Genomic DNA, 162,573 nt, shown 5'->3' with positions numbered 1-162,573 from the left:
AGCAGATATTCAACGACGTTTTCATGCCGATTGATGCGATAGCAGAGCGCGGCGTATTGCCGGCCGAACTCACCGCTAGAGGCATTGGCAACAACGCCAGTCGACTGTTCCATCGATTGCTACTCGGCTCCCATCGAATCGCCAAGGGACTTAATATGAGTTTAGCCTAAGAAATGACACCGGCAAAGGTTGTGACTTTTATCGAATTGCAATCGACGCAGCCAGCCGGACGTCCTGCGACGGCCCAAGTCGGCATCGCAGTATTATTTTCCTGTGTCAGGCATGCCCGATGGCTATTTTGCAGCCGAAGCCTTGTGATCGGCCAACGTCTTCGCCGCCAATGAAGCAGCATAGAGATTGAGGCGTGAATAAATGCCAAAGGATGACCCATCATCCAGGAAGCCGCCGCCCGGACCTTCCGTGTCCGTGAGGATTTGGTTGGCCTCGTCCAGGGTCAGCGAGGGAAATGCCGCAGTCAGCAGATTGCCAGCTTCCGGCGCCATTTTGCCGACGTCTTCGGTGACGCCGAAGTTGTTGGGATAGACCACCGGAAGGCCATACGTCTGCGTCACATCGTAGGCAGCCTGGTTCATCGCCGGATTGCCGAACCGGCCTGTGTCGTCCTTGGCGCAGGCGGCGATATCGGCGCCGCAATTCGCCTTTAGCACCGTGATCAGGTCGGCGCGTGCTGCCGAAAGCGCGGCTGGATAGTCCTTGATAACAGCTGCACCCTTGAGGGTCTGCCCGACATAGGCAGGATCATTTGCGAGTAGATGCGCCAAATCATAAGTCGCAAGCGTGCGCCCGCCGAGAACATCCATTGCGTAATGGGCACCCACGATGATGCGATCGTTGCCGTACTCTGATGCCCTCGTGATCATTTCCGGATAGCGCTCGGGCACGAGCACCGCCAACAATATCGAACCCATATAGCCGTACGTCGTATGGCCACTGGGGAAGGATGGGCTGTCGATCAAGTTCATGACCGGTCCCCGGTTATAAACTGTGTTATTCGCCGGTGCGCCGAAGTAGTCGCGGCCGATGATCGGAAGGATTTGCGGCTCCGTCTGAAACGGCCTTGAATCACCATAGGCGTCGGCACCCGTAGTGCCAGCTGGTCGACCGTAGTTCACACCGAACACGTCCGAGCCTCCGCCGTTCTGCTTCAGGATGTCGGCCGCTTCTGCTGAGACCGGCGTCTTTCCATCCGTCGTCGCATTGGCGAAAAAATATTTGCCCGAGTTGGAATCCGATCCCGTGGTCGAATTGGTGTAGGCAATGAGATCGGCCAATGCCTGCGATATGCTCGTGAAATGTTCGCGATCCTGATAGTGAGCCCGTGCGGCGTAGGCGCTCCCCAGGGTCGTCCCCAGACCGTCGGCGAGTTCGGCAAGATTGCCATCGGTGATGAACGCGTCCCTCAAAGCCTGCTGCTGTTGTTCGGCGAAGGGAAGTAACGTCGGCTGCCGGATGTCCCCGGTTTGAATGCCACCGGTCACTGTATAGTTGGACGATAATGCTGCTCTTCCACTCTGGGATTTTCCGAGCACCGACAACGGCGACAGCCCTTTCAAGACCGCGAGGTTGGTTGCTGTTTGTGCTTCCGCTGAACCGATAAAGGCAGCGCTTAGCCAAAGCGTGATCGCAGTACGTGTCAGCCGTTTCATATTTTCTCCCCTTCCCCAGTTGCTTCAATTATCAAAGACGGATGGGCCGCCGAAACATCTTTGCTTCGTCCAAACGCGCTATCGCGCTGACGAGAACTAGAGCGGCTGCGTTTCCGGGCGAGGTCCGTCGTAAATCTTGCCAAGTTTGCTGGCTGGGATCACTCCGGCCCGATCTGTTTCGGTTTCTCAACGGGTCTTCTCCAAGTCTGAATACCCCCAGCTAACGGCTACCTCGGAAAAGTCGCCTCATACATTCGCGAAGCCTGCGTCGCTCTTGAAAGGAATCGAACCTCAGGCCGATTTGTTATCGAAATCGTCGACGTTTCAGGACTGCTCGACTGAAGACTGAAGCGGAGTCCTCACGCGTTAGCGCCACAATGCCGATATCGGAACAGCGGACAAACGTTCCCCGAAAGGGATCACCTTATGATGGTCATACAAGACCATGCCTGAAACAAACCGTTCTCCGGATGCTTCGGCCAAAATTCGCAATCCCGAAAAATCGGAATTCGAGACGGATGCTGCCGCTTTTATCTCGATACCGACGATCCGCGCGCTTCTATCTTCGATGACGATATCGACTTCGTTCTGCTGCTTGTCACGAAAATGCGAAAACTCCAAGCGGGTTTGCCCCCCGCTGGCGAGTTTAAGAATCTCGCCAAAAACGAAAGTCTCCAGCAGCGCCCCGAACTGACCCCTGTCGCCGCGGAGGCGGTCGAGAGAGAGGTCGCGAAGGGATGCGAGAAGACCGGAATCGAGGAAATGTATTTTCGGTGTCTTCGTGAGACGTTTCAGTTTGTTGGAAAACCAAGGTTGCACGGTTCGAGCGAGGAACAGGCTCTCGAAGATGCCGACATATTTTTGCGTTGTGACGTGGTTCATCCCGATGGCCGCGCCAATTCCGGAATAGTTCACGAGCTGCCCCGAATGCTCTGCCAGAATGCGTAGCAGGCGCGGCATTTGAGCGATCTGCTCGATTTGCGCGACATCGCGAACGTCGCGTTGAACGATCGCCTGGATATAATCCTCATACCAGTCCTGTCTCCGGCTCAAGGTTTTGCGACCCAATGCCTCGGGATATCCACCGGCCAGAACCGCAGTCATAAGGTCGTCCCCGACGATTGGCTCTCCCGCCTTGGCTTCATTTTGAAAGGCGTCGCGTAGGAAGCTGCTACCGGCGGTTTTGATCTCGCTTTGCGCAAGTGGCAGCAATCGAACGACCTCCATGCGCCCTGCGAGCGAGTCTGCCACGCGTGGCAGCGTCATGAGATTGGCTGAACCGGTCAGGAGGAACCGCCCGGGGCGCTGATCGGTATCCACGCTTTCTTTGATGGCCAACAACAGTTCGGGAGCGCGCTGAATTTCATCGATGATGGCGCGATCCATACCTCTTACAAAGCCAACTGGATCCTGTCGCGCTGCGTCCAGGGTCGTCGCATTATCCAGCGTATAATACTCCATCCCCTCGTTGGCCATCTTCTTGGCCAACGTCGTTTTTCCTGATTGTCTGGGACCTACGATCAGTACGACTCGCGTGTCTGACATAGCGTCAGCAACGCGTTGCTCAACGAGCCTTGGATACAGCGCCACACCTTCATTCCTTTGATGACTGTTTGAAACTACAGAGGCGACCGATTGAAAGTCAAGGCGTGACCATTTGAAATCTACATCGCGGCTAATTGACATGGGAAGCCAAAAGTACCTGGCACGCCAGATTGCGGCATGAGGTAGGCGAGAGACCATGCAGGCGCTGCTGAACTTTTCGCTGGTTGGTCACCAGAGCGGACCTAGCTGATTTTCAATGGAGTGGGATCTGATCAGAAGCGAAGGAAAATTCGTGCCATATTTCCATCGCAGCGCCAAGCCTACGAGCTTTTAACCGATGGAAGGAATGCAAAGCTCTTGAACAGGTACGAACCTATGACCCGCAGTTTTAGAGGCTTAGGCGGCCCAAGGATTGATCACTTTCAATCCAGCGGCCTCAAATGGGCTCGTATCTCGCGTAGCAATCACGAGATGGTTCTCTGCTGCTGTCGCAGCAATGTATCCGTCAGCCTTCCCTGTCGCCCTTCCGGACAGTCGGCCGCCGGCCATCAGCTCCGCGTAAAATTGCGAGGTACTTACGTTAAAGGGCAGAATGCGTCCGTCAAAGTGCGGAAGAACTTCACCTTCAAGGCGATCGTGTAGAATTGTCTGGCGTTTCCCCAAGGGCATTGAGGCAATCGCGAAACGAAGTTCAGCAATTGAAATTGCGGAAATGAATAGCGTCTCAATAGCTTGCGCATCCAACCAGGTCAGCACGGCAGTATCAGGAGCCGGTTTCCACGGCTCGGATATCACATTAGTGTCGAGCAAGATCATTCGAAAGTCATCGGTTCAGCTGGTGTCGCTGTTGCTGCAACGCTTCAACATCGCTGTTTGATAACTCAGCATCACGACCGATGGCCGCGAGCAATGATCCGAGTTTCACGCGTCCAGATGGCCGTACAGCGGCTTCAAGAATGTCACGAATTTCCGCCTCGGTACTACGGCCGTGGTTAGCTGCTCTTGCGCGTAACGCCCGATGCGTTTCCTCAGAAATGTTTCGAATGGTGACCGCTGCCATTAATACAATCCAATCTACTCGCTTACCGTGATATCGATATAGTGAAAATGATATCATTCTTCAAGTCGTGCGACGAGGACGGAGGGTGCCCCTGTAACCGCGTTTCCTCGACAGACGTCAATTCGCGATAAGCACCCTCGCCAGGAAGCCGAACTTTTACCCTCGCAATTTTTGGATTGTCCATGGGTCATCCTCGTACGCCGTGGTAGAGGTGAACGCGGAACGAGATTGCTGATTCATCGCAGGCGCGAATTTTCTGTGCGCCTTCTGAAGCCCAGTCCGTCGCCTTAATTTTAGCGCGCAGAATCTCGGCGCTCCACCGACTCAAGGCCGAAAGGGCCTCGCCGCCCGTTCAAGAAGAATCTTGTGGACGCGAGAAAGGCACGTCAATCACAAATGCTTCATATCAGCTCATCGTAAATCGCAAAGCGAATCGACGAGTAGCGGAGTATCTAGGATTTGCCCTCATGCTGATGGCTCTCAGTAAGCCCGTCTGTTCCTACCCCCGGCCAGGCGGGCTTTCTTTCTTCAGCGTTCTTGAAAAAACCTGATCAGAACCCTTTTCGACATAGTGCTGATGATTGCTATCGCTATCGTCAGGGTCTTCGGTCTCGCTTGGGCTACGATCGAAATTGCCAAGGCTCTCCGCTGGATCGGCTAAGCCAGTTCGACTATCTCGATCAGACTTCGGTCCGATTGCCGGACGTGATGATTTCCGAAACTATATCGTCTCTGGCTATCGCAAGGGGTGGCAAGACTGGGGTCGCTGCCTCGGGTATTGAGTTGTGTCGGCGACCCTTGCTCTATTTATTTTGGAACTTCGACGACCGCATCCCGTTTATTAGAAGGTTCTACTTCAGTAGATGTCTGCATCACCTGCCCCGCTTCGGCGGGGCATTTTTCGGCGCCGTGGCCGGGATACCAAGACCACGGCGGCAGGTGATGGCGGCTACGGCCTGACGTCATGTCAGGTTGAATTGACCTTTCGGAACTGTCTACAGCTGTATCCGAGGCTAGTCATCACTCTCAATAACGGATTGCTCCAAACTTTCCCAAAACGTCCATGCTGCCACACCAAACAAAGCTATAAGTATCCAAATGTGGAATCGTCAGGACCATGTTCAGCGTCATCCCTTATCGCGCCGGTTATTGGAGCCTCGCATACCCGCTGCTCGACGAAGGGTATAGACGAGCTCTTCCATCCGACCGTCATCTGGAAAAGCTGGCCCCTCCGCGATAGGCAATCGCATTTCAGCGTCGTTTGCCGTTACCTGTCATCGAAATCGAGTGCGGACTATGCTCCACTGTTTGCGCGCGGCATGGATTGAGGATCGACAGCGATTCAGACCTTCAATTTGATCACCATCACTCGCAGGGCGGATAGGGATAGTAGCCGCAGCGGTAGCCCCTGTTGTAGTAGCCCGACCAGTAGGGATGCGCGATCGCGGCGCCGACAGCCACTCCGGCCGCCACCGGTGCGCCGGCATACCAGGCGCCGTGATAGACCGGCGCATGCCAGTAGTTTCCACCGTGCCATGCATATGTATTTCCCGTCCGGTCGTTGTGGTACACGGCCGTATCTCCGACGCGCCCATAGCTCCCGGCGAAGTCCCCGCGGTTGCGATCGAAGTCTCCTCCGCCGAAATCGTGTCCGCCGCCTCCGAAACCACCCCCACCGAAGCCGCCGCCGCGGTCGATGAAGAGCGCTGCGGGTCCGCTTGAACCGCTAAGGCTCCCCTCCAGGACAGAAACATCGAATGTCAGGTTGCCGCCTTCGAGCTTGGGCGCCTTGAGCACCACCACCGCATCCTCTATCTTCGAACCGTCTCCACCACGGATATGGTCGCGTTGGGAGGATCGTTGATGAAGTTGTCCTTGTCCTTGTCCCACTGCCTGATGAACTGCTCGGTCGTGACATGACCTGCGGACCGCACGGGGCGATCCGCGAAGACGATCGAGTTCGCCGAGACGCCGGTCATGGTGAGCTTGTCATTCTGCAGTGTCGCGCCCGCAGAATTGAGAACGAAGAGCGAAGGGACTGGTGCCGTCGGCGTCACTACACCGATCGTTTTCTGCAGCGGAACGTGCGGCTTCACACTCGCATCCTGCGCCAACGCGGCGCCGGCCGTGGAATAGAAGGTGCCGGCCAATAGGACGGCACAGACCAGATTTCGAGTAAGCATGGCTAGACTCCTTTTCTTTGGTTTAGCTTGGCGATGGCGCGCGAACCCCGAAGCTCGCGCAGCCGACCGATTCACTTCGAAGGAAAGATCTACTTCCAGTCGGCCTTCGTATCGACCACGGTCCACCCTGCGTTCGGTGCTGCATCGAGCCGAGATCAAAACTTTGTCATGTTCGCTGCGGGCGGGTTCGGCGCCTTTGCCAAGGTCGCTTTGTATTCCTCGACCGCCCCCAACAACGGACCGAGAACCCAATTGTACATCTCGCCAATATTGTGCTCCTCCTGCGGGTCCGACTCGATATTGAACACCTTTGGATAGCCGTTCATTGGCGCGGCGCTCGCTCCCACTCCGCCCATCAGCGTCGCGCCGCCTGCACCGCTACGGCCGGGCGCCACGTCGGCAAAATAGGCTCGGAATTGCTTCCAGCGGACCGCGACCAGATCGGCGCCGACGAAAGTCAGCAGATGGTCGCGCGCTCCGGTATTGTTCTTGCCAAGCAGCAGGTCGCTCTGGTCGACGCCGTCGACCGGACGGTCGTCGGGCACCTTGCCGCCCGCAAGATGCGCAAGGGTTGGGAAGAAATCCATGATGGAGAACATGGCGTATGAGGACCGAGGGCTGACCCGGTGCGGCCAGCGGATCATGGCGATGGTCCGGATCGCGCCTTCGCTCACATCGCCGAGCGCGCCACGATAGGGTCCGCTTGATCCGACGTCTGGCATGTCGCCGCCGAATGCGCGTGCTCCCGGCCCGTCAGGTCCGTTGTCAGAAGCCAGGATCACAATGGTGTCCTCGTCGAGGCCAAGCTCTTTCAACGAGTCAAGCAGCTTGCCGATAATCGCATCGCATTCCATCAGGGAATCGCCGAACTGGCCAATGCGGGATACTCCCTCGAAGGGTTTCGAGGGCAGATTTGGAAAATGCGTCCGGGAAATCGGCAGGTATAGAAAGAACGGCTTGCCTGCCGCCTTTTCGCGCTTCATGAAGTCGATGCCGTGATCCACCAGTTCCCAGTCGATTCCACGACGCACTTCCTCCGTGTATGGCTTCACCGGCCTAAGCGGCTCGCCCCGTCTTGCCTCGACGATTTGCGGTCCCTTGTCGATCGGGATATCGAGGGACTGTGTCTGACGGCCCTGGCGGATCATGCCGAACGCGTCCCATGTGTCGTTGGGAGGGATGCCATAGAACTCGTCAAAACCCTGGTTCTGCGGCTGACTGTAGGTTTGTCCTCCGAGGTGCCATTTGCCAAAGATCGCAGTGGCGTAGCCGGCGTCGTGCAGCATCTCGGCCATCGTGATTTCCTTCGCCGGCAGTGAAATGTCCGTGCCGGCAACCGCTACCAGCGACAATCCGGAGCGGACGGAGTAGCGCCCGGTCATCAAGGCGGCACGCGACGGCGTGCAGGACGGCTCGACCAGAAACTGTGTGAGCCTCAACCCTTCCGCGGCAAACTGATCGATGCGCGGAGTTGGCGCACCGCGTAGTTCGCCACCACCGTAGGCGCCCACGTCGCCATAACCGATGTTGTCAGCTAGGATGAGCAAGATATTCGGCGGTATTTGCTGAGCGGAGGCCGGCCCAACGAACAACGGAGGAGCGATCAGGCACGAGCCGATAGTCAGCACATCGCGTATCTGTCGCAACCGCCCAAGCCACCTCATCGTTGTCTCCTTGCCTGCCGCCGTCGATGGATCGGCGGCGGCGCGATCAAACTATCCGTTCGAGGGACCGAAGCCTGCTTGTGAACTTCGGAGCACCGTCACCAGCATGATCAAGCCGGCGCCATCAGGCGCCGGCCTTACTCGGCAATCGGGGGGCATTCCCGATCGAGCTGTCAGTCGCTCGCACCCGAATTCTTCATCTGCTTCACCTGCTCCATGACCTGCTCGAGGTTATAGCTGGCCGGGCTCTGCATCGGCGGATAGTCGATGTAGCTTGACAGCTCCTTCAGCCACAGCACCTGGCCGATCGGCAGCATGTTCCAGTCGTAGACATAGGCGGATGCGGGTGCAGCTATAGCGCCTCCGAGACCAAACAGGGTCTTTGCCTGGTCGCCGATCGCGGTTTCGAAGGGATCGCGCTTGATGTTGACGACCTGCGTCCAGTGGTAGGGAACTACGCCCGCAATGAAACCCGTCGGTGAATCGGAGACCATCGCAAAGTACATTTTCCAGTTCTTGTAGCGGACGGCCGACGGATCCTTGCCGGAGTAGTAGAAGAAGGTGTCGCGGTTCGACTTGGCTTGCTTGCCTTCGAGGTAGTCCCGTTGATCGACGCCATCGAGCGTCGTCTTGACGATGCCCGGATAGGCGCCTTTTTGGATCTGTTCCTTAAGTCCGTCTCCCTTGGGGCCGCCGGCGATGTCGACGAGTGTCGGCAGCCAGTCGAGCGAGGCGAAGATATCCGTCTTGATGGTTCCAGGTTCGATGTGGCCCGGCCAGCGAACGACCAGCGGTGCACGCATGCCGCCTTCCCACGTGGTCAGCTTGCCACCCTTGAAGGGCGTGGTGCCACCATCGGGGTAGGTGATCGTCTCGGCGCCGTTGTCCGTGGTGAAGACGATGATGGTGTTGTCGAGCTGACCCATCTCATCAAGCTTCTTCATTACGTAGCCGATGTTGTCGTCCATCTGCTTCATGCCGGCTTCGTTGACACCCCAGTCCTTGCCGCCAGGTTCCCCCACCATCGCCATGTACTTGTCCGGCAGCACGGTGGTGATATGCATGCGCGCCGGGTTGTACCAGACGAAGAACGGCTTTTGGGTCTTCTTGGGATCGTTGCGGTCGAGGAAGTCGATGACGTGGCTCGATATCTCCTCATCGACGCCCTTCGATCTTTCGAGCGTCAGCGGACCCTCGTCACGACAGGTCTGGTTTCCGGAACTGCCGTCGGAGGAGCTGCACGCGAGTATCGGACGCGGCGGCGTCAAGCATGTCGTCGTTTTCGGGTCGACGGCAGCCGGATCTTCACGCAGGCCGGGGATCGGGGTGTTCCTGCAAGGCGGGGCGATCGTCTGCTCGGTCGGCGTCTTGTTGATGTCCGGGAAGCTCACCCCCTGCATCGCATCGAGATGGTAGAGGTAGCCCCAGAACTCCTGGAAGCCGTGGGCTGTGGGCAGGGCGTCGGTGTGATCGCCCAGATGGTTCTTGCCGAACTCGCCGGTCGTATAGCCGAGATCGTAGAGGAACTTCGCCAGAGTCGGCGTTCCTGGTCGCAGGTAGGACGGACTGCCGGGCAGTTGCGGCGGAATCATACCGGTCCGCAGCGGGTGCATCCCGGTGAAGAAGGCGTTCCGACCGGCAGTGCAGCTCTGCTCGGCATAATAGTCGGTAAAGAGCGCCCCTTCCCTGCCGATGCGGTCGATGTTCGGAGTTTCACCGACCATCAGACCGCGATGATAGATGCCCGGCTGCATGTAGCCGATATCGTCTCCCATGATGAAAAGTATGTTGGGCTTCTGCTGTTCCTGGGCTTGAGCGGGCGCGTGACCGCCAATGACCAGCGCGCCGCCACATAACAGAGCGGCTGTTAGAAGATTCTGCTTTATACTCATTGGACTCTCCCTCCAGTGTCATGGTGTGCCCGGACCCAAGGGCCAGTGGCTCAGCTACAAACATGCAGGCGCAGCCCATCTGCGACGCATGCACTAGGCCTGCGTTCATCGGCAGAGCGGCTGAGCGGCGTCGGTCGCTCCCAATCGTTCACAGCCCGCGTTCGACGATAGAGGACGCAGCCTGTATCGAGTTTCGGCTATGGCGATCCCGTCGAGAGATCGAGCATGCGCACGATCTCGGTCTCGATCTCCGCCGCAAGATTGCGGAATTCCTCCGCCTTCGGTTCACTACCTGCGTCTTGCCAGTGTCGCATGGCACGAAGCGCATCCTCGTAGTCTTCGCATAGCGCCCGAAAATCGGCGTTCCGGGTGAACAGTCTGCGTATCGATAGTTCCCGATGGGGCCAACGAGCGACGAGGAGGTTTAGTCCTGACATGACGCTTGTCCTCTGATGGCGAGGTGCGCGGTAGAAGCCTTGCGCACAAGAGGTGTGGGAAGCAAGGTACGAACACGTTCGCATCTCGACTCCCAAGGGGCACGAACATGTTCGTACCTCGCACATTTCGAAGTGATCGCCCTCGCCCGCCGAGGTCGGCGGGCTATGCATTAGCTACTTCGAAATTTCGATACCAACGGACACGGAAAAGATGCATACTCCCCAGCGTTTCATCCTAACGGTAAGCAGATGTCGCACCGACAGGCCAAAGAGCGTGTCCTGCGGACCATCGAATGGGGGTCGTCGATGGCATCTACCCCAATCCAGTCTGGAAACGAGCAAGAAGCGCTGGCTGCCGGTCCGTCGCCGAGCGAACGTCGATTTCAAATGGAACGGATCTTGGCGAATCCGACGTTTCAGGCCAGCGCGCGCCGCCGCCTACTGCTGCGGTATCTCGTGGAGGAGACGTTGCACGGAAGGGCGGATCTCCTCAAGGGCTACACCATAGCGCTTGCCGTTTTCGATCGCGATCAGTCCTTTGATCCGCAGTCCGACCCGGTGGTTCGTCTGGAGGCCCGCCGTCTTCGGCGCGATCTCGACTGCTACTATGCCGGGGCGGGAAGCTGCGACCGGATCCGCATCTCCATCCCACGGGGCGGATATGCGTGTCAGTTTGAATGGACGGAGGGCGGCGCTGGATCGCATTCGGTTCATTCGACCACAGCGACCGACGCACCGGTTCTCGCGTCGCCTGCAAGGTTGGCGGAGCCGGATATTCACCCGACAGCCATACCGTTCGATCCTGCGGAAACCCGCGATGCCGGCTCGCAAAAATGGCAGCCCGGATGGCGGAATGCCGTGGTGGCGTTCGTCATCCTTCTCGCTTGTGTTGGTGCCGCTGCCTGGGTTTGGAGCAGGACCCATGGCCAAGGCCCCGATCCCGTGGCCCGCGGTCCGACGATGATCGTCCTGCCCTTCGAGGCGCTGAGTGCGGGGGAGGACGACCGTTTCCTTGCCTCCGGGCTGACACAGCAACTGATCACCAACCTCATGCGGTTCGATACCCTCAGGCTCTATTCGTTGCCCGCAAGCTTCGCTCAGGACGCAAATGCCGATCCGACAAATCTCGGCCGGCGACTTGCCGTGGCCTACGTCGTAAGGGGCAGCCTGCGTTCGAACAACGAGACGGTCAGGGTCGGTGCACAACTCATCGACGCAAGCAGCGGCCAGGTTCTGTGGAGCGAAACCTATGACCGCGCAATGACGGCCTCCGCGCTGCTCAACGTGCAGGACGAATTGGCGGGCCGAATTGCAACTCTCCTTGGACAACCCTACGGCGTCGTGAACAGCGACGCCGCCGACCGCCTCGTCGAGAACGCGTCCCCCAGCATGCCGAGTTATGCCTGCATGCTGCGCGCCTATGCATACAGGCGCACGTTCCAAACAGAACTCTACGGCCCCGTGCGAGCCTGTCTTCAAGAGGCGATCCAGCGCGATCCCGGCTATGCGTCCGGATGGGCCATGCTCGGGTGGATGCATCTCGACGCAGTTAGGTTCGAAATAGAGCCAAAGGAAAAGTTCGAGAGCGAGTTTGCGCAAGCCTTCACCGCTGCCAGGCGCGCCGTCGAACTCAATCCGAAGAGCGTTCTTGCACTGCAGGCTCTGTCGTCGATCAACTATTATTCCGGGAACTACGACGAGGCGGAACGCCTGCAGCGCCAGGCCCTGGCTCTCAATCCCAATGATCCCGACACGCTCGCCCAGCTCGGCTGGCGGCTTGCCGCCCGTGGCAACTGGCAGGAGGGTCTCCCCTATCTTCAACGTGCCATCGACCGGACCGTCAACCCTCCAGGATGGTATTTCGACCTGATTTCTGTTTATGCATACCTTCAAGGCGACTATCCTGCGGCTTTGGAGAGCGCCGAGCGATCGACAGCCGACGGCTCGGGCATGAGCTGGTCCTTCGTGGCCATCGCTGAGGGAGCATTGGGGAACAAGGAAGCCGCGCGGCAGGCGCTAGCAGAAATGGCGGCCCGTTCGCCGTCGCTCGCGCGCGACCCGGCGGCGGGGTACCGCCGCCACCAGCCAATCGAATCCATTGTCGACCGCCTTGTTGCAGGACTACGCAAGGCGGGTTGGTCGGCGCCCGCCACCCAGACCTCGGCCGATGCCAACCGGCCCTGAGAACATACTCACTGACGTGGGCACAATCATCGCGAGCACAAGTTATGCGTTACGATGAAGCAACGATTTACCTAGACTTTTATTAGTCTTCTGACAGATTGTGTCCTGGGGACCATGTCAGGCGAGGCGGGACCGTCTCCTCCCCTCGGGCGTTTTCATAGCGAGGACCTCAGGATGACATTGCTGACATCAGCCAATGCGAATGACGAAGGGACGGCTGGCCTCGTATGGGTACCGGGCCAAACCTTCACGATGGGGTCGAACGCGCACTATCCGGAAGAAGCCCCCGCCCATCCGGTCTCGGTCGACGGCTTCTGGATCGACGCGACGCCCGTGACCAACCGCCAGTTCGCGGCCTTCGTCAAGGCGACCGGACATGTCACCGTTGCGGAGCGGACGCCGGATGCTGCCGACTACCCCGGTGCAATTCCGACGATGCTCAGGGCCGGATCCCTTGTATTCACCCAACCGAAGGCGGTCGCCGGCCCCGACATCGGTCAATGGTGGTCGTTCAAGTTTGGAGCTAACTGGCGGCATCCTTATGGTGGTCGTAGCGACATTCGCGGCAAGCTCGACCATCCGGTTGTTCATGTCGCCTATAGCGACGCCTGCTCCTATGCGGAATGGGCGGGAAAGAGCTTGCCAACGGAGGCCGAATGGGAACTGGCCGCACGTGGTGGTCTGGAAAACGCCGAGTTTGCATGGGGTGACGAACTCAGCCCGGATGGAAAGCTCATGGCGAACACGTGGCAGGGCATCTTTCCTACGCAAAGCACCAAATCCGCCGGAGCGGACAGGACGTCGCCCGTCGGCGCCTTCCCTGCGAATGGATATGGCATCCTTGACATGATCGGCAACGTCTGGGAGTGGACGTCCGACTTCTGGTCGGCCGGCCATTCGGAACCTGCCGCCAATTCGTGCTGCATTCCTCAAAACCCGCGCGGTGGCGACCGAGAAGCGAGCTTCGATCCCCGGCAACCGGAAATCCGAATACCGCAGCGTGTCCTGAAGGGCGGATCGCATCTTTGTGCGCCGAACTACTGCCGACGCTATCGCCCGGCGGCGAGGCATGCCGAGCCGGAGGACACGTCGACCAGTCATGTGGGCTTCCGGTGCGTCAAGCATGCATGACTTCGCCGCTCCCGTCGAATTCATACCAGGTCCTGCGATACGGCATCGAACGGGGTCCAGATCAGGTAAGGCGCCGCTAGTCATGGCAGTGGAGTCAAGGATGCGGCGCATCGAGCCGAAGGGCGGGGAGCCTCAAAGGACAATTTAGCGAATTTCGACGCGGGCGGGCCGAGCTCGGGCTACTGACCGCATCGCGTGCGATGCCAATCAATTTGCACTGAAATGCCAGAGGGGAGAAGGCATGAGAGTTTCACCAACAGCGGCCGCCTTGGTCGCATCGACGTTGACTGTCTTTTCTTGGGGTCATTCCGCATTGGCGCAGGAGTCCAGCTCAGACCTTGCGAAAAAGTTGAGCAACCCCATTGCGTCGTTGATCAGCGTACCCTTCCAGTTCAACTACGACAGCGGTTACGGGCCCGCTGATGGCAACAGGGAAGTCTTGAACATCCAACCTGTGATCCCGTTCTCCTTGAACGAGGATTGGAACCTGATTTCCCGTACGATCACGCCTGTCATCTGGCAAAACGACATTGCGGGCGCATCGGGGCATCAGTTCGGGCTCGGCGACACTACGCAGAGTCTGTTCTTCTCCCCCAAGCAGCCCGGCTCCGGCGCCCTCATCTGGGGTGCAGGGCCGGCTTTCTTGTTGCCAACGGCGACCGATGAGTTGTTGGGAAGCGGCAAGTGGGGTGCCGGTCCAACGGCCGTTGCCCTGAAACAGCAGGGGCCTTGGACATATGGTATGCTCGCGAACCATATCTGGTCGTTTGCGGGCCAGCGCGACAGAGACGATGTAAGCGCCACATTTCTGCAGCCCTTTGTCTCCTATACCACGCCCGACGCCTGGACGTTTACGCTCAACACCGAGAGTACGTACGACTGGGAACACAATGACTGGTCGGTTCCTCTCAACCTTCAGGTTTCAAAGCTCGTGAAGTTTGGCAAGCAACCTGTAAGCCTCACTGCGGGAGCACGCTACTGGGCCCAGTCACCTGACAGCGGCCCCGATGGTTGGGGCGTCCGCGTGGCAGTCACGTTCCTGTTTCCGAAATAGGCGAAAATTCACCTCCAAAGGCTGCTCCGACTGTAGCCACGAGCGCGGGGCCGTGTCCTTCGGCTGGTCGTCCTTGCCGTGCACGAGGAGTGGGCGTGTCGTTGCTCGTGCTGGAGAGAGGCGTCGGCGGAACGAGACCGGCAAAGAATACGAGCCCACTACCCTCCCTCTTCCTGAAGCGACCGCGTCGAGGGCGACGATAGCCCCTTGGGACGCGACCTATTCATGACGATAGACAGCGCTTGCCCTATTTGCGGGCCCCCACCGAAAGACCCCAAGAACCAAGTCGGCCTTCGGTCATCCTCAACCCGTCCTCGTATTTTGAGGTGTCAAGGCCCGCTTGCTCGGCCTGAAGTAGATTGTCTTCGAGGTCAGCCTTCTTCACCTTACGGGCCAAGGGTGTTGAAACGGCTCGCTGGACAAAGGCACGTTCGTCTTCTCCCGATCGCTTTGTCAGGGCATCGACCGCTACAATGATCGCCTTTGGAAAGCCCTCTTCCTTGAGCCGGTCAAGCGCCCAACCTTTTCCCTTTTTCGACCACGTCATGGAGATAGGCCACGATCTTCTCCTCGTCTGTCAGGACAAGGTCGGCGACACGTCTGCAGTGATCGAAATACGGATTGCCCGCCTTGTCGAGTTGTCCGTCGTGGGCTTCCGCCGCGACGAGGATTGCGTGCTGAAGATGCCTCCCGTGGGAAAAACGTCGTCGCGACCCCAAGCGCGCTCAAGGCGAGAGCGGTCGGCCCGTTAACGCGTCCGCACCAACATTTCGTCGACTGCGGCCGTCCGCTCGCGGGTTCGTCCGCACCTTCTGCGGCGCTCCCTTTAATCGACGCATCCGGACGGGGCGCTTGATCGCTTGCACCCGCAACTTCCGACGGACCAGATAGACTGCGACGGAAGGCGGCCACATATGAGCCTTTGGGGATCGTGATGATCACAGGGTCGTTCCTGCCGGACATCAGATAGTAGCGCTCCAGCGCCCGCCTTATCCGTTCAGCGTCAAGGCGGACACATGGATCATTCTGCGCATCGAACGTCGAGTCTCGCCCGAACACCGACAGGGCGATCGTGAAGGCCTTCAGTCGGGTCGATCGGCCCTCAAGAGTCTCGTTGACGACATAGGAGAGAAAATCGACCGACCGCCGGGGGAGTTTGAAGTCGGGACTGCAGACGATGCGCGCCAGTTGGTGCTGCACCTCGCCGGACGTGAGCTCTTCCGTTGCGGTCGCTGCTATCAAACACCCGCCTCCCTCTCCAAGAGGCTGCCAAAAACCTCGGCATCGAGGAAGTACGTTACGGTAACGCAACCGTTTACGCTGATTTCAGGGAAGACGCGATCGCGGCACTTTCCGCAGGGGGTACACGTCCAATCGCAACAACATCCACGATAGCCCCACCCGGCCCTCACTCAGGATCATTGACGACAGTCTCTGGCAACGCGTGAAGATGCGACAGGAAAACCGTTGCACTGGCTAGGATTGAGCTGCATCCCTGCTGGACTTAAAGGGTTCAGTCCGCACATGTGCCAAGGATCGGCATCATCAGCCGCACATGAGCATCGATCCGCTCGAGAACCTTTGCCGGAACGACCTCGCGCTCCTGCAGCGACCACCAGAGCTCGTTCACGCGCTCGATCGTTTCGGTCACCGCCTTTAGAACCGCGGCTTCCGGAAGACGTGCGCGGTTGGCGAAGGCTTTCCATCGCTGCGCATTCATTGCCTTGAAGAGCCGCTCGCCTGCAAGCGACAGCGCCATGGCGTCCGCTGGGATGTAGGGGATCGTCGAGAGCACATCATAGACAGGCGCGAGTTGCGGTTTGTCGCCAGCTTGGCGATAGATCAACGACCAGTTCTTCAGGTGCATGTCGCCATTGCCGGTCAAGGCAGCCAGTGCCAGTCGGCGGACGAACTCGAGCGCGGCGTCTGACGAAACTGCAACGTTCAGTGCCGCAGCGATATCATGATAGGCGGCTCCTTCATATTTGCGAGAAGGATAGACGCCGAACACCTGCGCGAAATCCTCGATATGGATCCGCTCACCGCCAAGATTGCGATCGAAGCGTTTGACGAGCAGGACTTTTCCGTCCGACAGCGTCTCGAACTCTTTCGGGATACCCTCGAACTCCGACTGCTCGACAAGTTCTCGTTCTGGTACCTCCATGCCGACCGCTTCGGCCAAAGCGAGATTGGCATATTCGTTTTCCGACACTCCGGGAAATGAGGTCGACGGAAATTTGGCGATATACGAACCTTGCTCATCGCCAAGCGGTAGGGTCACCCCACCACCTTTCCCGGTGTTCTTGATGACCGAGAGCTTCATCTGAACGCCGGCCAGCGAAAACCGAGCCTTCGGTTTCGGAACAGGCGGATCGTTGAGACCAGCAACCGTTCCGTCGCTCGGCACGACGCGGACGGCACCCGGCAGATCTGACCCGAGTGCGACGAGCAGGTCGAAATCGTTGCCGGCGCGAACGGTACCGGCGTGGTGTTTTTCCATCGCCTCGCGCAGCTTGTCTTCGGGAAGCAGATTTGCGAAAAAAGCCGGCAAGGCCTTGGCAACAGGTTTTGGGTCCTTGCGCAAGCCGCCGGTGGCTGCGCGAAAAGACAGGCTGAGAACGGGAAAGCCGCCTGTTGTGCGATAGCTTTCCTCGAAGCTGAAGGCGTTGAAATCGCCGGGCGTCCGAACGATCGTGCCCACCTTCACGTCGTTCAGCATAACGTCAAGCGACGACATGAATCTCGGATCAGGAAAAGCCTTAGACACCAAGATCACCGTCCGGATGAGCGACAAATGCCGGGAAATCATCAAGATCGTCATGCGGCCGCAGCAACGCATCTACAGCAGGCACCATCGCCTGCGGCACGAGCATCAGTTCAAGCCCGAGAGCTCGGGCAATGTTGATCAGCGTCGTCGTGCGAGCCGCACTGCTTCCGGCCTCGATCTCACGATAGCGAGGACGCGATATGCCGGCGATGTCGGCGACTTGCTCCTGGGTCAATTGCCTGCCCTTACGAGTAGCCTTCAGCAGCTGTCCGATATCCAGCAGGGCATCTGACTGAGACTGTGCCATCATACCTCCCTGTCATTCTTCACTGGAATCGAGGAAGACCTACCAAAATCATCCCTGTCAGTCAAAATGAAAAGATATAAATGAGGATCATTTTCAAAAATAAGATCCATTTACATATCATTCACGGTGTTGTTTAAATCACTCAGGCCCCTCTGGTGATCGTCTCTACGATACATGCTCTGTTAAATCTGGGCTCATATTTCCGCTCGCCCTCGGCACTGGTGCCAGAGAGAAACGGAATGAGCATGCCCAAACACGATCTTTCATCACGCCATTTTCAGCGAAAAATTTCGGAATTCTGCGATGTGCGTATCGCACCAATATCCTCAAAGCGGGTGCTGGAGAATATCCGGCCCTACCTGGTCAGCCTGATTATCTACCGCAAGCGGCCGCCGATCCTGAACAGCCGTCTCGACTGGGCGGCGATCGGAGAGGCTTGTGGGATCGAAGACGAAATGACGGCGGAACTGAAGAAGCAGTTGCGACCGGCACTGGATGCGATCCTCAGATGGCTGAAGGCACCGCCGGTCGCAGAAGACGTCCCGCCGACAAAGCTACCTACGCGCGCAAGCAAGGTTGAGGCGGTCAAATATTCGGCGGCAACTTCCTCGACCAGAAAACCGCAGCGCGCTGCGGCCGACGGAGCTTTCGCGTGTGACACGTCTTCATCACGCGGTCCGGCGCCGAAGTCGATCAGCTCGTTTCCGGACGCGCTGTTCGAAGCTACGGACGATCCGGCGAATTTTCAGGATGCGCTCATCTATCATATGCGTCGGTTTGGCGACAGCTATTGGCAGCTTTATCGCGCTGTTGTTCGCCTGACCGAGACATTCGACAGCAAGACGCTTCTGTCCTGGATCCAGGGCGAGCGCGTGCCGCGGTCGGTTGCGAGCTTCGACATCCTGCGGCGGATCGAAACACGCTATCGACTGTCGGAAGGATACTTCAAAGCGAAACTTCCAAACCAGGCCCGGTCGCTCTATGGGCACGATCTCGGCGATATCAGTCCCGCCGAGCGGCGGCGCATTTCATTACATCTCCCAGATGATTTCAGCAGCCTGCCCTTCACAAAGCGAGAAGAGATCCTCGACTGGGTGTGCCGGGTGATCATTTCCGGCTCGACCGAATATCGCCGTTATCAGGCTGCAGCCAGCAAGCATCGTTATGCGATCCGCTTCCCCGGGGTCACTTATGGCAGCGGCTCGCTGTCGCCCCGATCTCTGAAATCGGCCGTCGACGCGAACCAGAACGTTGCCGAAGAGCTCGACGATCCTGACCTTCTGTCCGGAGTTGTCGACGCGCCACCGCGGCTCGCCATGGAAATGGCGGACCTCATTCGTTTCAAGACCTCGACGCTGACGGCGATCGGTTTTCAGCGAAACGGGGTCTGGGGAGAGGAAACCGCGTCCCAGAGGATCGAACATCTTGGCTTGATGTTCGGCGCGCTGGCAGCTTCCCCAGCCGGCATCGTCAAAGGTCGCGGCGTTCCGCTAAGCCAGTTGATCTTTGGCCTCCTGGTTTTCCCAGGCGTCTGGGATTGGTACCTGCAATGGCGTGAACAGCGGCGCGGCTTCTATACCAAATGGGAGGAGGAGATGTTGATGGTCGCCCAAGCTCTCACCCGCGCGGAGGTGGGCTGGATACGCCAGCATCCGGAGCTCCTGAAGAATGTTCGACCGATCGAAGGGCTTATCGCACCGGAGGAAATTGAGTTCGCGAACCGCGACTGGAACGGCGCCTGCGACGCGTTTCATCGGCACGCGGCGAACCGATCAAAGGAAATTCAGCGCGTCATGCGCGTTCACCGTGATCCGTTCGAGCCGATCATGTGCATCCTCAAGGCAGACAGTCCCCTCGCCGAATATCGCAAGATCACCGACGAGATCCGGAAACGCATGCCGGACGAGGATCGCTATCCGCGGCCGGCAGCCGAAGCCGTCCGATCCTTCCTCCTCTTGCGCCTGGGCTTGCATCTCGGGCTTCGTCAGAAAAACCTGCGCCAGCTTCGAGTCTGCCCGCGCGGTCATTTCGCCACATCGGAGCGCCGACTTGAGGACCTGAAATGCGGAGAATTGCGCTGGAGCGATCGCGACGGTGGCTGGGAAGTGCTGATCCCGTCGGTCGCCTTCAAAAATTCCGAGTCGTCGTTCTTCGGCCAGAAGCCGTTCAGGCTGATCCTGCCGGACCTGCTGGATCTCTACAAATACCTCGAAGCCTATATCGACAAGCATCGCGGCGTGTTGCTCGGCAGCGCCAAGGACCCCGGTACGCTGTTCGTTAAGACGGTGAAGACCACCAGCATCGACGCTGCCTACGACTCGACAAAATTCTACGAGGCATGGCGTACAGTGATCCAACGATACGGGATCTATAATCCCTACACCGGTCGCGGCGCCATCAAGGGCCTACTGCCGCATGGGCCGCACAATCTGCGGGATATTCTGGCGACCCATATCCTCAAGCAGACCGGGTCTTACGAGCAGGCAAGTTATGCCATCCAAGATACGCCGGATGTCGTGCAGCAACACTATGGTCGGTTTCTACCGCAGGACAAGGCGGCATTGGCGGCCAAGATTCTGAATCAGGTTTGGGAAGCAGCATAAAAATTCGACAACTCTGCTAGATGAGCTAGGTTCAAGTGACTTCGTTGGTGCCATTATCGCGACTCATCCAATCTGAGATCGAGTCGTGAAGCATCCAGGGCGATGGTGCACTGAGTGTGACCTCAGTGGCATCGCTTTGGGTGAAGTGGCCCCACTCTTCATCATCTGAAGACCACTCGCCGATTATTTCCCCGTCGACACGTAACACGTCCCCGCCGAAAGCTCTGTTGTGGTAGCCTAACATAATTATTCCATGACGGACCATTCCTCCTGCATCCGTCATGTCGCATATGGCTTGAAACTGATCACGTACTGAATCAACGCTAGGACCTGCAATCGTGCCGATCTCAAAGATCTTGTATAACAGAGTCCCTCTGTACTGATTTTCTTCGTCAATGGACGCGATTTGGCACGACATTTCGCCGTGCTTTTCAGTTTCAATGTGCGTCGCGCAGAATTATCCCAACAAGCGGGTTGAACACGATATCAAGCTATCTCGGAGTATGAGTACGCGCAGCGCAAATACAATCCTCCTGCTCGCTCTTGCATATCGAGGCGCCCGGCGATCTCGCCAAGGCTCTTGAAGGGATCTGATCCGTCGACCCGCGAACTTGTGGCGTGAAGAAGGATGCGTTCTGGCCTCAGAGTGGCAATCCCAACTTAAGGGATTCGGAAGAGCGGTATCAAAGCACCGCACCCCGCCCGAGGACGTTATCTATCGCGGCAGGTCTCGGCACGTCTTCGTCGATGCGCAATTTGAAGCTGTCGCTGACGCCAACGGCGCGCCGGGCGAGGTTCGCGACGTCTGGCGCTTCGACGAGGTCTTCTCCTCGTCCGTCATCCACGACTTCGACAAGTCACTCGGGTGATGTAATCGCCGAGCTTGCCATCCTGCGGCAGGCTCGTTGCGGTCGATATAACATCATTGTCCTTGCGGTCAGCAGGAGGGCGAGCGTCGTCTTCCCTCTGGGAGCAGACCGCCGATCGTTCCTGCATCTTCATCGAAACCGAGACCGCAAGCTCAAACCCCGAGCGATGACCTCCTCGCCAGCTGGTCGCAGAAGAGCAAAAGACGGGAAATCCTTAGCGAGACACTCCGCGGCTGTTGATGACTTCCCGGACGGACTATCGGGCGCCGCCGGACGCGCCTATTGTCCATCGGACAAGGCCTTGGGGGAGCGACCTGCACGGAACAATGGGCAAATCGATGGTGAGGCTGCTGGCTAGTCCAGTCTCGGTGATGATCGTCTTGTTTGCGCGCGCCATTACCGCGGTCAGAGCAGTCTGGCCCGAGAGCGGCGTTGCTTCCCGCCGTGTCGTCTATTTTGCCAATCATTCCAGCCATGGCGATTTCATTCTGATCTGGACGGTTCTGCCGCCACGCCTGCGGCGGCGCACGCGTCCGGTGGCTGGCGCGGACTACTGGTTGAAATCCCGATTGAACGCCTTCATTGGCCGCGACATCTTCAACGCCGTATTGATCGAGCGCGACAGGGAAAAGCGCAGCGAGGACCCGATCGCACAGATGACCGCCGCGCTCGACGCCGGTTCCTCGCTGATCCTCTTTCCCGAAGGCACCCGCAATCTCACCGAGGCGCCGTTGCAGCCGTTCAAGAGCGGTCTCTTTCATCTCGCTCAAGCACGGCCTGATATCGATCTGGTTCCGGTCTGGATCAACAATCTCAATCGCGTTCTGCCGAAGGGCGAAATCGTGCCCATCCCGCTCATCTGTACCGTGACATTCGGCGAGGCGCTGCGCATTGGCGCTGGCGAAGACAAGGCAGCATTTCTCATGCGTGCCGGGGCGGCATTGCTAACTCTTTCGCCGAAGCCGCCGGGGAACGGTGAATGAGCGCGGCGAGCAATGAGCTGATCGATCTGGTGCTTGGAATTTTCGCCTTACTCGGCGTCGCGTCGGTTGTCGGCTATGTCCTGCAAAAGCGGCTATCGCCCGATGGCACGAACGCCGCCATCGAAAATCTGAACGCCCGCATCAAGGCATGGTGGGTGATGGTGATCCTGATCGGCATCGCCTTCATGGCCGGGCGGATTGGCGTGCTGCTACTTTTTGCCTTCTGCTCCTTTGCAGCCCTTCGGGAATTCGTCACGCTGACCAATACCAGACGTGCCGACCATTGGGCCCTGGCAGCCGCTTTCTTCGTGGTGCTGCCCATTCAGTACGGGCTGCTTTGGGAAAAACAATACGGCATTTTTTCCATCTTCATTCCGGTCTACGCCTTCCTGTTCATGCCGATCATAGCCGTGCTGCGCGGAGACACCGAACGCTTCCTGATCCGTATCGCCGAGGTTCAATGGGCGTTGATGATCTGCGTTTTCTGTGCTTCGCACGTTCCAGCGCTGCTGACTCTGACGATCCCCGGCTATGAAGATCGCAACGTCCTGCTGATCGCATTCCTTGTCATCGTCGTGCAGCTTAGCGATGTTCTGCAATATGTCTGGGGCAAGCTGCTTGGGCGCCACAAGATCGCACCGAGGCTGTCGCCGTCGAAAACGGTGGAAGGCTTTATCGGCGGTGTCGCGAGTGCCACGCTGATCGGCGCGGCGCTGTGGTGGATCACGCCCTTCACGCCGTTACAGGCTGGCGCGCTTGCCTTCGTCATCACCCTGATGGGATTCTTTGGCGGCCTCGTCATGTCGGCGATCAAGCGCGATCGCGGCGTCAAGGATTGGGGCCAGCTGATCGAGGGGCATGGCGGTCTGATCGATCGTCTCGACTCCGTCCTCTTTTCGGCACCGGTCTTTTTTCATCTCGTCCGTTACTGGTGGTCGCTGACATGAGAACCCTGCTGAAATCGCTGGCAGGCAGCAGCGTCGTGCATGTGCTGGTGGCTTTCTTCGCGATGGGCAGCTGGGCCGTTTTCGCCAACCGCAATTATCCAATGCCGAAGCCGCTAGTCGCCGGCGTCGTGCAGGGCATGCTTTCCGCATGTCTCACCCTTTGCCTGAAGAAGGCCGTCGAGGCCTTGGCGAGCTGCCTACCCGAACGCGCCCGGCTCTGGGCTCCACCTCTGATCGCCTGTCTCGCTTCGACCGCCCTCCTGTCGACCATTCACCTACTCAGCGGCACGCCGGAAATTCTCAGGACGATCGCCGTGCCGTTGATGGTTTCGAGCAGCTACGCGGCGATTTACAACTATTCCATTGTCAGGGGAGGACGAGGTCGGCATGGAAACGGGTGACAGGCGGCCCCTGGCGAGCCGCAATACGCGTTGGGCTCAAGTGCTGGCCAGGCGGATGACGGAGGTGTCCGTCACGCCGAACAGTATTTCGCAGATGAGCATGGTCATGGCAGCGCTTGCCGGTGCCGCCTTCTGGCTCTCGGACGGAACCATTGGCGGCGGACGCGCTGTTTTGCTGATCGCGGCAGCGCTGTTTTGCCAGTTGCGGCTGCTCTGCAACCTGCTCGACGGCATGGTGGCTGTGGAGGGGGGCAAGGGAGAAGCCGACGGGCCGTTCTGGAACGAATTCCCGGACCGCATCGCCGATATTCTCATCTTTGCCGGAGCCGGGTACGGCATCGCCAACCCGGGACTTGGCTGGGCGGCAGCGGTATTCGCAGTCCTGACGGCCTATGTGCGCGAACTGGGTCGCGCAACCGGCAATCCCAGCGACTTCGGAGGTCCGATGGCAAAGCAGCACCGGATGGCTGTGATGACCGTTGCCGCTTTGCTTGGAGCGGCAGAAGCGGTTTTGCAAGGCACGAGTCTTCTGTTGACTGCAGCATTGTGGATCGTCGCCCTCGGCGCATTCCTCACGGCGCTGCGCCGCGGCCACAATCTCGTCAGGCAGCTGAAGAAATCGAACGGTCTCGCCCGGTAGGGCGTCAGGTCGGTTCGGTTCGCCGCCGGCGCCTGACGGAATGTCATTGCAACTTCATGCGTCGCTCGGCAGCTCCGGCAGCTGAAGCGAGGTTCTCACGCGCGTTAACGCCACAATGCCGATATCGGAACAGCGGACAAACGTTCCCCGAAGATGAGCGTCTCCGACACAGCTTGTCCTGATCGACGACGAGAATCACCTTAGCCGAACCGAATGGCTGCCGAACCATGGGTTGCCGACGAGAGGATCGGCCGGCAGGCCCAACTAATTGAGGCGCTTCACGACGAGTGTAAGTTTTTCCGATGGGAAGCGATCCCGGCAAACGAGATGTCGTAATTTGCCTGGCGGCACTATAGAGCCGGTCGCATAAGGCTGGGTTTGGGCCTTGAAAAGGTCTGTCGCCCGTTCTTCCAGCCGGCCAGGGGGAGGCTGATTTCGCGGATCGCGGAACAGGCGTTGTCCGTATCGAGAATAACGATGTCCGCCGGGCTTCCCGGCTTCAGTCCATGATCGCGCCGCAGAAGACGCGCCGCGCTTCTCGTGACCATATCAAAAGCGACGGTCAGGTCCTCATCCGTAGAAAGTTGTGCGGCATTTGCAAAGAGATTGGCCATGCGACCGAGAGAGGCATCTCCGTAGGGCGTAAAGGGATTGAGAACATTATTGGTTGCAGCGGTAACCGTAACGCCCCTATCTGCCAGAAGCATAGCCGGCGCAATCCCGCGCGGAATGAGATGGTCCCTTCCTCGGCCGAGCAGAAACATATCCGTGGCCGGCAGAACAGTTATCGCAATACCGGTCTCGCGAAGCTGGTCGGCAATCGCCTCGACCGCAGTCCGCGGCATCGCGGACAGCTTCGTCACATGCCCGATCGAAACGCGTCCGCCGTAGCTGCGGCGTCGCGTTTCGGCGATCACCAAGGGAATTGCCGAATTCTCCGGATCGAGATCGAAGTCGAGATGAAAGTCGATGTCGACGTCATGTCGTTCCGCGAGATCGAAGATCCAGCGAATGTGTTGATCAGGATCGGGGTCGGTATATGGGCAGCCGCCGATCAGATCCGCGCCTGACAGGAGTGCTTTGCCGAGCATCTCGGCGGTCTCCGGTTCGTTGTTCAATCCTTCCTGAGCAAAGGCGCAGATCTGAATGTCGATCGCCCAGGAGTATTCCTTTTTGATCTGGCGGATCGCGTCGAAGGATCGAAAGCCGGCGCGCGGATCGATCTCGACAAAGGTTCGCATTGCAATCGTGCCGTTGACGATGGCTTTTTCGACGACGCGGGCGGCGCGAGCATAGACGTCCTCAGTCGTAAAGCCTGACTTGGCTTTCGCCGTTTCACGGACCGCTTCCTGAAGCGTGCCCTCGCAGATCATGCATCGGTCCAGAATGCAGGCCTTGTCGAGATGGATGTGGCTTTCGACGAAGCCGCCGAACGCGAAATGGCCGCACATGTCGTGGCGCGGCGCATCGGCGGCGATGTGCGGTTCAATTGCCGCAATCCGCCCGCCGCTCAGGCCGATGTCGACGAGATACTGCCTATCTGCAATGCGCACATTTCCGATAACAAGATCAAGCATGGTGGGTCCCCGACTCATACGAACGAGCGAACTGCGCCATCAGGATATGCCGGATCTTGCGCGGAACCACTACCCGCGTCCAAGTCCCACGCATCTTTGATGCCTCCTATGCACCAGGCTGCGATTAAAATTGAGCCGAACGGCCGCGACGCACAAAAAGGCCGTGGAAAATCAACCCCCGAGCTTGAGCTCAATGCGGATTCCCATAACGATCCGCGAACGATTGGCGGAGTTCCTTACTATGCGCGTGTTTGCTCCCTCTCTTTCAAAAAACCAATTGCAGCGGCTCCTCCTGACGCCTGACCTGGTCCAGGAAAATGATACAAAACGGCTCGCACGCGGCCCTGTTCCGGATGAACTGGCTTCCGGTTCGAGCCCATCTGGCTCTACCGATGCTCCTGTCCCCATGCAACAATCGTAACGGATCGGCACTCCGGTCTTATCGGGGTGCTCGCATACACCTGTGCTCATCTGCTCGATAAGGGAGACCTAAGCAATAGGGGATTTGAAAGGATGGATGCGAACTGGCCGCGATATCTCGCCTCGCCCCAGCCGCCTAGTGCGGTTTCATACTTATGGGCGATTGAGGAAAGGGGCACAGCCGGCTCACTGCGCGAAAACAAGCGTTAACGAGGTCCGTCAATGCGCGCTGCTTTCGACCTAACCCGAGCGTCATCGGTGACTGGCTTCACATCGCAGGGGGAATTGCTCACACCAATATTGACCGCGTCTGCGGTCCTGTCGTTCAATGCTGTTGTCGTGCACGGGAGGGAAAAGATGGACTGGAACAATATACTAACGAGACAGGCAGATACAGCCAGGCGCGCGGTTCAATCGGTGCCCCGTATCTTGTCTCACCCTGCTCTGTCTTTCGACCAATGCAGACGCCTGCTGACCGAAATAACGTCAACTCGTTTCAAGCTCGACATGATCCAGGCAAGTATTGTGGCCGAGGGCGCGCCGTTGTCGTTTACTACCGTGGCCGCGCAGCTCGGACAGATCTGGGCGGAGCTGTCTAATGCCACGGCACAACGTTTGAAAGCCTTCGACGAGCCGATCGCCGCTTAGATGCGGCCGAGCCACTTGTGAAGTTCACAGCGGCAAACCGAAACTCTGGACGTATGCTATGAAACCTTTGCCAACGATGGCACTCGTTATAGTGCTCGCGCAGGCTGTGCGCCACATCCGCTGCTCCCGCTGCAAGGTCAGCTTTCAATTCCGCTCTTGGTGATCACGCATGGCCAGAGGCGTTGTTTCCGCGAGAAATTCGTCTTGTCGATTGATGGAAAAGGTAGACCGCGATAGGGTCCGTTTTGCAATTTCGCCGAACCGCACAGAAAGCAGTCTCTCATGCCAACAGGTATCGTAAAATTCTTCAATGACGACAAGGGCTTCGGCTTCATCACGCCCGAGAACGGCGGACAGGACGTATTCGTTCACGCTTCCGCATTGCAGCGCGGCGGTTCGCTGCGGGAAGGCGATAAGGTAAGCTTCGAAGTCGGGCAGGATCGTAAGACTGGTAAATCGAAGGCTGAAAACGTCTCCGTTCTCTGATCGTAATTCCAACAGCTCACAGCGTAGCTCTTGATATCCCATCAGGAGCGGAGCGCTGCCTGCGCCATGGCAGAGCGCGGTTGTTAAAGATCTCCCTGGTCGGTCTTTTCAATAGGTCGTATCGCCAAAAAGGGACGTTTGCCAGCTCCAATGCTATCCTCAGAGATTGAATACGTGATCGGCCAAGCCTGTGTCACGCCAAGTCCTTGGCCATGGGATACCCGGGCAATTGGCCCCACAGCTCTGGCACGCCGATATCGACATATCCGACCGATCGATAGAAACCATGGGCTGTCTGGGTGCTTGTCAGAACAACCCGATCAAGGCCAGGCAAAGCAGATGCAGCATCGAGCGAACTCGAGAGGGATAAGCAGGAAGGGCTATAGGTTCCATGACGGCCAAGGAGAAGGTTGAAGGCGCAGGATAATCCCGCACACATTGCATTTTGCAACTGACATCTTCGTTATCAATAATCTAAGCGCGTCATATTTCACGATCCGCGACCAAGATACTTTTCGACTTTCGCTCGCTGTACGGTTTGCTTCAAGGGCCTAACTATCTGATAGATAAAAACCCTAATGCGCGAGGCTACTTTGCAACTGGTGGTCGAACAAATTTGACCCTGAACGATCTTGATCCATCCTACGTCCTGTAGAATTTTGTCAGGAGATGATCGACCGACAGTTTTCCCGGTCCCCAGGCCATGAGGGAAAGCGCCATAGCTGCCCATGTGATATGGATCGGCCAGCCCTCCGGGACAGTGAGTTCGACGATCAGCGTCATGAACAACAAGCCGGTTGCTGCAAACCGGGTGGCAAGCCCCAGCACCAGCAGGATCGGAAAGGTGATTTCCGCCGAGCCGGACAGGAACGCCATGGTGACCGGGGCTGGATAGGGATAAGGCCCACCCGGCAGATGCAGCATGAATTCGTCGGTAAACAGAGTCACTGCCGTGTCGTTCAATTGCAGGAACCCGTCCCATTTCAAAATGCCGGATTTCCAGAACGGAACCGCAAGCGCCAATCGCATGACGGCCTGGACGAAGGCGGGGTGAGCGACCGTCATGACAAGTTTCTTAGCGGTCTCAACAAGGGAAACGATCGGCTGAAGCTTGTCCTTGAAGGAAGGCTGTTGTGTGATCATCGACATCATGGGTCTCCTAGATTTGTGGACATGAACACCCCGGCTTCGATCATCGCCGCAACGCTTGCCGAAATGTCGAAAGAAGAGCAGGTATCGACTGCCTTGGCCGCAGCGACACCGAGTGGTTCGCCAGCAATAAGTTGTAGCAGAAAGACCGCGCTTCCCTCCGGCAGGTGACGGACAATCACTTCCATGTCGGGCCGCGTGATCAGTGCATCCTCCGCATCGTCGGTTTCGATTGTGGCGACAGGATCTTCGTTGCGATTGGCCGCAAAAATGGTCAGGGCTGGATATTCAGAACACACGATCCTCGTTGCAGGGTGCGGTTCGAACACCAGATCAGCGAGGCGCTCCGGAGGTACTGTGGCTAGTGCTTCACCAGCCAGTGGCGCGACGTCTGCGGCATGATAGGCGTCCAGCCATGCGCGTTCGATCCTTGCAACATCGGCAAGCCAAGGCACGGACTGCGCGTATTCGTATTGCGCGATGAAGTCTGGGAAGTCGTGGCCGTATTCGAAAAGAAGCGGCGAAGTCGGTGGGGTGGCGCGTAGATGAAAGCGCGCCATGGCGCGGAAGAATTCGTCGCCAGTCAACCGACGAACTGCCGGGAAAATTCCGGCAAGCGCATCGATAAGGCTCACCGTGACATTATTTCGATAGACGTTGAAACGCTTGGTCGCCTGTTTGCCGTTAGGGCCTGTAACGCCGTTAGGCGTTTCGATGTCGGGGTTCGTCAGGGCTGGCGCAAACTCCTCCGCGTAGGCGAGTGGTTTCGCGCGTTCGGAAACGAGATCAAGCTGCGGCATGGCCGCGATCCGGCAATGCGATGGAACGGAAGCGATCCAGGATTGCCTGGGCAGCCATTGCCTCGCCACGAAGTATCGGCCAATCTGGTATATTGCTGTCCCATTCGATCAACGTCGGGATCGGGCCGCCACGGCTGATGACGATCTCATAGAGTTTCCAAACAGCGTCGGCGACCGGTCCATCGTGACTGTCGATCAAAAGCAGATCGCCTTCATCATCGGATTGCCCGGCGTGCCCTGCGAGGTGGATCTCGCCGACTGCAGCAAGCGGAAAATCGTAAAGATAGTCCAGTGCCGAAAAGCCGTGGTTCGTCGCGGAGACAAAAACATTGTTGACGTCGAGCAACAGCCCGCAACCAGTGCGCCGGACGATCGAGCGGATGAAATCGATCTCGCTTATCGTCGATTCCCTAAAGAGTACGTAGGTGGACGGATTTTCGAGAAGGATCGGGCGGCCGATCGCGTCCTGCACCTCGTCGATATGCTCGCAAACCCGCGCCAGGCTCTCGGGCGTATAAGGAAGAGGAAGAAGATCGTTTAAATAGGTCGTCTGGTGGGTCGACCAGGCAAGGTGCTCTGAGACAAGGGCCGGCTCGTAGCGCTCGACGAGCAAACGAAAGCGCTCGAGATGGGCCTTGTCGAGAGGTTGAGGCCCGCCGATCGACATGCATACGCCATGAAGGGACACTGGATTGTCCCGGCGAATCTGTTCGAGCGCGCGCAGTGGCGGTCCGCCGGCGCCCATATAGTTTTCGGCGTGGACCTCGAAGAAGCCTCTCTGCGGGCTATCGGCGACGATCGCCGGCAAATGTTCGCGCTTGAAGCTTGTCCCCGCCAGACCCGCGATCGGGTGGGTCGGAAAGCGGAGAGGAAGTGCCGCTTTTGGTGACGCGGGCATGGCAGTGGGGGTATGTTTCATCGTCCTTCTCCGCTTTCCATTCTGTCGGCTTGCGCTGTGAGTTAGATTGCCTTCAAAGAGCCGTGCTTGCCGTTCGGCAGCTTGATCGACGTGCAGGTGCCGCCTTGAACGAACTTCCAGGAATTACCCTGGAAATCGACCGTCGAGGTGCCCTGGCAAGTCGTGCCCGGACCAGCGGCGCAATCGTTTTGGCCCTTGAGGGCGACGCCGTAGCACTTCTCCTTGTGAGCAGCGACCGCGGCGCTTGCTTCTGCTTTCGTCAGCGGCGCAGCGCTGACCATCGACGCAAGGGCGGTCGTAACAGCGCTGGCGAGCACGACAGATGAAATTGCAGTTTTAACAGACATGCGAGTCTCCATACTGGATAGACGCTCTTGTTGAGCGCACATGGAGTTCGCAAACGCCGGTCACTTCGTTACCGAGACCGGGATCACTAGTTCGTGATCTGCTGGAACAAGATCATTCTTTTTATGACAAACGTTCCAAAATTATTCAAATTTTCAGGATTCGGGCAACAGAGTGAAACAGTTTCAGGCGGTTGCCGTTGACTAGGCGGCGCGCCGGGACGACTGGGACCACATTGAGGCGTGGGAACCTGGGTTTCAAGAGCCTACACAGTGAACGGATCGCCAACGTGCCCTTTCTCCAGAACGCAAGCATTCGATTAAAAATTCTGTCCCCTCTCGTTGCGATCTCTGCGATCGCATTGATCGGCACGGGGTTCATGGCAGTGGAATACAACCGGGCCAGTATGGAATATTCGGACTTCATCCTGCGCGAAAATGGTGTCAACGCCGAGATGCCGCAGATCCGGGCCAATCTAATCGCAACAATCAATGATATCTACCGGGCGATTGGACTGACGCCTGACGCAATCGCGAAGGTGGGCCTGCAGAGCCACTACGAGACGACGAAAGTAACGCTCAAACAGGAGATCGCCAAGGTTCGAGGTCTGCTGCCGTGGGCCAAGGCGGATTTCGACAATCTTGAGCAACGTGTCTCCGTAGTCAACGGCATGACCGATAAAGCGATGGCCCTTGCAACGAAGAACGACGACGCTGGGGCTAGGGAGGCGATGGATGACGCCGATGGCCCAAGCAACAAACTTTTTGCCGATATGCAAGAGTGGAGCGGCAATCTGCAGCGCGGGGTCATAGAGAAGAGTGCTGGGTTGGAGCGTCAAGCGGACAAGACGATCCTGCTTGTCTTGGGAGGTCTGTTGCTCTCGGTGTTTGCCGCCTTCGCCGCCGCACTCTTCATCGCATCCAGGGGAATTACCGGGCCGATCAAAACCTTGGTCAAACGGATGAAAGCACTGACACTGGGCGATACCCAATCGCCCATAGCTGGGCTAACAAGGCTCGATGAGGTCGGGCATATGGCATCGGCGCTCGCGATCTTCCGCGACAACGCGGTCGAGCGTTTGCGTCTCGAAGAGGAAACCTCCTCCAGTCGTGCTGCTTCCGAACGCGATAGGGCCGGTCGCGAAGCGCAGAGATCCCGGGAGTCAGCGGACGTCAGGTTCGCGGTCGACGCGCTCTCCGATGGATTGGGTCGCCTTTCGGCGGGAGATCTTGGCTTCGAATTGCAAGACGCGTTCGTTGGTGAACTCGATCTAGTAAGGACGAATTTCAATCAGTCGCTGCTCAAATTGCGAGAGACGTTGCGTTCGATCGGGCGCAACGCGCTCGCTATGGATGCTGGGGCTCAGGATATGCGCAACGCGGCGGACGATCTTTCGAAAAGGACCGAGCAGCAGGCGACCTCGATCGAACAAACCGCCGCCGCGCTGGAGCAGATTACGATCACCGTCAGGGATTCCACGGGCCGGGCCGAAGAGGTGGGGAAACTCGTCGAACGAACCCGGGTGGGCGCAGAAGTATCCGGCAACGTGGTGAGCCGAGCCGTGGCAACGATCCACGCAATCGAGAAGTCCTCCCTCGAGATCACCGGGATTATTTCGCTTATCGACGATATCGCATTTCAGACGAACCTTCTCGCGCTGAACGCCGGCGTCGAGGCTGCGCGCGCAGGCGAAGCCGGCAAGGGCTTTGCCGTAGTCGCGCAAGAAGTGCGTGAGTTGGCGCAACGCTCTGCGGGAGCCGCCAAGCAGATCAAGGATCTGATCACGTCGTCGAGCAATCAGGTTCGTTCAGGTGTATCGCTTGTGAATGAAACCGGTGTTGCGCTGGAAAACATCGTCGGTGAAGTGCGCGAGATCAGTCAGCATGTCACGGCTATCGTAGCGGCCGCTCGCGAACAGTCGACGGGACTGCAGGAGATCAACGCAGCCGTCAACGTGATGGACCGCGCGACGCAGGACAATGCGACGATGGTTCAGCAGACGACGGACGCCAGCCGCGCTCTGGCTCAGCAGGCCGAAAACCTGAATGCCCTCCTGGCGCAGTTTTCCATTGCTCGTGAAGATGCTGCAATAGGCCTCAAGCACCGGCGTCCTGCGGCGGCCTAGCGCCTTGCTACCATCGCAAAAACCGGTTGCCTGCGAAATATCCGATGGTCACCACCATCAGCGTTGCAAGCGGATACCAGGTGGCCACGAACAGCGGGCTGTCATCGAAGCAGTTGGAAGCATAAAGGGTCGCCGCAATTCCGACTGAGACGAGACCCGCCAGCGCACCCGCGGCTCCGGGACTTTCGGGAGCACCCTGGCGCATGGCGAGAAAGAGAAAGATACCGGGAAAAGCAGACAAGGTCGGAATGATTGTCAGGCAGTGCAAAGCATTATGGCCGATCAACTTGGGTACCCAAAGATTAGGTGGCGTGACCAGTAACTCGATAAGGGTTGCCGACAGCAGTAAAAGCGGCGCCACAAGAAGCAACCAGCGCCGCCTGCCGAGATCCCTGCCTGGTCGAATTGCCGAATCCACCATGGTCACTGCGGCAGCAAACAGGGAAAGCGTGACGACGAACTTGAAGCAAAATCTCACCGTTTCGATCGCCTGGGAAATGTCGTGTCGAAAGCCCAGCGTCAAAAAGAAGGCCGTACCCGAAATCAGAGCTCCAATGACCACGGCGCTCGTCAATATATAAGAAGGATTTATGGGGCGCCGCGTGTCCTGCGCTATCAAGTTTATCAAGTCTTCTGTTTTCACCCGGGCAACCCCTATTCGATGATCCGCCGTGCGCGGATCACATTGATGTAAGTGCACCCGCTGATATGAGAACTTCGCCCCAACACATCAAGCGCCTCGCCGTTTTCCCTGTCGGGTCGTCACATGATCGACCGCAGGACGTGACTCAAGGTGGTCACGATCTCGTCGATATGATTGTCTTCCACGATCAACGGTGGGGAGAGCGCGATAATGTCACCAGTCACCCGGATCAGTACGCCCTGCTCGAATGCCTTGACGAAGGCATCATACGCGCGCGCGCCAATCTCACCTGACCTCGACTGCAATTCTATGCCTGCGATGAGCCCAACCGTTCTGATGTCGATGACGTTTGGCAGGTCGCGAAGGCCGTGGATCGCGCTCTGCCACCTTTCCGAGACTATCGCGGCCCGTCGTAACAGCCCCTCCTCCTGGTAGATGTCGAGCGCTGCCAATCCCGCGGCACACGAGACGGGATGGCCCGAATATGTATATCCGTGGAAAAGTTCGATCACCTGCTCGGGGCCTGTCATCAGAGCATCGTGGACCTTGCGGCTCGCAAAGACAGCCCCCATGGGCACGGTGCCGTTTGTCAGACCTTTCGCCGTGCTGACCAGGTCAGGTTCAACGCCGAAATACTCGGTCGCAAACGGGGTGCCGAGGCGGCCAAACCCCGTGATTACTTCATCGAGGATCAACAGGATCCCGTGCTTGCGGGCGATTGACTGCAGCCTTTCGAGATATCCGATCGGAGGGATAAGGACACCCGTCGATCCAGCGACGGGCTCGACAATGACTGCGGCAATGGTTTCGGCACCATGCAAGGCAACGAGCCGCTCCAGGTCATCTGCCAGTTCAGCCCCATGTTCCGGCTGCCCGAGGGAGAAAGCATTGCGATCAAGGTCATGTGTATGGCGAAGATGGGCCGACCCGGGAAGCATGGGATAGACCCGGCGATTGTTAACGATGCCGCCTACCGAAAGACCCCCAAAGCCGACGCCGTGATATCCGCGCTCCCGGCCAATCAGACGTGTCCTGGTTCCCTGCCCTATCGCCCGCTGATAGGCGATTGCAATCTTCAGCGCAGTTTCGACCGACTCGGAGCCGGAACTGGTGAAGAACACCCGATCAAGCCCGGCAGGCGCGATCTTGCCAAGCCGTTCCGCAAACTCGAATGCGATGGGATGTCCCATCTGGAAGGTAGGAGCAAAGTCGAGGTCCATAAGCTGTCGGTGCACCGCGTCAGCGATAGGCTCCCGCCCATGTCCGGCGTTCACACACCAAAGTCCGGCAGTCCCGTCCAGGATTTTCCGGCCGTCACGATCCTCGAAGAACATGCCCTTGGCCGCGGCGAGCATTCGGGGAGCTGCCTTGAATTGGCGGTTCGCGGTAAACGGCATCCAGAAGTTAGAGAGCGATTGTTCATTCGTATGTTTAATTGTCATGACGTCCTCCGGATAAAGTCACACATCTTCGGTCGCGTTCGGGCGATCGGCCCTGCAAAGCCTGGGCACCACTTCCCGTTAAACGTATTGCCACTCGTCGGTCGTGCTCAAACGGGCGAGGAGGTCCTCAAACTCACTGGCGCTCTCCTCGGGGAACTCGAACCAGGTCAGGAAATCGAATGGCTCACCCAAAATCACGGCTGTGGTGGAATTTGCGTGCAGGAGCTGGGAGATAGTCCACCCCGAAAAACTGCGATCTCTCCTCGATGGTCGATCGACGTGCGTCCTGGGCAAACGACCACCAAGCTTCGGACTTGCGAATCGGTATCAGGGCCGCGCACTTGGTGCTCGTTCGCCCCAACGGGTCCTGACGCCGTGCGAGCTGACCAGCCTCTGACGGCGTCCTTTAGCGCGTGTCTGGCAGTGCCCACCCAGCCCCTCCTGCCTTTGCTCGTGTCGCCGTCATTAATCCTTAAGAAATCGGCAGTTGGAAGCGACAGCCCGCAAATCTGCTTGATGTCGGCTATCCGCCGTTGCCCTTCCTCGCCCGCGCGGAAGACAGATAGTAGCCCCATAGATAAACCTACCAGCGCAGGAGACTGCGACCGACCAAAGCTCCGGTCGCCACGACGGTTGATATAGCGATCGGATACCAAAGCAGGACGAATAGCGGGCTGTCATCGTTGCAGTTCGCGGCATAGAACGTGGCCGCAATCCCGGCCGAAGCCAGTCCTGCAACCGCGCCTGCAAGTCCCGGCCGTGCCGGAGCACCATGGCGAAGTGCAAGCAGAAAACACGCCAGTGGCCCCATGGAAAGCAGCGGAATGATCGTCAGACAGAGCCTGGAATTATGCCCGACCATGCGCGCACCCCAGGTCTCTGGTGGCATCACCAACAACTCGACAATGGCCGCGGCAATCGCCAAGGCCAACGGGATCAGCAAACTCCAGGCCGACAACCTCAATGGAACGCCCGGTTTGCCGATCCGGAACATCGCAACGTTGCCGGTTGCCGCTAAGGCGATCGTGATCACGAATTTGAACAGGAAGCGCGCGGTTTGCATCGCACTGTCGATATCAGGGCGCAGACCGATAGCAGAGAAAAAGGCGATCGCGGCGATCAGTATCGCGGCGATTGTCGCCTGCTGAAGCATATGGCTCAACTTGAAACGAACGGGCGCATCCTGGACGATCAGTTCAATAAGATGATCTGTCTTCATCTGGCTTGCTCCGAATACAGAGCCGATAAGGCTTTCAGGGCCCGATGGAGTGCCACACGAACAGCGACCTCGGTCATTTTCAGGCGTTCCGCCGTTTCGCGAACGCTCGAACCTTCGATCGAGATCGACTGTACGATCGTCCGCTGGGGATCCTTGAGACGTGCCAGGATCTGCTCGACATCCATGCGGTCGCCAGCGTCCAGTCGTTCCTCGCTTTCGAGGATCGCGACGACATCCTCCAGCGGAATGCTTGTTTGCCGACCTCGTCTGCGAAGACTGTCGATCAATTTATTGCGAACAAGAGCGGCCATCCACGGACCCAGAGGTCGAGATGGATCCCATGTACCGCGTTTAAGATGTAAAGCCAGCAACACTTCCTGTACCACGTCCTCAGCCTCGCTTGCCGGCGCGCCATACTGCTCGCACCGCTTACGGGCCATCACACGCAGATGGGGCGTTACGGCTGTCAGCAGTTTTTGATAGGCCCTGCCATCGCCCGCGATTGCGGATCGCATCCAGGAAGCCCATTCTTCTTCACGCGCCGGATTCTTCATCCGATACACTCTATTTCGACAGAAAAAGAAGAATCGTTACAGACTGGACGCCGTACTTTTTGACAGGCTGCAGGCATAGAAATATGATTCTGTACAAAGTGGATTGTGCTCATGGTACCGCAGATACCAATCGCGTCGTCACAGCAGGTTCAAGCAGGCCGAGAACAGGTTTGATGAGACCCTCAAGCAGGTCTCTCTCGGGTCGCGTGCGCGCAAGGACCCGGATGCCAAGCAACGTACTCAGAAGCGTTCCAGCAAGATCAGACGCGTTTTGCCGGTCGCTTATCGTGCCATCCTCCTGGCCCCTTCGTACGCAGCGTAGGAAAAAGCCCTCCACCTGCACCAGCACCTCCGCCACGACCCTTTGGAACTCTTCGTCGTGCGGCGCCACCTCGAGCGCAGAATTCACCAACATGCAGCCCTTGCGTTTGACGTCGCCGAGTGATCGCTCGATGATTTCATCGAAAAACGCTTTGACCGCGGGCAGCGGCGGCTTCGATTCGAACCGTCCGACACGATCACCGAAGCTGCGCTCGATATAGAAATCCAAAGCACGGCGATAGACAGCGCGCTTGTCTCCGAAGGCGTTATAGACGCTCGCGGTCGTCAGCCCCATGGCCTGGGCGAGATCTCTGATCGAAGTTGCCTCGTATCCTCGTTCCCAGAATTGCTCGACAGCCAACGTCAATACTTTTTCTTCATCGAATTCTCTCGGCCGGGCCATGGAATCAACTCTCAAAAATTTGATCTCGCCTCCAGCATAACCGGAAGTTTGCGGGATACATTTTATAACGATTGATTTAAAACGCAATCGGGTGCCGACCACGGATGCGCGCGTTTCCGATTGCGGTCGCGTGTCCAAACATGAAGAGGGATGAATGACAATGAGCCTTGAGCACGAGCTGGCTGATTTCAATGCAAAGTTCGAAGCAAACGCGCCTGCAGGTGCCGCAGCGTTTTTGAATTCGAAGATCGAAGAACTGACCGCAGCCTTTCCCTTCGATCGCGTTCCAAAGCCTGGTGATCTGGTTCCAGAATTTTCCCTGCCTGGCGCCTCGGGTGAAGCAGTCTCGCTGCTGGAGACGCTCGCCGGTGGACCGGTGGTCCTGACCTTCTATCGCGGCGCCTGGTGCCCGTATTGCAACATCCAGCTTGCGGCGTACGAACGGGCCCTTCCCGCTATTGCCGAGGCTGGTGGCTGTCTGGTTGCGATATCGCCCCAGTTGCCAGATGGCTCGCTCTCGATGACCGAGAAGAACAATTTGACGTTCGACGTCCTCAGCGATGAAGGCAACGCGGTCGCCCGGAAATTCGGCCTCGTCTACAAACTCCCCGACGATCTCAAAGCTGCGTATTCCTCTTTTGGTGTCGATTTGGCTGCTATCAATGGCGATAACAGTTGGGAACTGCCGATACCAGCTACGTTCGTGATCGGTAGTAACGGCCGTGCCCAGCTTGTTCATGCGGAATCGGACTACCGCAACCGGCTGGCCCCGGAAGCGATTGTCGATGCACTCCGGCCTTCCTGGGCTGCGTGAGCCAAACCGAAAAATAATCTAAGCGAGGTCAAGTGATGAATCTGGAAGGAAAACGTGCTCTCGTCACAGGTGGATCCAGTGGTATCGGATTCGCCATCGCGCATGCTTTGCTTGCCAAGGGCGCGCGTGTCGTTGTTACAGGACGAAACGCCGAACGGCTTGCCCGGGCGGTGAAGGATCTTCAAGTGGGTGGTCTGCCAGCATCCGGCTTTTGTGCTGACGTCGCGACGGCGCAAGGTCGAGCCTTGTCGCTTGACGAGACAATGAAGATTCTCGGCGGGCTGGACATCCTTGTGAACAATGCCGGCGGCGTTCGCGCAGGACGCCTGGAGAAGACGACTGAGGAGGAAATAAGGACAATGGTCGAGGTCGACCTTGTTGCTCCGATCCTCCTGACGCAGACAGCCTTGCCTCACTTGCGAGCGTCGGGCGATGCGTTGGTTGTCAACGTGACGTCAGGTATCGCGCTCATCGGCGCGCCGTTCTATACGACCTACGCCGCGGTAAAGGCAGGTCTTTCACGCTTCGGCGAGGCGCTGCGCCGCGAATTGAAAGACGAAGGCATCCACGTATTGACGCTTTATCCCGGGGCAACAGATACGCCTATGATGCAGTCCTCCAAGGCCGGTCCTGAGCTCGGTTTCACAAGAGAGCCGGCACGCGCCGTGGCGGACGCCTTGGTCGAAGGCATCGAGACTGACGTCTTCGAAGTCATCCGCGGCGGGGAGGCACGTGCCAAGATGATTGCGGCCAATCGCGACAATCCAGCTGCGGTTGACGAACGATTCCTGACGATGAAATCAGCACTCGAAGAGGCCGTGAGTGGCCATTCGGCGCTCTAAAAAGAGGAAATGGTCATGACAAGGGTTGCATTGTTTGTTCAATTGAAAGCCAAGTCCGGGAAAGAGGAAGAGGTCGCCGCCTTCCTTAAGAGCGCACAGGCGCTGGCGCAGCAGGAACCATTGACGGTCGCATGGTTTGCAGTTCGCTTCGATGCATCGACCTTCGGCATCTTTGATGCCTTTGAAGGGGAAGAGGGACGGCAGGCTCATCTCCAAGGTCAGATCGCAGCAGCGCTGATGGCAAAATATGACGAGCTCTTCGAGGGCCCGCTGGAAATAAGGCAGCCTGACGTATTGGCCGATCACCTTCCGGGCTGAAACGACCGTGCCAGAGCCGGCGCCTTCGGCTGGCTCTGGCAGACCGTGACGTCAGGTCCGCGGAAAGGCGCTGTCGAGAAACGCGATGACGTGCTTCCAGTTTTCTGAGGCACCTTGCGGATCCTCGTCGGTCCGTAGCGTCGAGGATCCGTGCACGCCGTCCTTCGGGATATATTGAACCGCCCTGTGATCGGGTACCGCTTTGGCCAGCGCTTCGCCGCTCGATATCTCGCCGCCGTCGGGGGCCGAAGTGATGAAGACGGGAATCGAAAGCTTGGCGGCTTCCTTCTCGATCGAATAGCCCTGGATATATTCCGCCGGCGAAAAGGCGAGCAGCGCTTTCACCTCCGGGTGACGAGCAGCGACAACGAACACGAGTGCTGACGAATAGCTCGAGCCCCAAACGATAATTGGGCCGCCGTTTTGCAGGCTGCCATAGGCAACGGCGGCCTCAAGATCCGGAATTGTGTCGGCGAAATCTGAACTGACTTTGGCCTTTGCAGCGGTTTTGTTGACGTCACCCCAGAGATTGCCGCCTGAGCGTTGGTCGATAGCCAGGGTGCTGAATCCGGCATTGTTGAGAATGGGCGCCAAAGGCGCATATTCGCTCTTGTTCGAACCGGCCATGTGAAACAGGAGAATCGTTGCACGCGAACTGCCCTCGGCCTGACGGAAGTCTCCATAAATTTTGACACCGTCCTTTGCATCGAACGAGACCGGTTGGGCAAACGCCGGAGCAGCCAAGGTTGGACCAAGAGCCAGGGCTGCGGCAACGAGTACGCGGTGAAGCGTGTTCATGATTTTTCCTCGGACATCGGTTGCAATCGTCTCCAATACGCGCGCCGATCATCTGCTGTTACATCATCATCTTCCGATCGCAGAAACGTTATGCTGCATAGCCATCTGATCACTAAGACGTGAGCGTGTAACATTGCTCATTCTTCGGGCGAACTTCTGTCAACCGCTCGGATCGTCCGGCGCGGCCGCGATGGGAGTCCAACCATGAATAATCTCGGCAGGATCGGTAGCCTGATGCTTCTTTCTTCATCGGCAGCAGCTGCTGCGATACCCGTGGCGGCAGCAGACCGGCAGCCAACGGTCATCGAATTGTTCACCAGTCAGGGCTGCTCGTCTTGCCCTCCGGCCAATGCCAATCTAATCAAGATCAGTAATCGGAAGGATGTTCTGGCGCTGAGCTTCTCAGTGACCTACTGGGATTATCTTGGCTGGAAGGACACCTATGGAAAGCCTGAGTTCACCGAGCGCCAGGTCACCTATGAACCCGCCCTGAGGCAGCCCGGCCCTTATACGCCGCAAATGGTCGTCAATGGTTCGGCCACGGTTGTCGGAAACAGCCTGCTAGAGATCGAATCCCTGCTTGCCGAAGCGTCTCCGTTAGAAGGCCCGGCGCTTGCCTTCAACCAAGACCGGATCGAAGTGGGTGCAGGCGCCGGCAATGCCGATGTCTGGCTGGTGCGCTACGATCCCCGGGTCGAGGCGGTGCCGGTGGCGCGAGGAGAAAATGGCGGTGCCACGCTTCAGCATACGCATGTTGTTCGTCGGCTTGACAGGATCGGAGCATGGGATGGCAGTAAAGCGTCCTTTACACTCCCGAAGCCAGAAATCGGTTTAAAGACAGCCGTGCTGGTGCAACGCGCCAACGGAGGAAAAATCATCGCGTCGATTACTGATTAATTGCGATAGCGCGCGAGTTTGCCCCGGCGTGTGTTTGGACATTGGCATGTAGCTGGCCTAAAAATTCCTCGACTGGAACCGGTCTACCAACAAGGTACCCTTGCCCCTGGTCGACCCCACATCTGAGTAGGGCAAGCACCTGGCGTTCACTTTCTATCCCTTCGGCAATAGTGGACGCCCCCAACCTTCGAGCTAGGCCGACTAGCATCGTGACGATTGCGGTTGCAGTGTCGTCAATGCCCACCAGATCGACGAATTTTTTATCGATCTTGATAGGGTCGCTTCCCAACTCCTGCACATTGGCCAAGCCGTTCTGACCCACTCCTGTATCGTCCAGCGCTACCAGAAAGCCAGCAGCCTGTGCACGCAGGACAGCCTTTCTGGCCAGATGAGGTTCGACAAAAGCCTGGCGCTCTGTCAGCTCGAGTATGACTTGTCGAGCCCGGACACCGTTTGGAGCCAAATGCTCAACGAGTTGGTCAACAAACCAGTCCTGCTGGAAATGATGCGGCGCAATGTTGAAAGCGATTGTAAAGTCTGGTCGAGCCGTCAGCACAGCGGATAACTTTCCAAGCGCATCGCTTAGGAGATAGTCCGTCAATGCGACGATTGTACCGTCCGCCTCAGCCTGCGGAATAAAGCTGTCAGGCGTATGTCTTCCTTTCCCGTTCTTGGTCCACCGAACCAGAACTTCGCATCCGATGATTTCCCCGGATGACAACTTGAAGACCGGCTGAAAAAAGGGCTGGATCTCGCCGTGGCGAATAGCGCGCTGCAGGGAAAGTGCCGGGCCGTACCGTCGATTGATCATGAGCAAACTGATGGCAAAAACCATAACGCCGAATGCAGCACCGAGGAGAGCACCCGGCGCCGCCCGATAGCTGCGCCAAGTAGGGAAAAGGCTGTCTGCTATCTCTAAATGGACTTCTAGCGGATAGCGGTCAGATCGGGCCTCAAAACTTTTTGCTTGATATCCCGCAAGCATCGTGGGATTGCGCCGCGCTACCGCTTCCTCCGTCCCGATCCTAATCGCCGCCTCCGCATTATCGCGCCACTTTGATGGAAAGACGTCGAACAGCAGAGTGTCGACATTCAAGACTATCAAAAATCGTTGCTCGGGCGTTACGCGCCAGAGCAATGCAAAGACATTCCCACTTTCTTTTGGGCCCGCCGAAAGAAACATGTCTGGGTTCCGGGCTGGGTACCACGGTGAGGGAATAAAGGTGGCGACCGAAGGCCGTCCAATGTTGCCGGCGCCGGAACATTGGACGTTTCCCTTGTTGTCTATGATCGCGACATCCTTCACTGCTCCCTTGCTTTTGATGAAATCGCCGAACTCGACCTCTTGGTCACCGGAACACGCGTAGTGCTCATTCTCTAGAAGATCGCCAAGGGCGATCACAGCATAATCTGCCGAAAGCTCGACACGTCGGAGCAATTGATCGCTGAGCATAGCGGCTTCTTGAAGTTCGCTTTGACGCTGATACTGCCAAACAACGAACTGGCCCAAGGCCGCGAAGGCAAAGATGATTGCAAATCCGAGTACGAACCGAGCAAGATTATTATCGAGGCTTGCGATACCATTTTGTGAGCGCGGGCGCTTCAGTCCATATGGATCCTGACGCGTATTCCTCTCCATCTACGCTTCCCGATTCCCCGATTGGATGTGCGGTGTTGAAAACAAACACTTGATGATGCGTCCTGCAAACTCAGCAGAGGCAACACACCACGCGGCCATTTTATGACGTATGTTCTAAAATTTCCCTACTTTGGCTAGAACCGGTTGCCAGACGAGCATACAGGCGATTTTGTTAAAGATCTTCACATCGAGGTAGATGCCGCGGCCTTACGCCCCGCTTCCTCGTTAACATTAGACAAGGTTTACTGCTTGTCGCTCATGCTGTCGGAGGGTAATTCGACGGGAAGAGCGCTCTCTTGGTCTCCTCGTCGTTGATCCGCTTGAACGCATGATCCTTTCCGACTTCGCGGGCGCGAGCCGCTGCCGGACGCGCGTCGACCATCTCAAACAGCCGCTTCAGATTGGGATAGGCCCCGAACGGCTCTTCCGCGCCCTTCAGCACCCGCGAAGCCCGGTCCAGCCATCCCCATGCCGAAATATCTGCAATCGTATAGCTGTCGCCAACGATGAAGGATCGCCCGTCCAGATGGTCGTTCAAGACCTGATAGTGACGTTCGGCCTCACGGCGATAACGGTTGACGGCGTAGTCAAGCCCTTCGGGAGCAGCATGCTGGAAATGGACAGCCTGGCCTGAGAACGGCCCCAGGCCGGAGGCGAGAAACATCAGCCAGGAGAGAAGCTCAGGCCGATCTTCAGGCGAGCTCAGAAACTTGCCGGTCTGCTCTGCGAGATAGATGAGGATTGCGGTGGAATCGAAAACCCTCGTCTCTCTCCCTGCGGGCCCGTCTGTGTCGACGATTGCGGGAACCTTGCCGTTTGGATTGATCGAACGGAAGGCTGGCATATGCTGCTCCCCCTTACTGGTATCGACGGGGATGGTTTCGTATGCGAGGCCCGCCTCTTCAAGAAACAGCGCGACCTTGGCGGGATTGGGTGTCGGATGAAAGTAAAATCGGATCATATGGTCCTCCAAAGCAGGTGGGTGAATCGCAAATCTATCTCCTCAGCGGTTCGACGCCGCTGAAGTGGCCAAGATTATTGAGACGAAAGCGATTTGAGCGCGGCGAGAATCTCGTCAGGCTCGAGCCTGTTGCGGTAATCAACGTCGAAATGGGCGAGAGTAGCGATGGCATTTCTATCAACAACGAAGGTCGCCGGAACAGGAAGTTCCCAGCTTTCATCGCCATTGATACCGGGCAGCGCCTTGCCATTGGCAGTCATCGCAGCACGCAATTCGTCCGGCAAGGTGAAGACGATTCCGAAGGTCCTTGCAACTTTGTTGCCGGGATCGCTTAGGACATCGAATGCCAGGGCATTCTTTTCGGCCGTAGTCACAGACTGGTCGGGGAGTTCGGGAGAGATGGCGATGAGTTTGGCACCATACGACTGGATCGCCGGCAGGATCTCTTGATATGCCTTCAGCTGTATATTGCAGTACGGGCACCACCCACCGCGATAAAAGGTGATAACGACAGGGCCGAAGCCAACTTCATCTTGTAGCGAAACAAAGTTTCCCTTTGCACCCGACAGGCGGAAATCGGGCACCCTTTCGCCTATTCGGACAGCTCCATCAAAAAAAGAGCTCGCTCGCAGCTCCGCGATTTTTGACTCGTACAGCGCCACGCGTCCTTCTGGCGCCGTACGCGCAAACTCTTCCTTGAAAGCCGTCAGTGTCTGCTGCAATCCCATAACGTCCGCCCGGAGCCTCCCTGTTTTCCGTCATTTACAGGGTTTTAATTCGTTTGTTTTAGAATTCAAGCCGAGAACGATTCAGATTCGAGTTAAAGCCAAATTTGCAATGGAGGGGGCGATCGCGACCCGATCTTCTCGCTCAAATTTTTACGAGCTCGATGTAACGAAGGCGGGCTTGGTTGCGTAGAGACGAAGAGATATCGTCTTGGCCAGGGAGTTTGATTGAATGTTGTTCTACCATCCACCTAAGATCGGGTCGTCGGAGATCACGCCACGTTCGATCTATCTTCGCCGCCGCGAGTTTATGGCCGTTTCCGTGGGTGCCGCATTCTCGTTCGCCGGCACGGCGAATGCCGAAGCGCTGCATGCGACGAAGACCAACTACAAGGTCGACGAGCCGCTGACGCCGATCAAGGATGTCACGACCTACAATAATTTCTACGAGTTCGGCCTCGACAAGGGTGATCCGGCAGCATTGTCTGGCAACTTCAAGCCCCGGCCGTGGACGATAAAGGTTGATGGCATGGTCGGCAATCCCGGCACATTCGACATCGATGCACTGATCAAGGAATTTCCGCCCGAAGAGCGCGTCTATCGCATGCGCTGTGTCGAAGCCTGGTCGATGGTCATCCCCTGGGACGGCTTCCCTCTGGCCTCGCTCCTGAAAAAGGTCGAGCCGATGGGCAGTGCCAAATATGTAGAATTCGAGACAGTCGTGCGTCCCTCGGAAATGCCGGGCCAGTCCGGCCTGCTGCAGTCGCTGAATTGGCCTTACATCGAGGGGCTGCGGCTCGACGAAGCCATGAACCCGCTGACCTTGCTGGCCGTCGGTCTCTACGGCGAGACCCTGCCGAACCAGAACGGTGCACCGGTGCGCCTTGTCGTGCCGTGGAAATACGGCTTCAAGGGCATCAAGTCGATCGTGCGCATCTCACTGACGGACAAGCAGCCGCTTAACACCTGGCAGGCGACGAATTCGGACGAATACGGCTTCTACGCCAACGTCAATCCCGCCGTCGATCATCCGCGGTGGAGCCAGGCGAGCGAGCGACGCATCGGCGAGAGCGGTTTCTTCGGCGCCAAGCGCCATCCCACCCTGCCCTTCAACGGCTATGCCGATCAGGTGGCGAGCCTTTATGCGGGCATGGACCTGCGAAAGAACTTCTGATGGCCGGCCTTTCCCTCGCCCTCCCCAAGCGCTGGCAACCGGCCTCGGTCTGGCTGCTCTATGTCGTCGCCTTCATTCCGGCCGTCTGGGAATTCTATCTCGGTGCAAGCGACAATCTCGGCGCCGACCCGGTCAAGACCTTCGAGCTCTTCCTCGGGCTCTGGACGGTACGCTTCCTCATCCTGACGCTGCTGGTGACGCCGATCCGCGATCTCGGCGGCTGGAATCTCATACGCTATCGCCGGGCGCTCGGGCTCATGACCTTCTACTATGCGCTGATGCATTTCCTGGTGTACATGGCGCTCGATCAGGCGATGGATCTTGCCGCGGTGCTTGATGACGTGCTGAAGCGGCCCTTCATCATGTTCGGCATGGCGGCGCTCATCATGCTTCTGGCCCTCGCAGTCACCTCCAACCAGCTCTCGATCCGCCGGATGGGCAAGAACTGGATCCGGCTGCACCGGCTGGTTTATATCGTCGCCGCACTCGGCACGGTGCATTTCGCGCTGTCGACCAAGGTCCTGTCGGTCGAGCAGATCGTCTACATGACCCTGCTGATCGCGATGATCCTCTACCGCTCCTATCGGCCAATCATGATGGAGCGCCGCCGGGCGGCGAAGCGAGCGGCTGGGCCTTCGCGGTCCTTCGCGGGCTGAGATTTTGCTTTCAACACATGGCAGCTCAGCTGTTGGCGCTGACCCCGGCAGCTGACGAATGTGACCGCCAATCCTTCCTTAATGAGGCTTTCGATATGGGCAATCTACGCATCGGTCTGTCTGTGGTGTGTACTGTTCTGACCCTGTCTCCGGTTCCCTGTGCTGCTGGCGGACCCAAGGCTGTAACGGAATTGTTTACGGCGGAGGGATGTGCGGACTGCCTGGCAGCTGACGAGAATCTGAACAAACTCAGCCAAGACCCCAACATCCTAACCCTGACATTCCCTATAACCTATTTCGACGAGGAGGGCTGGACCGACCATAACGCTCAGCCCGCTTTCACCGACAGACAAGTCGCCTATGATGCGCGTCTCGGTCCTCTGGTCCCAGGTGCGCCGCAAATCATTATCAACGGCCGCGCCACTTCCACGGGCACGAATTCAGCTGAGCTCTCAGCGCTCATCGACCACAACATTTTGAAACCTCCCTGCACCGCGACGATCGAGGGAAGCCGCGTCACTGTGGGAAAGGGAACTGCTCCTTTTGAGGGAGCCGATATTTGGCTGGTCGGCTATTCGCCGAATATCGAAAATATCGTTGTCGGTGGTGGCCGCAACATCGGGCGCACCATTGGGAACGCGGGGCTCGTCCGTTCACTTGCGTTGCTTGGCCGTTGGTCCGGCGAAACTTTGTCCTTCGAGGTGCCAGAAGCAGGATCTTGGAAGCAGGCTATCCTCATTCAGACGGGGAACGGCGGGCCAATCCTAGCGGCGACCACCTTACAAGATCAGCCCGCCCGCCTCACTGCGGCGTTCCACTAACGCCGAGGCAGGTCGGAGCAATGGATACCAATCTGACAGCCGTTGCCCATGCCGCAGAGGCGTCCCTAACGGAAAGCCATCGGCGTCTCGGGCTTTTTGTCGATGCGAAAAAGCAAAGGAGATTCCAGGACTGGTTCATTCCACGCCATGCCTCTGATGGTCGAGCGCTGGAGACGATATTTCAGGAATGGCTCTCGGACGACAGGAAATACATGCTGCGGATCTTGGGCGAGACAGGGGCCGGAAAGACGACATTAAAAGATTACCTGTTCTTGCAATTGGCCGAGAGGGTATTGCGGTCCGACAGCGATAGAATACCTGTCGAGATGAACTTTGCCGAGGCAGTAAACGCTGTCACATCGGCGGGCGGGCAGTCCGACGCGATTGATCTCGGACCGCGAAACGAGGTCATATTCCTGGATGGCCACGAAGGGCGGCTTGCAGCCCTGGAGGACCGCGCAACGGTCGTGCGTGGAACAAAGGTCGTGGTCCTGCAGAGGGATGCAATCATTCGCTCGACGCCCTCGGTCACACGGCTAGCGAGCATATCCTCGACCGTTGATGGCTGCACCACCACATGGCTCAGAAGCCTAACCCCAGAAGAGGCGAGGAAAGCTGTCGAGCTGTTCTTCCCGATCGCACTCGAGGAAAGGGGCGCGACATCTGAACCACTGGTCTGGCAAGAGGAACGGCTATCTGTTCTTCGGTCGGGTGCGTTCGACGGGTTGCTCGTCAGCCCTGCCATGGCCCACCAGCTGTGCAGGATGGCCGCCGATCCAGGTATCGAGATGAGATCGAACCAAGATCACGGTAGATGGGCCTTTCGCGCGGCGTCGGTGCCCTCACGTTTTTGAGCTATCAGAATCCGTCGTACACGTCCTTGACCTTGCGATTGCGAACAGGCGCCGATCAGAAATGACTGCTGGATCACATCAGAAAGGTTTGGTGACGGCCAGCCAGTCGATCGCTGCAAAGGCGAGAAGGATCGCAAGCGGCGCCCAGGTGATCAGCGCGGTCGGATACACCGCCTGGAGCTGACGCTTCAAAACGATCCCTTGGACGCCGTGTAGACCGGTCAGGAACGCTGCTGGAACCAACTTCAACAGAAGCCAGAGCGACGTGCTCCAACCGGCACCGAAAGCCATCGTGAAGCCTGCAACCCAGATCACGGCAAGCGCCGGGGTCGTGACCATCCCGTCCCACTGGAGAACGATTTCCCCGAACCGGCGGGCGCCTGTGTCTTGCGGCATCGACGTCACTATGCGCAAAGCAAATGCCGTGGCAAGTATCCCTGCAATGAAGAGGATGACGGCAAAGAGATGAATGGCCTTGACATAGAGATACATCAGACGTTTCGCCCCCGATCGCCGAACAGCCCGGGGATCTCGGCCAACGAACGCACCGTCACATCTGCCACCTGATCGAGCGTTTCAGCCTCCTGACCACGCAGGAGATCGAACAGTGCACGCTCATCGACCTTCAAAGGGAGATCATCCCTGAATCGATCGGTCGAACGCGCAACGCGCACGACCGTGAAGCCGAAATTCTTCGCGCCGCAAATATCAAAGCCATTCGACGACACGAAGACAACCTCCTTGGGGCTCACGCCAAGCTCTTGCTCCACCAAGGCGTAGGCGTCTTTGGCCGGTTTGAACACTCGTCTGCTGTCGACGCTCAAAATGCGATCGAAAAATCCCTCGAAGCTGGAGTTCTTCACCAGATTGGAGAGCATCGCAGGGCTGCCGTTAGAGAGAATTGCAAGCCTCTGCGGCGCCAAGCGTTCCAGGCAATCTCGTGCGTCGTCATAAGGTCGGAGACTGAGATAGGCGGCGGCGGTTTGCTCGACACGTTGTACATCTGCATCCAGATGAAGCGACCGCAGCGTGTAATCAAGGGCACGCTTCGTCAGGCTCCAAAAGTCCTCGTATCTGCCCATCAGCGATGTCAGCCAGGTATATTCAAGCTGCTTTATTCGCCAGATGGCCGTGATCAGGCTCCCGTAGCTCGGAAAGGCAGCCTCTACAACTTGCTCGACCGACTGGACGTCGTAAAGCGTGCCGTACGCATCGAAGACGAAAGCTTTGATTTCTTGTTGCACCGACTTCCCTCCGGTGAGCCTGGAATTGCAGGTCTTTCTCAGCCGGTGACCGGTGCCGCCATGACAATCAGGCTGCTGCGGTCGTGACCGACGATAACCCTGAAGGTCGAACCTTCCTTGACAGGCACCGGCGTGATGAAAGGATGCAGGATCTGCAGCCATCCTCCGTCCGGATAGTCGTCGGGATGGTTCTCAAATTCTATCCCTTCGGCAAGATCGATTTTCAACCACTGCACCATCCCGGCGGCCGTTCCATCTGACACGACAGGAATATCGATCACGCGGTAGTCCTCGCCGTGGATCGTGCCGGTGAGATCGATCACCTGGAGATCGACATCGTGTGACAACCGCTTCCATTCCGTCATTGTTCCGTGCACCGGAAGCTTGTTCGGCGCGAGCGACGCGAAGCCGGAGACGTCAAAGCCGGAGACCTCGTCGACAAATGCATATTTGTTCAAGATCTCGCTCTGCACAAGGCACCCTACCGCCATCGCGCGGCGCGGAATGACGAGCGCGTCCTCGTTGATCAACCGCTTGTGAGCATCCTCGAAGGTGGTGAGGACGTCTTCGGCAAGAAGGTCGCTGGACAGGATTTCGGAGACAAGGATATCGGCGCGGCGATCGATATCCTCGCCGATGACGAGTTCGGAGGAGCTCTTGTTAACGACGACGATACGATCAGAAAAGCCGTTCTGCTCGACAATCTCTTTTGCAGTCGCGGCGATCACCGGCACGACCTCGCAGGTGACGACATGTTTTGCCCCAGCTCTGGCAGCCATCATCGACAGGAGCCCACTGCCGGTGCCGATATCAAGAACGCTCGCATCCGGCCCTCGCTCAGCGATTGCTTTAACGATGGCCGCTTCGAAGGCGTCATTGCGTCGAGTGTCGTTCAGCATCGGAATATGCCAGAACGGCACGATTCGCGATGTTAAGCGACGCACCTGATGTCGAGCCAGGAGGTTTGTTGGTTGATGGCGCACCAGGGTGCGGAACGTCTCCAGAGCATCGTGCTGTCGATTGGCTTGGGTAAGTGCAACGGCAAGATTGTTGAGTGCAAGCATATTGTCCGGGAAGCCCAACGTGGCGGCCTCGAAGCAATCGACTGCTTCCGCCGCCTCCCCAACCTTCAAATGCAGAGCACCTTTTTCCAGAAGCGCAACCGGGTGGTCGGGACGGATCTGAAGGAGCTCGTTCCAGTAAGCGATCGCAGCCTCGTACTTTCCCTTTGCGCCCACTACGCCGGCGAGCAACGGCAAAATGTCCGCGATCCGATAGCCATGGTTCAGCACCTCGACATAACACTGCTCTGCACGGTCGAGATCGCCGGAAGCGTGAAATGCCATCGCATGATTCAAGAATTCGCGCGCCTTCGAGTGGTCCCTTGGCAAATTATCAGCCGTCATCAAATGTCCCCGAGTGACAGGTCAATCCTCGACCCACTTCGCTAGCGCGGTCCTATTCGTTACAGTCATTGACAGAAATAATTGCAGTCCGTCGTTTCCCCCTGGCTGGGATGATCGCTGCAAGGTCCACGCACATGGATGGAATGATATTCCCTCAGCAATCGCATTCTCGACGCGCTGACCTCGAAACAGACCCCTCAACGAAAGATTGGCGAGAAACTCAATCCCGGCGACGACCGATGTTCGTATATACCGAATCCGAACCACTGCTCCGGGTAGTCAATAAGCATTTGATTGTCCCGAGAATGTTCTGGCGGTTACTGTTGGCATGCCTGGGAGTGATTACAATGTCACCTGCGCGATCAGCGCGAACTCGGGATATTCCGGTGGAAACGAGGCAACCATTCATCGCGAGATTAACCGGGTTTCACTGCCGTCGCGGGCAAGCGAGAGGCAAGTGTTGCCGTAACATGGCTTGCACAGGGCCCAGACTTACCGCGATCAATGGATGATCGTGCATAGGAGAGCCGGGAGGAAGAAAGGACTTCAATCGACCACCGGGCGCTCGAAGGCGGAGATGTCACGGTTGATTAGGTTTGCAACGAGCGCCGTCCAGCCGGTCTGATGGGAGGCGCCGAGGCCCCTGCCCGTATCGCCATTGAAATACTCGTGAAACAGCAGGTTGTCATCAATCACCGAGCTTGACGATAGCGAGGTTCGCTGTCCTTTGGCGTCTGCAATGAAGAGCTGTTTCAGGCGTAGGCTTAGCTCGTCGGCGACGCCGGCGAGATTGAGCATTACACCGGAACCGACAGGGCATTCCACACGGTAACCGTCGCCAAAGTAGGCGTGGAATTTTCGCAAGGAGTCAATGAGCAGAAAGTTGACGGGCATCCAGATCGGTCCTCGCCAGTTCGAGTTGCCTCCGAAAAGTCCGTTAACGGATTCTCCTGGCGTGTAGGTGGCGTCGAAGTGCATGCCGGCAAATGCAAGGTCACATGGAGCCTCAAGATGGGCCTTCGACATGGATCGCACACCGAAGTCAGAAAGGAACTCGTCTTGATCGAGCATGCGGCGAAGCAGGTCTCTCAAGCGATCGCCATGCAACAGCGAAAGAAGGGTTCGCTCGCCTGATCCCGGTTCGGTCCATTTGGGAACCAGGTTTGCAAGCTGCGGCCGGTGCTGGAGGAACCAGTGCAGGCGTTTCGAAAATTCCGGAACCTTGTCGAGCATCGCCTGATCAAGGACCTCGACCGCAAAGATGGGGATCAGGCCAACCATCGACCTCGCCGGTATCGGCTGGAGTTGGCCTCCTCCTGTATGCAGGGTGTCGTAGAAGAAGCCGTCTGCCTGGTGCCAAAGGCTTTGTCCGCTGCCAGCCACATCGGCCATTGCGCCGGCGATTGAGAGAAAATGTTCGAAGAATTTTGTCGCGACATCCTCATAGACCGGGTCGGTCATCGACAATTCCAGCGCGATGCGCATGAGGTTGAGCGCATACATAGCCATCCAGGCCGTGCCGTCGGCCTGGTCGATCGAAGCACCGTCCGGCAGGATTTCCGAGCGGTTGAATGGGCTGATGTTATCGAGACCGAGAAAGCCACCCTGAAAGATATTCCGGCCCCCACTGTCCTTGCGATTGACCCACCAGGTAAAGTTCAGCATCAGCTTGTGGAATATCCGCTTGAGAAAATCAGTATCGGCAACGCCGGTAAGGGTGCGATCCGTCTGATAGACCTTGAGGGCCGCCCATGCGTGGACCGGCGGATTGACATCGCCGAACTCCCACTCGTAGGCCGGAAGCTGGCCGTTCGGATGCATGAACCATTCGCGCGTAAAAAGAACGAGCTGATCTTTCGCAAAACCCGGATCGACAAGAGCGAGAGAGACGCAATGGAATGCAAGGTCCCAAGCCGCATACCAGGGATATTCCCATGTATCCGGCATCGAAATGACATCGGCATTGTTGAGATGGCGCCAGTCGGCGTTCCGGCCCGTTAGCCGCTCGGTTGGCGGTGTTGGCTGAGCTGGGTCCCCAGCGAGCCAGGTGGGAATGTCGAAATGGTAGACCTGTTTCGACCAGAGCATGCCTGCCAGTGCCTGCCGCTGGACTTTCAGCGCATCTCCATCATGAATGCCCGCCTGAAGTGTACTATAAAATTCGTTCGCCTCATCGATGCGTTGCGCTAGGATCGTATCGAAGTCTTCGAAAGGTTCACTTGCCACGCCGTCCGGGCGCCAGCGAACCCGGATTTCGCGGTTCCCCAATGCAGGTAGATCAAGCACGATATGTGCCGCCGCCTTGGTGCCACATCCGTCGGCACTTACCGCGGTCCTTGCTCCGTTGACGATATAATCGTTGATGCCATCCTTGAACGGGCCAATGGCCGGCGATCCGAATAAAAGAGGCACGTTGGTCTCGTTTTCGCAAAACAGCAGCTCGGCAGCACTGTCGTTGCTCCAGCGCCACGTCTTCTTGCCGGCTCGGAGCGCAAGCACGTCGCCCGGCTCGATCGCCTTGAGGATTGGGCGTTCACTGCCGGGTTTCCATGACCATGTGTTTCGTGCCCAGATTTGCGGTAAGACGTGAATGCGTGCAGCGCTACTTGCCGCGTTCTTGACAGATACCCGCATCAGGATGTCATCGGGTGCCGCCTTGGCATATTCGACCGTGATATCAAAAAAGCGCTTATCGGCAAAAATACCGGTGTCGGCGAGTTCATACTCCGGCTCCAACCGCGAGCGTTGTGAGTTAACACGAATCAGTTCCCCATACGGAAAGGCATCCTGCGGATAGCGATAGGCCATCTTCTGGTAGGCGTGCGTCGGCGTGGCGTCGAGGTAGTGGTAGACCTCCTTGACGTCTTCTCCATGGTTGCCCTGCTCGTTGCTGAGGCCGAACAGCCGTTCCTTGAGTATCTCGTCCCGGCCGTTCCACATCGCCAATCCCAGGCACCATCGCATGCTCTCATCACAAAAGCCGGCAATCCCATCTTCACCCCAGCGATAGGCGCGGCTGCGAGCCTGGTCGAAGGTCAGCGCATGCCATGCATCACCGTTGGCACTGTAGTCCTCTCGCACGGTCCCCCATTGGCGCTCTGCCAGATAGGGTCCCCATCGGCGCCAGCCAACGCCGTCCGTCGTTTCGAGGAGACGTTTGCCTTCGGCGGTCTTGAACATTGAAGTTTTCAGCGTCATGGAATCAACACGTGTGGCGAGAGTGTTTCGGGCAGGAGGTTGCCTGCCCGAACATATCACGAGACTTTTTTCTTCGAGCTCTTGGGCTGAGATGCCGTTCTTTGGCGCTCGCGGCGTCACGCGCCCTGTGCCAATGCTCGTCAGCCTTTCCCTCAGGCTGTCCCTCTTCAAGCCAGAGCATATAGGCTTGATAGCGAACATGCTCTTCATCAGTTTCCTTGGGTGTTTCTTCGATATCGACTTCCACGATGGTCTGCCTTTCCTAGGAATGTTAAAGGTGACGCTCGGCCTTCACTCGCAAAGGAAAAGGTGAGCCAACCCTCTTTGCAAAGGTCAGGGGAAACGTTACAGATCGTTGAGGAATAATGCCATTCTTGCCGCCAGGAGTGTATGAAGATCTTGTCGGGCGGCGATCTCGAGGATCTCAGCGCTTCCCAGTAGGATGGCCGGTTTACATAGGCAGCAGGACGCCAGAGCGCCGCTACTCCATCAGCTTTGATATCAGATTGTTCAACCCGGAAAGCAGTCCAATCGCCACGACGGCGAAGATCACGTACTGCAATTCTTCGAACGGTGTACCGTCAAGGTAATCGAGGCCATATTCCCAGATGACGACGATCACGATTGCTGCGGTCGTAGCCAGCAACAGCCCAAATAAATGACGTCCAAAGCCTGAGACACCGTCCCTCATGCGCCTGCTCCGTCAGCGAAGCGCTCGACCTTAAAGATGAACAGGTCATCACGGCGTTCGACAGTTCCTTCAAGCGCCACCGGTACACTGGTCTTGTCGAGAAGAGCCGCCGGCATCGGGCCACCATCCTTCGATGCGAGCATAAAGAAAATGCGGCCGTCAACCGGTGCGGTGGAGACGAAGACCGGCGGGACGCCGCCCGAAATGCAAAGATTGGCGCAGGCCTTGTGCGCGAGGCCCGTCCCGGGCTTCATCGCCCCACCTCCGCATTTTCCGTCGCAAATCTCACCCGTCAGCCGCCATCGCCCAAGATCCTGTGGTGGCGAGAGCACCGGAGCCACGGAAGCTTGTTGGTCGGCGGCCTTCAATTCATCGCCGCCGCCGACGAGTAGCATCTCGAGATCTCCACGTTTGACGAAGATGCCACCGACCCGAGCGGCCTTTCCGGCGAGCGGCAGCGCCCGGTCGTCCGCGCCAAATTTACCCGACCCCGCCAGCATGATGGCGCGTGCAGGCGTCGTTCCATTCCCGGGGACGCGCAATATCGGATATGGCTTGACTTCTATCGTGCCGGTCAAATGCTCGCCATGCAGTTCGTCCGCATAGCTTCCCGCGCCGGGGCTTTCGGTGTTGAGAGACAGGAGTACGGAAGCTGACGCCATGCCGGCGACGAAGAACACGATGAAGCCGATCATCAGCGCTCTGACATCAGCCGGTACCTTCTTGAAATAGCCGACGAAAAATCCACGCTCAGCAGGCTTCAGCATCAGGCTCCTCCTTGCTTAGATACGCTTGCAGACGCAACAAGCAGTTCTGCAGGAATTGCAAACGGTTCCAGCTTTGCTCCTAGCGGTAATGGTTCGGGGTCGACGAGCACATTCGAGCCTCGCAGTTGAACCCGATATTTACGGATACGATCGCGAAATGGCGGCGGCGAACAGCCGTCATCAAGCCGATACTGATAGCCGTGCCACGGACAGGTAATGAATCCGAGAACGACCTTGCCTTCGCCGATTGGCCCATTCTGGTGCGAGCAGACATTCGACACGGCCGACAGACCACCCTTCGAGCGAAAGACCGCGATGCGTTCGCCGCCTGGAGACGCGCCGATGATCGCCCTGCCCTCGGCAATCTCAGAGAGATCGCCGACGACGATCCAGGGTTCCTCGGTTGCCGTGGCCGAAGCAGCCGCATCTGCCGCAACCTCACGCCACCCAGCGATCAGATGCAACGTTGAGAGCAGTGCCAATCCACCGACCAGGAGCAGCCCAAGGGCGAGATCACGGCGATCGAGGAGCGCGCCAAGCGCCACATGCATTATGATCGCCGCGTAAGCGAAATATACACTCATATGGATCGCCTTCCACAAGGGCGGCGTCAGGAAGGAAAGCCAGAAGTCATGGCTCGTAGCCGCAAGGACAGCCAGAATGACAAGCGCAAAAACGCCGAAAAGCTCGAAGGGAAAACCTGCAATACTGTTGAAGCTGGTATTGCTGGTGAAAAGAGCTGTTAGCTCATGGGTCGGGCTGTAGGAAAAATACCAGCCGAGAACGTAATAGGCATGTGTCGCGGCGACAATCGCAGTCATCACGCCGAAGTGACGTCTGTTGTAGAGCAGCGGAATAAAGCGCGTATCGATGCGGGCGAGCGGTCCAATCGCCAGCACGATTGTCAGCATCAGCAGCGCCAGTGTACCGAAGGCCCGCATCCGCTGTGTCGGCAGATCGACATCGCGCAACGCCGGCGATAGAAGCGGGCCAGCTTTCAGGAAAATGAGAATGTAGATGACGATCCCAGCCAGCAGGACGCAATCATAGATCATTTTGGTCCGGTTCCAGATGACCGGCTTGTAGGAGACTGTCATGGTCGCGCTCCTTCAATGGCGTTGCCGTCGAGACGGATTGCCGGCGCATCAATTGGCAGCTTTGGAGCGCTTGCGAAGATGACGGCAAGCAAAAGCGGCAGAGCGATTGCAAGTCCGCTCCAGATCGCCTTGTGGGCGCGACGATGGCGGCGCTGCATCTTACTTTCCTCCCTTTGCGAGGCTCAGCCAGCGCCAGACGACCACCGGCCAAAGGAGAACGAGGCCGGGGATAAGGAGAGGTCTCACCGCATAGGCATCATGGGCGCCTGGATCGACCTTGTCGAAGCCATAAAGCAAGAAGGCAGCGGCGACAATAAGCCCGATGCCCGCCCACAGCATCAGCCCCGCAGAGATCGGATCGGAGGGATCAAACATAAATACCTCACACGCGGCCCGTTGCCGGGATCGCGGCACCCGTCACGATACCGCCTGCCGGCGAAACAAGAAAACCGATAAGCCTTGCGATATCAGCAGGCTGAACCCAGCCGTCCGTTTTTGCATTTGGCATCGCCGCCCGGTTTTGCGGCGTATCAATCGTGCCGGGGAGGATACAATTTGCTGTGATGCGTCTGTCGCGGTTCTCCGCGGCGATCGCCTCCGTGAGGCGGATGACGGCACCCTTCGAGGCGGCATAGGCTGCCTGATTGGCGCCAGCCTTCAGGCCCGGTGCCGCTGCGATGTGGATAATACGACCGTAACCTGCCTCCTGCATCGGTTTCAGGGTTGCGGCACTGATGGCGTAGGCAGTGCGTGCATTCATCTGGAACATGTGGTCCCATTGATCGAAACCCTGTCCCTCGACGGGGCCGGTTTGGAAGCCGCCAACCGTATTGACCAGCGCATCGACTCGACCAAAAGCGTCAAGCGTCCGTTGAACAGCGTCCTGACACGCAGAAAGATCCCTCAGATCGACACCGTCAAGGTCCAGGATTTCGCTCGTTTGCCAGGTTGCGCGAAAACCGGGATCCCGTAGATATCGTTCGACCGCCGCAACTTTTGCGCCGCTATCAAACAACTCGGCGACGACCGCTCCACCGAGATTGCCGGCTGCGCCCGTCACCATCACGACGATTCCACTTCTTGATGCGTCTTGCATTGGCGTCTCCCCTTCATTCAGCCGATGCGAATTCTGTCGAGCTTCATACGGAGTAGACATTTTTTTTGTTACAGATGTTTTAAAACTTTTCCAGTGTCATTGCGCTGAAGACGATTTGCTGCAGCAGCGAAAAAAATACCAACCGATGTAACGAAGCCGGTGGAACGACCGTAAAGGCCATTATCGGACCTGAGCTTTTGATTTCCCAATCCGAGATGAAGGCCCCTCCTCAAGGAGAATAGCATGAAACGCGATGCATATGATCTCGTAACCAGCACGGACAGCACGGAAGCACTGCGTGCGTTCGAAAACGCGGTGTTCGGTATTGCGGCTCATAGGCCAAACACCGGAACGGCACTTCAGGCCACGCTTGCGGCTGATCCGGATCATGTCGCCGGTCATGCCCTCAAGGGTTTCGCCAACCTGATTCTCGCTCGATCGGAGCTGACAACGGTCGCCACCGCAGCGCTTGCGGATGCCCGCGCCGCTCTGGTCGAAAAGAGCGGCGGCACAGCCGACGAACGCATCCTGGTGACCGCGCTCGAGGCCGCAGAGGCGGGCCTCTTCGCACAGGCCGCGCGCATTCTGGATGCCGGGTTCGAAGATCGTCCGGCGACCTTCCTTCCTTTCAAGCTCGCCCACGCTCTGCGTTTCATGATCGGCGATGCCGGCGGCATGCTGGCGGCGAGCACGCGGGCCGCACGGACTATCGACCCGGCAAGCAATGCTGCCGGTTTTGTTCTCGGCTGCCATGCGTTCTCGCTCGAGGAACACGGGCGCTACGACGAAGCTCTCCGGGTGGGGCAACGCGCCGTTTCGCTGCAGCCCGACGATTCCTGGGGTCTTCATGCCGTTTCTCACGTGTTTGAGATGCAGGGCGATGCCAAGCAAGGCATCGATTGGCTGGAGGGCAGCCGCAAGGCGTGGTCACGATGCAATAATTTCTCGTTCCATATGGCTTGGCATCTCGGCCTGCTGCATCTCGAGCGTGGCGATCACGATCGCGTCCTTGAACTTTACGATGACGAAGTCCGGCCGCAGCAGACGGACGACTTCCGCGACATGGCCAATGCGATCTCGCTGTTGTGGCGCTTGGAGCAGTCGGGCGTCCATGTCGGCAACCGCTGGATGGACGTCGCCGAGATTGCCCATCGGCGTAAAAGCGATACGACGCTAATCTTTGCTGCCCTTCACAACCTTGCCGCACTGGTGGCGGTCGGCGATCGCGACGGCGCGGCAGAGCTGGTGGCGCAGATCGACGCCAAGGCGCTCGGCCTGGACGACCAGGCCCGCATCGCGGCCGAGATCGGCGTGCCGATGGCCCGTGTTCTTGCCGGGCTCGACGCGCCGGCCGACCAGCGGATGATCGACCGGATGGTTGCCAATCTGCCGAAGATCGGCGGCAGCAACGCCCAGCGTGACTTTTTCGTCCTCGCCCTGGCCAAGGCGGTGGGCGCCGGCGGCGATGATGCCGCCGTCTATCGCATCGGCCAGATTCGCCAACGCCTTAAGGCGGACGACCGGCTTTTCAGATCGATCGAACGCTCTGTCGCCATGCGCCTGTCAGCCTGAGATCATCTATCGAACAAGGAGAACTTCAATGTCCATGATGGAAATGCAAAAGACGAGCGTCTTTCCCGACATCCAGCCAAGTCTTGGCCGCACGATCGTGCTCGCCGGCCTTGCCGCTGACATCACTTGGGAGATCTGGGCGCGCATCATCACGCCGCTTTGGGTCGGCGGACCGCTGGAGCCCGCAGCCCTTGTGCAATCGGTCTTCGGCTTCAACAACCTGCTCTTGGCCGAAGCGATCCACGCTGTCGTCGGCATCGTCTTCTACCCGATCGGCTATCTCTTCATCGCGCGCCCCCTGCAGAGACTGATCTTTCCGAAGCTGCCGCTGTTGCTCACTGGCGTTGGCTTCGGCACGGGGCTCTGGGTGTTTGCACTTTATGTGATGGCGCATCTGTTTGCCGGATTGCCGGCATTCCTCGGCTTCATCACGCTGACCTGGGCCTCGCTGATCGGCCATATCCTCTTCGGCACCGTCGTCGCGTTCGTCGTCCGCCAGATCGAACGATAAGGTGTCGCAGAAGAGGCCTGTGCGGTCCCACCATCCGCCGGACAGGTCTCTCGTTCCACAACGTCGTTCAAGTCGAAATGGCCACCCACAATGCCTGAATCCGAACATCCCGCACGCGTCGCCGATATCGTTGCCAAGACACTTTACGAGTACCGGGTGCGCCATGCCTTCGGCGTGCCGGGCGGAGAGGTCGTCACTCTGATCGACGCTCTGCAGACTGCGGGGATCGCTTTCAACCTGACCCGCCATGAGACCTCTGCCGCCATCATGGCAGCGGGCGCCAGCACCATCAGCGGCAATCCCGAGCTTTTGGTGACGACGGTTGGTCCCGGTCTTGCAAACGCCGTCAACGGCATCGCCGATGCGGTCCAGGAGCGCGTTCCACTGATCGTCATGTCCGGTATCGTCGATCGCGCCACCCGGGCGCGCTATACCCATCAGGTGATCGACCACGCCCAGCTCCTGCGCCCGCTGGTCAAGGCTTCCTTCGAAATCGAACCGGAAAGTGCCGGCTCCACCGTCGCACGGGCGATCGCAATCGCGACAACCGAGCCGATGGGACCAGTGCATCTCGACCTTTCGCCCGCGGTTGCAGCAATGATCGCTGCGAATGGCTCCGTGGCCACGCCTCCGATGCGACTTGCAACAAGCGCTTCGGTGACGGATCCGGCCGTTCGCGCCCTGTCGGAACGTATTCGCATGGCCGACCGGCCCTTGATTATCGCCGGCCTGGAAGCGGTACGCGGCAACGCCGGCCCGGCACTGCAACACTTGGCTGAGACGATCGGAGCGCCCGTTATCACGACCTACAAGGCGAAGGGCATCATTCCCGAGGACCACCCGCTGTCCCTTGGCGGCGCCGGCTTGTCGCCGCTTGCCGACCGCGTCCTGCTCCCTTTGTTCGAGAAGGCGGATCTGGTGCTTGCCTTCGGCTATGATCCGATCGAGATGCGGCTCGGCTGGCTCGATTTCGTGGCCGACCAGACAAAGCTCATCGATATTTCCAAAGCTCGTCCCGATCATGCCATGCATCACGCCGGCACATGGATTTCGGCAGAAACGAGAAGCATATTGCAGGCGCTCAATGGTTCGCTCGTCGCGCGCAAAGCCTGGGTCGGCGGCGAGCCGGCCAAGGCGAAAGCCGAGCTTGATCGCGTCTTTTCGACCAGGGATGCGTGGGGGCCGCACGCCATTGTCGATCACCTGAATGAAGTGGCCGGGACAGATGGCCTGGTCACGGTCGACAGCGGCGCCCACCGCATTCTGCTCTCGCAGAAATGGCGCGCGGCAACGCCGCTGTCCCTTCTTCAGTCGGCCGGCTTCTGCACGATGAACGCAGCACTCCCGCTGGCGATTGGCGTGAAGGTCGCGGATCCCTCGCGACGGGTGTTTGCGGTCATGGGTGATGGTGGGCTGGAGATGGGGATCGGCGAACTTGCGACCGTTCGGGATCTCGGCCTGCCGCTGACGATCGTTCTGTTCCAGGATCGTAGCCTCGCGCTGATCGCGATGAAACAGGCTTCCGCCGGCCTCGCCCCGGCCGGCGTTGCCCTTGGTGAAACAGATTTTGCTGCCGTCGCATTTGGGTTCGGCGGCTACGGCGTGAACGTGGAGACGATCGATGACTTCCGCAACGAGCTTGAGGCTGCCGGCAGACGCAAGAGTTTCAGCCTCATCGCCTGCAGGTTCGATGCCAGCGCCTATAACGGCGCCTTCTGATGTCGCGCCAGCGATAGCGCCGACCGGCCAGACGGCGAAACGTCCACGCGACCCGCGCCTCGACTTCTTCCGTGGCGTCGGCATGCTCATCATCCTGCTTGCGCATATACCGAGCGACGGCTGGGCGCTCTGGATCCCCGCACGCTTCGGATTCTCGGACGCCACCGAGATGTTCGTGTTTCAATCGGGCATGGCGTCGGCGATTGCATTCGGCGCGACCTATGACCGCAACGGCGCCATTGCGCTCATTGCCCGCGTCGCACAGCGCATCTGGCAGATCTTCTGGGCCCATGTCGCCGTCTTCATCGTGGTGGCAGCCATCATGGTGATCGCCGGGACGCGCTATGACGGCGTCACCTATGTCGACAGCCTGAACCTCGTGCCGTTCATGAAGGATCCTGGCCATCTGCTGGTCGGGCTGCTGACACTGACCTACGTGCCGAACTATTTCGATATCCTGCCGATGTACATCGTCATCCTGGCGTTGATGCCATTGATGATCTTTGCCTCGAAGGCAAACCGTTACCTGCCGTTTTTTCTGATGACCGTCCTATGGCTTGCCACGCAGTTCGGCCTGACGCGGCTGCCGGCCGAGCCCTGGTCGGATCGCCCCTGGTTCTTCGATCCGTTCGGTTGGCAGTTCCTCTTCTTCACCGGTTTCTTCCTGATGCGGGGCGTGCTGCCGGCGCCGGGTTACGACCGCCGCCTGATGGCGCTCGCGATTGCCGTCGTGATCGCGACGGTGCCCTTCGCATGGGTCCGTTTCCAGGAGGTTCACCCCTTCTTCCAGATGGCTGCCGTGCGCATCGCTCCACTCACCGACAAGACCAACTTCGGCTTGCTGCGCTTTGCTCACTTCATGGCGCTCTGCTACATCGCCGTCCATGTGGTCGGCTTCAAAGGGGCGCGGCTGCGCGGTCCGCTCGTTCGGCTGTTGACCGTCGTCGGCCAGCAATCGCTCGCCGTGTTCATAACAGGCATGGTGATCGCTCAGCCGATCGGTATCGCGCTTGACCACGCCGGCCGCACGACGAGTGCGGAAGTGGTTGGCAACCTGTTCGGGTTCGCGACCCTTGTCGGTACGGCCTATCTCGTCCGTTGGTTCAAATCCTCTCCCTGGAAATCGTGAGGCGTCGATGTCCGATCACCCAAAGCCCGCCAGCCTCGAAGGTCTGCGTGTCCTTGATCTCTCGCGTATCCTTGCCGGACCGACGTCGACACAGCTTCTCGCCGATCTCGGCGCCGACGTCATCAAGGTCGAACGGCCAGGCGCCGGCGACGATACCCGCGGTTGGGGTCCACCCTTCGTTGCCAATGCCGATGGCAGCGACAGCGATCTCAGCGCCTATTTCCTCTCGGCCAACCGTAACAAGCGATCGATCGCGATCGATCTGGCGACCGAAGACGGGGTGACCCTCGTCAAACGGCTGGCGGCGATTTCCGACGTCGTGATCGAAAACTACAAGCCGGGCGACCTTGCCCGTCGTGGCCTCGGCTACGACGATATCTGCAAGGTCAAGCCGGATATCGTCTGGTGCGCGATCTCCGGCTTCGGCCAGACCGGGCCCTATGCCGATCGCACTGGCTACGATTTCCTGATCCAGGCCATGGGCGGCATCATGAGCATTACCGGCGACAGCGATGAGAATGGCGGCCGCCCCGTCAAGGTCGGTCTCGGCATTGCCGACGTCATGTGCGGCATGTACGCAACCGTCGGCATTCTCGCCGCCCTTCGCCATCGCGATCACACTGGCGAGGGCCAGTATATCGATCTCGCGCTCTACGACGCGCAGGTTGCATGGCTGATCAATGCGGCGACGAACCATCTGGTCTCCGGCAAGATACCCGGGCGTATCGGCAACAGGCATCCCAACATCGCACCCTACCAGACTTTTGCCACGGCCAATGGGGACATTGCCGTCGCGGTCGGAAACGATCAGCAGTTCCAGAGGTTTACCGCCACAATCGACAGGCCAGAACTATCCGAAGATCCGCGCTTTCGTCGCAACCGCGACCGGGTCGTCAATATCGATGCCCTTGATGCGTTGATCACCGGCGCGCTCGCACATGACACCGCTGAGGGGTGGGTCGAGAGGATTCTTGCAGCAGAGGTTCCGGCAGGAAAAGTCGCCGATATCGGTCAAGTCCTGAGCGACCCGCACACGCTGGCGCGGGAGATGGTGGTGGAAATGGAGACGCACGGCGCACAACCGCTCCGGCTTCTAGGGAACCCTCTGAAAATGTCCGCGACGCCAGTGCGTTTTGATCGGGCTCCGCCGCATGTCGATCAGGATCGCGACGATATCCTGCAGCTCCTGCGCGGTCTTGAGATGAATGCACGGTCTTGAAACGACAATAGAGAAATGATTTCGGGAGTCTGATGTGTCCGAGAAGCCTGTACCATATACGATCGATATTGCGGACGCCGTCCTGGATGACGTCAAGCGAAGGCTAGACATGACGCGCTGGCCTGACGACCTGGGCAACGAGGACTGGGGATATGGCGTCAACCTTGAGTATCTGAAGTCCCTGGTCGACTATTGGCGGGATGAATTCGACTGGCGTGCCGTCGAACGTCGGATGAATGCTTTTGCCAACTTCAAGACGATCGTTGACGGCGTCGATATCCACTTCATCCGCGAAAGGGGCTATGGCCCAAAGCCTATGGCACTTATTCTCACTCACGGCTGGCCGTGGTCATTCTGGGATATGAAGAAGATTGTTCATCCACTCGCAGATCCAGCGGCTTTCGGCGGTGATCCGGCGGATGCCTTCGACGTCATCGTCCCCTCACTTCCCGGCTACGGCTTTTCCGGGCTAACGTCACGCGCCGGGATCAGTTTTTCGGATACGGCCGACCTGTGGGACCGCCTTATGACGGAGCAGCTCGGCCATGATAGATACGCGGCAAGCGGCGGCGACTGGGGCGCGCTGATCTCTTCGCAACTCGGCCACAAATACACGCCGCATCTTCATGGCGTTCATCTCATGCACCCCATGCTGCTTGATCAATTCAACACCGAGCGGCCGTGGGACGTGACCGCTCGCGCCTGGGACACCGGCCGGACCCGGCCATCAGCAAATACGATGAAGTTCGTTTCGCACTTCGCCGTGCAGGTTCTCGATCCGCAAACGCTGGCCTACGGGTTGACTGATTCGCCTGTCGGACTTCTGGCCTGGCTCTTGGAGCGGTGGCGCGCCTGGGGAGACGGCGGTGGAGATCCGCAAAAAGTTTATTCCCGCGAGCACATGATCACAACAGCCATGCTTTATTGGGCGACCGGCACCGCCGCATCCTCAATGCGCGCCTATGCGGATGCAGCGCGCCACCCCTGGCAACCATCACATGACAAGATGCCTGTCGTACAGGCGCCGACGGGTATCACGTTTCTTGGAGGTGAGAACCCACCCGGTGTGTCGACTGCCGAGCGCATCGATTTGTTCAAATCCGGCCCGCGTGCGAGCTTCTTCAACACGGTCTATCTGAATGCTCACGCAACCGGCGGCCACTTCGGTTACTACGAGAACCCAGGGGCAGTGATCACCGACATCCGCGCGATGTTTAGGCCGTATCGTTAGTCCACGGCGCGCCTGAACACGTCGTTGTGACGTGTTGTAAGACAGCTTCAGTTGACACGGCGACATCACGACGTCATGATGTCGCTATGTCAGATACTTCTAATTTCCCTCTGTATTATATAGTAGAGACGGCGTTAGCGGGGGAAATTACCAACGGTTTCCTCAAGCCCGGCGACCAGCTTCCGACCGAAGAGAATCTTATGAGACGGTTCGGGGTAAGCCGCACCACGGTCAGGAAGGCGATAGAGGCTTTGGTTAACCGGAGCGTGGTGGAAATTCGCCGCGGCAAGGGGACCTATGTCACGCAGCCGAAGATCCGGCAGGAACTGACTGAGCTCAGTGGATTCGTCGAGGACATGTTGGCGGTCGGTCGCAACCCGACCGCGCGTCTGATCAGCAGCGAAGCGGTGACGGCCGATTCCACGGTTGCGGAACGGCTGGAAGTTCCAACTGGTACCAGGGTCTACCGGATAGAGCGTATCCGATTGGCCGATGGCGTTCCCGTCTCCTTTGATGAAACCTACCTTCCTTTAGAGATCGGAGAGAAGATTGCATCGAATGATTTGGAAGCAGAGCCGATCTTTTCCCTATTGGAAGCAAAATACGACATCCCCTTGATCGAGGCCGAATACCAATTGGAGGCGACAACGGCCGATGCCCGTTCCGCCGAGGCGCTCGGGATCGAGGCAGGTGCGCCGATCTTCCTCATCGAGCGCACATCTTTTTGTGCGGGTCCGACCCCGATCGACTACGAGCGGCTCTACTACCGAGGCGATCTCGTTCGATTTGTCACGCGCCTTTCACGGCGCCCGCGCGAACGCAGCTAAGGCTTCAGACCATGGAGTGGCACGTGTTCTGGCTGTTTATGGCAGCGTTTTCATCAAGCCTCGTCGGCGGGCTTCTTGGAATGTCCAGCGGAATTTTCGTGGTCCCTCTGCTAACCATTGCATTTGGTATGAGCATTCGGACAGCCGTGGGTGTCAGCCTAGTCTCGGTGATCGCATGCTCATGCGCCAGCGCGGCGCCATTTCTGAAGAGCCGATTAACCAATGTCAGACTTGCCGTCGTTCTGGAAGGCGCGACGACATCGGGCGCGCTGGCTGGCGTCCTGCTGAGCGGGGTCATGTCGACTGGGGGCCTCTATGTTTTGTTTGCGGCCGTTTTGCTTGCTTCGGCTTGGCAGATGGTGCGGAGACGCGCCGCAATACCACTATCGCCCCTTCCCGTGGGCGACTGGTCAAGCTCGCTCGCACTTCACTCGAGCTACACCGATAGGCATAAGAAAGTGCTCGTCAATTACACCGTTGGCAAGCTTCCTTTAGGACTCGGTTTGATGTTTTTCGCCGGACTTCTGTCGGCTCTTCTAGGCATCGGAAGCGGGGTTCTGAAGATCCCTGCCATGGATACCGCGTTGCGGCTGCCGCTTCGAGTTTCCTCAGCGACATCGAATTTCATGATCGGAGTAACAGCGACGGCCAGCGCCGGCCCTTACTTCCTCAGAGGCGGTATCGATCCATCGGTGGCCGGCCCGATCATCCTCGGCTCCGTCCTTGGCGCCCTGCTTGGCGCCAAGCTCCTGCTCAAGCTCCCTGTCGAGATGTTGCGGCGGGCGTTTGCGGCCATCCTGTTGATCCTCGCTTGTCAGATGCTGACCACAGGATTGGCATTCTGTTTTTCTTGAGATGAGACAATGCAAGACGATTATGCCAAAGAAATGCCGCCGGATCAATATGTTGGCCTGATCCGACTGTTGCAGCTGGGAACCCTGGTCGGATTCCTGCTTATCTTGAGCGGCCTTTTGATGCCGTCGATCTGGACGACGGACCCCTATCCTTCTGTCGCCCGACGTCTCATTCAGGGTGGCGTCGCTCTATTCATTCTTCTTCCGAGCGCCCGAGTCGCGCTCCTTTTCTGCCTGTATTTCCAGGCTGGCGATATGCGCATGGCGGCGGTTTCCGCCGCCGTGCTCATCATTCTCGGCGCAAGCCTCTGCTTCGCCTTTTGAGTTTGCAAATGAGGAATACCAATGAGCATGAAAAGCTTGTTTTCAAGGTTTGCCATCTCCCCTTTGCCCCTTCCGATATCCTGGTACTCGCTGCCATTGCGAGCGATTGTCGGCTTCGGTTTCATGCAGCACGGCTATGCCAAGCTAGCTCGCGGTCCTGACGACTTCATTGGAATTTTGAAGACCATGCATGTGCCCCTACCTGCGTTAGCGGGTTTCGGAACGATTGCTGTCGAGTTGATCGGCGGATTTTTTATCCTGATCGGTGGTTTTGTGCCGTTGGCTGCCATTCCGATGCTTGTTGTCTTGGCGGTCGCAGTCATAACCGCTCATCTTCCCAACGGCTTCAGTTCCATCAAACTCCTGAGCTTCGATGCAAATGGAGCTCATTTTGGTCAACCCGGATACGAAACCGATCTTCTTTATGCCGCGGCAATTCTGGCGATGTGCATTGGCGGCGCGGGCCCACTGTCGCTTGATCGCATGCTAAAGAGATCCCACTGAGAAGCGCGACCAGGCTCTTGCCGGGCATCTTCCCACGGCGACCGTTCATCAGGCGCCCACGCTCATCGCAAGGATCCGGCTGATTTGGGTCAGATCCCTACCACTTTCGACGGACCAGCGATTGAAGGCGGCCTGAACGGATAGGAGATCCGTCTTCGAAGTCGGGGCACGATCAACCACGCTTTCCCGGATGAGGACAAGCACGACAACGCGCGTCAGGATAAACGCCGGCCTGCCGATTGCACGAAGGAAGCGCCCGGCGGTTTCCCCGCCCAGTTGACTGGCCCGCGCCTTCAGGATGGCAAGCAACCCGACATAGTCGTCGTCAGGCCAATCGGCAAAAAATCGACCGGCACTGCCATAATCTTCCCGCAATGATATCAGGAACTGGGCGTTAACCGGCACGGATCTTATCTCGCGGCCGTTGCGGACGATGGAAAGATCGCGCAGCAGTTCCGCCAGATGATCATCCGTCATGACCGCGCAAGCGTTGACGTCGAAACCGACAAACGCGCGTTCAAAGCCTGGCCATTTTGCCTCGATCACCTTGGCAAAAAATCGGCAGTAAACAGTCGTCGCGTCATTTCGGCCAGGATTTGGTCGTCGGATAGCCTCGATATCTCGTCCGCCGACCGGGAGGCAGAGGCGCTCAGATGTCTTCCAGCCGAGCGTGACCACCCATGCGATCGGCTGCAATCGTGAAAATGTCCTCGAATTTCATCCCTTCGAACGCCTTCCCTTTACAATGACTGCGGTCAATTGCAAACCTGTTCTCAAGCGGCCCGCGCTCGCCGTATAGCTTCAACCAGTTGCTCCTTCCCCAGCACGCCCGAATAGGCGGTCCTCCCGATCACAAAGGACGGTGTGCCGGCGAAATTGAAAGCTAGCGCCTGATTGTAATTACGGGTGAGGAGATCGGAAATCTTCTTATCATTCCGCTGGACTGCTTCAGCGATCTTGGAAAGATCAAGGCCGGCCGACGTCAGAAGTCTTTTGACATCGTCTTCGCTAAGCGAAGCGGGTGTCGCCATCAAGGCTTCCATGGCTTTTCTGTAGGAACCGATCTCGCTTGCACCGAGCACCGCCTGCGACGCAAACACGGAAACATCGCCGAATACCGGCCAGTCCTTCATGATCAGCCGGACCTTGCCATCTTGGGCAACAACCGATTCCACGTCCGGATGGCTTTTCTTGCAATAGGGGCATTGATAGTCGAAAAATTCGACGATGGTGACGTCGCCCTTGGGGTTGCCGAGAACCGGGGCATCCGGATCGTGGAAAACTTCGTCCTCTGTCAACTGCTGGGCAAAACCCAGCCGGGGAGCCAAAGCAGCTGCGACGACGCCGCTAGCGGCGACCGAAAGAAATTGCCTGCGAATGAGCATATCATTGTCCTATTTCTGATTGCCGCCCGATTAAAAGCTTAACTACCGCTCTTCGCCGCTGAAGCCGCTTTCAAAACCTCATCCGTGCCGAACTCGCCGATCAATCGTCCGCCAGCCTGCTCACGATCGGCCTGAAAGAAAATCATCGTCGGCGGGCCCACGACATTAAGCGCGCGCATCAGCTCACGTTGTTCGGGGCCGACATTGGTCAGATCGATCTTGAACGTCTTCAGCGGCGAAAGCGCATCGGCAACATCCGGCCTGGAGAAGACATTCCGATCGATCGAGCGGCAACTCACGCACCAATCGGCTGTAAAATAGACCAGGCTCGCCTTGCCCGCCGAACGCGCAGCGTCGAGCTGCTCGGCCAGTTGCGACTTCGAGGTGATGGAGGCCATCTGCGCCTCGGGGCTGGTCCTTGCGGCCGTTCGCGCAACGCCGAAGCCATCGAGCGGGCGCAGTGGATCGATGGAACCTGCGGCAAACCCGACAACGAGCACGACCGCATAGGCGGCTGCAAGCAGCCCGACCGACTGCAAACCCATGCGCACCGGGGTCGTGCGGCCTTTCGTGACATCGAAGGCACCCAGGAAGACGGCGACCGCCATCGACCAGGCGGCCCAGAGGCCAAGCGGCAGCCATTGCGGGAGCACCGGCTCTCCCATCCAGATTGCAAAGGCGAGGAACACGAAGCCGAATACGTGCTTGACCGAAGTCATCCATGCTCCTGCTCGCGGCAAGGCCTGAGCACCGACCGTCCCAAAAATCACCAGCGGAACACCCTTGCCGAGACCGAGCGCAAACAGCAGCGCTGCCCCAAGAGCGATATCGCCCGTCCGAGCGACATAAAGCAGCGCGCCCGCAAGCGGGGCCGTTACGCAGGGACCGATGATGAAGGCCGAGGAAAATCCAAGTATGGCGGCCGACCCAACGGATCCGCCGACCGTTTTATCCGAGCGACTAAGTCTCGTCACCCACGCAGAAGGGAGTTGCAGTTCGTAGAGGCCGAACATCGACAACGCGAGGAGGGCAAAAATGACCGCCACCGCCGCGACCGTGAAAGGCGACTGCAGCGCAATCTGCAGGTTCTCGCCGGTCCACGCTGCTGCCGCCCCGAAAATCGCAAACGCCGAGGCGAGTGCGATTGCATAGCTTGCCGACAGGACGAGGCCGCGCCGCGCGTTGAGCTTCTCTCCCTCGCGTGCAAGGGTGGCTGCCAGAATGGGATAAAGCGGGAAAACACAAGGCGTAAACGCCAAGAGAATACCAAATCCGACAAAAGCCATCAGAAGAAGCGGGACACCACCGCGCGACAGGAACCCACCGACGATATCGTCCTCGCTCGCCGCAGGCACGACGGACGCAGTGTTCGCAGATGCGTGCGTCTCTGTCATTTTGTTCGCCGACGCGACCTTGGACCATGCCGAGCGTCCGCCGGTCGGTGATGAAAACACAGGCTCTTCGGAAATCACTAGCGTTGCGGGATCGATGACACGCCGCGCTGGGGGATAGCAGAGACCGTGCTCCTGACATCCCTGATAGGTGACGGTCACTGCGGAACTGGCGGAACCAAGCTCCGCATCGGCGTGATCGAAGTAAACTTCTGATTTGCCGAAGTTGGGATCGTCCTTTTCGACACCCGGCATAGTCAGCAATTGAATGGAGCTGCCGTCGGAAGCTTTGGCAGAAAGGTACTGCCGGTAAAGGTAATATCCAGGCGGCATTTCCCAATGAAGATGAATGCCACCGCCATTTGACCGAACGAGCGAAAACTTGAACGCATCGCTCATCGCAAGCGGCGCCTCGGCTGCAAGCACCGAGCCAACCAGGGAACCGAGAAAGAAGATAGTGACCAGGAATCGCATGCTTTGCTCGCCCAACGTGGAAACTCTAAGATGCCAAAACGTCATGCGACGTAGCGCGCCGGCTGACTGACATAGCCGGCCATCGCGCGCAGCAGGCCATCCGCATCCGAACGTTCGGCGTCCAAGAGATCGGCGAGGGCCACAATGACCTCCTGCCTGCCCCAGCCAATGGCGGTCGCACCATCGATGAGGGCGTTGAGATCGGTCACCACCGACCTTTGACACTCGCGAAGTCGATTCGGATGGTGATGCGAAAGAGGAGGTGGAGCAATCATAGTTCGGGATCCCAAAATAGTTTCAGCGTCCCGCCTGCCCAGATGCCAGATACTTGGGCAGGCGGTTCTTGGTGAAAGCGCCAGTCACGGAGCAGGCTGCGCTCTCACCGCGTCCCAGTTGGCATTGGCCTTTTTAATGTAGCCGCCGATATCCGAACGCCAGGTCTTCGCAACATCGTCGTTGTAATTGAGATAGAGCTTGTCATCGACGACCGTGAAGGCCTGCGGCTGGGTTGGAGCTTTGTGTCCCTCGGCGGTCCCGAATGCGCAATACCCCCCATATTGTGGAGCATAGTGTTCCGGTTCCTTCGTAAAGGCATCACGATGCGCGGCGGTCGCGAAATAGAAGGTCACGCCCTTATACGAGATCGAGAATTCCTCCGTACCCCTCACCGGCTTGTGATCGGTGAAATACGCGACCGGATCGTAGCCGTTGATGGCAACCCCGTTGGTTGCATAGACTTCGTCGGCGAAGGCGATCGATGCCGAGGACAATGCGAGAATGGCGGCCGTGGCAATAGGCACCATACGCGGGATGTAAGTCATGATCATTTCCTTTGCGTTTGAGACGAACGTCGCCGATACGCGCGTGGTCTGGGAAACGTTACAGCCACGCCGTTCACACTTTTGTGCGTGCCGTGCGGATGCTCACTGCGAGCACATTGCAAGTGCGACCTGGGATCGAAGCTGCCGGATTTCACGATCGTTCTTGGCAGATTCGCGCAACAAATGATCGAAACGGGCATCGGGTGCCCGCGAAATCTCCCAAAACGTGATGGCAAGGATGACGGGAGTTGTCGAGGTCAGGTTGCGATTACGCGACTGTTCCCGCTGCGTCGGCTCCTCAGCTCTTGCCTTGCCCCAAACCTTGAGGGTGCAGTCGCCGCCGACATCGATGCGCACAACGGCTTCCACGGACGCGTCTGGACGAGCGGTACCGTGGCGAAACGCGGACGTTTCGACGTGAAGTCGCAATGTAGAGGCATCAATGACATGAGGCAGCATGGCAACGCCGGTTTCGACCTCAAAGACAATGCCGGGACGGACACGAGAGAAATCAATCGGCAGTTCGCGCTGGGACTGAATGAGGTGAGCGATACTCGGTGTGATCACCTGCCCCCAGACGGCCGCACCTTCTGCGAAGGGATGGATGATGGAGTGGCCCATGCTGGGACATACGATGGAATGCAGCATGATCACGTTTCCTTTGTAACGGTTGGACTGAACGTCTTGGTCGAACTTTGCCAAGGCTGAACACCTTGCTGTCCGTTAGTTCGCAAGATGCCGCCCCGTTGTTACAAGGCGCTCCAGCTAATTTTTCGGGAAAAGGATCATCTTGGAAAGCCGATGGCCGTCAAACCGGCATCGAGCATGTCTGCGCTGGCCTCGTGGCCGCCATGGTGGATGCACATGATGCTGTCGCCTCGTATGCAGCCGGGAACGTCATCGCACTTGATGCCGTCAAGCGTGATCGTCCTCGCATCCTTCATATCGCATTTTGCACGCGATCGCAGGATCGCCATGCTGTCATAGGCGTTTCCCTGGTGAAAGTTTGCACTAAGCGCGCGTCCGGCAAGCGGAAAGGTCTGATCAGCGGTACCGTGAAAATGGATGATCGGTGGAACGTCCGCAACGCAATCCTCCGACTTTGGAAGCGGATCCCAGAAAACGCCAGAGAAGGTGATCATAGCGACTGCTCTTTCCCCTTGTTGGCAAGCAGTATACCAGGCCATCGAGGCACCGATGGAAAAACCTCCGATGACGGTTTTATCGGCGGTGAAACCATAGCGTTGACGTAGGTCGTCGAGGACATCGGCGATAAAGGTCTTTTCGTCTCGTCCGGGGCGGGCGCTGTGGGGAAACGACCAACTGCCATTGATCCCGTCCACCGCGACATAGGCAAGATGGTGCGAAAGGGTCGTGTCGACGAGCGGACGTTGTTGCATCTGCAGCTCCGCCGAACTTTTGTAACCGTGGAAGTAAACGTAGGCACCCCGAATATCGCCATCCTTCGGCAGCTCGATTCGATAGTTCCCGTCCTGAACCCGACAGGCGGTCGCACCGCCGCAGTTGACTGCGGCAAATAAATGTTGGGGCAGAGCCGCCAGCATCAAAAGGCACAACAAAAGACTTCTCGCCATCGATACGCTCCCACCAATCGGAATTCAGTGAGCATGCGTAAGGCTTCGGGCGACCGCAGACAATTTGCCCGAAAATCAAATTAGCGAGAGGCGTCGGCTTTCCAGGCTCCCTTCGAATCGGAAATCAGAGCCCAGGATTGAACATCGGTTGGTCCTGAGGCGTTACGCTATGCGAAGGGCAGCCCACTTAAGTCGCAGCGCATCATGGTTCGATGAACGACTTCGGGACCGGATATTCCTCGTTGGGCTATCTGCGCAAATTCCCCTTCAACAACATCAGGTCTTTCGTTCGTGAACCTCGAGGATTCGCCGGTAATTATCAAGGCGGTTGCGACCATGAGAGCGTCAATCTTAGCATGGACACGGCGGTCGAAAGTGTCGAGGCCGTGGACCAGTAGGAACTGCTCCGGGGCAAGGGTTGCACGGAGGAAGAGGTGATCGCTTTGTCGAGGATCGGGGCAGGGGTGCTCACCTGACAACGCGGCATGCGAAGGCTTCTTTGGACGGCTGAAATCGGAGCTCTTCTATCCCCGGGACTGGGAGACCACAACGATCGAGCAATTCGTTGAAATCGTTGATTTCCACATCCGCTGGTACAACGAAGAGCGGATCAACATCTCCCTTGGTTCTCTCAGTCCCATCGAATACCGAGAGAGTCTTGGACGCAAAGGACAAAAACCGGTCCAAGTTTTTATACGCACCCCAGAAGGGTCGAATCAGGATGGAATTCAACAGCCTGATCTCCATAGCCTGCCTCAGAGACCGCCATCCCGAAACGCCCGGTCAGAGCGTTCCGTCACGGCGATTTCCTAGCGCTTGAAACGAGTTCCCAACGGCGAACCTTGGCTTCAACCGGTCCCAAACGAGAAACCGTAATGCCTCGCTCCCGCGGTATTCGCTACGTCTGCGATCGCGAGGCGGACCGCAGCCTCAAGTTGCTGTTGGGTGAAGGGTTTCGTCAGTCGCAGAAGACCGGCCAGTTCCTGATCGTCAGGCAGTTCTGCATAGCCTGACGCCATGATCACAGGCAATCCCGGATACGACGTGAAGATCAAGCGTGCGAGCTCCGCACCTGTCATGCCGGGCATCGCGTGATCTGTAATGACGAGATCGACTTTCTCACCTGCAGCGAGAACTTGAAGGGCGGCTGCCGCCGCCGAAGTCTCGGTGGCGACGTGCCCCATGTCTTCCAGCATTGCGGCTGTTCCCATACACACTAGCGCATCGTCGTCGACCACGAGCACGTTCAACGAACGGAGGGCCACGGAAGCGAGCGATGAACTCTCCGGCGATGGTGCCAGCGTGGATTGATCTTGCGCGACCGGCAACCATAAGGAGACTGTGGTCCCTTTTCCCTTTGCCGTTGAAAGACTGAGGGCGCCGCCTGATTGGGCCGCAAGTCCGTGGACCATGGACAGGCCCAGACCAGTTCCCTTGCCAAGGCCTTTCGTGGTGAAGAACGGCTCGGTTGCGCGAGCGGCCGTCGCTTCGTCCATACCCTCGCCATTGTCGATAACGGATATCTTGATATATCGCCCCGGCGCAAGGCTCGTCGGTCGCGATCTCGCGTCCTCCGCGGCAGACACTGTGATTGTGCCTCCTCCCATCATCGCGTCGCGGGCGTTCACGAAGAGATTGAGCAGCGCGAGCTCGAGCTGATTGCTGTCGACTAACAGCGGCGGCAAATCCGTCGCGATGTCCTTCCTCACATCCACGCCTGGCCCAAGTGACTTGCCCAAGAGATCCTCGATGCTTTCAAAGAGCTGGGAAAAGTCGACCGCTCGAGGTTTCAACTCCTGACGACGCGCGAATGCCAATAGGCGTTGCGTGAGCGAAGCGCCTCGCTCTGCTGCCTGTATCGCATTGCCGAGCAGACGTTCGCTTTTCTGGTCGGGGGGAAGGCGTTTCTTGAGAAGGTTGAGGCTTCCCAACACTGCCATCAACAGGTTGTTAAAGTCATGAGCAACGCCACCGGTCAGATGCCCGATTGTGTCTAGCTTCTGGGCCTCGAAAAGCTGCGCCAGCGCCTCCTCGCGCTCTTTCGTCCGCTGATCGATTCGTTGTTCGAGCTCTTCATTGAACCGGCGCAGCTGATTTGATGACGCCTCGAGCTCGGCAGTTCGCTCTCGAACCCGGACCTCTAGCTCGCCGTTCAACCTTTCGAGCTCTCTTGTCTTGCGGTAAAGATCGGCGAACACTCTCACTTTGGCGCGCAAAACATCCGGTACGATGGGAACCGAGACATAGTCGACGGCTCCAGCGGCATAGCCCCGCAAGCGGTCCGGTTCTGCCATCATAACTGCCGAGACGAATATGATTGCCGTGTTCTGATAGCGTGGATGCTCCCGGATCATCCGGACGAGCTCAAAGCCATCCTGCTCCGGCATGCAAACATCGACCAGGATGACAGCGATATCGTTTCGCAGCAGATGTTCCAGCGCTTCCCTACCCGACTGCGCCTTCATGAGATTCTCGCCTAGCTCCTGTAGCACGACCTCGTAGCTCAGGAGCTTTGCCGGTTGATCATCAACGAGAAGAATATTCACAGGGTTCATCGCCATATCTCTAGCGGTGCAGCCACATTCGAAGCGCGGAAAGCAGTTGTTCTGTATTCACCGGCTTTGCCAGATAGTCTGAAGCGCCAGCCTCGAGACACTTTTCCCGATCCCCCTTCATCGCCTTCGCTGTGAGCGCGAGAATAGGAAGGCGTCGGAGCCCAGGGTCAGAGCGGATAACTCGCATGGTTTCATAGCCATCCATTCCAGGCATCATGATGTCCATTAGAACGATAGCGAGACCGGGCTCTTTTTGGATAATATCAATTGCCTCGCTACCTGTAGTCGCCGTCAAGACCCTCATTCCGCGGCGCTCGAGAATGCTGCTGAGGGCGAAGATGTTGCGAGCGTCATCGTCGACAAGCAACACGGCCTCTCCGACGAGATCCTCGTCCGAGCTATGCAGTTCCTCAAGCATCGCCTGCTTTGCCGCCGGCATGTCCGCGACAACACGATGCAAAAACAACGCCGTCTCGTCCAGCAGGCGCTCTGGAGACTCTACCCCCTTCACGACGACGCTGCGTGCCATCGTATGAAGTTTTGCATCTTCCTCGAGCGACAATTCGCGGCCGGTGAAGACAACGACCGGTACTTCGGCAATGTTCTGATCGTCGCGGATTTTCTCCAATACCTCGAAGCCCGACATGTCTGGAAGAGTGAGGTCGAGGACGACACAGTCAGCCGGGACAGTTCGCAGTAAGGCAAGCGCCTCTTCCCCGGTGCCCACGCTTTCGATGTCGATGTCTTCATGACCTAACAATGCAGCAATGCTGAGGCGCTCCGCCTCGCTATCCTCGACGAGAAGAAGTCGTTTGCGCCGGGGCTGGACATAGGTTTTCAGCCGCGAGAAAGCTCTCCCAAGGCTATCTGCTGTCGTCGGCTTGCTCATAAACGCGAAGGCGCCGCGGGTCAGACCGTGCTGGCGGTCCTCCTCGAGGCTGATGATCTGGACGGGTATGTGCCGCGTCGCCGAACATTGTTTCAGTTGGCTGAGCACAGTCCACCCCAGCATGTCGGGTAAAAAGATGTCGAGTGATATCGCCGCTGGCCGATATTCTTGAGCAAGGCTCAGCACGTCGCCGCCCTGTGCCACGACCAGCACCTTGAATCCGCTGTCGCGGGCGAGATCGACAAGAACACGCGCATAGTGTGCATCATCCTCAACAATCAGGAGAACGGCGTCGCCCGACTGGAGATTTTGGCGGTCGTCGTCAACCTGTTCCACCGTTTTGTCTTTCCAGCGCGCGGCCGCAGCCTCCGCGAGCTGCACAACATTGTTTGGCTCCAGAGCAGGTTTTGCGAGAGCCGACGCCGCTCCGACGTAGGTCAAAGGCAGATAAAGCACAAAAGTGCTGCCGACGCCTGGAGTGCTTCTCAGCTGGATTTCGCCGCCAAGCAAATTGGAAAGTTCGCGGCTAATCGCAAGCCCAAGGCCCGTGCCGCCGTATTTTCGGCTGGTCGAAGCATCCGCCTGTTGAAATGCCTCGAAGATGAGACGCTGCTTTTCCGGTGGAATGCCGATCCCGGTATCTGACACCTCGAAGGCAATAACCGACGGGGCACTCTTTAGAGATGCGTGATCGGGGGACCAGCCTTCCGTGACGGCAGAGACCCGAAGCGTCACCCCTCCGTCAGCCGTAAACTTGAATGCGTTTGAGAGCAGGTTCTTGAGGATCTGCTGGAGGCGCTTGGAATCGGTAATGATGCTTCGTCCCACTCCCGCTCCGACTTCGACTAAGAACTGCAAGTTGCGATTTTCAGCCTCGTGTCTGAAAGGCCGGGACATGACCTCGAGCAGGTTGCTGATGAAAATCTCCTCGGCGTCGACCGAGACCGTGCCCGATTCGATCTTTGAAAGGTCGAGAATATCGCTGATCAGATTCAGAAGATCGGTGCCCGCCCCATGAATCGTTTTTGCGAACTCGACCTGTTTTGCAGAAAGGTTGCCATCGGGATTTTCCCCTAGCTGTTGGCCAAGGATCAAGATCGAATTCAGTGGCGTGCGCAATTCGTGCGACATGTTGGCGAGGAATTCTGACTTGTATTTCGAGGTCAGCGCAAGTTCGGTCGCCTTCTCCTCCAGGGCGTGACGGGCCTGCTCGATTTCCTGGTTCTTTGCCTCGACCTCTACGTTTCGCTCTTCAAGCTGCTGCGCCTTCTGTTCGAGCTGTTCGTTGGTCTGTTGCAATTCCCGTTGCTGGGTCTGAAGCTCGGTTGCCAGCTGCTGTGACTGTTTCAGCAGCCCTTCCGTCTGCATTGTCGCTTCGATCGAATTGAGCACGATACCAATCGATGTCGTCAGCTGATCGAGGAAGGAGAGCTGCAGTTCGGTGAACTCTCCGGCCGAAGCGAGCTCTATGACTGCTTTGACCTGTCCTTCAAAGTGCACAGGCAGAACAATCGCGCTCTTGGGAAGCGTCGAGAATACGCCTGAGCTGATGGGTACGACATTGTCGGGAAGATTGGTCACAAGAATACGGCGAGTGTCGACCGCGCATTGGCCGACCAACCCCTGGCCGAACTCAAGGCGACGCGGGTGAGCCGCTTCAATTCCGCCGGCATATGCCGAGAGCAGAGACAGGCTCGGCCGTCGCTCGTCGGCCTCGACCTGATAGATGACACCCTGGTGAGCGCCCACCAGCGGGGCCAGTTCCGAGAGGAGTAATTTTCCGACGAGTGTCAGATCGCGCTGGCCTTGCAGCATGTTCGTGAATCTCGCCAGGTTCGTTTTCAGCCAGTCCTGTTCGGTATTCTGGTCCGTTGTCAGACGCAGATTGCCAATCATGGTATTGATGTTGTCTTTGAGCTCGGCGACTTCGCCCCTCGCTTCGACCTGAATAGAACGGGTGAGGTCACCCTTGGTTACGGCTGTTGCGACTTCGGCGATGGCGCGCACTTGAGTGGTGAGGTTGGCCGCCAGCAAGTTGACGTTACCCGTCAGATCCTTCCAGGTGCCAGCGGTGCCTGGCACGTTCGCCTGCCCTCCAAGCCGTCCCTCGACGCCGACCTCGCGGGCAACGGTCGTGACCTGGTCTGCGAACGTAGCCAGCGTGTTGGTCATATTGTTGATGGTTTCGGCAAGTGCTGCGACCTCGCCCTTGGAGGCGACGGTCAGGTTCTGTTTGAGATCGCCGTTGGCAACAGCGGTCACCACCTTGACGATCCCGCGCACTTGCTCGGTCAGGTTGGCCGCCATGACGTTTACTGTGTCGGTCAGGTCCTTCCATGTGCCAGCCACGCCGGTGACCTGAGCTTGGCCGCCAAGCTTGCCTTCGGTGCCGACCTCACGGGCCACGCGCGTTACTTCACCTGCGAACGCGTTCAACTGATCCACCATCGTGTTGATGGTGTTCTTGAGTTCGAGGATCTCGCCTTTCACGTCCACGGTGATCTTGCGCGACAGGTCGCCGCGAGCGACTGCGGTCGTAACCTCCGCGATGTTGCGGACCTGCGTGGTCAAATTGGCAGCGAGCAGGTTGACGTTATCCGTCAGGTCTTTCCAGGTTCCCGCGACCCCCGGTACGACAGCCTGGCCACCGAGCCGGCCGTCCGTTCCCACTTCGCGCGCCACGCGCGTCACCTCGCCTGCGAAGGAACGCAGCTGGTCTACCATCGTATTGAGCGTATCTTTGAGCAGTAGGATCTCGCCTCGGACATCGACCGTGATCTTGCGCGACAGATCGCCGTTGGCGATCGCCGTCGCCACTTCGGCGATGTTGCGGACCTGGGCAGTCAAGTTCCCGGCCATCGAGTTGACGCTATCCGTCAGGTCTTTCCATGTGCCGGCAACTCCCGGCACCTGCGCCTGGCCACCGAGCTTGCCCTCGGTGCCGACCTCGCGCGCCACACGCGTCACTTCACCGGCAAACGCGTTTAGCTGATCCACCATCGTGTTGACGGTATTCTTGAGTTCGAGGATTTCGCCCTTCACGTCCACGGTAATTTTGCGCGAAAGGTCGCCGCGAGCGACGGCCGTGGTGACTTCGGCAATGTTGCGAACCTGACCAGTCAGGTTCGAGGCCATGGAGTTGACGTTTTCGGTCAGATCTTTCCAGGTGCCTGCGACACCTGGAACCTGCGCTTGACCGCCAAGCTTACCCTCAGTGCCCACTTCGCGCGCCACGCGCGTCACTTCCGAAGCGAACCGGTTCAATTGATCAACCATCGTGTTGAGCGTTTCCTTCAGCTGGAGGATTTCGCCCTTCACGTCGACGGTGATCTTGCGGGAGAGGTCGCCGTTGGCGATGGCGGTTGATACTTCCGCGATGTTTCGGACCTGGGCCGTAAGATTTGATGCCATGGAATTGACGTTGTCGGTCAGATCCTTCCAGGTGCCGGCAACACCCGGCACCTGAGCCTGCCCGCCCAGCCGCCCCTCGGTGCCGACTTCGCGCGCCACGCGCGTGACCTCTCCGGCAAAGCCGTTCAATTGATCCACCATCGTATTGATGGTTTCTTTCAGTTCCAGGATTTCGCCCGAAACATCGACCGTTATCTTTCGCGACAGGTCACCAAGAGCGACGGCTGTCGTCACCTGGGCGATGTTGCGAACCTGGGCGGTCAGGTTTCCGCACATCGCATTGACAGAGTCGGTCAGGTCCTTCCACGTTCCCGCCACGCCGGGAACGAGCGCTTGCCCTCCAAGCTTGCCTTCCGTGCCGACCTCGCGCGCAACACGCGTCACTTCCGAGGCAAAGGATCGCAGCTGGTCAACCATCGTGTTGATGGCTTCCTTCAACTGCAGGATTTCGCCTCTGACGTCGACGGTGATCTTCTTAGAAAGGTCGCCGTTGGCAACTGCAATCGTCACGTCCGCGATATTGCGAACCTGAGCGGTTAGATTCGAGGCCATCGAATTGACGCTCTCGGTCAGGTCTTTCCAGACCCCCGTGACCTCCGCAACCTGCGCCTGCCCTCCAAGTTTGCCGTCCGTACCAACCTCGCGCGCTACACGTGTCACTTCAGAGGTGAAGACGCTCAGCTGCTTGATCATCGTATTGACGATCTCGGCCGAGCGCAGGAATTCTCCTTTCAGCGGGCGCCCGTCAACGTCAAGCGGAACGGTCTGCAGCAGATCACCCTTTGCAACGGCGGTGATTGTCCGGGTAACAGCTGCGGTGGGCCAGACAAGATCATCGATCAGTTTATTGATCGAAACCTCCATGTCCGACCAAGAGCCATCGGAGAGCCCAAACCGCACGCGCGTGCTGGTGCGACCGTCACGGCCTACCACCTGACCGACGTTCTCCAGCTGGGAAGCGATTTTCTGGTTGGCAGCAATGATTTCATTGAATGTGTCCGCGATTTTTCCTGTTACGCCGGTTAGGTCGGATCTCATTCGGACCGAAAAGTCACCTCTTTTCATGGCGAGAAGTGCATCCAGCAATGCCCGGGCGTCGTCCCCTGCCATTGCGGTCAGATCAAGCTCTAGTGGACTTTCCAAACTTTCGCTCTTACGCTGAACGTCGCCGCCTTGTCTGCCCACCAACATCCCCTCCATTGAAGTGCTAATGAATCTAGTGCCAAGTGAAAAAAAGGCCACTGGGGCAACAAGAGCTCTTTATCCTTTCCAAGGGGAAGTCAGGGTTTTGCGGGGCGCTATACGTCGCGATAACGCATCCTGCGCCGCCGGAGGTGCCAGTTGGGTCATTTAGAGATATATTCCGGAAGGTTTTGTTGCCTTGGCCATCTCCGACACTTCACCGCCGCGGGACGCCACCGAGTAAGTTGAATCCGGGACCGGTGAATTTCCGCTGTGGCGCGCCGGCGACGGCGTGAAAGCGGTGAAAAGTCCCACCCATTCGCTGGCGCGCGACCGCGCAACTCTTGAGGAAAGCTCACGTTAGTCGCAATCGGAGGATCGCGAATGGAAGACCGGTCGCAACAACAGCATCAACAGCAAGACGTTGATGCTGTTGTTGATACACCTCGGTCCCCTCGCCGGGGCCGAAACAATCTTCATCCGCAAAAGTGGATGAGTTAGAAGAGTTCAAACTTCTGCAACTTCAGGCGATCGATGGCCGGGTTGGCTGACGTGGGCCGATAAGCTGCTCTCGTCTTGGCTGTTCCCAACCAGTCCCAACGTTATCCGAGCAACCAGAAATACCAGCTTAGCGGCCGAGACCGGTGCTTTCCGTCCAGGCTTTGCCCGGCGAAGTGACGCAGTTATCGGCTGCGCTATCTCATACCTTGCTGGAAATGATCCGCCCGACCGTAGCAGCGATGCGCTGACCGCATTTCAGGGATCCGTTAGTACGGTTCGCCAAATTCGTTGCGATATTTTTCCTGGGATTGTCGAAAGGATCGACCTTCGTTCGTCTTCCAATGCGAGGAAACGAAGGAGCGGCAAAAGGGCTGCACCAGCGTATCCCAAAACGGACGCAGAACGTAATAGCGCACAACCATAGTCGAAATTGAATCCACAACAACGGAGATCGCTGAAATGACCCTGAAAACCCATTCCGGTAGCTGCCACTGCGGGGCGGTGCGTTTTACGGCGGACGTCGATATCGCCGAGGGAACGATTAAGTGCAACTGCTCAAGTTGTACTAAAGCTCGTTCATGGCTGTTGTTCGTCCCAGCCGACCGGTTTCACCTAGTAACCGATTCTGCGTCCCAGGCTACTTATCAGTGGACGCCGCCAGGCCGCATCGAGCCGACCATTCAATTTCATTTCTGTAAAATCTGTGGAATTCGCACGCCGGGTCGTGGTGAGCTTCAGGCGATGGGGGGCGCTTTCTACGCAGTTCAAGTTCCCTTACTTGACGATATTGATCCAGAAGAATTGGCTGCGGCGCCAACTCAATATGTGGATGGTCGGCATGATCGATTCGACCAACAGCCGTCTGACATTCGCTTTCTTTAGAAGCAACCGAGGGATATGCAACAATGTAGGAGAATAACACCGACCCTTGACGCAAGATGGGATGATCGTATGTGTTCTTGCCGATCGCAGACTTGGCATGAGGTCGGCGGACGCCAGGCAGCAACTGCGACGGTTGCAGTCCTTGTCAACACCAGATATCCCGGAGAACGCCACTCAAGATAGTTCGTTTCGTCGCCCTCGCAAAGAAGGTGCGAACTGTCAAACTCATCACATTCGGAGCTTCTGAATGCATATCCAGCCCCAGCACCGGATCTATGCCTGTTTCTTTCTGTTCGCCGCATCGATGGGCGCGCTGCTTTCGCGATTGCCTGATCTTCAAGTGGCGTTGGACATCAATAAATCCCAGTTGGGCCTGACGCTGATCGGCGCGGCAATCGGCGCGCTGATTTCCCTAACCTTCGCGTCGCCCCTCATTGCACGGTTTGGAGCGCGCAGGACGGCATTCCTGACCGTGCTCGGCACGTCCGCGCTGTTGGCTAGCGTTCCCTGGGCCGGCTTCGCGCCACTGGTTTTCCTCATTTTGTTTTGTGAAGGTCTGCTGGCCGGGGCGCTGGAGATCAATCTCAATGTCGAGATCGACCGCATCGAAGCGCAACTTGGCCGTGGGGTGATGAACCGGGCACATGGCTTCTGGAGTCTCGGATTTTTTCTGACCGCTCTCGTTTCCTCGGGCATTCGTCAGGCGGGTGTTCCAATGCAGCTCCATCTCGCGCTAACCTTCGCCTTCGCTCTGATCGTCGGCACGATTTTCATTTACGGCATGAAGAGCGCACCGGCCCGCCCCGGGCTCGAACATGCGGCAGCTCCGAGCATCGCACTGCCGACTCTGGGGCTTCTGCCTCTCTGCGTGATCGGCATTGCAGCTTTTCTGGTAGAGGGTGCGGGCATCGACTGGTCAGCCATCTACATGCGCGATGTGTTTGCGGTTGAGCCCTTCATCGGCGGCCTTGGGCTAACATTGTTTACCTTTTTCATGGCGGTGGCACGACTGTTTGTCGATCCGCTCGTCGACCGATTTGGTGCGCGCACCGTTGCAACCTTTCTCCTTGCTCTCTCGGTGGCAGGTCTCTGCGCCGTTTGGCTTGCGCCGCACCCCTATGTCGCACTGGTCGGTTTTGGGCTGATGGGCGCCGGCTGCAGCGCGGTTTACCCACTCGCTGTTTCTGCAGCGGCGCAGAGGATCGATCGCCCGGCCCATCTAAATGTCGCGGCGCTGGCGCAAATGTCGTTCGTCGTGTTCTTCCTGGCACCACCGTTGCTTGGCTTTGTCGCCGAACATGCTGGTATCAGGGTCTCATATCTCGTCTGCCTTCCGATCATCATCACAGCTCTATGTTTGACAAAAGCGTTGAAGACGCATGATGTCGGATGCAAGGTCGAGATCGAGAGCAGAACCGATCAGGCAGCTCACGGAACAGCTGCCGAAAGCGGCGACAAGGCGTCCGCCGGAATTTGAATTTTCGGAAGCCATGTGGGCAATCATATGCCAGGAGCGGCAATCTTGTCCGGTGCGACCACAGTTGAGTCGCAGTCACGGTGGGGCCGACGAGTTTGCTGCTCGTATCTGGCAACCTTGATCGGATCAATAAAGCTATTGATTGAGGCCATCAGTTGATCAGGAGAAAGGAGTAGTTTGCCATAACTCCGGCCAACGTTCATTAATTGAAACAAATATTAGCGATGCTCGTGCCGATTGCGACCTGCCACTTATTAAAAAATAATCGAAAAATCGAGCACATTCACGGCCGCATCAATAGCTAAATTAATGCTGTCTCAATAAGTACATCACTATCTTTCAATCGTACTGGACTGGCCATGATGAGCCTGCGAACGAGCAAGTCTCGACGGCCAGCGGATTGCCTATTCGCAATCAAGCAAGCGGTTTCAGCACATTCACCCGTCGAGATGCCAACCAGCACCTAGACACCAGCAGCAACGTGAGTGGGGTTACTATGACTCTGTCTATCCGAAATGTATTGGTCGGGATATTTCTTCTTCTTAGCACGGTGATATGCGTGCTCACCGCATCGTCCGCGATGGATGCTTACCGCAGAGCTGGGGTCTTCAGCGACGTTTCGAAACTGACCGCTCTCGACCGCGCTCTCTTCCAGTCACTCGCGGCCTTCCGCAACGAACGTGGCGATGGCTCCTCTGCCGCCAAGATGGAGCCCGATGCGCTCACCGCAACGCTCGCCTCCCTGGCAAAGGATCGCGGCCTTGTGGATACGGCTATGGCGAGCGCGAAGTCCATTTACGCGGGCATCGATGATAGCGCGCTCAAAGGGCCGATCGCCGATGTCATGAACACGTTCGACCAGGTGGTGGCTTTCCGCTCCAAGCTGGACGGTGCGCTCACCAAGAAGGTTGCGGACCGCGATCCCGCCCTGCAGGACGATACACTCAATCTCGGACAGCAGCTGTTGACGGCGCTGGAAAATGGCTCGACGGCCACGGAAGCGCGCGTTCGCGAGAGCGACCCGTCGATGACCGCGATGATCCAGATCCGCTCGCTGGCCTGGTCGACGCGTGCGCTTGCCGGTGCCTCGAACCTGCAGCTGAACATGTCAATCGGTGCCGGCGCGACGATGACGCCGGCGGAATTGGGTACGATCAAACTCAACGACTACGCCGCGAACTTCGCCTGGAAGCAGGTCGGCGTCCTCGTCGATCATCCCGATACGCCCGCTGTCATCAAGGATGCCCACCAGGCGACCCAGACCGGCTATTTCGGCGGCGACTTCGGCCAGAAGCGCGCAGCCCTTCTCGACACATTCGCTGCCGGCAAGAAGGCGCCAATGTCGCTCGATGTCTGGCGACCGATGGGCAACGCCGCCCTTCTCTTCATCGCCAATACCGCTGCTGCCGCTGCAGACGGCATGGTCGCTTCCGCCCAGGCCAGCCATTCCCAGGCCATCGCTGATTTCACGATCTACGCGCTCACCTTCCTCGCAGCCGCCGTCATCAGCATCATCGGCATCTGCGTCATCGTCTTCCGCGTCACCAAGCCGATTGGCGTCATCACGCATTCGATGGCAGCTCTGGCGCAAGGTAATCTGGATATTCAGGTTGGCGGCGTGGGACGCCGTGACGAGATTGGCGAGATGGCTCGGTCGGTCGAGGTTTTCCAGCAGGCTGCCATTCGCAACGTGGCGCTCGAAGAGCAGGCTGCGGAAGTGCGCGTCGCCTCCGAGCGCGAACGCGCCGAACTCCAGCGGCGCGCCGAGGCGGAAGCCGAAGACCGCCTGATGCAGGCGACGGGCGCGCTCGCTGCCGGTCTGCGTCGGCTCGCATCGGGCGATCTCGTCTGTGAAATCGATACGGCGCTCGCGCCGCAATTCGAAGCGCTTCGCCATGACTTCAACCTGTCGGTCAGTCAGCTTCGCGATGCCATGCGTGGTGTCGGCCATGCCGCGTCGATAGTCAGCAGCGGCAGCTACGAGATTTCGCAGGCATCTGGCAATCTCGCCAAGCGTACAGAACAGCAGGCCGCTTCGCTAGAGGAGACCGCTGCCGCGCTTGAGGAAGTTACGGCCAATGTGAAGTCGACCTCGCAGCGCGCCGGCGATGCGCGCGATCTGGTGCGCGGTGCGCGTTCGCGTGCCGAAAACTCAAGCCAGGTCGTCAACAATGCCGTCAGCGCCATGGGCAAGATCGAGCATTCGTCGCGGCAGATCAGCCAGATCATCGGCGTCATCGACGAGATCGCCTTCCAGACCAACCTGCTCGCATTGAATGCCGGCGTGGAAGCCGCACGTGCCGGCGAAGCGGGCAAGGGCTTTGCCGTCGTCGCCCAGGAAGTCCGCGAACTGGCACAGCGCTCCGCGAATGCCGCCAAGGAAATCAAGAGCCTGATCGGCAACTCTGAAGTTGCCGTCAGCGAGGGCGTGCGCCTCGTGAACGATACCGGTGAAGGTCTCGCTGCGATCGCCGATCTCGTGCAGCAGATCAACCAGCACATGGATGCGATCGCGACGGCCGCCCAGGAGCAGTCCATGGGTCTGTCTGAGATCAACAGCGCCGTCAACCACATGGACCAGGCCACACAGCAGAACGCCGCCATGGTTGAGGAGATGAATGCTGCCGGCGCCGGCCTGTCGCAGGAGAGCACCCGCCTCGGCGAACTGCTCGGCACCTTCCAGACCGGCAATGGCAGCGGAGCGGCCGGCGGCAATCGTGCGCCGAAACGCAGCCCGGGCCCTGCCCTGGTCACCGCCTCCTCTCCGGTCTCGCGCCCGGCCATGGCCGCAAGAGGCAATGCAGCGCTGAACAAGCTGCAGCAGGATTGGACGGAATACTGATACTAGCACATAAAACCATCGCCCGCGCAGCAATGCGCGGGCGATCGTTTCCGCAAGCCCGAGGCCTCAACCGGCTGTCAGCCCATGAGCCTATACCGCGGCGACCGACAGACTGTTGGCATCCGACCGGCGGAAGCGCATCTAGACGGTGGTCGATACGGATGGCCGGCCCGTCGTCCATTCCGATCGTGGCGCTCACTATCGCTGGCCAGGCTGGCTCTCGCGGATCGCAGATGCCAACCTCACTCGCTGCTCACCTGACAACGCGGCGTGCGAAGGCTTCTTTGGACGGCTAAAAACGGATCAAGATCTCGCTTGGTTCTCTCAGTCCCATCGAATACCAAGAGAGTCTTGGACTCAAAGGATAAACCAGTCCAAGTTTTTATCCGCACCCCACAATTGCCGTTTCACGATGACCCATAGTGTCCCTCAAAATATCCAGATATTCCATCGGCCTGTCTGTGGCGAGCCGGATCAAAGCGGGATGGAATTCAACACGGATAGCTCAAGGCACCGCTAACGGATGCTGCCTCAATTGCAGTTATGGATCGGCAAACGACGTTCCTGGCATGGGACGCAAGGCCTCGACAATCGAGGCCTCACCCGATTTTAGCTGGATCAGCCATCGAGATGGCCGCTTGCGGCTGCGGCTGCGGTCTGTATAGAAATCGCCACGTCGACACCCTTGACCACCGAGGCGCCGCTTGCGCGGAAATCGCTGACCGTTTTGAGATTTCCGACCGTTGGATCGGCAAGGGGCACGATCGTGCCCGCGTCGAGATCTGCAATCCAAAGGTCCTTTTTCACCGGTCACACCGACGATAACAACTTTTGCCATTCTGGTAGTCCCTTTCAAGTGGATGGTTGATTTTAGAATCCAGCTTTCTTTAGGCCTTCCCGATAAATGTCTTTCTGCCACTGTTCTTTCAGGGGTAAGACAGCAAGCCATTTGTCGACGTCGAATTGAGGGTTTGCTTCACGTGCTCGATGAACGAAGAATTTCGCCTTCTCGTCGTTATCCAGCATCGCCCAGCTTGCGGCCGAGAGCCGGTCGGCAAGATCACTATCTTCCATCTCATCGATATAGCTGAGCGCGCCAATAAAGTTGCCGAGACAATAGCTCGCGCCCGCCGCGGTCCATAAATAGGAGTCAGGGCTCATGGGATTAAGCTGAATTGCTCGTTCGATCTTCTGCAGCGCGAGATCCGGCCGTGAAAAATGAACCAGCGTGTCGGCATGGTCGGCGATGATATCGGCGTAAGGCGGGCTCAGGGTTTCCGACAATTCCAGAGCGCTAACGCTTTCATCGATCGAACCCTGAAGAAGATTGGCAATCCCCAATTCACGATGTCCATCTGCGGAATCGTTCCGTGTTTCGATCGCCCGCGTCGCACAGGCTGAGGCAGTCTTCAACAAATCGACGTCCCCGCGCGCAGTGAGAAGCCATTCCTTGGCGTAGGTGCGGGCAAGCGAACTCAGCACTGGTGCGAAATCTTGACCATCTTCCAGTGCAGCCTTCAATTCCTTGCGCGCGCGACGTAAATTGGGGAGCGTCAGGCGATTGAGATAATGGCGTCCCACGAGGTAGCGATGATAAGCGACCGCGTTCCGCTCGATGTAGGTACGTGTGATTTCATCGTTTTCGATCCGGCCTACCACGGAAAGGGCAATTCGTCGGGAGAGGTCGCGACGTCGGCGCATCAACTGTGACTAGTCGAGGTGATACCGTTCGGCCCATATGATCTCGGCGTTATCCGGATGGATCAGCTGAACGAATAAAGAGATATCGTTATCGTCGGCGCCGCTCAATCGAGTGTCGAGAACGTAGTTGATGTCATAGCGCTTGAAGGTACCGGGCTGTTCTTCCAATCTATTGCTGATCTGGATGGCCGTGTGAGGCGCAATGACTTCAAGGCTGTTGAGGGCACAGAATCCGATCGTGACGTCTTCGATCAACGATGACGCAAGGATGCCAACCATCGGATCACGATGCGCGTTGTTCGGCGGGAGCAAAGCAAGGCGGGGAATGACCGTCCTGGGGTATTTCTTAGGCGAAGAGGGAACGCTTGTGATCGATATGGAGGATGCCGTCGGGCGCCGCGCTACCGGCGCCTTTTTAGTAGACGTCCTGTCGACAGTGGTACGGGAGGCATCAAGAGCTCGGGAAAGCAATTCCTTCCGTTGCTCAAAGAATGTCCGGAAATATTCCACCTCCTCTTCCGCGTTGAACAATTGTATGAGCAGCCGCAGCGTATCCGGATCCTCCGGCTCGGTTCGAAAGATGAGAATGGCAGCGCTCTTTATAACCTCATCATCTTCCGGCCCCCTCAATTTCTGTGCCGTCAGTCAACAGTGGGATCTTGCGATCGACCATTAATCTGGATGACGCGCTTATCGAAAGGGCCCGTTCTCTAACCGGCTCGAAGGAAAACGTCCGCGGTGGAATTTACTGCTGGCTCGCCAGAGACTAGCACCGGTATTGCAGGCAGCGCGGCGGCTCCTCGTCTTTACAAACTGCTGGGAGCAATCAAATAATTGAAAAATTTTCAATTGCAGGCGCCAATCAGAATTTCGTTCCGCAATACCCCTTCCGCCATCACATATTCGCACATGATCGCTGCAAACTTAAAATGAAAAACTATTGAGGCCGTCGAGTTCGCTTGGTAGCGTTGAAGCGCTTCAAAATAAGATTGTCTCATGCACCGCAAACGTCCAACCATTGCCGATGTCGCTCGATCTGCCGGTGTCTCCATCGGTACGGTGTCGAACTATATAAATGGAACCGCGACGGTCAAAGACGCAACGCGCGAACGTATTGAGAAAGCCATCGCCTCCCTCGCCTATCGGCCCAGTGCGATTGCGCGTTCGCTTTCGGGGCATTCCGCCGGGAGGCAACGCGACCTTGGCGGACTGCCGCGTTTGCTCGTGGTCGGCTATATCAGCGTGGATTATCTCTGCAGGGTCGCGGTCCTGCCTCATCGCGACGATCGCGTCACAGCGCGCCATATCGAAAAGGCACTCGGCGGTCCTGCAGCAAATCTTGCCGTTGCCGCGGCAGGTGTCGGCGCACCATTCGCGCTGGACGTCGAGCTAGCCACCGCCGTCGGTGACGACCCTGACAGTGACTGGGCACTGCATGAACTTGGAAAACGCGGCGTTCACGCCCTGCCGATCAAGCGTCCTTTCAATAACAGGCTCTCACGCGCAATCGTCATCATCGAGCTGAACGGCAGCCGGACGATCATAAACGAGCCTTTCGAACTGAGCGAAGTCGACCTGACCGCCAATATGGATGTGCAGCCGGAAACGCGCCCGGCATGTCTTCATATAGAAGGCTTTCACTATGAGCGGATGATGAGTTCGATCGACCGCTTTCACCAGGCTGGATGGCGCGTCAGTCTCCATTCGACCGGTCTGCCGGAAAGCTCGCGCACTCCGGCCGCCTTTCTTGATCTGGTGAAGCATGTCGACTTGACATTCGTCAATGATGTGACGCTTCGCGAGATATTCGATTTTCGCACGCCGATTTCGACAATGATCCAACAGACCCATGACGCGCTCTCACGCGTCAAAGGACGCGGCGACGTGGTCCTGACCCTTGGAGAATTCGGAGCGGTCGTTTTTAGACGCGGCGGCGGCCCCCAGATCGAAGTGCCGGCCTTGCCTGTCGAGCGGGTGGACGCCACGGGAGCCGGCGACGCCTTCGCGGGTGTTTTCCTCAGCTTGTGGCTTCACGGCGCTACCCTTGAGGAGGCCGCCCGTTACGCGGCAGTTGCCGGCAGCCTGACAACGACCGCGGAGGGTGCCCAGGGTCGGGTGTCAACCTTTGAAGAGCTGAAAGCGGAACTACGACCAGTCTTAGGAATGGCTTCGCGATAATGCGCGGCTGAAACGAAGAAGCACGGTGCGAACAAGAACACCGGCTTAAAAGCAGGGAACGAAAATGGTCTTCAGGATGTCGGGAATTGTGAAGCGCTTCGGTGGGCTGGTAGCGCTCAACCATGTCGACTTCGAGGTTGCAGACAGCGAGGTCATGGCACTTGTCGGCGACAATGGCGCCGGGAAATCGACTCTGATCAAAACCATGTCCGGCGCACACGTGCCTGACGAAGGCGAGATAAGGATGCTTGGAGAGCTCGTCCGGTTTCGATCTCCTCAGGATGCCTGGAAAAGCGGCGTGGCGACAATCTATCAAGAGCTTGCCCTCGCCGGGAAAATGACGGTGGTCGACAACATTTTCCTCGGTCGCGAGATCAAGCGCCCGCGTCTGGGAATTCCCTTTCTCGATCTGCAGGCCATGCGCAATCGCACCACCGAGCTTCTGGCCCAACTCGACGTACACGTGCCGAGTATCGATAGCTGGGTCGAGCAGATGTCCGGCGGCCAGCGCCAGGGCGTCGCAATTGCCCGAGCTCTCAATATGGATGCGCGACTGATCATCATGGATGAGCCGACCGCCGCGCTCGCCGTCGCCGAGGTGCGCAAGGTTCTCGATTTCGTTGTCCGACTGCGCCAACAAGGAAAATCGGTCGTGCTGATTTCCCATAATATCCAAGACGTCTTCGAGGTGTCGGACCGTATCTCGGTCATGCGCCATGGGCGATGCATCGCGGTCCGCGAGACACGCAAGACGACACCCCAGGAAATAATCGGCCTCATCACCGGGGCTCACGAAGTCCGCGCTGTCGCCTCCTAAGCGCTGGCACAATCCGGCTTGCCGGAGAGCATTCAACAAGAAACCAAAGGGAACTAAAACATGAAAAACCTGATGATATCCGCTTTCATAGGCCTTCTTGCCAATACCGCGACGATCGTTGCAGTCCATGCCGCCGACGTGCGCGTCGCCTTTGTCCCACAGATCCAGGGCATCCCCTACTATGTCGCCATGGAGGAGGGAGCGAAGAAGGCGGCGGCGAAGTTTGGCGTCCAATATACACAGCAGGGTCCGACCAGCACAAATTCGGCGGACCAGCTCCGGATCTTCGAGAGTTTCGTGAATCAGGGCTTCAACGTGGTCGGCGTTTCGCCCGTCGACGTCGAAACGTTGAAGCCGGCGATCACGGCCGCCGAGAAGAAAGGCGTTCACGTCATCACGTCGGACGCGGACGCTGCGGGCAGTGATCGCGAGTTCTACGTCGCTCAAGCGATGGATAAGGATCTCGGTTACACGATCCTCGATGAAATGGTCAAACGCGTCGGCAAGCAGGGCAAGATCGCAATCATTTCAGATGCGCCGACCATTGCGAGCCTGAACAACTGGATCGCCGCCATCCAGGAACGGGCAAAGTCGGCCTATCCGGATCTTCAGATTGTCTCGGTCGATCATACGGACGGGACTGCGGCACGGGCATTTCAATTCGCAACCGATGCAATGACGCGGAATCCCGACCTCAAGGGCATCATCGGCATCGCGTCGACGACCTGCCCGGGGATCGGCCAGGCCGTTGAAGCGGCGGGGCGTACGGGTTCGATCGTGACCAGCGGCTTCTGCTCGCCGAATACGGTTCGTGATTATGTCACGAGCGGCGCCATGACCTACACCGTGCTTTGGAACCCTGCCGACCTTGGCTATCTTACGGTCTGGGCCGGCAAACAGATTGCCGATGGCTCGAAGTTCGATGCAGCTCCGAAGGTCGATGGCTTGGAAGCTGACGTGAAATGGATGCCTGCCGACAAGACGCTGCTGCTTGGCGCGCCGATGGTTTTCACCAAGGATAATATCGGCAATTTCAACTTCTGATCTGCCTGTCCACCGATCCCGGCAAGTCCCCTGCGTCTTGCCGGGAAAGATCGAAAGTTGTTACCATGCAAGATGTTATCGCCATGCGCCCCGCACTTCGCATCACTTCGCCGACCGCGACACGCGAGTTGGCGCTTTTCGCGGCCATCCTCGTTGTTGGCACGGGGTTTTCGTTTGCGTCCCCCTATTTTTTAACTCCTCTGAACCTGATTCAGACGCTGCGCGTGGCACTTGAACTGGCGATCGTCAGCGCGGGCATGACTTTGGTAATCATCATGGGCGGAATAGATGTCAGCGTCGGCGGCATTCTGGCTGTGTCCGCGATCATCATCGGGAAGGGATATCAGGCCGGCCTGCCTTCTGTTGCTGTTGCGCCGATGGGCCTTCTGACAGGTGCGCTGCTTGGCGGCTGGAACGGATTTCTGACCACAAAGCTGAAAGTGCCGCCAATCATCGCGACGCTCGGCTCGATGTATATTTTCTCCGCAATCATGTTTCTGGCCATTGGCGGCGCTTGGATCTCCGGGCTTCCTGGCACGCTCTCTCCGATGATCAACGGCAACGTCCTCGGCATACCCGCGGCAGCGATCGTCATCATCTGCGTCTATCTAGGCTGCTGGCTCATCCTGAGGAAGATCCCGTTCGGCCGACACCTCTATGCGATCGGATGCAGCGAACCATCGGCGCGGCTTGTCGGCATCAACGTCGATCGCACCAAGATTGCGACCTATGCCATACTCGGATTGCTGGCCGGTTTTGCTGCACTTCTCTACGTCGCGAGGCTGCGCAATGTGGAAATCAACATCGGTACCACGGTCGCGCTCGAGGCGATCGCCGCCACCGTCCTCGGCGGCACCAGCATCACGGGCGGCGTCGGCAGCCTGCTCGGGACGTTGCTCGGCGTGATCTTCATTCGTGTCATACAGAACGGGCTCGTACTGGTCGGGATCTCCTCATTATGGGAAACCGTGATCATCGGGTCGCTGCTCATCATCGTCCTTGCTGGCGACGCCTTGCACAATCTTAGGAAAACCAAGAGCCCCCGATGACAAACTTCATGACCTATTTTCGTGGCGATCCGCTCAAGTCACGGCTTCTATTGCTTGTCTGCCTCTGGCTGGTGGCACTGGTGGCAATGAGCGCAGTGTCCCCCTACTTCCTGCAGGCAAGCACGCTGCCATACCTCCTCCAATACGTTCCGGTGCTTGGGCTGCTCGGTCTTGGGCAAACACTCGTCATCCTTGCTGGAGGCCCGGGCATCGATTTGTCCGTCGGTTCAATCGTCTCCTTAACCGGTGTCGTCATCGGGGGGTTGTTTGCAGCGGGCTTTGCAATTTGGCCGGCGTGCATCGTGGGGCTGGCGTTCGGCGGCCTCCTCGGTCTGCTGAACGGCGTGCTCATCAACGTCTTGAATATTCCCTCGCTGATGGCGACACTGGCTACCATGTTTGCCTACGGAGGGGTGGCCATCGCAACGACGCAGGGAGCTCCGGTCGGTGGTTTGCCGCAATCGTTCAGCTGGCTGGGCCAGGGCACGACGTTCTCCCTCCCGAACTCCTTTCTCTTCGTTCTCCTGCCGGTTGCAATCATTCTCCACGTCATGTTGACGCGCACGACCATCGGTCGGCATATCGTTGCATGCGGCAACGATGAACGTGCTGCACATCTCTCTGGCTTGAATGTCGTTCGCCTGCGTATCGGCCTCTATATTCTGAGCGGCCTGCTTTCGGCCCTAGGCAGTGTCATCTCGCTCTCCTGGTTCCTCGCTGCGCGTCCGGACGCCGGCAAGGGTATGGAGCTTCTTGCCGTGACGATTGCCGTCCTTGGCGGAACCCATATTTTCGGCGGCATGGGCGGCATTCCAGGAACCGTCATCGCCATCCTGATTATCACCACGCTGCAAATCGGCCTTCAACTTGCCAATATTTCGGCGGCATGGCAGCTCGGCATTATCGGCGTGATGCTCATCGCATCCGTGGCTCGCAGCGACGTTATCCGCAAGATGTGGAGCTTCAAGCTGTGAAGACGGAATTTGACGTGCTCTGCATCGGCGATCTCGACGTCGATCTCTTTATTTCCGTGCCATCCATACCGGGCTTCGACCAGAAAATATCAGGCCGAAATCTGGGGCAACGACCGGGTGGGATGTCTGCCAACACCGCCGTTGCGCTTACAAGGCTTGGTCGTAGCGTGCGCCTGCTCTCGGTGGTTGGCGATGATGCCGCCGGCCGGCAAACGCTCGCACATCTGATGGCGGACGGTGTCGATGTCGGCTTCGTCAAGGAACTTCCGGCGGTCAGTACCTTCATGTGCGTGGTTCTCCTGTCTCCATCGGGGGAGAAATCCCTGATCAAGCTCGAATCCGACGCCTATCTGCCAAAGCCCGACGATCTTGTGCCAGAGGCTTTTGAAGGAATTCGCCACGTGCACGCGACCTATGGCTCGGCCGATTTGACCCTTCGCGCATTTGCGATGGCCCGTGATCGCAACATTCCCGTTTCGCTTGATCTGGAACCGCCCGATATTCGGTTGTCTCCGCAGCACCTGTCGACGGTATTGTCGATGGTCGATACCCTCTTCTTGAACGGTGAGGCCCTCAAGGAGGCATCGCAGGCACTCGGCCGCTGCATCCATCCCGGCATGCTCCGGCCAGGCGGCGAGATTGTCTTGACGCTAGGCGCAGAGGGTTGCCGCAGGATATCCGACGGCGGCACGCTGGACGTTCCGGGTTTCAAGGTAGAGGCCGTCGATACGACGGGCGCCGGCGACTGTTTTGCCGGGGCTTATCTGGCCTCGAAGCTCGAAAATTCGCCTGTACACGACCGCCTTCAGTTCGCCAACGCAGCGGCGGCCATCGCCACTCTCAGCTTTGGCGCCCAGGCCTCGATGCCCCGACGGGACGCCGTTAAACAGCTTCTTTCGACGTCCGGGCGATTTGATGCAAGCAAGACCCTTTCAGATGGAGCCCGCTGATGCCTGAACGGCGATTTGAACATGTGATGGAATTGAGCGGGCTGGACCTTTCAAAGCCCGACGATCAGACAATGCATTTTCTCTGGCAGATCGTCGACGAAGGCGTGCTTGGTGCCAGCAAGCACGTGTCGCTCGGCAACCAGTTGCTCCTGCATATTCTTGAGACGATCGCCGACCGGACCGAGGCTCTGCGGCGAGCGCGGCTTGCCGCCGGCTTTATCTCGCGCACACGCGGTCAGGATACGCCCGTCATTGGCAACAGCCTATCTCTACTTCTTGCCGACCTCGACAAGATCGACCCTGACCGGCAGGCCGAGGCGCTCAAGCAGCGCATCCATGAGTGGACCGCAGCTGCCGACCTTCGCAGGCAGACGCTGATATCGTCGGCCGTTCGGCATCTATCCGGCGCACGTGGGGTCATGGCATTTGACTATTCCAGTACGGTCGCTGCCATCGTTTTGGCGCTTGCCAAAACCAATGCTGATCTTGTTGTCGTTGTTCCGGAAAGCCGAACGATCGCCGGTGGCGCGCGCTATCTCGACGAGTTCCTGCCGGCAGGACTGCACGTGCGATATATACCCGATGCTGCGATCGAACACGGACTGGCAGATTGCGATGTAGCACTGTTCGGGGTCGAGACATTGCGTGCGGATGGAAGCTTTCTTAATACGATCGGTAGTCGGATGATTGCCCGGCTCGCGGCCCAACAGGATGTCGAAGTTTACGGCTGCACGGATTTGCTCAAACTGGATACCCGCAGCTACGACGGTCACCGTCCTGCGCCCGCCATCAGGAATTATGACCACCCCCTCCTTGATGCGTTGAAAATCGATGGGATCGAGAGGGCCGATACGCGAGCACCCGAACTTGAAGTTATCCCTGCAAATCTGGTCACCATGCTCCTTACGGAACATGGGCCGGTTCCTCCCCAGGCGATCTGGATGCTTGGTCGCCAGACGTTCAAGCCGTAATAAAGGTTCGACATGATCAACGATATGATGGAGCGCGAGATCGCCGCACAGGCGAGCGTGCTTGCCGATTGCCTTGGACCCATTGCTTCCGCCGTCTCAAAACTTGCTGGGGCCGAGGGGCGAATATTCGCCGGGGGCTGTGGAGACTCGGTGTTCGCACCAGCAGCTCTTGCCGGCGTGTTTGCAGCAATGGACATTGATATCGTTGCAAGAACATCGATGTCGCTCGCCGGCTTCACCCGCTTCCTTGCCGGCGACACGGTGATCCTTTCCTCGATTTCGGGGGGAACGAAGCGAACGGTCGAGGCGGCGACCATTGCGCATGCCGCAGGCGCAAGAGTGATCGCGGTGACGTGCAATCAAGACAGCGCTCTCGCAAGTGTTGCAGACGATACGATCTTGCTGCCATTCACACCGCTTTCTCGAAAGACGCCGCACACGCTTGATTATGCGGTGACGATGCTGGCTCTCGTGCGGCTGGGGCTGCATTTCAAGGGTAAGGCCGCCGAGGATCTGACACACATCCTTGGGAAAGTTCCCTCTCTGCTGGAAGACGCAAGTACAAGGGCGGTTGCCATTGCCGCGGGGATGGGCGAAGGCAAGCTCTTTCTGCTGGGCGCCGGGCCCGATCTCGGGTCAGCCGAATATGGGGCTGCGAAATTTCACGAAGCGGGCGGTCTCGTCGCGATTGCGGCTGAAACCGAAAACTTCATTCATGGCATGAATTTCATGGTTGAACCGGAAGATACAATTCTTGCGCTGGCCGGCAACGTAGCCGGGCGTTCGCGAGGCGAAGGTGTCGTCGAACAATTCTCGACCTTCGTGGCCCACGCCGGGCTGATCGGAGGCCCTCCTGAAAATCCTTCCTGGGCGGCCCAGTTTCGGTCCGTGCTGCGCACGACATTCGAACTGCAGTGCCTATGCCTCGCGGTAGCGAATATAAACAACCTTGCTTTGGAGTCGCCCCGCGCGGGGCGCGACAACGGCAGCGTTCATCTTGAGATCCAATCGCGATTGATGGCTCGATGAAGGAGACAGAGCGCAGCACGATCGATTTGCAATTGGCCTGTCCTTGAATTAGCGGCCCCTTCAAAGCCGATGCCCTCAAATCAAAATCAAATCGCAGAATGAGAGAAAATTTAGCAAAAGCAGCTTGACGAAATGTCATGACGTTATACTCTTTCGACATGAGCTGGAACGACGCAAAACTTGATGAAGGCCCCATCCCTCTCTGGTCGCAGATTGCCGAGCGGCTGCGAGGTGACATCGATAGCGGACGTTTCAAGCCGGGAGATACGCTGCCAGGTGAGACCGAAATCAACCTGCATTTCGGAGTTAGCCGCAGCACCTCACGGGCCGCGCTCGACTATCTGGAGACGGAAGGCTTAATAAAAAGGCGATCAGGGCGTGGATCGATCGTAGTCGAGCCGCGTGTCGAGCGGCCGCTCAACCGGATTTCGTCGTTCTCGGAGGACATGCGGTCAAGAGGTCTGCAGCCTGGCTATCGCACACGCTGGATCAAGATCGTGCCGGCAAGCCAGGTCGTTGCTGCGGAATTGCAGATGCTGCCTGGAGAGCCCGTTGTAGAGATCGACAGAACGATGTTTGCGGACGACAGGCCGCTTGCGACGTCGATCACTTACATGAAGCCCTCGATTTTCGAGAAATCAGGAATTCCAACGGTTGAGGAGCTGGATGCGAGCTCTCTCTATGACCGGCTGCGCCGGGACGGCATCGTCATAGATACCGGCGACGAAAGGATCGAGGGCGCGCTGGCCGACGCAACAACGGCACGCATTCTTGAAGTGAAACAGCCCGCGGTCGTTCTCATCTGCCACAGGACGTCGCGAATGCCCGACCGGCGACCGGTCGAATATGTCGTGCTTCATTATCTGGCCGAACGCTACAGCTTCCACGTGAAGCTGGGTTAACCGCACCGGCGCTGACTGCCGTTTCTAGGACAATGCCTCGCGGCGCAGTTCGCGGGACTGCCGGAGGTTTGCCACGCACGCCCCGGCGATTGCAACTCATCCTTTGTCATCAGCAATTATGCCGCCGGGCCTTCACCCGGCGTAGGAAAAGCGCGTCCTCGAAGACCCGCAACACAATAAAAACACCAGAGAAGGAACATTGAATTGAGAACAACGTGCACTTCGATCTTAGGCATTGCCGCCCTCTCCCTGTTTCTGCTGCCGATCAGCGCGTCTGCCCAGACCCCGCAGAAAGGAGGCACGCTCAATGTCGGCGTCGTTTCCGATCCGGTAACGCTCGATCCGGCGTTCTTCGCTTCCTATTTCGAGCTTTACGAGCAGTACCTCATCTACGAACCGCTTTTGACCATGACCCCCGACCTTAAGGTCGTGCCGGGCATCGCGAGCTACAAGCAGATCGACAACCTGACATATGCGTTCGACATCAAGCCCGGCGTAACGTTCCAGGACGGCACCCTCTACGATGCTGTTGCCGCAAAATTCAATCTTGACCGCATGCTCGACCCGAAGGTCGGCTCGCCCCGTCGCTCAGATCTCGGCCCTGTCACCTCGGTCGACGTAACGGGCCCCTTGAGTTTTACCGTCAAGTTCTCTCAGCCCTATGCGCAGTTCCCGCTGGTGATGACCAATCGCGCCGGGCTGTTCGTCTCGCCGACCGCGCTGCAGAAGCTCGGCCCAGACTTTCCGGCAAAAGGCGTCGGTGCCGGTCCTTACAAGCTGGAAAGCTGGACAAAGAACGGCCAGATGGTTCTCACTGCGTTTGACGGCTACTTCAAGGGACGTCCGGCACTGGACAAGATCGTCATCCGCCCGATCCCGGATGAAACCTTGCGTACCGCAAGCTTGAAAAGCGGCGACTTGCAGCTCACCGATCTTGTGCCACCGCAGATGCTCGGCCAGATCAAGACCGACCCGAATATTGCTGTTGCCGACCTTCCTGGCCTGGGGTTCAACGCGTTTTCGATCAACAACACGGCCGCTCCGTTCAACAACAAGAAGGTGCGGCAGGCGCTGCTCTATGCGATCGACAAAGATGTGGTGAACAAGGTCGCCTACTTCAATTCCGGCACACCGTCCTACGGCCCGGTACCCCCCCCGGTCTCCTGGGCCTTCGACGCGAATTTCAAGCCCTACAAGCGCAATATCGCCAAGGCCAAGCAACTGCTGGCAGAGGCCGGCCATGCGGACGGCGTCTCTTTCGCGATCACGGTCGTCGCCTCGCCGCTGCAACTGCGCATAGCCCAGATCATCCAGGCACAGGCACAGGAAGCCGGTTTCAAGGTCTCGGTCCGACAGGTTGACGCGACGAGCCTGATCACCGTTCTGCAGAAAAGAGACTACGATATCTGCTGGTCTCCCTGGAGCGGCCGCCCGGATCCGGATGGCAATATGTTCAACTGGTTCACCAAGGATGGCCCGAACAACTTCTCGGGTTACCAGAGCGACGTGGTGGATGGCCTGATGCGCAAGGCACGCGTCAGCGCAACCCAGGACGACCGCGCAGCGATGTATAAACAGGCTCAACAGATCATTTCCGACGATGCGGCAATGATGTTCCTTCATTTCGACTCGACGTTGCAGGGCTCCGGCAAAAAGCTGCATTGGACGCCCTATCCCGACACCGCATTCCGTCTCGGCGACGCGTGGCTGGAAAAATGATCGGAGTTCGACCCGAAATTCAGGCAAGGCCGCCGCAGAAGTCTCTCAGTTTGCGGCGGCGAAACACACGACAACAAAAGGCATATTAGATGAGTGAAGCAACCAAGGCACATCCTGTTTTCCGACCAAAGCCAAACGCGATCGAACAGATTTTTGGCCGGCGCAAAGCGATCATCGGGGTCATCCATTCGCTGGCCCTGCCCGGCTCTCCAAACTATGATGGCCAACCGATTTCCGAAATCATCGATTTTGCGGTCGCCGAAGCCGAACGATACAAGGCGGGTGGCGTCGACGGGTTGATCGTCGAGAACCACGGCGATATTCCGTTTGCCAAGCCGGATCGTCTTGGGCCCGAGACAGCCGCTTCCATGGCGGTCATGGCCGACACGGTAAGACGGGCGAGCGGCCTGCCGATTGGCGTGAATGTGCTGGCGAATGGCGCGATCCAGGCGATAGCCGTCGCCAAGGCCGCCGGCGCCGCCTTCGTGCGCGTCAACCAATGGTCCAACGCCTATGTTGCGAACGAAGGATTGATGGACGGACCGGCCGGAGAAGCCGCCCGTTACCGCGCCTTTCTGCGCGGCCGCAACATCAAGATCTTTGCAGATGTGCATGTGAAGCACGGCGCTCATGCGATTACCGGCGACCGCACAATCCAGGAACTTGCCCGCGACAACGAATTCTTCGATGCCGATGTGGCCATCGCTACCGGCCAACGCACCGGCGATTCTGCCACGATGGAGGAATTGCGGACGATCAACGCGGGTACGGCCCTGCCAGTTACCGTTGGCTCCGGCGTCAACCCCGACAATATCGGCGATATTTTCACCGTCGCAGACGCAGTTATCGTCGCAAGTTACATGAAGCGCGATGGCGTGTGGTGGAATCCCGTGGATCCTGAAAGACTGAATGTCTTCATGGAAGCCGTTAAAAAAGCAAGGAACTGAGCTCCCATGGCGAGGGTCCTCGTGCTCGGGAATGCCGGGCTTGATATCAGTCTGAGCATGCCGCGCCTCCCGGAACGCGGGGAGACCCTTCTGGGCGACGGGGTTACCCGTGCGCCCGGTGGCAAGGGGCTCAACCAGGCTGTCTGCGCTGCGCGCGCAAGGGCCACGGTTCTCTTCCAAGCCCCGGTTGGCGACGATGCCACGGCAGACGAGATCAGATCCGCACTTGCGGCGGAAGCTGAACTCGCTTTTGAACCATCGGTGGTGCCAGGGGCAACGGATTTCTCGCTTCTGATGGTTTTGCCGGATGGTGAAAACAGCATCGTCAGCGCCGGACCCTGTGCCGCCGCCTTAGGCCGGGCGGCGGCGGCAGCCTTCGCCAGCCGAGTCGAGCCTCAGGACATTTTCCTCGCCCAGGGCAATCTTTCACTGGACGCAACGCTCGAAGCTTTTGTCGTGGCCCGGGGACGCGGAGCAAGAACCGTGCTGAATCCGGCGCCGATATGGTGGGACATCGACCCTCTCATCCCCCATTGCGACGTGCTGATCGTCAACCAGAGTGAAGCAGAAACGATCAGCGGCAAGACCGACCCGACGTTGGCGCTTGGTGAACTTTCCAGGCGCGGAGCTCAAACCACGATCGTCACACTCGGGGGCGACGGTTGTTTGATGCAGTCTGGTGGAAAAATGACGAGATACACAGCCGTGCCGGTGGACGTGCGCGACACGACAGGTTGCGGCGACACGTTCTGCGGCGTGCTCGCTGCTGCCCTCTCTCGCGATATGTCCCTGGATGACTCGATCCATTTCGCACAGGCGGCGGCGGCAATTACGGCGACACGCACGGGAGCTTACGCCGCCCTGCCGCAGCGCGTCGAACTCGACGCGCAATTCTCTGGGGGAGCCTGACAGCATGGCCCTGCACGAACAAGAGCTTCTTCTCGATATCGATCGCATGTCTGTCGAACTCGGGCCGCCTGGCCAACGCGTTCGTATCGTGCGCGATATCTCCATATCGCTCGCAAGAGGCAAGATCACCTGCATCGTGGGAGAATCCGGTTCCGGCAAGAGTGTTTTTGCCATGTCGCTCATGCGACTGATAGCAGAAGAGATTTCCAGCATCACCGCCGATCGCGCGCTTTTCGAGGGCGAAGATCTGACCAGCCTGAACGAACGCGATATGCAGCGGTTGCGCGGCGGTCGGATGGCAATGATCTTCCAGGAGCCGATGACCAGCCTTAATCCCGTTTTCACGATCGGCGATCAGATCGCTGAAGCTGTACAGCTCCACCAGAAGGTTTCCTCGCGGCAGGCGCGAGACAAGGCGCTCGCCGCCCTTCAAAGCGTCCATATCCCGGCCGCGGAGCGCCGGCTCGACGCCTATCCGCACGAGCTGTCCGGGGGCATGCGCCAGCGCGTCATGATTGCCATGGCACTTGCCTGCGAGCCCTCGCTATTGATTGCCGACGAACCGACCACAGCGCTCGACGTCACCATTCAGGCGCAGATTCTGGCTCTGCTGCTGGAACTTCGCGAACGCTCCGGGATGGGCATCCTGTTCATCACTCACAATCTCGGTGTGGTGGCGGAAATCGCCGACGACGTCGCGGTCATGTATGCAGGCCGTGTTATCGAAAAGGCGCCTGCAGCATCCCTCTTTGCCGACGCGCAACATCCCTACACCCTGGCACTGCTGGCGGCCATGCCGCATTTGAACGGTTCAGTCGATCGGCTGGAACCGATCCATGGACGCATGCCGCCGCCATGGGAAGAGGAAACCGGCTGCCGGTTTGCGCCACGTTGTCCCTTCGCCGCAGACGAATGCACGAAGCTGCCGCAGCTTCGCGAAATCGACACAGATCACTACGTTGCCTGTTGGCGTGCACCCGTGGAGGGCTTGGCATGACACCGCTACTTGCCGCGGAAAATCTCGTCAAATCCTTCTCCGTCTCGACCGGATGGCGCAATACGAAGCGCTTCTATGCGGTCGACAACGTCAGCCTGCACGTAGAACGCGGACGCACACTCGCGATCGTCGGAGAATCCGGCTGCGGCAAGAGCACGGTTGGCTCGATGCTGCTTCGACTTCAGGATCCCGATAGCGGTCGTATCCTTCTTGATGGCGCAGGCGTGATGACGCTTGATCGGGATGGACTGCGCCGTTTTCGACGCCGGGTCCAAGTCGTTTTCCAGGATCCTTTCGCCTCGCTGGATCCACGCGAACGCATTCGTGACGTGCTGATGCGGCCGATGTTGCTCCACCAGCTTTGCGACAAGGCCGAGGCGCCGAAGCGTGCCGCCGCCCTGATGGAGGCGGTCGGCCTTTCCGCCAGCCAACTCGACCGGTTTCCGCATCAGTTTTCCGGCGGCCAGCGGCAACGGATCGCGATCGCCAGGGCGCTCTCCGTCCAGCCCGATGTGATCATCTGCGACGAGCCCGTTTCCGCGCTCGACGTCTCGGTGCAGGCGCAGGTCGTCAATCTGCTGCAGGACCTGCAACGCGACACTGGTATCGCGCTCATCTTCATCTCCCACGATCTTTCCGTGGTGCGCCACCTGGCCCACGAGGTGGCCGTCATGTATTCCGGCCGCGTCGTCGAGCAAGGAGAGACCAAGCCGCTTTTCGAGCGACCGAGCCATCCCTACACACAGGCTCTCCTGGCCGCTGCACCGACCATCGAGGCTCCGAAACGCGCTCCGACGCTGCTTTCCGGCGAGCCGCCGGACCCCACCGATCGTACACCAGGCTGCCGTTTTGCCGCCCGTTGTGCATATCGAACCGAGCAGTGCCTTCAAGAGGAGCCGGCGCTCATGAAGATCGAAGGTAAACATCTAGCGGCCTGCTACTTGGCGAAAACCTTGCCGCCCGTCTCCAACGCCGTGGACGTCCTGTCCGAAACACCGGCCGCGGCACGGATTGCTGCCTATCGCCGTGCGCGTGACGGGCAGACGATTTTGCCTGGGGAGATGCAGAAATGAAGCTGCTCATCTCCCGCGTTCTTTCCACCGTTCCCGTGCTCTTCGGCCTCTGCGTCCTGTCCTACACGCTGCTTGCCATGATTCCCGGCGACCCGGTGACTGCGATGCTCGGTATGGATGCCTCGCCGGACGCGATCGCAGCGCTCCGTGCCAAGTTCGCGTTGGACCAGCCGCTGCCGATCCGGTTCCTGTCCTGGTTCGGGCATCTGCTGACCGGTGATCTCGGACGCTCCATCCAGTCGGGCCGCCCGGTGCTGGATATGGTCATGACGGCCTTGGTGCCGACCATACAGCTTGGTCTTGCAGCACTCCTGATTTCGTTGCTAATCGCGATACCGGCGGGTGTCATCTCGGCTTCGCGACGGAACACGGCGGCGGACTATGGCGTCTCGCTGCTTTCCCTTGCAGGACTTTCACTGCCGAGTTTTTGGCTGGCCATCCTGCTGGTGCTGTTCCTGTCGATCCGTCTGCAGCTCTTTCCGTCCACCGGCTATGTTGCCTTCAGCGACGATCCAGCGTCGGCACTGCGCCACATCACCCTGCCGGCCATCACGCTCGGGGTTGCTTTGGCCGCCTCGACAATGCGCATGACACGAGCAGCCATGCTCGAGGTCCTGAACGCCGACTATATCCGCACTGCCCGTGCGAAGGGCCTCCCGCGGCGGCGCGTCATTTGGAAGCATGCCCTGCGCAACGCCCTCATTCCCGTCACGACCCTGGTCGGCTTGCAGCTCGGCCAGCTCATGGGCGGCGTCGTCGTGACCGAAACGGTGTTCGCATGGCCTGGCATCGGCAAGCTGACTGTCGATGCCATTTTTTCCCGAGACTATCCTGTCGTACAGGGCGCGATCCTCGCCTCTGCAGTGCTGTTCGTTTTCATCAACCTTGCGACCGATTTGTTATACGCGGTCCTCGACCCCAGACTGAGGAAACGCACATGAGCTCGGTCTTCGTCTCGCATTCGCTCGTTCGCCGCCTTGCGGAAGACAGTCGCAGTGGGCTCGGCATGTCGCTTGTCGCTTTGCTCGTCGTCTCGGCAATCTTCGGCCCCATGCTCGTGCCTTACGGCCCCGACGCCGCGGACTTCATGGCGACGCTCGCCCCGCCATCCTCCAGCCACTGGCTCGGCACCGACGACCTCGGCCGCGACGTCCTCTCGCGCATTCTTGCCGGAGCGCGGGTCTCGCTTCTCGTCGGGTTCTTGAGCGTTGGTGGCGCCGTTCTCATCGGATTGCCCATTGGCCTTTCCGCCGGCTATTTTGGCAAGAAGACCGATGCGGTACTTATGCGCTGCATGGATGTGCTCCTCGCTTTCCCCGGCATTCTCCTCGCTTTAGGCATCACCGCCGCGCTTGGCGCATCACTCCCCAACACGATCGTCGCAATCGCCGTGATCAACACGCCGACGATCGCTCGCGTCGCGCGCGCGCAAACCATGCTGATCTCAAGCCTCGACTACGTGAAGGCCAATCGCGCGCTCGGCTTCGGCCACACCACCATCATGCTGCGAAGCATATTGCCGAATGCCATGTCGCCGGTGCTGGTGCAGGCTTCGCTGCTGCTTGCCTCCTCGATCATTACCGAATCCTACCTCTCGTTTCTCGGTCTTGGCGTGCAGCCGCCGACACCGACCTGGGGTACGATGCTGCGAGATGCCGTAAGCTTCATCGATCAGGCGGATTGGCTCGCCTGGTTTCCAGGAGCGGCGATTTTCCTGACGGTGCTTGGCTTCAACCTGTTCGGAGACGGCCTGAGAGATCGACTCGATCCGCGCGACTGAAAGCCAATTCAGCAATCCCCGACCTGACCGGAATTCTCAGAAGGAATGGATTACAATGACCAAGAAAGTGCTTCTCGTCGGCGAGAGCTGGGTGAGCTCCGCTACTCACTACAAAGGCTTCGACCAATTCGGCAGCGTTACTTTTCACCTGGGCGCCGAGCCGCTGGTAAAGGCGCTTGAAGGCAGCGAATACGAGCTGACCTATATGCCCGCCCACGAAGCTGTCGAGAAATTCCCTTTCGACATGGCAGGCCTCGACGCCTATGACGCCATCATCCTGTCGGATATCGGCTCCAATTCTCTCCTTCTGCCGCCAACCGTCTGGCTGCAGTCGAAGACAGTCCCGAACAGGCTGAAACTCATCAAGGCATGGGTTGAAAAGGGCGGTGGCCTGCTGATGGTCGGCGGCTATTTTTCCTTCCAGGGCATCGACGGAAAGGCCCGCTGGCGCCGAACACCGGTAGAAGACGTTCTACCGGTTACGTGCCTTCCCTATGACGACCGCGTCGAAATGCCGGAGGGTTCAACACCTGTCGTCGTAGATCCGGAGCATCCCATCGTGACAGGCCTTGACGGGGAATGGCCCCTGCTTCTCGGCGTCAACGAAGTACAGTTGCGCGAACGTTCCGATGTCAAACTGCTGGCGCGCCTTCCGGACGACCAAGGCGGACACCCCCTGCTCGTTCTCGGCAAACATGGCGAAGGCCGCACCGTTGCCTGGACCTCCGACATCGGACCTCACTGGCTTTCACCCGCTTTCTGTGAATGGGAGGGCTATGGCCGGCTGTGGAAGAACATCCTCGGCTGGATGACAGAAACGCGTTGACTGCAGCAAGCGAAGCAGGAACGGCCGACAGCAAGTCCATCCGGCCGTCCTGATCAATAATGCCACATTAACTCCAAGAGGTTTTGACTTGGACGGGGCCATATTCCGAACTAGACAGCCTCGAAATCCCGAATTGGACGCGCGTAGATTCCAGATCAGACGAATTTCAACGGGTTAATGAATGGAAAGCAGAACACCTCAGATCAGCTCTACCCAAGGGGCGCGTCTGATCGAGTACGGACGGCATTGAGCGACACACCGGTCGTTCTCGTGAACGGCCCCCGTCAATGCGGCAAGACCGCCTTGGTGCGCTCCCTATTTAGAAAGCGATTTTCTGATCGACTGCTTTCAGTCTTGGGCGGATAGGCCTTCTCGATTATTTCAATGTCGGCTGCCCAGGCAGCGAGCATCACGAAATGCTGGACACCTTCCATCCGCTTGGCCGCATTGGCGCAAAGCGAGCGAAGTGGCCAGTGCCGTCGTATTGCTTGAGCCAGCAGAATTCGTCACAGGCGAAATCCTACACGTTGACCGCGGCCAGAGCGGCGGTCGCGAATTCATGGCCTCGCTGCCGCTTTGCGCAGTAGAAAGCAGTACTCGTCCAGGTGGACGGCGATCGACAGTTAGCGGCTTCATGCACCGCGGGAACGTCGGCGACTTTGCCCTAGACCCACGTTCTTCGCGAGCCGCGATCGAACTTCGGCGTATGAGGGGGCAACCATCGGATAATCAGATTGAAGGTGCCATTTCTCGCGGTACTCTTGAGGCGATTGCGCGTGATGGGTCATCAGATGGCGCTTGAGCGATTTAAAGTCTACGCCGCATTCAAGGCACGTGAGGTGATCGTCATGCACGGATTTCCTGATGGAAACCGCCGGCCTTTGTTTGGCCGCCGCCGGTACAATCGAAGATGACGTCGCCTGCAATGCCGAATGGATGCCGGAGATCAGTTTGCCGAGTTCAGACACCGGCGTAAAATGCCTGGCAACATACGCTGATACGATCGAGGACGTCAGCGGACCGTAATTCCCCTGCAGTCCTTGTCCCTTGTTGTTTACCATCAGGCATTCCTTTCTCTGAACTGATACATTTGCCGCGACATACCGCACTCAAGGCACCTAGCCTGAGCAATATTAGATTCGCCTCGCAAAAGAACCCCGTCAAACTAAGGGAGTTCGGTACACTATCGAGCTGCATCGCTGTCGCTAATCTTCCAAAAAGTGGCTGGGTGGATATTCAGCGTCTACGTGACACACGATCAGATGGAAGCGATGACGCTTGCCGACTGGCTGGTCGTTCTCAATGCCGGTCGGATCGAGCAATTCGGAACACCCATCGAACTCTATGAAGGGCCGGCCACGGCTTTCGTTGCGACCTTATCGGATCGCCGTCGATGAATCTTCTCCAGATGACCGATGGTTTTGTGTTATCGACCCGCGATGCACCGACAGAGCAATGCAACAGTCGGAATTCGCCGAGAAGATATTCGGTTGGCCGAAAGCGGAAGCGTGATCGCCTTTCGCGCACGGGTACGGGTTCAAGCAATGGAGCTGGTCGGTGCAGAAAGCTGCGTCTACGGTATTCTTGCCGATGGCCAATCGATCATCGTCCGCCGGCCGTTGGCGAGCGGGTGACGCTGAGATTCCAGTCTTCGGATTTGCTGCTTCTGCCATAGCACCATTTTCAGTCGATTGGGCGGTTTGGGGGCGCCACGTTCGCGAAAAACTGGAACTGCCGACGGACCTGGCGGCGCAGCTTCGATTTCGCCTTCTCCTCGATGAGCAAGAACAGCTTCTGCAAATCGGGTTCGGCGACGCGGGCGGTCGCTTCCTCGCAGGAGACCCAAGCATAGCGGCGCTGCCCCCGTTCCTTGAAATCCTTCACAATATGATGGACCTTCAGCGCATGGGTTTGAACGACACAGGGCCGCCGCTCCCCGTCAGCCATCAGCTTCGTGTAGGTGAATTCTCCCAGCGGACGTTTGCAGACCTTGCCCTTGACGCCCGCTTCCTGCAGCGCCTCGACTTCCGCGACCCGATGGGGCGGCTTGTCTTCCATCGGCCAGCCTTTCGGGATTGCCCAACGGCCCGTCTCGCGCGTCGTGATCAGCAGATATTCAACGACGTTTTCATGCCGATTGATGCGATAGCAGAGCGCGGCGTATTGCCGGCCGAACTCACCGCTAGAGGCATTGGCAACAACACCAGTCGACTGTTCCATCGATTGCTACTCGGCTCCCATCGAATCGCCAAGGGACTTAATATGAGTTTAGCCTAAGAAATGACACCGGCAATGGTTGTAGGCTTAATCGGATTACAATTAGTAACCTCGTCAGCGGTTCGGCGTTTCTTTCCTGTTTGAAAGCATCTCGGGTAGCGTGCCTTGAGCTTCGGTCTCGGCTCTTCAAAAGCGCAGCCCATAATCCGCCGGACGGCTCGATGTTTGAATCAGGTCCACATTCAGCATGTCGCTGGAATCGACCTGCTGCGCGATCTCCTCGCTCGACTTGCCGTGTTCCGCCCTACGTTTCATCAGTCTTTGTCGCAAGGTCTCTCCAGGAACATCCAACATCATGGTCGTATCGAAGGTGAGAGCGTTCCACCCATCCCGATCCAGCAGGAGATAATTGCCTTCAACGAGAACCAGGCGCACCGATTGTGGAATAATGCGAGCCCCTGCCCGCGCAATCTCCAGCGAGCGATCGAAGACCGGCAGCGCGATTTCTTTGACCGCGTTGCGCCGGAGCCGGTCCAGCATGTGGAAAAAACCTTCGATGTCAAAGGTCTCAGGGGCGCCCTTGCGCGGGCGCAATCCCCGTGGGATCAAAACCTGGTCATCGAAATGATATCCGTCCATCGGGAAGACGGCAGCGTAACCGGGCGTTTTCGCGTTCAGAACGGTTTCCATTCTTTCGGCCAAGGTCGATTTACCGGAGCCGGGTGGCCCGGCAACAGCAACGATCCGTCGTTCGCCGTCCGCGATGTTCGCGAGAAGATCGACAAGCTCTTGTTCGGATATATATTTCATTGCGCGCTTCCTGGATCAGATTTCGCGCGCGAGCCAGCGAACCATATTGGTCATCAGTTGGTCATATCCTCGCCAGCGCATGAAGTCGTCGGAGAGCCAATGGGGTCCGATATCTGTCGCCCATGCCAGCGATCGACCGGCGCCATAGTCGCGAACGGCCAGAAGCGGCAGTTCTCTTCCTCGGATGGAGCATTGGACCAAGCCAACCGCTTTGTCATCGGTCCGAAGGACAACACGATTCATTCCAAGCACGAAGGGAAGCTGCGATGGGACACCAGTTAGAACCGGGTGGCCTCCATCGATCACAATGGGATCGAGGCCTTCCGGCGCCTCAAGGCCATCGGGTCCAGCACTGATCTCGACCGGCAGGCACTCCTCAATAGCAGTGCCGTGGAACATAGCTGATCCGTCCATGCCCTGGAAACAGGTGTAGCCACCCGCCATCAGCAATGCGCCGCCCTGCTCTACCCAATGGCGAAGAAGCTCCAGCCTGTTGACTGATCGCTGCCCCGCTCGGGTTTCAGGTGTGTATAGCAGCGACAGCGCGCCGACATCGGAGATCACGACAACCGAATATTGCCAGAGCGCTTCCAGTGTCGTCGGAAACTCGGCCTCGCATCGTTCGCCGCCGATCTGGACGACATCGATCCCATGGGCGGCGAGTGCCTGGATGTATCGCGTCGCGCCATTGGAGTAGCGGGATGATGACCCGACCTCCAACCCCTTGGAAGCGAATGCGGTGACGTGGAAAGTCTCGCCCGCAAGAAGTACCGGCTTCATGACAGATCCTCGATGGAGAAGGGTGAGCAACGCCATGTCGGCGTTGCTCCGTTTCAAAGTCAGAACTTGAATTGTTCGACGTTGCTCGGCGTTACGATCTTTGCCGGCCCGAGCAGAACCTCGCCCTTGGCTCCAACCTTGTAGGATCCGAGACGACCGGCGGTGAAGGTTTCGCCTTCCTTGCCGCTGACTTTGCACTCGGCGACGGCCTGCGCGGCGTAATATGTCAGGTAGCCGAGATCCTTGACGTTCCACCAGATGTCCTGGACGGAGCCGTCCTGAATATACTTCTTGATAAGAGTGGCGGGCGCCAATCCAGTCAGCTTGATCTTGCCGAGAAGACCGGCCTGCTCCATGGCGCGGGCGGCGGCTGGCAGACCAATGCCGGCAGGAATGATGATGCCCTTCAAGTTGGGAAACGCCTGTGCAAGGCCCAGAGCCTGCTGCTGATTCACCTGTTCGCTTTCCTGACCATAGGCGACCTGCACCAGCTTCATCTTCGAATATTTCTTGTCGGCCGCCATCTTCTTTTTCATGAAGTCGATCCAGGCGTTCTGGTTCGTGGCCGTCGGCGTGGAGGACAGGATCGCAAAATCGCCTTCGTAGTTGATGAGTTGCCCCATCGACTCCAGCATCATTTCGGCCAAACTATCGCCGGCTGCCTGGTTCAGGAAGAGCGTGCGGGAATTCGTAGCGACGTCGGAGTCGTAGGAGACGATCTTTACGCCCTGCTTTTCGGCGCGACGAAGTGCGGGAGCAACGGCGTTGGCATCGTTCGCCGAAATCGCGATGACGCCGACCTTCTGGGAAACCAGATTGTTGATGAAATCAATCTGGGCTTCTGCTGTCGCCTGGGAGGGTGCCTGCTTGATCGCCTTGCCGCCGATCTCGGCTGCGGCCTCTTCGGCCCCGGTCTGGGCGACCTGGAAATAGGGGTCCGTGTCGAGCTTCGGCAGGAAGCCTACGGTAATAGGCGCCTTGGCGCAGTCGGCCGCACTTGCCACTCCGAAGCTTGCAATCAGTGTGCTGGCGAGAAGCAGCGATGTCAAAACTGTCGTTTTCATGAAGTTTCCTCCTCCGAAAGTCCGGCTTGAGTGAACATTGCGAGCCACCGGATGCTACTCGCTTGTCTTGGTTTTGAAGTAGTGGGTTCTAACGCTGGCGAAGATGCGCTCGGCCGCATTGCTGGCGAGCAGCGAGACGATCAGCAGCAGTCCGATGACCGTCCCTTGCGCATCGCCGCCAATCTGCAGAAGGCCAAGAACGTTTCGGATCGTCGCAAACAGGAGCAGAGCCCACAAAACACCCGTCAGCTTGCCCTTGCCTCCAAAGACGCTGATGCCGCCAAGGAGCGCGATCGTTATCACATCCAACTCGATGCCAAGCGCATTGTTGGCTCGAGCGTTGGCCAGCCGTGCAGCGTAGACCATCCCGGCAGCGGCGCAGACGACACCCGACGTGATGAACAGACCCAGCACCGTCCGAGCAAGACGGATGCCCGAGTATCGTGCCGCCTCGGGACTTCCGCCGATGGCATATATCCGGCGTCCCAGCGGCATCCTTTGCAAAGCGATTGCGAACATCGGCGAAAGAACGATGAATGGCGCGATGGTCCAGGGAACCGGCGTATCGCCGACGGTATTGATACCAAAATCGAGGAAGCTGTCGGGAAAGTCGTTGATCGAGTCCGAGCCGAGCAGAATATAGCCGATACCCCGGAACAGCGCCATTGTTCCCAGCGTAACGACCAGCGACGGCAAGCCCAGTTTCGTCACAAGCACGCCATTAAAGGCGCCGCAAGCGGCTCCCGCCAGCAATGTCAGGGGAATGGCAGCGTAGAGGGGAAACTCCGCCTGCACCATCAGGCCGAATACAACGCTTGTGAGCGCCAGCGTGCTGCCGACCGAAAGGTCGATCTCGCGGGCGATGATAAGAAACACCATCGGCAGCGCGATCAGAGCTCGTTCCGAGATTCCCGCGACGGCCTGCGAAATATTGAAGGTCGATGCGAAGTTCGGCACCTCGAGGATTGCGTAGAGGATCACGACAATGGTGATCGCAGCCAGGAAGTTGTCCCAGTTGCCGATACGGGCGACGAAATCAGTCTTTTCCTTCGATTTGTCGATCATGAGTGCGCTCCTCCGCGGGCCGCTCTTCGGGCGACATAGGCGTCGATGCCGATGGCGATGAGGATGACGAGACCGTAGACACCCTGAAGCCAGAGGGGGTCGACGCGCACGAGCGTGAGGCCATTGTTGATCACCAGGAGCAGCAGGGCGCCGGCGGCGACGCCGAGCACGGTGCCGGCCCCCCGCGAACGGCGACACCGCCGACGACGACGGCGGCGATGACCGTCAACTCGAAGCCATAGGCAACGCGCGCATCAACCGTGGCGTATCGGGACGCCCAGAGAGCGCCGTCGAATCCCGCGAGGAGACCGGCTGCGGCAAATGCCAGCAGAATGCGAGGTCTCGCGGGGATCCCGATGAGCCTTGCACCTTCCGGGTTGGAGCCGATTGCATAAAGTTCGCGTCCAAGCGAGGTGTAGCGAAGGACGTAGCCTGCAATCAGCAAGGTGGCGACGGCGATGAGAATGATTGCCGGAACGCCAAGGATGTTTGCGCTGGTCATGTCCAGCCAAGCCTGCGGCACCTGGTCGGCACTGACCTGAGTGCCGCCCGCCCATATGCTGTTCAAGCCGCGGAAAACGGACATCGTGCCCAATGTCACGACAATGGCCGGCACCCGTCCATAGGTGATGATCACCCCGTTTACTGTGCCGGCAACCAGGCCGATCGCGCAGGCAAGAAGCAAGCCGCCGATCACGCCTATTTCCGGATGGGCATGAAGGGTCGAAGCTGCGCCATAAGCCGCCAGCCCTATGATCGCAGCGACGGACAGGTCGATGCTGCGCGTTATCAACACCAACATTTGCGCAACGGCGACGATCATCAGCAGACCGGCGTCCATGGCCAGAGCGGAGAGGTTCGATCCGCTCAACATGCGAATGTTGAGGATTGAAATTGGAACGATCACGGCAAGCATGGCTGCAACAAGCCCAAATTCACGCCGGGCAAATATCCGCTTTAACGGGCTTTGATGCGAACTGAGCTCGATGTGCTCGATCCCTGTATGGACCGGCTGGGCGACAACCTCTCCATCGATCTTCTGAACGATGGCATCCGTTGCTGCGGCAATCACCTTTTCCTGCGTGGCCTCGTCGCGTTCGAACCTGCCGGAAATATGTCCTTCCCGCAGCACAATCATGCGGTCAGACATTCCGAGAAGCTCGGGAAGCTCCGACGAGATCAGGATGATTGCCATGCCCTGGCTGGCGAGATCAGCCATCATCGCATGGACGTCGGCCTTTGCCTGGACGTCAATGCCCTGGGTGGGCTCGTCGAGGATCAGAATCCGAGGCTTGGTCGCCAGCCACTTCGACACAACGACCTTTTGCTGATTGCCGCCCGAAAGAGAAGTGACCGGCTGTTCGTAGGAACTGAAGCGCAGACGCAATCGATCGAGGAAGGGTTCGGCGAGCCGCAGTTCTTTCGAGCGAGACATCATCCCGCCACGCGTTGCCTTGTCGAGAACGGTGAGCGACGCGTTGTTCAAGATCGAGAAGTCCATCACCAGGCTTTGGCCAATACGATCCTCGGAGACGTAGGCGATGCCCTGTTCCATCGCTTCGCTTGCGGACGAAAAATGGACGACACGGCCATCTACCGCGATGGAACCTGCAGTCGGCCGATCGATACCGAACAGCACGCGAGCGATCTCCGTGCGGCCGCTTCCCACCAACCCTCCGAAGCCGAGAATTTCTCCTGCCTTGAGCTCAAAAGAAATGTCGTCGAAGGTGCTACTGCGCGACAAGCCATCAACCTTGAGGACAACGCTTCCAGGAGCCGAGGTATGACGAGGGTAAAGCCCATCGAGCGCACGACCGACCATCATCTGGATAGCGCGCTCGCGGGACAAATCCGCGGTCAATTCGGTACCGACGAGCCGTCCGTCACGCAGGACCGCGATCCGATCGGACACGCGGTAGATCTCATCCATGCGATGGCCGACGAACATCATTGCCACCCCGCGCTGCCGCAGAGAGCCCACGACGGCGAAGAGCCGCTCGACTTCGCGCTGCGACAGGGCTGCCGTCGGTTCGTCCATGATCAGCACCCGAGCATCCAGCGACAGGGCGCGAGCAACTTCGACCAATTGCTGCTCGGAGGTCCTGAGTTTGCCCAGAGGCTGGGAAACGTCCGCATCGAGGCCGACGGTCTTTAGGAGACGGGCCGCCTCCGCCTGCATGGAGCCGTGATCGAGCTTCCACGATGCTCCAGTCTGACCAATGAAGAGGTTTTCGGCTATGCTGAGGTCCGGAAACAGACCCGGATGCTGGTGCATCACCGCGACACCCGCATGCTGGGCCTCGAGGGGTGAAGAGAAGCGCCGCTGCTGGCCGCCGATGACAATCGAACCCATGTCCGGCCGATGGACGCCCGCAAGCACTTTCACGCATGTGCTTTTGCCGGCGCCGTTCTCGCCAAGCAAAGCCAGAACTTCACCTGCCCGAAGCTCGATGCTCACGTCCGATACGGCGACGGTACCGCCGAAGACCTTGGTTACACCAACGAGCGACGCTGCGACTTCAACAGTGTCTTTCGATGCGGCCGCAGGCATGGAGACATCCTCAAGCATGCTTGCCAACATCAGTGCGCAAAGCCGCGATTACGATCCGGCAACGGGAAGAAATCATGGGGTCCTCACCACAAACTCATTCCGCCAACTCCTACCGCGGAATAATTAAAGCAAGTTACTATAATTGGAATTGAACTTCGTCAAGAGGCATCGTAGTGTCGTTTTGACAATCGGAGATCGGCGCGTAAAACAGCGCGAATTCACGGGATGTGCGGAGCCGACAAACATGGCAGGCAAGGGCAGCAATTCGATGCAGTTGCGCTATTACAACGAACGGGTCGTTCTCGACGCCGTTCGGCGGTCGGGCGAGGCATCCAAGGCCGAAATTGCACGATACGCTCACCTTACCCCGCCTGCAGTTGCGGCGATCGTCGACGCCCTTGTCGACGGCGGCTATCTCGTGGAGAACGGCAAGCGTTTTGGCGGGAAAGGACAACCGTCTGCGATGTACCGATTGGCAAACAACGGCGCATTTTCGATCGGGCTCCATGTCGGCCGCCGTGCGCTCGATGCCATATTGACCGATTTTGCAGGCCAGACGGTGGCCTTCGAGACCCATGACTACGATCATCCCAATCCGGTCGGAATCAGACAATTGGGCGATGAGGCGATTGCCCGATTTCAGAGTGCTTTGGGAGCAAGTGATCGCAAGCGTCTCGTCGGCATAGGTATCTCTGCTCCGTATTTCATCGGAGGCTGGGATGCGGAACTCGGCTTTCCTTCTGAGGTCCAGCTCGAGTGGCGCACGTTCGATCTAAGATCGTACTTTGCTGACAGGTATGATCTTCCTGTGATGATCGAGAACGACGCCTCGGCCGCTGCAATCGCGGAACTGGTCTACGGCGTGGGCAGGCGGCACTCCGACTTCCTGCACCTTTCGCTCAGCACCTTTGTCGGCGGCGGCCTCGTGCTTGACGGCACGTTGCAAACAGGTCCGAATGGCAACACGGCAGCCTATGGCCCCTTTCCCGTGACGTATTCGACTCTGAACTCTGTGCCGAAGCCTCCGGGGAAATTCGATGTGCTTTTGCATCGCGCTTCGATTTTTACCCTGGTGAACCATCTGAGATCGAACGGCTTCCAGATCACGCGGGTTCGCGATCTCGATCCCATGCCATCTGCCGCGCAGGTTCTGGTATCGGAATGGCAGGACGATTGCGCTGATGCCCTGGCCCAGGCCCTTATCGGTAGCATCTCCGTTGTCGACGTCGAGGCCGTTGTCATTGACGGACTGTTGCCAAGACCTCTGCTCGTAGACACCGTGGAGCGGGTCAAGCACTGTTTTGTCGAGATGATGCCGCCCGGCCTAATCCCGCCGGCGATCACTGCCGGCGAGTTGGGCGCGCGCGCTTCCGCTTTAGGGGCAAGTCTGATGCCGCTCTATGCGATGTTCGGTCCTGACACGGGCGTACTGATGAAGAAGGGCATCGACAAGAAACCCCTTATGATTGGTTCGGAGTACAATCGGCGCGGCTGAGAAAAGTGAAGTGACAATCAAAGAAATTCTCCCGGCTTCGCTCACGTGCAGGACTTGATGCCCTCCAGACTTGCTCTTGAAAGGATTGGAACCTGCGACCCTGTCAGCGGACGTCCTGCAGCATCCTCGCGGCGGAGGAAATAGACAAGGCAGTTACATCATTCTTGAGCGGGAAGGAGACTTCGCCTGGATAGAGGACGAGACGTTGTTCGGGCTCAAGATCTTTACAGGCGAGAAAAAAACCTTTCTCAAGCGTCGGACTTAGGCTTCGCTTGATTTCAACCGCCCAAGGCCGGCGCCCAGGCAATGTTAATAGTAGATCGATTTCCGCACCTGCAGCGGTCCGGTAAAAATTCGCCGTGGTTCCCGTCGGGGCAGCAGCGATCAACGTTTCTATGGCAAAGCCTTCCCAGCTTGCTCCGGCAACGGGATGGCCTAGCAATTGCTCTTCATTTGCCAGGCCCAGAAGTGTGTGGGTCAGTCCGCTATCCCGAACATAGATCCGCGGGGATTTGACCAACCGCTTGCCTACGTTGGCATGCCAAGGTTCCAATCGTCTCACTAGGAGGAGACCCACAAGCAGGTCGAGATAGGACGCAACAGTCTTGCCGTCGACGCCAAGTGATCGCGCGAATTCGGCGCCGTTAAGAAGCCCGGATTGGTGGTGGGCGAGCATTGTCCAAAATCGCCTCAAGGTTTCCGCAGGAATCCGAGGGCCGAGTTGAGGAATATCGCGCTCCAGATAAGTGCGAATAAAATCCTGCCGCCAGCGCTGGCTAATGTGGTCTCCCTCGGCGAGAAAACTGTCTGGAAAGCCGCCACGGACCCACAAGCGGGAAATATCTTTTGTCGGAACCTCAAGACCATCGATCGGATGCATTTCCAGATAGGCAATGCGCCCGGCAAGGGTTTCACCGGACTGCCGCAATAAGTCGATCGAGGCCGATCCGAGAAGGAGGAACTGGCCGGCTTTACGACCGGATCGTCGGCCGCGGTCGATAAGGCCACGGAGGTTCTGGAATAGGTTCGGCAATCGGTGGACTTCGTCGAGAATTACCAATTTATCCGTGTGCTGGCTGAGATACAGCTCCGGCTCGCCCAGCTTGGCGCGATCCGCGTCCGATTTCAGATCGAGATAGATCGACGGTCGTGTCTCGCTGATTTCAAGCGCCAAGGTCGTTTTGCCCACCTGCCGGGGGCCAATCAGCGCCACCGCGGGACTGGAGCCGAGTAAGTCTTGGAGGTCTGACTGAATCCTGCGTTTTATCATACCTTGCATTTATGGACCTCCGCTCCAGATTTGCAAGGACAAAGAGGGCGGCGGGTCGAGTTCGAGCGTTTCGTGACACTGGACTAAAGCGATCAGGCCAATGCGCGTCACTATGATACAAGCAAAAAGGGTGCGGAACCGGCCGGACGTCTTGGAGAAGAAATTGCCGGGACTTGCGTGTCTCTTGAAGAGACCTGAATCGTCGACCCGCGACTGTGTGGGGAGAAGAAATTGCTATATTCAGGCCCCAGATTGACGATCCCGATTTACGGGATACGGAGAGGCGGTATCGTCGCATCGCATTTAGGCGTAGGTAGAATTATCGACTTAACCAGCGAGATCGAAAACTGGACCGCTGTAAGAGGCAATCACCGGTGAACGGCGGCGATAATTCGAACTCGCATCCCCCTAAAACGTCGCCGCTGCGCGCAGTCCAACGACCGTCGCGTTGGGAATAGTCTTGCCTGGTTTGTCGGGATCTTCAGCATTTGCGCCGGGCCGGATGATATATTGGAAGAAAGGTTGCAGAGACAGAGCCGGCGTAACAGCTGCCTGGTAGGTTATCTCGATGACCTGCTCCGCCGTTGGCTCGGGCACCGAACCCCCGAAGGTATTTTCCGTCTTGGCAAAATTCCGCGCGCCGGAGGACGCATGCGCGAAAGCGTAGCTGATACCGGCGATATCATCGCCTCGCCCTGGCAGAAGCCCCTTGTATGTCAGCCCGCTATCGAAATACCAGTCCGTCAGATTCCGGTCGGACTGTGGTGCGACTGCGACACGAAGGAAGCCGTTGAGTCCGTTGTCGCTACTGCCATGCTCCCCCCACAGCGTCTGATCGATGATCGCGTAAATCGCATAGTCGCCCGAAAGCCGCGCCGGTACTCCGTCCGAAGCGGGATCGGCAAGCGACAGACCGCTGCGATCAGCTAAGAGACTGTCGAACGTTTCGGAATTGTACCACGCGCCGATCTTATATATGCCGGGTAACCCGGAACTGTCCTTCGATGGCGTATAGCTATAGGCCGCTTCGGCAATCGCGAGAACGCCATCTCCCAGCGGAAAGCCCAGCCCGTTTTTGTTTCCATCAGGATCCGAGCCAGTCGGGCTGCCGTTGAAGATCGCAGCTTGCAGCGTCCATGCATCATTCGGCTTGAATATCGCTTGAACCGCAGGGACCGCATAGGGATAGGCGGGCCCCCCGCCTGGCAGATCATTGGCGAAGATCCCGGGCCAGCCAAAGGTCGAATTCACGAACAGGGCAGCATTGGTGCTGATGGCGAAATTCTGGTCGGCGAGGATCTGTCCGGCCTTGAACGTCAACTTCCCGTCTGAGAGCTCTTGTGACAGATATAATTCGCTCAATCGGACACCCGGGTCGGCCTCCAGGGAGCTGGTCTCCAGCAGGTTGCCGACCTTGCTTCCAAGGCCCTGCCCCTGCACCGCATATCCCGAGGCATGGACCGTCGCTCCGTCCCAGCCGAAAAGCCTGCCCAGATCGAAATCGCCTTGAAGCTGGAAGGCACCTGCGTAACCAGTGCCCGTGTTGATGCCGCCCGATACGTTCGCAAGGCCGTCACTCTCTTGCGTCAATGTGAAGGTGACGCCACGGTCACGTAACCAATCTCGGCTGCCGGACCAATTGCCCGTCAATGCAGTGCTAGAATAGTCCAGCGGCTGGCTTTCATCGGCAAACACCGGGGACCCGGCAAGAGTGGCACAACTGCAGACTACAAAGCGAAATCGCACGCGCCACCTCTTTTCAAGGAACCACTAACTTCAGGAGCCGACGGCGCAATCTGCGAATTGCTGTAGAGAGTCGTCAAGGGGAAGACATGCAGCCACGGCCATTCGCAAGCGGATTTCGCGCCCTGAGAGCATGCTGGACACATCGCTTTTCTTTCGCATCTGCAATGGCGTGGAATCGACACCTGAGTTTGCTCTTGCACTGTTCATTGGATGGTCGCTAAGTCATGTTACCACGGCGGGCGTTTGTGGCGAACGAGCGACCTCGCCCAATTAGAATTCGACTATCGAGGGCAGTTCAATGACGGCACAACTTTCTCTTCCCCGCGATCGGATTTCCGTACTTCTGTTGGAAGGGATCAGCCAGAGTGCGGTGGACTACTTTTCAGCATCCGGCTACGTGAATCTCATTCATTTGCCGAAGGCTTTGGATGACAAGGATCTCAAGGCGCACATAGCCGAGGCTCACATCGTCGGAATTCGCTCGCGCACGCAACTGACCGAGGAGATTTTCAGCTCCGCCAAGAAGCTCATGGCCGTCGGCTGTTTTTCCGTGGGCACAAATCAAGTCGATCTGGATGCTGCCCGCCGACGTGGGATTCCGGTGTTCAACGCCCCCTATTCGAACACGCGCTCGGTCGCAGAGCTTGTGATCGGTGAAATTATCATGCTGACCAGGCGGATTCTCCCGCGCTCGGCATCGGCACACGAAGGTGGCTGGGACAAATCTGCGGAAGGCAGCCGTGAGCTCCGCGGGAAAACGCTGGGCATCGTTGGATACGGCAACATCGGCATGCAGCTCAGCGTTCTTGCTGAAAGCATGGGCATGATCGTCCGCTACTTCGATCTTTCCGACAAGCTTCGCCAGGGCAACTCGGAATCAATGGCCTCGCTCGGCGAGCTGCTGGAAATCTCCGATTTCGTGACGATGCATGTTCCGGAAACCAGCTCGACGCAAAACATGATAACTGAAGCAGAGCTGCGCAAAATGAAAAAGGGAGCCTTTTTCATCAATAATTCCCGCGGCACCGTGGTGGATCTCGAAGCGCTCGCGAAAGTTTTGAAAGAAGGACATCTTGCAGGCGCTGCCGTCGACGTATTCCCGAAGGAGCCGGCATCAAACAAGGAGCGCTTCGAAACGCCGCTGCAAGGTTTGAGTAATGTCATTCTCACTCCGCATATCGGCGGATCGACCGAAGAAGCCCAGGAGCGCATTGGAAGGGAAGTCGCCAGAAAGCTTGTGGAATATTCCGATGTCGGCTCGACGCTGGGCGCGGTCAATTTCCCGCAAGTTCAACTGCCGCCACGTCCAAACGGCACTCGCTTCATCCATGTTCACGAAAATCGCCCAGGCATCCTGAACAGCCTCAATACAGTCATTTCGTCCCGTGGACTGAATATCGTCGGCGAGTTCCTGCAGACGCACGGCGAAACCGGCTACGTGGTTATCGAAGTCGAAGGCGTTGGCCAAACGGCAAACGATATCCTTGATGCGCTCCGCCAGATCCCGGGAACAATAAGGGCTCGGCTGGTCTACTGACACCGGTTGCAGGCAGGCGATGCCGCCCATCGACAGACGCCAATCGGCCGGTACCGTTTCCAGTACCGGCCAATCTGCAGCCTTCTTATAAGCCCCCAATAAGAAGGTCCGTCACGCTCTGGTTCTCCCCAATCGGTTTGCCGCTTCCGCTCTCTGAATGTAGGCGCGCCAGCCGCCGTATTCCGTGATGTCGGCCGCTTCGCCAAGGGCAATGGGTTCAGCCAGGAAGCCCTTCGCCGAGGTTCCATCATCGAGAACGATCGTGCCGATGCCGAGCGGCGCCGGGATAGCGGCGACAAACTGACCGAATGCCGCTGGCGTCAATTGCCAGATTTCGACGTCGATGCCGGAGCCATGGCCCTCTTCGACACGAACAAGGCCGGGCTTGGGCGGCACCTGGCTGGCAAGAGCATAGAGCCGGTAGGAGGACGACGTGCGCGCTGCTCGCAAGAAGCGGGCTTCGACGTCGCGAAGCTGACCATTCAGCGGCATGCCCGAGAGATGCGCGCCGACGACGACGAGATCGATCATGCCGCTGGACGCTACCGGGGAGACTGCTTGCGAAGTCGGCAGACCATGGCCGGTTGCGCCGAGCGTCAGCCCGCGTGCCGCATGAATGTCGCGAGCAAGCGAGGCGGTCAGGCCATCGCGGCCGGCTGGAGCGAGCAGGGTGACGCTCGCCGGCAGACCGTCGATGCGCGTCCCCGTCGGCACCGCGATGCCGCACATGTCGAGGAGATTGACGAAATTCGTATAGGTGCCGAGGCGCGAATTCTCGCGGATCGGTTCGGCCTCCAGCTCGGCGCGCGTATAGTGGCGCGGTGCTGTCGGGACGCAGAAGAGATCGACGGAGGCAATTGCGGGCGCAAGCTTGCGTTTCAAGGCCTGCAGTGCATAAAAGCCGTTGAAGGCATCAGCGGCCGACAGCGTCTTCGCGGCGCCGTAGATTTTGCGCGTCACCGGATGGAAGCTGCCTTCCCTGGCGTCGAAGAATTCTTTGACCGCGGCATAGCGCTCAGCGACCCAGGCGCCCTCATAGAGGAGGTCCGCAACCCTAAAGAAATCGGCGAATGGCACCTCGACCAGCCGGTGGCCGAGGCCGGACAGCGTCGCAAGTGCAGCCTCATACGCCGCCTCCATGGCGCCGTCGCCGAAGAAGCGCCGATCCGTTTTAACGGGAACGCCGATCGTCAGCACTGGCGGCGCGGCACCGAAACCAACCGCGGGGACCGAGCGGGAATAGGCATCGCTGGGGTCGGGCTTTGCTGCCACGGAAAAGACCTTCCAGGCATCGTCCACCGTCAGCGCAAAGACCGAGACGCAATCCAGCGTCCGGCAGGCGGGGATCACACCCGTCGTCGAAAGCGCGCCGACGGAAGGCTTCAGCCCGACGATATTGTTGAGCCCAGCCGGGATACGTCCCGAACCCGCCGTGTCCGTGCCAAGCGCGAAGCTGACGATCCCCTGCGCAGTGGCGACCGCCGAACCGGAAGAAGAGCCGCCCGGCACGAGATCGGGATCAATCGCGTTGCGCGGGATCGGATAAGGCGAGCGCACACCGACGAGGCCGGTGGCGAACTGGTCGAGATTGGTCTTGCCGATGACGAGCGCGCCCGCCTCCTTCAGCAGCTTGACAACCGTCGCGTCGGCCTCGGGCATGTGGCTATAGTCCGGGCAGGCAGCCGTCGTCGGCATGCCCGCGACGTCGATATTGTCCTTGACCGCGAAGGGTACGCCCCAGAGCGGTCTGGTCGCGGGGTCGAAGGGGCCGAGGGCTTCGGCCTGCGCCAGCAGACCCTTGATGTCGGCCAGGTGGATGAAAATGCCGGGATCGTTCACCTCGGCGATGCGCGCAAATACGGCTTCGATCATACCACCGGCGGTCAGGCCGTCGGCATAGGCCGCGTGCAGGGAGGCGATATCGAAAGCTGGTCCCGCTCTCATGCTGTTTCCTCTTTCAGTATTTTGACGGGCCGGTCCCATTGGATCAGCACGACGCAGCCGGTGTCGCTCCAGACCGAATGTTCGGTGCCTGGCGCGTTGACCACATAGCTGCCCTTGCCGTAATCGCCGGCCTCATCGGATTGGGTGCCCTCCAGCACCAGAATGGTTTCGAGCCCTTCGTGTCGATGACGGGGCACGGAGGCGCCCGACTCGTATTTCAGAAGCGCCACGCCCGGCTGATCGTCTTCGAAAGGCCGGATCCAGTGGATGGTGACATCGGGGCGGAAGGGCCCGAATTCCAGCTCCCTCCAGCCGCCTGATGTCAGGAGTTCGCGGGTGGTCTCAGGCATGGATCGCCTCCAATATATCGTCCACATGCGCCGTCCAGCCGACGATCGCGCCCTGGGCGCGGATCATGGCGATGGCGGCAGCCTTGAATTCGGGGAAATAGCTCTCGGTCGCCTCTTCGGCGAGCAGGCATTCATAGCCTCGGTCGTTCGCCTCGCGCATGGTCGTCTGGACGCAGACTTCCGTCGTGACACCGGCAAAGACGAGCTGGGTGATGGTGCGCCGTTTCAGGATGTCGTCGAGATCAGTGGCGTAGAAGGCCCCTTTCCCCGGCTTTTCGATCACAACCTCACCGTCGATGGGCGCCAGTTGGGGAAGGATCGCCGTGCCCGGCTCGCCGGCAATGAGGATACGCCCCATCGGTCCCTCGTCACCGATCCTCAGCAAGGGATTGCCGCGGTCGCGCTTGGCAGGTGGCAGGTCGGAAAGATCCGGCCTATGGCATTCCATCGTGTGGATCACCGGCAGTCCCGCCTTGCGGAAGCCTTGGATCAGCCGCTTCACATCGGGCACGATTTTCGTGATGCGGCTGACATCGTTGCCAAGGCTTTCGCCGAAGCCGCCGGGCTCGGCGAAATCGCGCTGCATGTCGATGACGATTAGGGCCAGCTGCTTGGGCCTTGCCGGAAAAGCGAAAGGTTCTGCCTTGATATCGACCATCAGTGATGTCCTGCCATGTGCGCGCCGATGACGCCGATATCGGCCGAGAGCGCCGGCGTCTCGTAAACCAGCTTGCCCTCTGAGATAACCATGATGCGATCGGACATTTCCAGCAATTCGTCGAGGTCCTCCGAGAGCAGCAGCACGGCGGCGCCAGCATTGCGGGCGCGCATGATGCGGGCGCGGATTTCGGCGACCGCGGAGAAGTCGAGGCCGAAGCACGGGTTCGAGATGATCAGGAGATCGACCTGACCCGTCAGCTCGCGTGCCAGCACGGCGCGCTGGACGTTGCCGCCCGAAAGCGCCGCGATAGGCGAGGAGGACGAGGCGGTCCTCACCTTGAAATCGGCAATCAATTCGGCGGCTCGCTTCTTCATCTTGGTCGCGCTCAGCCAGATCGCCCGGCTGCCATCGGCCTTGAGGTCGAAGGTGCGGAAGGCGAGGTTCTCGCTGACCGTCATCTTCGGTGCGCAGGCATTCTGCAGCGGCTCTTCCGGGATGAAGCGGACATTGTTTCGACGCGTCTCTGGTCGCGTCGCGCCGTAGATCTCACCATTCACCATGACCCGGCCCGCGTCGGTCGGGCGTTGGCCGGCAAGGATTTCCGTCAGTTCCTTCTGGCCGTTGCCCGAGATGCCGGCAATGCCGACGATCTCTCCGGAGCGAACGGTCAGACTTTCGATCTCGATCGTCTTGAGGCCGGTGCGGTGCGGCGCCTTGACCTCTTCCACCGTCAAGACCGGCTTTGCAAGATCGGCAACGGGTACGCGGGTATCAAGCTCGGCAAGCTTGACATCGCCGATCATCATCGCCGCCATGTCCGAGGTCGAGAGCTCGCCGACCTTGCCCGCCCCGACCAGCTTGCCGCGCCGCAGGATCGAGACCGCGTCGGCGAATTTCGTCACCTCATGGAACTTGTGGCTGATCATCAGCACGGTGAGTTCGCCGCGCTCGGTCATGCCGCGCACGAGACCGAGCATCTCGTCGGCCTCGGCCGGCGTCAGCACGGAGGTCGGCTCGTCAAGCACGAGGAAGGAGCGGCCGAGATAGAGCTGTTTGACGATCTCCAGCTTCTGCTTTTCGCCTGCGGCAAGCTCGCGAACCGGCCGATCGAGTGGAATCTTGAAGGGCATGTGCTCCATGAACCCGGCGAGATCCTTGCGCTCCCTCCCCCAGTTGATGACGGAAGGCACTTCGGCGCGGCTGATGACCAGGTTTTCAGCGCCTGTCAGCGAGGGCACCAGCGTAAAATGCTGGTAGACCATGCCAAGTCCGTAGGTCGCGGCATCCTTCGGCGATGCGATCGTCACTTCGCGGCCATCGACGGAAAGCGAACCGGTGGTCGCGTGGTAGAAGCCCATGATGCATTTGACGAGCGTCGACTTGCCGGCGCCGTTTTCGCCGAGCAGGGCATGGAAGCTGCCGGCCGGAATTTTGACGGAAACCCGGTCGAGCGCGGTGAAGCTTCCGAAGCGCATCGTCATGTCGAGCGTGTCGATGCCGACGGCTTTGCCGGCTTGCGGAAGGGGTGTGTCGCGGACGATATTTCGGACCGATGGGCTCATGGCAGAGCCTCGATCAGTGCCTTGGAACTAGAGACGGAGCCGAAGACGCCGCCCTGCATCTTCACCATCTTGATGGCGGCGAGATGATTGCCGTAATCGGTCGCACCGCAGCAGTCTTCCAGGAGCAGGCATTCGAAGCCACGGTCGTTCGCCTCGCGCATGGTGGTGGAGACACAGACGTCGGTCGTGATCCCGGCCAATATGATGTTTTCTATACGCTTCTGGTTGAGGATCAGCTCGAGATCCGTGGCGCAGAACGAGCCCTTGCCCGGCTTGTCGATGATTACTTCGCCTTCGATCGGATAGAGTTCGGGAATGATGTCCCAGCCGGGTTCGCCACGCACAAGAATGCGGCCGCAGGGACCGCTGTCGCCGATGCCGGCGCCGATGCGCTGCGAGCGCCAGCGCTTGTTGGCCGGCAGATCGGCGAGATCGGGACGATGGCCCTCGCGGGTGTGGATGATGTGATAGCCCTTGGCGCGCATGGCCGAGAGCACCGCCTTGATGGGTTCGATTGGCGCCTGGACCAGCGACAGGTCGTAGCCCATGTGGTCAACGTAACCGCCCTTGCCGCAGAAATCCGTCTGCATGTCGATGATGATGAGCGCCGTGTTGTCCGGCCTCAGACCACCATCGTAAGGCCACGCATAGGGATCGGCGTCGATGTAACGTCCCTTGGTCTCGACCATCGCATCCATCGTCTTCTTCTCCTATTCGGCGGCAGGTTTGAGTGTCTCGCCGTAGCGGCGCACAGGCTTGTCGAATCCACAGGACGTGCCGTCCGTGATCTTGATCCTGTCTTCCCATGGCAGGCGGTATTGGCCCGCGATCAGATCATGCATGTATGTGTAGGGCGCATCGCCCGCACCTCCCGAGACGGCCACATAGCCACGATGGCCGAACTGGTAGATGTTGTTCTCCACGCCCCAGCCGAGCCGCGCCTCGCGCACCAGATCGGGACGCACTTCCGCTGTGATGATCTCGTTGACTCGGCCAGATGTGCCGTGGGCGATGATCGAACCATCGAAATTGCAGATCATGCCTTCGCCCATGGAATCGAAGGTGCCGTCCGAGCCGCACATGCACACGCTCGCTGTCACCATCAGGTTGCAGAAGGCATTGGACTGGTTGGTGAATTTCCAGCTGTCGCGGATCGGCGCCGTGTAGCCGGCCGTGCGGATCATGATCTCGGCGCCCTTATAGGCGCATTCGCGCGCCATCTCGGGAAACATGCCGTCGTGGCAGATGATCAGCGCCAGCTTGGCGCCCTTCGGGCCGTCGATGACGGGAATGCCGAGATTTCCGGGCTCCCAGGGCTCGACCGGCACCCAGGGGTGCATCTTGCGATAATAGAGCTTCAATTCACCATTGTCGTCGATGACGATGCCGGAATTGTAAGGCATGCCGCTGGGATTCCGCTCCATGATGGAGAAGCAGCCCCAGATCGCATTCTCGCGGCAGGCTTTCTTGAAGGCGGCGACTTCGGGTCCGTCCAGCGCGCACATGATGTCGGGATTGATATCCATCGACAGGCCGTGAAGCGCGTATTCGGGGAAGACGACCAGATCCATGCCGGGCTGATTGCGCCGCGCCTTGCCCACGAGATCGACGATCACCTGCGTCTGCCGGGCAAGGTCTTCTCTGGTAACGGTCACAGGAAGCTGCAGCTGGACGAGACCTATGCCGACACCGTGTTCCGATTTGTTCAAACCGCCGAGGCCGTTCATGGCTTGGCTCCTTTCATGCTCATTTCGTAAGGGACAGCGCGCCGGGGGCCCCGGCAAGCGAACGGGTCGGCGAAGATGTGGCGATGAGGATGATCAGCGTGAGGACATAGGGCGCTGCGTAGAAGAGATAGTAACCCTCGGTGACCCCGACGGACTGTAGCGCCGGCCCGAGAGCGCCCGCGCCGCCGAAAAGAAGCGCCGCCAGAAAACATCCGATCGGGTTCCACCGGGCGAAGATGACGAGCGCCACCGCCATCAAGCCCTGGCCGGACGAGATGCGCTCGTTCCAGGAGCCTGGATAGTAGAGCGACAGATAAGCACCGCCCACGGCCGCGAGCGATCCGCCAACGGCGGTTGCGATCAGCCGGACGCGGTCGGGATGGATACCCATGGCACGGGCGGCATCGGTGCTGTCGCCGACGACCCTGAGGACGAGGCCGATCCTCGTGTTCCTAAACGCCCACCAGAGCAGCACCGCCAGCGCGATACCGATCAGGAAGAGCGCGTTGACATCAAGCGCCGCAGGCACCGGCGCCAATGTCGACCAGAAACCGAAGGGGATCGAGGGCAGGTGCGGCGCGGGTGGCTGGATGAAGGGCTTGCCGAGAAAGAACGCAAGGCCGAGACCGAACTGCATCATGGCGATACCGATCGCGATATCATTGATCTTCGGCCACTTGCAGATCCACCCGTGGATGCTGCCGAATACGGCACCGGTTGCCATTGCCGCGAGGACGCCGAGCCAGGGAGAACCGCTCATGACGTCGACGGCGTAGGCGGTCATGGCGCCGAAGACCAGCGTGCCCTCGAGGCCGAGATTGATACGGCCGGAGCGTTCGGTGATGGTTTCCCCGAGGCTCACGAAGATGAAGGGCGTCGAGACACGGATCGCTCCGGCAAGGATCGCGAGCGGGACACCCCAGACGCCGATGGCAGTATCTTCCATCATGCCTTCCCCTTGTTGAAGCCTCTGATGTTCCAGAGATCGGGCCAGAGATCGGGCCAGCGATCGGGATTGAAGATCCTGAACCGGCCATAGAAGGTCTCGCAGAACAGGATCACGATGAAGAGCGTGCCCTGGAGGACGAGAACGGTGGCGTCCGGCAGGCCCATGCGCCGCTGGATCAGGCCGCCGGCGGCATCGATGCCGCCGAGAAAGAAGGCGACGGGAATGATCGCCAGCGGATTATGCCGGGCGAGGAAGGCGACGAGGATGCCGGTATAGCCGTAGCCGGCTGCAAGGGAAGCGTTGGCGCTGCCCTGGACGGCGGCGACTTCCACCATGCCGGCAAGACCGGCGAAGCCGCCGGCAATCGCCGTCAGTCCCCCGATCAGCTTGCCGACAGGCAGGCCCTGGATCTGGGCGGCACGCACATTCCCGCCGGCAATGCGCGCGGCAAAGCCGAAGCTCGTCATTTCGATCAGCACCCAGGAAAGAATGCAGGCAACGATGCCGATCACGAGGCCCCAATGCACGTCCATGCCCGGAATATTGCCCAGCATGTAGTCGTGCGGCAGCGGCTTGGTGGAAGGCTTGTTGAGGCTCTCGGGATCGCGCAGCGGCCCCTCGACGAACTGGTTCATCAGGGCGATGGCGATATAGGCGAGCAGCAGCGAGGAAATGGTCTCGTTGACGCCGCGATAATGGCGCAGCAGGCCCGCCAGGCTGATCCAGATGCCACCGACGACGAAGGCGGCGGCGGCCATCAGGATCAGGACGACAACGACCGGCGCCGTGCCGACGAGCGGCAGGGCGATCGCCGCTGCCGCGACACCGCCGAGAACAACCGCGCCTTCGCCACCGATGATGACGAGCCCGAGACGTGCCGGCAGCGCGACGCAGAGCGCGGTCAGAAGCAGCGGCGAGGCCCGGCTCAGGCTGTTCTGGATGGAAAACCAGCTGCCGAAGCCGCCGGTATACATCAGCTGGTAGAGCACGGCCGGCGATCTGCCGAGCGCAAGGATGAAAAGGGAGAAGAGCGCCAGGCCGGTCAGAATGCCGCCGAGCGTGATGACCACCGGCTCGGTTCGCCGCGCCAGCCATTCCAGCAGCGGGCGCAGCGATGCCTGCCTGGTGGCAGCAAGCGAAATTGTCTGATCGTCGACCTTGACCGTCATGACGCTTCCCTCCCTTGGGATCAGGCTGTGGATCCCACGACGCCCTCGACGAGATAATCCATGCTCTCCAGCTCAATTGCGTCTTCGGCATAGGCCTTGCCGCTGTCGACCACCTGCTTGCCCTTGTTGTCCTTCAGCGGACCCTTGAAGACGGAGAAGCCGCCGGCCATCATCTCGGCCTTGGTCGCCTCGAATTTCTTGCGGCCTTCGTCCGACATGCCCGGGCCAAGGGCGCTCATCTTGACGAAGCCGTCCTTCAGGCCGCCGCGGACGAAGTTCGGCAGGGTTTGCCCCGCCTGAGCCTGCTTGATGAAATTGCTATAGACATTCCCCCAGGCCCACTCGGCGCCGGTCAGGTATTTTCCAGGCGCGAGCGGGCTCTGGTTTGCGTGGTAGCCGCAGACGAATGCGCCGCGACCGGCCGCCGTCTGGACAACCACCTTCGGGCTATCGACATGGCAGGTGATGACGTCAGCACCCTGGTCGACGAGTGCGTTGGTGGCTTCCGCTTCTTTGACCGCCAACGACCATTCGCCCGTGAAGATGACCTGGCAGGTGATGCCCGGATCGACCGAGCGCGCGCCGAGCAGGAAGGCGTTGATGTTCTGCAGCACCTGCGGAATGGGCTTGGCGGCGACGAAGCCGATCTTCTTGCTCTTCGTCGCATAGCCGGCCGTAACGCCGTTCAGATACTGACCCTGGAAGATATAGCCGAAGTAGGACCCGGTATTCGTCGGGTGCTTGTCCTTCTGCCACAGGCCGCCGCAATGACGGAACTGGATGTTCGGATATTTGGCCGCCATCGCCAGCATATGTGGATCGAAATAGCCGAAGGAGGTCGGGAAAATCAGCGAAGCCCCGTCGAGATTGATCATCGATTCCATCGTCTTCTGGACGTCGACCGTCTCCGGCACGTTCTCTTCCTCGACGACCGTAACACCCGGCATCGCCTTGACGACGGCAGCACCTTCGGCATGTGACTGGTTGTAGCCATAGTCGTCCTTGGGACCGACATAGATGAAGCCGACGGTCAGCGCCGTCTCTGCGGCGGCGCGGGAAGCAAGCAGGCCGGGAACCAGACCGGCGAGCGCGCCGGCGGCTGAAGTCTGCAGAAAGTTGCGGCGGTTCATGGAAAGGAGTTTGGTCATCGCGATGCTCCCTTGCGGCGCGGGGCCGGTTAAATTGGTACAAGAAAGTGTATGCAACAGCCGTGCCAAATTTTAACCAATTGAAAATACGTGATTATATTTTCTGCCCTTGGCGACATGTAAAAAGTGTATGCAGATTTCGCATGCCGAAAGGTCAAAAATTAATCACTGATTAAAAACGCGCCGGCATAGCGATTGCGGCGAAAGGGAAGCTTCTCACAGACCTGGTTTTCTGTGAGTTTTCGAGCGATTTCCGCCAAATTTGACTTTCCGGCTCTCACAATACATCTGTATGCACTCAGGCAACACGCAGATTGAGTCCGTGAAACAAGTCAGGCGCAAGGAAATCATCCGGGCAGGAACGACCGTCGAGCAGATGGTGCGGGCGATTGCCGATATGATCGTCACCGGCGTCATGTCACCTGGGGACAAGCTCGATGAAACATCGCTTGCCGTGCGCTTCGACGTATCGCGCACGCCCGTGCGCGAGGCTCTGAGGCAGCTCTGCGCTATGGGGCTCGTCGGCCGCGAGCCCAACCGCAGCGCCGTCGTCACCAATGTCAGCGAGCGTTATCTTCATTCGATGTTCGAAGCGATGGCGGAACTCGAGGCGATCTGCGCCCGGCTTTCGGCCCAGCGTATGGCGATCGATGAGCGACACGCGCTGGAGGCGGCACACCGCGCCTCGATGCAACTCGTTCGCCGCGGTGCCGAAGAAGACTATGCGGCCCACAATACGGATTTTCACACGCGGCTTTACCGCGGTGCCCACAACGATCACGTCTATGACCTGGTGACCCAGACGCGGGCGCGTCTGGCACCCTTCCGCCGCGCGCAGTTCCGCCTTCCGGGACGCCTTGCCAAATCCTATGAAGAGCACGACGTCATCGTGACGGCGATCATGCGTGCCGATGCAATCGGCGCCGGCCAAGCCGCCTATTCGCATGTCTCGATCGTCAGCGATGCCAGCACGGTCTTTGCATCGGTGAAAGACGAAGGCTGAAGCCGGCTGCACTCACAGACCTAGCTCCAATGTCGTCAATGTTCGCTGCGAGCTTGGCTCGCTCGCTGCGCTGACTGATCCGAAAAGCGAACTAGCCGCGGATAAACCGCTCGAAGACGGCTCTCAATGCGGTGATCGTGTCCAAGTTACCAAATTCCCTTCGCGAGGCGTTCAGATGGGTCGCCGGGTCAGGAGATCTTGCGTAGCAGCTCGGCGAGCATGGCGCGCTCGGCGGATGACAGTGTTGACAGGGTCTCTTCCGAGATGTCGTTCGCGACAGGCAGGTTGCGGGCGACCGCGGCCTCGCCTTCCTCGGTAAGGGTCAGGACGAGCCGTCTCGCGTCGGTCGTATCCGGCGCGGTACGGACCAGGTTGCGCTTTGCCAGCCGGTCTACCACGCCCTTGATGGTCGCGACGTCCATCGCCGTTTCGCGCCCAAGATTGACCTGCGAACAGGGCTGGAGGTCGCGCAGTTTGACCAGCGCCGCCCATTGCGTCGTCGTCAGCTTCTCGTTCATTCGGCTGGTAAAGATCGCCACGTGCCGCTGGTTTGCCTGTCGCAGAAGATATCCAATCTGTTCGGCAAGCGTATAGGCCCCGGCCGCCTTGTCACTATGGCGCGGCTGACTCGGCACCTCCTGATCCCCGTTCTGCATGACCTATCCTTTGGTGAGAGTGCCGCGAGCCGGAGCCGCGTCCACTGCGCTCAAGATCTCCTCGGTCGAAAGCAGCAAGATTTGTTCGGGCATGCGCGGTGCAAGCTGGTCGATGACCGCGCGATGGGCCGCGCCATCGCTGCTTGCCACCGCATCCGTCGCAATCACCACGAGGTAGCCGAGGTCGATGGCCTGGAGAACGCTGGAATAGACGCAGACGTCGGTTTCCGCTCCTGAGACGATGATGGTCCGAACACCGTTCTTCTGCAGCCGCGAATGAAGGGTCTCGTTGGAGAAGATCGAGTAACCCGGTTTGTCGAATATCTGTTCGGCCGGCGCGATCGCCCGCAGCGGCCCCATCAGGTCGTGAAGGGCTGGATCGTGATGATCGCCGGTCAGCATGGACCAACGCTCGTAGTAGGGCTTCCAGCATCCGGACGCGTTGTCCACTGAGGCAGGCACGATAAACCGCGCAAATAGCGTCTCGGACGGCATGCGCCGGCTGAGCGCAATGACGTTTTCGAGAATGTCGCGCATTGCAGGCGCGTGCCATGCGGTCTCTTCGGCGAAGAGCCGCTGCATGTCGATGACCACGTGACAGTAGCCATCAAAGATGGTCTCGATCTTCATTCTATTCGACCAACGCGACGGTGTGCTCGGGCATCCACGATAGCGTGACGTTTTCGCCTTCGCGCAAAAGGCTGCCGTCGCGATTCTGCGAGAACAGCTTCAGTTCGCGTCCCTGATTGGTCACCAGATGATAGGAGAGCACTGGCCCTGCATAGATCACCGTCTTGATCTGCGCCGAGATCCGGTTCTTGCCTTCGCCTGACGGCGACATCTTCTCGGGCCGGATGGCGAGCGTCACCTTTGTTCCTGCCGACGGCAGTGTGCCTGAAACGTCGACCATGCCGCCATCTTCGAGACGGACACCGCCATTCTCCACGGTGCCGGGCAGGAAGTTCGAGTCACCGAGAAACTCCGCCGCAAATCGCGTTCGCGGTCGCTCGTAGACGTTTGCCGGCTCGCCGATCTGGACGATCTTGCCCTTGTCGAGGATCGCCACCTTGTCGGACAGCGTCAGCGCCTCTTCCTGGTCATGCGTGACGAAAATCGTCGTCAGCCCGCTTTCGCGCTGGATGCGCAAGAGCTCGACCTGCATTTCCTGGCGCAGCCTCCGATCGAGCGCCGAAAGCGGCTCGTCGAGCAGCAGGACACTCGGCTTGATGACGATAGCGCGGGCTAGCGCGACGCGCTGTTGCTGGCCACCCGACAGCTGCTTCGGCAAGCGGTCGCCGAAGCCCGGCAGCCGTACCATTTCGAGCGCGCGCTCGACTTCCTTGCGGGCGACCTCGCCCCGGATGCCGCGACGTTCCAGTCCGAAAGAGACGTTCTGCGCAATCGTCATATGCGGGAAAAGCGCGTAGGACTGGAACATCATTCCAATGTTGCGGTGCCAGACGGGAACGTTGGTGACATCCCGTTCGCCGATCGTCACCCTGCCCTGATCGGCGGTAATGAAGCCTGCAATAATACGCAGGAGCGTCGTCTTGCCCGAGCCGGAAGGGCCAAGCAGACTGGTGAAAGAGCCTTCAGCGAATTCCGTCGAAATATCGGACAGGACAGGCACCGAGCCGTAGCTCTTGGCAACCGACTTTACGTTAACGTGGGTCACGATTTTCTCCGGGTTTTGCGAAGCGGGCGAAGATGAGAATTGCGGCCATGGAGCCGAGTAGAAGGATGGTGGAGATCGCATTGATCTCGGGCGTGAAACCCTTGCGGATCGCCGAATAGATCTGCACCGGCAACGTCGTGTAACCCGGCGTCGCCAGGAAGTAGGAAATCACGAACTGGTCAAGCGAGACGGCAAACGCAAACAGGGCGGCGCCCAAAATGCTTGGAAAGAGCAGCGGCAGCGTTACCGAATAGAAGGCATGGATCGGCGTCGACCCAAGGCTCATCGCCGCTTCCTCAAGATCTGCGCGGATCGTCTTGAACCCGGTGCCAACCACGATGACGACATAAGGAATGGCGAGTGCAACGTGGCCTATGATCAGTGCGTGCATGCCGCGGCCTATTCCACTCCAGTAGAAGAAGATCAGCATCGCCGTCCCGGTGATCAGCCAAGGAATGGCGATCGGTGGCAGGAGCAGCAGCTGCAGCAGGCTGCGTCCGCGGAAGCTGCGGCGGGACAGCGCCACGGAGGCTACGGTTCCGAGCGTCGTCGCAACCACACCGGTGATCACGGCGATGATGATGCTGTTCAGACCCGAGGTCAGTAGCACGGTATTGCCCATCAGGGCGACGTACCACCGGGTCGAGAAACTGAACGGCAGCTGGTAGAGCGGCGATTCATTGAAGCCCATCGCCATCATCACGATGATCGGCGTGTAGAGAAACGCCAGGATCGCAAAGAGATAGAAACGTCCGAGTGTCTTCATTCCAGCACCTATGCGACGGATCCACGCTTCAGCACTCCGGAGAACGTGGCGAAGATCGCCAGAACCACGGCCAGAAGCGTGAAGGAGAGTGAAGCTCCGAGCGGCCAGTTAAACGCCTGGGTGAACTGGTCCTCGATTACGGTTCCCATCGTCACGCCGACGCGGCCGCCAAGAATGCGAGGCTCCATGAACGAGCCGATCACGGGAACGAATGTCAGAACGGCACCGGAAATCAGGCCGGGCGCAGCCATCGGCAGGAGGATCTTGTAGAGCACGACCCACCAGCGAGCGCCGAGGCTGAATGCCGCTTCGATAATCGCGTCGTCGATGGTCGAGAGCGCGATGTAACAGGTCAGGATCATGTAGGGCAGATAGCCATGTACCAGACCAACCACGATCGCCGGCCGAGTGTAGAGGAAGCCGATCGAACCGGCCCCCGGCGCGATCAGGTGAAGGACATAGTCGAGGAACCCGCCTTCACGCAGCACCATCGTCCAGGAGAAGACGCGCACCAGTCCGTTGGTCCAGAAAGGTAGGAGGATGAGGATCAGCAGCACCTCTTTGGTCCGGCCAATCGTGGCGCGGGCAAGAGCAAGGGCCGCAAAGAAACCAAGCACGGCACAGAAAAACGTCGTCCAGAAGCCGATCAGCAGCGAGCTGATCCCGACGCCGATCAGATAAGGCTGATCGATGAAGGCGCGGTATTGCTTCAGCGTGAAGACAATCGGCTTGTTGCCCAGCGGCGTTGCCGTCATGAAGGAAAAGGCAAACATCGCCAGCAAGGGAATGAAGACGGCCAGCGTCAGCCAGCCATAGGTCGGCAAAAGCAACGCACCTGTCGTCACCCATGACGGTAGCCGCCGAGACTGCTTTCCTTCAAGCGCAACCGCCGACGGGGGTTCTTGAGCGTTAAGTGTGGCCATCCAGCCGTCCTCCGCGACCACAACGACCTTCGCGTCGCTGCAGCGGTCAAATCCAATATTGAAGTTCACTCGCCGGCCGCGTCATGCCGCAGCACGGTTTCTCGCGCCGATGCCGATAACGCGTTATCCGCTAAGCGGTCGCTTGCATGATTGTCTGAGACTGCCTCATTTGCTCACCCTCAAATTCTTCTTTCTTTGTTTTGTGTACAAATGATTTCAGCAGTCCCAGCCATTGTCAAGCGCGCTTTTTCGGCGAACGCTTAGATGCTGTTTTTCCTGCAAAATAGCCAGGGCAACGGCGCCGGCCCAGGCCCATTCATCGCAGCGGAACGTGCTGAATGTCCGAGAATATCGTTAGATCGGAAACAAGGCATCTAACCGGCGGTCAAACGGCGCTTGACAAGATAGAAAACTAGGGACAGGTTATTTGTACACGAACGTTTTTCTGCGAAGTTGCCCAGGGCCTTCGCGGCAGGAAGATCGTGAACATATTTCGTTGCGGATGTTCAGAGGATGCGGGGAGGCATCACCGCACTCGCCTGCGCAGCCGCAGACAAAATCCAAAAAACTATCGACAAGGGGTACAGAGATGAACAACTTCACCCGAAGACAAGCCCTCGGCCTGATGGGCACCGCGGCGGTTGCCGCCACAACCGGTCTGTCGCTTTCGACGCGCCCGGCGCTCGCCGCCGGCAAGATCACCGTTCTCAACTGGCAGGGCTACGGCACCGACGAAGCCTGGGCGCTGAAGGCCTTCAAGGAAAAGACCGGGATCGAAGTCGTTCACGACTACTTCAGCTCCGAGCCGGAAATGCTGACGAAGCTGCGCACCAATCCGGGCGCATACGACGTCGTGCTGATCAACAGCGCCCGCTCTCAGCAGGCCGCGGGTGACGGCCTGCTGACGCCGATCGATTTTTCGAAGATCCCGAATTCAGCCGGCCTTTCCCCGGAACTGAAGAACCATGCAAACCTGCAGCTCGAGGGCAAGACCAACGGCGTGGCGTGGGTGTGGGGCATCACCGCGCTGGCGGTTGCCGATGGCACACCGAAGCCGGACAGTTACGCCGCGCTCGGCGCTCCTGAACACAAGGGCAAGGTCGCGCTGTTCGACGACGCAGTGACCGGCGTTGCGATCGGAGCGCTGCTTTCCGGGCAGGATATCAACAATCCGACCGACCTTGCAGCAGTTGGCGAAAAGCTCAAGGCTTTCAAGCAGAACGTCAAGCTTCTGTGGTCGAGCGAAGACCAGTGGAACAAGTCCTTCGCCGCCAAGGAATTCGATCTCTCGGTCTACTGGTCAGGCGCAACGGTCCGCTCGAAGCGCAATAGCCACCTGCCCGTCGATTTCGTGGTCCCGAAGGAAGGTGGCATCGGCTGGCTCGACAGCCTCTCCATTCCCGCCTCCGCACCGAATCCGGAAGCCGCGGCAACCTTCATCAACTACATGATCGACCCGGACTTCTATGTCGAATGGGCAACCAAGATCGGCGCTCCGGCGTCGGCCAACGCCGCCGCTATGGAAAAGCTGCCGGCCGACGACCTGAACCGCCAGATCCACAAGCCCGAGTATCTGAAGACCATGGCAATTCAGTCCGCTCTTCCCGACGACCGCCGTGAAAGCTTCAACAATCTCTGGCAGGAAGTGAAGGCGTTCTACGCCAGCTAATGATACCGGCTGCCCGGTGCCTTGCGGTACCGGGCAGCTATTCAGACGCGCCCTGGGCTTGAATTGATGAAATGCGTCGGCGAAAAGCATTGCGCCGGGACAGACGAAGTCCGTGACGGCTCAGCCGACGTCTGCGACGTCAACCGCATCCGGATCGACATCGGCGATCTTGCGTAAAAGGTAGAGCAAAGCGACCTGCTCCGCCGGGTTGAGCGGCCCCATCGTCTTCTCAGTGATGGAACGCGCGCGCGGATACATCTGCTCGAGGATTGCCTCGCCCGCTGGCATCAGAGAAACGATCACCTTTCGTCCGTCATAGGCATCCCGAGAGATCTCGATCATATTCTTCGACTTGAGGCGGTCAATGATGCCGCGGATCGTCGCCTGGTCGACGGCGGTCGCCTTGACCAGCTCGCCCTGGGAGATCGGTCCGTTGTCGCGCAGCGCGCAAAGCGTCACGAACTGAACCGACGTCAGCGAAGGATCGATGGCATTGTCCTGGAAGATCGCCAGGTGGCGCTGATAGGCCTTGCGCAGCAGATGTCCCACCTGGTCTGTGACGCGGTAGGGCCCCCCTGGAGAATTGCCTTCACCATTGCTCATTCCCACTCCAAACCTCCTCGACATCAGCTGAAGCCGATCGAAAAACGGCTGCACCAGCATGCTGGTACAGCCGCGTCACCATCATGCGGTCGGTGGCTGATGTTTACCCGAACGTATGCTGCATTTCCTTGACGGCGATTTCGCCCTTCAGGACCATGGGCTCATCATCCAAGAAGAGGCTGCAATTACGCATCGGAATGTCGAGATGGCAAGCCGTATCGTTCGGGCCGCCCAGCTCGTTGTTCGGACCGGTGGAGAACATCACGTTGCCATAGAATGAGCGCGCCTCCATGCCCATGCCGCCCGGGAATTCGCCAGGCACCATGCGATGCCACTTGGCGTTCTGATTGAGGCCCCAGCCGACATGGCTCATGCCCATGCCGCGCGGATCGTTGAAACCGGCCATGTAGGACTTCACGAGTTCAGCATCGAGACCGCCACGAATATCGGTGATCCAGCCGTTTTCAATGGTATAGATGATCGGATCGCGGACATAGATGTTCTGCGGCAGCAGGATGTCCCCCGGAGCAACGACAATCGTGCCATCGACGCCGTCGTCGTCACCGCCGGTGAACACGAAACCCGATGGCCAGTGGTCCCAACGGCCTGGCTCATCCGTGCATGCGTATTCGGTGATCGCAGGATAAGTGTTGAGCTTGTAGGTGACGTCCGTACCGTGCTCGGAGGTGATGCGCATCACCTTCGCCTTGGACAGAAGCTCGCCGGCAAATTCGACACGCTCACGCAGTTCCTTCGTCGGCAGCATACGGGCGAGAAGTTCCGGCGGCTCTACCGCCGTCAGAATGCGCGTGCCGGATGCCTGGATCGCCATCTGCTCCGGGCTGAAAAGCAGGAAGATACAATCGATGACCATGTCTGCTGCCTTAAGAGCTTCCACCGCATCAGGCATGGCTGCCAGTCCGGTCTGGCCGACGGCCCATGCACCTGCCGGCGGAACCGGCGGCAACCGCATATGATACATTTTTGCGCCGAGGCGCATGCCCGCGGCCATGAAAGCATCGGCATAATCGAGGCGTTCGTTACCCTGGGTCAGGACGATAAGCTTTTCGCCCTCGTGAACGCCTGACATTTTCAACTGATGCAGGCAGATTTCCGTGAAGCTGAACTGATCCATGCTCGTTCCCTTTTATTGCTTGAGGACTGCAATGCCTCGTATCGTTACGGAAAGTCAGGCTTTGGCCTTGGCGATTTCTGCGATCGCCTCCGCCTTTGCGACGACATCGCCATATTTGCTGTCGATATCGAAAAGGTTCGCATTGTGCGGATCGGGATGCCGGTCGCCGACGCAGTCGCGCACCACGATCGCTCGAAAACCGTGCTGAACTGCATCCACTGCACTGGCGCGAATGCATCCGCTGGTCGAGCAACCCGCCATGATGACAGTATCGATGCCCTGCGCATGGAGATGCGAGGCAAGGCTGGTCCCGAAGAAAGCGCTGGCATACTGCTTGACGACCACCAACTCGTTCCTGGCGGGCTCAACCTCGTTGCAGAACTCTGCAAGCACGTTACCCTCAACCATCGCCTTCATCACTGGCGACTTCTTCACCCACATACCGCCGTCGGCGCAATTTTCCGCCAGATACAGAATGCGGGTGTGAATGACCGGAATGCCGGCCTTGCGAGCGGCTTCGATGAGTTCTGGCGTCTGCGCAACGGCATCGACGACACCGGGCGCATAGAGAGGCGCGCCCTCGATCGTATAGGCCTTCAGAAAATCGATAACGAGCAGCGCAGGGGACCGGCCGAAGCCGATCCTGTTGCCCCACACACCCTGATAGTTCGCTTCGGCTGTCTCCATCTTAGAGCTCCCTAGTATGCGCCTGATAGCAGCGCGCCCGCACCGGGGACCACCGGTTCGAGATCCAGCGACTTCAGCATGAAGTAGGTCGTGGCAACCGCCGCGGTTAAGACGGGCTTGCCGGTCATCGCTTCCACCTTGGCGATGGCGGCCAGCGACGGCATCTGCACGCAGGCCGACAGCACGATCACATCGACACCGGTCAGATCGAGACCGGCAACGATCTCAGGCAGGTTCTGCGGATCATGACGGCCAACGGCGAGATTGTCCGGGATTTCAAGGGCGCGCCAGTCACCGACTTCGAAACCTTCGTTCCTGATATAATCGACGACCAGTTCGGTGAGCGGCTTCATATAGGGCGCGACCACCGCGATCCGCTTCGCCTTCATGACCTTCAGCGCTTCGACAAGCGCACCGGCGCTGGTGACGACGGGCGTGTTCGCGCCGTTCTCAACCGTGCGGCCCCGAAGGCGCGTCTCGGATTCGCGGTGATAGCCATGACCCATCGCCATGATCGCGACGAGGCACGCGTAACCGAGAACATCGACCTGCGCGTCGGAAAGCTCGAGCGCGCAGCGATCGGATTCCGCGTCCATCGCCGCCAGCTCGTCCTTCTTGACCGTCTTCATCCGCATGCGGCTGGAGTGGAAGGTGAATCGTTCCGGGCGGATCGACTGCCTTGCGAGCAGCATCGCGGGGATTTCCGTCTCCATCGTGGTGTTGGAGCTCGGCACGATTTGACCAATGCGATAGACCTTTTGCACGGCTTGTCCTTTTACAATGCGTTCAAAAAAGCGATGACGCGGCTGCCGCGTTATGGAAAAGTCACTGGATCAGGAAGTCGCCGAGCGCGACGAAAAAGCCTTCAAGGTCGTCCCAGGGGATCATGTGGCCGGCATTCTGAGCATGGGCGATCTGCAGCGAGGGATTGAGACCTTTGATCTCCTCTTCGTCCGCCGCCTGGATGACGCCGCCGCGGCCGGCAACCATGAGCATGGCCGGAACGGTCAGCTTGCCGAAATCGGGCAGGATATCGATGTCGTGGAAATCGTTGAACGCCTTGATGATCCCGGGCGCATAGCAGGTGTGGAGCCATTCGGCGCGCAGTTGCAGCTGCTCCTCGGTCCAGGTTGGGCAAAACGCCTTCATCGCCTCGCCATCCATGCCCTTCTCGGCAAGGTCGATCGAATCGGTATACCAAGGCAGCTTGCTCGGGTACGGACGACGACCAGGACCGGAGACAGGCGGATCGATCAGCGCCAGGCGGCTGAAGACGCTTGGCGAACGGTTGGACGCCCGCATCGCGATACGTGCGCCCATGGAATGTCCGAGTATGGCCGGATGCTTCAACCCGAGCTCGCCGGCAAAAGCAATGACGTCATCCGCCATCGCATCGAGACCGTAGTCGAGTTCGGGGCCGGTCGACGAGAGGCCACGCCCGCGAACGTCGAGAACATAGACGTCATGGCGCAGCGCCAGCCTTTCGGCAACGAAGCCCCAGGTGATCGCCGGCGACGTTATACCGGGAACCAGGACGACCACGGGGCCCTTGCCGCCGTAGCGGAGGTAGTGCTGGCGGATGCCATTGGCGAAGAGATTCGCTCCATAGAGAAACCGGCCGTTCATGCTGCATTCTCCGTGCGCAGCGGTTCGGCGTAGACGTCGTAGCCGTAGACCCAGGAGGGGTCTTCCTGCGTCAGGAGGAACGTATTGGCGTTGGAAACCACTTGAACACGCGTCGCCCGGTCACGCCGGTTGACCTCATAGAGTTTGAAGGCGGTCGCGTAGTCGGAGATTCCGGTCTCCAGCAGGCAACGGGTCAACATCGCGGCATCTTCGATCGCCATCGCCGCACCCTGCGCCATGTGCGGCTTCATCGGGTGGCAGGCATCGCCCAGCATCACCAGCCTGCCCTGACTCCAGATCGGCAGCGGATTGCGGTTGAAGAGCGGCCACTTGGTGACCGTCTCGGTGCTGTCGATCAGCGCTTCGATGACAGGGTGATAGCCCGGAAATGCCGCATGCATTTCTTCGCGGCTGCTGTCGACGAATGCCGTTTCGAACTCCCACGCGTCGTGTGGAACGCCGGTAACATAATAATATTCGTCTTTCCGGCTGGTGGTGAAATAGACCATCATGTGACGGTCCGGACCCCACCACTTCACACAGTCTTCGAATTCGAGATCGTACTTCTTCAGCCGCTCCGCATTGATCAGCGCGCGATGTCCGACCCAGCCGCTATAGTTGGGCTTTTCGAAGCCGAGCAGCGTCTCGCGAATCTTCGAATTGATGCCGTCGGCACCGATAACGATGTCGGCGCTCGCCGAGGTGCCGTCCTCGAAGGTCATGTGAACGTCACTGCCGGTGTCTTCGATCGTCGCAAGCTTCTTGCCGAAGTGAAGAGTGCCGTCCTGCAGCGTGTCGCACTGCAGTGCCTGCAGGTCGCCGCGATGAACCGTGCAATAGGTATGGCCATAGCCTTCCAGAGGGATGCGCGAGAGATACTCGCCCGAAATGCCGTCGCGGCTCAGCCAGAACGTCGGCGTGCTGCTGATCGACACCACTTTTTCGGCAACGCCGATGCGCTCGAAGATCTTGAGCACGTTCGGGCCCATGTGAATCCCGGCCCCAAGACGCGAGAAAGTCGGCGCCTGCTCATAGACGTCAACATCAAAACCGGAATGCTGAAGCAGCGACCCGGCCACCGCACCGCCGAGGCCGGCACCGATAATGGCAATCTTCTGTTTTCCCATAAGCTGCTCCCCTTTTCTGGCTGGCATTGCATCGCCATCAGTTTCGGCCAGATTAAGCGTATACACTATTTATTGCAAGCGAGATTTCGAAGATCAAGACATTCTTACTTCGCAACAGACACGGCACGGCTATTGGAAATTTGGTCGACCGGCCTGTTGACAGGCGATCCATCTTAAATCAGTGTATACGCTATTAAATAAAAAGGGAACGCGCTCCTTCGCGATATCGGTCGATCCGGCCGCAAAGGCAGCGAATATCAGGCGGCGAAAGCCGGCCATGGAGACTGGGATGCTAGATCTGGCAATCGATTTTGCCACAATCGCCCTCCCCGACCGGTGCAGCGAATGGCATGCCGCGGGAGCGATCCTCACGTGAGCGCATCGTCAATATCGATCAGAGTGAATGACGCACAGCACACGGTCTGCTGCGATCCGAAAACCCCGCTGCTTTACATCCTGCGCAACGACCTCGCCCTCAACGGCCCGAAATTCGGCTGCGGGCTTGGCGAGTGCGGCGCCTGCGCCGTGCTGATCGACGGACGCGCTGTCCGCTCTTGCGTGGTTCCGGTAACCGCCGTGCAGAGCCGGAGTGTGGTCACGCTTGAGGGCCTTGGGGATAGCGCCTCGCTGCACCCGGTACAGCAGGCCTTCATCGAAGAGAACGCCGCCCAGTGCGGCTATTGCCTGAACGGCATGATTATCACGGTTGCTGCGCTCGCCCTGCGCGAGCCGAATGCCGACGATGATCAGATCAGGCGCGCCCTCGAACACAGCCTCTGCCGCTGCGGCACGCACCATGAAATTCTAGCCGCCGCCAGGCGTGCCTTGATGCTCTCAAGGACCGCAAATTCGCCGGAAGGTCCGGACGAAGAGCTGGCAAGCAGCGAAGCAGATTACGGAGAGGCGAATGCTTAGCGTTCATTCCACGACGCTGGATGGCCCCTTGTTTCTGGTCATTCACGACGACGGCCGCATCGTCGCCTTCAACGGCCATGTCGACCTCGGCACGGGGATCCGCACATCCCTTGCCCAGATCGTCGCCGAAGAGTTGGATGTCGCGTTCGAGAGCGTCGAGATGGTGCTCGGCAGCACCGTCGGCGGGCCGGACCAGGGCGCCACCATTGCCAGCGAAACCATTCAGGTCACCGCCGTTCCCCTTCGGCAGGCGGCAGCGACCGCCCGGCGCTTCCTGCTTGCACGGGCGCGGGCCGTTCTCGGCATCGAGGATGCGGAGCTCAAAGTGGAAGACGGCATCATATTCTGCGACGGAGAGCGGAATGTTTCCATCAGCTATGGCGAGGTAGTCGATGGTCTCGATGAGCATCTGGCGCATGATCCCGGTGTCGTACTGAAGCGCATCGCGGACTACCGGTTGGTCGGCAAATCGCAATCTCGTGTCGACATCCCGCTGAAAGCGGTTGGCGCCTGGACTTTCGTGCACGACGTTCGCGTCGCGGGCATGCTGCACGGCCGCGTTATCAGACCGCCCTATGCCGGCTTCGACCATGGCAGCAATGTCGGCTCGAGCTTTGTTTCCGTCGACGAGACCTCGGTCGCACATATCGATGGCCTTGTGGCGGTCGTCGTCGTTGGCGATTTCGTCGGTGTCGTCGCGACCCGCGAAGAAAACGCAATCGCCGCGATGAACGCGCTGAAGGTCGAATGGCTGGCTCCGGCGCGGCGGCCCGACCTGAACCGACCGGAGATTGCGCTGCGAACGAATCCCTCGACGCCGAGGCAGCTGATCGATCGCGGCAATGTCGATCTGGCGCTGGAAGGCATGCCTTCGGCGATGAACCGCACCTATATCTGGCCCTATCAGATGCACGGCTCGATCGGCCCGTCCTGCGCCGTTGCGCACTTCGAGAATGATCACCTGACGGTCTGGTCGGGAACGCAGAACCCCTATCCGATCCGGCGCGATCTCGCGTTGCTGATGGATATTTCCGAAGAACAGATCGTCGTCGAGCGGCTTGAAGCTGCAGGCTGCTACGGCAGGAACTGTGCCGACGACGTGACCGCCGACGCGGCGCTCCTGTCGCGCGCGGTCGGCGCGCCTGTTCGTGTACAGCTGACCCGCGACCAGGAACATGCCTGGGAGCCCAAGGGTGCCGCCCAGGTCATGGATGTCCGCGGCGGCATCGATACGGAAGGCGGCCCGGCGGCTTATGATTTCGAGACGCGCTACCCCTCCAATCTCTCGCCGACGCTCGCCCTGATTCTGACCGGCAAGGTCGCTCCCGTGGCCGACGTGATGCAGATGGGCGATCGAACCGCGATCCCACCTTACGCCTATGGCAATCTCCGGGTGACGGTTCACGACATGCCGCCGATTGCCCGCGCCTCTTGGTTTCGCGGCGTCTCGGCGATGCCGAATACCTTCGCGCATGAATGCTACATCGACGAGCTGGCAGCCGCCGCTCAGGTCGATCCGATCGAGTACCGGCTCCGTTACCTGCCCGACCAGCGCGCCAGCGAACTGGTGCGCGCGGTGGCCGAACGGGCAAAATGGCAGCCGCACACAACCTGGGGCACCCTGGGCGGCGAAGGCGATCTTCTCTATGGGCGCGGCTTTGCCTATGCCGTCTATGTCCACGGGAAATTCCCGGGAACGGCCGCCGCATGGGCGGCCTGGGTTGCCGATGTCGCGGTCAACAAGAAGACGGGTGAGATCGCGATCACCAAGGTGACCTGCGGCCAGGATGCCGGCCTGATGATCAATCCGGATGGCGTCCGCCACCAGATCCACGGCAATGTCATCCAGTCGACCAGCCGGGTCCTCAAGGAAAAGGTCGAGTTCTCAGATACTGCCGTTCTGTCGAAGGAATGGGGCGGTTATCCGATCATCACCTTCCCTGAGGTGCCTGATATCGACGTTCTGATGCTCGACCGGCCGAACGATCCGCCGCTCGGCGTCGGCGAGTCGGCATCGGTCCCGAGTGCTGCGGCCATTGCCAATGCCGTCTATGACGCGACCGGCGTACGATTCCGCGAGCTGCCGCTGACGCCAGAAGCCGTCCTTGCGGGACTGGGCAATGTCACCCCCAAGCAGGTCGATCCTCCCAAGCAGGCCCGCAAATGGTGGCAGTTCTCGCTTGGCACGGCAGGTATTGCTGCCGTTGCCGGCGGGTTTCTTCAACTGCTCTCGCCGTGGCAACCAAGCATTGCTTCGATCAGCCGCCCGGACGCCAACGTCTTTTCTTCAGCGACCATCGAGCGTGGTCGGCTCGCCGCTGCCATCGGCGCCTGCGATGTTTGCCACGTCTCTGATGACGGACGCGCCTTCGGTGGCGGCCGGGCCCTGGAGACCCCGTTCGGCACGATCTATGCCAGCAATATCAGTCCCGACGTGACCGGCGGGATCGGCGCCTGGTCCTATCCGGCCTTCGAGCGGGCAATGCGCAACGGGGTCAGCCGGGATGGCCATCGCCTCTATCCTGCACATCCCTACACGTCTTTCGCAGGCGCCGAAGACGCGGACCTACAGGCCCTCTACGCCTATCTCATGAACCAGCCGCCGGTGGAGACAACGGTACCGGAGACGAAGCTCTCCTTTCCCTTCAATATCCGCCCGCTGATGGCCGGCTGGAACGCGCTCTTCCATCAGCGCAGCGTAATGCAGTTTCAGCCTGACAAGGACGCCGTCTGGAACAGAGGCGCCTACCTCGTGGAAACGCTGGGTCACTGTTCGGCCTGTCACTCGCCCCGAAATGCGCTCGGCGCCGAGATGTCGGGTCAGTCTCACCTTGCAGGCGGCTTTGCCGACGGCTGGCACGCCCCGGCGCTGGACGGTTCGGGCAAGGCTCCGGTCCAGTGGACCGAGGCGTCGCTTTATGACTATCTCCGCAAAGGCAGCGCGGCCAACCATGGTAGTGCTCTGGGGCCGATGGGTCACGTGGTCAAGGCGCTGGAACCACTGCCTGACCAGGACATCCGGGCGATGGCAAGCTATCTTGCCAGACTGAACAAGCAGGAGACATCGGCCGATCCGGACGCCGATGCCGCCCAGGCCATTGCAAAGGCCGATGCAGCCGAACAAACCGCTTTTGCGGCATCACCCCGCGGCCAGCGGATCTTCGAAGGTGCCTGCGCCGCCTGCCATAGCGGCAACGCGGCGCTGGCATCCCTTGCGCTGAACACCAACCTTCACGCTGGGACATCGGACAACGTCATTCAAGCCATTCTCGCAGGCGCCGAGGCGCCGGCGGAGATGAAGGCACGGCATTCGCCGGAGACGATGTCGATGCCAGCGTTCAAAGATACGCTGAGCGATAGCGCAGTCGAGGATCTCGTTGCCTATCTGCGCGCCCGCTTTGCGCCTGACGAGCCGGCCTGGACCAATATCAACGGCAGCCTTGCCAAAGCGCGCACTTCCGGACATTGAGCATGCCGATGCCATCACGCCAAGAGATATCGACCAATCAGAGCTTCCAGTCGCCCGGCTCGGAATTCCGGCCGGCCGCCTATTGGTTCTGGCATTCGATCCCCTCTGGCGAGCTGACGCGCCTGCAGCTCGCGGACTTTGTCGCCAAGGGCTTTGGCAGGATCTACATCCAGGCCAGGCTGGCGATGCCGCGGGAGGACTATCTCTCGCGCCGGTTCACCACGGCCTACAGGGACGCCGTCGAAGTCGCCAGGACACTCGGCCTGCGCATCGGCATTTACGACGACTATAACTGGATCAGCGGCCAGGCGGCCGGACGCACCGTCAAAGGCCGTGACGAACTTCGCGAACGGCATCTGTTCTGGAGCGAGACCTCGGACCAGACCGGTGAGATCAGCGGCATCGTCACCTCCTGGACCTCGGGAATGGGCAAGGACATCCTCGACTGGCATTATGACGAGGGACGCCCTGCCTGGTGCGACTGGAAGGTCGAGGGCGTCGCTCTCCACCCCTCTGGCGGCATGACATCCATCGGCGAGGCATTGGTATTTTCCGGATCCATCGAAATTACCGATAGCGGCGATGACCATTGCGCGTTTCGCATAGCAGGTGAGATCCCGGCCGGGTCCGGGATCACCATTTTCATCAGCGCCCGCAGCCGCACCTCCCGCATCATCAACTATCTGCTGCCGGAAGCTGCTGAAGCCTTCGTCACCCATGGATTGGAGCCGCTGGTTTCCGCGCTCGACGGTCTTTTGCCGGATCCGGTCGATCAGATTTTCTACGACCAGCCAGCCGCCGGCTTCTACAGCTGGAAACAGAAGACCGGAAATCTCGAAAACAGCCTGCCATTCTCGGCCGCCCTCGCCCAATCACTTCGCCGGCGGACAGGTCAGCCTCTCGCAGTTGCCCTTCTTTCGCTGGTGCGGGACATCGGGCCTGAAACGGCCGTCATTCGCGCCAAGACCTACGATGCCCTGTCCCAGCAGATGAACGACGCCTTCTTCGGCACTCTGCGGGCCTGGGCGCAGGAAAAGAAGTTGCTGCTGACCGGCCACGAAATTCTTCCGCATGTCGGCAGTTTCGACCTCAACGGCACCTTCAAAGGGATCGATCCGCGCATCGCCCCGGCCGTCGATTTCTTCGGCATCGATACCTATCGCGATCTGACCGCGGCGGATGCCAACAACTTCATGCCACAGCTCTCGCCAAAGCTTGCGGATTCGGTCGCGCGCGCCAACGGGCGAAGCCGCTGCATGCTGGAGACCTACGCGACCGCGGAGCGCACATCGCTGAGAGCCGCCGGGCAATGGGAATTGACGCTCGAAACCCTACGGACGCATCTGATCCGCATGCACTTTCTCGGCATGCGTCAATCCATCTGGCACGGGCTCTACACATCGGATGGGACTGCGGAGCCACGACCATTCGTCAACCCCCGCTTCGACTTCGCGCCCGGTATCAATTTCGAGCCGTGGTGGCCGTTTCATGACTTGCTGGCAGACGAGACCGCAAGGCTATCGGCCTTCATCGAGCCAGCACGGCCGCTGACGCGCGTCGCGATTTTCTATCCGCTCCACACCGCCCTGGCGGAAGGGCCAAGACACATTCATGCAGAACATGTCGGCGCCTGGTGCAGAGCGCTTCTGGAAAAGCGTATCGATTTCCTCTTCGTTTCCGAGGCTGCGCTGGCAAACGCTTCGATCGATGGAGCGCTGATCGAAATCAGCGGTCAGATATTCGACGCCGTCATCCTGCCCGCGGTCACGACAATTGGCGGCCCCGAGGCCATCCACTCGCTTGAACGCTTCAGAGCTGCCGGAGGCATCGTTTGGTCATCCGGCTGCCACCGCCGTTTCGTCCCAGTCGAGGGCGGGAGCGCGGTCGACGATCCTTCGACGACCAAACTAGACAGACTGCCCACCGACGCTGATGCCGAGGCATTGCAGTCAACCTTCGGTCAACGAGGGCCCATTCTTCGAACGGATGCCATGCCGAAATTCTGGCGCTGGTTGGGAGAGGATGCGACGGGCTGGAGATTGGCTCTGTTCAACGATAGCGCGCAACCTGCAACAGAAGATTTCGCACTGAGCTCAGACTTCGACATCGCATCATGGGATTGCGCCGATGGCACCGAGTTCCGGCATGGCGCCTCCTCGCATCTGTCGATCAGCCTCGAACCCCATGAACTGATCTGCCTGCGGCTTGGCCCGAGCCTGACGGCCGGCAGCAGGCTTGCCTTGCCACCATCTGGCCTTAATCGCGTGGATAGCAGGAGCATCGCCCTTTCCGACCGATGGACGTTGCGCTTCGAGGGCAGCCCTGGGACGATCGATATCCGCGTCGATTGCGGATGGGATGCGCAGGGGTTTGAAGCCATCTCCGGTACGGCAACCTACTCGCGGGTGATCACCACGACCCATCCCGGCAGTTGGCAGCTGGAGCTGCCCGTCGTGCATACCGCCGCCAGCGTCAGCATCGATGGTCGCCCATCGGGCCGGCGCGGCTGGCGCCCCTATCGCTTTGATCTCGGCGAGCTCGAACCAGGCAATCATCTGCTGGAAATTTCCGTCTCTTCCACGGCGGCAAATGCCTATTATGCCGACACGCCGTTCAAAGGCGGCAAGAACGATCCCGCAGGGCTCGGCGCGCCTCCCATTCTCTTCTTCTCGGGACATTAAGACATGCCTCAGCACACGACCATTCCCCTCAACCGCGCCTGGAACACCTGGAGCGACCGGCCGGCCGAGATGGTATTCCTGCCGCTGGGCGTGCGCCTGACACCGGTGCTGTATTCGAGCCGCAGCCGGAAGACATCGACCATCGAGCCCCGCCATGACGCCGTTCGCCTGGGACGGCACGAACTCGACGGTTCGGAAGTATCGCTCGAGACCGACCATACCGGCACCGCCCTCTCCTTCCACTGGCGCAAACCCGACCCCTTCGTCGTAACCGGCGGCTGGAAAGCGCTGACAAGCGGCGAGTGGGGGTTGCGCTTCTGGGTCACGTTGGCAATCTCGGCCGATGGCGCCGAGGTCACCTACGATGAGGCAGCCGGCGCCGCCCTCATCAAGATCGGCCAACGATTTGTCGCCGTCGTCAGCGCAGAGAGCCCGGTACAAGTCACCGGCCATGACAGCATTGCCGATCTGCGTCAGGATTTCGAGGCGAACGGCTATTTCTATCTCGGCAGCCGAAGCAGCGCCGCTCCGGTGATCGGCCTGCGCTTCAATCTCGAAATGATGCGCGACGGCAGCTATTCGGCCGCCGTCGCAGACCGTGCCGATCTCGCCATCGAGAAGGCGCGGGCCGCCCTTGCCCAAAAAGCAGCACCCGCACCCGGTGAAACCGACACATTCCTTGCCGCGGTTCGCGATATCGTTGGCTGGAATACGATCTGGGACGAGACCAACAACCGGCCTTACACGGCCGTCACCCGCATCTGGAACCTCGGCAAATTTGCCGTCTGGTACAACGACCAGACTTATGCCGCTCTTCTTTCCGGCCTGTTCGACATGGACATCGCCCGCGAAAACCTCGCAGCCGCCTTCGCCGGCGTCACCCCGCAAGGCAACGTCGCCTGTATCGTCACCTCGAACGACGCGTGGGTCGACCGCACACAGCCGCCGCTCGGCTCGCTTGTCATCTGGGATCTCTATCAGCGCAGCGGCGAGCGATCGATCATCGAAGCAAGCTACGACGTCGTCGCCCGCGCCCACCGCTGGTGGTGGGACAATCGCGACCCGGAAGGCCGCGGCATGATCTCCTGCGGCACATCTGACGTCGGCGAATCGCTTTACAAGGGCACAGCCTTCGGCGCCCGCAACGAAACGGGTATGGACAATTCTGCGACCCATGACGAGGCGGCCTACGATCCAAAGACCCGCTCGCTCTCGACTTTCGATCTCGGCCTGAACTGCGTCGTGGCGCTCGATGCCGAAATGCTCGCAAAGCTCGCGGCCGTTCTGGGGAAGACTAATGACGCCGAAGACTTCAAGGCGATCGCAGCTGGGCTGCGCCAGCGAATTCGCAAAGAACTCTGGGACGATGAGCGCAAGATCTTCGCCAACCGCCAGCGTTCAGGCGCCTTCGTCAAGTCGCTATCGCCGACCAGCTTCTATCCGCTGCTGTGCGGCGCTGCGAGCGACGAGCAGGCCCGTCATCTGATCGATCATCTTCAGGACGAAAGCCATTTTGCCGGCGAGTTCGGCTTGCCGAACGCCACCCGCAACGATCCGGCCTATGCCGAGAACGTCTATTGGCGCGGCCGCATCTGGCCGAATGTCAACTATCTGGTCTGGCTCGGCCTGAAGCGATATGGCCTTGAGCCGCAGGCCCGGACGCTGATGGAGCAGTCACGCAAGCTGTTCCTGAAGTCCTGGGAAGGGACGCGGATCGCCGCCGAGAACTACAACGCCGTGACCGGTGAGGCCATGGATCAGGGAGATACCGATCCCTTCTATATATGGGCAGGCCTGCTGCCACTGATGGCAATGAGCGATGTCGTCGATGTCGATCCGTGGACCGGATGGGCGATCAGCAACCAACAGCAGAATACGATGCTCGGCCCGATCGTATCTCCGGCCGGGCCGCTCAGCGTCAGGATTTCGGAAGGTCGCCTGTTCCTCTCGGTGAACGGCAAACTTATTCTGGAGACCAGCCTCAGGCTTCGAATGTCTTGCTTGTCCTTTGGACCGAGCCACATTCGCATGGCTATCGCCGCCCTCGACGTGGGTGGAGACATTGCCTTTCCATCGGTCGTTTCAAGCGATGTGATCGCTGCCTATATCGATGGGGTCACGGTGCCCACCAAGCAAGAGAATGGGGGGCTGATCGTAGCCATTACCGGCTCTTCTGAACCACGCACGTTCGAACTCTTCCTCAGGCCGGCGTCCGCATAGACCCGTTGATGAGCGTCCTTAGCCAGATAAGAGCCAATGGGAGCTGGATTTTCCGGGTTCACGCCTCGCAATAAGAGGTTGCTGATTTCCGCCAAGATTTGATCACTGTCTCTGTCAAGCAACGACCCGTTTTGGCGAATCTTTAGTCAGTCTTTTCAAGGCCATAGCGGGTTTTAGACAAGCCTGGCGCGGAATGGAAAAGGGGGCATTTCGCAATGGAAATCAACATCCTTTGATTAAAACGATTAACTAACCTCGTTGGCGCTCATCCGCGAGGCAAAGGCGGGGTTGCAGCCAGATTGTCGCGCCATGGTCACAGTCTCGCGGTAGCAAGAGGGACCCCACCTCGCCGGAGCGCCTCGCCATGAAACCGGACAGCGATCAGAACTTTGATATCAGCCGCCGCAGACTGCTAACCGCCGCCGGCATCGGCACCGGGGTGCTGCTGACAGCGTCGTTTGCCAGCGCTGAAGAGAATGCGCCGACATCGACTGTTACTGGTTTGACGAATGCGGTGGAAACGCCCCCGGTGGCGGGACTCCACCTTCAGTTCGGCGCCGATGCGTCCGCCGAGATGGTGGTCTCCTGGCATACGCTGCAGCCGGTGAAGCAGCCGCGCGTCTTGATCGGCCGGCTCGACGGCAAGCTCGAACAAACGGTCGTTGCTGTCGAATCCAGCTATGTCGACGGCAAATCAAACCAGACGGTCTATGCTTGGCATGCAAAGGTCGGCGGGCTCGACGCGGATGCCGCCTATCTCTACGCCGCGCTGCACGACGGCGCCGAGCCGCAATTCGGTACTTTCCGCACCTCACCGCGCGGTCGTAAGCCCCTTACCTTCACCAGCTTCGGTGACCAGGGCACACCGACCCTCGGCAAGGTCTTCCACCCGCCGGCGGGCGTTACGCTGCAAGGCGTCACCTATATCAACGACAATCTCGGTTCGCCATCGGCAGGCGACACCACGCTCGGCGTCGAGCGCCTGCGCCCCCTCTTCCACCTGTTCAACGGGGACCTGTGCTACGCCAACCTCGCCCAGGACCGCGTGCGAACCTGGTGGGATTTCTGGAACAACAACACCCGCAGCGCCCGCAACCGCCCGTGGATGCCTTCGCCTGGCAACCACGAGAACGAACTCGGCAACGGGCCGATCGGCTACAAAGCCTATCAGACCTATTTTTCCTTGCCAGCCGCTGACGGTCAAACCGAGGTGACGCATGGGCTTTGGTACAGCTTTACAGCCGGCTCGGTGCGGGTGATCGCCATTGCCAATGACGATGTCTGCTACCAGGATGGCGGCGATTCCTATGTACGCGGCTATTCCGACGGCGCTCAGAAAGCATGGCTCGAGAAGGAACTCGCCGCAGCCCGCAACGACAAGGACATCGACTGGCTCGTGGTTTGCATGCACCAGGTTGCCGTTTCAACCGCCGACAAGTTCAACGGCGCCGATCTCGGCATCCGCGAGGAATGGCTGCCGCTGTTCGACACATATGGCGTGGACTTGGTGGTCTGCGGTCATGAGCACCACTATGAGCGCTCTCACCCCATCCGCGGCCAGCAGAACAACAAGACGCTGACGCCGATCCCGGTCGGTACCGCCACCGACGCGATCGACACGACCAAGGGAACCGTGCATATGGTGATCGGCGGCGGCGGCACCTCCGTGCCCTCCAACGAACTTTTCTTCAACCCGCCCTGCTGTCGCGTGATCATGGGCGTGGGCGACAAGAATCCCACCACCGGCAAGCGCCCGCCGATCTACATGGCAGAGGATGCGACCTGGTCGGCCGTGCGCAACGCCGCCCACGCCTACGGCTTCGCCGCCTTCGACGTCGACCCCGGCGCCCATCAGGGCGATCTCACCACCATGAAGGTGACCTATTACGACGTGGTGGGCCAGGATGGTCAGATCGCGCCGTTCGAGAGTTTCACGCTGCGCCGTCCGCGGCGAGATTAAGGATATGGGCGGCCTTGCCACCAGATGGCAGCACACGGCTTGCCACCACCAAGCTGCACAATTCGCGGACTGTACATCGACGGCATGAATGAGGAGGACGTGGCCGGGGCTTGTGGCGTCGTCATGGGCGTCTCGGTGAAGGTCGGACAAAGCGTATTGACGCGGATTCCATGCGCTGCGAACTCCAGGGCCATACACCGGCTGAAGCCTTCCATCGCCCATTTGATCACTCTCTCGAAGGCTCTGTTGCAAAAACCTCGGTGATGCTCGATTTTGGGCAGACGATTTTCAACGAGATTTTTGATGAGCGATTTCAAGTGGCGGCATTTTCAGGGCGAGGTGATTTTGTGGGCGGTGCGCTGGTATTGCCGCTACGGGGTAAGCTACCGCGATCTCGAACAGATGATGGGCGAGCGCGGTGTGTCCGTCGATCATTCCACGATTTATCGCTGGGTCCAGAAATATGCGCCAGAGATTGAAAAACGGCTGCGCTGGCACTGGCGGCGCCCCCGATCAACGAGCTGGAGGGTCGATGAAACCTATGTGAAGGTTCGCGGCAAATGGACATATTCTATATCGGGCTGTCGATAAGTTCGGCAACACGATCGATTTCTATCTGTCGCCGACGCGCAATGCCAAAGCAGCCAAGCGATTTCTCGGCAAGGCTCTGAATGGCTTGAAGGATTGGGAAAAGCCAACAGTTATCAACACCGACAAGGCGCCGACCTACGGCATCGCGATCTCGGAACTGAAGGCCGACGGCAAATGCCCAAAAGAGCTTGTGCACCGGCAGGTCAAGTATCTGAACAACGTGGTCGAGGCGGATCATGGTAAGCTCAAACAGCTGATCAAGCCAGTTCGAGGATTCAAGACGTTGAAAACGGCCTATGCGACGATCAAGGGGTTCGAGGTCATGCGCGCTCTACGCAAGGGCCAGGCTGCGATCTTCAACTTGACCGACGACATTCGCGGAGAGGCTCGCATCGTTGAACGGGCCTTCGGAATTGGGCCTAGCGTGCTCACCGAGGTTGTTGCAATGCTTGAGCAGAATCTCGACGCCAAATTCGCGTGACTGAGGCGTACGAAGGTACTCTTCACAGCCAATCGTAATTCTTGCAACAGAGCCGTCACGCAATTGGCAGGCTTTGAGAACTTAACCTGACATCACCTTCAAGCCTATTGCCGTCGCCAAAATTCGGCCTGACCGTATTTTCGGAGCATGTTGCCTCCAGAAGTAAACTGGTTGCGAAGGCGGCTTCCTTGGTTTGAGCGTATGCAGCCAGTGATGGTATTAAGTGATAGAGCACCCGGGTCGGCATCGGCGAGGGAGGTTTTCCATGTATCGCACCCAGATCGTTCGCCCAGCATAGCGTTTCACGGTTGAGATAGTGCCGGAATAGGAATCGGACGATGGCGTCGCTGGTTTTTGAGGGACCACCGTCCAGTCGGTCTCGCAAGGTGGAAGCACGCAGCATCTCTGTGGCAGGCCACAATGGCCGCTCGTCGGACGTTGGTTTTCCATCTGGATTGACGCCGTTTGGAAACGGATTGATCTCGCTACCAGACCAGGAAATCGTCTGCATCGCAAAATCAAACAAGCCGTCGGCAAGCGTCTTTGCAGAGGATGAACGTGTCATCGCTGAATGGCGGTAAAGAAGCCATGCCCACTCGAATTGATGGCCGATCTCTATCTGGACCTGGCCAGTGTCTTGCGGAAGGGACCACGAGCGATCGTACTTCTCGGCAATCGCTCCGCTTGGCAAGACGAGCCGTCTTTCGAGAAGATCAAGGATCTGTCGTGATCGGCGGGCCCAGTCTCCGACCGGATCCAACCGAGCAAGCAATTCGCACGCCTCAAACAGATGCATATAGGGAAATTGCAGTTGGAGGCACGGCTCTCCCACATATGCACCGTCATCGAGATATGGGCCGTCGATGTGGCCTGCAACTTCACGCGCGATCTGCAACGATCTCGGATCTGCCGCGATCCGGGCAAAGGCGCCGAGCGCTAGCAAGATAAAAGCGCTGTCATATAAATCTGCGCGTTGAGCGAATGCTTGGCTGTCAGCAGGAAGACGATGTGGAAAGGTGCCGTCGTCCAGACGGCCGTCCAGCATAAAGGCATATCCCTTCTTCGCCGCGTCGAGATAGCGACCGTTTGGATCGAGTTCGTGGCACAGGCACAGTGTATAGACCAAACGCGCGGTGACCATGGTGCTTCGCTGTCCGGTATCTACACAGAGACCCCTCGCGTCAATCTCCTCCGGAAAGCCTGACTCGCGTTGTGTCAATATTTTTGACCACGCCGGCAGAAAGCGCTCGGTCAGCCAGTTTGAAATCAGAGGTGGTGGGGACGATGCCCCTTCGACCTTACCGGAACCTGTATCCACGGGTATCATCGCGCTGCGTTTCATTAATCCGACAAGCTCTCACACTAAACCATCTAGACATCGATTGGCCTAAAAATGCCCTATACAGCGCTGGCCCCGAAAACACGCGCTGCAGCTTCGACCCGTGGATCGATCTGTTCGATAAAAGGTATGAGAAGAACGACCGTGAAAGGAATGGTAGGCATGCGACCGTCCTCTACAAGTACGGGCTGGCCGGTCAAATGACGGGCAAGCGGCACGCCAAATGTCATCGGTGGAACCAGCAGCGGCAGGATGAAGAGGAGCATGACCAGCCGCTTTCCTGGAAATTCTCGGCGTGCAAGGGCATAGGCAGCCGGAACCCCCAACAAAATGGAAAATATGACCACCGCTGCCGCGATTTCGAATGTCACGATCATAACATCTGTCAGCTGGAACTCATTCCACGCTGAAGCATACCAGCGGAACGTCAGCGCGTTGGGTAGCCATGTTCCGAGCCACCGCGTGCCAAGGGAGTTCACCACCACGCTGGCGATCAGTGCCAAAATATTGACAACCAGGAAGCCCGCTGTGATCCGAACGGCGATTTCCCAGGTTTTTTCCATGGCGTTTTCGATATTTGGCATCAGCCCTTACCCCCGCCGGCGGGGCCTTTGTAGAAGAGCCCACGCATTCCAAGTATGACCAAGACGATCGCAAACTGAACTGCTGCCATGATCATCGCGATCGCGGAGGCAAACGAATAATCATATTGTTCGAATGCCGCCTGCGACGCCGCGATCGATATGACGCGTGTTTCTCCCGCTGGCGCACCCAACATGACCGCCGAGGGGAAAACGGAAAAGGCGTCGACGAAAGATAGACAAAACGTTACGGCCACTCCGGGTATGATCAGCGGCAATACGATGTGTCGAAACCGCTGCCTTGCCTTGGCGCCAAGGGTCGCTGCGGCTTGTTCCAAAGCCGGGTCGATGCCTGAGATTATCGAGAGCGTCAGCAGAAAGGTGAGGGGGAATCCCGTCACGATCAACGAAATGAAGACGCCGATATAATTGTGTACAAGCCTTACCGGCCGATCGATGAGACCAATCAAGATCAACGTTCGGTTAAACCACCCCTGCGGGCCGAGGTAGTTCAGAAGCCCCTCTGCGACGAGGACTGTGCCAAGCGTAATGGGAAGGACGAGTACCGTCGTCAGCACCCTCTGTCGCTTCATGTTTCGTACTTGCATTGCGATAGGGATCGAGAGCAGCAGGTTCACGACTGTGACAGGTACAGCCAGGATAAGCGTCAGATAGATCGTGCGATAGAGGTATGGATCGGAAAAGAAATGCCGGTAATTCCCGAGCCAACCGCCGTCCTTTGGGGAAAACGACAACATCAACCCGTAGAGAAACGGATAGACGAACACGACCAGGAGAAACAACGCAGCTGGTACAAGCAACAGCGTCACCCCGTCGATCCCGCGCTCGGAAAGTGGCACTCGCTTCGTGAACGGGGTCGATGGCTGCTTTATGGCTTCCATTCTTCAGTCCCCCGGTAGGCAAGGCTTCTCAACGAGGGTGCGTCCAGCTTGATTGTCTCCCCGACGGCAATTGGGTCTTCGGTCCGGAAAAACAATTCCTGGTTCACAGCCCCTTGAGCCGTTCCGAAATAGGCCTCACCGCGATACTCGAGGCTCGTCACCGCAGCCGAGATTTTTCCATCGAGACTGGGGCGGAGGTCTGCAGGCCGGATTGCTACAACGGCGCGTCCGCCTTCGACCGCATTGACGGCCATCGCGCGCAATGTTCCCCCTGTATCGCATTCGACCTCGACCTCGAGACCATATTTCCGTTTGACGGTTCCAGCCAGCGCATTGCGAAATCCCATGAATTCCGCCACATCGATATGCGCAGGTCTGGCGTACAATTCGTGCGGCGTGCCGATCTGCCTGACTTCACCTTCTCTCATCACGACAATACGGTCGGAGAGCGAAAGCGCTTCGTCCTGGTCATGTGTCACATAAATCGTCGCGGAGCCGATCGCACGATGAATGCGACGTATCTCGGCGCGCATTTCCAGGCGAAGCTTGGCGTCGAGATTGGAGAGAGGTTCGTCCATCAAGACAATAGGTGGCGATACCGCAACCGCCCGTGCGATCGCCACGCGTTGCTGCTGACCGCCTGACAGTTGGCCCGGAAGCTTTAGCTCCTGGGATCGCAAACGGACGACGTCCAACGCGTCGTCGACGCGCGCATCCATTTCCGACTGCGGCACGTTTTTCATCTGCAGACCGAAGCCGACATTCCTGCGGACGTTCATGTGGGGAAACAGAGCATAATTCTGGAACACCATGCCGAAGCCGCGTTCCTCTGGTCGCAGCACGTCGATACGGCGGTCATCGAGCCAAAGGCTGCCACTGCTCAGCGGTAGCAAGCCCGCAAGACAGTTCAATGCAGTGGATTTACCACAGCCCGACGGCCCCAGAAGCGAGATGAATTCGCCCCGGTTGACTGTCAAGGAGATGTCTTTAAGCGCGTTGTAGTTGCCGAACTGACGGCTCATGCGTTCGAGCCGCACCTCGCGAAATTCGGTCGAGGACGTTATCATTGCGATACAAACCTTGTGTAGCCGACGACATGCGCGAGCCGGGGCAGCGGCGAGCTGCCCCGATCCCAGCTATTTCTTCATCTTCGCAGCGCCGATCTCACGATCCCACTTGTCGAACATGGCGGTAAGCTGCTTGTTGTCGAGCGGAGGCTCGGTCGGATTGTCGTCGATGAGGCTTTTATATTCCGGGCGGCCGAACTGATTGATCGTGTCCTGGCTGTCCTGCGGCGCCATGTCCAGCGTCACACCCTTCATCGCCGGCCCTGGATACATATAGCCGTGGTCGTACATGTAGGCCTGCTGCTTCTGCTCTAGCAGATAAGCCATAAGGTCAAGGACAACCGGCAGCTTTTCCTCGGAGACACCCTTGGGGACGGCCATATAGTCAGCGTCGCCAACCCAATGGAAATTCTTCAAGGTGGCAATCTTATACTCTTCAGGAACGATCCCGAGATAGCGGGGGTTGATATCCCAACCGGTCGAGGTTGCGATGATGTCTCGCGTGCCGTCCGCGAGCTCCTTCATTGATGCAGTCGTGCCGCTCGTGTAGTATTCGATACAGCCGTCAAGCTCTTTGAGATAGGCCCAGGTCTTGTCCCAGCCCTTAATCGGATCGCTTGGATCTTTGTCTCCAAGCAGATAAGGAAGGCCCATGACAAAGGTGCGGCCGGGGCCCGAATTGGCTGGACGGGCATACATGAAATGTCCCGGATTGGCCTTGCACCACGCAAGCAGCGCTTCCGGGGTATCAGGCATCTTTTTCACGCGATCCGGTGCATATTCGAGCAGGGGTCCGGATGGATTCCAGTCAAGCACAAACGCCTGACCCTTGGCCATCTCCTGCATAAGGTAGGCACCCGGCAGGTAGCGCTCCTTGAGATTCGGGAATTTTGCCTCATATTTCGGAAGTATGTCGAGCCAGATCCCCTGCTCCATGCCGGCGGCGAGAGCATCGTTGCCGGTCAGGACGAAGTCGATGTCGACATGACCTGCATCCTGCTGTGCCTTCAGCTTTCCGGCCAGTTCGGGAGCCGTCGCCTGGGTGAACACAAACTTGGAAACGAGGTCCGGATGTTCGGCCTGAAATTTTTCGATCGCGGGTTGGCTCACCTGCAAATCTCCAGCAACGTCGATGACGTTAATAACGACCGGTTGCGCTAAAGCACCGAACGCAACGCCGGAGCACAATAATGTGCCGGTCGCAAAAAGGCAGCCTCTCCAGTTGAGGTAGTTCATTTCAGTTCTCCACTCTGAGGTTTTAAAGCCAGCATCCAATGATGCTGGTTATGCGCACACGGCGGGCTTCTTCGAGAGCCTTTGAGCCGCATGAATATCGAGGAAAAGATGGCAGTTCGGATGTTGTTGAATGATCGACGCCGGGCAGATATTGCTGATCGGCCCTTCTAAGGCTTCTTTGACAGCCTCGGATTTACGCTCATCGAGCACCGTCAGAACCAGTGTTTCACTGGAAAGAATGCGCTGTACGGTCATCGATATGGCCCGTTCGGGCACATCCTCGTAGGAAGAAAACCAGCCCTCGCCGAATTGCTGCCGTCGGCAGCGTTCATCGAGGCTGACAATCTTGTAGGCTTCCGCCGCTTCGAAGTCTGCTGGCGGATCATTGAAAGCAAGGTGGCCATTTTCGCCGATGCCGGCGAAGGTGATATCGATCGGGTGTGCGTCGAGCGTGCGATTCAGCCGAGCGAGTTCGTCGTCGAGCAAGGCAACATCGCCATTGATGAAGTGGAACGCGCCGAGTGTCGGAAGCTTAGAGGTAAACCGCTCCCTGAGATACCGCCGGAAACTTGCCGGGTGATGGTCCGAAATGCCAATGTACTCGTCGAGATGAAAGGCCGTCACCTTGGACCAGTCGACACCGTCCATCTGGACCAGGCTTTCCAACATTTCGAACTGGCTAGCGCCCGTTGCGACCACGACGGTTGCCCGTCCCCTCGTTTCAATCGCGGTCCGGATCGCCGCAGCGCCAACATCGGCGGCTGCTTTTCCGGCATCCGGCTTCGTGGAAAATTGTTTAAGTTCGGTCATTCTACGTCCGTCTCATTTTGAGTTTGCCAATTGCTCGATCACTTCAGCTGCCTTTGAACGTCGTGTGAAAGCTTCCTCACCGTGTGCCAGTGGGCCCGTTGATGCTCGAGCGATGAATTCGCCGTTTATGACTTTGCGGTCCTGGGATTGAGATTGCTGTGATAAGGTTTGCAGGAGAAGATCGATGGCCTTCGCGCCGGTCTCGGCACAATGGGCGTCGACTGTTGTCAGCGATGGATACATCGTCGTGGCGATAATGTTGTCGCAGCCCACCACACTTATATCACCCGGCACCGAAAGGTTTAGCGCCGCAAGGCCGGAAATTATCCCCTGCGCCACAAGATCATCGATCGCGAGGACTGCCGTCGCTCCAGTTGACAGCAGCGATCCGACGCAGGCGCGACCAGCCTCATGAGAGGGGCGAACGGCATCAATCAGGACAAGTCTTATGCCATATTGGTGGGCGGCTGAGGTGACCGCTTGCGCACGCTGCTGGTTCGACCACGACGCCTTCGGGCCTCCAACATAAGCCATAGTCGTATGCCCCAGCTCGACCAAGTGCTTGACCGCCTGTGTGAAGCTGCCGACGGTGTCTACAAGGATCCTGGAGATGTCTGCGATATCCCGGTTGATCACGACCAAAGGCTTCAAAGCGGCATGGGCACGGATCCGTTGCTCATCAAGTCGGGGGGACGCCAATACAAATCCATCTACCTGCGCCGCAAGTTTTCCAAGCAGGAGATCTTCTAGAGCCTCGTTTTCGTCGGAGTCCCCAAGGAAGGTTGCGTATCCGCGGGCATAAGCCTGAGCCTGAGCGCCTCGCATCAAAGCGGAGAAGAATGGATTGCCAATGTCGGGGACTATCAAGGCGATGTTGCCGGACCTGCCAGTGCTTAGAGCCCGGGCCACCTGGTTCGGAACGTAGCCTAGGCGGATCGCGGAAGCCCTGACTTTCTCCACCGTCTCTTTTGTGAGCAGTTCCGGATTTGAAAACGCGCGTGAAACCGTGGCTCTGGACACACCTGCATCATCAGCCACCATGCTGATCGTCGCCGCGCGCGCTTTATCTGATTTGATCATTTATCGCCATTTGTAACCGATTTCATCGTAAATGAAACCGATTACATATCAGTTGTCAAATTAAAACTGTTTGCATGCTTCGAATAATTTGAAGGCGCCTCGGCATTGACGGTGGTGTGCTTGGAAGGAAATAGCAGAGGGCATCTTTAGCCTGGGAGGTTTTGGTCTTGTCAATCAACCTCGATTCGCACTTCGTCTCTGTTCTCACCAAATCGCAAAGCAACGCAATCGGCATGGACAGTAAGATTGGCGTACCCTTTGCGGTTGGCCTTGGTGCACGGATTGTTTATGAGCGCTGAAGTAGTCGGCTTGGGTCGGAACACGCCAGCTGTTAGATCATGCCTTTCAAGCCCAATGCCTGCCGTCGCCATCGTATCGGCAAGATGAAGTTCAAGGTGACGAATTGGCCGGAATACGGGTGCTATCAAAGCCATCTAAAGTGTCTCGACGCACTTGCCCGAAGCAACTTCGACGCCGCGATAATCATGGAAGACGATATCGAAATCGGCGATCACACCCTTGCCAGGACGGCGTCGGCATTCGAGGCGTTTGGTGCGGACGCCATCAAGATCATCAACAGCAAAGCCAACATACCTGTGGCCGATATCGAAATCATTACCGGGGATTTGGCCGAACATCTCGGCGACGAGATCGACGCAATGAACTGGGCAATCAAGCTGATCAACGGTAAGCGCGCTTTTCAGTGCACGTCGTAAATCGGCTTGAAGCGGCAGCTTATGCGGTCTGTTTTTTATAGTTGAAGGGCAGCAGGTCGTCGATAT

The 162,573-nt window shown here is 58.7% G+C and carries 141 protein-coding genes and 11 pseudogenes; 65 read left to right on the top strand and 87 right to left on the bottom strand.

The window, feature by feature from the left end:
- Positions 1–293 precede the first annotated feature (293 nt).
- From EV561_RS26720 to EV561_RS26685, 8 genes and pseudogenes are all read right to left on the bottom strand, one after another.
- The gene (locus EV561_RS26720) at positions 294–1,667 is read right to left on the bottom strand and encodes a phosphatase PAP2 family protein (protein ID WP_132526184.1); all 1,374 of its coding nucleotides are present in this window, start codon (positions 1,665–1,667) and stop codon (positions 294–296) included.
- A gap of 366 nt (positions 1,668–2,033) precedes the next feature.
- Positions 2,034–3,257, bottom strand: a complete 1,224-nt coding sequence (locus EV561_RS26715; RefSeq protein WP_132526210.1) for an ATP-binding protein — start codon at positions 3,255–3,257, stop codon at positions 2,034–2,036.
- A 351-nt stretch (positions 3,258–3,608) separates the two neighbouring features.
- Positions 3,609–4,028 (bottom strand): type II toxin-antitoxin system VapC family toxin, encoded by a 420-nt coding sequence (locus EV561_RS26710; RefSeq protein WP_132526182.1) that lies wholly within the window; start codon positions 4,026–4,028, stop codon positions 3,609–3,611.
- Positions 4,025–4,272: pseudogene (locus EV561_RS26705) on the bottom strand (plasmid stabilization protein). Before EV561_RS26705 ends, EV561_RS26710 begins: the two are co-directional and overlap by 4 nt.
- Positions 4,273–5,637: 1,365 nt before the next feature.
- Positions 5,638–6,455: pseudogene (locus EV561_RS26700) on the bottom strand (hypothetical protein).
- 155 nt (positions 6,456–6,610) lie between these two features.
- A complete protein-coding gene (locus tag EV561_RS26695) occupies positions 6,611–8,119 on the bottom strand; it encodes an arylsulfatase (protein WP_245512947.1) in 1,509 nt (502 codons plus the stop codon).
- Positions 8,120–8,292: 173 nt separating this feature from the next.
- Positions 8,293–10,011 (bottom strand): arylsulfatase, encoded by a 1,719-nt coding sequence (locus EV561_RS26690; RefSeq protein WP_132526180.1) that lies wholly within the window; start codon positions 10,009–10,011, stop codon positions 8,293–8,295.
- Between the two features lie 197 nt (positions 10,012–10,208).
- Positions 10,209–10,448, bottom strand: coding sequence for a hypothetical protein (locus tag EV561_RS26685; protein ID WP_132526179.1), 240 nt, complete (start codon positions 10,446–10,448; stop codon positions 10,209–10,211).
- A gap of 399 nt (positions 10,449–10,847) precedes the next feature.
- Here EV561_RS26685 and EV561_RS26680 point away from each other — a divergent pair, with 399 nt between their 5' ends.
- From EV561_RS26680 to EV561_RS26670, 3 genes are all read left to right on the top strand, one after another.
- Positions 10,848–12,632: a tetratricopeptide repeat protein gene (locus EV561_RS26680; protein ID WP_165927922.1), complete on the top strand. Its 1,785-nt coding sequence runs from the start codon at positions 10,848–10,850 to the stop codon at positions 12,630–12,632.
- Between the two features lie 174 nt (positions 12,633–12,806).
- Positions 12,807–13,763, top strand: a complete 957-nt coding sequence (locus EV561_RS26675; protein WP_132526177.1) for a formylglycine-generating enzyme family protein — start codon at positions 12,807–12,809, stop codon at positions 13,761–13,763.
- Positions 13,764–14,004: 241 nt separating this feature from the next.
- Positions 14,005–14,817: a transporter gene (locus EV561_RS26670; protein ID WP_132526175.1), complete on the top strand. Its 813-nt coding sequence runs from the start codon at positions 14,005–14,007 to the stop codon at positions 14,815–14,817.
- Between the two features lie 247 nt (positions 14,818–15,064).
- On the opposite strand, the pseudogene EV561_RS26665 reads toward EV561_RS26670, so the two are convergent.
- The 3 genes and pseudogenes from EV561_RS26665 to EV561_RS26655 all read right to left on the bottom strand — a co-directional run bounded on the left by EV561_RS26665 (position 15,065) and on the right by EV561_RS26655 (position 17,891).
- Positions 15,065–15,536, bottom strand: a pseudogene (locus EV561_RS26665) (metal-dependent phosphohydrolase).
- 794 nt (positions 15,537–16,330) lie between these two features.
- Complete coding sequence (locus EV561_RS26660) at positions 16,331–17,554, bottom strand: HipA domain-containing protein (RefSeq protein WP_165927921.1); 1,224 nt, start codon at positions 17,552–17,554, stop codon at positions 16,331–16,333.
- Between the two features lie 22 nt (positions 17,555–17,576).
- Complete coding sequence (locus tag EV561_RS26655) at positions 17,577–17,891, bottom strand: helix-turn-helix domain-containing protein (RefSeq protein ID WP_132526171.1); 315 nt, start codon at positions 17,889–17,891, stop codon at positions 17,577–17,579.
- Between the two features lie 245 nt (positions 17,892–18,136).
- Between EV561_RS26655 and EV561_RS26650 the strand changes: the two genes are divergently transcribed.
- The 6 genes and pseudogenes from EV561_RS26650 (at position 18,137) to EV561_RS26620 (ending at position 24,334) form a co-directional block, all read left to right on the top strand.
- Positions 18,137–20,494, top strand: coding sequence for a hypothetical protein (locus EV561_RS26650; protein WP_207910601.1), 2,358 nt, complete (start codon positions 18,137–18,139; stop codon positions 20,492–20,494).
- 713 nt (positions 20,495–21,207) lie between these two features.
- Positions 21,208–21,351 (top strand): annotated as a pseudogene (locus EV561_RS26640) (DUF1007 family protein); the annotation flags it as partial.
- A gap of 350 nt (positions 21,352–21,701) precedes the next feature.
- The gene (locus EV561_RS26635) at positions 21,702–22,346 is read left to right on the top strand and encodes a lysophospholipid acyltransferase family protein (protein ID WP_132526165.1); all 645 of its coding nucleotides are present in this window, start codon (positions 21,702–21,704) and stop codon (positions 22,344–22,346) included.
- Complete coding sequence (locus EV561_RS26630; RefSeq protein ID WP_132526163.1) at positions 22,343–23,293, top strand: phosphatidate cytidylyltransferase; 951 nt, start codon at positions 22,343–22,345, stop codon at positions 23,291–23,293. The genes EV561_RS26635 and EV561_RS26630 overlap by 4 nt, the downstream gene beginning before the upstream one ends.
- Positions 23,290–23,694 (top strand): hypothetical protein, encoded by a 405-nt coding sequence (locus EV561_RS26625; protein ID WP_132526161.1) that lies wholly within the window; start codon positions 23,290–23,292, stop codon positions 23,692–23,694. Before EV561_RS26630 ends, EV561_RS26625 begins: the two co-directional genes overlap by 4 nt.
- Positions 23,681–24,334 (top strand): CDP-alcohol phosphatidyltransferase family protein, encoded by a 654-nt coding sequence (locus tag EV561_RS26620; protein ID WP_132526159.1) that lies wholly within the window; start codon positions 23,681–23,683, stop codon positions 24,332–24,334. Before EV561_RS26625 ends, EV561_RS26620 begins: the two co-directional genes overlap by 14 nt.
- A 350-nt stretch (positions 24,335–24,684) precedes the next feature.
- Here the strand turns inward: EV561_RS26620 and EV561_RS26615 are convergent, their stop codons facing one another.
- Positions 24,685–25,911: an amidohydrolase family protein gene (locus EV561_RS26615; RefSeq protein WP_132526157.1), complete on the bottom strand. Its 1,227-nt coding sequence runs from the start codon at positions 25,909–25,911 to the stop codon at positions 24,685–24,687.
- 777 nt (positions 25,912–26,688) lie between these two features.
- On the opposite strand from EV561_RS26615, the gene EV561_RS26610 reads away from it, so the two are divergent.
- Both EV561_RS26610 and EV561_RS26605 read left to right on the top strand, forming a co-directional pair.
- Entirely contained in the window at positions 26,689–26,979 is a 291-nt protein-coding gene (locus EV561_RS26610; RefSeq protein ID WP_132526155.1) for a hypothetical protein, read from the top strand.
- A 282-nt stretch (positions 26,980–27,261) separates the two neighbouring features.
- On the top strand, positions 27,262–27,465 hold the full coding sequence (locus tag EV561_RS26605; protein WP_132526153.1) for a cold-shock protein: 204 nt from the start codon (positions 27,262–27,264) through the stop codon (positions 27,463–27,465).
- Between the two features lie 642 nt (positions 27,466–28,107).
- Here the strand turns inward: EV561_RS26605 and EV561_RS26600 are convergent.
- Genes EV561_RS26600 through EV561_RS26585 form a run of 4 tightly spaced genes read right to left on the bottom strand, consistent with a single transcriptional unit; the run spans position 28,108 to position 30,680 of the window.
- Positions 28,108–28,617: a DoxX family protein gene (locus EV561_RS26600; RefSeq protein ID WP_132526151.1), complete on the bottom strand. Its 510-nt coding sequence runs from the start codon at positions 28,615–28,617 to the stop codon at positions 28,108–28,110.
- The gene (locus EV561_RS26595; protein WP_132526149.1) at positions 28,614–29,414 is read right to left on the bottom strand and encodes a DNA-binding domain-containing protein; all 801 of its coding nucleotides are present in this window, start codon (positions 29,412–29,414) and stop codon (positions 28,614–28,616) included. The genes EV561_RS26600 and EV561_RS26595 overlap by 4 nt, the downstream gene beginning before the upstream one ends.
- The gene (locus EV561_RS26590) at positions 29,401–30,333 is read right to left on the bottom strand and encodes a DUF692 domain-containing protein (RefSeq protein WP_207910598.1); all 933 of its coding nucleotides are present in this window, start codon (positions 30,331–30,333) and stop codon (positions 29,401–29,403) included. The genes EV561_RS26595 and EV561_RS26590 overlap by 14 nt, the downstream gene beginning before the upstream one ends.
- Positions 30,334–30,374: 41 nt before the next feature.
- Positions 30,375–30,680 carry a DUF2282 domain-containing protein gene (locus EV561_RS26585; RefSeq protein WP_132526147.1) on the bottom strand — a complete coding sequence of 102 codons (306 nt, stop codon included), beginning with the start codon at positions 30,678–30,680 and terminating at the stop codon, positions 30,375–30,377.
- Positions 30,681–31,039: 359 nt separating this feature from the next.
- Between EV561_RS26585 and EV561_RS38445 the strand changes: the two genes are divergently transcribed.
- Positions 31,040–32,803: a methyl-accepting chemotaxis protein gene (locus tag EV561_RS38445; protein ID WP_132526145.1), complete on the top strand. Its 1,764-nt coding sequence runs from the start codon at positions 31,040–31,042 to the stop codon at positions 32,801–32,803.
- 7 nt (positions 32,804–32,810) lie between these two features.
- Here the strand turns inward: EV561_RS38445 and EV561_RS26575 are convergent, their stop codons facing one another.
- The 5 genes from EV561_RS26575 to EV561_RS26555 form a co-directional block, all read right to left on the bottom strand.
- Positions 32,811–33,446, bottom strand: a complete 636-nt coding sequence (locus tag EV561_RS26575; protein WP_132526143.1) for an NrsF family protein — start codon at positions 33,444–33,446, stop codon at positions 32,811–32,813.
- 119 nt (positions 33,447–33,565) lie between these two features.
- Positions 33,566–34,888, bottom strand: coding sequence for an aspartate aminotransferase family protein (locus EV561_RS26570; RefSeq protein ID WP_132526141.1), 1,323 nt, complete (start codon positions 34,886–34,888; stop codon positions 33,566–33,568).
- Between the two features lie 583 nt (positions 34,889–35,471).
- On the bottom strand, positions 35,472–36,107 hold the full coding sequence (locus EV561_RS26565; protein ID WP_132526139.1) for an NrsF family protein: 636 nt from the start codon (positions 36,105–36,107) through the stop codon (positions 35,472–35,474).
- Positions 36,104–36,661 carry a sigma-70 family RNA polymerase sigma factor gene (locus EV561_RS26560; RefSeq protein WP_132526137.1) on the bottom strand — a complete coding sequence of 186 codons (558 nt, stop codon included), beginning with the start codon at positions 36,659–36,661 and terminating at the stop codon, positions 36,104–36,106. The genes EV561_RS26565 and EV561_RS26560 overlap by 4 nt, the downstream gene beginning before the upstream one ends.
- Positions 36,662–36,770: 109 nt before the next feature.
- Positions 36,771–37,385 carry a TetR/AcrR family transcriptional regulator gene (locus EV561_RS26555; protein WP_132526202.1) on the bottom strand — a complete coding sequence of 205 codons (615 nt, stop codon included), beginning with the start codon at positions 37,383–37,385 and terminating at the stop codon, positions 36,771–36,773.
- Positions 37,386–37,539: 154 nt separating this feature from the next.
- On the opposite strand from EV561_RS26555, the gene EV561_RS26550 reads away from it, so the two are divergent.
- Genes EV561_RS26550 through EV561_RS26540 form a run of 3 tightly spaced genes read left to right on the top strand, consistent with a single transcriptional unit; the run spans position 37,540 to position 39,359 of the window.
- A complete protein-coding gene (locus tag EV561_RS26550) occupies positions 37,540–38,199 on the top strand; it encodes a peroxiredoxin-like family protein (RefSeq protein ID WP_245512945.1) in 660 nt (219 codons plus the stop codon).
- Positions 38,200–38,234: 35 nt separating this feature from the next.
- On the top strand, positions 38,235–39,041 hold the full coding sequence (locus EV561_RS26545; RefSeq protein WP_132526135.1) for an SDR family NAD(P)-dependent oxidoreductase: 807 nt from the start codon (positions 38,235–38,237) through the stop codon (positions 39,039–39,041).
- A gap of 15 nt (positions 39,042–39,056) precedes the next feature.
- Positions 39,057–39,359, top strand: a complete 303-nt coding sequence (locus EV561_RS26540) for an antibiotic biosynthesis monooxygenase (RefSeq protein WP_132526133.1) — start codon at positions 39,057–39,059, stop codon at positions 39,357–39,359.
- Between the two features lie 51 nt (positions 39,360–39,410).
- On the opposite strand, the gene EV561_RS26535 is transcribed toward EV561_RS26540, so the two are convergent.
- On the bottom strand, positions 39,411–40,157 hold the full coding sequence (locus tag EV561_RS26535) for an alpha/beta hydrolase (RefSeq protein ID WP_132526131.1): 747 nt from the start codon (positions 40,155–40,157) through the stop codon (positions 39,411–39,413).
- 204 nt (positions 40,158–40,361) lie between these two features.
- Between EV561_RS26535 and EV561_RS26530 the strand changes: the two genes are divergently transcribed.
- A complete protein-coding gene (locus EV561_RS26530; RefSeq protein ID WP_132526129.1) occupies positions 40,362–41,054 on the top strand; it encodes a DUF1223 domain-containing protein in 693 nt (230 codons plus the stop codon).
- Here the strand turns inward: EV561_RS26530 and EV561_RS26525 are convergent.
- The 3 genes from EV561_RS26525 to EV561_RS26515 form a co-directional block, all read right to left on the bottom strand.
- On the bottom strand, positions 41,044–42,693 hold the full coding sequence (locus EV561_RS26525; RefSeq protein WP_132526127.1) for an EAL domain-containing protein: 1,650 nt from the start codon (positions 42,691–42,693) through the stop codon (positions 41,044–41,046). The two genes, EV561_RS26530 and EV561_RS26525, sit on opposite strands and share 11 nt — an antisense overlap.
- 256 nt (positions 42,694–42,949) lie before the next feature.
- The gene (locus EV561_RS26520) at positions 42,950–43,654 is read right to left on the bottom strand and encodes a glutathione S-transferase C-terminal domain-containing protein (RefSeq protein ID WP_132526125.1); all 705 of its coding nucleotides are present in this window, start codon (positions 43,652–43,654) and stop codon (positions 42,950–42,952) included.
- A 74-nt stretch (positions 43,655–43,728) separates the two neighbouring features.
- The gene (locus EV561_RS26515; protein WP_132526123.1) at positions 43,729–44,382 is read right to left on the bottom strand and encodes a peroxiredoxin-like family protein; all 654 of its coding nucleotides are present in this window, start codon (positions 44,380–44,382) and stop codon (positions 43,729–43,731) included.
- Positions 44,383–44,611: 229 nt separating this feature from the next.
- Here EV561_RS26515 and msrP point away from each other — a divergent pair, with 229 nt between their 5' ends.
- From msrP to EV561_RS26495, 4 genes are read left to right on the top strand one after another with little or no spacing between them, the layout of a single operon-like run.
- The gene (gene msrP / locus EV561_RS26510; protein ID WP_132526121.1) at positions 44,612–45,553 is read left to right on the top strand and encodes a protein-methionine-sulfoxide reductase catalytic subunit MsrP; all 942 of its coding nucleotides are present in this window, start codon (positions 44,612–44,614) and stop codon (positions 45,551–45,553) included.
- Entirely contained in the window at positions 45,553–46,209 is a 657-nt protein-coding gene (gene msrQ / locus EV561_RS26505; protein WP_132526119.1) for a protein-methionine-sulfoxide reductase heme-binding subunit MsrQ, read from the top strand. The genes msrP and msrQ overlap by 1 nt, the downstream gene beginning before the upstream one ends.
- Before the next feature lie 17 nt (positions 46,210–46,226).
- A complete protein-coding gene (locus EV561_RS26500) occupies positions 46,227–47,030 on the top strand; it encodes a DUF1223 domain-containing protein (RefSeq protein WP_132526117.1) in 804 nt (267 codons plus the stop codon).
- Positions 47,031–47,050: 20 nt separating this feature from the next.
- On the top strand, positions 47,051–47,884 hold the full coding sequence (locus EV561_RS26495) for a hypothetical protein (protein ID WP_132526115.1): 834 nt from the start codon (positions 47,051–47,053) through the stop codon (positions 47,882–47,884).
- Between the two features lie 78 nt (positions 47,885–47,962).
- Here EV561_RS26495 and EV561_RS26490 read toward each other — a convergent pair whose 3' ends face one another.
- The 11 genes from EV561_RS26490 to EV561_RS26445 form a co-directional block, all read right to left on the bottom strand.
- Entirely contained in the window at positions 47,963–48,376 is a 414-nt protein-coding gene (locus tag EV561_RS26490; protein ID WP_132526113.1) for a hypothetical protein, read from the bottom strand.
- Positions 48,376–49,128: a haloacid dehalogenase type II gene (locus tag EV561_RS26485; RefSeq protein ID WP_165927915.1), complete on the bottom strand. Its 753-nt coding sequence runs from the start codon at positions 49,126–49,128 to the stop codon at positions 48,376–48,378. Before EV561_RS26485 ends, EV561_RS26490 begins: the two co-directional genes overlap by 1 nt.
- 38 nt (positions 49,129–49,166) lie before the next feature.
- Positions 49,167–50,474, bottom strand: coding sequence for a tetratricopeptide repeat protein (locus tag EV561_RS26480; RefSeq protein WP_245512943.1), 1,308 nt, complete (start codon positions 50,472–50,474; stop codon positions 49,167–49,169).
- Between the two features lie 606 nt (positions 50,475–51,080).
- Entirely contained in the window at positions 51,081–53,714 is a 2,634-nt protein-coding gene (locus EV561_RS26475; RefSeq protein ID WP_245512941.1) for a glucosidase, read from the bottom strand.
- Between the two features lie 22 nt (positions 53,715–53,736).
- Positions 53,737–53,979 carry a DUF2934 domain-containing protein gene (locus EV561_RS26470; protein WP_132526107.1) on the bottom strand — a complete coding sequence of 81 codons (243 nt, stop codon included), beginning with the start codon at positions 53,977–53,979 and terminating at the stop codon, positions 53,737–53,739.
- 234 nt (positions 53,980–54,213) lie between these two features.
- Complete coding sequence (locus tag EV561_RS26465; protein WP_132526105.1) at positions 54,214–54,423, bottom strand: hypothetical protein; 210 nt, start codon at positions 54,421–54,423, stop codon at positions 54,214–54,216.
- Positions 54,420–55,190, bottom strand: coding sequence for a hypothetical protein (locus EV561_RS26460; RefSeq protein ID WP_132526104.1), 771 nt, complete (start codon positions 55,188–55,190; stop codon positions 54,420–54,422). Before EV561_RS26460 ends, EV561_RS26465 begins: the two co-directional genes overlap by 4 nt.
- Positions 55,190–56,287 (bottom strand): Rieske 2Fe-2S domain-containing protein, encoded by a 1,098-nt coding sequence (locus EV561_RS26455; RefSeq protein WP_132526102.1) that lies wholly within the window; start codon positions 56,285–56,287, stop codon positions 55,190–55,192. The genes EV561_RS26460 and EV561_RS26455 overlap by 1 nt, the downstream gene beginning before the upstream one ends.
- Complete coding sequence (locus EV561_RS37305; RefSeq protein ID WP_165927919.1) at positions 56,284–56,445, bottom strand: hypothetical protein; 162 nt, start codon at positions 56,443–56,445, stop codon at positions 56,284–56,286. Before EV561_RS37305 ends, EV561_RS26455 begins: the two co-directional genes overlap by 4 nt.
- A 1-nt stretch (position 56,446) precedes the next feature.
- Entirely contained in the window at positions 56,447–56,662 is a 216-nt protein-coding gene (locus tag EV561_RS26450; RefSeq protein ID WP_132526100.1) for a hypothetical protein, read from the bottom strand.
- 7 nt (positions 56,663–56,669) lie between these two features.
- A complete protein-coding gene (locus EV561_RS26445; protein WP_132526098.1) occupies positions 56,670–57,383 on the bottom strand; it encodes an SDR family NAD(P)-dependent oxidoreductase in 714 nt (237 codons plus the stop codon).
- A 243-nt stretch (positions 57,384–57,626) separates the two neighbouring features.
- On the opposite strand from EV561_RS26445, the gene EV561_RS26440 reads away from it, so the two are divergent.
- The 10 genes from EV561_RS26440 to EV561_RS26395 all read left to right on the top strand — a co-directional run bounded on the left by EV561_RS26440 (position 57,627) and on the right by EV561_RS26395 (position 67,273).
- Positions 57,627–58,955, top strand: coding sequence for a tetratricopeptide repeat protein (locus EV561_RS26440; RefSeq protein ID WP_132526096.1), 1,329 nt, complete (start codon positions 57,627–57,629; stop codon positions 58,953–58,955).
- Positions 58,956–58,983: 28 nt separating this feature from the next.
- Positions 58,984–59,466, top strand: coding sequence for a hypothetical protein (locus tag EV561_RS26435; RefSeq protein ID WP_132526094.1), 483 nt, complete (start codon positions 58,984–58,986; stop codon positions 59,464–59,466).
- A gap of 90 nt (positions 59,467–59,556) precedes the next feature.
- Positions 59,557–61,185, top strand: coding sequence for a thiamine pyrophosphate-binding protein (locus tag EV561_RS26430; RefSeq protein ID WP_132526092.1), 1,629 nt, complete (start codon positions 59,557–59,559; stop codon positions 61,183–61,185).
- Positions 61,157–62,314: an OpgC domain-containing protein gene (locus EV561_RS26425; RefSeq protein WP_132526090.1), complete on the top strand. Its 1,158-nt coding sequence runs from the start codon at positions 61,157–61,159 to the stop codon at positions 62,312–62,314. The genes EV561_RS26430 and EV561_RS26425 overlap by 29 nt, the downstream gene beginning before the upstream one ends.
- Positions 62,315–62,321: 7 nt before the next feature.
- Entirely contained in the window at positions 62,322–63,533 is a 1,212-nt protein-coding gene (locus tag EV561_RS26420) for a CoA transferase (RefSeq protein ID WP_132526088.1), read from the top strand.
- A 34-nt stretch (positions 63,534–63,567) separates the two neighbouring features.
- Positions 63,568–64,764: an epoxide hydrolase gene (locus EV561_RS26415; RefSeq protein WP_132526086.1), complete on the top strand. Its 1,197-nt coding sequence runs from the start codon at positions 63,568–63,570 to the stop codon at positions 64,762–64,764.
- Positions 64,765–64,850: 86 nt separating this feature from the next.
- On the top strand, positions 64,851–65,591 hold the full coding sequence (locus EV561_RS26410) for a GntR family transcriptional regulator (RefSeq protein WP_132526196.1): 741 nt from the start codon (positions 64,851–64,853) through the stop codon (positions 65,589–65,591).
- An 11-nt stretch (positions 65,592–65,602) separates the two neighbouring features.
- Complete coding sequence (locus tag EV561_RS26405) at positions 65,603–66,445, top strand: sulfite exporter TauE/SafE family protein (protein ID WP_132526084.1); 843 nt, start codon at positions 65,603–65,605, stop codon at positions 66,443–66,445.
- Between the two features lie 9 nt (positions 66,446–66,454).
- The gene (locus tag EV561_RS26400; RefSeq protein ID WP_132526082.1) at positions 66,455–66,769 is read left to right on the top strand and encodes a DUF1634 domain-containing protein; all 315 of its coding nucleotides are present in this window, start codon (positions 66,455–66,457) and stop codon (positions 66,767–66,769) included.
- 21 nt (positions 66,770–66,790) lie between these two features.
- Positions 66,791–67,273, top strand: coding sequence for a DoxX family protein (locus tag EV561_RS26395; protein WP_132526080.1), 483 nt, complete (start codon positions 66,791–66,793; stop codon positions 67,271–67,273).
- Positions 67,274–67,321: 48 nt separating this feature from the next.
- On the opposite strand, the gene EV561_RS26390 is transcribed toward EV561_RS26395, so the two are convergent.
- From EV561_RS26390 to EV561_RS26365, 7 genes are all read right to left on the bottom strand, one after another.
- The gene (locus tag EV561_RS26390; protein WP_132526078.1) at positions 67,322–67,969 is read right to left on the bottom strand and encodes a DNA-3-methyladenine glycosylase I; all 648 of its coding nucleotides are present in this window, start codon (positions 67,967–67,969) and stop codon (positions 67,322–67,324) included.
- 77 nt (positions 67,970–68,046) lie between these two features.
- A complete protein-coding gene (locus tag EV561_RS26385) occupies positions 68,047–68,658 on the bottom strand; it encodes a DsbA family protein (protein WP_132526076.1) in 612 nt (203 codons plus the stop codon).
- A gap of 38 nt (positions 68,659–68,696) precedes the next feature.
- Positions 68,697–70,523 (bottom strand): protein-disulfide reductase DsbD, encoded by a 1,827-nt coding sequence (gene dsbD / locus EV561_RS26380; protein WP_165927918.1) that lies wholly within the window; start codon positions 70,521–70,523, stop codon positions 68,697–68,699.
- 41 nt (positions 70,524–70,564) lie between these two features.
- A complete protein-coding gene (locus tag EV561_RS37300) occupies positions 70,565–70,732 on the bottom strand; it encodes a hypothetical protein (RefSeq protein ID WP_165927917.1) in 168 nt (55 codons plus the stop codon).
- Positions 70,733–70,882: 150 nt separating this feature from the next.
- Complete coding sequence (locus EV561_RS26375; RefSeq protein ID WP_132526072.1) at positions 70,883–71,344, bottom strand: YHS domain-containing (seleno)protein; 462 nt, start codon at positions 71,342–71,344, stop codon at positions 70,883–70,885.
- A 102-nt stretch (positions 71,345–71,446) separates the two neighbouring features.
- A complete protein-coding gene (locus EV561_RS26370; protein ID WP_132526070.1) occupies positions 71,447–71,992 on the bottom strand; it encodes a hypothetical protein in 546 nt (181 codons plus the stop codon).
- Between the two features lie 137 nt (positions 71,993–72,129).
- Positions 72,130–72,744: a poly(3-hydroxybutyrate) depolymerase gene (locus tag EV561_RS26365; protein ID WP_245512939.1), complete on the bottom strand. Its 615-nt coding sequence runs from the start codon at positions 72,742–72,744 to the stop codon at positions 72,130–72,132.
- A 648-nt stretch (positions 72,745–73,392) separates the two neighbouring features.
- Here EV561_RS26365 and EV561_RS26360 point away from each other — a divergent pair.
- A pseudogene (locus tag EV561_RS26360) lies at positions 73,393–73,602 on the top strand (IS3 family transposase); the annotation flags it as partial.
- Positions 73,603–73,787: 185 nt separating this feature from the next.
- On the opposite strand, the gene EV561_RS26355 reads toward EV561_RS26360, so the two are convergent.
- Both EV561_RS26355 and EV561_RS26350 read right to left on the bottom strand, forming a co-directional pair.
- Positions 73,788–75,494, bottom strand: coding sequence for a response regulator (locus EV561_RS26355; protein WP_132526066.1), 1,707 nt, complete (start codon positions 75,492–75,494; stop codon positions 73,788–73,790).
- Between the two features lie 10 nt (positions 75,495–75,504).
- Positions 75,505–80,904 (bottom strand): HAMP domain-containing protein, encoded by a 5,400-nt coding sequence (locus EV561_RS26350; protein WP_132526194.1) that lies wholly within the window; start codon positions 80,902–80,904, stop codon positions 75,505–75,507.
- Positions 80,905–81,936: 1,032 nt separating this feature from the next.
- On the opposite strand from EV561_RS26350, the gene EV561_RS26345 reads away from it, so the two are divergent.
- The 4 genes and pseudogenes from EV561_RS26345 to EV561_RS26330 all read left to right on the top strand — a co-directional run.
- Positions 81,937–82,359: a GFA family protein gene (locus tag EV561_RS26345; RefSeq protein ID WP_132526064.1), complete on the top strand. Its 423-nt coding sequence runs from the start codon at positions 81,937–81,939 to the stop codon at positions 82,357–82,359.
- 247 nt (positions 82,360–82,606) lie between these two features.
- Positions 82,607–83,836 carry an MFS transporter gene (locus tag EV561_RS26340; protein WP_132526062.1) on the top strand — a complete coding sequence of 410 codons (1,230 nt, stop codon included), beginning with the start codon at positions 82,607–82,609 and terminating at the stop codon, positions 83,834–83,836.
- 496 nt (positions 83,837–84,332) lie between these two features.
- Positions 84,333–86,678: a methyl-accepting chemotaxis protein gene (locus EV561_RS26335; RefSeq protein ID WP_132526060.1), complete on the top strand. Its 2,346-nt coding sequence runs from the start codon at positions 84,333–84,335 to the stop codon at positions 86,676–86,678.
- Between the two features lie 139 nt (positions 86,679–86,817).
- Positions 86,818–87,046, top strand: a pseudogene (locus EV561_RS26330) (IS3 family transposase); the annotation flags it as partial.
- A 250-nt stretch (positions 87,047–87,296) separates the two neighbouring features.
- On the opposite strand, the pseudogene EV561_RS26325 reads toward EV561_RS26330, so the two are convergent.
- From EV561_RS26325 to EV561_RS26315, 3 genes and pseudogenes are all read right to left on the bottom strand, one after another.
- A pseudogene (locus EV561_RS26325) lies at positions 87,297–87,516 on the bottom strand (hypothetical protein).
- A gap of 32 nt (positions 87,517–87,548) precedes the next feature.
- Entirely contained in the window at positions 87,549–88,382 is an 834-nt protein-coding gene (locus EV561_RS26320) for a hypothetical protein (RefSeq protein WP_132526058.1), read from the bottom strand.
- 6 nt (positions 88,383–88,388) lie between these two features.
- Positions 88,389–89,009, bottom strand: coding sequence for a hypothetical protein (locus tag EV561_RS26315; protein WP_132526056.1), 621 nt, complete (start codon positions 89,007–89,009; stop codon positions 88,389–88,391).
- A gap of 29 nt (positions 89,010–89,038) precedes the next feature.
- On the opposite strand from EV561_RS26315, the pseudogene EV561_RS26310 reads away from it, so the two are divergent.
- The 19 genes and pseudogenes from EV561_RS26310 to EV561_RS37965 form a co-directional block, all read left to right on the top strand.
- A pseudogene (locus EV561_RS26310) lies at positions 89,039–89,107 on the top strand (type II toxin-antitoxin system VapB family antitoxin); the annotation flags it as partial.
- A gap of 268 nt (positions 89,108–89,375) precedes the next feature.
- A complete protein-coding gene (locus EV561_RS26305) occupies positions 89,376–90,557 on the top strand; it encodes a PfkB family carbohydrate kinase (protein WP_132526054.1) in 1,182 nt (393 codons plus the stop codon).
- A 64-nt stretch (positions 90,558–90,621) separates the two neighbouring features.
- Positions 90,622–91,374, top strand: a complete 753-nt coding sequence (locus EV561_RS26300) for an ATP-binding cassette domain-containing protein (RefSeq protein WP_132526052.1) — start codon at positions 90,622–90,624, stop codon at positions 91,372–91,374.
- 60 nt (positions 91,375–91,434) lie between these two features.
- A complete protein-coding gene (locus EV561_RS26295) occupies positions 91,435–92,418 on the top strand; it encodes an autoinducer 2 ABC transporter substrate-binding protein (protein ID WP_245512937.1) in 984 nt (327 codons plus the stop codon).
- Positions 92,419–92,483: 65 nt separating this feature from the next.
- A complete protein-coding gene (locus tag EV561_RS26290; protein WP_132526050.1) occupies positions 92,484–93,467 on the top strand; it encodes an ABC transporter permease in 984 nt (327 codons plus the stop codon).
- Entirely contained in the window at positions 93,464–94,441 is a 978-nt protein-coding gene (locus tag EV561_RS26285) for an ABC transporter permease (protein ID WP_132526048.1), read from the top strand. Before EV561_RS26290 ends, EV561_RS26285 begins: the two co-directional genes overlap by 4 nt.
- The gene (locus EV561_RS26280) at positions 94,438–95,391 is read left to right on the top strand and encodes a carbohydrate kinase family protein (protein WP_165927916.1); all 954 of its coding nucleotides are present in this window, start codon (positions 94,438–94,440) and stop codon (positions 95,389–95,391) included. Before EV561_RS26285 ends, EV561_RS26280 begins: the two co-directional genes overlap by 4 nt.
- Positions 95,391–96,362 (top strand): hypothetical protein, encoded by a 972-nt coding sequence (locus EV561_RS26275; protein WP_132526044.1) that lies wholly within the window; start codon positions 95,391–95,393, stop codon positions 96,360–96,362. Before EV561_RS26280 ends, EV561_RS26275 begins: the two co-directional genes overlap by 1 nt.
- A 12-nt stretch (positions 96,363–96,374) precedes the next feature.
- Positions 96,375–97,391, top strand: a complete 1,017-nt coding sequence (locus EV561_RS26270) for an SIS domain-containing protein (RefSeq protein WP_132526042.1) — start codon at positions 96,375–96,377, stop codon at positions 97,389–97,391.
- 137 nt (positions 97,392–97,528) lie between these two features.
- Entirely contained in the window at positions 97,529–98,293 is a 765-nt protein-coding gene (locus tag EV561_RS26265; protein WP_132526040.1) for a GntR family transcriptional regulator, read from the top strand.
- Positions 98,294–98,497: 204 nt separating this feature from the next.
- Positions 98,498–100,012: an ABC transporter substrate-binding protein gene (locus tag EV561_RS26260; RefSeq protein WP_132526038.1), complete on the top strand. Its 1,515-nt coding sequence runs from the start codon at positions 98,498–98,500 to the stop codon at positions 100,010–100,012.
- Positions 100,013–100,101: 89 nt separating this feature from the next.
- Positions 100,102–100,959, top strand: coding sequence for a BtpA/SgcQ family protein (locus tag EV561_RS26255; RefSeq protein WP_132526036.1), 858 nt, complete (start codon positions 100,102–100,104; stop codon positions 100,957–100,959).
- A 6-nt stretch (positions 100,960–100,965) separates the two neighbouring features.
- Positions 100,966–101,868 carry a ribokinase gene (locus EV561_RS26250; protein WP_132526034.1) on the top strand — a complete coding sequence of 301 codons (903 nt, stop codon included), beginning with the start codon at positions 100,966–100,968 and terminating at the stop codon, positions 101,866–101,868.
- A 4-nt stretch (positions 101,869–101,872) separates the two neighbouring features.
- Complete coding sequence (locus EV561_RS26245; protein WP_207910596.1) at positions 101,873–102,865, top strand: ABC transporter ATP-binding protein; 993 nt, start codon at positions 101,873–101,875, stop codon at positions 102,863–102,865.
- Positions 102,862–103,938 (top strand): oligopeptide/dipeptide ABC transporter ATP-binding protein, encoded by a 1,077-nt coding sequence (locus tag EV561_RS26240; protein ID WP_132526032.1) that lies wholly within the window; start codon positions 102,862–102,864, stop codon positions 103,936–103,938. The genes EV561_RS26245 and EV561_RS26240 overlap by 4 nt, the downstream gene beginning before the upstream one ends.
- Positions 103,935–104,879, top strand: a complete 945-nt coding sequence (locus EV561_RS26235) for an ABC transporter permease (protein WP_132526030.1) — start codon at positions 103,935–103,937, stop codon at positions 104,877–104,879. The genes EV561_RS26240 and EV561_RS26235 overlap by 4 nt, the downstream gene beginning before the upstream one ends.
- Complete coding sequence (locus EV561_RS26230) at positions 104,876–105,718, top strand: ABC transporter permease (protein WP_132526028.1); 843 nt, start codon at positions 104,876–104,878, stop codon at positions 105,716–105,718. The genes EV561_RS26235 and EV561_RS26230 overlap by 4 nt, the downstream gene beginning before the upstream one ends.
- 55 nt (positions 105,719–105,773) lie before the next feature.
- On the top strand, positions 105,774–106,544 hold the full coding sequence (locus EV561_RS26225; RefSeq protein WP_132526026.1) for a glutamine amidotransferase: 771 nt from the start codon (positions 105,774–105,776) through the stop codon (positions 106,542–106,544).
- A 419-nt stretch (positions 106,545–106,963) separates the two neighbouring features.
- A pseudogene (locus tag EV561_RS37965) lies at positions 106,964–107,094 on the top strand (SDR family oxidoreductase); the annotation flags it as partial.
- Positions 107,095–107,176: 82 nt separating this feature from the next.
- On the opposite strand, the gene EV561_RS26210 reads toward EV561_RS37965, so the two are convergent.
- Positions 107,177–107,605: a MucR family transcriptional regulator gene (locus EV561_RS26210; protein WP_132526024.1), complete on the bottom strand. Its 429-nt coding sequence runs from the start codon at positions 107,603–107,605 to the stop codon at positions 107,177–107,179.
- 177 nt (positions 107,606–107,782) lie between these two features.
- Here EV561_RS26210 and ugpC point away from each other — a divergent pair.
- A pseudogene (gene ugpC / locus EV561_RS38440) lies at positions 107,783–108,157 on the top strand (sn-glycerol-3-phosphate ABC transporter ATP-binding protein UgpC); the annotation flags it as partial.
- Positions 108,158–108,227: 70 nt separating this feature from the next.
- Here ugpC and EV561_RS26200 read toward each other — a convergent pair.
- From EV561_RS26200 to EV561_RS26175, 7 genes are all read right to left on the bottom strand, one after another.
- On the bottom strand, positions 108,228–108,764 hold the full coding sequence (locus tag EV561_RS26200) for an NUDIX hydrolase (protein WP_207910595.1): 537 nt from the start codon (positions 108,762–108,764) through the stop codon (positions 108,228–108,230).
- A 183-nt stretch (positions 108,765–108,947) separates the two neighbouring features.
- Complete coding sequence (locus tag EV561_RS26195) at positions 108,948–109,571, bottom strand: nucleoside triphosphate hydrolase (protein WP_132526022.1); 624 nt, start codon at positions 109,569–109,571, stop codon at positions 108,948–108,950.
- Positions 109,572–109,586: 15 nt separating this feature from the next.
- On the bottom strand, positions 109,587–110,351 hold the full coding sequence (locus tag EV561_RS26190; protein ID WP_132526020.1) for a glutamine amidotransferase: 765 nt from the start codon (positions 110,349–110,351) through the stop codon (positions 109,587–109,589).
- Between the two features lie 59 nt (positions 110,352–110,410).
- Positions 110,411–111,415, bottom strand: coding sequence for a rhamnose ABC transporter substrate-binding protein (locus EV561_RS26185; RefSeq protein WP_132526018.1), 1,005 nt, complete (start codon positions 111,413–111,415; stop codon positions 110,411–110,413).
- Positions 111,416–111,469: 54 nt separating this feature from the next.
- A complete protein-coding gene (locus EV561_RS26180) occupies positions 111,470–112,480 on the bottom strand; it encodes an ABC transporter permease (protein ID WP_132526016.1) in 1,011 nt (336 codons plus the stop codon).
- Positions 112,477–112,650 (bottom strand): hypothetical protein, encoded by a 174-nt coding sequence (locus tag EV561_RS37955; RefSeq protein ID WP_245512935.1) that lies wholly within the window; start codon positions 112,648–112,650, stop codon positions 112,477–112,479. Before EV561_RS37955 ends, EV561_RS26180 begins: the two co-directional genes overlap by 4 nt.
- On the bottom strand, positions 112,611–115,031 hold the full coding sequence (locus tag EV561_RS26175) for an ATP-binding cassette domain-containing protein (RefSeq protein ID WP_245512933.1): 2,421 nt from the start codon (positions 115,029–115,031) through the stop codon (positions 112,611–112,613). Before EV561_RS26175 ends, EV561_RS37955 begins: the two co-directional genes overlap by 40 nt.
- Before the next feature lie 244 nt (positions 115,032–115,275).
- Between EV561_RS26175 and EV561_RS26170 the strand changes: the two genes are divergently transcribed.
- Positions 115,276–116,526, top strand: a complete 1,251-nt coding sequence (locus EV561_RS26170) for an ROK family transcriptional regulator (RefSeq protein WP_132526014.1) — start codon at positions 115,276–115,278, stop codon at positions 116,524–116,526.
- Positions 116,527–116,629: 103 nt separating this feature from the next.
- Here the strand turns inward: EV561_RS26170 and EV561_RS26165 are convergent, their stop codons facing one another.
- Positions 116,630–117,796 carry an ATP-binding protein gene (locus tag EV561_RS26165; RefSeq protein ID WP_132526188.1) on the bottom strand — a complete coding sequence of 389 codons (1,167 nt, stop codon included), beginning with the start codon at positions 117,794–117,796 and terminating at the stop codon, positions 116,630–116,632.
- Positions 117,797–118,204: 408 nt separating this feature from the next.
- Positions 118,205–119,542, bottom strand: a complete 1,338-nt coding sequence (locus EV561_RS26160) for a carbohydrate porin (protein WP_132526012.1) — start codon at positions 119,540–119,542, stop codon at positions 118,205–118,207.
- Between the two features lie 298 nt (positions 119,543–119,840).
- On the opposite strand from EV561_RS26160, the gene serA reads away from it, so the two are divergent.
- Positions 119,841–121,079, top strand: a complete 1,239-nt coding sequence (gene serA, locus EV561_RS26155) for a phosphoglycerate dehydrogenase (RefSeq protein WP_132526010.1) — start codon at positions 119,841–119,843, stop codon at positions 121,077–121,079.
- A 111-nt stretch (positions 121,080–121,190) separates the two neighbouring features.
- Here the strand turns inward: serA and atzF are convergent, their stop codons facing one another.
- From atzF to EV561_RS26110, 9 genes are read right to left on the bottom strand one after another with little or no spacing between them, the layout of a single operon-like run.
- Positions 121,191–123,023, bottom strand: coding sequence for an allophanate hydrolase (gene atzF / locus EV561_RS26150; RefSeq protein WP_132526008.1), 1,833 nt, complete (start codon positions 123,021–123,023; stop codon positions 121,191–121,193).
- Entirely contained in the window at positions 123,020–123,373 is a 354-nt protein-coding gene (locus EV561_RS26145) for a cupin domain-containing protein (protein WP_132526006.1), read from the bottom strand. The genes atzF and EV561_RS26145 overlap by 4 nt, the downstream gene beginning before the upstream one ends.
- Entirely contained in the window at positions 123,366–124,031 is a 666-nt protein-coding gene (locus tag EV561_RS26140; protein WP_132526004.1) for a cysteine hydrolase, read from the bottom strand. The genes EV561_RS26145 and EV561_RS26140 overlap by 8 nt, the downstream gene beginning before the upstream one ends.
- Complete coding sequence (locus EV561_RS26135) at positions 124,031–125,596, bottom strand: ABC transporter ATP-binding protein (RefSeq protein WP_132526002.1); 1,566 nt, start codon at positions 125,594–125,596, stop codon at positions 124,031–124,033. Before EV561_RS26135 ends, EV561_RS26140 begins: the two co-directional genes overlap by 1 nt.
- Complete coding sequence (locus EV561_RS26130; RefSeq protein WP_132526001.1) at positions 125,593–126,294, bottom strand: isochorismatase family cysteine hydrolase; 702 nt, start codon at positions 126,292–126,294, stop codon at positions 125,593–125,595. Before EV561_RS26130 ends, EV561_RS26135 begins: the two co-directional genes overlap by 4 nt.
- A gap of 12 nt (positions 126,295–126,306) precedes the next feature.
- Entirely contained in the window at positions 126,307–127,323 is a 1,017-nt protein-coding gene (locus EV561_RS26125) for a formamidase (RefSeq protein WP_132525999.1), read from the bottom strand.
- A gap of 19 nt (positions 127,324–127,342) precedes the next feature.
- The gene (locus EV561_RS26120; protein WP_132526186.1) at positions 127,343–128,269 is read right to left on the bottom strand and encodes an ABC transporter permease; all 927 of its coding nucleotides are present in this window, start codon (positions 128,267–128,269) and stop codon (positions 127,343–127,345) included.
- Positions 128,269–129,441 carry an ABC transporter permease gene (locus EV561_RS26115; RefSeq protein WP_132525997.1) on the bottom strand — a complete coding sequence of 391 codons (1,173 nt, stop codon included), beginning with the start codon at positions 129,439–129,441 and terminating at the stop codon, positions 128,269–128,271. Before EV561_RS26115 ends, EV561_RS26120 begins: the two co-directional genes overlap by 1 nt.
- A 20-nt stretch (positions 129,442–129,461) precedes the next feature.
- On the bottom strand, positions 129,462–130,589 hold the full coding sequence (locus EV561_RS26110; RefSeq protein WP_132525995.1) for a BMP family ABC transporter substrate-binding protein: 1,128 nt from the start codon (positions 130,587–130,589) through the stop codon (positions 129,462–129,464).
- Between the two features lie 322 nt (positions 130,590–130,911).
- Here EV561_RS26110 and EV561_RS26105 point away from each other — a divergent pair, with 322 nt between their 5' ends.
- On the top strand, positions 130,912–131,592 hold the full coding sequence (locus EV561_RS26105; protein ID WP_132525993.1) for a GntR family transcriptional regulator: 681 nt from the start codon (positions 130,912–130,914) through the stop codon (positions 131,590–131,592).
- 188 nt (positions 131,593–131,780) lie between these two features.
- On the opposite strand, the gene EV561_RS26100 is transcribed toward EV561_RS26105, so the two are convergent.
- Genes EV561_RS26100 through EV561_RS26080 form a run of 5 tightly spaced genes read right to left on the bottom strand, consistent with a single transcriptional unit; the run spans position 131,781 to position 135,612 of the window.
- Positions 131,781–132,248 (bottom strand): MarR family transcriptional regulator, encoded by a 468-nt coding sequence (locus tag EV561_RS26100; RefSeq protein WP_132525991.1) that lies wholly within the window; start codon positions 132,246–132,248, stop codon positions 131,781–131,783.
- A gap of 3 nt (positions 132,249–132,251) precedes the next feature.
- Positions 132,252–132,878 (bottom strand): cysteine hydrolase, encoded by a 627-nt coding sequence (locus EV561_RS26095; RefSeq protein ID WP_132525989.1) that lies wholly within the window; start codon positions 132,876–132,878, stop codon positions 132,252–132,254.
- 1 nt (position 132,879) lies between these two features.
- Positions 132,880–133,923 carry an ABC transporter ATP-binding protein gene (locus EV561_RS26090; RefSeq protein ID WP_132525987.1) on the bottom strand — a complete coding sequence of 348 codons (1,044 nt, stop codon included), beginning with the start codon at positions 133,921–133,923 and terminating at the stop codon, positions 132,880–132,882.
- Positions 133,910–134,689 carry an ABC transporter permease gene (locus EV561_RS26085; RefSeq protein ID WP_132525985.1) on the bottom strand — a complete coding sequence of 260 codons (780 nt, stop codon included), beginning with the start codon at positions 134,687–134,689 and terminating at the stop codon, positions 133,910–133,912. Before EV561_RS26085 ends, EV561_RS26090 begins: the two co-directional genes overlap by 14 nt.
- An 8-nt stretch (positions 134,690–134,697) precedes the next feature.
- Entirely contained in the window at positions 134,698–135,612 is a 915-nt protein-coding gene (locus tag EV561_RS26080; RefSeq protein WP_132525983.1) for an ABC transporter permease, read from the bottom strand.
- Between the two features lie 589 nt (positions 135,613–136,201).
- Here EV561_RS26080 and EV561_RS26075 point away from each other — a divergent pair.
- Complete coding sequence (locus tag EV561_RS26075; RefSeq protein ID WP_132525981.1) at positions 136,202–137,281, top strand: extracellular solute-binding protein; 1,080 nt, start codon at positions 136,202–136,204, stop codon at positions 137,279–137,281.
- Positions 137,282–137,401: 120 nt separating this feature from the next.
- On the opposite strand, the gene EV561_RS26070 is transcribed toward EV561_RS26075, so the two are convergent.
- From EV561_RS26070 to EV561_RS26045, 6 genes are all read right to left on the bottom strand, one after another.
- Entirely contained in the window at positions 137,402–137,884 is a 483-nt protein-coding gene (locus EV561_RS26070; RefSeq protein ID WP_132525979.1) for a MarR family transcriptional regulator, read from the bottom strand.
- A 103-nt stretch (positions 137,885–137,987) separates the two neighbouring features.
- Positions 137,988–139,019, bottom strand: a complete 1,032-nt coding sequence (locus tag EV561_RS26065; RefSeq protein WP_132525977.1) for a leucyl aminopeptidase — start codon at positions 139,017–139,019, stop codon at positions 137,988–137,990.
- Between the two features lie 54 nt (positions 139,020–139,073).
- A complete protein-coding gene (locus tag EV561_RS26060; RefSeq protein WP_132525975.1) occupies positions 139,074–139,706 on the bottom strand; it encodes an N-carbamoylsarcosine amidohydrolase in 633 nt (210 codons plus the stop codon).
- An 11-nt stretch (positions 139,707–139,717) separates the two neighbouring features.
- Positions 139,718–140,470, bottom strand: a complete 753-nt coding sequence (locus EV561_RS26055; protein ID WP_132525973.1) for an Asp/Glu racemase — start codon at positions 140,468–140,470, stop codon at positions 139,718–139,720.
- A 61-nt stretch (positions 140,471–140,531) separates the two neighbouring features.
- Entirely contained in the window at positions 140,532–141,332 is an 801-nt protein-coding gene (locus EV561_RS26050; RefSeq protein ID WP_132525971.1) for an alpha/beta hydrolase, read from the bottom strand.
- Positions 141,329–142,459 carry an FAD-dependent monooxygenase gene (locus EV561_RS26045; protein WP_132525969.1) on the bottom strand — a complete coding sequence of 377 codons (1,131 nt, stop codon included), beginning with the start codon at positions 142,457–142,459 and terminating at the stop codon, positions 141,329–141,331. The genes EV561_RS26050 and EV561_RS26045 overlap by 4 nt, the downstream gene beginning before the upstream one ends.
- Before the next feature lie 372 nt (positions 142,460–142,831).
- On the opposite strand from EV561_RS26045, the gene EV561_RS26040 reads away from it, so the two are divergent.
- The 5 genes from EV561_RS26040 (at position 142,832) to EV561_RS26020 (ending at position 153,704) form a co-directional block, all read left to right on the top strand.
- Entirely contained in the window at positions 142,832–143,374 is a 543-nt protein-coding gene (locus tag EV561_RS26040) for a (2Fe-2S)-binding protein (RefSeq protein ID WP_245512931.1), read from the top strand.
- Complete coding sequence (locus EV561_RS26035; RefSeq protein WP_132525965.1) at positions 143,367–146,843, top strand: molybdopterin cofactor-binding domain-containing protein; 3,477 nt, start codon at positions 143,367–143,369, stop codon at positions 146,841–146,843. Before EV561_RS26040 ends, EV561_RS26035 begins: the two co-directional genes overlap by 8 nt.
- Before the next feature lie 8 nt (positions 146,844–146,851).
- The gene (locus EV561_RS26030) at positions 146,852–149,524 is read left to right on the top strand and encodes a carbohydrate-binding protein (RefSeq protein WP_132525963.1); all 2,673 of its coding nucleotides are present in this window, start codon (positions 146,852–146,854) and stop codon (positions 149,522–149,524) included.
- A gap of 3 nt (positions 149,525–149,527) precedes the next feature.
- Positions 149,528–151,744 (top strand): trehalase family glycosidase, encoded by a 2,217-nt coding sequence (locus EV561_RS26025; RefSeq protein WP_132525961.1) that lies wholly within the window; start codon positions 149,528–149,530, stop codon positions 151,742–151,744.
- 364 nt (positions 151,745–152,108) lie between these two features.
- A complete protein-coding gene (locus tag EV561_RS26020; protein WP_132525959.1) occupies positions 152,109–153,704 on the top strand; it encodes a metallophosphoesterase family protein in 1,596 nt (531 codons plus the stop codon).
- Here the strand turns inward: EV561_RS26020 and EV561_RS26015 are convergent.
- Positions 153,701–154,021 carry an SDR family oxidoreductase gene (locus EV561_RS26015; RefSeq protein WP_281026134.1) on the bottom strand — a complete coding sequence of 107 codons (321 nt, stop codon included), beginning with the start codon at positions 154,019–154,021 and terminating at the stop codon, positions 153,701–153,703. The two genes, EV561_RS26020 and EV561_RS26015, sit on opposite strands and share 4 nt — an antisense overlap.
- On the opposite strand from EV561_RS26015, the pseudogene EV561_RS26010 reads away from it, so the two are divergent.
- Positions 154,008–154,776 (top strand): annotated as a pseudogene (locus tag EV561_RS26010) (IS6 family transposase). The gene EV561_RS26015 and the pseudogene EV561_RS26010 sit on opposite strands and share 14 nt — an antisense overlap.
- 55 nt (positions 154,777–154,831) lie before the next feature.
- Here EV561_RS26010 and EV561_RS26005 read toward each other — a convergent pair.
- The 8 genes from EV561_RS26005 to EV561_RS37630 all read right to left on the bottom strand — a co-directional run.
- A complete protein-coding gene (locus tag EV561_RS26005; protein ID WP_132525957.1) occupies positions 154,832–156,118 on the bottom strand; it encodes an AGE family epimerase/isomerase in 1,287 nt (428 codons plus the stop codon).
- A gap of 56 nt (positions 156,119–156,174) precedes the next feature.
- Complete coding sequence (locus EV561_RS26000; RefSeq protein WP_132525955.1) at positions 156,175–156,699, bottom strand: hypothetical protein; 525 nt, start codon at positions 156,697–156,699, stop codon at positions 156,175–156,177.
- Entirely contained in the window at positions 156,699–157,598 is a 900-nt protein-coding gene (locus EV561_RS25995; RefSeq protein ID WP_132525953.1) for a sugar ABC transporter permease, read from the bottom strand. Before EV561_RS25995 ends, EV561_RS26000 begins: the two co-directional genes overlap by 1 nt.
- Positions 157,586–158,665 (bottom strand): ABC transporter ATP-binding protein, encoded by a 1,080-nt coding sequence (locus tag EV561_RS25990; protein ID WP_132525951.1) that lies wholly within the window; start codon positions 158,663–158,665, stop codon positions 157,586–157,588. The genes EV561_RS25995 and EV561_RS25990 overlap by 13 nt, the downstream gene beginning before the upstream one ends.
- 69 nt (positions 158,666–158,734) lie before the next feature.
- The gene (locus EV561_RS25985; RefSeq protein WP_132525949.1) at positions 158,735–159,901 is read right to left on the bottom strand and encodes an extracellular solute-binding protein; all 1,167 of its coding nucleotides are present in this window, start codon (positions 159,899–159,901) and stop codon (positions 158,735–158,737) included.
- Between the two features lie 48 nt (positions 159,902–159,949).
- Entirely contained in the window at positions 159,950–160,711 is a 762-nt protein-coding gene (locus tag EV561_RS25980) for a glucosamine-6-phosphate deaminase (protein ID WP_132525947.1), read from the bottom strand.
- A gap of 12 nt (positions 160,712–160,723) precedes the next feature.
- On the bottom strand, positions 160,724–161,791 hold the full coding sequence (locus EV561_RS25975; RefSeq protein WP_132525945.1) for a LacI family DNA-binding transcriptional regulator: 1,068 nt from the start codon (positions 161,789–161,791) through the stop codon (positions 160,724–160,726).
- Between the two features lie 434 nt (positions 161,792–162,225).
- Positions 162,226–162,573, bottom strand: a 348-nt coding sequence (locus EV561_RS37630) for a hypothetical protein (RefSeq protein ID WP_207910602.1), incomplete at its 5' end; no start/stop codon positions are given.

Source organism: Rhizobium sp. BK376 (genome assembly GCF_004341625.1).
Lineage (GTDB): Bacteria > Pseudomonadota > Alphaproteobacteria > Rhizobiales > Rhizobiaceae > Rhizobium.
The sequence above is the reverse complement of the archived record's forward strand: the minus strand, read 5'-3'. Positions and strand labels throughout refer to the sequence as shown.

Bases quoted from the DNA above. Each gene is read 5' to 3' on its own strand.
- EV561_RS26720 (WP_132526184.1), bottom strand. From the start codon at position 1,667: ATGAAACGGCTGACACGTACTGCGATCACGCTTTGGCTAAGCGCTGCC.
- EV561_RS26710 (WP_132526182.1), bottom strand. From the start codon at position 4,028: ATGATCTTGCTCGACACTAATGTGATATCCGAGCCGTGGAAACCGGCT.
- EV561_RS26695 (WP_245512947.1), bottom strand. From the start codon at position 8,119: ATGAGGTGGCTTGGGCGGTTGCGACAGATACGCGATGTGCTGACTATC.
- EV561_RS26690 (WP_132526180.1), bottom strand. From the start codon at position 10,011: ATGAGTATAAAGCAGAATCTTCTAACAGCCGCTCTGTTATGTGGCGGC.
- EV561_RS26685 (WP_132526179.1), bottom strand. From the start codon at position 10,448: ATGTCAGGACTAAACCTCCTCGTCGCTCGTTGGCCCCATCGGGAACTA.
- EV561_RS26675 (WP_132526177.1), top strand. From the start codon at position 12,807: ATGACATTGCTGACATCAGCCAATGCGAATGACGAAGGGACGGCTGGC.
- EV561_RS26670 (WP_132526175.1), top strand. From the start codon at position 14,005: ATGAGAGTTTCACCAACAGCGGCCGCCTTGGTCGCATCGACGTTGACT.
- EV561_RS26660 (WP_165927921.1), bottom strand. From the start codon at position 17,554: ATGTCGTCGCTTGACGTTATGCTGAACGACGTGAAGGTGGGCACGATC.
- EV561_RS26655 (WP_132526171.1), bottom strand. From the start codon at position 17,891: ATGGCACAGTCTCAGTCAGATGCCCTGCTGGATATCGGACAGCTGCTG.
- EV561_RS26650 (WP_207910601.1), top strand. From the start codon at position 18,137: ATGCCCAAACACGATCTTTCATCACGCCATTTTCAGCGAAAAATTTCG.
- EV561_RS26635 (WP_132526165.1), top strand. From the start codon at position 21,702: ATGGTGAGGCTGCTGGCTAGTCCAGTCTCGGTGATGATCGTCTTGTTT.
- EV561_RS26630 (WP_132526163.1), top strand. From the start codon at position 22,343: ATGAGCGCGGCGAGCAATGAGCTGATCGATCTGGTGCTTGGAATTTTC.
- EV561_RS26625 (WP_132526161.1), top strand. From the start codon at position 23,290: ATGAGAACCCTGCTGAAATCGCTGGCAGGCAGCAGCGTCGTGCATGTG.
- EV561_RS26620 (WP_132526159.1), top strand. From the start codon at position 23,681: ATGGAAACGGGTGACAGGCGGCCCCTGGCGAGCCGCAATACGCGTTGG.
- EV561_RS26615 (WP_132526157.1), bottom strand. From the start codon at position 25,911: ATGCTTGATCTTGTTATCGGAAATGTGCGCATTGCAGATAGGCAGTAT.
- EV561_RS26610 (WP_132526155.1), top strand. From the start codon at position 26,689: ATGGACTGGAACAATATACTAACGAGACAGGCAGATACAGCCAGGCGC.
- EV561_RS26605 (WP_132526153.1), top strand. From the start codon at position 27,262: ATGCCAACAGGTATCGTAAAATTCTTCAATGACGACAAGGGCTTCGGC.
- EV561_RS26600 (WP_132526151.1), bottom strand. From the start codon at position 28,617: ATGATGTCGATGATCACACAACAGCCTTCCTTCAAGGACAAGCTTCAG.
- EV561_RS26595 (WP_132526149.1), bottom strand. From the start codon at position 29,414: ATGCCGCAGCTTGATCTCGTTTCCGAACGCGCGAAACCACTCGCCTAC.
- EV561_RS26590 (WP_207910598.1), bottom strand. From the start codon at position 30,333: ATGAAACATACCCCCACTGCCATGCCCGCGTCACCAAAAGCGGCACTT.
- EV561_RS26585 (WP_132526147.1), bottom strand. From the start codon at position 30,680: ATGTCTGTTAAAACTGCAATTTCATCTGTCGTGCTCGCCAGCGCTGTT.
- EV561_RS26570 (WP_132526141.1), bottom strand. From the start codon at position 34,888: ATGACAATTAAACATACGAATGAACAATCGCTCTCTAACTTCTGGATG.
- EV561_RS26565 (WP_132526139.1), bottom strand. From the start codon at position 36,107: ATGAAGACAGATCATCTTATTGAACTGATCGTCCAGGATGCGCCCGTT.
- EV561_RS26560 (WP_132526137.1), bottom strand. From the start codon at position 36,661: ATGAAGAATCCGGCGCGTGAAGAAGAATGGGCTTCCTGGATGCGATCC.
- EV561_RS26555 (WP_132526202.1), bottom strand. From the start codon at position 37,385: ATGGCCCGGCCGAGAGAATTCGATGAAGAAAAAGTATTGACGTTGGCT.
- EV561_RS26550 (WP_245512945.1), top strand. From the start codon at position 37,540: ATGACAATGAGCCTTGAGCACGAGCTGGCTGATTTCAATGCAAAGTTC.
- EV561_RS26545 (WP_132526135.1), top strand. From the start codon at position 38,235: ATGAATCTGGAAGGAAAACGTGCTCTCGTCACAGGTGGATCCAGTGGT.
- EV561_RS26540 (WP_132526133.1), top strand. From the start codon at position 39,057: ATGACAAGGGTTGCATTGTTTGTTCAATTGAAAGCCAAGTCCGGGAAA.
- EV561_RS26535 (WP_132526131.1), bottom strand. From the start codon at position 40,157: ATGAACACGCTTCACCGCGTACTCGTTGCCGCAGCCCTGGCTCTTGGT.
- EV561_RS26530 (WP_132526129.1), top strand. From the start codon at position 40,362: ATGAATAATCTCGGCAGGATCGGTAGCCTGATGCTTCTTTCTTCATCG.
- EV561_RS26525 (WP_132526127.1), bottom strand. From the start codon at position 42,693: ATGGAGAGGAATACGCGTCAGGATCCATATGGACTGAAGCGCCCGCGC.
- EV561_RS26520 (WP_132526125.1), bottom strand. From the start codon at position 43,654: ATGATCCGATTTTACTTTCATCCGACACCCAATCCCGCCAAGGTCGCG.
- EV561_RS26515 (WP_132526123.1), bottom strand. From the start codon at position 44,382: ATGGGATTGCAGCAGACACTGACGGCTTTCAAGGAAGAGTTTGCGCGT.
- msrP (WP_132526121.1), top strand. From the start codon at position 44,612: ATGTTGTTCTACCATCCACCTAAGATCGGGTCGTCGGAGATCACGCCA.
- msrQ (WP_132526119.1), top strand. From the start codon at position 45,553: ATGGCCGGCCTTTCCCTCGCCCTCCCCAAGCGCTGGCAACCGGCCTCG.
- EV561_RS26500 (WP_132526117.1), top strand. From the start codon at position 46,227: ATGGCAGCTCAGCTGTTGGCGCTGACCCCGGCAGCTGACGAATGTGAC.
- EV561_RS26495 (WP_132526115.1), top strand. From the start codon at position 47,051: ATGGATACCAATCTGACAGCCGTTGCCCATGCCGCAGAGGCGTCCCTA.
- EV561_RS26490 (WP_132526113.1), bottom strand. From the start codon at position 48,376: ATGTATCTCTATGTCAAGGCCATTCATCTCTTTGCCGTCATCCTCTTC.
- EV561_RS26480 (WP_245512943.1), bottom strand. From the start codon at position 50,474: ATGGCATTTCACGCTTCCGGCGATCTCGACCGTGCAGAGCAGTGTTAT.
- EV561_RS26475 (WP_245512941.1), bottom strand. From the start codon at position 53,714: ATGTTCAAGACCGCCGAAGGCAAACGTCTCCTCGAAACGACGGACGGC.
- EV561_RS26465 (WP_132526105.1), bottom strand. From the start codon at position 54,423: ATGAGGGACGGTGTCTCAGGCTTTGGACGTCATTTATTTGGGCTGTTG.
- EV561_RS26460 (WP_132526104.1), bottom strand. From the start codon at position 55,190: ATGCTGAAGCCTGCTGAGCGTGGATTTTTCGTCGGCTATTTCAAGAAG.
- EV561_RS26455 (WP_132526102.1), bottom strand. From the start codon at position 56,287: ATGACAGTCTCCTACAAGCCGGTCATCTGGAACCGGACCAAAATGATC.
- EV561_RS37305 (WP_165927919.1), bottom strand. From the start codon at position 56,445: ATGCAGCGCCGCCATCGTCGCGCCCACAAGGCGATCTGGAGCGGACTT.
- EV561_RS26450 (WP_132526100.1), bottom strand. From the start codon at position 56,662: ATGTTTGATCCCTCCGATCCGATCTCTGCGGGGCTGATGCTGTGGGCG.
- EV561_RS26445 (WP_132526098.1), bottom strand. From the start codon at position 57,383: ATGCAAGACGCATCAAGAAGTGGAATCGTCGTGATGGTGACGGGCGCA.
- EV561_RS26440 (WP_132526096.1), top strand. From the start codon at position 57,627: ATGAAACGCGATGCATATGATCTCGTAACCAGCACGGACAGCACGGAA.
- EV561_RS26435 (WP_132526094.1), top strand. From the start codon at position 58,984: ATGTCCATGATGGAAATGCAAAAGACGAGCGTCTTTCCCGACATCCAG.
- EV561_RS26430 (WP_132526092.1), top strand. From the start codon at position 59,557: ATGCCTGAATCCGAACATCCCGCACGCGTCGCCGATATCGTTGCCAAG.
- EV561_RS26425 (WP_132526090.1), top strand. From the start codon at position 61,157: ATGCCAGCGCCTATAACGGCGCCTTCTGATGTCGCGCCAGCGATAGCG.
- EV561_RS26420 (WP_132526088.1), top strand. From the start codon at position 62,322: ATGTCCGATCACCCAAAGCCCGCCAGCCTCGAAGGTCTGCGTGTCCTT.
- EV561_RS26410 (WP_132526196.1), top strand. From the start codon at position 64,851: ATGTCAGATACTTCTAATTTCCCTCTGTATTATATAGTAGAGACGGCG.
- EV561_RS26405 (WP_132526084.1), top strand. From the start codon at position 65,603: ATGGAGTGGCACGTGTTCTGGCTGTTTATGGCAGCGTTTTCATCAAGC.
- EV561_RS26400 (WP_132526082.1), top strand. From the start codon at position 66,455: ATGCAAGACGATTATGCCAAAGAAATGCCGCCGGATCAATATGTTGGC.
- EV561_RS26395 (WP_132526080.1), top strand. From the start codon at position 66,791: ATGAGCATGAAAAGCTTGTTTTCAAGGTTTGCCATCTCCCCTTTGCCC.
- EV561_RS26385 (WP_132526076.1), bottom strand. From the start codon at position 68,658: ATGCTCATTCGCAGGCAATTTCTTTCGGTCGCCGCTAGCGGCGTCGTC.
- dsbD (WP_165927918.1), bottom strand. From the start codon at position 70,523: ATGCGATTCCTGGTCACTATCTTCTTTCTCGGTTCCCTGGTTGGCTCG.
- EV561_RS26375 (WP_132526072.1), bottom strand. From the start codon at position 71,344: ATGACTTACATCCCGCGTATGGTGCCTATTGCCACGGCCGCCATTCTC.
- EV561_RS26370 (WP_132526070.1), bottom strand. From the start codon at position 71,992: ATGCTGCATTCCATCGTATGTCCCAGCATGGGCCACTCCATCATCCAT.
- EV561_RS26365 (WP_245512939.1), bottom strand. From the start codon at position 72,744: ATGCAACAACGTCCGCTCGTCGACACGACCCTTTCGCACCATCTTGCC.
- EV561_RS26355 (WP_132526066.1), bottom strand. From the start codon at position 75,494: ATGAACCCTGTGAATATTCTTCTCGTTGATGATCAACCGGCAAAGCTC.
- EV561_RS26350 (WP_132526194.1), bottom strand. From the start codon at position 80,904: ATGGCAGGGGACGACGCCCGGGCATTGCTGGATGCACTTCTCGCCATG.
- EV561_RS26345 (WP_132526064.1), top strand. From the start codon at position 81,937: ATGACCCTGAAAACCCATTCCGGTAGCTGCCACTGCGGGGCGGTGCGT.
- EV561_RS26340 (WP_132526062.1), top strand. From the start codon at position 82,607: ATGCATATCCAGCCCCAGCACCGGATCTATGCCTGTTTCTTTCTGTTC.
- EV561_RS26335 (WP_132526060.1), top strand. From the start codon at position 84,333: ATGACTCTGTCTATCCGAAATGTATTGGTCGGGATATTTCTTCTTCTT.
- EV561_RS26305 (WP_132526054.1), top strand. From the start codon at position 89,376: ATGCACCGCAAACGTCCAACCATTGCCGATGTCGCTCGATCTGCCGGT.
- EV561_RS26300 (WP_132526052.1), top strand. From the start codon at position 90,622: ATGGTCTTCAGGATGTCGGGAATTGTGAAGCGCTTCGGTGGGCTGGTA.
- EV561_RS26295 (WP_245512937.1), top strand. From the start codon at position 91,435: ATGAAAAACCTGATGATATCCGCTTTCATAGGCCTTCTTGCCAATACC.
- EV561_RS26290 (WP_132526050.1), top strand. From the start codon at position 92,484: ATGCAAGATGTTATCGCCATGCGCCCCGCACTTCGCATCACTTCGCCG.
- EV561_RS26285 (WP_132526048.1), top strand. From the start codon at position 93,464: ATGACAAACTTCATGACCTATTTTCGTGGCGATCCGCTCAAGTCACGG.
- EV561_RS26275 (WP_132526044.1), top strand. From the start codon at position 95,391: ATGCCTGAACGGCGATTTGAACATGTGATGGAATTGAGCGGGCTGGAC.
- EV561_RS26270 (WP_132526042.1), top strand. From the start codon at position 96,375: ATGATCAACGATATGATGGAGCGCGAGATCGCCGCACAGGCGAGCGTG.
- EV561_RS26265 (WP_132526040.1), top strand. From the start codon at position 97,529: ATGACGTTATACTCTTTCGACATGAGCTGGAACGACGCAAAACTTGAT.
- EV561_RS26255 (WP_132526036.1), top strand. From the start codon at position 100,102: ATGAGTGAAGCAACCAAGGCACATCCTGTTTTCCGACCAAAGCCAAAC.
- EV561_RS26250 (WP_132526034.1), top strand. From the start codon at position 100,966: ATGGCGAGGGTCCTCGTGCTCGGGAATGCCGGGCTTGATATCAGTCTG.
- EV561_RS26245 (WP_207910596.1), top strand. From the start codon at position 101,873: ATGGCCCTGCACGAACAAGAGCTTCTTCTCGATATCGATCGCATGTCT.
- EV561_RS26240 (WP_132526032.1), top strand. From the start codon at position 102,862: ATGACACCGCTACTTGCCGCGGAAAATCTCGTCAAATCCTTCTCCGTC.
- EV561_RS26235 (WP_132526030.1), top strand. From the start codon at position 103,935: ATGAAGCTGCTCATCTCCCGCGTTCTTTCCACCGTTCCCGTGCTCTTC.
- EV561_RS26230 (WP_132526028.1), top strand. From the start codon at position 104,876: ATGAGCTCGGTCTTCGTCTCGCATTCGCTCGTTCGCCGCCTTGCGGAA.
- EV561_RS26225 (WP_132526026.1), top strand. From the start codon at position 105,774: ATGACCAAGAAAGTGCTTCTCGTCGGCGAGAGCTGGGTGAGCTCCGCT.
- EV561_RS26210 (WP_132526024.1), bottom strand. From the start codon at position 107,605: ATGGTAAACAACAAGGGACAAGGACTGCAGGGGAATTACGGTCCGCTG.
- EV561_RS26200 (WP_207910595.1), bottom strand. From the start codon at position 108,764: ATGGAACAGTCGACTGGTGTTGTTGCCAATGCCTCTAGCGGTGAGTTC.
- EV561_RS26195 (WP_132526022.1), bottom strand. From the start codon at position 109,571: ATGAAATATATATCCGAACAAGAGCTTGTCGATCTTCTCGCGAACATC.
- EV561_RS26190 (WP_132526020.1), bottom strand. From the start codon at position 110,351: ATGAAGCCGGTACTTCTTGCGGGCGAGACTTTCCACGTCACCGCATTC.
- EV561_RS26185 (WP_132526018.1), bottom strand. From the start codon at position 111,415: ATGAAAACGACAGTTTTGACATCGCTGCTTCTCGCCAGCACACTGATT.
- EV561_RS26180 (WP_132526016.1), bottom strand. From the start codon at position 112,480: ATGATCGACAAATCGAAGGAAAAGACTGATTTCGTCGCCCGTATCGGC.
- EV561_RS26175 (WP_245512933.1), bottom strand. From the start codon at position 115,031: ATGCCTGCGGCCGCATCGAAAGACACTGTTGAAGTCGCAGCGTCGCTC.
- EV561_RS26170 (WP_132526014.1), top strand. From the start codon at position 115,276: ATGGCAGGCAAGGGCAGCAATTCGATGCAGTTGCGCTATTACAACGAA.
- EV561_RS26165 (WP_132526188.1), bottom strand. From the start codon at position 117,796: ATGATAAAACGCAGGATTCAGTCAGACCTCCAAGACTTACTCGGCTCC.
- serA (WP_132526010.1), top strand. From the start codon at position 119,841: ATGACGGCACAACTTTCTCTTCCCCGCGATCGGATTTCCGTACTTCTG.
- atzF (WP_132526008.1), bottom strand. From the start codon at position 123,023: ATGAGAGCGGGACCAGCTTTCGATATCGCCTCCCTGCACGCGGCCTAT.
- EV561_RS26145 (WP_132526006.1), bottom strand. From the start codon at position 123,373: ATGCCTGAGACCACCCGCGAACTCCTGACATCAGGCGGCTGGAGGGAG.
- EV561_RS26140 (WP_132526004.1), bottom strand. From the start codon at position 124,031: ATGGTCGATATCAAGGCAGAACCTTTCGCTTTTCCGGCAAGGCCCAAG.
- EV561_RS26135 (WP_132526002.1), bottom strand. From the start codon at position 125,596: ATGAGCCCATCGGTCCGAAATATCGTCCGCGACACACCCCTTCCGCAA.
- EV561_RS26130 (WP_132526001.1), bottom strand. From the start codon at position 126,294: ATGGATGCGATGGTCGAGACCAAGGGACGTTACATCGACGCCGATCCC.
- EV561_RS26125 (WP_132525999.1), bottom strand. From the start codon at position 127,323: ATGAACGGCCTCGGCGGTTTGAACAAATCGGAACACGGTGTCGGCATA.
- EV561_RS26120 (WP_132526186.1), bottom strand. From the start codon at position 128,269: ATGGAAGATACTGCCATCGGCGTCTGGGGTGTCCCGCTCGCGATCCTT.
- EV561_RS26115 (WP_132525997.1), bottom strand. From the start codon at position 129,441: ATGACGGTCAAGGTCGACGATCAGACAATTTCGCTTGCTGCCACCAGG.
- EV561_RS26110 (WP_132525995.1), bottom strand. From the start codon at position 130,589: ATGACCAAACTCCTTTCCATGAACCGCCGCAACTTTCTGCAGACTTCA.
- EV561_RS26100 (WP_132525991.1), bottom strand. From the start codon at position 132,248: ATGCAGAACGGGGATCAGGAGGTGCCGAGTCAGCCGCGCCATAGTGAC.
- EV561_RS26095 (WP_132525989.1), bottom strand. From the start codon at position 132,878: ATGAAGATCGAGACCATCTTTGATGGCTACTGTCACGTGGTCATCGAC.
- EV561_RS26085 (WP_132525985.1), bottom strand. From the start codon at position 134,689: ATGAAGACACTCGGACGTTTCTATCTCTTTGCGATCCTGGCGTTTCTC.
- EV561_RS26080 (WP_132525983.1), bottom strand. From the start codon at position 135,612: ATGGCCACACTTAACGCTCAAGAACCCCCGTCGGCGGTTGCGCTTGAA.
- EV561_RS26075 (WP_132525981.1), top strand. From the start codon at position 136,202: ATGAACAACTTCACCCGAAGACAAGCCCTCGGCCTGATGGGCACCGCG.
- EV561_RS26070 (WP_132525979.1), bottom strand. From the start codon at position 137,884: ATGAGCAATGGTGAAGGCAATTCTCCAGGGGGGCCCTACCGCGTCACA.
- EV561_RS26065 (WP_132525977.1), bottom strand. From the start codon at position 139,019: ATGGATCAGTTCAGCTTCACGGAAATCTGCCTGCATCAGTTGAAAATG.
- EV561_RS26060 (WP_132525975.1), bottom strand. From the start codon at position 139,706: ATGGAGACAGCCGAAGCGAACTATCAGGGTGTGTGGGGCAACAGGATC.
- EV561_RS26050 (WP_132525971.1), bottom strand. From the start codon at position 141,332: ATGAACGGCCGGTTTCTCTATGGAGCGAATCTCTTCGCCAATGGCATC.
- EV561_RS26045 (WP_132525969.1), bottom strand. From the start codon at position 142,459: ATGGGAAAACAGAAGATTGCCATTATCGGTGCCGGCCTCGGCGGTGCG.
- EV561_RS26035 (WP_132525965.1), top strand. From the start codon at position 143,367: ATGCTTAGCGTTCATTCCACGACGCTGGATGGCCCCTTGTTTCTGGTC.
- EV561_RS26030 (WP_132525963.1), top strand. From the start codon at position 146,852: ATGCCATCACGCCAAGAGATATCGACCAATCAGAGCTTCCAGTCGCCC.
- EV561_RS26025 (WP_132525961.1), top strand. From the start codon at position 149,528: ATGCCTCAGCACACGACCATTCCCCTCAACCGCGCCTGGAACACCTGG.
- EV561_RS26020 (WP_132525959.1), top strand. From the start codon at position 152,109: ATGAAACCGGACAGCGATCAGAACTTTGATATCAGCCGCCGCAGACTG.
- EV561_RS26005 (WP_132525957.1), bottom strand. From the start codon at position 156,118: ATGAAACGCAGCGCGATGATACCCGTGGATACAGGTTCCGGTAAGGTC.
- EV561_RS26000 (WP_132525955.1), bottom strand. From the start codon at position 156,699: ATGCCAAATATCGAAAACGCCATGGAAAAAACCTGGGAAATCGCCGTT.
- EV561_RS25995 (WP_132525953.1), bottom strand. From the start codon at position 157,598: ATGGAAGCCATAAAGCAGCCATCGACCCCGTTCACGAAGCGAGTGCCA.
- EV561_RS25990 (WP_132525951.1), bottom strand. From the start codon at position 158,665: ATGATAACGTCCTCGACCGAATTTCGCGAGGTGCGGCTCGAACGCATG.
- EV561_RS25985 (WP_132525949.1), bottom strand. From the start codon at position 159,901: ATGAACTACCTCAACTGGAGAGGCTGCCTTTTTGCGACCGGCACATTA.
- EV561_RS25980 (WP_132525947.1), bottom strand. From the start codon at position 160,711: ATGACCGAACTTAAACAATTTTCCACGAAGCCGGATGCCGGAAAAGCA.
- EV561_RS25975 (WP_132525945.1), bottom strand. From the start codon at position 161,791: ATGATCAAATCAGATAAAGCGCGCGCGGCGACGATCAGCATGGTGGCT.